Origin of the sequence: Roseovarius nanhaiticus (assembly GCF_900156535.1) — a bacterium.
Taxonomy (GTDB): domain Bacteria; phylum Pseudomonadota; class Alphaproteobacteria; order Rhodobacterales; family Rhodobacteraceae; genus Roseovarius; species Roseovarius nanhaiticus.
The window spans coordinates 1573988-1798791 of record NZ_FTNV01000001.1; the positions used below are offsets into that span (position 1 = coordinate 1573988).

The 224804-nt window shown below is 64.3% G+C and carries 221 protein-coding genes, 2 tRNA genes, 1 pseudogene and 2 riboswitches (1 of these 226 cut by a window edge); of the genes and pseudogenes, 124 read left to right on the plus strand and 100 right to left on the minus strand.

What is annotated here, in order from left to right; all coding sequences use genetic code 11:
* Nucleotides 1-65 precede the first annotated feature (65 nt).
* Both rpmB and BW975_RS07615 read left to right on the plus strand, forming a co-directional pair.
* Complete coding sequence (gene rpmB, locus BW975_RS07605) at nt 66-356, plus strand: 50S ribosomal protein L28 (RefSeq protein WP_076532386.1); 291 nt, start codon at nt 66-68, stop codon at nt 354-356.
* Between the two features lie 520 nt (nt 357-876).
* On the plus strand, nt 877-1374 hold the full coding sequence (locus BW975_RS07615) for a copper chaperone PCu(A)C (protein WP_076532389.1): 498 nt from the start codon (nt 877-879) through the stop codon (nt 1372-1374).
* Nucleotides 1375-1493: 119 nt separating this feature from the next.
* Here the strand turns inward: BW975_RS07615 and BW975_RS07620 are convergent, their stop codons facing one another.
* Entirely contained in the window at nt 1494-1700 is a 207-nt protein-coding gene (locus tag BW975_RS07620; RefSeq protein ID WP_076532391.1) for a cold-shock protein, read from the minus strand.
* Nucleotides 1701-1926: 226 nt separating this feature from the next.
* Between BW975_RS07620 and BW975_RS07625 the strand changes: the two genes are divergently transcribed.
* Entirely contained in the window at nt 1927-2244 is a 318-nt protein-coding gene (locus BW975_RS07625; protein ID WP_076532393.1) for an arsenate reductase family protein, read from the plus strand.
* Here the strand turns inward: BW975_RS07625 and BW975_RS07630 are convergent.
* From BW975_RS07630 to thrS, 5 genes are all read right to left on the minus strand, one after another.
* A complete protein-coding gene (locus BW975_RS07630) occupies nt 2241-2807 on the minus strand; it encodes a DoxX family protein (protein ID WP_076532395.1) in 567 nt (188 codons plus the stop codon). The two genes, BW975_RS07625 and BW975_RS07630, sit on opposite strands and share 4 nt — an antisense overlap.
* Nucleotides 2804-3565, minus strand: a complete 762-nt coding sequence (locus BW975_RS07635) for an HvfC/BufC N-terminal domain-containing protein (protein WP_076532397.1) — start codon at nt 3563-3565, stop codon at nt 2804-2806. Before BW975_RS07635 ends, BW975_RS07630 begins: the two co-directional genes overlap by 4 nt.
* Entirely contained in the window at nt 3562-4437 is an 876-nt protein-coding gene (gene bufB / locus BW975_RS07640; protein WP_076532398.1) for an MNIO family bufferin maturase, read from the minus strand. The genes BW975_RS07635 and bufB overlap by 4 nt, the downstream gene beginning before the upstream one ends.
* 86 nt (nt 4438-4523) lie before the next feature.
* Entirely contained in the window at nt 4524-4826 is a 303-nt protein-coding gene (locus tag BW975_RS07645) for a BufA1 family periplasmic bufferin-type metallophore (protein WP_076532400.1), read from the minus strand.
* A gap of 214 nt (nt 4827-5040) precedes the next feature.
* Complete coding sequence (gene thrS / locus BW975_RS07650; RefSeq protein ID WP_076532402.1) at nt 5041-6987, minus strand: threonine--tRNA ligase; 1947 nt, start codon at nt 6985-6987, stop codon at nt 5041-5043.
* A 173-nt stretch (nt 6988-7160) separates the two neighbouring features.
* Between thrS and BW975_RS07655 the strand changes: the two genes are divergently transcribed.
* From BW975_RS07655 to BW975_RS07670, 4 genes are all read left to right on the plus strand, one after another.
* The gene (locus tag BW975_RS07655; RefSeq protein WP_076532403.1) at nt 7161-7382 is read left to right on the plus strand and encodes a hypothetical protein; all 222 of its coding nucleotides are present in this window, start codon (nt 7161-7163) and stop codon (nt 7380-7382) included.
* The gene (locus BW975_RS07660) at nt 7369-8145 is read left to right on the plus strand and encodes an alpha/beta fold hydrolase (protein ID WP_076532405.1); all 777 of its coding nucleotides are present in this window, start codon (nt 7369-7371) and stop codon (nt 8143-8145) included. The genes BW975_RS07655 and BW975_RS07660 overlap by 14 nt, the downstream gene beginning before the upstream one ends.
* A 17-nt stretch (nt 8146-8162) precedes the next feature.
* A complete protein-coding gene (locus BW975_RS07665) occupies nt 8163-8777 on the plus strand; it encodes a hypothetical protein (protein WP_076532407.1) in 615 nt (204 codons plus the stop codon).
* 92 nt (nt 8778-8869) lie between these two features.
* On the plus strand, nt 8870-9580 hold the full coding sequence (locus BW975_RS07670; RefSeq protein ID WP_076532410.1) for an alpha/beta fold hydrolase: 711 nt from the start codon (nt 8870-8872) through the stop codon (nt 9578-9580).
* 74 nt (nt 9581-9654) lie between these two features.
* On the opposite strand, the gene phaZ is transcribed toward BW975_RS07670, so the two are convergent.
* A complete protein-coding gene (gene phaZ, locus BW975_RS07675) occupies nt 9655-10923 on the minus strand; it encodes a polyhydroxyalkanoate depolymerase (protein ID WP_076532412.1) in 1269 nt (422 codons plus the stop codon).
* Between the two features lie 205 nt (nt 10924-11128).
* Here phaZ and BW975_RS07680 point away from each other — a divergent pair, with 205 nt between their 5' ends.
* The 4 genes from BW975_RS07680 (at nt 11129) to BW975_RS07695 (ending at nt 15220) form a co-directional block, all read left to right on the plus strand.
* The gene (locus BW975_RS07680) at nt 11129-12877 is read left to right on the plus strand and encodes a PHA/PHB synthase family protein (protein WP_076533522.1); all 1749 of its coding nucleotides are present in this window, start codon (nt 11129-11131) and stop codon (nt 12875-12877) included.
* 140 nt (nt 12878-13017) lie between these two features.
* Complete coding sequence (locus tag BW975_RS07685; RefSeq protein ID WP_076532414.1) at nt 13018-13461, plus strand: phasin, PhaP; 444 nt, start codon at nt 13018-13020, stop codon at nt 13459-13461.
* A 226-nt stretch (nt 13462-13687) separates the two neighbouring features.
* The gene (gene phaR, locus BW975_RS07690) at nt 13688-14248 is read left to right on the plus strand and encodes a polyhydroxyalkanoate synthesis repressor PhaR (protein WP_076533524.1); all 561 of its coding nucleotides are present in this window, start codon (nt 13688-13690) and stop codon (nt 14246-14248) included.
* A gap of 6 nt (nt 14249-14254) precedes the next feature.
* A complete protein-coding gene (locus tag BW975_RS07695) occupies nt 14255-15220 on the plus strand; it encodes a LysR family transcriptional regulator (protein ID WP_076532416.1) in 966 nt (321 codons plus the stop codon).
* 62 nt (nt 15221-15282) lie between these two features.
* On the opposite strand, the gene BW975_RS07700 is transcribed toward BW975_RS07695, so the two are convergent.
* The 12 genes from BW975_RS07700 to BW975_RS07755 all read right to left on the minus strand — a co-directional run bounded on the left by BW975_RS07700 (nt 15283) and on the right by BW975_RS07755 (nt 28533).
* The gene (locus BW975_RS07700) at nt 15283-16503 is read right to left on the minus strand and encodes a DegT/DnrJ/EryC1/StrS family aminotransferase (protein WP_076533526.1); all 1221 of its coding nucleotides are present in this window, start codon (nt 16501-16503) and stop codon (nt 15283-15285) included.
* Nucleotides 16504-16574: 71 nt separating this feature from the next.
* Nucleotides 16575-17231 carry a hypothetical protein gene (locus BW975_RS07705; protein WP_139194208.1) on the minus strand — a complete coding sequence of 219 codons (657 nt, stop codon included), beginning with the start codon at nt 17229-17231 and terminating at the stop codon, nt 16575-16577.
* Between the two features lie 80 nt (nt 17232-17311).
* Nucleotides 17312-18616: an NAD(P)/FAD-dependent oxidoreductase gene (locus BW975_RS07710; RefSeq protein WP_076532423.1), complete on the minus strand. Its 1305-nt coding sequence runs from the start codon at nt 18614-18616 to the stop codon at nt 17312-17314.
* The gene (locus tag BW975_RS07715; protein WP_076532425.1) at nt 18617-19771 is read right to left on the minus strand and encodes a hypothetical protein; all 1155 of its coding nucleotides are present in this window, start codon (nt 19769-19771) and stop codon (nt 18617-18619) included. It lies immediately after the preceding gene.
* Nucleotides 19764-21122, minus strand: coding sequence for a glutamine synthetase family protein (locus tag BW975_RS07720; protein ID WP_076532428.1), 1359 nt, complete (start codon nt 21120-21122; stop codon nt 19764-19766). Before BW975_RS07720 ends, BW975_RS07715 begins: the two co-directional genes overlap by 8 nt.
* 1 nt (nt 21123) lies before the next feature.
* Nucleotides 21124-21843 (minus strand): type 1 glutamine amidotransferase, encoded by a 720-nt coding sequence (locus BW975_RS07725; protein WP_335743494.1) that lies wholly within the window; start codon nt 21841-21843, stop codon nt 21124-21126.
* A gap of 94 nt (nt 21844-21937) precedes the next feature.
* Complete coding sequence (locus BW975_RS07730) at nt 21938-23254, minus strand: glutamine synthetase family protein (RefSeq protein ID WP_076532430.1); 1317 nt, start codon at nt 23252-23254, stop codon at nt 21938-21940.
* A 168-nt stretch (nt 23255-23422) separates the two neighbouring features.
* Complete coding sequence (locus BW975_RS07735; protein ID WP_076532432.1) at nt 23423-24181, minus strand: phosphate/phosphite/phosphonate ABC transporter substrate-binding protein; 759 nt, start codon at nt 24179-24181, stop codon at nt 23423-23425.
* A gap of 23 nt (nt 24182-24204) precedes the next feature.
* Nucleotides 24205-24645, minus strand: coding sequence for a tellurite resistance TerB family protein (locus BW975_RS07740; protein ID WP_076532434.1), 441 nt, complete (start codon nt 24643-24645; stop codon nt 24205-24207).
* 102 nt (nt 24646-24747) lie between these two features.
* Nucleotides 24748-26286 carry an OpgD/OpgG family glucan biosynthesis protein gene (locus BW975_RS07745; RefSeq protein ID WP_076532436.1) on the minus strand — a complete coding sequence of 513 codons (1539 nt, stop codon included), beginning with the start codon at nt 26284-26286 and terminating at the stop codon, nt 24748-24750.
* Nucleotides 26283-27863: a glucans biosynthesis glucosyltransferase MdoH gene (gene mdoH, locus BW975_RS07750; protein ID WP_076532438.1), complete on the minus strand. Its 1581-nt coding sequence runs from the start codon at nt 27861-27863 to the stop codon at nt 26283-26285. Before mdoH ends, BW975_RS07745 begins: the two co-directional genes overlap by 4 nt.
* Nucleotides 27864-27960: 97 nt before the next feature.
* On the minus strand, nt 27961-28533 hold the full coding sequence (locus BW975_RS07755) for a cytochrome b (RefSeq protein WP_076532440.1): 573 nt from the start codon (nt 28531-28533) through the stop codon (nt 27961-27963).
* Nucleotides 28534-28816: 283 nt separating this feature from the next.
* Here BW975_RS07755 and BW975_RS07760 point away from each other — a divergent pair, with 283 nt between their 5' ends.
* The 3 genes from BW975_RS07760 to BW975_RS07770 are packed head-to-tail and all read left to right on the plus strand — an operon-like array spanning nt 28817 to nt 32090.
* The gene (locus BW975_RS07760) at nt 28817-29482 is read left to right on the plus strand and encodes a CDP-alcohol phosphatidyltransferase family protein (protein WP_170846533.1); all 666 of its coding nucleotides are present in this window, start codon (nt 28817-28819) and stop codon (nt 29480-29482) included.
* The gene (locus BW975_RS07765) at nt 29479-31158 is read left to right on the plus strand and encodes a sulfatase-like hydrolase/transferase (RefSeq protein WP_076533533.1); all 1680 of its coding nucleotides are present in this window, start codon (nt 29479-29481) and stop codon (nt 31156-31158) included. Before BW975_RS07760 ends, BW975_RS07765 begins: the two co-directional genes overlap by 4 nt.
* Entirely contained in the window at nt 31155-32090 is a 936-nt protein-coding gene (locus tag BW975_RS07770) for a lysylphosphatidylglycerol synthase transmembrane domain-containing protein (RefSeq protein WP_244512474.1), read from the plus strand. Before BW975_RS07765 ends, BW975_RS07770 begins: the two co-directional genes overlap by 4 nt.
* 4 nt (nt 32091-32094) lie before the next feature.
* On the opposite strand, the gene BW975_RS07775 is transcribed toward BW975_RS07770, so the two are convergent.
* From BW975_RS07775 to ribA, 5 genes are all read right to left on the minus strand, one after another.
* Nucleotides 32095-32904 carry a RibD family protein gene (locus BW975_RS07775; protein ID WP_076532444.1) on the minus strand — a complete coding sequence of 270 codons (810 nt, stop codon included), beginning with the start codon at nt 32902-32904 and terminating at the stop codon, nt 32095-32097.
* 128 nt (nt 32905-33032) lie between these two features.
* Nucleotides 33033-33689 (minus strand): class I SAM-dependent methyltransferase, encoded by a 657-nt coding sequence (locus BW975_RS07780; RefSeq protein ID WP_092746198.1) that lies wholly within the window; start codon nt 33687-33689, stop codon nt 33033-33035.
* Between the two features lies 1 nt (nt 33690).
* Nucleotides 33691-34086, minus strand: a complete 396-nt coding sequence (locus BW975_RS07785) for a 6-pyruvoyl trahydropterin synthase family protein (RefSeq protein WP_076532446.1) — start codon at nt 34084-34086, stop codon at nt 33691-33693.
* Nucleotides 34087-34095: 9 nt separating this feature from the next.
* Complete coding sequence (locus tag BW975_RS07790; RefSeq protein WP_076532448.1) at nt 34096-35049, minus strand: zinc-dependent alcohol dehydrogenase; 954 nt, start codon at nt 35047-35049, stop codon at nt 34096-34098.
* A complete protein-coding gene (ribA, locus tag BW975_RS07795; protein ID WP_076533535.1) occupies nt 35046-36137 on the minus strand; it encodes a GTP cyclohydrolase II in 1092 nt (363 codons plus the stop codon). The genes BW975_RS07790 and ribA overlap by 4 nt, the downstream gene beginning before the upstream one ends.
* A 293-nt stretch (nt 36138-36430) precedes the next feature.
* Between ribA and BW975_RS07800 the strand changes: the two genes are divergently transcribed.
* Nucleotides 36431-37165: an FkbM family methyltransferase gene (locus BW975_RS07800; protein ID WP_076532450.1), complete on the plus strand. Its 735-nt coding sequence runs from the start codon at nt 36431-36433 to the stop codon at nt 37163-37165.
* Between the two features lie 12 nt (nt 37166-37177).
* On the opposite strand, the gene BW975_RS07805 is transcribed toward BW975_RS07800, so the two are convergent.
* The 3 genes from BW975_RS07805 to BW975_RS07815 are packed head-to-tail and all read right to left on the minus strand — an operon-like array spanning nt 37178 to nt 39591.
* A complete protein-coding gene (locus BW975_RS07805; protein ID WP_076532452.1) occupies nt 37178-37960 on the minus strand; it encodes an inositol monophosphatase family protein in 783 nt (260 codons plus the stop codon).
* Complete coding sequence (locus BW975_RS07810; RefSeq protein WP_244512471.1) at nt 37957-39102, minus strand: glycosyltransferase family 4 protein; 1146 nt, start codon at nt 39100-39102, stop codon at nt 37957-37959. Before BW975_RS07810 ends, BW975_RS07805 begins: the two co-directional genes overlap by 4 nt.
* A gap of 51 nt (nt 39103-39153) precedes the next feature.
* Complete coding sequence (locus BW975_RS07815; RefSeq protein ID WP_076532457.1) at nt 39154-39591, minus strand: tellurite resistance TerB family protein; 438 nt, start codon at nt 39589-39591, stop codon at nt 39154-39156.
* Between the two features lie 195 nt (nt 39592-39786).
* On the opposite strand from BW975_RS07815, the gene BW975_RS07820 reads away from it, so the two are divergent.
* Nucleotides 39787-40338: a hypothetical protein gene (locus BW975_RS07820; protein WP_076532459.1), complete on the plus strand. Its 552-nt coding sequence runs from the start codon at nt 39787-39789 to the stop codon at nt 40336-40338.
* A gap of 94 nt (nt 40339-40432) precedes the next feature.
* Nucleotides 40433-42121: a chloride channel protein gene (locus BW975_RS07825; RefSeq protein ID WP_076532461.1), complete on the plus strand. Its 1689-nt coding sequence runs from the start codon at nt 40433-40435 to the stop codon at nt 42119-42121.
* Between the two features lie 94 nt (nt 42122-42215).
* Here BW975_RS07825 and BW975_RS07830 read toward each other — a convergent pair whose 3' ends face one another.
* The 5 genes from BW975_RS07830 to cobS all read right to left on the minus strand — a co-directional run bounded on the left by BW975_RS07830 (nt 42216) and on the right by cobS (nt 47833).
* Entirely contained in the window at nt 42216-42557 is a 342-nt protein-coding gene (locus tag BW975_RS07830) for a DUF427 domain-containing protein (RefSeq protein ID WP_076532463.1), read from the minus strand.
* An 80-nt stretch (nt 42558-42637) separates the two neighbouring features.
* The gene (locus tag BW975_RS07835) at nt 42638-44452 is read right to left on the minus strand and encodes an aminopeptidase P family protein (RefSeq protein ID WP_076532465.1); all 1815 of its coding nucleotides are present in this window, start codon (nt 44450-44452) and stop codon (nt 42638-42640) included.
* Nucleotides 44452-46326: a cobaltochelatase subunit CobT gene (gene cobT, locus BW975_RS07840; RefSeq protein WP_076532467.1), complete on the minus strand. Its 1875-nt coding sequence runs from the start codon at nt 46324-46326 to the stop codon at nt 44452-44454. Before cobT ends, BW975_RS07835 begins: the two co-directional genes overlap by 1 nt.
* Nucleotides 46323-46622 (minus strand): hypothetical protein, encoded by a 300-nt coding sequence (locus BW975_RS17910; RefSeq protein WP_139194207.1) that lies wholly within the window; start codon nt 46620-46622, stop codon nt 46323-46325. The genes cobT and BW975_RS17910 overlap by 4 nt, the downstream gene beginning before the upstream one ends.
* Before the next feature lie 224 nt (nt 46623-46846).
* Complete coding sequence (cobS, locus tag BW975_RS07845) at nt 46847-47833, minus strand: cobaltochelatase subunit CobS (RefSeq protein WP_076532469.1); 987 nt, start codon at nt 47831-47833, stop codon at nt 46847-46849.
* A 210-nt stretch (nt 47834-48043) separates the two neighbouring features.
* Between cobS and BW975_RS07850 the strand changes: the two genes are divergently transcribed.
* From BW975_RS07850 to BW975_RS07870, 5 genes are all read left to right on the plus strand, one after another.
* Entirely contained in the window at nt 48044-48541 is a 498-nt protein-coding gene (locus BW975_RS07850) for a sigma-70 family RNA polymerase sigma factor (protein WP_170846574.1), read from the plus strand.
* Nucleotides 48538-49254 (plus strand): anti-sigma factor, encoded by a 717-nt coding sequence (locus BW975_RS07855; protein ID WP_076532471.1) that lies wholly within the window; start codon nt 48538-48540, stop codon nt 49252-49254. Before BW975_RS07850 ends, BW975_RS07855 begins: the two co-directional genes overlap by 4 nt.
* Nucleotides 49255-49363: 109 nt before the next feature.
* A complete protein-coding gene (locus tag BW975_RS07860; protein ID WP_076532473.1) occupies nt 49364-49918 on the plus strand; it encodes a fasciclin domain-containing protein in 555 nt (184 codons plus the stop codon).
* A gap of 132 nt (nt 49919-50050) precedes the next feature.
* Complete coding sequence (gene msrB, locus BW975_RS07865; protein ID WP_076532475.1) at nt 50051-50527, plus strand: peptide-methionine (R)-S-oxide reductase MsrB; 477 nt, start codon at nt 50051-50053, stop codon at nt 50525-50527.
* Between the two features lie 117 nt (nt 50528-50644).
* Entirely contained in the window at nt 50645-51067 is a 423-nt protein-coding gene (locus BW975_RS07870; protein WP_076533539.1) for an OsmC family protein, read from the plus strand.
* A 71-nt stretch (nt 51068-51138) separates the two neighbouring features.
* On the opposite strand, the gene BW975_RS07875 is transcribed toward BW975_RS07870, so the two are convergent.
* Both BW975_RS07875 and BW975_RS07880 read right to left on the minus strand, forming a co-directional pair.
* On the minus strand, nt 51139-51942 hold the full coding sequence (locus BW975_RS07875) for a hypothetical protein (RefSeq protein ID WP_076532477.1): 804 nt from the start codon (nt 51940-51942) through the stop codon (nt 51139-51141).
* Nucleotides 51943-52086: 144 nt separating this feature from the next.
* The gene (locus tag BW975_RS07880; protein ID WP_076532479.1) at nt 52087-53187 is read right to left on the minus strand and encodes a Hint domain-containing protein; all 1101 of its coding nucleotides are present in this window, start codon (nt 53185-53187) and stop codon (nt 52087-52089) included.
* Nucleotides 53188-53381: 194 nt separating this feature from the next.
* Between BW975_RS07880 and BW975_RS18350 the strand changes: the two genes are divergently transcribed.
* The gene (locus BW975_RS18350) at nt 53382-54842 is read left to right on the plus strand and encodes a calcium-binding protein (protein ID WP_139194206.1); all 1461 of its coding nucleotides are present in this window, start codon (nt 53382-53384) and stop codon (nt 54840-54842) included.
* Nucleotides 54843-55016: 174 nt separating this feature from the next.
* On the opposite strand, the gene BW975_RS07890 is transcribed toward BW975_RS18350, so the two are convergent.
* Nucleotides 55017-55382 carry a DUF411 domain-containing protein gene (locus BW975_RS07890; protein WP_076532483.1) on the minus strand — a complete coding sequence of 122 codons (366 nt, stop codon included), beginning with the start codon at nt 55380-55382 and terminating at the stop codon, nt 55017-55019.
* 480 nt (nt 55383-55862) lie between these two features.
* Nucleotides 55863-56489, minus strand: coding sequence for a J domain-containing protein (locus BW975_RS07895; RefSeq protein WP_076532485.1), 627 nt, complete (start codon nt 56487-56489; stop codon nt 55863-55865).
* Nucleotides 56490-56565: 76 nt separating this feature from the next.
* On the opposite strand from BW975_RS07895, the gene BW975_RS07900 reads away from it, so the two are divergent.
* Complete coding sequence (locus tag BW975_RS07900; protein ID WP_076533541.1) at nt 56566-56823, plus strand: BolA family protein; 258 nt, start codon at nt 56566-56568, stop codon at nt 56821-56823.
* A 23-nt stretch (nt 56824-56846) separates the two neighbouring features.
* Here BW975_RS07900 and BW975_RS07905 read toward each other — a convergent pair whose 3' ends face one another.
* The 4 genes from BW975_RS07905 to BW975_RS07920 all read right to left on the minus strand — a co-directional run bounded on the left by BW975_RS07905 (nt 56847) and on the right by BW975_RS07920 (nt 60680).
* Nucleotides 56847-57266 (minus strand): DUF4177 domain-containing protein, encoded by a 420-nt coding sequence (locus BW975_RS07905; protein ID WP_076532487.1) that lies wholly within the window; start codon nt 57264-57266, stop codon nt 56847-56849.
* Nucleotides 57267-57332: 66 nt separating this feature from the next.
* Nucleotides 57333-57833: a thioesterase family protein gene (locus BW975_RS07910; RefSeq protein WP_418314304.1), complete on the minus strand. Its 501-nt coding sequence runs from the start codon at nt 57831-57833 to the stop codon at nt 57333-57335.
* Nucleotides 57834-59345: an Asp-tRNA(Asn)/Glu-tRNA(Gln) amidotransferase subunit GatB gene (gene gatB / locus BW975_RS07915; protein WP_076532489.1), complete on the minus strand. Its 1512-nt coding sequence runs from the start codon at nt 59343-59345 to the stop codon at nt 57834-57836. It lies immediately after the preceding gene.
* Nucleotides 59346-59414: 69 nt separating this feature from the next.
* On the minus strand, nt 59415-60680 hold the full coding sequence (locus BW975_RS07920) for a hypothetical protein (protein ID WP_076533544.1): 1266 nt from the start codon (nt 60678-60680) through the stop codon (nt 59415-59417).
* Between the two features lie 155 nt (nt 60681-60835).
* On the opposite strand from BW975_RS07920, the gene BW975_RS07925 reads away from it, so the two are divergent.
* Entirely contained in the window at nt 60836-61519 is a 684-nt protein-coding gene (locus BW975_RS07925; RefSeq protein WP_076532491.1) for a transglycosylase SLT domain-containing protein, read from the plus strand.
* Nucleotides 61520-61522: 3 nt separating this feature from the next.
* On the opposite strand, the gene pepN is transcribed toward BW975_RS07925, so the two are convergent.
* Nucleotides 61523-64075 carry an aminopeptidase N gene (pepN, locus tag BW975_RS07930; RefSeq protein ID WP_076532493.1) on the minus strand — a complete coding sequence of 851 codons (2553 nt, stop codon included), beginning with the start codon at nt 64073-64075 and terminating at the stop codon, nt 61523-61525.
* 119 nt (nt 64076-64194) lie between these two features.
* Here pepN and BW975_RS07935 point away from each other — a divergent pair, with 119 nt between their 5' ends.
* From BW975_RS07935 to BW975_RS07955, 5 genes are all read left to right on the plus strand, one after another.
* Nucleotides 64195-64401, plus strand: a complete 207-nt coding sequence (locus tag BW975_RS07935) for a hypothetical protein (protein ID WP_139329166.1) — start codon at nt 64195-64197, stop codon at nt 64399-64401.
* Nucleotides 64402-64479: 78 nt separating this feature from the next.
* Nucleotides 64480-64659 carry a DUF2256 domain-containing protein gene (locus BW975_RS07940; protein ID WP_076532496.1) on the plus strand — a complete coding sequence of 60 codons (180 nt, stop codon included), beginning with the start codon at nt 64480-64482 and terminating at the stop codon, nt 64657-64659.
* Nucleotides 64660-64786: 127 nt separating this feature from the next.
* The gene (locus BW975_RS07945) at nt 64787-65617 is read left to right on the plus strand and encodes a gamma-glutamyl-gamma-aminobutyrate hydrolase family protein (RefSeq protein WP_083687012.1); all 831 of its coding nucleotides are present in this window, start codon (nt 64787-64789) and stop codon (nt 65615-65617) included.
* 172 nt (nt 65618-65789) lie between these two features.
* Nucleotides 65790-66152, plus strand: coding sequence for a YbaN family protein (locus BW975_RS07950; RefSeq protein ID WP_076532497.1), 363 nt, complete (start codon nt 65790-65792; stop codon nt 66150-66152).
* Nucleotides 66153-66229: 77 nt separating this feature from the next.
* Nucleotides 66230-67057, plus strand: coding sequence for a phytanoyl-CoA dioxygenase family protein (locus BW975_RS07955; protein WP_076532499.1), 828 nt, complete (start codon nt 66230-66232; stop codon nt 67055-67057).
* A gap of 4 nt (nt 67058-67061) precedes the next feature.
* Here BW975_RS07955 and BW975_RS07960 read toward each other — a convergent pair whose 3' ends face one another.
* A complete protein-coding gene (locus BW975_RS07960; protein WP_170846532.1) occupies nt 67062-67808 on the minus strand; it encodes a pyrroline-5-carboxylate reductase family protein in 747 nt (248 codons plus the stop codon).
* Between the two features lie 119 nt (nt 67809-67927).
* Here BW975_RS07960 and BW975_RS07965 point away from each other — a divergent pair, with 119 nt between their 5' ends.
* Nucleotides 67928-69661, plus strand: coding sequence for a cobalamin-dependent protein (locus tag BW975_RS07965; protein ID WP_076532502.1), 1734 nt, complete (start codon nt 67928-67930; stop codon nt 69659-69661).
* On the opposite strand, the gene BW975_RS07970 is transcribed toward BW975_RS07965, so the two are convergent.
* The 3 genes from BW975_RS07970 to BW975_RS07980 all read right to left on the minus strand — a co-directional run bounded on the left by BW975_RS07970 (nt 69658) and on the right by BW975_RS07980 (nt 74582).
* The gene (locus BW975_RS07970) at nt 69658-70401 is read right to left on the minus strand and encodes an SDR family NAD(P)-dependent oxidoreductase (RefSeq protein WP_076532504.1); all 744 of its coding nucleotides are present in this window, start codon (nt 70399-70401) and stop codon (nt 69658-69660) included. The two genes, BW975_RS07965 and BW975_RS07970, sit on opposite strands and share 4 nt — an antisense overlap.
* A 213-nt stretch (nt 70402-70614) precedes the next feature.
* Entirely contained in the window at nt 70615-72987 is a 2373-nt protein-coding gene (locus BW975_RS07975) for a YbcC family protein (protein ID WP_076532505.1), read from the minus strand.
* Entirely contained in the window at nt 72984-74582 is a 1599-nt protein-coding gene (locus BW975_RS07980) for a proton-conducting transporter transmembrane domain-containing protein (RefSeq protein ID WP_076532507.1), read from the minus strand. Before BW975_RS07980 ends, BW975_RS07975 begins: the two co-directional genes overlap by 4 nt.
* 104 nt (nt 74583-74686) lie before the next feature.
* Between BW975_RS07980 and BW975_RS07985 the strand changes: the two genes are divergently transcribed.
* Nucleotides 74687-75568: a LysR family transcriptional regulator gene (locus tag BW975_RS07985; protein ID WP_083687014.1), complete on the plus strand. Its 882-nt coding sequence runs from the start codon at nt 74687-74689 to the stop codon at nt 75566-75568.
* A 6-nt stretch (nt 75569-75574) separates the two neighbouring features.
* Here the strand turns inward: BW975_RS07985 and BW975_RS07990 are convergent, their stop codons facing one another.
* From BW975_RS07990 to BW975_RS08015, 6 genes are all read right to left on the minus strand, one after another.
* Complete coding sequence (locus tag BW975_RS07990; protein WP_076532510.1) at nt 75575-76987, minus strand: mechanosensitive ion channel family protein; 1413 nt, start codon at nt 76985-76987, stop codon at nt 75575-75577.
* 74 nt (nt 76988-77061) lie between these two features.
* The gene (locus BW975_RS07995) at nt 77062-77922 is read right to left on the minus strand and encodes an energy transducer TonB (protein ID WP_076532511.1); all 861 of its coding nucleotides are present in this window, start codon (nt 77920-77922) and stop codon (nt 77062-77064) included.
* Nucleotides 77919-78314 (minus strand): ExbD/TolR family protein, encoded by a 396-nt coding sequence (locus BW975_RS08000; protein ID WP_076532513.1) that lies wholly within the window; start codon nt 78312-78314, stop codon nt 77919-77921. The genes BW975_RS07995 and BW975_RS08000 overlap by 4 nt, the downstream gene beginning before the upstream one ends.
* Complete coding sequence (locus tag BW975_RS08005; protein ID WP_076532515.1) at nt 78311-78703, minus strand: biopolymer transporter ExbD; 393 nt, start codon at nt 78701-78703, stop codon at nt 78311-78313. The genes BW975_RS08000 and BW975_RS08005 overlap by 4 nt, the downstream gene beginning before the upstream one ends.
* Entirely contained in the window at nt 78696-79337 is a 642-nt protein-coding gene (locus BW975_RS08010) for a MotA/TolQ/ExbB proton channel family protein (protein ID WP_076532517.1), read from the minus strand. Before BW975_RS08010 ends, BW975_RS08005 begins: the two co-directional genes overlap by 8 nt.
* Entirely contained in the window at nt 79334-79777 is a 444-nt protein-coding gene (locus BW975_RS08015) for a hypothetical protein (protein ID WP_076532518.1), read from the minus strand. Before BW975_RS08015 ends, BW975_RS08010 begins: the two co-directional genes overlap by 4 nt.
* A gap of 292 nt (nt 79778-80069) precedes the next feature.
* Between BW975_RS08015 and phnD the strand changes: the two genes are divergently transcribed.
* From phnD to phnE (BW975_RS08035), 4 genes are all read left to right on the plus strand, one after another.
* Nucleotides 80070-81017: a phosphate/phosphite/phosphonate ABC transporter substrate-binding protein gene (phnD, locus tag BW975_RS08020; protein ID WP_076532520.1), complete on the plus strand. Its 948-nt coding sequence runs from the start codon at nt 80070-80072 to the stop codon at nt 81015-81017.
* 72 nt (nt 81018-81089) lie between these two features.
* Complete coding sequence (gene phnC / locus BW975_RS08025) at nt 81090-81911, plus strand: phosphonate ABC transporter ATP-binding protein (RefSeq protein WP_076532521.1); 822 nt, start codon at nt 81090-81092, stop codon at nt 81909-81911.
* Nucleotides 81908-82714: a phosphonate ABC transporter, permease protein PhnE gene (gene phnE, locus BW975_RS08030; protein ID WP_076532523.1), complete on the plus strand. Its 807-nt coding sequence runs from the start codon at nt 81908-81910 to the stop codon at nt 82712-82714. The genes phnC and phnE (BW975_RS08030) overlap by 4 nt, the downstream gene beginning before the upstream one ends.
* Nucleotides 82711-83523 carry a phosphonate ABC transporter, permease protein PhnE gene (phnE, locus tag BW975_RS08035; RefSeq protein ID WP_076532524.1) on the plus strand — a complete coding sequence of 271 codons (813 nt, stop codon included), beginning with the start codon at nt 82711-82713 and terminating at the stop codon, nt 83521-83523. Before phnE (BW975_RS08030) ends, phnE (BW975_RS08035) begins: the two co-directional genes overlap by 4 nt.
* A 71-nt stretch (nt 83524-83594) precedes the next feature.
* Here phnE (BW975_RS08035) and BW975_RS08040 read toward each other — a convergent pair whose 3' ends face one another.
* Nucleotides 83595-85313 (minus strand): mechanosensitive ion channel family protein, encoded by a 1719-nt coding sequence (locus BW975_RS08040; RefSeq protein ID WP_076532526.1) that lies wholly within the window; start codon nt 85311-85313, stop codon nt 83595-83597.
* Nucleotides 85314-85355: 42 nt separating this feature from the next.
* A complete protein-coding gene (locus BW975_RS18155; protein WP_212634875.1) occupies nt 85356-85715 on the minus strand; it encodes a Rossmann-fold NAD(P)-binding domain-containing protein in 360 nt (119 codons plus the stop codon).
* A gap of 168 nt (nt 85716-85883) precedes the next feature.
* Between BW975_RS18155 and BW975_RS18450 the strand changes: the two are divergent.
* From BW975_RS18450 to BW975_RS08080, 8 genes and pseudogenes are all read left to right on the plus strand, one after another.
* Nucleotides 85884-86168 (plus strand): annotated as a pseudogene (locus BW975_RS18450) (double zinc ribbon domain-containing protein); the annotation flags it as partial.
* Between the two features lie 24 nt (nt 86169-86192).
* Complete coding sequence (locus BW975_RS08050; protein WP_244512469.1) at nt 86193-89474, plus strand: ATP-binding protein; 3282 nt, start codon at nt 86193-86195, stop codon at nt 89472-89474.
* Between the two features lie 72 nt (nt 89475-89546).
* Entirely contained in the window at nt 89547-90527 is a 981-nt protein-coding gene (locus tag BW975_RS08055; protein ID WP_076532529.1) for a hypothetical protein, read from the plus strand.
* A 70-nt stretch (nt 90528-90597) separates the two neighbouring features.
* Nucleotides 90598-91863 carry a hypothetical protein gene (locus BW975_RS08060; protein WP_139194203.1) on the plus strand — a complete coding sequence of 422 codons (1266 nt, stop codon included), beginning with the start codon at nt 90598-90600 and terminating at the stop codon, nt 91861-91863.
* A 6-nt stretch (nt 91864-91869) separates the two neighbouring features.
* Nucleotides 91870-92307, plus strand: a complete 438-nt coding sequence (locus BW975_RS08065) for a hypothetical protein (RefSeq protein WP_076532532.1) — start codon at nt 91870-91872, stop codon at nt 92305-92307.
* Between the two features lie 9 nt (nt 92308-92316).
* Entirely contained in the window at nt 92317-94233 is a 1917-nt protein-coding gene (locus BW975_RS08070) for a GMC family oxidoreductase (RefSeq protein ID WP_076532533.1), read from the plus strand.
* A gap of 69 nt (nt 94234-94302) precedes the next feature.
* Nucleotides 94303-95013: a Crp/Fnr family transcriptional regulator gene (locus BW975_RS08075; protein ID WP_076532535.1), complete on the plus strand. Its 711-nt coding sequence runs from the start codon at nt 94303-94305 to the stop codon at nt 95011-95013.
* A gap of 642 nt (nt 95014-95655) precedes the next feature.
* Nucleotides 95656-96267, plus strand: coding sequence for a LysE family translocator (locus tag BW975_RS08080; protein WP_076532537.1), 612 nt, complete (start codon nt 95656-95658; stop codon nt 96265-96267).
* 8 nt (nt 96268-96275) lie between these two features.
* Here BW975_RS08080 and BW975_RS08085 read toward each other — a convergent pair whose 3' ends face one another.
* Both BW975_RS08085 and BW975_RS08095 read right to left on the minus strand, forming a co-directional pair.
* Complete coding sequence (locus tag BW975_RS08085) at nt 96276-96986, minus strand: Crp/Fnr family transcriptional regulator (protein WP_076532538.1); 711 nt, start codon at nt 96984-96986, stop codon at nt 96276-96278.
* Nucleotides 96987-97620: 634 nt separating this feature from the next.
* The gene (locus BW975_RS08095) at nt 97621-98568 is read right to left on the minus strand and encodes a GlxA family transcriptional regulator (protein WP_076532542.1); all 948 of its coding nucleotides are present in this window, start codon (nt 98566-98568) and stop codon (nt 97621-97623) included.
* Nucleotides 98569-98704: 136 nt separating this feature from the next.
* On the opposite strand from BW975_RS08095, the gene BW975_RS08100 reads away from it, so the two are divergent.
* From BW975_RS08100 to BW975_RS08115, 4 genes are read left to right on the plus strand one after another with little or no spacing between them, the layout of a single operon-like run.
* Nucleotides 98705-99415 carry a GntR family transcriptional regulator gene (locus tag BW975_RS08100; RefSeq protein ID WP_335743495.1) on the plus strand — a complete coding sequence of 237 codons (711 nt, stop codon included), beginning with the start codon at nt 98705-98707 and terminating at the stop codon, nt 99413-99415.
* Nucleotides 99416-99422: 7 nt separating this feature from the next.
* Nucleotides 99423-100346, plus strand: coding sequence for a dihydrodipicolinate synthase family protein (locus BW975_RS08105; RefSeq protein ID WP_076532546.1), 924 nt, complete (start codon nt 99423-99425; stop codon nt 100344-100346).
* A complete protein-coding gene (locus tag BW975_RS08110; RefSeq protein WP_076532548.1) occupies nt 100343-101839 on the plus strand; it encodes an aldehyde dehydrogenase in 1497 nt (498 codons plus the stop codon). Before BW975_RS08105 ends, BW975_RS08110 begins: the two co-directional genes overlap by 4 nt.
* Nucleotides 101836-103176 (plus strand): NAD(P)/FAD-dependent oxidoreductase, encoded by a 1341-nt coding sequence (locus BW975_RS08115; protein ID WP_076532550.1) that lies wholly within the window; start codon nt 101836-101838, stop codon nt 103174-103176. The genes BW975_RS08110 and BW975_RS08115 overlap by 4 nt, the downstream gene beginning before the upstream one ends.
* 74 nt (nt 103177-103250) lie before the next feature.
* Here the strand turns inward: BW975_RS08115 and BW975_RS08120 are convergent, their stop codons facing one another.
* Nucleotides 103251-104807: a trimethylamine methyltransferase family protein gene (locus tag BW975_RS08120; protein ID WP_076532552.1), complete on the minus strand. Its 1557-nt coding sequence runs from the start codon at nt 104805-104807 to the stop codon at nt 103251-103253.
* Nucleotides 104808-105076: 269 nt separating this feature from the next.
* Nucleotides 105077-105373 carry a hypothetical protein gene (locus tag BW975_RS17920; protein ID WP_139194202.1) on the minus strand — a complete coding sequence of 99 codons (297 nt, stop codon included), beginning with the start codon at nt 105371-105373 and terminating at the stop codon, nt 105077-105079.
* Between the two features lie 647 nt (nt 105374-106020).
* On the opposite strand from BW975_RS17920, the gene BW975_RS08125 reads away from it, so the two are divergent.
* On the plus strand, nt 106021-106938 hold the full coding sequence (locus tag BW975_RS08125) for a hypothetical protein (protein WP_076532556.1): 918 nt from the start codon (nt 106021-106023) through the stop codon (nt 106936-106938).
* Between the two features lie 506 nt (nt 106939-107444).
* On the opposite strand, the gene BW975_RS08130 is transcribed toward BW975_RS08125, so the two are convergent.
* A tRNA-Ser gene (locus tag BW975_RS08130) sits at nt 107445-107534 on the minus strand.
* 308 nt (nt 107535-107842) lie between these two features.
* On the opposite strand from BW975_RS08130, the gene BW975_RS08135 reads away from it, so the two are divergent.
* From BW975_RS08135 to BW975_RS08170, 8 genes are all read left to right on the plus strand, one after another.
* The gene (locus BW975_RS08135; protein WP_076532558.1) at nt 107843-108745 is read left to right on the plus strand and encodes an SPOR domain-containing protein; all 903 of its coding nucleotides are present in this window, start codon (nt 107843-107845) and stop codon (nt 108743-108745) included.
* 69 nt (nt 108746-108814) lie between these two features.
* Nucleotides 108815-110008: a D-alanyl-D-alanine carboxypeptidase family protein gene (locus tag BW975_RS08140; RefSeq protein ID WP_076532560.1), complete on the plus strand. Its 1194-nt coding sequence runs from the start codon at nt 108815-108817 to the stop codon at nt 110006-110008.
* Nucleotides 110005-110631 carry a dTMP kinase gene (gene tmk / locus BW975_RS08145; RefSeq protein ID WP_076532562.1) on the plus strand — a complete coding sequence of 209 codons (627 nt, stop codon included), beginning with the start codon at nt 110005-110007 and terminating at the stop codon, nt 110629-110631. The genes BW975_RS08140 and tmk overlap by 4 nt, the downstream gene beginning before the upstream one ends.
* Nucleotides 110628-111752, plus strand: a complete 1125-nt coding sequence (locus tag BW975_RS08150) for a DNA polymerase III subunit delta' (protein ID WP_076532564.1) — start codon at nt 110628-110630, stop codon at nt 111750-111752. The genes tmk and BW975_RS08150 overlap by 4 nt, the downstream gene beginning before the upstream one ends.
* 7 nt (nt 111753-111759) lie before the next feature.
* Nucleotides 111760-112563: a TatD family hydrolase gene (locus BW975_RS08155; protein WP_076532566.1), complete on the plus strand. Its 804-nt coding sequence runs from the start codon at nt 111760-111762 to the stop codon at nt 112561-112563.
* Nucleotides 112563-113387 (plus strand): MBL fold metallo-hydrolase, encoded by an 825-nt coding sequence (locus BW975_RS08160; protein WP_076532568.1) that lies wholly within the window; start codon nt 112563-112565, stop codon nt 113385-113387. The genes BW975_RS08155 and BW975_RS08160 overlap by 1 nt, the downstream gene beginning before the upstream one ends.
* A 4-nt stretch (nt 113388-113391) precedes the next feature.
* The gene (locus BW975_RS08165) at nt 113392-114321 is read left to right on the plus strand and encodes an AEC family transporter (protein ID WP_076532570.1); all 930 of its coding nucleotides are present in this window, start codon (nt 113392-113394) and stop codon (nt 114319-114321) included.
* Nucleotides 114322-114343: 22 nt separating this feature from the next.
* Nucleotides 114344-114769 (plus strand): PACE efflux transporter, encoded by a 426-nt coding sequence (locus BW975_RS08170; RefSeq protein WP_076532572.1) that lies wholly within the window; start codon nt 114344-114346, stop codon nt 114767-114769.
* Nucleotides 114770-114777: 8 nt separating this feature from the next.
* Here BW975_RS08170 and BW975_RS08175 read toward each other — a convergent pair whose 3' ends face one another.
* Genes BW975_RS08175 through BW975_RS08190 form a run of 4 tightly spaced genes read right to left on the minus strand, consistent with a single transcriptional unit; the run spans nt 114778 to nt 118533 of the window.
* Nucleotides 114778-116004: a mandelate racemase/muconate lactonizing enzyme family protein gene (locus BW975_RS08175; protein WP_076532574.1), complete on the minus strand. Its 1227-nt coding sequence runs from the start codon at nt 116002-116004 to the stop codon at nt 114778-114780.
* A gap of 11 nt (nt 116005-116015) precedes the next feature.
* The gene (locus BW975_RS08180; protein ID WP_076532576.1) at nt 116016-117005 is read right to left on the minus strand and encodes a threonine ammonia-lyase; all 990 of its coding nucleotides are present in this window, start codon (nt 117003-117005) and stop codon (nt 116016-116018) included.
* Nucleotides 117002-117850 carry an alpha/beta fold hydrolase gene (locus tag BW975_RS08185; protein ID WP_076532578.1) on the minus strand — a complete coding sequence of 283 codons (849 nt, stop codon included), beginning with the start codon at nt 117848-117850 and terminating at the stop codon, nt 117002-117004. Before BW975_RS08185 ends, BW975_RS08180 begins: the two co-directional genes overlap by 4 nt.
* Complete coding sequence (locus tag BW975_RS08190) at nt 117850-118533, minus strand: haloacid dehalogenase type II (protein ID WP_076533546.1); 684 nt, start codon at nt 118531-118533, stop codon at nt 117850-117852. Before BW975_RS08190 ends, BW975_RS08185 begins: the two co-directional genes overlap by 1 nt.
* A 288-nt stretch (nt 118534-118821) precedes the next feature.
* On the opposite strand from BW975_RS08190, the gene BW975_RS08195 reads away from it, so the two are divergent.
* Together BW975_RS08195 and BW975_RS08200 are read left to right on the plus strand one after the other, a co-directional pair.
* The gene (locus BW975_RS08195; RefSeq protein WP_076532580.1) at nt 118822-119250 is read left to right on the plus strand and encodes an FKBP-type peptidyl-prolyl cis-trans isomerase; all 429 of its coding nucleotides are present in this window, start codon (nt 118822-118824) and stop codon (nt 119248-119250) included.
* A gap of 223 nt (nt 119251-119473) precedes the next feature.
* Nucleotides 119474-119800 (plus strand): hypothetical protein, encoded by a 327-nt coding sequence (locus BW975_RS08200; protein WP_212634874.1) that lies wholly within the window; start codon nt 119474-119476, stop codon nt 119798-119800.
* Nucleotides 119801-119935: 135 nt separating this feature from the next.
* Here the strand turns inward: BW975_RS08200 and BW975_RS08205 are convergent, their stop codons facing one another.
* Entirely contained in the window at nt 119936-120919 is a 984-nt protein-coding gene (locus tag BW975_RS08205) for an NADPH:quinone reductase (protein WP_076532582.1), read from the minus strand.
* Nucleotides 120920-121020: 101 nt separating this feature from the next.
* Between BW975_RS08205 and BW975_RS08210 the strand changes: the two genes are divergently transcribed.
* Nucleotides 121021-121338, plus strand: a complete 318-nt coding sequence (locus tag BW975_RS08210; RefSeq protein ID WP_076532584.1) for a hypothetical protein — start codon at nt 121021-121023, stop codon at nt 121336-121338.
* 6 nt (nt 121339-121344) lie between these two features.
* On the opposite strand, the gene irr is transcribed toward BW975_RS08210, so the two are convergent.
* Complete coding sequence (gene irr, locus BW975_RS08215) at nt 121345-121776, minus strand: Fur family transcriptional regulator Irr (protein ID WP_076532586.1); 432 nt, start codon at nt 121774-121776, stop codon at nt 121345-121347.
* A gap of 309 nt (nt 121777-122085) precedes the next feature.
* On the opposite strand from irr, the gene fabA reads away from it, so the two are divergent.
* The 4 genes from fabA to BW975_RS08235 all read left to right on the plus strand — a co-directional run bounded on the left by fabA (nt 122086) and on the right by BW975_RS08235 (nt 125551).
* Nucleotides 122086-122595, plus strand: coding sequence for a bifunctional 3-hydroxydecanoyl-ACP dehydratase/trans-2-decenoyl-ACP isomerase (fabA, locus tag BW975_RS08220; protein WP_076532588.1), 510 nt, complete (start codon nt 122086-122088; stop codon nt 122593-122595).
* Between the two features lie 96 nt (nt 122596-122691).
* The gene (locus BW975_RS08225; protein WP_076532590.1) at nt 122692-123921 is read left to right on the plus strand and encodes a beta-ketoacyl synthase N-terminal-like domain-containing protein; all 1230 of its coding nucleotides are present in this window, start codon (nt 122692-122694) and stop codon (nt 123919-123921) included.
* Between the two features lie 6 nt (nt 123922-123927).
* Nucleotides 123928-124758 carry an enoyl-ACP reductase FabI gene (locus BW975_RS08230; protein ID WP_418314305.1) on the plus strand — a complete coding sequence of 277 codons (831 nt, stop codon included), beginning with the start codon at nt 123928-123930 and terminating at the stop codon, nt 124756-124758.
* Between the two features lie 121 nt (nt 124759-124879).
* Nucleotides 124880-125551 carry an FAD-binding oxidoreductase gene (locus BW975_RS08235; RefSeq protein ID WP_076532592.1) on the plus strand — a complete coding sequence of 224 codons (672 nt, stop codon included), beginning with the start codon at nt 124880-124882 and terminating at the stop codon, nt 125549-125551.
* 4 nt (nt 125552-125555) lie between these two features.
* Here the strand turns inward: BW975_RS08235 and BW975_RS08240 are convergent, their stop codons facing one another.
* Entirely contained in the window at nt 125556-126428 is an 873-nt protein-coding gene (locus tag BW975_RS08240) for a glycosyltransferase family 2 protein (protein ID WP_076532593.1), read from the minus strand.
* A gap of 110 nt (nt 126429-126538) precedes the next feature.
* On the opposite strand from BW975_RS08240, the gene miaB reads away from it, so the two are divergent.
* From miaB to trmB, 9 genes are all read left to right on the plus strand, one after another.
* Nucleotides 126539-127861 carry a tRNA (N6-isopentenyl adenosine(37)-C2)-methylthiotransferase MiaB gene (gene miaB / locus BW975_RS08245; protein ID WP_076532595.1) on the plus strand — a complete coding sequence of 441 codons (1323 nt, stop codon included), beginning with the start codon at nt 126539-126541 and terminating at the stop codon, nt 127859-127861.
* 277 nt (nt 127862-128138) lie between these two features.
* Complete coding sequence (locus BW975_RS08250; protein ID WP_076533550.1) at nt 128139-128693, plus strand: OmpA family protein; 555 nt, start codon at nt 128139-128141, stop codon at nt 128691-128693.
* A gap of 12 nt (nt 128694-128705) precedes the next feature.
* Nucleotides 128706-129005 carry a hypothetical protein gene (locus BW975_RS08255; RefSeq protein ID WP_076532597.1) on the plus strand — a complete coding sequence of 100 codons (300 nt, stop codon included), beginning with the start codon at nt 128706-128708 and terminating at the stop codon, nt 129003-129005.
* 194 nt (nt 129006-129199) lie between these two features.
* Nucleotides 129200-130225, plus strand: coding sequence for a PhoH family protein (locus tag BW975_RS08260; protein WP_076532598.1), 1026 nt, complete (start codon nt 129200-129202; stop codon nt 130223-130225).
* 69 nt (nt 130226-130294) lie between these two features.
* Nucleotides 130295-130783: an rRNA maturation RNase YbeY gene (gene ybeY, locus BW975_RS08265; protein ID WP_076532600.1), complete on the plus strand. Its 489-nt coding sequence runs from the start codon at nt 130295-130297 to the stop codon at nt 130781-130783.
* 52 nt (nt 130784-130835) lie between these two features.
* Nucleotides 130836-131732 (plus strand): hemolysin family protein, encoded by an 897-nt coding sequence (locus BW975_RS08270; RefSeq protein ID WP_076532602.1) that lies wholly within the window; start codon nt 130836-130838, stop codon nt 131730-131732.
* The gene (gene lnt / locus BW975_RS08275; protein ID WP_076533552.1) at nt 131725-133269 is read left to right on the plus strand and encodes an apolipoprotein N-acyltransferase; all 1545 of its coding nucleotides are present in this window, start codon (nt 131725-131727) and stop codon (nt 133267-133269) included. Before BW975_RS08270 ends, lnt begins: the two co-directional genes overlap by 8 nt.
* 39 nt (nt 133270-133308) lie before the next feature.
* A riboswitch (SAM-SAH riboswitch) is annotated at nt 133309-133356 on the plus strand.
* Nucleotides 133357-133361: 5 nt separating this feature from the next.
* Nucleotides 133362-134558: a methionine adenosyltransferase gene (metK, locus tag BW975_RS08280; protein ID WP_076532604.1), complete on the plus strand. Its 1197-nt coding sequence runs from the start codon at nt 133362-133364 to the stop codon at nt 134556-134558.
* Between the two features lie 225 nt (nt 134559-134783).
* Nucleotides 134784-135497 carry a tRNA (guanine(46)-N(7))-methyltransferase TrmB gene (trmB, locus tag BW975_RS08285; protein ID WP_076533553.1) on the plus strand — a complete coding sequence of 238 codons (714 nt, stop codon included), beginning with the start codon at nt 134784-134786 and terminating at the stop codon, nt 135495-135497.
* A 3-nt stretch (nt 135498-135500) separates the two neighbouring features.
* On the opposite strand, the gene argE is transcribed toward trmB, so the two are convergent.
* The gene (argE, locus tag BW975_RS08290) at nt 135501-136667 is read right to left on the minus strand and encodes an acetylornithine deacetylase (RefSeq protein ID WP_076532606.1); all 1167 of its coding nucleotides are present in this window, start codon (nt 136665-136667) and stop codon (nt 135501-135503) included.
* Between the two features lie 324 nt (nt 136668-136991).
* On the opposite strand from argE, the gene BW975_RS08295 reads away from it, so the two are divergent.
* From BW975_RS08295 to BW975_RS08310, 4 genes are all read left to right on the plus strand, one after another.
* Entirely contained in the window at nt 136992-140201 is a 3210-nt protein-coding gene (locus BW975_RS08295; protein WP_076532607.1) for an Ig-like domain-containing protein, read from the plus strand.
* 62 nt (nt 140202-140263) lie between these two features.
* On the plus strand, nt 140264-141646 hold the full coding sequence (locus tag BW975_RS08300) for a TolC family protein (RefSeq protein WP_244512464.1): 1383 nt from the start codon (nt 140264-140266) through the stop codon (nt 141644-141646).
* On the plus strand, nt 141643-143862 hold the full coding sequence (locus BW975_RS08305; protein WP_076532609.1) for an ATP-binding cassette domain-containing protein: 2220 nt from the start codon (nt 141643-141645) through the stop codon (nt 143860-143862). Before BW975_RS08300 ends, BW975_RS08305 begins: the two co-directional genes overlap by 4 nt.
* The gene (locus BW975_RS08310; RefSeq protein WP_076532611.1) at nt 143863-145050 is read left to right on the plus strand and encodes an HlyD family type I secretion periplasmic adaptor subunit; all 1188 of its coding nucleotides are present in this window, start codon (nt 143863-143865) and stop codon (nt 145048-145050) included.
* 57 nt (nt 145051-145107) lie between these two features.
* Here BW975_RS08310 and dtd read toward each other — a convergent pair whose 3' ends face one another.
* The 10 genes from dtd to BW975_RS08360 all read right to left on the minus strand — a co-directional run bounded on the left by dtd (nt 145108) and on the right by BW975_RS08360 (nt 154813).
* Nucleotides 145108-145545, minus strand: coding sequence for a D-aminoacyl-tRNA deacylase (gene dtd, locus BW975_RS08315; RefSeq protein ID WP_076532613.1), 438 nt, complete (start codon nt 145543-145545; stop codon nt 145108-145110).
* A 50-nt stretch (nt 145546-145595) separates the two neighbouring features.
* Entirely contained in the window at nt 145596-146501 is a 906-nt protein-coding gene (locus BW975_RS08320; RefSeq protein WP_076532615.1) for a DMT family transporter, read from the minus strand.
* A gap of 66 nt (nt 146502-146567) precedes the next feature.
* Entirely contained in the window at nt 146568-147695 is a 1128-nt protein-coding gene (locus tag BW975_RS08325; protein WP_076532617.1) for a TFIIB-type zinc finger domain-containing protein, read from the minus strand.
* Nucleotides 147696-147777: 82 nt separating this feature from the next.
* Nucleotides 147778-148899, minus strand: coding sequence for an SPFH domain-containing protein (locus BW975_RS08330; RefSeq protein WP_076532618.1), 1122 nt, complete (start codon nt 148897-148899; stop codon nt 147778-147780).
* Nucleotides 148878-150146 (minus strand): Hint domain-containing protein, encoded by a 1269-nt coding sequence (locus BW975_RS08335; protein WP_076532620.1) that lies wholly within the window; start codon nt 150144-150146, stop codon nt 148878-148880. The genes BW975_RS08330 and BW975_RS08335 overlap by 22 nt, the downstream gene beginning before the upstream one ends.
* Before the next feature lie 84 nt (nt 150147-150230).
* Nucleotides 150231-151199, minus strand: coding sequence for a DUF2927 domain-containing protein (locus BW975_RS08340; RefSeq protein WP_076532622.1), 969 nt, complete (start codon nt 151197-151199; stop codon nt 150231-150233).
* A 4-nt stretch (nt 151200-151203) separates the two neighbouring features.
* Complete coding sequence (locus BW975_RS08345; protein ID WP_076532624.1) at nt 151204-152400, minus strand: toxic anion resistance protein; 1197 nt, start codon at nt 152398-152400, stop codon at nt 151204-151206.
* Complete coding sequence (locus tag BW975_RS08350; protein WP_076532626.1) at nt 152400-153296, minus strand: 5-bromo-4-chloroindolyl phosphate hydrolysis family protein; 897 nt, start codon at nt 153294-153296, stop codon at nt 152400-152402. The genes BW975_RS08345 and BW975_RS08350 overlap by 1 nt, the downstream gene beginning before the upstream one ends.
* 4 nt (nt 153297-153300) lie before the next feature.
* Nucleotides 153301-153516 (minus strand): hypothetical protein, encoded by a 216-nt coding sequence (locus BW975_RS08355; RefSeq protein ID WP_076532628.1) that lies wholly within the window; start codon nt 153514-153516, stop codon nt 153301-153303.
* A 139-nt stretch (nt 153517-153655) separates the two neighbouring features.
* Nucleotides 153656-154813, minus strand: a complete 1158-nt coding sequence (locus BW975_RS08360) for a pseudouridine synthase (protein WP_418314307.1) — start codon at nt 154811-154813, stop codon at nt 153656-153658.
* A 43-nt stretch (nt 154814-154856) separates the two neighbouring features.
* Here BW975_RS08360 and BW975_RS08365 point away from each other — a divergent pair, with 43 nt between their 5' ends.
* From BW975_RS08365 to BW975_RS08390, 6 genes are all read left to right on the plus strand, one after another.
* A complete protein-coding gene (locus tag BW975_RS08365) occupies nt 154857-155318 on the plus strand; it encodes a nucleoside deaminase (RefSeq protein WP_076532631.1) in 462 nt (153 codons plus the stop codon).
* A 161-nt stretch (nt 155319-155479) separates the two neighbouring features.
* The gene (locus BW975_RS08370) at nt 155480-156292 is read left to right on the plus strand and encodes a TIGR00282 family metallophosphoesterase (RefSeq protein WP_076532632.1); all 813 of its coding nucleotides are present in this window, start codon (nt 155480-155482) and stop codon (nt 156290-156292) included.
* Nucleotides 156289-157224: a DMT family transporter gene (locus BW975_RS08375; protein WP_076532634.1), complete on the plus strand. Its 936-nt coding sequence runs from the start codon at nt 156289-156291 to the stop codon at nt 157222-157224. Before BW975_RS08370 ends, BW975_RS08375 begins: the two co-directional genes overlap by 4 nt.
* Nucleotides 157225-157282: 58 nt before the next feature.
* Nucleotides 157283-159022 carry an SLC13 family permease gene (locus tag BW975_RS08380; protein ID WP_170846572.1) on the plus strand — a complete coding sequence of 580 codons (1740 nt, stop codon included), beginning with the start codon at nt 157283-157285 and terminating at the stop codon, nt 159020-159022.
* 99 nt (nt 159023-159121) lie between these two features.
* Nucleotides 159122-159862 (plus strand): YebC/PmpR family DNA-binding transcriptional regulator, encoded by a 741-nt coding sequence (locus BW975_RS08385; protein WP_076532636.1) that lies wholly within the window; start codon nt 159122-159124, stop codon nt 159860-159862.
* A gap of 160 nt (nt 159863-160022) precedes the next feature.
* Nucleotides 160023-160607: an HNH endonuclease gene (locus BW975_RS08390; protein ID WP_076532638.1), complete on the plus strand. Its 585-nt coding sequence runs from the start codon at nt 160023-160025 to the stop codon at nt 160605-160607.
* A gap of 98 nt (nt 160608-160705) precedes the next feature.
* On the opposite strand, the gene BW975_RS08395 is transcribed toward BW975_RS08390, so the two are convergent.
* Nucleotides 160706-161068: a hypothetical protein gene (locus tag BW975_RS08395; RefSeq protein WP_076532641.1), complete on the minus strand. Its 363-nt coding sequence runs from the start codon at nt 161066-161068 to the stop codon at nt 160706-160708.
* Nucleotides 161069-161239: 171 nt separating this feature from the next.
* On the opposite strand from BW975_RS08395, the gene lepA reads away from it, so the two are divergent.
* Nucleotides 161240-163039 (plus strand): translation elongation factor 4, encoded by a 1800-nt coding sequence (lepA, locus tag BW975_RS08400; RefSeq protein WP_076532644.1) that lies wholly within the window; start codon nt 161240-161242, stop codon nt 163037-163039.
* A 6-nt stretch (nt 163040-163045) separates the two neighbouring features.
* Here the strand turns inward: lepA and BW975_RS08405 are convergent, their stop codons facing one another.
* Both BW975_RS08405 and BW975_RS17925 read right to left on the minus strand, forming a co-directional pair.
* Nucleotides 163046-163480, minus strand: coding sequence for a hypothetical protein (locus BW975_RS08405; protein WP_139194201.1), 435 nt, complete (start codon nt 163478-163480; stop codon nt 163046-163048).
* Nucleotides 163481-163587: 107 nt separating this feature from the next.
* The gene (locus BW975_RS17925) at nt 163588-163719 is read right to left on the minus strand and encodes an entericidin A/B family lipoprotein (protein ID WP_139194200.1); all 132 of its coding nucleotides are present in this window, start codon (nt 163717-163719) and stop codon (nt 163588-163590) included.
* 148 nt (nt 163720-163867) lie between these two features.
* Between BW975_RS17925 and BW975_RS08415 the strand changes: the two genes are divergently transcribed.
* A complete protein-coding gene (locus tag BW975_RS08415; RefSeq protein WP_076532647.1) occupies nt 163868-164068 on the plus strand; it encodes a hypothetical protein in 201 nt (66 codons plus the stop codon).
* Nucleotides 164069-164166: 98 nt separating this feature from the next.
* Nucleotides 164167-164445: a hypothetical protein gene (locus BW975_RS08420; RefSeq protein WP_076532649.1), complete on the plus strand. Its 279-nt coding sequence runs from the start codon at nt 164167-164169 to the stop codon at nt 164443-164445.
* Nucleotides 164446-164620: 175 nt separating this feature from the next.
* Here the strand turns inward: BW975_RS08420 and BW975_RS08425 are convergent, their stop codons facing one another.
* From BW975_RS08425 to BW975_RS08435, 3 genes are all read right to left on the minus strand, one after another.
* A complete protein-coding gene (locus BW975_RS08425) occupies nt 164621-165136 on the minus strand; it encodes a bactofilin family protein (protein WP_076532650.1) in 516 nt (171 codons plus the stop codon).
* Nucleotides 165126-166445: a M23 family metallopeptidase gene (locus BW975_RS08430; RefSeq protein ID WP_170846531.1), complete on the minus strand. Its 1320-nt coding sequence runs from the start codon at nt 166443-166445 to the stop codon at nt 165126-165128. The genes BW975_RS08425 and BW975_RS08430 overlap by 11 nt, the downstream gene beginning before the upstream one ends.
* A 345-nt stretch (nt 166446-166790) precedes the next feature.
* Nucleotides 166791-167252 carry a peroxiredoxin gene (locus tag BW975_RS08435; protein WP_076532652.1) on the minus strand — a complete coding sequence of 154 codons (462 nt, stop codon included), beginning with the start codon at nt 167250-167252 and terminating at the stop codon, nt 166791-166793.
* A gap of 137 nt (nt 167253-167389) precedes the next feature.
* On the opposite strand from BW975_RS08435, the gene BW975_RS08440 reads away from it, so the two are divergent.
* From BW975_RS08440 to BW975_RS08465, 6 genes are all read left to right on the plus strand, one after another.
* The gene (locus BW975_RS08440) at nt 167390-170887 is read left to right on the plus strand and encodes a hypothetical protein (RefSeq protein WP_076532654.1); all 3498 of its coding nucleotides are present in this window, start codon (nt 167390-167392) and stop codon (nt 170885-170887) included.
* 31 nt (nt 170888-170918) lie between these two features.
* A complete protein-coding gene (gene queA / locus BW975_RS08445; protein ID WP_076532656.1) occupies nt 170919-171971 on the plus strand; it encodes a tRNA preQ1(34) S-adenosylmethionine ribosyltransferase-isomerase QueA in 1053 nt (350 codons plus the stop codon).
* Nucleotides 171972-172099: 128 nt separating this feature from the next.
* A complete protein-coding gene (locus BW975_RS08450; RefSeq protein WP_076532657.1) occupies nt 172100-173389 on the plus strand; it encodes an MFS transporter in 1290 nt (429 codons plus the stop codon).
* 121 nt (nt 173390-173510) lie between these two features.
* Nucleotides 173511-174095 carry a DUF924 family protein gene (locus tag BW975_RS08455; RefSeq protein WP_076532659.1) on the plus strand — a complete coding sequence of 195 codons (585 nt, stop codon included), beginning with the start codon at nt 173511-173513 and terminating at the stop codon, nt 174093-174095.
* A gap of 160 nt (nt 174096-174255) precedes the next feature.
* Nucleotides 174256-175653: a dihydrolipoyl dehydrogenase gene (gene lpdA / locus BW975_RS08460; RefSeq protein WP_076532660.1), complete on the plus strand. Its 1398-nt coding sequence runs from the start codon at nt 174256-174258 to the stop codon at nt 175651-175653.
* Nucleotides 175654-175658: 5 nt separating this feature from the next.
* Nucleotides 175659-176219 carry a methyltransferase domain-containing protein gene (locus tag BW975_RS08465; RefSeq protein ID WP_076532662.1) on the plus strand — a complete coding sequence of 187 codons (561 nt, stop codon included), beginning with the start codon at nt 175659-175661 and terminating at the stop codon, nt 176217-176219.
* On the opposite strand, the gene BW975_RS08470 is transcribed toward BW975_RS08465, so the two are convergent.
* Nucleotides 176216-176566: a DUF488 domain-containing protein gene (locus tag BW975_RS08470; protein WP_076532663.1), complete on the minus strand. Its 351-nt coding sequence runs from the start codon at nt 176564-176566 to the stop codon at nt 176216-176218. The two genes, BW975_RS08465 and BW975_RS08470, sit on opposite strands and share 4 nt — an antisense overlap.
* Before the next feature lie 133 nt (nt 176567-176699).
* Here BW975_RS08470 and uvrA point away from each other — a divergent pair, with 133 nt between their 5' ends.
* Nucleotides 176700-179582, plus strand: a complete 2883-nt coding sequence (gene uvrA / locus BW975_RS08475) for an excinuclease ABC subunit UvrA (RefSeq protein ID WP_076532665.1) — start codon at nt 176700-176702, stop codon at nt 179580-179582.
* Between the two features lie 70 nt (nt 179583-179652).
* A complete protein-coding gene (locus BW975_RS08480) occupies nt 179653-180030 on the plus strand; it encodes a hypothetical protein (protein ID WP_076532666.1) in 378 nt (125 codons plus the stop codon).
* A gap of 15 nt (nt 180031-180045) precedes the next feature.
* On the opposite strand, the gene BW975_RS08485 is transcribed toward BW975_RS08480, so the two are convergent.
* From BW975_RS08485 to BW975_RS08505, 5 genes are all read right to left on the minus strand, one after another.
* A complete protein-coding gene (locus BW975_RS08485) occupies nt 180046-181335 on the minus strand; it encodes a sensor domain-containing phosphodiesterase (RefSeq protein ID WP_076532668.1) in 1290 nt (429 codons plus the stop codon).
* Nucleotides 181336-181463: 128 nt separating this feature from the next.
* Nucleotides 181464-182552, minus strand: coding sequence for an AI-2E family transporter (locus BW975_RS08490; protein WP_076532669.1), 1089 nt, complete (start codon nt 182550-182552; stop codon nt 181464-181466).
* Nucleotides 182553-182743: 191 nt separating this feature from the next.
* Complete coding sequence (gene mmsB, locus BW975_RS08495; protein ID WP_076533562.1) at nt 182744-183616, minus strand: 3-hydroxyisobutyrate dehydrogenase; 873 nt, start codon at nt 183614-183616, stop codon at nt 182744-182746.
* 90 nt (nt 183617-183706) lie between these two features.
* Nucleotides 183707-184840 carry a carboxylate-amine ligase gene (locus BW975_RS08500; protein WP_076533563.1) on the minus strand — a complete coding sequence of 378 codons (1134 nt, stop codon included), beginning with the start codon at nt 184838-184840 and terminating at the stop codon, nt 183707-183709.
* Between the two features lie 129 nt (nt 184841-184969).
* A complete protein-coding gene (locus BW975_RS08505; RefSeq protein WP_076532671.1) occupies nt 184970-186472 on the minus strand; it encodes a CoA-acylating methylmalonate-semialdehyde dehydrogenase in 1503 nt (500 codons plus the stop codon).
* Nucleotides 186473-186589: 117 nt separating this feature from the next.
* On the opposite strand from BW975_RS08505, the gene BW975_RS08510 reads away from it, so the two are divergent.
* The 3 genes from BW975_RS08510 to coaD all read left to right on the plus strand — a co-directional run bounded on the left by BW975_RS08510 (nt 186590) and on the right by coaD (nt 188615).
* A complete protein-coding gene (locus tag BW975_RS08510) occupies nt 186590-187495 on the plus strand; it encodes a LysR family transcriptional regulator (protein ID WP_076532673.1) in 906 nt (301 codons plus the stop codon).
* A gap of 71 nt (nt 187496-187566) precedes the next feature.
* Nucleotides 187567-187998 carry a CBS domain-containing protein gene (locus BW975_RS08515; protein WP_076532675.1) on the plus strand — a complete coding sequence of 144 codons (432 nt, stop codon included), beginning with the start codon at nt 187567-187569 and terminating at the stop codon, nt 187996-187998.
* A gap of 122 nt (nt 187999-188120) precedes the next feature.
* A complete protein-coding gene (coaD, locus tag BW975_RS08520) occupies nt 188121-188615 on the plus strand; it encodes a pantetheine-phosphate adenylyltransferase (protein ID WP_076532677.1) in 495 nt (164 codons plus the stop codon).
* A gap of 27 nt (nt 188616-188642) precedes the next feature.
* On the opposite strand, the gene BW975_RS18050 is transcribed toward coaD, so the two are convergent.
* Together BW975_RS18050 and gap are read right to left on the minus strand one after the other, a co-directional pair.
* Complete coding sequence (locus tag BW975_RS18050) at nt 188643-188786, minus strand: hypothetical protein (protein ID WP_170846530.1); 144 nt, start codon at nt 188784-188786, stop codon at nt 188643-188645.
* 93 nt (nt 188787-188879) lie between these two features.
* The gene (gene gap, locus BW975_RS08525) at nt 188880-189881 is read right to left on the minus strand and encodes a type I glyceraldehyde-3-phosphate dehydrogenase (protein WP_076532678.1); all 1002 of its coding nucleotides are present in this window, start codon (nt 189879-189881) and stop codon (nt 188880-188882) included.
* A 170-nt stretch (nt 189882-190051) separates the two neighbouring features.
* On the opposite strand from gap, the gene BW975_RS08530 reads away from it, so the two are divergent.
* Nucleotides 190052-191023, plus strand: a complete 972-nt coding sequence (locus BW975_RS08530) for a DUF808 domain-containing protein (protein ID WP_076532680.1) — start codon at nt 190052-190054, stop codon at nt 191021-191023.
* Nucleotides 191024-191349: 326 nt separating this feature from the next.
* On the opposite strand, the gene tkt is transcribed toward BW975_RS08530, so the two are convergent.
* On the minus strand, nt 191350-193365 hold the full coding sequence (gene tkt, locus BW975_RS08540; protein WP_076532681.1) for a transketolase: 2016 nt from the start codon (nt 193363-193365) through the stop codon (nt 191350-191352).
* Nucleotides 193366-193598: 233 nt separating this feature from the next.
* Here tkt and BW975_RS08545 point away from each other — a divergent pair, with 233 nt between their 5' ends.
* From BW975_RS08545 to BW975_RS08560, 4 genes are all read left to right on the plus strand, one after another.
* Nucleotides 193599-194135: a hypothetical protein gene (locus BW975_RS08545; RefSeq protein WP_076532683.1), complete on the plus strand. Its 537-nt coding sequence runs from the start codon at nt 193599-193601 to the stop codon at nt 194133-194135.
* A complete protein-coding gene (locus tag BW975_RS08550) occupies nt 194135-194530 on the plus strand; it encodes a cell division protein ZapA (protein WP_076533565.1) in 396 nt (131 codons plus the stop codon). Before BW975_RS08545 ends, BW975_RS08550 begins: the two co-directional genes overlap by 1 nt.
* A gap of 122 nt (nt 194531-194652) precedes the next feature.
* Nucleotides 194653-197037 carry an ATP-dependent helicase gene (locus tag BW975_RS08555; RefSeq protein WP_076532685.1) on the plus strand — a complete coding sequence of 795 codons (2385 nt, stop codon included), beginning with the start codon at nt 194653-194655 and terminating at the stop codon, nt 197035-197037.
* 103 nt (nt 197038-197140) lie between these two features.
* Nucleotides 197141-197363, plus strand: a riboswitch (cobalamin riboswitch).
* 119 nt (nt 197364-197482) lie between these two features.
* Entirely contained in the window at nt 197483-197758 is a 276-nt protein-coding gene (locus BW975_RS08560; protein WP_076532686.1) for a hypothetical protein, read from the plus strand.
* On the opposite strand, the gene BW975_RS08565 is transcribed toward BW975_RS08560, so the two are convergent.
* Genes BW975_RS08565 through BW975_RS08575 form a run of 3 tightly spaced genes read right to left on the minus strand, consistent with a single transcriptional unit; the run spans nt 197752 to nt 199831 of the window.
* Nucleotides 197752-198558, minus strand: a complete 807-nt coding sequence (locus tag BW975_RS08565) for a metal ABC transporter permease (protein WP_212634873.1) — start codon at nt 198556-198558, stop codon at nt 197752-197754. The two genes, BW975_RS08560 and BW975_RS08565, sit on opposite strands and share 7 nt — an antisense overlap.
* Nucleotides 198555-199349, minus strand: a complete 795-nt coding sequence (locus BW975_RS08570; RefSeq protein WP_076532688.1) for a metal ABC transporter ATP-binding protein — start codon at nt 199347-199349, stop codon at nt 198555-198557. Before BW975_RS08570 ends, BW975_RS08565 begins: the two co-directional genes overlap by 4 nt.
* On the minus strand, nt 199346-199831 hold the full coding sequence (locus BW975_RS08575) for a helix-turn-helix domain-containing protein (RefSeq protein WP_076532689.1): 486 nt from the start codon (nt 199829-199831) through the stop codon (nt 199346-199348). Before BW975_RS08575 ends, BW975_RS08570 begins: the two co-directional genes overlap by 4 nt.
* Nucleotides 199832-199966: 135 nt before the next feature.
* Here BW975_RS08575 and BW975_RS08580 point away from each other — a divergent pair, with 135 nt between their 5' ends.
* From BW975_RS08580 to BW975_RS08590, 3 genes are read left to right on the plus strand one after another with little or no spacing between them, the layout of a single operon-like run.
* Complete coding sequence (locus BW975_RS08580) at nt 199967-201139, plus strand: zinc ABC transporter substrate-binding protein (RefSeq protein ID WP_244512461.1); 1173 nt, start codon at nt 199967-199969, stop codon at nt 201137-201139.
* Nucleotides 201127-201792, plus strand: a complete 666-nt coding sequence (locus tag BW975_RS08585; protein WP_083687021.1) for a DUF1007 family protein — start codon at nt 201127-201129, stop codon at nt 201790-201792. The genes BW975_RS08580 and BW975_RS08585 overlap by 13 nt, the downstream gene beginning before the upstream one ends.
* Nucleotides 201774-202658 carry a nickel/cobalt transporter gene (locus BW975_RS08590; RefSeq protein ID WP_076532691.1) on the plus strand — a complete coding sequence of 295 codons (885 nt, stop codon included), beginning with the start codon at nt 201774-201776 and terminating at the stop codon, nt 202656-202658. The genes BW975_RS08585 and BW975_RS08590 overlap by 19 nt, the downstream gene beginning before the upstream one ends.
* Before the next feature lie 32 nt (nt 202659-202690).
* Here the strand turns inward: BW975_RS08590 and BW975_RS08595 are convergent.
* A tRNA-Ile gene (locus BW975_RS08595) sits at nt 202691-202767 on the minus strand.
* A gap of 128 nt (nt 202768-202895) precedes the next feature.
* Between BW975_RS08595 and purM the strand changes: the two genes are divergently transcribed.
* From purM to rnd, 3 genes are all read left to right on the plus strand, one after another.
* Complete coding sequence (purM, locus tag BW975_RS08600) at nt 202896-203942, plus strand: phosphoribosylformylglycinamidine cyclo-ligase (RefSeq protein WP_076532692.1); 1047 nt, start codon at nt 202896-202898, stop codon at nt 203940-203942.
* Nucleotides 203942-204532, plus strand: coding sequence for a phosphoribosylglycinamide formyltransferase (gene purN / locus BW975_RS08605; RefSeq protein WP_076532694.1), 591 nt, complete (start codon nt 203942-203944; stop codon nt 204530-204532). The genes purM and purN overlap by 1 nt, the downstream gene beginning before the upstream one ends.
* A 78-nt stretch (nt 204533-204610) precedes the next feature.
* On the plus strand, nt 204611-205768 hold the full coding sequence (rnd, locus tag BW975_RS08610) for a ribonuclease D (RefSeq protein WP_076533571.1): 1158 nt from the start codon (nt 204611-204613) through the stop codon (nt 205766-205768).
* 32 nt (nt 205769-205800) lie between these two features.
* Here rnd and BW975_RS08615 read toward each other — a convergent pair whose 3' ends face one another.
* Nucleotides 205801-206322: a hypothetical protein gene (locus BW975_RS08615; protein ID WP_076532695.1), complete on the minus strand. Its 522-nt coding sequence runs from the start codon at nt 206320-206322 to the stop codon at nt 205801-205803.
* 166 nt (nt 206323-206488) lie between these two features.
* Between BW975_RS08615 and BW975_RS08620 the strand changes: the two genes are divergently transcribed.
* Nucleotides 206489-206908 (plus strand): SufE family protein, encoded by a 420-nt coding sequence (locus BW975_RS08620; protein ID WP_076532697.1) that lies wholly within the window; start codon nt 206489-206491, stop codon nt 206906-206908.
* Between the two features lie 88 nt (nt 206909-206996).
* On the opposite strand, the gene purL is transcribed toward BW975_RS08620, so the two are convergent.
* Nucleotides 206997-209162: a phosphoribosylformylglycinamidine synthase subunit PurL gene (gene purL / locus BW975_RS08625; RefSeq protein WP_076532698.1), complete on the minus strand. Its 2166-nt coding sequence runs from the start codon at nt 209160-209162 to the stop codon at nt 206997-206999.
* 167 nt (nt 209163-209329) lie between these two features.
* Between purL and BW975_RS08630 the strand changes: the two genes are divergently transcribed.
* Nucleotides 209330-210385, plus strand: a complete 1056-nt coding sequence (locus BW975_RS08630) for a pyridoxal-phosphate dependent enzyme (RefSeq protein WP_076532700.1) — start codon at nt 209330-209332, stop codon at nt 210383-210385.
* On the plus strand, nt 210382-211512 hold the full coding sequence (locus tag BW975_RS08635; RefSeq protein WP_076532701.1) for a M24 family metallopeptidase: 1131 nt from the start codon (nt 210382-210384) through the stop codon (nt 211510-211512). The genes BW975_RS08630 and BW975_RS08635 overlap by 4 nt, the downstream gene beginning before the upstream one ends.
* Before the next feature lie 15 nt (nt 211513-211527).
* On the opposite strand, the gene mazG is transcribed toward BW975_RS08635, so the two are convergent.
* Nucleotides 211528-212355: a nucleoside triphosphate pyrophosphohydrolase gene (mazG, locus tag BW975_RS08640; RefSeq protein WP_076532703.1), complete on the minus strand. Its 828-nt coding sequence runs from the start codon at nt 212353-212355 to the stop codon at nt 211528-211530.
* Nucleotides 212356-212431: 76 nt separating this feature from the next.
* Between mazG and speB the strand changes: the two genes are divergently transcribed.
* Together speB and BW975_RS08650 are read left to right on the plus strand one after the other, a co-directional pair.
* Nucleotides 212432-213400 (plus strand): agmatinase, encoded by a 969-nt coding sequence (gene speB, locus BW975_RS08645; protein ID WP_076532705.1) that lies wholly within the window; start codon nt 212432-212434, stop codon nt 213398-213400.
* Between the two features lie 47 nt (nt 213401-213447).
* Nucleotides 213448-213846 (plus strand): DUF1499 domain-containing protein, encoded by a 399-nt coding sequence (locus tag BW975_RS08650; protein WP_076532706.1) that lies wholly within the window; start codon nt 213448-213450, stop codon nt 213844-213846.
* Here BW975_RS08650 and BW975_RS08655 read toward each other — a convergent pair.
* Nucleotides 213784-214074 (minus strand): hypothetical protein, encoded by a 291-nt coding sequence (locus BW975_RS08655; RefSeq protein WP_076532708.1) that lies wholly within the window; start codon nt 214072-214074, stop codon nt 213784-213786. The genes BW975_RS08650 and BW975_RS08655 overlap by 63 nt on opposite strands.
* Nucleotides 214075-214136: 62 nt before the next feature.
* On the opposite strand from BW975_RS08655, the gene prfA reads away from it, so the two are divergent.
* The 3 genes from prfA to BW975_RS08670 all read left to right on the plus strand — a co-directional run bounded on the left by prfA (nt 214137) and on the right by BW975_RS08670 (nt 216937).
* Nucleotides 214137-215186 carry a peptide chain release factor 1 gene (prfA, locus tag BW975_RS08660; protein WP_076533572.1) on the plus strand — a complete coding sequence of 350 codons (1050 nt, stop codon included), beginning with the start codon at nt 214137-214139 and terminating at the stop codon, nt 215184-215186.
* A 2-nt stretch (nt 215187-215188) separates the two neighbouring features.
* Complete coding sequence (gene prmC, locus BW975_RS08665) at nt 215189-216013, plus strand: peptide chain release factor N(5)-glutamine methyltransferase (RefSeq protein ID WP_083687068.1); 825 nt, start codon at nt 215189-215191, stop codon at nt 216011-216013.
* A 243-nt stretch (nt 216014-216256) separates the two neighbouring features.
* On the plus strand, nt 216257-216937 hold the full coding sequence (locus BW975_RS08670; protein WP_076532711.1) for a DUF4167 domain-containing protein: 681 nt from the start codon (nt 216257-216259) through the stop codon (nt 216935-216937).
* Between the two features lie 341 nt (nt 216938-217278).
* Here the strand turns inward: BW975_RS08670 and BW975_RS08675 are convergent, their stop codons facing one another.
* Nucleotides 217279-218184 carry a LysR family transcriptional regulator gene (locus tag BW975_RS08675; RefSeq protein ID WP_076532712.1) on the minus strand — a complete coding sequence of 302 codons (906 nt, stop codon included), beginning with the start codon at nt 218182-218184 and terminating at the stop codon, nt 217279-217281.
* A gap of 206 nt (nt 218185-218390) precedes the next feature.
* On the opposite strand from BW975_RS08675, the gene BW975_RS08680 reads away from it, so the two are divergent.
* The 8 genes from BW975_RS08680 to BW975_RS08715 all read left to right on the plus strand — a co-directional run.
* Nucleotides 218391-219206, plus strand: coding sequence for a glutamate racemase (locus tag BW975_RS08680; RefSeq protein WP_076532714.1), 816 nt, complete (start codon nt 218391-218393; stop codon nt 219204-219206).
* Between the two features lie 63 nt (nt 219207-219269).
* Complete coding sequence (gene argC / locus BW975_RS08685; RefSeq protein WP_076532715.1) at nt 219270-220295, plus strand: N-acetyl-gamma-glutamyl-phosphate reductase; 1026 nt, start codon at nt 219270-219272, stop codon at nt 220293-220295.
* Nucleotides 220296-220318: 23 nt separating this feature from the next.
* Nucleotides 220319-220771 (plus strand): cytochrome c maturation protein CcmE, encoded by a 453-nt coding sequence (gene ccmE / locus BW975_RS08690; protein WP_076532717.1) that lies wholly within the window; start codon nt 220319-220321, stop codon nt 220769-220771.
* 79 nt (nt 220772-220850) lie between these two features.
* Nucleotides 220851-221462: a holin-associated N-acetylmuramidase gene (locus BW975_RS08695; protein WP_076532719.1), complete on the plus strand. Its 612-nt coding sequence runs from the start codon at nt 220851-220853 to the stop codon at nt 221460-221462.
* Nucleotides 221453-222019, plus strand: a complete 567-nt coding sequence (locus BW975_RS08700) for a holin family protein (protein ID WP_076532720.1) — start codon at nt 221453-221455, stop codon at nt 222017-222019. Before BW975_RS08695 ends, BW975_RS08700 begins: the two co-directional genes overlap by 10 nt.
* Nucleotides 222020-222108: 89 nt before the next feature.
* A complete protein-coding gene (locus BW975_RS08705) occupies nt 222109-224088 on the plus strand; it encodes a heme lyase CcmF/NrfE family subunit (protein ID WP_076532722.1) in 1980 nt (659 codons plus the stop codon).
* Nucleotides 224085-224534 carry a cytochrome c-type biogenesis protein gene (locus tag BW975_RS08710; protein ID WP_076532723.1) on the plus strand — a complete coding sequence of 150 codons (450 nt, stop codon included), beginning with the start codon at nt 224085-224087 and terminating at the stop codon, nt 224532-224534. Before BW975_RS08705 ends, BW975_RS08710 begins: the two co-directional genes overlap by 4 nt.
* 17 nt (nt 224535-224551) lie before the next feature.
* Nucleotides 224552-224804 carry the 5' portion of an enoyl-CoA hydratase-related protein gene (locus tag BW975_RS08715; protein WP_076533574.1) on the plus strand. The gene runs 527 nt beyond the window's last position, so the window shows 253 of its 780 coding nt (coding positions 1-253); it begins with the start codon at nt 224552-224554; its stop codon lies off the right edge, out of view.

Genomic DNA, 224804 nt, shown 5'->3' on the forward strand with positions numbered 1-224804 from the left:
TGGTCTTTGAAGACCGCTTCAATACGGGCCGACTGGCCTTCACCTAATAAGACGAGGATGACACCATGTCGCGCCGCTGCGAATTGACCGGAAAAGGCCCGATGGTTGGCAATAACTCCAGCCACGCCAACAACAAGACCAAGCGTCGTTACCTGCCGAACCTGAACGACGTGACGCTTCAGTCCGAAGCGCTGAACCGCGGGATCAAGATGCGCATTTCGGCTCATGCCCTGCGCAGCGTCGATCACCGGGGTGGCCTGGACGCTTTCCTGGCCAAGGCGAAGGATGTCGAGCTGTCGCCTTCGGTCTTGAAGGTCAAAAAAGAAATCGCCAAGGCGCTGGCCGCTTCGGCCTGATCCGCCTCGTGTGTGATGTTTTGGATAGGCCCTGCCGATTGCGGCGGGGCCTTTTGCATGGCATCTTGCCTGCACGCGCGCCTTCGGGACTTTACTCGGCTCATTCTCAAACCAGATATTGTTCATGAGAGTGTCGCGTCATCCCATCATCGCAACGATATTGGCGCTTGCGCTGATTGCCACCGCGCCAGCGCTTGCGCGCAGTGCGCCTTGGGTGGCCGGGGTGATGACGATCTGTACCGGGACTGGGCCCATGCGCATCGCCGTCGATGCGACGGGTGCGCCCGTGGGTCCGGCCCATGTCTGCCCCGATTGTGCTTTGGCCGCGCTGGGCGGCATTCTGCCGGATATCACAGAGATATCGGCTTTCGCTGGCACGCCTGTGCAAGCCGCCGCACTGCCACTCGTATGGTATAGGTCAAGCACGGCTTGGCCGCGTGCGCGTGCGCGCGCGCCGCCAAGTTGAGCGTAGCGCACGTCGATCACGTTAAAATTCTTATTCAAATGAGGAGGTGACTCAATGTCCTTCACACTTCGTAGCCTAGCTGCAAGCGCGGCCCTTTTTGCGGCAACGCCCGCGTTCGCCGCCGATATCATGGTCGAGGATGCCTATGCGCGCAGTGCTGCGCCCACGTCCAAGACCGGCGCCGCTTTCATGCAGATCATCAACCACGGCGAGGCCGACCGGCTGATTGGCGCCGCCTCTCCGGCGGCTGACCTCGTGCAGCTACATACTCATGTAGAATCGGGGGATGGCGTCATGAGCATGGTCCACGTCGAGGAGGGGTTCGAGCTGCCCGCCGATGGAACGCTCAGTATGCAGCGAGGCGGAGCGCATGTGATGCTGATGGGTCTGACTGCCACACTGGAGCAGGGGGACGTGATCCCCATCACGCTCAGCTTCGAAAAGGCAGGTGACATGACCGTCGAGGTCACCGTCGATCTTGAGCGTATGCCCAAAGAGGGCATGGACCACGGCAACGTGGATCAGGGCAGCGAGCAGAAGCAAAGCGAGTGAGAACCACATGGTCGCGGCCCCACCTGAACGGGGGCCGCGATCCACGACATATCATAGGGTCAGGCGCACTACGACGCGTGGGCCCGATCTACGCGGCCTCGCGCTGGGATCGAATGTCCCTAAAGCAGCGACAGGTTCGCTGCCATCTCTCGACCGTCGCGCCCCTCCTCAAGGTCGAAGCTGACCTTCTGGTCATCGGCGAGCCCGGTCAATCCCGATCGCTCGACGGCAGATATATGGACAAAGATGTCCTTGCCGCCGCCATCGGGCGCGATGAAACCATAACCTTTTGTGGTGTTGAACCATTTCACGGTGCCTGTCGGCATTCCGCTTCTCCTTCCAGTCCGTCCTGCCGAGCAAAAGCCCAGCTGTTCAGCCGGAGCGACATGACCGCGTCAGTGCGGCCACATGGCGCCGGTCGCACAGATGATCTTTGCACGGGCTGTGCAAAAATCAAGCAAAAGAGGCTGGCAACCGTGCAAAATGGCGCCTAGGCAGAGCAGGGTGGCGAAACGCCGCGCAGGACTCAGACGCAGAAAACAGGTGGCATCGATGCGGATTTTCGGGCTGAAGAATTGTGATACGTGCCGCAAGGCCGCCAAGGCGCTGCCGGAGGCAGAGTTGATTGATATCCGCGAGCATCCGCTGCCGGACGCTCTGCTGGCTAGAGCCCATGATACCTTCGGGGATGCGCTGGTGAACACCCGCTCGACCACGTGGCGGGGCCTGGATGAGGAGGAGCGTGCAGGTCCGCCATTGGACCTCATTCGCGCGCATCCGGCCCTGATGAAGCGGCCGCTGATCGAAGACGGCGATGAGCTCTACCTTGGCTGGACGCCGCAGGTTCAGGCGGCGCTCCTCTCCGCCTAAAGGCTGCTGGCCCCAGTTATGCGGCGCGCGGCCAATCGGTCCAGCGACAGAGGCCCCGCGCCCTTCAGCACCATGACCAGCAGCAAGAAGACCCAGAGCGCACGCTGATCCATGATGATCGCGTCAGGCACCCGGTCGAACCATCGGCCCACGGCGTCCGGCTCGGCCCAGAGGCCGTGCCCGATCAGATCCGTCAGCGACTGCACGATGATGAAACCGATCATTCCAAGTGCGGCGAGCCGTGTGGCAAGGCCGATCACGATCAGCGTGGGCAGGATGAACTCTGCCCATGTTCCCGCCAGCACAACCGCGGTGTGCAGGAAAGTCAGCTGGCTGACGTCGTAGCCCGCCGCCTCCATCGCCTTGGGAAAGATCTGCGCATAGGCGCCGAGCGCGGGTTTGAAGAGGCCCAGAGCGCCGTCCCCCAGCTTGGTCAGGCCCGAAGCCCAGAAGTACCCGAAGAGGACCGCAGCAAAGAGAAAGCGCGCGACAAGGCCCAGCGAATCGCCTGCGCGATCCAGCGCAGCAGTTAGCGCCGTATAGCGCGCGGTCAGGGTGGTCATGGGCGATCTCCGGGAATGATGCGGGTCAGGGCGCCTCCGCCGATAAGGATACCCAGAACTGCAGCCAAATCGAAATCCTGCGCCTCGGATGTTGCGGTCTCATGCGCGGCCCCGACGGTCGCGCCTTCTGCCAGCGCCAACACGAAGGCGGCGCCGCCCGGGCCGCAGACCGACATGATCGGATCGAATTCGGGGCGCGTCAGGATGACATCCTGCGCCGCGGCGCCGGGTTTCGGCGCGCCTGGCTCCATGTTGTAGGCCCAGATGGCGTGGACGGGCCAAGAAGAGCGCAGGATGCGCAGTGCAGGCGCCAGCTCGGCGCGGCAGGTGGGCAGATGCTCGGGCGGGATGGCCTGCAATTTCGCAGGATCGAGTGCCTTGGCGTCCTTGGCGTGGTAACATTCGCGCAAAGCCTGCTCCAGCCGGGCGACGTCGGGGAGGTATCCCAGATGCGCGAGCGGCGCGAAGCTTTCCAGAAATTTGGGCAGATCTGCGCCGTAAAGGGCTATCATGGGCGCGCGTGGTGGGTGCTGGCGCAGAAAGACGCCCATCACGGCGCGGAAATTATTGGGGCCGATCAGCTCGCGCAGCGCCGGAAAGCCCAGCTCGAGCGCGTCGATCAGGCTAGAGGCCACGTTGTTGCGGTAAACGTCGAAGCGGCGTCCCGCCGGACCGCCACGCCCATCCCCAAGGCCATGGGGCGTGGGCCTTTCCGGGTCCAGCAGGGCGGCGCGGAAGGCGGTTTGATCGACGCTCATGCGGGCACCTTTTGCGGCGCGCGGGCCGCATCCAGCGCATCCGCCGCGCGCTGCGCCTCGGCGCGCAAGACAGGCCAGTCCGGCACATCGGCATCCCATTCGATCAGGAGGGGCCGCGGCCCCGTCCGCTCCAGCGTATGCGCCAGCAGTGCCCAGACAGGCTCCGCCACCTCGCGCCCGTGGCTGTCGATCAGGAGCGGGGTATCGCCGCCTGCATCCTCGTCATGGCCCCCAAGATGAAGCTCGCCCACATGCTGCACGGGGAAGGCGTCGATGTAGGCGCGCGCATCCATTCCGAGGTTATGGGCCGAGATGACGACGTTGTTCACATCGAGCAGCAGCCCGCAGCCGGTGCGCGCCGCAATCTCTGCGAGAAATTCAGTCTCGGACATCGTGCTTTCGTCGAAGCTGAGATAGCTGGAGGGGTTTTCCAGCAGCATGGGCCGTCCGATGGCCTCCTGCACCGCGTCGATATGATCGCAGACGCGGGCCAGCGTGGCGCGCGTGTAGGGCAGGGGCAACAGATCGTTCAGATAGGCGCCATCATGCGTGGACCAGGCCAGATGCTCGGAAAAGCTGGCCGGGTTCAGCCAGCCTGTCAGATGCCGCAGCCGGTCCAGATGGTCAGCGTCCAGCGGCGCTTCGCCCCCGATGCTGAGGCCGACGCCGTGGACTGATATGGCGAACCGCTCGGACAGCGCGCGCAACTGCGCAAGAGGCCGCCCGCCGCCGCCCATGTAGTTTTCCGCGTGGATTTCCAACCAGGAAACAGGGCCGGGATCCTCCATCAAGGCACTGAAATGCTGCGCCTTATAACCAATGCCTGCCCCGACTGGCAGCGCGCAGGGGCGGTGTGATGCAGCGTTCACCATGGCGTGATCCCCCTTAAACAATTGGTCGCAATAGCTGGTCGGGCGGGCCGCGATAGGGCGCGCCCGACACTTTCTCGATCATCCCATCAGGCGGGCAGATCGCGGTCCAGTTCTTCCAAGGAGCCTTCGCGCGGGGTGCCGTCGGCCATGTCGGGCAGCTCCATCGTGGTGCAGTTGCCCTCATCGACGAGTTTCCAGGCATTGCCCTGATAGTCGACGGTGGACGAGCCAGCACAGGTGGTTCCTGCGCCGGCCTTGCAATCGTTTTCGCCGGCGAGCGACACGCCGTAGCATTTGACCTGGCCTGCGGCGCTGGCAGTGGTGGCCTGCGCGGCGAGGGCTGCGGTAAACGCGCCTGCGATGGCGGCTGTTTTCATCATATTGGACATCTTCGTCTCCCAGTTGGATCATGGTCATCGCTTATTCCTGCGATGCTGTGACCATAGGAAAACCTTGGCGTATCGCGCTAGTCACGGATACGTCAGACACGAATCTGTCAGAGGCGCGTCAGAACGCCGCACCTGAAATCAAAGGGAAATTTTGGAGCACGATGCGTGGTGCGGCGCAATATTTCGGCGCCGCACCGCTGATTTATGCCGATTGTTACAGCAGATCGGGCGCCTTGGCGTCCTGCCCAAGCGTCTCAAGCACCGCGTCCAGCGCCTCGACACGGCTGTCTTTCTGGCCGAGACGGCGCAGGGACACGGTGCGATCATCGACCTCGCGGTGCCCGCAAGCGAGGATGACAGGCACCTTGCCGACGGAATGCTCGCGGACCTTGTAGTTGATCTTCTCGTTGCGAATATCGGCCTCGGCGCGAACCCCGCGCGCCTGCAAGGCGGCGACGACTTCGTTCACGTAGTCATCCGCCTCAGAGACGATTGAGGCGACCACAACCTGCCGCGGCGCCAGCCAGAAGGGCAGCTTACCCGCGTGTTCCTCGATCAGGATGCCGATAAACCGCTCGAAACTGCCCAACGTAGCGCGGTGCAGCATATAGGGGCGCTGCTTGGAGCCATCGGCGGCGATGTAGGTGGCGCCCAGACGCTCGGGCAGGTTGGGGTCCACCTGAAAGGTGCCGCATTGCCACGTCCGGCCAATCGCGTCGGTCAGGTAGAAGTCCAGTTTGGGGCCGTAAAACGCCCCATCGCCCGGCTCCAGCGTGAAATCGCGGCCCGTCGCCTTGATCGCGCCCTCCAGCGCGCCCTCGACATGGTCCCATGACTCGTCCGTACCGACCCGCTTTTCGGGGCGGGTGGCGAACTTGATCTCGAACTCGGCAAAGCCGAGATCGGCGTAGATATCCGCGAGGAAATTGATGAAGCGCGCGCATTCCGCCTCGATCTGATCCTCGGTGCAGAAGATATGCGCATCATCCTGCGTGAACCCGCGCACGCGCATGATGCCGTGCAGCGCGCCCGACGGCTCGTAGCGCGAGCAGGAACCGAACTCGGCCAAGCGCAGCGGCAGATCGCGGTAGGATTTGAGGCCCTGGTTGAACACCTGCACGTGGCAGGGGCAGTTCATCGGCTTGAGGGCGTTCACGGCCTTCTCTTTGGCGTGATCTTCTTCGACCTCGACGATGAACATATGGTCTTGATACTTGTCCCAGTGGCCCGACGCCTCCCAGAGCTTGCGGTCGACGACCTGGGGCGTGTTGATTTCCTGATAGCCGCCCGCGCGTTGCTTGCGGCGCATGTAATCCTGCAGCTGCGTGTAGATCGTCCAGCCATTCGGGTGCCAGAAGACCTGACCCGGCGCCTCTTCCTGCATGTGGTAAAGGTCCATCTCGCGGCCCAGCTTGCGGTGGTCGCGCTTGGCGGCCTCCTCCAGCATGTTGAGATGCGCCCGCAGCTTCTCCTTGGAGCTGAACGCCACGCCATAGATGCGCTGCAGCATCTCGCGTTTGCTGTCCCCGCGCCAATAGGCGCCCGCGACGCTCATCAGCTTGAACGCATCCGCCGGCAGTTGGCCAGTGTGCTGCAAATGCGGCCCGCGGCAGAGATCCTGCCAGTCGCCGTGCCAATACATGCGCAAGGGCTCGTCGCCGGGGATCGCCTCGATCAGCTCGACCTTGAAGGGCTCGCCAGCGTCCTTGTAGTGTTGGATCGCGCGGGGGCGGTCCCAGACCTCGGTGTGGACGGGATCGCGCGCGTTGATGATGTCGCGCATCTTCTTTTCGATCAGGCCCAGATCCTCGGGGGTAAAGGGCTCTTCGCGGTCGAAATCATAGTACCAGCCGTTCTCGATCACCGGGCCGATCGTCACTTTGACGTCGGGCCAGATCTCCTGCACGGCGCGGGCCATGACATGCGCCAGATCGTGGCGGATCAGCTCGTTTGATTGCGCCTCGTCCTGCATGGTGTGGATGGCGATGCTGGCATCCGTGTCGATCGGCCATTGCAGATCCCAGTGATGGCCATCGACCGTGGCCGAAATCGCCTTCTTCCCGAGGGACTTGGAAATATCGGCAGCGACCTCGCCGGGGGTGATGCCGGGTGCGTATTGGCGGGCGTTGCCATCGGGAAATGTCAGGGAGATTTGGGCCATCTGGGGCGCTCCTCGTCGGTTTGGCGCCTACATGTGCGCCCGGTTGCGGGTGAGGTGCCCTTGTGCCGCTGCCCTTGCAGGGTGTCAAGCGCGCCGGGGCCACGAAATCCGGTTGGCGCCGGGCCGGGTGTGGGGGTAGACTGAATGTACCATTGTCCCCACAGGAGCGTGACATGACTGGCTATAACCCGAATATCGAGATCGGCGTCGAGGATATGGACCTGATCGAGGACGCCCTCCGCCACGCCAAGCGGCGGCTGACCATGCCCGGCGGCGCCGACGCGGACGCGCCCATCGCGGGACACACGGTGCGCGAGATCGATGATTTGCTGGGGCGATTGCATAACCAGAAGGTTTTCTACCGCCCGCGCAAGGCGCCCTATGTCGGCGGATAGCCACTGGGCAGCGGTACGCGGCGAGCTTGAGACGCCCGAGCGGCGGCGCATCGCCTATCACCGAACCCGGGGGCGCGCTCCGGGCACGGTGTTTCTGGGCGGTTTCATGTCCGATATGGAGGGGACCAAGGCCGTGCATCTGGAGGCGCGCGCCCGCGCCGACGGGCGCGCCTTCCTGCGTTTTGATTATTCCGGCCATGGCGCGTCGTCTGGCGCGTTCACCGATGGGTGCATTTCGGAGTGGGCGGCCGATGCCATCGCCGTTATTGAGGCCTGCACCGAAGGACCGCAGATCCTGGTCGGTTCGTCCATGGGCGGCTGGATTGCCCTCTTGGTGGCCCGCCAGATGCCCGAGCGGATTGCGGGCATGGTGACAATCGCCGCGGCGCCAGACTTCACCGAGGATAGCATGTGGGCCGGTCTGACCGACGCGCAGCGCGCCGAGGTGATGGAGGCAGGCCAGACCTTGCTGCCCAGCGACTATGACGCGCCTTACCCGGTGACACGAAAACTGATCGAGGACGGGCGGCAGAACCTCGTACTGCGTGATGCGCTTCATTTACCGTTCCCTGTTCGATTTCTACAAGGAGCTGCCGATGAGTCGGTGAAAACCTCTGTCGCATTATCGCTTTTGGACCATGCGGAGGGGCCGGATATGCGGCTGACACTGGTGGATGGGGCCGATCACCGCTTCTCGGATGCGCAGTGCCTAGAGCTGATTGACGCGTCCATCGCGGATGTTCTCGAGCGGGCAACCGGGTGAGGCGCGCGCCCCGCACCATGCGGGGACTGGAAGAACTGGGCCGTGTGCGCCTCAGCCCGCATTTCTACATGCGCGATTTCCTCCATTCCGAAATCGGGAGCCTTTATGGCATCCCGAACATCCCCGAGCATCCGGACCGCGCGATCGAGATGGGCCGCGCGCTCTGCGAAACGCTGCTCGATCCGCTGACCGAGACATTCGGGCGCATCGCCATCCGGTCGGGCTATCGCAGCCCGACGCTCAACCGCTTCGGCAATGAGAACGGCCTCAACTGTGCGCGGAACGATGCCAATATCGGCTCGCATATCTGGGATCTGGGCGAGGGGGATCAGCGCGGCGCCTGCACCTCTTTGGTGATCCCTTGGTTCGCGGATCGCTATGCGGCGGGGCGCGATTGGCGCGATCTGGCCTGGTGGATGCATGATCACCTGGACTACTCGGAAATGTATTTTTTTCCAAAGCTTTGCGGGATGAACCTCAGCTATCGCGCGCGGCCTCTGCGAACGATTTCCAGCTACATCGCGCCAAAGGGGCTGCTCTTGCGTGCGGGCGCCGAGCCTGGCGAGGCACTCGAGGATCGCCGCGCGCGCTACGCCGATTTCCCGCCCTTTCGCGGCATCGTCTATCCCTGAGCGGCCCCGGCGTATACTCGTCGGTTGACGCCGCCGCCGGCTCTGCCAAGGTGCGCGCCACAGCCCCACGCAAACCCGGAAGGATTGCCCGCATGAACGAGCCCCTCGTTCTTTTGCCAGACATCATGTGCGACGCCCGCGTTTACGGCCCGCAGCTGGCCGCGCTGAGCAAGACGCATGCGATCACGGTTGCGCCGGTGACGATGGGGGACAGGGTCGAGGAGATCGCGTCGAACCTTCTGGACGTGCTGCCGCGCCGCTTTGCGCTTGCCGGGCTGGGTATCGGGGCCAGCGTCGCGATGGAAGTCGCGCGCCGGGCGCCCGACCGGGTGATCCGTATCGCCTTGATGAACGCCAGTGCCTTTGCCGAAACGCCGCAATCGGCGGCTGATCTCGAGCCGGTCATCACCAAGGCCCGCGCGGGCAATTTGCGTGGGTTCGCGGACGGCGTCATGCCGCCCGAGGCGCTTGCGCCCGGTCCGATGCGCGGCGAGGTGATGGCGCTGATCTACGACATGGCGGATCATCTGGGCAAGGACACGGTCATTCGGCAGGCTCGCGCGATGCAGCGGCGACGCGACTATCAGGCTGTCCTGCGCAAGATCAAGATGCCGGTGCTCGTGCTCTGCGGGGACAGCGACGCAACCTCGCCGGTCAAGCGCCAGAGCTTTCTGTCGGACCTCATTCCCTATGCCGCGCTTTGCGTGATCGAAGGGGCGGGTCGGGCCCCTACATTGGAGCAGCCGGACGCTGTGACGGATGCGCTGCTGGCCTGGATGAAGCAACCTTTGGTGCTTAGGTGAGAAAACGGGCGCAAGGCTGTGCGCCCGCGCCCGTTACTCTTGAACCATCACCTTAAGGAAGCGCGCTAACGCCCTCAAGCAGCTGCGTTTTTGTTCGCCACTTTTTTGGCGGCGCCGCTATTCTCATCCATGAATTTCAGCACCACGGGCCGGATATTGTTGCGCCAGCTACTGCCTGCGAAAATGCCGTAATGGCCGGCATCCGGCTCAAGGTGGTTCTTCTTTTTGTCGTCCGGCAGGCCCGTGAGAAGGTCCAGCGCCGCAATGCACTGCCCCGGCGCCGAGATATCGTCATTGCCGCCCTCGACCGTCATGACGGCCACATTATCGATCTTGCCGATATCGACATGCTTGCCCTCGATCGTGAACTCGTTGTTGGCGATCTCAAGACCCTTGAAGATCCGCTCGACCGTCGAGAGGTAGAATTCGGCCGGCATGTCCATGACGGCCAGATATTCGTCATAGAAACGGTTGTGCCTGTCGTGATCGCCGTCCTCGCCGCGGGCAACGCGGGCGATCTGATCGCTGAAGGCCTTGGCGTGGGTTTCACTGTTCATCGAGATGAACGAAGCCAGCTGCAAAAGGCCTGGGTAAACCATGCGGCCCACGCCCGGATATTTGAATCCGACGCGCTGAATCATTGTCTGCTCAAGCTGGCCCATCGTCACGCGGCGGCCAAAGTCGGTGACTTCGGTCGCGGCGGCATCCGGATCGATCGGGCCACCGATCAAAATCAGCGAGCGCGGCTGAGCAGCGGGATCCTCTTGCGCAAGATAGGCCGTCGCGGCCAAGGCAAGAGGCGCGGGCTGACACACGGCAACGACATGCGTGTCGGGTCCAAGCGCCTTCATGAACTCTGCCAGGTAAAGCGTCGAATCTTCGACATCGAACTTGCCCGCGCTGACGGGGATATCGCGCGCATTGTGCCAGTCGGTGATGTAGACTTCGTTATCGACGAGCAAGCTTTTCACGGTCGAGCGCAAAAGCGTCGCGTAATGGCCCGACATGGGCGCGACCAGCAAAATCTTGCGCTTCATCTTGCGGCGTCCGGGCACCGAGAAATGCAGAAGGTTGCAAAAGGGTTTCTCGACCACGGTATCAATGCTGACCAGATGATCCTTGCCATCCTCGCAGGTAAAGGTGCGGATCCCCCAGTCTGGCTTGGTCACCATGCGGTCAAAGGTCCGCTCGGTCACTTCGCCCCAAGCGGCAAGCCATTGAAAAGCGGGGTTTGGCGTCATGCTGAAGATGGGATAGGATGCCATGGAAAGGGCAGTGGCCCCCAGCCATTGATTGGCGTTGCGCATGGTTTCCATCATGTCATACGTGACCATGTAGCGCATTCGGACTCCTTCGGGGCAGGGCCCCTTCATTGTGTGGCGGGCGCAGCGCAGCGGGATCGCTGCGGCGCAATGCTGCAAAGCAGAAACGTAAGGTGAAAAAAACGATATGGCAACGGATCACGGCAAAAACGCGACGCATAATGGCGAAAATGCCAATGATGAGGGGGCGGGCACGGCCCCCGATGGCTCCGAGGCGCAGGCCCGCATGACGGCCAACCTGGCCAAAGTCGAGGATCTGTCGCAGCGTTTGATCGCGGCCTTATCGCGCCGAAATCCGCCCAATGCGGTCCTTAGCGGGCCTGGCCAGGATCTCTTCGCCAAGGCTGCTGCGTCTTATTGGTCCGAGGCCGTCGAAAACCCCGCCAAGCTCTACGAGCATCAGGTGTCTTATTGGAGCAGCTCCGTCCGCAGCTTCATGGAAGCGCAGCGACTGATGCTGACAGGCGAGACGGCCGCGGCCGATGACAAGCCCGCCGACAAGCGTTTCGCCAACCCGCTTTGGTCCACGCACCCCTATTTCCGATACATCCGCGAGCAATACGAGCTGAACGCCAAAGCCGTGCAGGATGCGGTCGCCGAGGCCGACGATCTCAGCCCCGTCGAGCAAAAGCGCCTGTCTTACTTTGCGCGCCAGATCGTCGACATGATGGCGCCGACGAATTTTCTGGGCACAAACCCCGATGCGCTGGAGCGCGCGGTCGAAACCGAAGGCGAGAGCCTGGTCAAAGGGCTGGAAAATCTGGTGGCCGACCTCGAGGCCAACGATGGCGAGATGGTCGTGCGCCTCGCCGATGAAAGCGCGTTCGAGCTGGGCGGCAACATCGCCACCACACCGGGCAAGGTCGTCTTTCGCAACGACATGATGGAGCTGATCCAATACGCGCCCGCCACGGATGAGGTGCACGAGATCCCGCTGGTGATCTTTCCGCCCTGGATCAACAAATTCTATATTCTCGACCTCAAGACGCAGAACAGCCTCATCAAGTGGATCACCGAGCAGGGCTATACGCTGTTCGTGGTCAGCTGGGTCAATCCCGATGCCAGCCACGCCGATATCGGATTGGAGCAGTATATTGAGGACGGCTATCTGACCGCCGTCCGCGAGGCCAAGGCGATCACGGGTGCGAAAAAAGTCAATGTCGTCGGCTATTGCATCGCGGGCACGACCCTCGCACTGACTCTGGCATTGATGAAGAAGCGCGGCGACAAGTCGGTCAAATCAGCGACGTTTTTCACGGCGCTCACCGATTTCGACAACCAGGGCGAATTCACGCCCTTCCTGCAGGACGATTTCGTCAACGGGATCGAGGCCGAGATCGACGCGCAGGGCATCTTGCGCTCGTTCATCCTTGGCCGAACGATGAGCTTCCTGCGCTCGAATGATCTGATCTACACGCCCGCGATCCGTAGCTACATGCTGGGCGAGGCACCACCCGCCTTCGATCTGCTCTATTGGAATGGCGATGGCGCCAACCTGCCGGGCCGCATGACGCGCCAGTACCTGCGCGGCCTCTGCCAGCGCAACGAATTCGCCGGTGAGGGCTTTGAGCTTTTCGGCGAGACGCTGCGCCTTGCGGATCTGGATGTACCCTTCATGGCCGTCACCTGCGAGACGGATCACATCGCGCCGTGGAAGGATTGCTTCCGCGGGATGGCCAAGACGGCGTCCAAGGACCGTACCTTCATCGTATCGCAATCGGGCCATATCGCCGGCATCGTCAATCCGCCCTCCAAAAAGAAGTACGGCCATTACACCAACGGGGATTGGAGCGGCGGAGCCGATGACTGGATGGCCGCGGCCGATTTCAACGAAGGCAGCTGGTGGCCGCGCTGGGAGGAGTGGCTGCGTTCGCGTTCGGGACCAAAGGTTGCAGCCCGCACGCCCGGCGATTCGGACCATCCGCCCCTTGCCGATGCGCCCGGAGAGTATGTGCGCCGCCGCGCGTCGCGCTGAAAGTGACGCAAGGTCAGGGCCTTAGAAAATTTATGCTGCAGCGCAGAAAAAACTATTGAAATGCCGCGATGCAGCATCCATATTCCTGTCAGACGCAACAACGGGCACACCAACGTGCCCTTAGGATATGGAGCTACAAAATGGCTAAGGCACAAGACATGAACACGATTATGAAAGACATGATGGGCGCATTCCCCGTTGACACCAAGTCGATGGAAGACGCGTTCAAGAACCAGGCCGCCCTCAGCGAGAAGCTGTCCGGCGTTGCCCTGAATGCAGCCGAGAAGTCGGCCGAGATTTCCAGCGCATGGACCCAGTCGACACTGGCCAAAATGCAGGAAATGAGCAAGGCGAAGGCCGAGCCCGCCGACTACGCAAAAGCAATGAGCGATTTCGCTTCCGCCAATGCCGAAGTCGCAGCCGAGAACATGGCCGCATTCGCCGAAGTCGCCAAGAAGGTCCAGATGGAGACCGTCGAGCTGATGATGAACGCAGGCCGCGACATGCAGGAAGATGCGTCGAAAGCCGTCAAGAAGGCGACCGACGACATGACGTCCGCTGCCAAGAAAGCCGGCGCGAAGTAATCGCCCAGCGATCATAGCGACACGTCACGCGCCTCCTACCTCCTCCCAGATCAGGACGCGCGTGACGACAGGGCGGGCCGCAATGCGGCTCGCCCTTTCTTTTTGGGCGGATGTTGCGGCGCGGCGCGCACCCCGCGCTGCCGCCGGGAAAATCAACTGTTCAGCTTTGGCGCGAAAGGCTTTAGGCTTTGCTGCACCGCTGCATTTTTCCCGGGAGGCTCGCATCGTGTCCGACAATGGCAAACCCCTTTTGATCAAGCGCTACGCAAGCCGGCGCCTCTACAACACCGAAACGTCCGATTACGTCACGCTTGAGGATATCAGCCAATTCATTCGCGACGGGCGCGACGTGCAGATCATCGACCTCAAATCGGGCGATGATCTGACGCGGCAATACCTCCTGCAGATCATCGCCGACCACGAGAGCCGCGGCGAGAATGTCCTGCCGATCAACGTGCTCAACGACCTCGTGCGCAGCTACACGACACAGGCCACCAGCGTCGTGCCAGAATTCCTCGCCGCCAGCTTCGAGATGTTGCGTGACGGGCAATCGCAGCTACTGACCAACATGACCAAGGGCAACCCGATGGCCGCGATGCCCGGAATGGAGGCCATGCGCGCCCAGCAGGAAGCCTTCATGAAGGCGATGACCGGCGGCATGGGCGGGCTCTCGGGCATGTCGCAGCCGCGTACGGATGAGTCCGCGCCGCGAAAAGAGGGCGATCTCGACGACATCAAGGCCCAGCTGGCCGAGCTTCAGCGCCAACTTTCCAAGATGGGCAAGTAACCCGCCATGCCATCCAGCCCCGGCCGCATCACGCTCTGGGGGATCGAGGTCTTCATGGCCGCGGCGGATGAGCGGTCGATTTCCGCGGCCGCGCGCCGCCTCGGCGCCAGCGCTTCGACCGTCAGCCAGCAGCTCAGCAATCTCGAAACCGCCGTCGGCGCGCCCCTTCTCGAGCGCAGCGCGCGTCCCCTGCGCCTGACCCGCGCCGGCGAGATCATGCATCGCCGTGCGCAAACCATTCTGGCCGAGGCCGCGCAGGCTCGTGCCGAGCTGGCGATGGCCGATCTCGCGCAGCTCACCTCCGTGCGCCTTGGCATGATCGAGGATTTCGAGGCCGACGTCACGCCCCGCCTGCTGACGCATATGGCCGGGCAGCTGCAGGATTGCCAATTCCTGCTGGAAACGGGGGCGAGCCATTCGCTGCATGACCAGCTCGATGCGCAGCATCTCGATATCGTGGTCGCCGCTCAACTGGGCGACAGCGCCGAGTGGGCCGAGACGCATCCGCTGATGCGCGAAGGCTTTGTCGTGGCCGCGCCGCGCGGGTTGCTGACAGGCGCTGGCGATACGCTGGATCAGCTGCGGACCAGCCCGCTTATCCACTACACCACCCGGCACTACATGGGGCGCCTCATTGCGGCGCATCTGGCGCGTCACGCCGCGCCCATCCCCCGCCGGTTCGAGCTGGACAGCTATCACGCCATCCTCGCGCTTGTCGCCCAAGGTAGCGGCTGGACCATCCTGCCGCCCCTTGCACTGATGCGTGCGCGCCGCTTTGCGGGTGAGATCGACGTGCGGCCATTACCGCTGGCGCCGCTGACGCGCACCATTGCACTCACCGCGCGCCAGGGCGTTCTGGGCAACATGCCTGCCGAGGTGGCCGCGACGCTTGCCCCGATCCTGCAAGAGGCGGTCGTTGCACCGGCGCTCGACCGCTACCCGTTCATGAGGGACGCGCTCGCCTTGCTCTAGCGCGCGCGTCCCCCGTTCATCTTGGCAAAAATACTCAAATCCCGCCGCAGCCCATAGGCGGCTCAGGTGCCATAGGCGCGCGCGGTTCCCATCACATCATCGACCGCGCCCAGAATGGCGCCCGCGATGGCATCGTGCTGCGCGCGTGTCAGGCGGGCGGGCAGGCGCGTGTCGCAGGCGCGGGACAACATCGCCCGGGTCTGCGGCAAATCGGGCACGGGGCCATCGATGAACTGCCAATTCCAGAAGGCGCGCGCGTTGTCCTTGCTGTGGCCAAAGATCTGCACCTTGACACCGCGCGCCGCCGCCGCCTCGGCAAAGGCGCTGGCTTCGGCATCGTCCATGCCCACCAGGTTGAACTGGATCGAGTCGGGCGCGCGCTCTTCGGGGGCCAGCGGGGCAGGGACGCTCAGCCACGGGCATTGGTCCAGAAGGGACGCCACGTAATCATGGCCCGCGCGGCCATCGCGCACCCGGCGCGGGATCTCGTCCAGTTGGGGACGGATGATCGCGGCGCTCAGGTTGTTCAAACGCAGATTGTAGAGCGGCAGCTTGTTCTGCCAGCGGGCAAACGCCTCGCTCAGCGCATTGTCGCCATGCGCGATATGCTTGGACCAGTTATGCTCATATGCGCCCGACATGATGACGGCGCGCGCCACCAGATCGGCGTCGTCGGTGATCAGAATGCCGCCTTCGCCCGCGTTCAGCAGCTTGTAGGACTGGAACGAGAAACAGCCGATGCGCCCGATCGTGCCGATATTGCGCCCGTGCCATGTGGTGCCCAGCGAATGCGCCGCATCCTCGACCACCGGGATATCCCGCGCGTCGCAGAGCGCCATGATCGCGTCCATGTCGGATGTATGGCCGCGCATGTGGCTGATGATGACCGCGCTGATGTCATCCGCCAGCCGCGCCTCGAAATCGGCCATGTCGATGCGGTAGTTCTCGCCCACTTCGCACAGGACCGGCACGCAATCGGCATGGATCACCGAGGACGGTACGGCGGCGAAGGTAAAGGCCGGGATCAGCACGCGCGCGTCGCGCGGCAGGTCCAGCGCCTTGAGGGACAGGAAGAGCGCGGCCGAGCAGCTGGACACCGCCAGCGCATAGCGCGAGCCCATCGCGGCGGCGAATTCCGCCTCCAAAAGGGCCACGGGCGCGTCCTGCGGCGCGGTGTAGCGAAAGAGGTCGCCCGATTGCAGCATGGCGTCGACAGCGGCGCGCGCCGCCTCGGGGATCGGCTCGGCGTCGTAGGTGTTGGGCGGCAGGGCGGTCGAGGACATGATTTTACCTTTTCCGAAAGTCATTTTCGGGATTCATAAAGCCTCAAGCCCCATCCCGAAAGCATTAATCTTCAAAAGCTGCGCCAAATGCCCAGCTGTATTCCAAAATCCTCACCATTCTTCAGCCCCGAGGTCAGCCCCACCTCGATATGATGTCCGGGCTGTGTCTCCCACACTACCGATCCGGTCAGGCGCAGCGTGTCGGGCTCGGTCAGGGCGCCGCCCTGTTGCAGCTGCGCGATGAGCATGGTGCCGTCCCATGGCCTCAGGCCCAGCGTCGCATCGATGGACAGGTCCGTGCTCCCCTCCAGGATCGCCGCGCGGGTGTCGATGCTCCACCAGCCGCCAAGCCCCGCAAGCGTGATACCGCGCCCCACAGAAATGCCCGGTCGGAAGGCAGGGCTATCGTCACTCGTGCCCGCGCCCAGCTCGACGGTGATGTGCAACGGTCCGCGCGACAGGGGCATGACGACGAAGGCCAGTGCCTTTGCCTTGCCGCCGTCGTCGCTGCCCAGATCAAGGCCGACCGTCAGATCGGGGTTCATTCCGTACTCGGCGTAAAGCGTGCTGTATCCCTTGGAATTCGCATCGTCCTGGATCTTGACGGACCATGACAAAAATCCCTCGCCCGGTGTGCGTAGCCATGGTCCCGCCCACGCGGGGCTGGGCAGGGCAAGCCACCAACCAGCGGCAAGGATTGCAGGGACAAGACGGGCGGCGCTGCTCATGGGTCACTATTGGTTAAACTTGGTAAATGATGCGTTAAGACGCGCAGGGCCAAGGCTCCGACTTTCTGGTGGCGCGCCCGCTATATCCCCAGCCGATCCCGCAGCGAATACCAAGTCATCGCCAGCACCAAAAGCGGCGACCGGAGCGCCGCGCCGCCCGGAAACGGCGTCGCAGGCACGCGCGCCATGGTATCGAACCCCTCGGCCTGCCCGCGCACCGCATCGGCCATCAGCTTGCCCGCGTGGGTGGCGCTGCCCACCCCGTGGCCGGAATAACCCGACGCGCTCAGCATGTTGGGGGCAAGCCGCACCAGATAGGGCATCCGCTTGATCGTTATGGCCAGTGTGCCGCCCCAGGCGAAGTCGATCTGCACGTCGCGAAGATGGGGAAAGATCTCGGTCATCGGCTTGCGCACCAGCGCCTCGATATCGGCCGGAAAGCGGTAGCCATAGCTTTCGCCACCCCCAAAGAGCAGGCGCTGATCGTGGCTGAGGCGAAAGTAATTCACCACGAATTTCGTATCCGCCACGGCAACGTCTCGCGCCAGTACCTTTGCGGCGTCATCCCCCAGGGGCCTCGTTGCGGCGATAAAGTTGTTGATGGGCATGACTCGCCGCGCGACCTGGCCGTTCAGCCCGCCCAGATATCCGTTGCATGCCAGAATGACGTGATCCGCGCTGATCCTGCCGCCCTTGGTGTGCAGGGTCGCGCGTGCGCCCTCATCGATCTGCATCACCTCGCTGCGCTCGTATATCCGCACGCCGGCCTTTTGTGCCGCGCGCGCCAGGCCCAGCGCATAGCGCAGCGGATGCAGGTGTGCCGCGCCCATATCCAGCGTGCCGCCGTGATAGGCGGGCGAGGGGCATAGCGCGTGCATCGCGTCCCGGTCCAGCTTTTCGATCTGATCATAGCCATAGCGCCGGGCCAAATGGTCGGCATAGGCATGCTCTTGCGCCATTTCCTTGGCTGACATGGTGGCGTGGGCAACGCCGGGTTTCAGGTGGCACTCGATACCATGCTTTTGAACCAGTGACTTGGTCAGGTCTTTGGCATCCTCGGCCAGCGTCCAGAGTTTGGCGGCGTCCGCGTCCCCCATCAGGCGCTCGAGCCCCTCCTGGTCCATGCGCTGACCGCTGCCCAGCTGCCCGCCATTGCGCCCTGATGCGCCGAAACCGACGCGCTGCGCCTCGATCAGGGCCACGTCCATGCCGGCCTCGGCCAAGTGGAGCGCCGCGGATAGCCCGGTATAGCCGGCGCCGACAACGACGACATCCGCGCGCGCCTCGCCTGTCAGCGGTGCGAACTCCGGCAGGGCATCGGCGGTTGCGGCATACCAGCTGGCCGGATAGGCGCCGGGTGCGTCATTGGCGTGCAATAGGTTCATTCAAGGGGCCTCCTTCTCAATGAGGTAATAGGGCAGGTAAAGCTGGACCTGCTCGACGCCGGAAAGCGTCGTGCGGCCCGCGCTTGCGTCCATCTCGATCCGGTAGCAGCTGGGGCAGGGCGCGCCTGTGGCACGGGCGACCAGGGCGTCTATATCCGCTGCCAACTCTGGCGGCTCCTCCCCGAATTCGGGCAGGGCGTCCAAGGCGCCGGGCGCTGTCAGGCGGTCCGCCATTTCGCGCGTGGCCCGCAGGGTGACGCGCGGCTGGGCCGCGCCCCATCCGGGCAATCGGACCGGCTCTGCGCCCACTGTCAGCGGCGTGCCGTCGGGCGTGACAACGCGCCAGCCGAGGGCGTTCGAGAGATAATCGAACTGCATCCGGCCGAAACGGTAAGACGCATCACCTTGCGGAAAAGTGTCAAGAAATGCGGCGCGAAACCGTGCCTCAAAGGCCGCCTCGTCGATCCGGGGCGGCGCGCCATCATCGCCAACCGGCATCAGCATGGCGCCGGGGCGCATATAAATGCGGTGGTCCAGGTAAGGCGCGCCGCGCGCGGGCCATTCGGGGCGCGGAGCCAGCACGACGTCGGCGCGGGCGGCCAGCGCATCATGCGCCGCCCAGGCCGCATCTGCGGTATCGAAAAACACATGCTTTGACGTCGCCGGCCGCGAGGCCGCAATCAGCCCGGCCAGATCGCGGCGGTGATGTGCGCCATACTGCCCCTCGCCGCTGCAATGCAGGCTGAAGCAGGTATATTGCGCCACTTCGGCTCCATCGACCAGCAGCGTCGCCATCGGCACGCGGGGGGATGTGCCCGGCGGGCTGAGAAAGAGGATCGACATCAGTGTCAGCCGCGTCTGTGCGCCGGGATCATCGGTGTAATACGCCTTGCCTTGCGCAGCCTTTAGCGCCGAGCGGTCGGTGACGATGCGCAGCCCCTCGCCAGTCGCCATCTCATGCAGCAGCAACGCGACCTGCGCATTTGCATCCAGATCGACCCCGCCCAGCAGCATGATCCGATCCAGATCCGCCTCGCCTGATGATATTTCGGTGACAGGCGGCGCCTCGCGCTCTTTGGGCTCGGCGATCATCGCGATCAGGGCGGCGCAGAACAGCGCGCCGCCCAGAAGGGCGATCTTGCCGGTCTTAGACATTCAGCAGCAGGTGCTCGCGCTCCCAAGGCGAGATGACCTGCAGGAATTCTTCGTATTCCGCTCGCTTCACAATGGCATAAACCCGTCCGAATTCCGGCCCCAGCACCTCGTGCAGCTTCGGCGCCTCCTCGAAGAGGTCCAGCGCGTCGCCCAGAACCTGCGGCACGTCACTGTCGCTTTGGTAGCTGTCGGTCTTGCATTCATCCTCGGGCATCTGCGCCTCCTCGAGGCCCAGCAGGCCGCAGGCAAGGCTGGCGGCGATGCCCAGATAAGGATTGCAATCCATCCCCGCGAGGCGGTTCTCGACGCGCCGCGCCTCGGGGCTGGCCAGTGGCACGCGAATGCCTGTCGTGCGGTTGTCGCGGCCCCAGTCAAGGTTGATGGGCGCGGCGTGATCCTTGACGTAGCGGCGGTAGGAATTGACATAGGGCGCCAGCACGGCGATGGCGCTGGGCAAATGCCGCTGCATGCCGCCGATAAAGTGATAGAAGGCATCGGTTTCGTTGCCGTCCGCGTCGGTAAAGACGTTCTTGCCGGTTTTTATATCCAGCACCGAATGGTGGATATGCATGGCCGAGCCCGGCTCGTCCGCGATCGGCTTGGCCATGAAGGTGGCAAAGCAGTTGTGCCGCATCGCGGCCTCGCGGATCAGGCGTTTGAAGTAAAATACCTCGTCCGCCAACTTGATCGGATCGCCATGGGCGAGGTTGATCTCCAGTTGGCCCGCGCCGCCCTCCTGCGTGATGCCGTCGATCTCAAAGCCCTGCGCTTCGGCAAAATCGTAGATATCGTCGATCACGGGGCCAAATTCATCAACGGCGGTCATCGAGTAGGCTTGCCGTGCGGCGGCGGGGCGCCCCGAGCGGCCCATCATCGGCTCGATCGCCTGACCGGGATCGGTGTTGCGTGCGACGAGGAAGAATTCCATCTCGGGCGCGACCACGGGCGTCAGCCCGCGCGCCTCATAGGCCGCGACGACACGCTTCAGCACATTGCGCGGCGAGAAGGGGATGGGATTCATCTCGCGGTCATAGGCGTCATGGATGACTTGCAGGGTCCAGTCGCCGGTCCAGGGTGCGGCACTGGCGGTGCTCATGTCAGGCACGAGGATCATGTCCTGCTCGATAAAACCCGCCTCGCCCGCAGCCTCGCCCCAATCGCCGGTGATCGTCTGGTAAAAGATCGAGTCGGGCAGGTGAAAATGTTTTTGCTTGGCGAATTTGGAGGCGGGCAGGGCCTTGCCGCGCGCGATGCCCGGCAGGTCCGAGATAATGCATTCGACCTCATCCAGGCGCTTGCCCTCCAGGTATTCGCGCGCCGCTTGCGGTAGGTCGTCGATCCAGTCGGCCATGTCAGGCACCTCTTTTGAGAAAGGCCGCCATCCGGCCTGCGATGGTTTGTTCCTGCGTGGGCTGGTCCAGCTGCGCGATGGCCTCATCCAAAAGCGGATCGGGCACCAGACCGCGCCCGCGGCTTTCGGCGAGGCGGCCCACGAATTCGGCAGTATGTTCGGGATGGGGCTGCACGGTCATGATGCGGTTGTCATAGACCAGGGCAGCATTGTCGCAAAATTCGTTGCGCCCGATCACGGTGGCGCCATCGGGGATGCGCGTCACCTGGTCCTGATGCCATGCATTAAGTGCCAGTGTCTGGCCGTCGATCATATATTCCTGTCGGCCCACGGCCCAACCTTTGGAGTATTTTTCCACCGTGCCGCCCAGGGCCTGCGCGATGATCTGATGGCCAAAACAGATGCCCACCATCGGTCGCCCGTCGGCATAGACATCGCGGATGAACTGCTCCAGCGGGGGAATCCAGGGATGCGGCTCGTAGGCGCCATGTTTGGAGCCTGTGATGAGCCAGCCGTCGCAGTCGGTGATGCTGGCGGGGAATTCCTCATCGACGACGGCATAGCTGCGAAATTGCAGACCATGACCCTCGAAAAGGGCTTCGAACATGCCGTCATAGTCGCCCATGTCGGCCTTGATATCTTCGGGAGCATGACCGCACAGAAGGATGCCTATCGTCGGCGCGCCTTCCTTTGGGGTCAGCGAGGGGTGGGGGACGGTCAAGGGAAGCCTCGTAATTTGATCAAATTTAGGGTAGCGCAGCGATTTGCACGGGGCAAGGGGGATTTGGCGGGCGCGGGAGTGGTCCCGGCCCGCGTCACACCTTGTCCAGGTAGGTCTTCCAGTGATCCGCCTCGTCGATCTCGCCCATCACGGCGATCTCCTGCCGCTTGGTCTGGACGTAATTGCGGATAAGCTTCGGCTCGAAAATGCGGGGCAAAAGGGCGTCCGCCTCGAACAGATCGACCGCCGCCGCCCAATCGGTGGCCAGCTGGGGCAGATCCTGACCGTAGGCATTGCCCTTGAGCGGGGCGCCCGGATCCATGGCGTCCTCGATCCCGACCAGCGCAGCGCCCAGAATGGCCGCAAAGCTGAGATAGGGGTTGATGTCGCCGCCCGCGACCCGGTGCTCGATCCGGCGCGCCTTGGGGCTGCCGCCCGGCACGCGGATGGCGGCCGTGCGGTTCTCATAGGCCCAGCAGATCGCGGTGGGCGCATGGGCGCCGGGGGTCATCCTTGCATAGCTGTTGGCATGGGGCGCAAAGATCAGTGTCGAGCCTTGCATCGCTGCAAGGCATCCCCCGATGGCGTGGCGCAGCGTCTCGGTGCCCTTGGGGCCGCCATCGTCGAAGACGTTGCGGCCGTCCGCGTCCAGAACCGAGAAGTGCATATGCATTCCGTTCCCGCTATCCAGCGCGAAGGGCTTGGCCATGAAGGTCGCGGCGCAATCATAGCGGTGTGCCAGACCGCGAATGAGCGTTTTGAAGAGCCAGGTGTCGTCTGCGGCGCGCAACGCATCCTGATGATTGAGCGTGATTTCGAATTGGCCCACCCCCGCCTCGGAGGTGGTGGTCTGCGCCTCGATACCCATCGCATCGCACGCCGCGTAGAGGGCCGACAGGAACGGATCGAACGCGTCCATTTGGCTGAGCGACAGGATCTCGGACGCGTCGATGCGGCGCCGATTGCGCGGATCGCGCACATGTTTGAGCGCCTTGCCGCCATCGTCGACCAGCGTGAATTCCAGCTCGGTCGCTGCCACCACGCGCCAGCCGCGCGCGGCGTAGCGGTCCAGAACGCGCGCAAGGGCGTGCCGCGCGTCGCCGTAAAAGGGCGTGCCATCCTCCAGATACATTTGCATCGGCACTAGCGGCTGTGCGCTGTCGAGCCATGGCAGCGGCACCGGCCCGCGCGAGGTGGGCCGCATGATGCCATCCGCATCGCCCGTCTCGAACAAAAGCGGGCTGCCCTCGATATCGGCACCCTTGATGTCCACGTTCAGCACCGAGAGCGGCATGCGCACGCCGTCCTCCTGCAGTTTCGCAAAATAGCTGGCAGGCATCCGTTTGCCGCGCATCTGCCCGTTCAGATCGCAGGCGGCCACGCGGAACGTGGCGAAATTATCGATGGTCATTCGGGTGTTCCTTCGTTGAATGACCGATTGATTAGCCGGATGCCGCCAAAGCGCAACCTCAATTTGCGGCGCATTATTGGCGTGCGGCGCGCGTGGTGCGGCGTGGGATTTGAGTATTTTTTGCCAAGATGAAGCAGGGGCGTGGCATGGCGCAACGCCACATTCGCTTTAGACGCGCGTCCTCGGATCGCGCGGTGGCGCGGGATTCGGCACGGCCAGATAGGCGGCCTCCGGCACGTCTGTGAGGCCGTAAAGGCCAAGGGTCTCGCGGTCCGCCTCGCCAATGGCGTCGATCCCGGCGGCGAGGGCCGCGCGGATCTGCGCCGCGTTTTGGCCGGGGGCGGTGATGAAGGGGGGCGCGGGTGTCGGCGCGGTGCGGGTGATCTCTTGCAGATTGGCGGCGTAGGGCTCGTGCTGCTGGATCAGACGCCAGCTGACGGCGTCGAGGCAGGCGATATCGGCGCTTCGCTCTGCCACGGCGCGGGCCGAGCGGATATGTGCGCCGGTATATAGATCGTTTGAAAACGTGAAGCCGAGGTCTGCCACATGGTTCTGCGGCGCGGCCCAGCCCGATTGCGAGAGAGGCTCGCTGAAGGCGAAAACAGCGTCGGCGAAATCGGACAGGTCGCGGCGCGGTTCATCGGTGCGGGTGACGAAGACGCTGTTATAGTGGCCGGGTGGACATCCGGGCAAGTCGTTCTGTGGCGACGCGACCAACTGCACATGGCCTTTCAGTCTTGCGCGATAGGGGTAGCCACAGGTTTGTGAGAGCACGAGATCAGGCGCCTGCCACTGATCCCAGAGGTTTCCGCCTCGGGTGAGGAAGCTGGGAGTTTTGAAGTCGAGATGCGCGCGGATGTGACACCAAAGACGATCGAGCGTCGCCGCAGTCTCGCGGCGATCATACATTGGCAGGCTTGCGATCATTGCATGGACCCGTTTGGGCCGCGTCAGGACGCGGCCTCCACCCTTTTGCGGGCCGAGTTGCTGTCGATATCGCTGACGCCCAAAAGGCTGGCGGTCACGCGGAGCAGGGCGTTTTCCTGATCGGCGCGGTCGCCATCGGCCAGCACCACCTGCCAGAGCGCCTCGATTACGGCGGTGCGGTCCTCATAGGGGACGGCATCCTTGATGGCACGGGTAAAGCGCACGGTATCGGGGGCGCTGGATTCGGCCTCTTCAGCCTCCTTGCGCAGAGCTTGCGCCGCGTCCTGACCGAGGCCGTAGCGCGTTTGCAGGATCCGGTCGATATGCGCGATCTCGGACGGGGCGTAGTGGCCATCCGTGCGCGCCGCGCGCACCAAAAGCGCGGCGAGCGCGAGGCGTGCGTCGGTTTCGGTCAGCGGCTGGTCCTGGGCCGCGGTGAGACGTTTGAAAAAATCAGCTATCATATAACGGCATATAAGGCGCGATGCTGCGTCGGCCAATGTCAAAATTGATTGCCGCGGCGGACTGCGGCGCAAATCGCCCACAGCGAGGCGGGGCGGGGTGCGTCAAACTTCGCCATCTTCGGTCGGCGTCCAGCGGTGAAGCCAGACCGGTCCCGGATGGGCACCGGGTGCGCCTTGCAGCGTCACGCGAAGATCCACCGCCTCGGCCCCGTCGCCGGGGGTCAGCAGGAAGGTCACGCGTGCGCCGCGCCCCTCCGGCAGGTCGAATACGCCCGCTCCGGTGATCTGCGCCGGACCTGCCGCAGAGATCAAAGGCGTCACATCCTCGGCGGCCAGACCATCCGGCATATCCAGGTCGATCACGTAGCGGCGCGTGCCGGGGCGATCATGCTCCTGCCCGCTACGGCTTTGCGCGATACGGACTGCGCCCTCGGCGCCCGGCGCGCTTCGTGTCCAGTCGAGCGTATAGTCGAAACGATGCTCGCTGCCGGCGGCAATGGGCGCGTCGGGCCGCCAGAACGCGACGATATTATCCATGAATTCCGTATCCGTCGGGATCTCGACCAGCATGACGGCGCCCGGACCCCAGTCACCCGTGGGCTGGACCCGCGCCGAAGGCCGGTCGTGATAACGTGCCTCGGTATCCTCATAGTCGTCAAAGCGTCGGGGCGTCTGGTAGAGGCCGAAGGCCACCGGGCCGTCATCGGCAAAGGCCGAGGTCTGGATTCGGGCGGGATTGCTGATGGGGCGCCACAGATGCTCGCCCGCGCCGTTGCGGATGTAGAGCATATCGCTGTCATGCACGCGCGGGCGGAAATCGTCCGACACGGCGGCGCGGATCGGCCCCTTGAGATACATCGAGGTAAGTGGCGCGACGCCGACATCCGTGATCTCGCGCCGTGGCAGGAGGGTGAGCGCGGCGCGCATCGCGGTGTCGACGCCCGGCGTCATCTCCAGCTCCAAATGACCGGCAAGCGAGGGGCTGTCGATCACTGCCTCCATGCGGATACGCCCATCCACGGGGCGGTGCAGCCGAAGATGGGTGAATCTGGGAAATTCCTCGGGACCCGGCCCGCCGGTGCCAAGTGCGACAGCGCGCGCCGACAGTCCATAGACCATCGCCTGCCCGATGGCGCGGAAGTAGCTGGCGCCCTGGACCACCATCACCTCATCCATCACCTGGGGGTCGTTCAGGGGGTGGCGCAGGCGCACCCCGGAGAAGCCGGCCCCGGGGGATTTCGCCGGGATATCGCTGAAATAGCGCGGCTCGAACGTGAACAGGCCGGGCGAGAAGGCAATTTCGCCAAAGCCCTCGGCGCGGGGCATCTCGATCGTGACGGGATCGGGAAAGAAGAGGCCGGGGGGCAACAGATCCACCTCGTATCCGTCGCCGAGTGGCAGGTTGGCTGCCTCGCCTGCGATGGGTCTTATGCCGCGATAGGCGTCATAATTGAGGCCCGCGAAGGGCGGCGACAGCGACACCGGATTAGGCTGGTAGGGCTTGGCCGCGAGGGCCCGCGCGGCCTCAAGCAATGAGGCTGGCGCCTCTTCGGCCTGCGCCGATCGTGCCTGCGGCCAAAGGCCGAGCGCCGCCGCGCCAAGCGCCATGGCCGAGCCGCCAAGGAGCGCGCGGCGCCTCATACGGGCTGCGCGTCCAGTGCGCGCAAGATAAGCGGCGCGGCCAGCAAAGGCAGGATCAGCGGCGCAAGCCAGAGCGTCGCACCGCCGTCGGTTTGCAGCGCCAGCGCCAAGAGGGCCGCGCCCGCTGCCGCCTCGGGCATGCCACGGGGCAGACGCAGACGCGCGGCTGTGTTCGATTTCCACCCGCAATCGCGGCCGAGCAAGATCGAGCCGACCGACGCAGTCTGGCGAAGCATCATGATCGGCGCGATCACGGTCGACAGAATCAATTCGCCCAGCGACGCGCGCAAAATCACCAGTCTGCGCCGCAATGTGCCTGCGGATCGCAGCCAGCCCGCAAGCGCGCAGATCTTGGGCGCAAGCAGAACGGCGGCCACCAGCGCGAAAGGAATTGCGCCTGCGACCGGCACCGCGCCCGAGGCAATCAGCACCACCAGAACCAGCCAGATCGGCGCGGCAAGGTAGCTGAGCGCGCCAGAGGCAAGGTGCAGTCGGCTGATCGGGTGCAGGCCCGGCGTGGCAAGCATGCCGATATGTTGCATGTTGCCCTGACACCAGCGGCGATCACGCTTGTGAAACTCGTCCAGCGTCTGTGGCCCGTCCTCGGCGCTGCCGGCCATGTCCGGATCCAATTCCACCGCCCAACCGGCGCGCCGGATCCACGCCGCCTCGATGAAGTCATGGCTCAGCACCGGCCCGCCGAAGGGAGCCTTGCCCGGAAGGACAGGCAGATGCGCCGCCTCGCGAAATGCGGCAACCCGCAAGATGGCGTTGTGACCCCAGTAATTGCTGGAGCGCCCGGCCCAAGCCGCCATGCCGCGCCCGAAATTATGCGACATCAGCCGCACGGCAGTGCGCTGATGCTTTCCGAACCGGCTTTGCCCCGGAATAAGGGCCATGCCAGCTTGCAGGAGGCCCGTGCGCGGGCGCATTTCCATCTGGCGGATCATGCGGCGAATGCGGCTCGCGGACATGCGGCTGTCCGCATCCATGACCAGCATGTAGTCGAATGCGTCGCCGTAGTGATGCAGCCAATCGGCGATATTGCCCGGCTTGCGCCCGGTATTCTCGGCGCGGCGGCGGTACTGGATGCGGCCATCGCCGTGCAAGTCCGCCAGCGCGGTCGCCTCGCGCTCGGCCAGCTCGCCGGCGGGCGTGTCCGACAGGACAAAAATGCGTGTCCGGCAGTCAAGGCCCGCATGCCCGAGGCTGGCACTCAGGTCAGCAATGTACCACGCGACCGGTGAAGGATCTTCCTTGCAAAGAGTAATAAGAATGGCAGTCTGCCCTTCCGGCACCCATCCGGCGGGCGGCGGCACCGGACGAGCGCGCGATTGCGCCAATCCGATCAGGGCAGTCGCAGCGCCACCCGAAATCCACGCACCGCTCAGTGCGGCGAGAGGCAGCGCGATATAACTCATCACGGTCCAGTCACGGATAGACAGCGCAAAGCTGGCTGTCAGCAGCGCAGTCAGGAGAAGGGTGATGCCAATATATGCAGGCCGCGCCTCGGGCCAGCGAAGCCTCGGAAGACCCGCCGTTGCGGCAACCCGTGATATCGAATCCGAAAAAGACATGGCGCTCAGCGTGATCCTTGCAGTGGATGCAGGCGCATTTCGCCCTGCGGTTCTTCAAGCGCCTGACATATCCCGCTTTTTGGCAGCGACAAGCGGATTAGCCGCCTGCGCTGTCCTTCGGTGACCACATGCGCGAAAAGATGCCATCGCGGCGTATAAGCCCGTGGTGCGCTGCAGCGAAAATATGCAGTGCCACGACGGCCGTCAGCGCCAAAGCTCCGTAATAATGGACAGTTTTGGCAATTTCAGCGATCTCGTCCGACCTTGTAACCGGCGATCCTATGCCGAGAGCGTCAAGCGTCTCAATTGGGAAGCCGCCCGCCTTGACGCGAATATAGCCCGCAACAGGCATGATCAGCATCAGCGCATACAGAGCTATATGGCTCAGCCCAGCTGCTTTGGCCTGCCATGCGGGCATCTGATCCGGGAGGGGCGGCGGCGGCACGGCAAATCGATAGGCGATGCGCACCGCGATCAAAACCAGCAAGAGAACGCCCACATTCTTGTGATAGATGAATAGCGCGTTTTGGAGGCTCCGTGCCAAGCCCTCCTGCACCATCAGGAACCCGACGGGAATCGTTGACAGGATCAGTAGCGCCATGGACCAGTGGATCACACGAGCCGTGCGGCTATAGGCCGAGTGATGCTGAATCGTCGTCTGCGGGCTCATGCGCGAGGTTGCTTTCGTTGCCTGAGTGTCGATGATGGCTGACGTAGCGTCGCCGGCCCCGGAATCAAGCCACGCGATGCCTCCTGCGGCCCCAATCCGCGCGCCCGCCTCAGGCTGGTGTCTGGCGCCACTTGACGGCGACCCCATCGTGCTAAATTCATCTCTCATGACGATTTCGCACCCAGACGTGCCGCGCCGCCGGCACCGCCTCCAGCCGCCTTTCAGGCTTGCCTTGGGTGTGGGGCCGGCCTTTGGGCTGCCTCCAGCCCTTTGGCGTTTCATAATGGCGGCGCTGATCGGCTGCGCCGGGGCCGCGATCTTGGCCTCGGTTTTGCTGGATGCAGGCGCTCTACCCATTGCTGTTGCGGTCACTGTCTACGCCGCAGCTGCCATTTTGGCCGGCGCGGGGATGGCGCGGAACTATCCGCATGAGGCGCTTGGCCTCGGCAACCTTGTCACGCTCGGGCGGATGGCACTTGCCGCGTCGCTGATACCGCCGCTTTTGATGGGGGATGATTTGCAATGGCATGTCTTCGCTCTCGCCTCAATTGCGCTGGCGCTTGACGGGGTGGATGGTTGGCTGGCACGGCGCCAGGGCCTGACCTCTGAATTTGGCGCGCGTTTCGACATGGAGGTCGACGCCTCGTTGGGCGTGCTCTTGGCGCTCAATGCCTTTGCGGCGGGTACTGCCGGGATTGCCGTGCTGCTCCTGGCGATGCCGCGTTATGTGTTTGCACTCGCGGGCATCGCCATGCCTTGGCTGGCGCGGCCTCTGCCCGAGCGCTTTGGGCGCAAGGTCGTCTGCGTCATCCAGATCGGCGTTTTGATCGGCATTCAGCCACCCATTGTCCCGCATGGCATGGCTGCTGCGGCCATAACAATCGCGGCGCTGGCGCTGGCGTGGTCTTTCGGACGCGATTGTGTCTGGCTTTGGCGACGCACCGCTTGACTGATTGGGCACGTCCATCGGTCCTGCGCCTGATCCTGGCTGCCGTGATCTTGCATCTGGCGCTGATCCAGCCCAATCATCCGGCGGCGATGACATGGCAGGCACTGTGGCTTTTCCCTCTGGAACTGCCGGTGATCATGCTTGCCTTGATCGCCCTGAGCGGAAAATGGGCCATGCTGCTGCGGGTCTTGCTGACAGCTTGCCTGACGTTGGTTACCGTCCTTAAGACCGCCGATTTCGGCATGTTCACGGCCCTTGCGCGCGGGTTCAATCCGGTGGCCGATCTTGTGCTGATCGACGCGGGAATGCGCCTTTTGGCAGGCTCCATCGGAATGATACCAGCGCTTCTTGCCGCTCTGGCGGCGGTGCTGGCAGTTTGCGCAATCGGCTGGCTTATCTGGTGGGCGACGGGTGTTCTTGCCAAGGTGACGCTGCCGCGCCGTCGCGCGGCGGGTGCGGGCGCTGCGCTATTCGCCGTTCTGGCCATCGCCGAGATTGGGATGGCATTGGGTCGCTGGAGCCTGCCGGTCGCGCCGCCGGGCGCCGCGTTCACCGCGCGGGTGGGATATGAGCGCGTGCAACTCGTGCGCCAGACCATAACCGATTTGCGGGCCTTCCGCATCGCCGCGCGGCAAGATCCATTTGCCGAGCGCACGGGCCTGCTGGACCGCCTGACCGACGAAAGCGCGAACGCCGCCAACCGCGATGTGCTGGTCGTCTTCGTCGAGAGCTATGGGCGCACCAGTCTTGAGACGCCCTTCTACGCGGGCACCCATCGCGCCACCTTGCTTGCGGCCGAGGCACGGCTGCGCGATGCAGGTTATGCCATGGCATCGGGCCTGCTGGTGGCACCCACGCGGGGCGGTCAAAGCTGGCTGTCGCACGCGACCTTCGCCAATGGCCTTTGGATCAATGATCAGACGCGCTACGGCGCGATGCTGGCCTCGGGGCGCGAGACGCTTTTTCACATCGCGGCGCGCTCGGGCTTTCGCACGGCGGCGGTGATGCCGCAGATCACGCTCGATTGGCCGGAATCCGAGGCAATGGGCTTTGATACCGTATTGGCGGCGGCCGACCTTGGGTATCGGGGCGCACCCTTCAATTGGGTGACGATGCCCGATCAGTTCACCTTCACGGCGCTCGACCGCCTCGTGCGCGCGCGCGAGGAGGGTCCCGTCTTTGCGCAGCTGGCGCTGGGATCGTCGCACGCGCCCTGGACGCCAGTGCCGGATCTGGTGCCTTGGGACGAGGTCGGCGACGGGCGCATCTTCAACGATATGGCGGCGGCGGGCGATCCGCCCGAAATGGTGTGGCGCGACCGGGACAGGGTGCGCGAACAGTATCGCAAGGCCATCAACTATGCGCTGCGCACGGTTTTCGACTACGCGGCGCTCCATGCGGACGCCCCGCCTTTGATGATCATCCTCGGCGATCATCAAGCGGCGGATTTCGTCGCGCTCGAGGACCGTCCGGACGTGCCGATCCACATCATCGGCCCGCCAGATCTGGTCGCGCAGCTGAAGGGGTGGGGCTGGCAAGAGGGGCTGATCCCGGATCCGGACGTGGCACCGATGGCCATGGACCGCATGCGCGATCTGCTGATCGAGACCTTTACGACGCCCGCCGCGCTACCGCCCGAGGTGCTGCCCGTCTCGCCGCGGGAGGCCGTGGAGTGAGGCCGCGCTGGCTCTCACCCGGCCTGATGCGCGCGGGGCAATTCGCGCTGGCGGCGCTGATGCTGGCGCTTCTTTGGCGCGCCCTTGACGGGGCGGAGGCGGCGCGCAGCCTCGCGGGCGCGGATCCGCTCTGGCTGTGCGCGGCGCTGGCGGCGCTGACGCTGCAAACGGCGCTTTCGGCCCTGCGCTGGCGGCTGACGGCGGCGCAACTGGGCATCCGGCTGGGCCTGGGGGCCGCGCTGCGCGAATATTATCTGGGCCAGGCGCTGAATCTGTCGCTGCCCGGCGGTGTCGTCGGCGATGCGGGCCGCGCGGTGCGCGCACGTCAGCAGGCCGGGCTGCTGGCCTCGGGCCAGGCGGTGGTGTTCGAGCGTCTGGCCGGGCAGGCGGGGCTCTTCGTCATCACGGCGGGGGCCTTTGCGGTGACGCTGGCCGCGCCCGGCGGCCTGGAATGGCCCGCGCGGCTTATCCCGCCCGTTGCGATCTTCATACTGATTGGGCTGTGCCTGCCCCTCGTCCTTTATGTGCTGACGCAGGTTCCGGGCCGGATCGGCGCGGGGGCCAGATCGGTCTGGCACGGGATGCAGCGCGCGGTGCTGGCGCGCGGCGTTATCCTGCCGCAAACGCTCCTCAGCCTGGGGACCGCGCTCAGCAATCTGGCGGCCTTCGCGTTTTGCGCGCTGGCGGTGGGGCATGGCCTGCCGCTGGCCGCCGTGCTGGCCTTCGTGCCACTGATCCTTCTTACCATGCTGATCCCGCTGACGATCAGCGGTTGGGGCCTGCGCGAGGGGGCGGCGGCGGCGCTCTTTCCGCTGGCGGGCGGCGCGGCAAGCGGGGGGCTGGCGGCCAGCGTCGCCTTCGGACTGATGATGATCGTCGCGGCCCTGCCGGGGCTGATTTTCGTGGTCGGGCGCCGCCGCGCGGCGGCGTGACGTCTCAGGCTGCGCCGTGCACGGGCGCGCGCGCCTCCAGTGCCCGTGCGGTCAGCGCGCAATCGAACACCACGTCCGAGCCCAAGGAATAGACGCAGCAATCGGGCCGGATCGCATGCGCGAGCGTCTCGCTGGGGCTGGGCAGGGTCAGGCCCTGCGGGCCGCCCCCGATGAGCAACGGCGCGATGGCGACATGCAGATGCGCCAGCAGCCCCGCCTCCAGAAAGCGGGCGATGGTTATGCCGCCGCCCTCGATCATCAATGTGCGCAGCCCTGCCGCGTTCAGCGCCTCGATGATGCGCGCCGGGGGCAGGCTGCCGTCCGTTGCGTCAATGCGGATCACCTCCACACCCTTGGGGCGCGCCATCCCAACCGCTTGCACAACGATGCGCCGCGCGCCGTTGTCCTGCAGGACCGGCGCGTCGTTCGGCAGCCGCCCGCGCGGGTCGATCACGATGCGTGCGGGATCGGCGCCGTCGCACATGCGCACGGTCAGGCGGGGCGTATCGTGCAGCGCGGTGCGCACCCCGATCACGACACCGTCGACCAGCGCCCGCATCCGGTGCAGATGCGCCAGCCCGTCCGGCCCCGACACGTCGCGTGCGTCACCCGTCACAGTCGCAATGCGCCCATCCAGCGACTGCCCGATCTGCGCCACGCTCAGCGGGCCGAGGTCGCGCCGTGCGAGCGGACCATAGAGCGCGAGCGCGCTGCGCTCGTCCGCGCTCCAATCGCCGCAGCAGGTGCAGGATCGGCCCGCCTTGACGGCCAGCAACCGCTCCCACACCTTTGCCGTGACGTTGATCCCCTGCATCAGATGTCCCCTTGCGCCGTGTCACGTGGCAGGGCCAGCATATCACCATGGCCGATCATGCATGCCGCATCACGCGCAGCGGCGACGCGCGCCGCGCCCCATTCGGCGGCGCCCTCTGCGCCCGCCTCCTAGGCGGCGGCGGCGATTCCGCGCACCAGTTCCGCCTGCAGCGGTGCCTGCTCTGGGCCCAGTTGCCAGTCGCTGCGCGCGCGGATCACATCGAACCCGGCCTCGGCGAATACCGCCGCAGCCGTCGGCGCCGCATCGGGGCCAAGCGCCGGGCCGATGCCCTTGTCGCCCCTCTGGTGGCGGTTGAACGCCTCGGTGACGGGCGCATCGCGGGCCTCCTCGGGCTGCCATTCCATGCGGCCATCGTAGGAAAGCGCGGCATAGAACGGAACGCCCAACCGGGCCGCAAAGGCGCGCAGCCACGCTTCCGGCATCAGATCAAGGAGGGCCGAGGCCGTGACAAGCGTCACGCCCTCCAGCGGCAAGCTGTCCAGATCGGCCAGATTACAGGCATGGGTCTCGGCCCGCGCGCCGCCATCGCGTGCGGCCTTCGCGGCGCGGTCAAGCAGATCGGGATCATTGTCCACCAGCCGCCATAGCGTGCTGCGCGGCAGGTGCGGCGCCAGCGCGCGCACGGTCGAGCCTGTGCCGCAGCCCAGATCGAGGATGACGGGCGCCGGGCCAGCCGCCACCGCCGCCTGCCGCAAGAGGCCCGCGTCGCGCGCCGCGTGGTCGGCAGGCTCGCGCAGGGCAAGCCAGTCGGCGGAAAACCCCATTCTAGATCTCGCCCTCGTACCAGGCGCGGGCGACATGGCTTTCGTGCAGCAGGATGCGCAGCTTCTTGACGCGGCCTTCATCCTTTAGCCCGCCCTTGCGAACGGTGCCCGCCATGGCGTCGAAGATATGCTTGCACAGGAACTCTGTCGTGGTGAACTTGCCCTTGAATTCAGGCACCTCGTCGAGGTTCTTGTAGCGCAGCGGGCCCAGCACGTCGGTCAGCGCCTCGGTGGCGAGGCCGATATCCACGACCAGCCCGTGATCGTCGATCTCCTCGGTGTAGAAGGCGGCATCGACGGTGAATGTGGCGCCATGCATGCCCTGGGCGGGGCCGAACACGGGCGAGGGCAGGGAATGGCCGATCATGATGTGATCTCGGACTTCGACGGCGAACATGATGTCTCCTTAACTTCGGGAATAGGTGATGCGGTGGCAAAGCGTGGCGGGATCGCCGAGGATATCGCCATAGGCGCCCGGCAGATCGTCAAACGCCGTCTCGCCCGAGATCAGCGCATCAAGCGCGGGATCGCACAAGAGGTCCAGCGCCTTGGCCATGCGGCGCCCGTAGCTCCAGCGCGGGGCGCGGGCGGGGGGCAGATGGCCTACCTGGCTGCTGATCAGGCGCAGGCGGCGGCTGTGAAACGCGCCGCCGAGCGGCACGGACGTGTCGCCCGCGCCGTGCCAACTGGCCTCGACCACGGCGGCATCCTGCCCGGCGCAGCCAAGCGCGGTGGCAAGCCCTGTGCCGCTGGCGGTGGCGTGGATGACCAGATCGCACCCATCGGGCGCATCATCCGGCGCGGCAAAGTCGCACCCCATTCTACCGGCCAGCGCGGCGCGGCCTGGATTGATGTCCACCAGCGTCACGTCGGTGCCGGGGATGCGGGCCGCGAGGTAACCCGCCAGCGCGCCGATCACGCCCGCGCCGATCACGGCGATCCGGTCGCCTGGCGCAGCAGCGCCATCCCACAGGATGTTCAGCGCGGTCTCCATATTCGCGCCGAGGATCGCGCGCGCGGGGGGCAGGCCATCGGGCAGGGGCGTCAGCATTTCCGCAGGCATGCGGAACTGCGTCTGGTGCGGATGAAGCGCAAAGACGTCCCGCCCCGAATGCGCCCCCTCGCGGGCGCGCCCCACGGCGCAATAGCCGTATTTGACCGGAAAGGTAAAATCGCCCTCCTGCGCGGGTGCGCGCATCCGCGCGGCCTCCGATGCGGGCACGCGTCCTTCAAAAACCAGGCGCTCGGTCCCGCGGCTGATGCCGGAATAAAGCGTATCGACCAGAACGCCCGTGCCAATATCGGCATCGCGCAGCTCGGCCCGCGACGGGGCGGCGCACCAAAGCGCGCGCGCATTCATGTCAGCAGATGGCCGGATTTGGCCGCCTTGGTGGCAAGGTAATTTGCGTTTACCGCGTTACCGCCGACCTTGAGCGGTACACGCTCGGTCACGTCGATCCCTTGAGAGGCCAGAATGGCGATCTTGGCGGGGTTGTTGGTCATCAGGCGCACGCGCGAGATGCCCAGCCAATGCAGGATGTTGCCGCCCACGCGAAAGTCCCGTTCGTCATCGTCGAAACCCAGCCAGTGATTGGCCTCGACCGTATCAAGACCGGCCTCCTGCAGCGCATAAGCCCGCATCTTGTTGGCCAGGCCGATGCCGCGACCCTCCTGATTGAGATAGAGAATCACGCCGCCGCTGCCAGAGGCCATCGTCGCCATGGCCGTGCGCAACTGGGGGCCGCAATCGCATTTGAGGCTGCTTAGAACGTCCCCGGTAAAACAGGCAGAGTGCAGGCGCACGGTGACGGGCTGGGTAAAGTCGGGCGTTCCGATCTCGATCGCATAATGCTCGACCCCGCCGTCATCCGGGCGAAAGACGTGGACGCGTCCCGCCTGGCTGGCATCCATCGGCAGGTTTGCCGCGCTGACCAAGGTCTGTGGCGCGCCATCCTCCAGCGCATCCATGATGGCGGGCGTCTCCATCATGCTCAGCCCAAGGCGCAATGCATCGCCCGCCGCGTCCTGCCGGGGCAGGAGGACCGCCGCGGGCAACACATGGGCCGACTTGGCCAGCGCAAGGGCCACTGCATGAAGCGGGCCGCCCGCGTTGAGGCGCATGGGCGCCGAGCGCAGCTTGCCAGCCGGCAGTCCCTCACCGGCAAGCGAGGCAAGCCATTCCAGATCGGCCCCCGCCGGAATATCGAGTGTGACGACGCCGCCTGACTCTTCCGCTGGCAGGTTATCGGGCAGGTCCATCCCCAGCGCCTCGGCGCGGTTTCGTGTCAGCACCAGCTCTACCGCGCCCGGCGCGGCCATGGCGCGCAGCGCTTCGAGGCGTTCGTCATTGACCGTTTCGGCGAAAGCGACGAGGGCACCGTCCGACGCCGCCTCGCCGGATGTGAGCGCCACGGGCAAGCCCAATTTGAGATCACCGCGAACACGCATCAGGCGCTCGACCGCGCGCGGCGTAAGGCCTTGGGCGGGCGCGTTGCCTTTCTGGGTGGTCCCAAGGGCAGGCACGGCTTGGGCGGAGGCAGTCCGGGATAAACGCAATGTCGCTGTCCATCTGGTTTGAATCGTTGAATGAAAGATAGCCCGCCTGAGAAGGAGGCAAGACCCGCGCGGAAATTTGCCGTTCCAGATGCGCCTTGCCTGCACCACCGCCGCAGGGCGCATCTGCGCTGGACAAGCACGGCGGCGCGCTATTTCTATGGCGTCAAACGACAAGGGATGCGTGCATGGGCGGATGGTTGGGATTTTTGCGGTCGTTGGTGATCTATCATAACCCGGCATCATTGCGCGCATGGCGCCGTTTCTACCGCGATCTTCTGGCGCCGGGCGATCTGGTCTTTGACGTGGGCGCGCATATGGGCACGCGGGCGCGGGCCATGCGGCGGGCCGGGGCCCGCGTCGTCGCGCTGGAGCCGCAGGCGCCCTTCGCGGGCTTTTTGCGCCGCACCCTGCCACGTGACATCACCCTGATCGAGGCGGCGGCGGGGCGCAGCGATACCGAGGCCGAGATGGCCGTCTCCTCGCGCCATCCCACAGTATCATCGCTGCGCACCGAATTCGTCGAGGGCGCGGGCGCCGCGCCCGGCTTCGGCCATGTGAAATGGGATCGGCGGCAGCGGGTGCGCATGGTCACACTCGATGGGCTGATCGCGCAGCACGGGCGCCCGCGCTATGTGAAAATCGACGTGGAGGGATTTGAGGTCGAGGTGCTGGGGGGGCTGAGTGCGCCTGTCCAGATCGTCTCGGCGGAGTATCTGCCCGCGTTTCCGGAAATGACCCATGCGGTGATCGACCGGCTGGCCGAGTTGGGCGATTACCGTTTCAATCCGGTTGCGGGCGAGACGGGCGGGTTTCTCTGGCCCGACTGGCGCAGTGCTGACGCGGCGCGCGACTGGCTAGACGGACTGGCGCCAAGTGCCGGCTCAGGCGATCTTTTCGCGCGGCTGGAGGTGCTGGAATAGCCCGCGCTTGGTTTATGCGTTGCGAATGATGCCTGCGAAAGCGCCAAATAGCTGCGGTGCGGCGGTGATGACCGATCCGCTCTCTTCTGGCCGCTCCGCGGCGCTCCATCCCTCAACCTGCGCGCCCGACTGGCGCAGGATCACAAGGCCCGCCGCGATATCCCAAGGCTGCAAGCGCCGCTCCCAAAAGCCGTCGAGCCGCCCCGCCGCCACATAGGCCAGATCCAGCGCCGCCGCCCCCATCCGCCGCACGCCCGCGCACTGGGGCATGAGTCGCGCGATATCGGCGGCGTGATCGTCGATATGCGCCATGGTGCCAAATGGAATACCGGTGCCGAAGAGAGCAGGCGCAAGCGCCGCCGTCTCGGCGGGCCTGATCGGGACGCCGTTGAGGCGCGCGGTATCGTCCAGCCGGGCGGAAAAGGTTTCCTGCCGGACCGGATCGTGAACCACACCGACGCTGAGCGTGCCCGCCTCCTCCAGCGCGATGGAGACAGCGAAATGCCCGATGCCGCGCAGGAAATTCGTGGTGCCGTCGAGCGGATCGACGATCCAGCGCCGCGCGCCGGACGCCGCCTCGGCGCCGGTTTCCTCGCCCAGCCATGCATCCTCGGGCCGCGCCGCGCGCAAGCGGGCGCGCAGATGCCGCTCTGCCTCCATATCCGCCTTGGACACGAAATCGCCGGCGCGTTTGTGCGTGATTCTCAAATCTGCGCGCGCGCGCCAATGTGTCATCAGGATGTCGCCCGCCTCATGCGCGAGGGTGATGGCCAGGTCGAGGTCTTCGGCGCTCATCGGTGCTCCTCCAGCGCGCGGGTCAGGATGCGTCCCACGGCGCGCGCGGCATCGTCCCAGCCGGGCAGCGCCGCGCCCACGCGGGCGGCCTCGGCGGCCATGTCGGCATAGGCCCGCACGTCGCTCAGCATGCTGCGCAGTGCGCCTGCGAAGGCATGCGCATCCTCGGGCGGCACCAGCCGTCCGGCGCCCGGGGGCACGGTGCCCGGCACGGCACCTGCGGTTGTCGCGGCGATGGGCAGCCCGTGAATGAGCGCCTCGTCAAAAACGATCCCGTAACCCTCGTATCGCGTGGCGAGGGCAAAAATATGCGCGCTGGCATAGAGCGCGTCGAGCTCGCTCCGCGGCACCCGCCCGGCCAGCGTGATCCGCGCGCCAAGGCCCGCCGCCTCGATCTGGCGCGCAAGGGCGGCGTCATGGCCCGGCTCCCACGGGGCGCCGACGATGACCGCGCGCCAAGGCAGATCCGCGATCTGCGCCAGCGCAGCGATCAGCACGTCATGGCCCTTGCGCGGATGCAGGATGCCAACCGACAGGATCAGGGGCGGGCCGTCCTTGGCCTTGGCGCGCGCAGGCACCCTGACCGCATCGGGGCGCCCGGGCCGGATGACTGTGACGCGCGCCGCTGGCACGGCGTAATTTGCCACCAACACCTCCTTGATATGGGGGCTGGGCACCAGGATATGCGCCGCGCGCTCAAGATTGGCGCGCTCCAGCGCGCGCAGGCGCTGGGCCTCGGGCGCGGGCAGGCCGCTTTCATGGGCGAGCGGGTGATGCACCAGCGCCACCAGCGGCGCGCGCAGAGCGTCCAGTGCGCCCGTGTCCATCGCCCCGAGGGCCAGCCCGTCGATCATCAGCGCGCTGTCTTGTGGCACGGCGGCCAGTTGCGCCGCCGCCTCGGCCATCTCGGCGCCACTTGGAAAGGGAAAGCCGCCGGGCAGGGCGATGTGTTCGGTCCGGTGGCCGATTGCGCGCAGCGCCTCCAGCAGGCGGCGGTCGTAATGATAGCCGCCCGTGGGCGATGTCAGATCGCCGGGAATGGCGAAGGCGGCTTTGCAGGCGCTCGCCGAATAAGCTGGGCTGTTCTGAGGCCGATCGGCGGGCATGGTGGTGTCCTTGGCAGGCTCGGTATGTCCGGACATGTCTTAGCGCCAGACGCAGCGGCGGCAACGGCCAGTTCTGCGTGAGGAACCTTAAAGCGGCGACGCGCGCAGCTTGGCCGCGTCGCAATCGGCGCGGGTCAGGCCCAGTGCCTCGCGGACCTGCAGCACCACGGCCATTTCGGCCTCGTTCGGCACGCCATCGGCCAGCATGACCTGCCACAGCGCCTCATGCGCCTCGATCCGCGCCTCGAAGCTGACGGTCTCGCGAATGAGCAGTGCGAATTTGCGTGTGCTGGGCGCCGCGGCCTCGATCTTTTCGCAGGTGGCGCGCATCTTGGCGGCATCGACCGGGCCAAGGCCGTTCATCCGCGCCAGAAGCGTGTCGATGCGGCTGATCTCTGCAAGCTGATAGTCGCTGTCGGATTTGGCCACGCGCACCATGAGCGCCCCCAAAGCCAGTTTGGCATCCGGCTCGGGCAGCGGATCGGAGGGATGTCCCTTGAAGAGGTCCAGGATACGCGACAGCATGAGGCGAGGTTTACCCGCTCTGCGCGTCGGAGCAAGCGATTTCCGTGGCAGCCGCGCGCGTGGGCCAAGAAGCGCCCGGCGCGGCGCCCGCCGGAAAAACGCCACAGAGCGGTCCATTCGCCGTCCGAATCGAGCACTAATTTCAAGACAGTCACGACCCAGCACCAAGACCAGCGCGCGCGAAGGATATCTCAGATGCAAATGCCGATCCGCCAGGACTGGAGCCAAGGCTGCGCTGACGCGCATCTGCGCGCAATGCGCCGTGCTCCGCGCAGCGATCTGGCGCGCCTCGCCTGCAGCTATGACTGGAGCGCGCATCCCGAGCCGGTGCTGGGCTGGGTCATGGCGCAAAGGCGGATCGAGCTGGCGGTGGCGCTGACGGTGTTTCTGCGCGGCGCGCCCGAGCGGTTCAACTACATGCCGAAACGCGATGTACCGCCTCAGCATGAGGCCGAGGCGCGCCTTTTGGACAACATCTGCTTGCGGATCAATTCGGGTTACTACCTGCCCGCTACGCCGATGGCGGCGCCGGATCTGCCGCGTCTCGAAAACTGGCTTGCCGCGCAAAAGGCCGACCGCGCCGAGGGCAGCGGGGGCCGCTGGATCCTTGACGAGGCAATCGTGGAGCGGGTGCTGATTCAGGCCGCCGCGCCCGCCGAGGCGATGGATACCCGCCTGGATACAGCAGCCCTGCGCCGGGGTCGCCTTTTCGCCCTGCTGGCGCCCCTCCTGCGGCGCCGGGCCTAAAGGGGCGTTTCGAAGCGCGCCGAAACGGTCTAGACAAAGGGTGAAGCGCCTGCGGAAGGGCGCCCCCGACCAAAATGAGCCCGAGAGTGCCCCGATGAGCACGCCTGAGACCAGTTTCCTGACACGCACCCTGTCGGATGCGCGCGCGAGCGCCAGACGTGCCTGGCATATTCTGCTGACGCGGGGGCCGAGCCAATTTCAATTCTGGCTGATCGCCCTGCTGATCGGGATTGCCGCCGGCTTTGGCGCGCTTTTCTTTCGCAAGGGAATCTCATGGCTGCAGGCGACGCTTTACGGCTCTGAGGATCCGCGCGCGATGGGCAGTTTTGCCGGCGGGATCGAGTGGTACTGGATCCTGATCATCCCTATCGTCGGTGGCCTGGCCGTCGGCCTGATCCTGTCGCGCTTTACCGATGACGGGCGCGTGCGCTCGGTTTCGGACGTGATCGCCGGGGCCGCGCTCAACGACGGGCGGGTCGAGCGGCGCGCGGGCCTTGCCTCGGCGGCGGCCTCGCTCATCACACTGGGCGCGGGCGGATCTTCGGGGCGCGAGGGCCCGGTGGTGCATCTGGCCGGCATCATCTCAAGCTGGGCGTCGGACCGCATCAACGCGAGCGGTTTGAACGGGCGCGACCTTTTGGGCTGCGCGGTCGCGGCTGCCGTCTCGGCCTCGTTCAACGCGCCCATCGCGGGCGCGCTTTTCGCGCTTGAGGTGGTGCTGCGCCATTTCGCCATTCACGCCTTCGCACCCATCGTCATTGCAAGCGTCGCGGGCACCGTGATCAACCGGCTGGAATTTGGCGGATTGACGGAATTCGTGCTGCCGACCTCTTCGGCGCTGGAATTCTACGTCGAATTGCCGGCCTTTCTGATCCTGGGCCTCGTGTGCGGCGTGGTCGCGGCGACGCTGATGCGCAGCATTTTCCTGGCCGAGGACGTGGGCGCGGCGGTCTGCCGACGCCTCCACATCCCCGGATGGCTTCGGCCCGCCATTGCGGGGGCGCTTCTGGGCGGAATTGCCATCTGGTTCCCGCATATTATCGGTGTCGGATACGAGACGACGAATGCGGCACTGATGGGCGAGCTGCTGCTGCATGAAGCGATTGTCTTTGCGATACTCAAGGTGCTGGCGGTTGCGATCACGCTGGGGGGGCGCATGGGGGGCGGGATCTTTTCACCTTCGCTGATGCTGGGCGCGCTGACGGGATTGGCCTTCGGCCTGATTGCGACGCCGATTTTCCCCGAGGTTTCGGGTGCGCTCTCGCTCTATGCGCTGGCGGGGATGGGGGCGGTCGCTGCGGCGGTGCTGGGCGCGCCGATTTCGACGACGCTGATCGTTTTTGAGCTGACCGGCGATTGGCAGACGGGCCTTGCGGTGATGGTGGCCGTCTCGACCTCAACCGCGCTGGGCACGAAACTGGTTACGCGCTCGTTCTTTCTGACTCAGCTCAAGAGGCGCGGCATCCATCTGGCGGAAGGGCCGCAAGCCTATCTGCTTTCCATGACCGCCGTCGCCGGGCTGATGCGACCAGCGGAAGATGACAGCGCCCCGTCCGAGGAAGCGGCGCGCGCGATGATCGAGCAGGGTATCCATGTCGATTTCGGCTCGACCCTCGAGACGGCGATGCCACTCTTCGAGTTGCATGAGGTGAATTACGTGCCGGTCACTGCGCAAAGCTCGGACGATGCACCGCCCCTCTACAAGGGCGTTCTTTACCATGTCGACGCGCTGAAGGCCTTCAATCTGGCGCTGGCGTCACTGTCGCGCGAAGAGCATGGGTGAGGGGCCTTGGGCAGGGGGCGTTGCCCCCCGGCATTGAATTTCCTGCCGGAAACTCGATGCCTCCCCCCAGGATATTTATCGCAAGAAGAATGGGTCAGACGCGCTCTATCGTCACCAGATCGCTGCCGTGGAAGGCGAGATAATCTTTGATCTCGCTTACGTCGTCCTTGGGGCTTTCATAGCTCCATGCGGCATTTTCGATCGTGCGACTTTTCGTGACGATGGAATAGTAGCTGGCGGTGCCCTTGTGCGGGCAGGTCGTGCTGCGGTCACTGGCATCGAGAAATGCGGTCGCGATATCCGAGCGCGGGAAGTAGATCACGGGCGGATAGCCGTTTTCGCTGAGTTCCAGTGCATTGCCGGATTCGCCGATAACGGCGCCGCCCGCACGGACGGACCATGTGCCGGCTGCAGGCTCGATCGTGATCTTGGTCATGGGCGGTATCCTCTTTCAGTGGGTTTGCGCCCAACATGACGCCTATTGTTGCGCTTTGCCAGTGCGGCAGTCAGATGCGGCTACAGCGGCGCCGTGGCGGCGGTCAGCCAGTCGGCAGCGTCGCCGGCGAGATGCGGCGCAATCTTGTCGCGGCAGGCAGCGTGATAGGCGTCGAGCCAGTCGATCTCGGGGCGGCTGAGCATATCGCGCGCGATCAGGCGCCGGTCGATGGGCACGAAGCTGAGCGTTTCGAAGGCCAGTTTGCGCGCTGCGCTGTCGGCCGGATCGCTGCCGGGCAGGGGGGTGGCGGGCTGGACGACCAGCAGGTTTTCGATGCGGATGCCGAAATGCCCCTCGCGGTAATAGCCCGGCTCGTTCGACAGGATCATGCCGGGTTCGAGCGGCGTCTCGCTGGCGCGGCTGATGCGCTGCGGGCCTTCGTGGACGCAGAGGTAAACGCCGACACCGTGGCCCGTGCCATGGGCATAGTCCTGATCGGCCAGCCAGAGGGGCATGCGCGCGATGGCGTCGATATCGCGGCCGGCCAGGCCGCGCGGGAAACGCAGGCGGCTGATGGCGATCATGCCCTGCAAGACACGGGTGAAGGCCGCGCGCTCGTCCGCGCCGGGTGTGCCGATGGGCAGGGTCCGGGTGATGTCTGTCGTGCCGTCCAAATATTGCCCGCCGCCGTCGAGGACCAGCAGATCGCCGTCCCGAAGCGTGCGGTTCGACGCCTCGGAGACGCGATAATGCGCCAGCGCGCCGTTGGGTCCGCTGCCCGCAATGGTATCGAAGCTGATATCCAGCAACTTGCGTGTGGCGCGGCGGGCCTCCTCGAGGCGCTTGACCACGTCGATCTCGGTGACGCTGCCAGGCGCTTGGGCCTCCAGCCAAGCAAGGGTCTGGCAGACCGCGGCGCCGTCGCGCAGATGGGCTGTGCGGGTGGCGGCAATCTCGGCATCGGTTTTGCAGGCTTTGGGCAGGATGCAAGGATCAGAGGCGCGCTCGGCTTTGATACCGGCCTCGTTCAGCGCATGCACAACGGCCACGGGGGCCGATGCGGCGTCGAGGCGGACCGGGGACAGCAGGATGGTCAGCGCGGCGCTGAAACTGGCCTCGTCATGAGCGCTGACACCATCAGAGGTGCAGTTTTCAGGCAGGGCATCCAGCTTGTCATGCGCCACGTAAAGCTCGACACGTGCGTCGTCATGCAGGATGGCAAAAGCGTGGGGGACAGGGTTGCGCGGAATATCGGCACCGCGAATATTCAGCAGCCACGCGATACTGTCGGGCAGGGTCAGGATGGCGGCGCGGTGTCCGGCCTTGCGCAGATCCTCGACCAAAGCGGCACGTTTCTCGGCGCTGGTCTTGCCGGCCAGGTCATCGGGATAGTCGGTGATCGCGCCATTCGGCGGCGCGGGGCGGTCTGGCCAAATATGGTCGATCAGATTTTCTGAAGGCACGCAATCAATACCCGAGCCTTCGAGGGCGCGCGCGACATCGTCCATTTCCTTGACCGTATGCAGCCATGGATCAAAGCCGACTTTACCGCCATCGGGCAGTGCGTTTCTGAGCCAGTCAGCCAGCTTGACCTCCGGCCAGTCGACAGGCTGGAATGCCGACTGGTCGGTTTGGCTGCGCACTTGGGTGCGATAGCGGCCATCGACGAAAACGCCGGCCTGATCCGCCGTGATCGCCGCAAACCCGGCCGAGCCGGTGAAGCCGGTCAGCCACGCGAGGCGTTCATCGCCCGGTGCCACGTATTCACCCTGAAAGCGGTCCGCACGAGGGACAAGCCAGCCATCGAGCTGGGCGCTCTGCATGGCGCCGCGTAGCGCGGCAAGGCGGGGCGGCCCCTGTTCGGGGCTGGATTTCTCGGTGAAGGATTGGAACATCAGGAAGCTCTTTTCATGCCCATCACGCGGGCGCGGGCGCGCGGGTCGGAGTCAAACAGTGCAGCCAATTGCTCGGTCATGGCGCCGGCCAACTGGTCGACATCGGTGATCGTGACTGCGCGGTCGTAGTAGCGCGTGACATCATGGCCGATGCCGATGGCAAGCAGCTCCACGGCACGGCGTTTCTCGACCATTGCGATCACGTCGCGCAGGTGTTTTTCGAGGTAATTCGCGGGGTTGACGGACAAAGTTGAATCGTCGACCGGCGCGCCATCGGAAATCACCATCAGGATCTTGCGCGCCTCGCGGCGGGCCATCATCCGGCGATGCGCCCATTCCAGCGCCTCGCCGTCGATATTCTCCTTGAGCAGCCCTTCCTTCATCATCAGGCCCAGATTCTGCCGGGTCCGGCGCATGGGGCTGTCGGCGGATTTGTAGATGATGTGGCGCAGATCGTTCAGGCGGCCCGGCAATTGCGGTCGGCCTTCGCCCAGCCACGCCTCGCGGCTCTGCCCGCCCTTCCAGGCGCGGGTGGTAAAGCCGAGGATCTCGACCTTGACGTTGCACCGCTCGAGCGTTCGGGCAAGGACGTCGGCGCAAATCGCCGCGATGCTGATCGGGCGGCCGCGCATCGAGCCGGAGTTATCAAGGAGCAGCGTCACCACCGTGTCGCGGAACTCGGTATCCTTTTCCACCTTGAAGCTGAGCGGCGTCGTCGGGCTGGCCACGATACGCGCCAGGCGGCCGGCATCCAGGATGCCTTCTTCGCGGTCGAACTCCCAGCTTCGGCTTTGCTGCGCCTGAAGGCGCCTTTGCAGCTTGTTGGCAAGGCGGCTGACGGCGCCCTTCAGCGGCTCCAGCTGTTGGTCCAGATAGGCGCGCAGACGCTCCAGTTCGACCGGCTCGGCCAGATCCTCGGCGTGGATCTCCTCGTCAAAAGCCGTTGAGTAGACGTGGTAATTCGGGTCTGCGTCCGAGATGGGCTGCGGCGCGGGCGGCTCCATCGGGGCGTCGCCATCGGGCATGTCGGCCTCGTCGCCCGCTTCGTCATTGGCGTTTTCGTCCATGCTGACCTGCGCCTGGGAGGCATCCTGCTGCTCGTCCTGGCTCTGCTCGGCCTCGGCGTCGGCCTCTTCGGTATCGCTGTCATCCTCGCCGCCGCTATCGGACTCGTCCTCGTCCTGATCCTGCTGGGCCTCGTCCTCCTGGTCTTCGTCCTCTGCATCGGGGTCGTCGCCCAGCTGGTCGCCATAGCCCAGATCCTCGATCACGCGGCGCGCGAATTTGGCGAACTCGGCCTGATCGGCCAGTGTGTCCTGCAGGTTTTCCAGCGTCTCGCCCGCTTGGCCCTCGATGAAGTCGCGGCGCAGCTCCATGATGTTGCGCGCCCCCTCGGGCAGATCGCGGCCCGTGGCGAGGTGGCGAATGAGGTATTCGGCGGCCTTGTGAAGCGGCGCATCGGCGGGATCGGTGATCTGGTCATAGCCCGAGCGCGCGGCCTCTGCGGCGATCTTGCTGTCAATATTGCTGGCCGTGCCCGGCATGGTGCGCGCGCCCACCGCCTCGCAGCGGGCCGTCTCCATCGCCTCATAGATGTCGCGGGCCATGGCACCCGGCGGCACGTATTTCGCATGGGTCTTGGCGCTGTGATACTTGTGGCGCAGCGCCAGCGCATCGGCGGTGCCGCGCGCATGCAGCACTTCCTCGCGGGACATCCGGCGGCTGATCTGGGGCAGGCGCATGGAATCGCCCGAGACGCCCGAGGGATCGACCGAATAGCTGACATTCAGCTCGCGGTCGCCGGACATGACCTTGGTCGCCTCGGCGAGGGCCTTCTTGAACGGATCGGCTGGGTTGTCGGATGGTTTTTTCATGAGGGTTTGCTTTCAAGGTCTGACTTGAGCTTCCGCATTTCCTTCTTTCTCACCCAGTGGGTTCTACCAAAAATGTCAGCCAGCCCGATTTGCAGTTTTTCGTTTTCTTCAAACCACGACACGTCCTGAGGAAACGCAAACTTCGTTTCCTGCCCAACGCAAACGCTCGCCGGGAGGGTAATCGGGGGATACACGTGCGATGCAGTTGTTTCACCCCAATGTTTTATTAACCCGTTTTCAAATCTCCGGGTTATCAAACTATGCCACTTCGGCGTTCTAGCTACGATGAGCTTCACGGTAGTATCCGTGGGTCCGTGGTTTACTGCTGACAGCAGTACGAAAGGATGCCGATTAGCTTCGTCATTTGCGAGAGTGACGAAACGTCCCAAGCTTAATTGCAATCGTGCTTTCGGGTAGATGAACTTTGACCAAATGTTCCAGACAAAACTTGCCAACGCTAATAGGAAGGAAAGGCAGCTAATTGCTATAGCAATTTGTGCTGTAGTCCACTCCGTCCACATCACCCCAGGCTCACGCTTGCAGCACTTTCCGGCAGTTCCTCGTCAAAGCACCGCTGGTAGAATTCGGCGACGGTCTGCCGCTCCAGCTCGTCGCACTTGTTCAGGAACGTCAGGCGGAAAGAATAGCCCACATCGCGGAAGATGGAGTTGTTCTGCGCCCAGGCGATGACAGTGCGGGGCGACATGACCGTCGACAGCTCGCCATTCATGAAGGCGGTGCGCGAGAGGTCTGCGACCGTCACCATCTGGCTGACCATCTTGCGGCCGGCGGCGGTGTTGTAGGTGGGATTCTTGGACAGGACGATCGCCACCTCGGCGTCGTGGCTGAGATAGTTAAGGGTCGCCACCAAGCTCCAGCGGTCCATCTGGCCCTGGTTGATTTGCTGGGTGCCATGGTAAAGCCCGGTGGTGTCGCCGAGGCCGACGGTGTTGGCCGTGGCAAACAGGCGGAAATAGGGGTTGGGCGTGATCACCTGGTTCTGGTCGAGCAGCGTCAGCTTGCCGTCGGCCTCGAGCACGCGCTGAATCACGAACATCACGTCGGCGCGGCCCGCGTCATATTCGTCGAACACGATGGCGGTCGGATTGCGCAGCGCCCAAGGCAGAATTCCTTCATGGAATTCAGTGACCTGCACGCCGTCCTTCAGCTTGATCGCGTCCTTGCCGATCAGATCGATCCGGCTGATATGGCTGTCGAGGTTAACGCGAACGCAAGGCCAGTTGAGGCGGCTCGCCACTTGCTCGATATGCGTGGATTTACCCGTGCCGTGATAGCCTTGGATCATGACCCGGCGGTTGTGGGCAAAGCCTGCGAGGATCGCCAGCGTCGTGTCGCGGTCGAACTTGTAGGTGCTGTCATTGTCGGGCACGCGATCTGTCCGCTCGGCAAAGCCCTTGATTTTCATGTCCGATTCAATGCCGAACACATCGCGCACGGAAATCTCTTCGGTCGGTTTCGCTTGCGCGTCGATCATGCCGTCAGCCATTCGGGTCCGTCCTTAATTCGCATCGTGAGGTTGCCTTGAGTGGTGCAACATATCGTGCAGGAGGGCAAGGGAAAGGGGCGAAAATGCTGGCTGTCCGGCGCCCTTGCCTATACCGATGCGGAGCGGGGGCACATCGCCGCCCGCCTCCAAGGAAAAGGCCCCCGACCCGTGACACGTGACGAGATCGAAGCGCTGATCGCCCGCGCCGCCATGGGCGAGCGCGCGGCTTTCGAGGGTCTTTACACGCATACCTCGGCCAAGTTGATGGCGATCTGCCTGCGTGTCCTCGGGGACCGGGCCGAGGCCGAGGAGGCGCTGCAGGAATCGTTCGTCAAGATCTGGCGCCACGCGGATCGCTACCGCGCCAACGGGCTGAGCCCGATGACTTGGCTCATCACCATCGCGCGCAACACCGCCATCGACCGCGCGCGCAAGCGGCGCGAGGCGCAGCCTGGCCTGGATCAGGCCGAAACGCTGGCCGATGCCACGCCCGGCCCCGAGGCGCAGGCCATCGCGTCAAGCGAGCGCACGGCGCTGACGGCGTGCCTGTCCGAGCTGGACGAGGCCAATGCGCAGGCGGTGCAGCGCGCCTATCTGGACGGTGAAACCTACGCCGAGCTGGCAACACGCTTTGGCGTGCCACTCAATACGATGCGCACGCGGCTGCGCCGCAGCCTGATGAAACTCAAGGAGTGTCTGACGCGATGACCGCCGCCGATCCCAAGGGCGAGCTGCCGCCGGGCGAGGATGACCGCATCCTCGCCGGAGAATATGCGCTGGGCCTCCTGAAGGCAGATGCGGCGGCGGATTTCGAGGCGCGCCTCGCGCGCGAGCCCGCGTTGCGCAGGCTCTACGCAGAATGGGCCGAGGATCTGGCGGGATTGACCGATGAGTTGGAAGAGGTCGCGCCGCCGGGCGGCATGCAGGCCAGCATCGAGGCGCAGCTTTTCGGAGCCAACCCGCGGCGTCCCTTCGCGGGTCTGCGCGGTCTTGGCTGGCTGGTGGGCGGCGCCGTCGCCGCGGCGCTGGCGCTCTATGTGACGCTCAATGCCGGGCTGCTGGGGCAGGGGCCGACCCTGCCGGGCGCGCCGGATTATACCGCGCAGGTCGCCGCCGAGGATGGCAGCCTGCGCATCTTGGCCAGCTACGACATCGAGGAGGCGGGATTGCGCGTCGAAGAGCGCAGCGGCACCGCACCCGAGGGCCGTGTGCTGGAGTTGTGGCTGATCGCCGGGCAGGACGCGCCTGTGTCGCTTGGCGTTTTGCCCGAGGGCGAAGGCGGCCTGATGCCCATCGATCCGGCCATCGCTCCGCGCCTTCCGGGCGGTGTTCTGGCCATCTCGGAGGAGCCGCGAGGCGGCTCGCCCACCGGCGCGCCGACGGGCCGCGTTCTGGCCACGGGGGCCATCACGCCGCTTTAATTCGGCACGATCCGTCGCGCCTTGGAAAAACTTTGAAACTAATCCTCCGGCGGCTGCGTGGATGTGAGGGTCAGCAGGCAAAACGCCTGCAACACCCTAGGAGGAACACATGACTTTCAAGACAATGCTGGCAAGTGCCGCAACCGCAGCGATCCTGGCCACCGGCGCCCATGCCGATAATCCCATGGTTGGCGGTGCCGAGATGTATGCCGACAAGAACATCATCGAAAACGCCGTCAACTCGGCCGACCACACCACGCTGGTCGCCGCCGTCAAGGCCGCCGGCCTGGTCGAGACCCTGTCGGGCGAGGGTCCGTTTACCGTTTTCGCACCCACCAATGCTGCCTTCGACAAGCTGGCGGATGGCACGGTCGAGACACTGCTCAAGCCCGAGAACAAGGATCAACTGACGCAGATCCTGACCTGCCACGTGGTTGGCGCCGATGCGATGGCGGGCGCGATCAAAGGCATGATCGACGACGATGGCGGCGCGCATATCGTCCCCACACTGGGCGGTTGCAAGCTGAACGCCACCTATGACGGCGACATGATCATGCTCGAGGACGAGCAGGGCCAGACGATCAACGTCACAATCGCCGATGTCGATCAGTCGAACGGCGTGATCCACGTCGTCGACACCGTGATCCTGCCCGCTGCCAAGTAAGCGGCGCGCACACGGGCGCTACACGATCAGGTGAGATGACGGGCCCGGCACTTGCTTGCCGGGCCCGTTGCTTTCAAATGACACACAAGACGCGCGGGCCTCGCCGGCGCTGTACACAGGAGGAGCTTTGACATGGAACGACGCCACTTCATCACCGCGGCCCTTGCCGCCGGATCGGCCGCAGCCTTTGCCCGGTTCGGCACCGCTGCCACTGACGAAACTTTCGAGGTTACCCGGACCGAGGCTGAGTGGCGCGCGATGCTGAGCGATCTTGAGTATAAGGTCATGCGCGAGGAAGGGACCGAGCGGGCGTTTACCTCACCGCTGGACAAGAATTACGCCGATGGCACCTATCAGTGCCGGGGCTGTGATCTGCCGCTTTACTCGTCCGAGGTCAAATATGACAGCGGCACCGGCTGGCCCAGCTTCTGGCAGGCGCTGGACGGCGGTATCGGAACCAAACCCGACCGCTCTCTTTTTGGCGTGCGTACCGAATGCCATTGCAGCCGTTGTGGCAGCCACTTGGGGCATATCTTCGACGATGGCCCGGCGCCGACCGGCAAGCGGCATTGCATCAATGGCGTCAGTCTGACCTTCGTAGCCGCCTGATCCGGCGATCCGGTGCAACCATAAGGCCGCCCCTGCGTTGTCCTCGTGACAGGCCGCAAGGGCGGCTTTTTTGCGCCCCGTGCCTATCGGTTGAACATTTTTGATAAGGAGACAGACATGCAACGCAAGGGTTCTGCACATTGGAGTGGCGATCTGAAATCTGGCAAGGGTCAGGTCAGCACTGAAAGCGGCGCGCTCAAGGATTTGCCGTATGGCTTCAACACCCGCTTTGAGGACGAGCCGGGAACAAATCCCGAGGAATTGGTCGGCGCGGCACATGCGAGCTGCTACGCAATGGCGATGTCACTTGGCTTGGGCGAGAAAAACCTGAAAGCCGACGACATCAATGCGACTGCCGCAGTGACGCTGGTTGAAAAGGACGGCGGTTTCGCCGTCACAAAGGTGCATTTGGACGTGACCGCCAAGATCCCCGGCATCAGCGAGGAGGATTTTCAGGAGGTCGCCGAGGCGACGAAGAAGAATTGCCCCATCTCGAAGCTCCTGACAGCCGAGATCACGTTGGACGCAAAACTGGCCTGATCGGCCGATTTCGTCGGTGAGATGAGAAAAGCCCTCGGATAATTTTCGGGGGCTTTTTTTACGCGCGGGCTTTAGGGCGCATCCCGGAAAAAGACCGTCAGCCGCAGGTCCGACACGTGATCGAGGCAAGTCTGGTTTGCGCTGAATGATCCGCTATTCGTGCCAGCCAGATAGAGGCCGAACTGGCGCAGGCCCAAAGAATTGCGATCCACCATATCCTGCAACGCGGCAACCGCGCGCGTGTCCAGCGAGAATGTCGCGGCGCCGGGCGTGCTCGCCTCTAATGTCAGGGGCGGATTGGCCAAGCGCCACCACGTGTTGATCCGCACCACCCGGTCATCGACGCGCAATGTGCCGACACGCGTAACGCCCGGCGGGCTGGTAAGACCGATCGGGCCATCGGGAATAAACTCGCGCCGCGGCAGCCAGAAGATGCTATCGAGCATGCCGACCCCGTTCAGGCTGGTCCGGCATCCGATGCTGCCGCCGTCGAAGTCTGGCGCGCGGGCCAGGCTGGCGGTCAGCAGCGCGCCGGTGATCTGCGGTGCGTCTGCGCCGCCCGGGCGCGGTGCGCCAAGGCCCGACAGATCGAACGCGACATAGCCATTATTGCGCCGCAGGACATCCACCCGGCAGCGATTATTCGCGCCAGTCACCCTGTGGCCGACGACGATGACGCCCGGATCCAGCCCGTCATACGTCCCGTCGCCCAGCCCGGTCGTATCGACGCCACAGAGGAAATCGGTGCCGGGATCTTGCCGGAATTGCTGGATGATCTGGTGGCTGGCCACCGGCACGGCACTGGTTGAACTGATGTCGGGAAAATCACATCCCATCAGCAGCAAAAAGAGCGGCAATGATCGCAAGAATTTCACGGATCTGGCCCTTTCGCGACGAGTGTCGGGCTTCGCGGTAAACCGAAGTCCGAAAGGAGGGATAGCGGTGCAGTGCTGAAGTTGGTGACGTTACGTCAACTAAACGCGCCTGTAAAGTCTGCACGCCGCGCGCCTGTTGGCGCCTCAAGCGACTGCCAGCAACGCCTCTCGGTCAAACACGTCACGCAATTCATGGCGCTTCAGAATGGGCCGCGCCGTTGGTCCGATCGGATCGGCGCCGTGGCGCAGGCCATTTTGCACGAGACCGGGCACCGCCCGCTCCAACCCGGCGACAGCCTCGGGTCCGAGTGCGCCAATGGCATTGGGGCCTGGATAAAAGCTTTCTGTGTGCATGCCTTCGGCGATCAATACCTGATGTTGCTCGCACAAAAGGTGGTAGTATTTTACGCGCTTGACGCCTCGCGCAATGCGCGCGCCCGCGCCCGAGATCTCGGCCAAATGCCGCGCCCGGACGAAACTGTCGCCGACCGTCACGCAATGCTGCGGGGACACCAGAACGTCTCGGGTCAGCCCATAATGACCTTGGCGCAGACGTACCGGGCGCAAATTTCCCTGTGCTTTCATGCCTTCTGCGCTCAGCATTGTGCTGCCCGCCCACTCCACGCGCTGCGGCCCGTTATCGACCGTACAGATCATGTCACCGGGCCGGATATCCTCGATTGCCACATATCCACCGGGCGTCAGCAGACGCGTGCGCCGGGTGAAGCAAATGGCGAAATTTCCCGCCTCGCGGTTGGCCGTCAGGCCGGCATATTGCGTCTGGCCGTCGGTCAGCCGACCGATGTTGATCGAACGGATTGGCTGAGCTTCAAGCGCGGCCTGATCCGCGTTGGCGCTGAATTCAGGCGCCAAGTAGACGTTGCCATTGGTATCCTGAATGATGACAGCCGAGATTTGTGCCGTCGTGCCATCCTCATAGGTGATGACCGAGTCATAGACTGCCGACGCGTCAAAGATCTGATCGGGGCCGCCGTTGATGCGGAATGTATCGCCGCCGCCGCCGGCCGCGTTGTTGTTCGTGTCGTATATCGTTGAATTGCCGCCACCAAATCCGGTTGATCCGGGCGAGAATTCGACAATGCGGCTGGAGAGGGGATTGGCAGTACTGCCCGAAGATGCGCCCTGAAGGCCGGCCGCGTTTTCCACCGTATTATTGCCCTCGAACGGGTCCAGCCGGAAGTTTCCGGTGCTTCCCAGGAAAAAGACGTTGAATGTGGTGGGCATGGGGCGGCCTCTGTTGGTCGTCTGTAGAGTTTAACTCAATTCAGCACTGCTCTGAAATTGAGCGGCCTGCATAATGAAGTCATTCCGGATCTTAAACCTTTGATTTGAAACGCTGCGATTGCCTTGCAGGTTCCCGCCGACTAACCTGCCGGTTGATCTGCCGCCCTCGTCGCGGCGCTGCTGGGGGGCAGGACATGGGACCACTGATTGTTGTAGCGCTATTGTCGGGGCTGATTTTCGGGACCGACCTTCTGGAAGACGATGACCCACCATTGGCCGAGGCCGATCCAGACGATACCGGCGAGAACGGCGGCGAAGAGCCGGAGCTTGACGATACCGGCGCCACGTTCGAGCGCACCGATGACGGTGTCACGCTCAGCATCGGCGAGGATGAGACCGGATCGCTGGCCGTTATCTATTACACCGATACCGAGGATAACGTTGCCAATTTCGTCGAGGTGGACGAGGCGCGGTTTTACCTGGTGCCCGAAGGCACTGATTGGTCCGACGCCAGTTGGGAGACCCGCGGGAACGTGCCGGGCAGCGCAGAGTTCGGCGGTCCGGCCAGCGAATACGAGCTTGATGAGTTCGAGGAGGCTTTCGATCTGCAGTTGCTTGGCGTTGTCGACCTGCTGGGAACCCCCGAAAATACGGAAGACCCCGGTAGCCGCGTTGGCGAAATAACCGCAAATCAACCTGTTGCAGGCTTTTTCCTCGAGGCGACGACCGATGGCGACGAGCTGGTCAGCTTCCTGCCCGAGGATTTCGTCGTGACCCGGAACGGCGTGCCACAGACGCCCGTGGATACGGATACCATTGGCACGGACGACATAGAATGGCTCTCTGCCGAGGTCGATGGCATCACTCTGAACGGTGCGGGCGGCGACGATATTCTGGAAACCGCGCGCGATGATGTAACGCTGCTGGGCGGCGCCGGCAACGACACTCTGGAGTCGAGCGGCGCGAATACCATCATCGACGGCGGCGCCGGTGATGACGTTGTCACGGCGCGTGGGGCCACCGTGACCGGCGGTGAAGGTGACGACCGCATCACGATAACCAGCGGCGCGGCCACGGGCGGCGCGGGCGATGATCGTCTTGTCTCCTTCGGCATGGGCACATCACTGCTGCAGGGCGGGGCAGGCGCCGACAGCCTCAGCGTGTCTGGCGCTGGATCCGAAGCGTTTGGTGGGTCCGGCAATGATTTCATCGGAACCAGCAACGGTGCAGCAGGATTCGGCGGCGCGGGGGATGACCGGATGCAGGTGGATTCGGGGACACGCGCCGACGGCGGCGCCGGAAACGATGTATTCACGGTTTGGAACCAATTCCGCGATCCCGATGGGCCTGCGACCGTCACCACCGGCGACGGCGCCGACACGATCAACGCGCTGGTGCGCAACGCCGCGCGCGGCGAGGCAGATGATATCTACCTGCGCGTCACTGATTTCGACCCCGCCGAAGACCTGTTGGAAGTCGGAAGTTTCCAGACCGGGAACCGGGTCGACGACGTCGAAATCAACGAGGCCGCCGATGGCAGCCATACCGACATACGCGTGAGTTATACCGCGTTGTCGGGCCTGCCGCCGGGAATTGCGGTGATCCGGCTGGAAGGCACGACCGGAGTCAGTGCTGCGAATATCGCCATCGTCTGAGTTTGGTCAAAGCGAGGCGCGGGACCGCCCATCGCAAAGCCCCCGGCATGCCTGCCGGAGCGTCGGCAGCGCAAGGCGTGTGCAAAGGCGGAGGCAGGGCGTCAATTCTGGGGCGGGGTATGAAGGCAGTGCCGTCGGCCTGCCGGATCGCCCCGGCAGGCAATGGTCAGACGGTCACGCTCCGGCGCAAAAGAGATATTCGCCACCGCCAGCGCTGTTGCCGGAGGCGATGACCTCGAATGGGCTGTTTGGATCGTCGCCGATGCAGGGGGAGAAGGCTGGCAGGCCGGGCGCAGCAATGCCCGTAATCTCAGATCCCCCGGCCATCAGCTTGCGATTCGCGTCGACGCGTGCGTGCTTCTTGGCGACATCGTCATCCATCACCGTAGAATGGCACGATATCAGCTCATGCGGCACGCTACGTGTCCGTTTGAAGGCCGCAGGGTCGATGTTCTCGATGATCTCTATGTCAAAACCATCCTGAAGCGCCAGATCGGACCACGCGTTGCAACAGCCGCAATCGGGGGTGGTTACGGTCATCTCAGGGCCGTCATAAGAGCTGGCTGACCGCGTGACGCTTGGCGTTCCGGCATGGATGACGCCAGAGGGCCGAGGCGGGCAAGCGTGCTGTCATCTCCACCAGAAATAGGGATGCCTTCAGTAGATCGCTCGGTCCTTGATGAGGTGTGATAGGATCGCATTTCACCCCCGGCGGGGCGGCCCGGTTGATGCGCTGCAACTGCGTCCGGCGGCCCTGCGGGGCGGTGCGTAAAAGAAAGCACCGCCAGATGCGGCGCGACACATGCGGCGCTGACGCCACCCCATGCGCGTCGTTCGCGCCACGGCAACAGGACACACCGCTGACTGGCGGCCGAGTCCGTCAGCACTGGCCGGGCATGCGCCATGCTCTGGGCATGGCCCAGTCAGGCGGCGCAGGTCACGTCGCGGATCCGAGCACACTGCATGTGCACCGCCTTGTTCCGAATGCCTGACCTCAAGCCTTTCAAACGGGTCAGCGCGTTACTTGAAGTTGCGGCTATTCTTCAGCTGGTCCCAGGCCCACATCACCTGTTGCAATTGCTCTTCCTGGCTGCGGTCGCCGCCATTCATGTCGGGGTGCAGAACTTTGATGAGGGCGCGGTAGGCTTTGCGCAGATCGGCCTTGGTGTCGCTGTCCTTGGCGTCGAGGATCTCGACGGCCTGACGCTCGGTCGGGGGCAGGCGTTTGCCACCACCGGCCTTGTCCTTGCCGGGGTTGCGCGTGGCATTCACACCCAGCACCTGATGCGGATCCTCGATGCCCAGACGGGCCCAGGCGCGCGCCTCGGGGTCGGTGAACGCCTTGGTGGTGCGCTCCCACACCTTGTCCTTGGACATCTGGGCATTCATCTCGGCCTCAGTGGTGCCATCGAAGAAATTCCACTTGAGGTTATACTCGCGCACATGCTCCTGGCAGAACCAATAGAACTCGTCCAGCACGTCTGGCGCTTTGGGGGCGCGATAAAGGCCGGGCTGCTCGCAACCCTCATGCTCACACTGGCGCTTGGACGTCTCGGAGGCGCCGGACATGCCGCGCCTGCCGCGCGGATTCTTCTTCTTGGCCGAGGATACGGACATGTCGAAGCCGAATGGATCGGATTTGCTCATTTGGCACCCCTTTGCGAGTCGAAGCCGATACTCTAGTCTAAATGCAGCCAAGTTGAAGGGGGCGATGGGCAGAAAGATGGACAGAGCAGCAGAAATCCGCGCGACATTGGAGCGCAGCTTTGATGCACAATTCCTTGAAGTCGTTGATGAAAGCGCGCAGCATAACGGACATGCGGGCGCGCCCGATGGCGGTCAATCGCATTTTCGGGTGCGGATCCGCGCCCCCGAGTTGTCGGCGATGTCCCGCATCAACCGGCACCGCGCCATTCACGGCGCAATCGGGTCCGACCTGATGGGCAAAATTCACGCGCTGGCCATCGAGGTGGATGCCTGACAGCCGCCGCTGCGCCCCGGCGCTCAGTCGGTCTTGGGGGTGTCCGGTGTGCTTGGCGCGTCAGGCGTATCGGGCACATCGGGCTTTGGCGCCGGATCGGCGCGGGAGGGCGCGACAGGGGCCAGCGACGGCTCGCGGCGCTCGGGACGGGCGGCCTCGGCCACGTCCTGCGCATTTTGGATGATATCCTCGGCAGCGGTGTCGCCTTCGGCCTTGGAGCGGCGGAACACCATCAGCGTGCGGTAGACCGTTTGTGATCCGGTCAGGCCCTGCCTCTCGTCCGAGGGGAGGATATCGGTGCGAAGGTATTCCCACCCGTCGGCGGCCTGCGCATTCAAAGTGCCCTCGACCGTCGCGGCAAAACGGCCCTCGCCAGACTTGACGCCCGGCGCCTTGGTCCCCTTGGTCGGGGCGGGGATCACCTTGTACTCAAAGCTTGTCATGGGCCTCGTCTTTCTTGCCTAAACTTTGACGCAACTCTAGCGGGGCCACGCACGGGATGAAAGCGGCTACGCCTTGGCCGGGATGCCAATCGGCAGGCCGACGCCTTCGGGGCGGGGCAGCGCATCATGCGCGGCTTGCAGTGCGGCGACCTGCTTTTTGACATCGGGCGGCATGGGCGCCACGCGCGGCCCGCTCATATCGACATGGAGTGTCAGCCCCTCGGCCGTGGCGGCCAGCCAGCCATCCTCATGGCGCAGCTCCTGCCACGAATGAAAGCGCTTTTCGTCATGCGCCAGCAGTTGCAGGCTGCATTGCACCCGGTCGCCCTCATGCAGCTCGCGCAGGTAGCGCACGCGAAAATCCGCGACGAAGGTGGTCATGCCGCGCGTGCGTGCATACTCGGCGCCAAAGCCCATCAGGTGATAGACATCATCAACGCCCTCGTCGAAGAGGACGTTGTAATAGGCCATGTTGAGATGGCCGTTGAAGTCGATCCATTCGGGGCGCACCGTCATCCAGTCCGACAGGGCCGGCGCGGGTAAGGATTTATCTGGCAGATTCGCCACTCACAGCCCCAGCTTGGCCGAGACGATCTCGTTCACGGCCTTGGGGTTGGCCTTACCGCCCGTGGCCTTCATCGTCTGGCCCACGAACCAGCCCGCCAGCTTGGGGTTCTGCTTGGCCTTTTCCACCTGCGCGGGATTGTCGGCAATGATCTGGTCGACCGCGGCCTCGATGGCGCCGGTATCGGTGACCTGTTTCATGCCGCGCTCTTCGACGATGATCGCCGGATCGCCGCCCTCGGTATAGACGATCTCGAAAAGATCCTTGGCGATCTTGCCCGAAATGGCGTCTGACGCGATCAGGTCCACGATGCCGCCCAGCTGCGCGGGGCTGACGGGGCTTTCGGTGATATCCGCGCCTTCTTTCTTGAGGCGGCCGAAGAGCTCGTTGATGACCCAGTTGGCCACCAGCTTGCCATCGCGGCCTGCGGCGGCTTCCTCGAAATAGGCGGCGTTGGCGACCTCGGCGGTCAGCACGCTCGCGTCATATTCCGACAGGCCGAAATCGAGCACGAAGCGCGCCTTCTTAGCGTCCGGCAACTCGGGCAGGGACGCCTCGATGCTGTCGACCCAAGCCTGCTCGATCTCGAGCGGCAGAAGGTCCGGGTCGGGGAAGTAGCGGTAATCATGCGCCTCTTCCTTCGAGCGCATGGAGCGCGTCTCGTTCTTGTCGGGATCATAAAGGCGCGTTTCCTGCACCACCCCGCCGCCCGCCTCGACAATGGCGATCTGGCGGCGCGCCTCGACCTCGATCGCGGCCTGGATAAAGCGCGTCGAGTTCATGTTCTTGATCTCGCAGCGGGTGCCGAGATGGCTGAAATCCTGCGTTTCCTGATATTTCTCGTACTGGCCCGGGCGGCAGATCGAAACGTTCACATCCGCACGCAGGTTGCCGTTCTGCATGTTGCCGTCGCAGGTGCCAAGATAGCGCAGGATCTGGCGCATCTTCAGCACATAGGCGGCCGCCTCTTCGGGGCCGCGAATGTCGGGGCGCGACACGATCTCCATCAGGCAGACGCCCGTGCGGTTGAGGTCCACGAAGCTCATGTTCGGGTCCATGTCATGGATCGACTTGCCCGCGTCCTGCTCCATGTGAATGCGCTCGATCCGCACGAGGCGCGCGATGCCGGGCTCCATGTCCACGAGGATCTCGCCCTCGCCGACGATGGGATGGTAAAGCTGGCTGATCTGGTAGCCCTGCGGCAGATCCGGGTAGAAATAATTTTTCCGGTCGAACGCCGATTTCAGATTGATTTGCGCCTTGAGGCCCAGCCCCGTGCGCACCGCCTGCTCGACGCAGAATTCGTTGATGACGGGCAGCATGCCGGGCATTGCCGCATCCACGAAAGAGACGTTGGAATTCGGCTCGGCGCCGAATTTGGTGGACGCGCCGGAAAAGAGCTTGGCGTTCGAGGCGACCTGCGCATGCACTTCCATGCCGATCACCAGCTCCCAGTCGTGCTGGGCGCCGGAAATGACGCGGGGTTTCGGGGTCTCGTAGGTCAGGTCCAGCATGGCGCGCATCCTTTGGCTCAGATGCCAAGGCTTCTAGGATAGCGCGCGCCGCTGGGCAAGGGGCGGCGCCTAAAGCGAGGGCAGCATGTACATCCCGGCGGGCGAGAAGGCGATGGATTGCCCGCCCGCGATGTCGTCTGCAAAAAGCGCGGCGATGGCACGCAGGGCGGTGCGGCGCCCCTCGCTGATCAGGGCGCGCCGTGGCGGCAGGGGCCCCGCGCCGGGGCGGTGCAGCGCCTGTGTCCAGATCAGCGGATGCAACTCGTGCAGGTGATCGCGCAGGATCCAGGTCAGGCACGCGGCCAGCGGCGCTTGCGCGGCGGGGGCGCCGCCCGGCGCGGCCTCGCGCATGGTGATGGCGCAGAACGCGGCCATGAGGTTTGCGGTGTGCTGATCAGGGCGCAGACGCAGGATGTCGCGCAGACCGTCGATGAAAAAGGCGGGGTCCAGCAGCATCAGCGCATTTCGGTCCAGCGCCAGCGCGTCGAGATAGGTCCATGTATAGGCGCCCGCGCCCCACTCGGCCTGCGTGCGCGCGGCCATGCGGCGCGCCTCGACCTCGATCTGGCGGTAATCACCCGGTGCGGCGGCCAAGAGGGCGGCGCCAAACGCACGCATGTGGCGCGGGCTGGCGGGATCGAGGTCAATCAGGCGCTGATACTGCGCCGCGACGCGCTGCGCGGTCGTTCTAGCCCCCTCTATGCGCAAGAGGGCACATTCGGCAGAGGCCAACATCGGCGCGGCCTCGGCGGCGCCGCAATGGGGCGCCAAGAGCGCGCTTGCCCGCGCGGCGTGATGCGCGCGCCGTTCCGCGGCGCCCTTGAGGGTGGGCGCGCCGGGAACGGCGCTCCACGCCCAGGCCATATCCGCATGCATCAGCGCCACGATAGCCTGTACCGGATAGTCGCCTGTCATTTCCTCGGCGAGCGCGTCCAGCGCCTCGACGCCGCTGAGGTCCGGCACAGTGCCGTCGTGCAGCGCGTCCTCTGCCATCGACACCACGTCACTGCGTGCGCCGAAAGCCAAAAGCATCGCCGCCGACTCGCCCCCCGGCGTGCCGGTGCGGGCGGTGTCCGCCTGGCGGATGAGGGTCGACAGCTCCTCCCACATTTCCTGACGGGCGAGTTTCAGCCCGGTATCCTGGTAGGCCGAGCGTGCCGTTTCCTCCTCGGTCACGGAAACGGATGGCAGAATGATATGGCGGCTCAGCCGGTCCAACTCGGCCTCGGCGCGGAACCGGCGCGCACCCCTGCCGCAGTGCCCGCTGCCCAAGCGGGGCAGGGCCGTGCGCAGGCGCGACAAAAGCTGGATCATAGGACTGGAGTCGGAATGCATCACGTTGGGCAGGCTTTCTTTGAAGGAGCGTTCACGGGTCAGAATCGCGTCCCATTCGGGCCAAAAAATGTCGCCTCTTAGGTGAATGGATGTTGGGCGGTTTCCCGCCGCAGCGGGATCATTGCCTGCCCTCGCATTTTCGGCGATCATAACGCATGCGACGCTTCTGCCTCAGCCTTGCCCTTGTGGCCGCAACCGCGCTTGGCGCAGCCGCCCCGGTGGCCGAGGCGTCGTCGACGCGGCCCCAGTCACGCACAATGGAAATCCCGAACGCGCGCTGGGATCACCGCCCGGGCGGTGAGGCCTGGACGCGCAGCGCCCTGACCGCGCTGGCGCAGCATGGCGCCCCCTTGGTGCGCAGCGAGCCGCGCGATGTCGCCCAGTGGTGCCCCGGTTACAAGGCGGGTGGCGAGACGCAACGGCGGGCGTTCTGGGTCGGCTTCCTGTCGGCGCTTGCCAAGCACGAAAGCACGTATCGCGCAAAGGCCGTGGGCGGCGGCGGGCAATGGTATGGCCTGTTGCAGATCCTGCCGGGCACGGCGCGCGGCTATGGCTGCCGCGCGACGTCGGGCGGGGAGTTGATCGATGGGGGCGACAACCTCAGCTGCGCGATCCGCATCATGGCCCGCACCGTGCCGCGCGACAACGCCATCGCGGTGCATGACGGGCGTTGGCGCGGCGTGGCCGCCGATTGGGGGCCGATGCGCAGCGATGCCAAACGTCTCGACATGGCCAGCTGGCTGCGCGGGCAGGAATACTGCACGCTCAAACGCTCGCCCCGCCCGGTGCTGCGCCCCGCCGCGTTCAAGACCCGGCGCAGCGGCAAGGCCACGCGCTAAGGCTCAGCTGGCCAGGATGCGCCCGACCATCTCGGCGGTGTCCCGGCTAAGGCCCTCTTGTCCGGCGATGCGCCTCAGCTGCGCCTCGATCAGCTTTTGGCGATCTGCATCATAGCGCCGCCACGTCTCGAAGGCCGAGCACATGCGCGCCGTCGTTTGTGGATTGAGCGGATCGAGCTTGATCAGCCAATCGGCCAGCAATGCGTAGCCCTTGCCCGAGGCATGGTGGAAACCGGCCGGCGATCCGGCCAGCGCCCCCAGCGTGGCGCGGAAGCGGTTGGGGTTTTTCATCGTGAAATCAGGATGCTGCGTCAGGCGTTCGGCCACCTCCGCCGCATCCTCGGGCGCGGCATAGCCGACTTGCAGGCTGAACCATTTATCGATCACCAGCCGGTCGTCCTGCCATTGATCATAGAATCTGCCCAGCGCCAGATCGCCCTTGCCGGCCTGCAGAAGGCATGCAAGCGCCGCAAGCTGCTGGGTCATGTTCCCCGCCGCGTCGTATTGCGCCTGCGCCGCTGCACCGCCATCGCGGCGTGTGATCATCGCCAGAGCCGCATTGGCCAGCGCCCGTGCGCCAGATTGCGCGGCGTCGGGCGCGTAGGGCGCCGTCACTTGATGCGCGTCATAGAGGCCGCGTGCGGTATCCTCCATGGCCTCGGCGCGCGCGTCCTTGAGCGCTTCCAGCGCGTCCCAGATCGCCTGCGGGTCGGGCGTGCCGCCCGCATCATGGATGGCTTGCGCCAGATCGTCCTGACTGGGCAGGCCCAAGGCCAGCGCGCGGAACGCGGGGTCGAGGCTCTCGTCGCGCGCCATGGTCGCACTGGCTTCCAGATAGGCCGCATCGGGTGCGGCGTCCGACCGGATCATCGCCAATAGTCCCTCGCGCGCCAGCGCACGGCCCGCCTCCCATTTGTTGAACGGATCGGTGTCATGCGCCAGAAGAAAGGCGCGCTCGGCATTTGTCGTCTCGCGCTGCAGGATCACGGGCGCGGAAAAGTCCCGCAGGATCGACGGAACGGGCTGCGCGGCAAGCCCGGTGAACTCAAAGCTCTGCTCGGCCTCGGTCATCTCGAGAACGCGGGTCTCGGCCACCTCCTTGCCGTCCTGACCCAACAGGCCGACCTTGATCGGGATGACGCGGGGTGGCTTCTCGCTCTGGCCGGGTGTGGGCGGCGTTTCCTGTCGAAAGTGGAGTGTATAGATGCCGTCCTTGTAGCTGTCTGTCACCGAAAGGCGCGGTGTGCCCGCATCCTCGTACCAGCGTTTGAATTGGGCCAGATCGCGGCCCGTCACATCCTCGAACACGCGCAGCCAATCCTCGATCGTGCAGGCCTGCCCGTCATGCCGGTCGAAATAGAGCGCCAATGCCTTCGACCACGCCTCGTCGCCGACTAGCGTTTTCAGCATGCCGATCAGCTCTGCGCCCTTCTCATAGACGGTCGCGGTGTAGAAATTGTTGATCTCGACAAAGGAGGAGGGGCGCACCGGATGCGCCAAAGGGCCGTTATCCTCGCGGAACTGGCGCGCGCGCAGGGTGATGACATCCTCGATCCGCTTGACCGGCGCGCTGCGCAGATCGGACGTGAACTGCGCGTCTCGAAAGACCGTCAGCCCTTCCTTGAGGCACAGCTGAAACCAGTCGCGGCAGGTGATGCGGTTGCCGGTCCAGTTGTGGAAATACTCATGCGCGATGATCGCCTCGATGCGCTCGAAATTGGCGTCGGTGCTGGTCTCGGGGCTGGCGAGCACGCAGGAGGAGTTGAAGATGTTCAGCCCCTTGTTCTCCATCGCGCCCATGTTGAAATCATCGACGGCGACGATATTGAACAGGTCGAGATCGTATTCGCGCCGGTATTTTTCCTCGTCCCAGCGCATCGACGCCTTCAGCGCCTCCATCCCGAAGGCGCATTTGCCCTCGTCGCCGGGACGCACCCAGATGTTCAGATCGACGTCGCGGCCCGACATCGTGGTGAACGTCCCGGGATGCGCCACCAGCCGTCCGGCCACCAGCGCAAAGAGATAGGCAGGTTTCGGCCACGGATCATGCCATTCTGCAAAGCCGTCGCCCATCTTGCCCGGATTGCCGTTGGACAGCATCACCGGCTCGCCGCCCTCGATGCGCACGTCGAAGACAGCCATCACGTCGGGGCGATCGGGGTAGTAGGTGATCTTGCGAAAGCCCTCGGCCTCGCACTGCGTGCAATACATGCCGCTCGACATATAGAGCCCTTCCAGCGCGGTATTGGCCGATGGATTGATCTCGACCTCGGCCTCCCAGGTGAAGGGGCCATCGGGCACATCGCAGGTGAGGCCGGTCTCGGTCACATGCGGGGTGACTTCCGTGCCGTCGATCTTGGCGCGGATCAGCGTCATCTTCTCGCCGTCCAGTTTGAACTCGCGGCTCTTGGCGTCGGGATTGGGCGCAAAGCCGATCCGGCTCAGCACCCGCGTGCGCGTCGGATCGAGGCGAAAGGTCAGATGCACCCCCGTCACCAGCCAATTTGGTGGCGTGTAATCGGCAAGATGAATGGTTTGGGGGGCGGTGGCCTGCATGATCTGTCCTTATTGTGTCGGAACCGGTGGCTCGGCTAAGAGTTAGTGGGATAACAAATGGCCTTCAATGGCCGAATGGGGCCTGCGCGCCGCCCAATGAATCAACGAGAGGATCCATGATGTCAGCACCCGACACCAACACGGAAAAGACCAAACCCGCACACAAGACGCCGATCGCCGGAATGATCGCGGTCGTAGTTTTTGCGTTGGCCCTCCTTATCGGACTGGTCACGTGGCTTAGCTACGCGGGCAACGATCCCGAAGATGAGGCAAGCGTCGAGGATGGGATCAGCACCGAAGTCACCGACGATGCAACCACCGAATAGGCCGCATTTCCCCGATGCTGTGGCACTGAAAGGCCCGCCGGACGCTGTCCGAGCGGGCCATGTTTTCTGAGAGGCCGGATGAAGCACCGCAAGAAAGGCGATCTGCCGACCAAGACTTGCGCGACCTGCGGTCTGCCCTTCACATGGCGCAAGAAGTGGGAGCGTGTCTGGGACGATGTGCGCTATTGCAGCGACAAGTGCCGCCGTGGTCGCGGGGGGCAAGGCGGCGCGCAAGGCCGCGGCGCATCGCCGAAATGACCTGAGACGCTACGTCAGATTTTTGACCTCTGGATGCGCCGGGGCGCATGGCTAATCTTCATCGCCCTTGAAGTTTTATCCATCCGCCCCGAAACTAAGTCCAACGCATAGAAAAACAGGAAGCTTCATGACCCGTCCCGTCATCGGCATCATCGGCAATCAGCATGTGATCGACGATCGCTATCCGCTTCATGGGGTCGGGCGGATGAACCTTGAGGCGGTCAGCACCGTCGCGGGTGGTTTGCCCTACATGATCCCCGCCGATCCCGCGCTGGTCAGCGTGGAGGAATTGATGCGGGTCTGCCACGGCTTTGTTTTGACCGGCGGCCGCGCGAATGTGCATCCGGATCATTACGGCGAGCCTGCGACCGAGGCGCATGGTGCCTTCGACCCCGCACGCGACGCGATCACCCTGCCGCTCGTGCGCGCTTGCGTCGAGGCGGGGCTGCCGATTTTCGGCCTCTGCCGCGGCTTTCAGGAGATGAACGTGGCCATGGGCGGCACGCTTTACCCGGAGATCCGCGATCTGCCTGGGCGCGACAATCACCGCATGCCACCCGATGGCACGCTGGAAGAGCAATTCGCGCTGCGCCATGTGGTCAGCTTTGCCGATGGCGGCGTTTTCCACCGGCTGATGGGCGCACGCGAGGTGATGACCAACACGCTTCATGGGCAGGGGATCAAGACCCCGGGCGCGCGCGTCGTCATTGAGGGCCACGCGCCCGACGGCACCGCCGAGGCCATCCATCTGCAGGGCGCAGAGGGTTTTGCGCTGGGCGTGCAGTGGCATCCCGAGTGGAACGCGGCTGATGATCCGGTCTCGCGCCCCTTGTTCGCGGCTTTCGGCGCGGCGGCGCGTCACTGGGCGCTTGAGCGTCGCCCGCTGGCGGCGGTCGACGCGCATGAGGCTGCCCACTCCGAGGCGCGCGAACGCAGGGCAGCTTTGAAATCGGCCTGAGCGTGGCATCATCCGGTGCGTCACGCGGGCGGACGGCCCGAAATCATATGTGAGGCATGAGTATTTTTACCAAGATGAAACCGGGGATCGAGCGCTATGTGATGGCGGGTCTTGTGGTCCTGAGGCGTTCGTGACTGAGCCGCCGAAAGAGGGGCCGCAAGCCGGCGCCGTGATGCGCAGCCTCTGGGTCTCTGCGGGGTGCGTCGCATTGGCGCTTGGGGCCTTTGGGGTGGTTTTGCCGCTGCTGCCGACGACGCCGCTGGTTCTTTTGGCGGCGTTTTGCTTTGCGCGCGGATCGCCGCGGTTGCGTGCCCGGCTGACGCGGAGCCGGGTGTTCGGCCCAATCATCGCAGACTGGGAGGCGCACGGCGCTATTGCCCCGCGCTATAAGGCGATGGCGTGCGGCGCCATGGCTTTGGTTTTGCTGGGGTCACTTTTTGCGGGGCTGGATTGGAAATTGATAGCGGTGCAGATCCTGTGCATGGGAGGCGCTGCCGCCTACGTCCTGTCGCGCCCGTCCTGGCCTGGGCGGTAGGCGCGGCGGCGCGCTTGACAGGCTGACCGATGCCGCCAACACTGTCCCCACTGCAGAGAGCCGGGGGGACAGGGAGCATGGCGATATCATCGGGCGCGGCCCTGAGCGACGCGCAGGTCGCCGAGTATCACGAACGCGGCTGGGTCATTCCCGATTGGGAACTGCCTGCCGAACTTATCGCCGAGATGCGCGCGGAATATGCGGCTTTGCTTAAGCGCAATCCCGACATTGCCTCCGATATCATCCTCGCGCCGCACCAGGAGGAGGGCGGCTCAATGGGGGTGAAGGGCAGCCGGAAATGGCTGGACTTCGCCACGCACCCGAGGCTGATGGAGGCGGCGCGGCAGCTGATCGGCGACGATATCATTCTCTGGGGCACGACGCTCTTCGGCAAGCCGCCGAAAAACGGCAAGGAGACGCCGTGGCATCAGGATGGCGGCTATTATCCGATCAAGCCGCTCGAAACGCTGACCATGTGGATCCCGCTCGATGACGTGACGCCCGAGAATGGCCCGATGACCTTTATCCCCGGCTCGCACAAGGCGCATGAGCTCTACAGCCATTCGTGGCAGGAGGGGGATAACAAGACGATCAACCTCGTCTGCGATGCCGAGCATTTCGACGAGGCCGAGGCCGAGCCGCTGATCCTGAAGGCGGGGCAGGTGAGCTTTCACGATGTCTACATGATCCACGGGTCCAAGGCGAACCATACGGAGCACCGCCGCGCCGCCTTCATCGTGCGGCTGATGCCGGCGACATCCTTCTATGACCATGCCTGGGGCGCCGAGATCGGCAAGAAGCACCCTTCGCAAGGCTACGGCACGCGGCCTTTGCATCTGGTCAGCGGTCAGGACCGGGCGGGCAACAATTTCGAGATCGGGCACGGTGCCGCGGCGCGCGCATAGCGTCCTAGCCGCGCAAGCGGGCGAGGATGGCGTCGCAGGCGCCTTCCCATGCTTCGGGCACGGCCTTGTCCTCAAGTTGGTCTATTCCCTGGCGGGTGATGCCGCCGGGGGTGCACAGGCTGTCGAGGATCTCGTCCATCGGCGCATCTTCTTCGGCGATCATGCGGCCCGCGGCGGTGAAGCTACGTGCGACCAGCTGGCGCGCATCGTCGGCGTCGATGCCGTGAGCGGCAGTCCAATTTGCGCCGGTGCGGATCAGCGCCTGCGCCCAGCCATACATCGCCGCCGAGACCGTAGCCGCCTCGAACTCGTCCTCGCTGCGCAGCGCGATGGTGGTGCCGATCGCATCCAGCAGCGCGCGCGCTTCGGGCAGATCAGGATAGGCGAGGGTTGGACTGGCGCCCAGCTTGGACGCGGTGATGGGCATGATGCGCATCACCTGCGCGGGGCCGGCCTCGAGCGCGGCGATGGGAACGCCGGCGCAGGCGCTGAGCAAAACCTGCCCGCTGCGCCAGGGCAGGCCGCGCACCGCACCGGGCGCATCGTCCGGCCGCACGGCCAGCAGGACAAGATCGCATTCTGCCACGATCTGCGCGTTATCCTGCGCCAGCGCAAAATCGCGCGTTTGCGCCAGATGACGTCCCTGTCCGCGCGGCGACAGCATGATGGACCGCGGAGCATGCCCCGCCCGCAGCAGACCGTGCAGCATGGCAACCGCCAGATGGCCGACGCCGATTACACCGAGTTTCATGTCGCTTCGCCCCAGCAAGGTTTTACAAGCGGTCATACTGCGCATCACGTCTGCGATGGCAAGGCCCGGGCGCCAGGCATGTGCAGCGGAGCTTGCGCCCGGTCCCAAAGGAAACCTCCATGCCAGTAGACGATCCGTCTCTAGCGGGCTGTGTCCTGACCGATCCTGCGCTGGCTTCGGGCAGCGATCTGTTGGCGGAAGTGCGGGCCATGGCGCGGGATTGGCGCCTTGGGCGCTCCGCTTTCATGGCGGCTGAGGGCGTCACGTCGGAGGCGGACTACAAACGCCGCGCGATGGCGGAGGGCCGCATGATGCAGCACGCCCATATCGGCTTTCGCAGCATTGATCGTACGGTCGAGGCGATGGGCGCATTACATGGGCGTGCCGGGGACCGGGGTGTGCGCATCGACCGCTTTGGCGTGACGCTGGATTGGACGATGGGCTATCCGCAGGCCCACCGCTCGGACCGCGCCCGCGGCACTGGGATCGTGCTGCGTGGTCCCGAGGATTTTGCCCGCATCACGGGGGCCAGCCCCGCCGCCGCACATTTCGGGGATTTCATGCTGGGCTTGCCCGGCGCGCTGGACAACACATGCGCGGCGATTGCGGCGGGCGCGACGGCGATCGGCAATCTGGGGCAGTATTTCACCTTTCGCCTGCCGTACTGGGATGACGACGTGGCCACCACCGAAGCGACGCTGCGGGCGCTGGGCTTGATCGCGGCCCAGGAGGCCGAGATCTTGGTGCATTCCAACCTTGATGACGGGTTTGCAGGGCTTTTTCTGGACATGACCTCGGCCTTCGGAATGGCTCTGATCGAAAAGTATATCGTTCAGGATCTGGTGGGCGCGCCTTTGTCCTTCTGTTTCGGTCATCACTTTTCGGCGCCGTTGACGCGGGCCGCTTTTCAGGCGGCGCTGGCGCGCGAGACCGATACGCCGGGCACGATGATCTTTGGAAACACGGTCGCCTACCAAGGTGGAAATGCGCAGAATTATGCCAGCCTTGCCAACTACTTGCTAGTCGATCTTTGCGCATTGCGTGAACATCATTCGGGCCATGCGATCAACCCTGTGCCGGTGACCGAGAATATCCGCATTCCCGACGTGGACGAGATCCTGGATGCGCAAGTCTTTGCCGCGCGGCTGGCCGATCACGCGGCGGGCCATGCGCAGGTGCGGGATCACGCGCTGATCGGCGCCATGGCCGACCGGTTGATTGCGGGCGGGCGGGTTTTTGCGGAAAACGCGCTCAAGGGCTTGGCGGAGCGGGGCGTTGATACTGCCGACCCCGCCGCGCTGATGCTGGCGATCCGGCGGTTGGGCGCCCGGCGAATGGAGGCAATGTTCGGCGCGGGGCCGCTCGATGGTGCCAGCCGCGCACCGCTGGTGGCGGCCGACTGGGCCGAGGAGCTGGACGAAAAGGCCGAGGCCTGGGTGCGGCGGCAGGACAGCGCGGCACTGGCGCAGCGACGCGTGGCACTGGGCACCACGGACGTGCACGAGCATGGCGCGTATCTTGTGCGGCGCGCGCTGATCGGGCTGGGCGCCGAGGTGATCGAAGCGGGGGTGGCTGTGGATGCCGAGGTGATGGTCGCCTGCGCGGTCAAGGCGGGGGCGGATGCGATCGCTGTCAGCACCTATAACGGGATCGGACTGGACTATGCACGGCGTCTGACCGCGGAATTGCGCGCGCGCGGCGCGGATATTCCGGTGCTGATGGGCGGCAAGCTGAACGAGATACCCTTGGACAGCAACTCAAGCCTGCCCGTCGACGTCACGACGCAGATCCGCGATGCGGGCGCGTATCCCTGTGCGGATCTTGACGATATGCTGGCCGCGCTGAAACCTTAGACGTGCTGGCCGCCATTCACGTCGATCGAAGCGCCGTTCACATAAGAGGATTGTCCCGAGCAGAGGAACAGCACAACGCGCGCCACCTCTTCGGACTGGCCGAGGCGGCGCAGCGGGATCGTGCGGGTGATCTCCTCGGTGCCGGGGGACAGGATCTCCGTCTCGATCTCGCCTGGGGTGACCATGTTGGTGCGGATGCCGCGCGGCCCGAACTCCGCCGCCGCCTCGCGCGTCAGCGCCGCCAGCGCCGCCTTGGAGCAGGCATAGGCCGCGCCCGCAAAGGGATGCACCCGGCTGCCCACGATCGAGCCCACATTGACCACGCAGCCCTTGGCCATCTCCAGCTCGGGCATGAGATCGCGCATCAGTGCGGCGGGACCGAAAAGATTGACGTTCATCACGTGGTGCCATGTCGCGTCATCCGTGCCGGCGATGCCCATGCGTGCGCCATTGTCGCCCTTGGGCGAAATCCCGGCATTGTTGACGATCGCGCCAAGGCCCTCGGGGCCCAGAGTATCGCGCACGCGCGCCACCAGATCCGCGCGCGCCTCTGCATCCGACAGATCGCCCTGGAAATGGTCGGTCGCGCCCGCATGCCAAGGGCATCGGTCATCAAACGCGGTGCGCGATACGCTGAGAACGCGCCATCCCGCTGCCTGGAAAGACTTGACGGTGGCGTGGCCGATTCCGCGGCTGGCGCCGGTCAGCAGCAGGGTTTTCGGGCTGGTGTTCGGGCTCATTGGGATCCTCCGGATCGGCATGGCGCAACTGGCGCCCGCCTGTCGGAGTAGTAGGGGGTGCGCGGCCCGTGTCAACGCCCAGAGGCACGGCGCTGGCGATCACACACGCCCCGCGGCTGCGATTCCCCCCCGCGATATTGAACCGGGGCAGATGCAGGCGCCGCGCGCCGCGCAATCCTACCGCCCGGCGCCTGTCTTATCGCGCGCGGCGCGTCAGATCGCCTCCCATGTCAGCCCTTTGGCATAGCGCGCTGCGGGGCGCCCGGATCCGTCCAGCGCGATCAGATGCAGCCAGCGATTGTCACAAAGCGCGCGCACGCCCGCGTGGCGCTGCAGGATATCGATGATCGCCTCTTGCGGCGCCTCGATGCAGACGGTCAGGCGCAAGGGATCATGCGCCAGCGCGGTTCCGTCATGCACCGATTGCCACGGAAGGCCCGCGCGCAGCGCGCCGCCGTTCCCCTCGACCACGCCGAGCCCGCCGGTCACGTTATGCAGCAGCTTGTTGCCTGCGCCAAAGACATGCGGCGCAGTGACAGAGCCGTAATATTGCAGGCTGATCCAGCTGGCCACCACGACAGGCGCGGTCAGGATCAGCTCGAGCACGCCAAAGCCGTCGTCCGCCTGCCAGTCGTAATCGTGGAGGAACGCGCGGCCGGCCAGATCCTTGCCCCGCGTGCGGGCGCGCGGCGCGGCGATAAAGGCACTGCATCCGGCCAGCGCCCATTCGGGGCGCGTCTCGGACCAGTCGCGCGACCGCGCGGCGACCGCACCGCCGGATTCGGCGCGCGGCAGGCGCAGGGCCCGTTCGGTCCGCGCCAGCGTGCCGGCGGTCTTCAGCGCGTCCTCGGCGCGGCGCAGGGCACTTGCGGGCAGGGGCGTGCCATCGGCGAATATGGTCACGTCATCCGTGGTGGTGTCGTGCAGCGCGCCGGCAAAGACGGTGTCCTCGGGCACGTCGATGCCCCGCTCGCTCAGGCCCGCGCGCACGGCGTCTTGATTGAGCAGCCCGGCCAGCAATCGCGCGTTCACCTCGCCCGAATAGCCGCCGCAGGCACCGCATTGCAGTGCGCTGACATGGGGGTTGTTCACCACGCTCGCGCCGTGCCCGGCGATCAGGACGAGCGGTGCGAAATTGCGGGTGAGGGACATGGCGCGCAGGATCTTCTCGGCGGCGTCGATCTGGTTCTTGGGGGCCAGCTCGGTCGTCAGACGGGGTGTCTGCGCATCCGGGCCCTGAGCATGGGGCCGCCCCAGCGCGTCGCGCATCAGTTTGCCGACATAGACTGGCCCCGTCGCCTCGACGAAGGCGAAGGACGACACGGCGGCCAGCTTGAAGCGGCCCCAGGCCCGCGCGGCCCGCGCGGAGAGGCGTGCGGCAAGGTCGGCCTCGGCCTCTTTGGGTCCGGTCGCGCTGCTGGTCAGACCATGGGTCAGCAGGACGGGCAGACGGGCCTCCTCGACATCCGACGCGAATGCGCGATGCGAGGTCGTCAGCCCGAAAAAGCCCGCGAAGCCGAGCGTCTGGATGGACGGGTCGACGCCCTCCAGCGCGCGGCGAAACACCTCCGAGCGCACGTCGATGCAAAATGCGGCCTGCAGGCTGGGGCGCGTGTCGTGTGGCTGCTCACTTTCCTTGGCAAGGCGCTGGGCCAAGGCGCGCTGCTCTGCGCGCTCGGCAGCCTCTTGCAGCACGCCTAGGGTGATCTCGGCTTCGCCCGGCGCTACCGGAGCCGCGTGCGCCGCACGGATCTCGGCCCAGTCCTCTGCTATGTCGTCTGCGTAACGGATCAGCAGGGCCTGCTCCCACAGGATGCGGATGGTCAGCATGTCAGTGGTGATGGGCGTGGTCTCGCCCGCCAGTTCCGCCTGCCAGAGCCGCTGGCGCGCCAGTTGCGACCAGCCGCCGAGGCCCAGCAGAAGCTGGTGGAAATAGGTCTGCGCCGCATCCGCGCCAAGGCCCAGCACGTCGCAGGCATAGGACAGCGCACCGCGGGCGCCCTCGGGGGCGCGGGCGATGTCCCCGGCAAACCCCGTCAGGCCCGCGATTTCTGGCGTCAGGTCGCGGCTGGCGAAGATCTGCCAGCTGGCATAGGCGCCGCGCCCGGCCGTGACCTGCCACAGCGCCTGGCCCTGGTCGAAATACCCGGCCGCCCAGGCGCCGATGCGCTCTTCGATGAGGGCAGGCCAGTCGGTGCCGGACGCTTTGGCGGCCAGCTCGGCAACGGTGGGCAGGGCGCGCGGGGCGGGGGCGGGCGTCTGCGCCGCTTCTTTCAGCGCGGCAATCGTGGTGGGCGCGCCCTTGGGCGCGATGGCGAGCGCGGCAGTCAGGTCCGCGTCGGTGATGGTGCCGTCCGCGATCTTGGCCGCGTACCACTCGGGCGCCATGGTGGAGCGGGTGCCGGCGACGCGGGCCAAAAGGGCCGAAACCTCGCCCAGTGGCATCTCGGACTGGCCCAGATAGGGATTGACCGCGACTGAGGAAGAGAGCGGCCAGAGCGGCGGGATCGCGCGGGCGGCGCCCTCGGAGACGGCGATCAGCTCCAGATGCGGGCCGGAGTAACCGGCATAGGTATCGGCCTTCATGTCTTTTCTCCTTTGCCGGTGGTGGCGGCCCTTGGGCCATGCCAGGCCCAGCCGCGCAGCAGCCGGTCCTCGACCGCGTTGATGTAAAGCCCGTTCGACAGGTGGATGCGCAGGCCCTGCGCCGCCGGGTGGTGCGACCAGAGCGGCAGCGTCGCCTGCGCCAGCGCCACGAGGCCGAAGCTGAGCAGCGCCAGAAGGATCAGCGCCCATTCCAGATCACCCGGCGGCGGCGTCAGGGGCAGCGTGCCCGAGGTCGCCCAATCGGCCAGCCGCTGCAGCACGACATAGCTGATCGCGGCGACACCCGACAAAAGCGCGGTGCGCTGCGTCAGCGCGCGGGGGGCTGCATCGGCAAGGCCCTGCGCCAGAAGATAGGCGACGCCGAAGATCAGGATCGCCCCCAGCGCCACCGCCTGCGGTGATTTCGCGCCGAAGCCAAGAATGAGGCCGGTGGCGATATAGACGCCCGCATAGATCGCGATGGCGAGTGCAAAGGCGCGGGCGACGTTCATCAGGCTCGGCACCGCCACCGGGCCGGGCCGCCGGATCGACGCGACCAGCGTGACGGCCCCGCCCGAGGACAGAAACGCATGCGCCTTGTAGAGCGAATGGGCCACGATATGCAGGAGCGCCAGCGGGAAAAGTGCGAGGCCGCATTGCAGGATCATGAAGCCCATCTGCGCCACGGTGGACCACGCCAGCGACGCCTTGACCGTCGGCTGTGTCAGCATCACCAGCCCGCCGAAAAGCGCGGTAAAGCCCCCGATCAGCACCAGTCCGGCCAATGTCAGCGGCGAGAGCAGCATCACATCGGCGAAGCGGATCAGAAGGAAGCCGCCCGCATTGACGACGCCCGCATGGAGAAGGGCCGAGACGGGGGTGGGCGCCTCCATCACTTCGGTCAGCCAGCCATGGGTGGGAAATTGCGCGGATTTCAGGATCGCTGCCAGTGCGAGGAAGGCGGCGGCCAGCACGGCGGGCGTGCCGCCCTGGCCGAGGCGGGCAGCCTCCAGAATGGCCGAGATCTGCGGCGTGCCATAGGCGGCGATCAGCAGGATCGCGGCGGCCAGAAGGGCCGCGTCGCCGCAGCGCGCGGTGATGAATTTCTTGCGCGCGGCGCGCTGGGCGGCCACCCGCTCGGGGTAGAAAAGCAGCAGCTTGTGCAGGCAGAGGCTGGTCGCGATCCAGGCGCCGACGAACTGGACCAGATTGCCCGATTGCACCAGCAAGAGGACGGCGGCCAGCGTGCCCAGGAGCCAGATGGTGAAATGCGTCTGCCGCGTCTCGCCATCGAGATAGGTGCGCGAATAGCGCACCACGATCCAGCCGATGAACCCGACCAGCAGCAGCATCGCCCCGCTGACGGCATCGAGCCGCGCCGAAAGGCCCGCGCCCGCAATCCCGATCAGCAGGCTGTCACCGCTGCCCACCGCGATGAGGCCAATCAGCGCGGCCAGCGCGGCCCCGGCGGCGGCGATCGACGCGTACTCCGCCAGATGTGCGGCGCGCTGAGGAGCCAGATCGCGGCGTCGATGCAGATAGATCGAGGCAGCGATCAGGATGGCTGGGGCCAGAAGGGGCAGCGTATGTATCATGGTCAGGCGCTCCGGGTGATGTCAGGTCCGGGCGGTGATAGCGGCAGGGCGCTTGGGATAAAAATTCATTGATCGCATCAATTCGTTCTCTTAATGCGAATGATATGGCTGATATCAACTACAATCATCTGCGCTACTTCTGGCAGGTCGCCCATGACGGGAACCTCACGCGCACGGCACAGCGCCTGAATCTGTCGCAATCGGCGGTTTCCGTGCAGATCCGCAAGCTGGAGGATCGTCTGGGCCATGCCCTGTTCGAGCGGCGGGGTCGGCAGCTACATCTGACCGAGGCGGGGCGCATCACGCTGGATCATGCCGATACGATTTTCGGCGCGGGGCAGGATCTGGTGGCGACGCTGGCGCGCACGGGCACGCCCCGTCAGGTGCTGCGCGTCGGCGCGCTGGCCACCCTGTCGCGCAATTTCCAGATCGAGTTTCTGCGGCCCTTGCTGGGCCAGCCCGATATCGAGCTGGTGCTGCGTTCGGGCACCCTGGCCGAGCTGCTTCAGGGGTTGGAGACCCTCAGCCTCGACGTTGTGCTGACCAGCCGCGTGCCCGCGCCCGACGCGATGAGCCGCTTTGTCGCGCATACCCTGTCGGAACAGCCGGTCAGCGTTGTCGGCACGCCTGCGCGGGTCGGGGGTGCGGGCGATCTGCGCGCGCTCCTGGCGGCGCATCCGGTCATCGTGCCCACCAGTGAAAGCCCGCTGCGCGCAGGGTTCGACATGCTCTGCGCGCGGCTGGAGGTGGAGCCGGTGCTGGCCGCCGAGGTGGATGACATGGCGATGATGCGCCTTCTGGCGCGCGAGGATATCGGCCTTGCGGTGCTGCCGCCCATCGTGGTCAAGAACGAGCTGGCCTCGGGCCTTTTGCGCGAGGCGGCGCATGACATTGGTCTGTCGGAGAATTTTCACGCGGTGACGGTGCGCCGCCAGTTTCCCAATCCTCTGCTTGCACCCTTGCTGGCGCGCCGGCAGGAGGGCTGAGGCACGCTATCTGGGCGGCGCCTCGGCCAGAAGGTTCGCGCCCTCCTCGGGCGCGGGGGCGGCGTCGGCCTGCCGCTGCAGATCCTGCGCCTCGGAGGCCAGATCGCCCTCCCCGGCGGTCGCGTCGGCGGCATCCTCTTCGGGCAGCAGCGGCGCGGGATGGGCCGAGATGCGCATGTCGCCGGCCGCATCCGCGCCCTCGTGGCGTACGGTGACACCGTCGGGAAAGATGATCTCACGCGAGGAATCGGGCATGGAAATGCCCGCGTTCTGCAGCCCCAGCTTGACCTGCCGCATCAGGGCCGAGCGGACCTTGAAAACCGAATAGGCGTGCCCGTCGAACCAGTATTGCACCTTGATATCGACGGTCGAGGCGCCCAGCTCGTCCACCAGCGCGCTGGGCTCGGGATCGTTCAGCACAGCGGGATGGGCGCGCAGGGCGGCCACGATGATCTCCTGCGCCTCGAGCACGGAATCGTCGTATCCGATGCCCACGGTGAATTCCGAGCGGCGGTTGGGATTGGTCGAGAAATTCTCGATGATGCTCTTGTAGACGAGCGCGTTGGGGATCTGCACGTGATTGCCCTCAAGCGTCAGCAGAACGGTCGTGCGCATGTTCAGGTTCTGCACGATGCCCTGATAGTCGGCCACGCGGATCCAGTCGCCCGCGCGGAACGGGTTGCGCATGCTGAGCAGGATACTGGCCAGCGAGTTCTCGGCGATCTCGCGAAAGGCGAGGCCGACGATGATACCGACCAGGCCCGTTCCGCCCAGAACCGTGACCGCCAGCCGCGTCAGCCCCGCGATCTGCAGGATCAGGTAGAGGGCGATCAGGATCACCGGGATCGACACCACCCGCGCCACGAAATTCAGCAAGAGGGGCGAGGTGATGCGGCTGCGCAAGGACCGCCGTGCCAGCGCCGCGACCCCGCGCGACAACAGCCAAGCCAGTGCCAGAATGAGGATCGACGCAAATGTCAGCGGCGCAAACCATTGCGCGCGCTCGGCCAGCCGCTCGATCTCGCGCCAGGTGGGGGTCAAATCCCAGCTGATTTCCGGAGTGATCTCTATCCGGTCGACCACGGCGACGACGCCCTCGGTGCGCAAGGCAAGCTGACGCGCCCATTCCTTGCGCTCGTCATTTTCGGCGGTGCCGTCGATGAAAACGATCCCCTCGCTGACCTCCACGTCCAACGCATCGAACCAGCCGCTGGCCGTCAGGATGCGCGTCAGGCGGTCCGCGATTTCGCTGTCGCGCACATCGGGCGCGACCGATACCTCGCGCTGCGGATCGCTCGCTGCCGAATCGAGGGCGGTGGGCGCGGTTTGCGCCATGGCGGGCGCGGGCAACAGGGCGGCTGTGAGCGCGGCAAGGCAGAGCGCGCGCAGCGTCGCGGCGGTGGTGCGTAGGTGGCTCATGAGCGGCTCTGCCTCGATGGTGCTGTTACGCTCAGCCTAGCGGCGCGCGGGCGCGGCTTCCAGTGGGATCGGCGCTAGCGGAACGCGACCTCGATGGCAAACCTGCGCTGCGCGCCGGCGGGTGGGGCCGGAAAGGGCGCCGCGCGCTGGATCAGGCGCAGTGCCTCGCGGTCCAGCTCGGCATGGCCCGAGGAGCGCGCGATGCCGACGGAGGCAAGCGCGCCCGATGCGCCGATGGCGAAGCTGACGCGCGCGGCGCCCGATTGCCGCATCCGCGGTTTGCGCACCTGCGAGATGCGCGCCATGACGGCGCCGGGATAATTGCTGGCGGCGGCAGTGCCGCTTTGTGCCTCGGCGCGGCCCGTGCCTTGCTGCTTGGCGCTTGCATCGTCGCGGCCCTGCGCCGATCCGGCGCGCGCATTTTGATCCGCATTGCCGCGCGGGGCGGGCTGGGTGGTGGTGCGCGGCTCGGGTTTTGCCTCCTGCGCCTTGGCCGCGTGGCGCGCCTCGAAGGCATCGCTACGCTGCGCCGGGCGGCGCGAGCGCTGGGGCGCAATCGGAGTGTCCTCGGCTGTCTGCGCCGCCTCGGGCGCCGGGGGCGCAAGCGCTGCGGTCGCGGTCACTGGCGCCGCTGCGCCGGGCGGCGAGGCAGGGCGTGCGGCCTGCGGACGGGGCGCCGGCAGCGACTGAGCGGGCGGCGCAACTCCGGCCGGCGTTTCAGCCTCTACCGCTGGCAATACCTCCTGCGCCGTTTGGGCGCTCAGCGTTCCGGCAGCCATGTCGGCAAAGCTTGTCCCGATGCGCGCCGCGCTCGCGCCCGCGCCGCCCGCCTTCTGGATCGGCTCTTCGACCTCCCAGCCGAGGCTGAGCGCGCCATGGGCCGCTAGGGCGAGGACCGCCGCGCCGAGTTTGGCCTTGGTGGAGGTGGCGATCATTCGAGGCCCCGCTCGGTCACGATCATCACGCGTGCGGCGCCCGCCGCGCTGAGCGCGCGCGCGACATCCACCATGATATCGGCGGGCAGATCGCGGTCCGGCACGATGCGGATCGTAGTGTCCGGGCCGCGCCGGTCCGGGGGCAGGGCGCTGATATATGCCTCGGCGCTGGCGATGTCCTGGTCCCGGTGGCTGAGGCGCCCGTCCGCGTGGATGACCAGCGCGTCGGGCGGCGCGCGACCTTCGAGATCGGCCGTGCGCACCAGGTCGAGCGCGGGGTCGAGCGGACGCGCCAGTGTGCCCGAGATCATGAAGAAGATCAGCATCAGGAAGACGATGTTGATCAGCGCGATGGTCGGCTCGGACCGGGATCTGATGCGCCGCGCCCTCATTGCGGCGCGCGTCCCAGGATCGTCGGCGCGATGCCGGGGGCGCCGCGCAGGGCTGCCAGAAGGTCGGTCAGGCGCTGCGCCGTTACGTCATCGCGCAAAGACACCAGCAGCGCGCGGGGCGCGTCCGGCTTGGCCTCGGGGGCGAGCGTTGCAGCCAGCGCCTCCAGCGCAACGGGCGCGCCGTTCAGGCGCAGGTCAGCCGCGCTCAGTTGCAGGAACAGCGGCGCGTCGGCGCTTGGAGCCGGGGCGCCCGCAATAGCGGCGCTTAGCTCTATCTCGGCAAAACGGGTGAAGGTCGAGGACAGCATGAAGAAAAGCAGCAAGAGGAAGATGACGTCGATCAGCGACGTCAGCGAAAGGCGCCGCCGCCGTTGTGCGCGGCTAGCCATGAGCGCGGAGCGCCGCGCCCGCCGAGGCGCCGCGCGGGGCGAGGATGGTGTGGATTGCGCGTTCGGCTGTGACGCGCTCGGCGTCCATGCGTCCTTCGAACCAACTGAGAACGAGGGCCGTGGGCATTGCCACGACCAACCCAGCCGCGGTGGTCAGAAGCGCCACCCAGATGCCGCCCGCCAGCACCGAGGGGTCCACCTGGCTTCCGGCCTCCTGCAGGGCCTGAAACGCGGCGATCATGCCAAGAACCGTGCCGAACAGCCCCAGAAGTGGCGCCAGCTGCGCCACGGAATCGAGAAAGCGAAGGCCCCGCTCCAGCCGGGCAAAGCGCGTCTCGGCCTCGGCTTCGAGCCGCTTGGACGCGCCCGGCTCGGCCCGGAAGGCCATGGCGATTACCGGGGCGAGATAGCTGGTCGATGTGGCCAGCGCCCGCTCGGCCCCATCCTTGTCGCCCCCGTCCCACGCCGCCACGGCCTGCGACAGCGCCTTGTGCCGCCCCACGCCCGAGCGTGAGAATTGCCACATCTTGTAGAGGATGACCGCCAGAGTGGCGACCGAGACCGCGGCGAGGATCATCACGACCGGCCCGCCAAGCGCGGCCAGATCGCGCAAACCGGCGAGCGCGCCGGTCATCCGGTCACCTCGATATCGGTCTTGCTGGACAGCTCCAGATCATTGGTGCAGGCGCCGGGGGCCAAACTGGCCGAGGCGCAGACGGACGTGCCATTGAACAGGACTTGGCCGATAGCGTCACACGCCATGCCGGGGATTACGAACTGGCGCACGCGTGGCCGCGCCGCGGGCAGCGCGCCAAAGCCGAGCAGCGTCAGCTGATCAACCTGGCCCGCCGCATCGAAAAGGACCGCCTCGAACGTGACGTCATCAATGTCTGCGGGATGACCGTTGAAGGCCAAAAACGACAGCTTGCAGCCCTCGGCCAACGATTCGGCGGCGTTCAGTTCGATCATCAGATGCGCGCCCATATCGGTTTCCTGTGCCCCGGCGGGAAGGGAGCCGAGCGCCAGTGCGGCCCAAAGAGACGCGGCGCGCAGGAAAGAAGGATACCGTATCATCGCAATTCTCCGTCTTGGGTCCGCGCGTGCAGGGCCATGGGCTACAGCGCGTGCGCAGCAGCGCGCGCCTGTCTGGCACTCACCGTAAACACCACAACCCGGCGCGCAATTCAATCGCCCTGCGCGGAGCGGCGCTGGCGGGCAGCGGTCGAGGCGCGCGCCCCACGTACCGCCAGCGATCGGCCAGCGGGCGAAATGCCCATTTGTCATAAAAGCTTTGCAGTGTGTCACAATCTCATTACCGTCGCGCACTAGAGTTGCATTCGACTTTGACCGTCCAGGGGGGACCACCATGAAGAAAATCACCACGCTCACCGCCATTGCCGTCGTTTTGGCTATGCCGGCCTTCGCTGAATTCAAGCTGGACGAGCGGTTCACCGACGCGGATGGCGATCTGATCGCCGACATCCCGACCGATGCCGCCGATCAGCTGGATCCAAGCACGCTGATCTTCGCGTATACGCCCGTCGAGGATCCGGCGGTCTATGCCGAGGTCTGGCAGGGGTTCCTCGATCATATGGCCGAGCTGACGGGCAAAAAGGTGCAGTTCTTCCCGGTGCAGTCCAACGCGGCCCAGATCGAGGCGATGCGCGCCGGGCGCCTGCACGTCGCGGGCTTCAACACCGGATCGAATCCGCTGGCCGTGGCCTGCGGCGGCTTCCGCCCGTTTGCCATGATGGCCAGCGAGGATGGCTCCTTCGGCTACGAGATGGAGATCATCAGCCACCCCGAGTCGGGCGTCAGCAGCGTCGAGGACATCAAGGGCGGCAAGATGGCCTTTACCGCCGAGACGTCGAATTCCGGCTTCAAGGCGCCCTCGGCGATCCTGGCCGCGGAATTCGGCATGACCGCGGGCGAGGATTACGAGCCGGTTTTCTCGGGCGGGCATGACAGCTCGATCCTGGGCGTCGCCAACAAGGATTACCCCGCCGCCGCCATCGCCAATTCGGTCAAGGCCCGCATGCTGGAGCGCGATGTGGTGTCCGAGGATCAGCTGACGGTGCTTTACACCTCGCAGACCTTCCCGACGACGGGCTACGGCACCGCCTACAATCTGGCGCCTGAGCTGCAGGAGAAGATCAAGGAAGCCTTCTTTACCTACGATTGGGAAGGCTCGGCGCTGGCCGAGGAATTCTCCAAATCGGGTGAGAGCCAGTTCATCCCCATCACCTTCCAGAAGGATTGGGAAGTCATTCGGACCATCGACGATGCCAATGGCGTCGTCTACGAGTGCAACTGAGCTGCCCTGCAATGAAAAGATCACGCGCGGCGCCCTGCCGCGCGTGATCCGTTTTGAAAAGAGACGTTCCCAATGCTGAAACTCGACGGTCTGTCCAAGACCTACAAGACCGGTGACACCGCCCTGAGCGATGTGACGCTGGACGTGCCCAAGGGCCAGATCATCGGCCTGATCGGCCCCTCGGGCGCGGGCAAGTCCACGCTGATCCGCTGCATCAACCGGCTGGTCGAGCCGACATCGGGCAAGGTCATCCTGGGCGATGTGGATCTGGCCAGCCTCGGCAAGGGCGATCTGCGGCGCCAGCGGCGGCGGATCGGCATGATCTTTCAGGAATATGCGCTGGTCGAGCGTCTGACCGTGATGGAAAATGTGCTGTCGGGGCGCCTCGGCTATGTGCCCTTCTGGCGCAGCTACATGCGCAAGTTTCCCGGCGCGGATATCCAGCGCGCCTATGCCCTTTTGGACCGGGTCGGCCTGCTGCAACACGCGGACAAACGCGCCGATGCGCTCTCGGGCGGACAGCGTCAGCGCGTCGGCATCGCGCGCGCTTTGGCGCAGGAGCCTGAACTCTTGCTGGTGGACGAGCCGACGGCCAGCCTTGACCCCAAGACAAGCCGCCAGATCATGCGCCTTCTGACCGAGATCTGCACCGAGAGCGGCCTGCCGGCGATCGTCAACATCCACGACGTGCCGCTGGCGCAGCAATTCATGCAGCGCATCGTCGGCCTGCGCGCCGGGCGCGTCGTATTCGACGGGCCGCCCGATCAACTGACCGAGGACGCGTTGACGCAGATCTACGGCGAGGAAGACTGGAACGCGATGCGCAAGGGCGACGAAGAGCAGGCCGATGCCGAGGCCGATGCCCGCGACCGTCTGGCAGGCCTCGCCAAATGAGCGCGCCGGCCTACCCGACGCGCTGGCGCCGCCCGCCGCAGATCATCAAGAACCGCGGCTGGCGCCTTGTGCTGCAACTGGGGATCGTCATTTACCTCATTCTTGCCATCGGCACGATCGAGGTGAACTGGGCCCGCGTCTACGAGGGGCTGGAGCGCGGCGAGCGGTTCATCATGGGCTTTTTGCAGCCCGATATCACCAGCCGCTGGCGCGACATCAGCCAGGGTCTGATCGAGAGCCTGACGATGACGTTGACCTCCACTGTCGTCGGCGTCGCCATTTCGGTGCCCATCGGCATCGGCGCCGCGCGCAACCTCGCGCCGCGCTGGATCTATTATATTTGCCGGTCGATCATCGCGGTCAGCCGAGCGCTGCAAGAGATCATCATCGCGATTTTCCTGGTCGCCATGTTCGGCTTTGGCCCCTTCGCGGGCTTCCTGACCCTCTCGTTCGCCACAATCGGCTTCATCGCCAAGCTCTTGGCGGATGACATCGAAGAGATCAACGAGGGCCAGGCCGAAGCGGTGCGCGCGACAGGTGCCTCGTGGTGGCAGGTGGTCAACTATGCCGTCCAGCCGCAGGTCATGCCGCGGCTCATTGGCCTCTCGCTTTACCGGCTCGACATCAATTTCCGCGAGAGCGCGGTCATCGGCATCGTCGGCGCGGGCGGCATCGGCGCCACGCTGAACACCGCCATCGACCGCTATGAATATGACAGTGCCGGCGCGATCCTTCTGATCATCATCGTCATCGTGATGATTGCCGAATACGGCTCCAGCTATCTGCGAAAGTTCCTGCAATGAGCGAGATCACCCATCACAGCCAGATCTGGTCGCATCGCACCACGCGTGGACGTCTGGCGCTCTGGGCCGGTTGGCTGGCGCTGGTCGCGCTCTTTGTCTGGTGCTGGCAGATCATGACCGCGGATACGATCTGGTTCTTCGTCCTCGATGCCCCGGCGCAGGCGGTCGATATCGGCAGCCGCATGATGCCGCCTCGCTGGAGCTATCTGTCCGAGCTGTGGGCGCCTCTTTGGGACACGATCAATATCGCCACCCTCGGCACGCTCGGCGGCGTCATCATGGCGGTGCCCGTGGCCTTCATGGCCGCGCGCAACACGTCGCCATCGCCCACCTTCCTGCGCCCCGTCGCGCTTTTCATCATCGTCGCCTCGCGCTCGATCAATTCGCTGATCTGGGCGCTTTTGTTGGTGGCCATCATCGGGCCGGGCCTTCTGGCCGGGATCGTGGCCATCGCCCTGCGCTCCATCGGCTTCATCGGCAAGCTGCTTTATGAGGCGATCGAGGAAACCGACGCAGGCCAGATCGAGGCCATCGAGGCGACGGGCGCCAGCGGTCTGCAAGTGCTCAGCTACGGGATCGTCCCGCAGATCGTGCCGACCTTCTGGGGCATCACCGTCTTTCGCTGGGACATCAACATCCGCGAAAGCACGATCCTTGGCCTTGTCGGGGCAGGGGGCATCGGGCTGAAGCTGCAAGCGTCGCTCAACACGCTGGCCTGGAGCCAGGTCACGGTGATCCTGCTCTTGATCCTTGCCACGGTCGTGCTCAGCGAGTGGGTCTCGGCCCGGATGCGCCACGCGATCATCTGACGGGCCGGGCGCGCCAGGATGGTCTGAGGCGCCTGGGCGTACCGTCCGGAGGGCAACCGAAGCGGGCGCTGTTATTCGTTATCCTTGCTGGCGTTTTTATCCTCTAACGCTGCGTCCCGCCCGTCGCCCCGCTTGCGCGGCGGGCGGTCCAGCTCCACCCGGTCTTGCGGCCACCACTCGGGATGCTCCTCGCGGATATGCTTGAGCAGTTTTTCCCGCAGGCGCATGGAGGTGGACCAGCCGGTCGAAGGATCGGGGCACATCGCGTAGAATGACATTTCCTGCCCTGCCTCGAAATGGCCGGTGATCGCAGTAAAGAGCTTGTCATGCTCGATCACGTCGTCATCAGCCTTGGCGATATCGAAGAAGACCTCGCGCAAAATTTCCATATCGGCGCGGTGATCGAGAAAGATCGTGATCGTCTTGAGGATGCGCGCATCCTTGACCGACCAGTTTTCGAACGGCTGCGAGACGAAGTATTTCACCGGCACGATGATGCGCCGCTCGTCCCAGGTGCGCAGGCGCAGAAAGGTGTAGAAGATGCTCTCGACATAGGCCCAGTTACCCTCAAAAAGGATGCTGTCGCCGATGCGGATGGGCTTGGCCAGCGCGATCTGAAGCGATGCCATGATATTGCCCAGCACCGCCTGACCCGCGATGCCCAGCAATACGGTAAGGACGCCCGCCGAAGCCAGGAGCGACATGCCGAGCGATCCGAAGAGGTTAAGCCGCGCCAGCACGACGATCACGGCAATACTGACCATCAAGAGAACGATGACCCGCCGGATCGCGTAGATCGAGGTATAAAGCTCGCGCTCGTCTAGGCTGCGGGTGTCATCGATATCGCCGACAACGCCCAAGGTGATCCTGTCGAGGATGGCGTCCACGATCTTGAGCGCGGTGATGCCGATCCCCGCCACCATCACGATCAGCAGAACAGGCCGCAAGAGTGTGGTCGCCGGACCCGAGAACGACACCCCTATCTCGAGCATGATCTGCGCCGCCGCTGCCACCGCGACCATGGCAAGCGGAAAGCGCGATCGCTCGATCGCCTGACGGATCAGCTGGCGGCTGACGCGTGCTGCAAAAAAGCCGACAAGGCGCCAGACCAGCCAGCCCAGACCAAAGAGCGCGGCCAGCATGACGGGGATGAGCAACCATTCCCAAGCGCGCAAACCTCCGAGCTGAACCGTCAGCTTGTCCGGGATGTAGCGCTCGAAATGGCGAGGGCCGAAGGCGTCGAATAGCGCCGGGATGTTTTGCACCGTCTGCGGCGTAAAGAGCCATACGGCGTCGCGGTCCGGCGCCTTGTAGCGGCCCAGCCGGATCTCGTAGGCCTGGCCGTCCAACTCGACCATCTTGAGCCCGATATCGCGTCGCGGCTTGCCCGCCAAAGCGTTGTTCGACGTGCCGGTTTCCAGCATCGCATCGGGCCGCGCCGAAAGCCCGGCCCAGTCGATCCAGAGCTGCCGTTCGATCACGAGGGCCAGTTGCCGGGCCAGGCGCGGGCCGTCCTCGGCCTGCCGTTCGGGCGGCAGATCGCTGAGATTGAGGTAGTGCGCCGCATCCTCGAATTGCCCGTCCTTGGTCAGGGCGATGAATTTGCGGACCGTCTCGCGCGGGGTGCGCCGCTGGATATCTTGAGTGTTCTCGGGTTCGCGCAGCGCGCCGCTCTCGACCTCATACCACGCGCCACCGCTGTCCTGCGCTTGGCCCATCTGGGCGGCCGCAAGAAACGTGATCGTCATGACCGCAAGATAGAGGCCCAGCCTGAAAAAAATTCGCCGCATAGCCGCCAAATTGAAGCGATACCGCCTGCCTGGCAACCCGAATTACGCGCCCGCCTGTTCTGGCAGCCGTTGTTGTGGTGTTGCGTTCAGCATCTCGGCCGTACCTGCACTGACCATTGCAGGCACGGCAGCGAAGTCGCCAAACCCGGCTTCTCGCGCGGTATCACTCGGAGTGACGATGCCATCAAAGACAGAAATCGGCATGGCTCCCGGCTCAATCATGCAGGATGCGATATCAACGCCCGAAAACTCCATCCGGTAACATTCGACGATCGCTTCCAGCGCCCATTTCGATGCCGAACAAGTGCCGCAGAACGGGGTTGGGATCCAGTCGATCAGGCTGGAGGTGTAGAGCACGGTTCCCCGGCCATGCGCGCGAAGATGCGGAAGGTCCGCCCGCATGGCCCGTTGAACGCCTATGGCATTCACGTCGAAAACCGCGCCACGTCTTCGTGAGACATCAATTACTGTATGACGGAGGAGCCGATCCCGGCGTTGTTGATGAAGATGTCGAGACTGCCGGGTTGCGAATGCGCCTCGGCCATACCGCGCTCGCTGCTGGCCGTGTCAATGGCGTCCATCTCGACGATCCTTGCGCCTGCGGCCTCCATTTCTTCTCTACGGATCGGTTGCAGGACTTGGGAAACGCAGTCTTGGGTTGATCATCAATGCTCTCGGGGGCAAGGTTTACCCAGGGGAAACCAAGCTGGGAATTTATGTTTGTCGGTATGTGGGGTCTGCAAGAACGCGTGTGATGACAGTGCCAAGTTCTGTGAACAGTGTGGCAACAGGCTGTCCATAGTCGCGACTTGCAGCGCATGCGGCGTTCAGCTGGCGCCCAATCATCGCTTTTGCCCAGAATGCGGCTCCCGGACCTGTTTGCCAGGGTCAAAGGCTGAAAAACCCTCTGACGGGCGTGACCATTCGAACGGCGACAGTACCGGTTCCGTTGCAGAGACGGCGGCACAAGCGAATGGCGGAAGGCAGGCCCATGAGCTGATCTTCGGCGCCGCCGAACGCCGCCAGTTGACCGTTCTCTTTTGCGACCTCGTCGGCTCGACCCAGCTTGCCGAAGAACTCGACCCCGAAGACCTGCGCAACATCCTTGCCACTTATCGTTCGATCTGCAGCGAGATCGTTGCGCGTCATGACGGAACGGTGATGCAATATCTGGGCGACGGCATCAACGTGATGTTCGGCTTCCCTGTCGCTTACGAGCACTCCACCGGGAATGCGGTTCGCGCCGCAATCGCCATGCTGGAGGCCATCAACGGCGGCAGCCCGGAGCTGTCAGGGCTGAACGTAAAGTTGAACCTGCGCATCGGTATCAATACAGGCCAGGTTGTGGTGGGAAGTGACGGCGCGGGCGCATTGGGTGAGCAACTCTCTGTCATTGGCGATGTGCCCAATCTGGCCGCCCGCCTGCAGGGCGTCGCCCAACCCGGCCAAATCGTCGTCAGCAAGTCCACCTACACCCTCACCAAGCAGCTTTTCGATTTCACCGAGCTTGGGGCCCACGCGCTCAAGGGATTTTCCAAGCCGGTCACCTGCTATTCCGTGAATGGGGACATGTTCGACAGCACGACCGTTTCCACCACGCAGCGCGAGAAGGCCAGAGCCCTGATCGGGCGTAACGCGGAGCTTGGGCTGATCCGCCAGCATTGGTCATCGGCCGAGAACGGTGATGGCCAAGTGCTCATGCTCAGCGGAGAGGCGGGGATCGGAAAGTCGTGCATCCTTCACAGTTTCAATCGGCAGCTTGCCGATGAGGATGTGACCATCGTCCAGTTTTTCGGCTCGGCGTTTCATCTCCATTCGACAATGCACCCCATCTTGGAGGAGTTGCAGGGGCGACTTGGGCTGCACAAGAACGCATCGGCCGCCGACAAGCTGTCAAAGCTCAAGGACACCTTGACGCTGGCGCAGCAGGTTCACTTGCCCGCCCTGTGTTACCTGATTGGTATCGACACACCCGCAACAGCCGAGCTTCTTGCCCTTGCGCCGGAAGAGCTCAAGAAGGCGACCTTTGCCGCAGCGCTCGAGTTCTACGCGTCCATGGCAGAGGAAAGGCCGCTGCTGATGGAGTTCGAGGATGTGCACTGGTGCGACCCGACGACGCTGGAAATCATTTCGCTGTTCATTGAGCAACTCAAGAACAAGCGCTGGATGTTGCTGCTGTCCTTCAGGCCCGATTACAAACCACCATTTCGAAACCTCTCCCACGTCACATCGCTTTCGCTCAATCGGTTCGCCAAGTCCGACATCATATCGCTGATCAATGCCATGACAGGCGGCAAGCCACTGCCGAAGCGGTTGGTGGACCAGATTGTCGAGCGGGCGGACGGCATTCCCCTTTATGCCGAGGAACTCACCCAGATGGTTTTGGAATCCGGGTGGGTCCGCGATTTCGATGGCCACTACCAGATGAGTGGCTCGAACGTCGAGCACGCCATTCCTGCCTCCCTTCAGGATTCACTGACGGCGCGTCTCGACAGGTCTCCCTCCGCAAAGGAGGTCGCCCAGATCGCCGCCACCATCGGCCGGCGCTTCTCTCACGAATTGCTGGGCCTCGTATCGGGCTACCGCGATCAGCAGCTGCGCGGCGCATTGGAGCAACTGCTGGACGCGGAGCTGATCTATCGCCATGGGACCGCCACGCAGATCGGCTATGAATTCAAGCACGCGCTGGTTCAGGACGCCGCCTATCAATCTCTGCTCAAAACCGCCCGCCGCGAGTGTCATCGACGCATTGCCCTTGCGCTGGAAGAGCATATGCCCAAGCTCTGCCATAATGAGCCGGAGAGCTTGGGGTATCATTATGCAGCCGGCGACGAGCACCAGAAGGCCCTGACCTATTTCGTGACAGCAGCCGAGCGCGCGATGGCATCCTCGGCAAGCCTCGAAGCAATCAACCACCTGGAAAATGCGCTGGCGGCTCTTGCCAAGACCTCGCAAAGCGATGCCCGAGATGCGCAGGAATTCGAACTGCTTGTCATGCTTGCGGTCCCGCAGGCCGCGGCGCTGGGCTACGCCCATGAGAACGTCAATCGGTCCTATGAACGCGCTCATGAACTGGCCCGCAAGAACACGGGCAATTTCACCATCTTTCCGGTGATCTATGGGCTGATGCGGTATCATCTGCTCGGCGCGCGCTACGCCGACGCTTTAGAGCATGGTGAAAACCTGTGGGAAATGGCCAAGGAGGCGGACGATCGCCTGATGATGGCCGCCAGCCATCGCGCCATGGGATCGGCCCGTTTCTACTGCGGCAATCCGCAGGCCGCATTGGAAGAGCTTCACTGTGTCATAGACTCAGGCATGGATAATGATGAACGTGCCGAAGGCCTCAAATTTGATGTGGTGGACATCAAGGTTGCGGCGCTTGGTTATGCCAGCTGGGCCCAATGGCAATTGGGCAACGCCGATGAGGCTGTGAGGCTGTCGGGCGAGGCGATGACCGTCGCCAAAGATATCCAGCACCCATTTTCCATTGCATTCTCCATCTGCTTCGCATCGTGGACCTATGCGTTCTGTGGCGACCTGCGGCGGGTGCTCGAGCTGGCCGAAGAAGCCTTTGCCCTGTCGAAACGCTATGGGTTTCAGTTCTGGATCGGCTGGACGGAAGTGATGTCAGCCTGGTCCAAAGCCCGCCTTACCGGAACGTATGACAGCGGAATAAAGCAGGTGAGTGCCGGTATCGCTGACTGGAAGGACACGCGCTCGCGTCTGGGGCTGAGCTACTTCCTCTACCTTCAGGCTGACTTGCTGTCATCCCACGGCGATCATGAAGAAGCACTCGCCATTCTGGAGGACGCCACCCGATTTTGCGACGAGACGCGCGAGCGGTTCTGGGTACCTGAATTGTTGCGCCTACGGGGCGAAATTCTGTTCGCCCAATGCCAAGCAAACGCAAAAGAAAGCGAAAGACTGTTCAATTCGGCTGCTTCAATTGCATCCAACAGTGGGATGATCGCGCTTGAGTTTCGGGCGCTTACAAGCCTCGCGCGGTTGCAGAATGCCGGTCATGGCACGCCCGGCGGGATGTCGGAGCTGAAGAAACTTCTGTCGAAATTGCAGGAGGGTGGGGTAACCTCTGACCAGGAAGAAGCCCGGCGGCTTTTTGAAAAGATCGAATTTGAGGCCGGAGAATTGAAAAGCTGACCGACCAGACACGAAATTTATTTCCCTAGGTATCGCTGATTTGAAGCCCGATAATGACTTTAGGAGAAACGTATGTCCGGAAACGATAATATAAGCAAAACAATGCCATCCGTCGGCAACGCCCCATTCTGGTACGGCTCGTTTTCAGCGGTCTGGGTCTATTTCAAGGTCCCTGTGGCGACCCTCAACAAGATACTGGCAACACAATCCTCCGCCCTGAAGGCGTTTCCATTCGATGATCTGGCCGCTAATGGCCAAGAGTACGGGCTCATGAATATCAACTTCATGACCTATTCCTCTGACTCCGGGGTCAACGATCCACAGTCTTATGCGGACATCCTCCAGCCAATCACTTTTGGCGACCAGCCGCCTGCAAGCATGGGCATCGAGCCGACCCATGAATGCGAGATCAACATCGGTTCCTATGCGACGGCAAAGGCGGCTCAGACGCCGTTCGGCTTGACCAGTTCGCAGTTCATAGAAGGGCGCGATCACACCAAGACGCTTGGCAATTATCGCTTGTGGGTCCCCTGTGACGACCGGATCGCAGTTTACTGGGGCATGCATAATTTCGGCGAGAACAAGGTGATGACCCATCCTTTCACCTACAACAATCCCGCACCGAATAACCCGGACCGGACAATCTGGGACTTCACGATACCGGCGCCCATGGATGAATCCGCAACGAGCACGCTGTTGCGCCTGCAGATGGATGACCTTGTGGGCGGACCGGGGGTGATTGCATCGAACCAGTCGGAAATCATTGATTTCAGCCTGTATCCGCACCCTGCGACAAAACCTGCCTCCCAACGGCTTGTCGGATCGCGGCGCAATGTTTTCGGCCAATTCAAATGCATGACTGCCGAGAGCGCTGCTGCGGCTGGTACGCCGATGTCCGATTGCACCATAAAGCTCGGCAATTCGGCGCATCCAGTGGTTGCCGACCTGAACGCCATGCTCGGAGGCTCGGGCCAGTTCTCGCCGGCAGGCGTGATGACCTACCATTCCGCGCCCGTCGTCGCGGAAAGCTCACTCTATTATGCGGACGTCTGATAAACCACGCACAGCTCCCGGGCCCGAGGGCGGCAGCACGGGCCGGCGCGCGCTTGTTGCGGCCGCCGTTGTGGCCGCAGTCGGGGTGGCGGGGATCTATGCGTATGCGTCTTCCTCCAACCGCGACCAGACCTTGAGCCTGAGCGGCGTTTACCCCGTCGATGTACGCGGAGCCTCGAACGGCGGCGACCGTGCGCTTGGCGAGCGCTCGGAGTATGACGTTTTTTCATGGTTGAACTTCATCGCACTCAATTCGCCTGTGGATGGCGGAGTCCTTGGCGCGAGCGGGGATAACCGAACCTTGTGGTCAACCTGGATGGAGGATTTTCAGGTCCTCGTCTCGGACGGCCAGACACCTGCGCCCTGGGGCACGCCGCTGACCCCTCCCCAAGCCTGCACGACCCTGAATGCCGGCGACGGGATCACCCGCACATTCGCACATACTTCCAAGATGGACGGTGTTGTCGGGCTTTTTGATCAGGCACAGGCCGGCCCGCTGATAGATCAGAATGGCAGCTATGTGCGCTACGAGATCGCGATAAACGAGCCGATGTACAACTATATCCGCGACAACCGGCTCTACACTCAAGAGGGTCTGGACGCCTTCGGACAGATCGACTTCCCGTCCAGTTCGCTCGATACCGGCGAGATCGGGGCCATCATGATCAAGGCGGCCTGGAAGGTGCTGGGGGCAGGGGATGATCCGTCCCGCTTCCATGTTTCGCGGGCCTATGTGTTGAACCAGCAGGCAAACACCTGCGCAGTTGAGGCGCTTGGCCTGGTCGGCTTCCATATCTCGGCCAAGACGGAGTCGGCGCCCCAGTGGATATGGTCGACCTTCGAGCATGTCGACAATGCCCCCGATGCAGGCGCCGCCACAGCCAGCGCGCATTACAGTTTTTTCGATCCCGATTGCACGGCATTGCGTCCCCGATCAGATTGCGCAGCGAATGCCTTGCCTCCGACGCCCTGGAACCCGGCACTGCCAAACCAGATCCCAGTCCAGGTAGAACGTGGCACGCCCATCGACGCGGCAACAGCGGCAATCAACAAGAAATTCCAAGGCTTGCTGCAAGAGGTGAACGCGTCATCGGTATGGGCGAACTACATGCTGGTTGGCACCCAGTACCCTCAATCGCCCAATGACCCGACGGATCCGCAAGGGCGGCCGTTCCCGCAATTTCTGGCCAATAGCACGATCGAGACGTTCCTTCAGGGCAGCGTTCCGCCTGTCAGTTCAAGCTGCATCGCATGTCACAACCGGGCAACCGCAACAGCCGGCGCGAAGCCCGCTGATTTCACCTATATTCTGTCGCGCGTGACCGCCAAGGAGTGAACAGAAATGACCGCCACGCCGCCATCAGATTTCTTTGAGCTGTCCGCGATCCTGACGGGCTTCAGGGTGCGCACGCTGCGTCTGGCGCAACAGGATGCAGATTTCTACGGCGTGTTCGAAAAGGTCTATGGGTCCGCGCAGCTGGGCGATCTGATTGCCTTCTATACAGCCCGGCGGCAAGCAGGAAGCGCAGCGCAGCAGATCGGCGAGGCGATACTGGCGGATGGCAGCCCGGTTGCCGAAACTGCGCGCGCGCTCATGGTCTTTTGGTACTTGGGCCAGATCGCACCGCATGACGGTAGCGAGGATCTGCACATCCCCTCTGCCAATCACTACGCTCAGGCGCTGGCATGGCGCGCGGTTCAGGCCCATCCGACTGGCGTCAGCACTCTGCGGTTCGGGTACTGGGCCACTCCGCCCGCCCCCTTCGACGATTACCTTTAGGATCCGGTCATGGCAGATTCCACCCACTACGATGTCGTGATTGTCGGCGCAGGAATAGCCGGCGCGATCATGGCCAAGGAACTGGCGGCGAAGGGAACGCGCGTTCTGATCCTGGAATCCGGACCGCGCGACAGGGATGACCGAAAATCGTTTCACGACACCTATTTGACCGCGATGGCAAAATTGCCGAATACGCCATATCCGCCCTACTGGCACGGCACTGATCCCGCGCACGAACCGGACAAGGAGGCCGTGCCGCGCCCGATGACCGCGATGACCTTTGCATGGCCGGGGCTGACGGAGTTCAAGAAATGGAACGGGTCCCAAGCCAAGTTCGATGCGTTCAACAAGCAAAGCTACCTGACCTACACCAATACCACCGAGCTTCCATTTCTTTCGACCTACGAGCGGTTGGCAGGCGGCACCACCTGGCACTGGCTGGGCACTGCGCTGCGCTTTACCGAGAGCGATTTTCGCATGCGGTCCAGATACGGACAATTGGTGGACTGGCCAATCACCCTGCCGGACCTTTACGACGACTATGCCAGCGCCGAAGAGACGATTGGCGTTTCCGCGGATGTGGGCGATCAAAGGGCGCTGGAACCCTACCTTGGCGCGCAGTTTCCCAAGGGATACGAGTATCCCATGAAGCGCATTCCCATGAGCGTGTCCGACAAACTGCTGGGCGACACGATCCAGGGATTGCAGTTCGACGGGCAGGACCTCGAAATGACCTGCACGCCGCAGGGCCGCAATTCAGAATACCGTGATGGCCGGCCAGCGTGTCAGGGAAATTCCAGCTGCATCCCGATCTGCCCGATCCAGGCGAAATACGACGCGACCTTCACCTTGCGGGAAGCAGAGAGCACCAATCTGGTGACCACGCTCACCAGCGCCGTGGTGACCGATCTGGAGGTCGGCCCGAACGGTCTGATCACCGGCGTGAACTTTCTTCACTATTCCGGCGACACCGGACATTATCGCGCACAGCGGAAAACGGTGTCGGGCAAGATCGTCATTCTGGCCGCCCATGCGATAGAGAGCGTCAAGATACTGCTCATGTCCAATGGCGGGCAGGGGATCGCCAACGGCTCTGGTCAGCTTGGCTGCAATCTGATGGATCACCTATGCTATCTGGGCTACGGGCTGACCAACACGCAGGGGTTTCCCTATCGCGGTCCGCGCAGCGGCTCGGGCATCGAGAGCCTGCGCGATGGCCCTTTCCGCAAGCATCGCTCTGCCTGGCGCGTGGATGTGGGAAATGTCGGCTGGGAATGGGCCGATGACGATCCCACGACATCCACGCATGATTTCATTTCCGGGCAGAACAAATCGCGCCTCAATCCGAATGGAGAAAAGCTGTTCGGCAGGGCGCTTGCCGAGCGTCTGAACACGGCCAACACCCGCATGTTGAGGCTGTGCTATCTGGTCGAACAGGAGCCGCAGCACTCCAACAGGGTCACGCTGTCGAAACGCCTTGTTGACGGGCTGGGGCTGCCGCGACCTGAAATCAACTACTCCGTGACCGGAAGCGAATATACGTTGCGAGGCATCGTGGCGGCCCAGCAGACCACCGATCTGATTTTCGACAAGATCGGGGCAAACCGCTACTTCCCCAATCACCCACAGAATTATTCGAAATTCATAGATGAAAGCGGATTTCCGGGCATCGAATTCACGTTGGATGGAAAAGACTACAAGACGAACCTCTACGGTGCAGGCCATATCGCTGGCACGTATCGCATGGGTGACAACGCGCGGGTTTCCGTGGTGGATGCGAACTCACGGTGCTGGGAGCACAAAAACCTCTACCTATTGGGGAGCGGCACATTCCCGACGATCGCCACCGGAAATCCGACCCTGACGATCGCGGCCCTCACTTTGCGTGCATCGCGCTCGGTATTGAACGACCTTCGGCATCTTTGAGTCGGGTTAGGTGTTGGTCCTGCCGGTGACCTGTTGTAGGAGTGGAAAAGTCGCAAGGGGCAAAACAACTTGGAGCAATTCCTGACTGATGAGGCCTTGAACGCCGCAGGTCTGGCCGGTGTGGTTCTGTATCTGAGTTCGTACGCGCTGCTTCAGGCCGGTATCTTGCACGGCAGTGGCTATACTTATGCGATCCTGAATCTTTGTGCCGCCAGCTTGGTTTTAATCAGCTTGATGGCCGCGTTTAATCTGTCTTCTGCGATCATTCAGGTATCCTGGATCGTGATCAGTCTTATGGGCATCGCACGTCTTGCATGGATGAACGGCCGGGTGCGGTTTTCCACCGAGGAACAGGCCCTTTTGCGGCAGGTTTTTCCCGATATGCCACCATCCGTTGCCCGCCGTTTTCTGAACCGGGGGACATGGGTCAATGCCGAGGAGCGGGCCGCGCTGACCGAAGAGGGAACGCCCGTCACCAACCTTTACTATCTGGCAGAGGGTCAGGCTCAGGTGACATCGGGCGGACAGATGATCGGTGAAATCACCTCGGGCTTGGTTGGAGAGATGAACGTCCTCTCAGGCGCAGAAGCGTCAGCGACAGTGAAGATTGCGTCCCCATCGCGACTTTTCGTGATTTCAGGCGACTCGCTGCGACGATTGACGGCGCGCGATCCTGATTTCCGGATCCTGCTGGAGAATGGCATGAGCCGTGAGACCGGGCGCAAGCTCATGAGGACGAATGCCCGCTTGTCGGCGCAGGCCGCATCGCAACTACCTTGATCGAGCTTGCCGCGACACAGGTCTTTTTCGACGCGCATTTCGCTTGCTCTGGAGCGTTGAAACGAAGGGTCGCCAAGGCCGCTCTGGCGCGCCGGCGCATGCCGCGCATCACCGGCTGCTGGCGCCTCTAATCCAGTTGATTGTACAGACCGGAAACTCCAGACGGCAGCCGGGTTTTCCGCCGGATCGGCCTGCCGAAGGCCCGGCGCCGCTGACCTGCCGCGCCGATCCCGGCGCCGTTTGCCCATAACACGCAGCATTCCAATCGCATTGGCCAGCGCCATCACCGACGTGCCGGTGATGGCGGGCCATAGCGGAGCATCTGCCACAGCAGAGTAGTAAGCCAGATAATGCACCGATCCGGTCAGCAGCATGGCGCGCAGCACAAGTTGATTGGTGAAGATGCAGGCGCCGGCTTGGAGTGCCGCACCGGCCAGTACCAGCCACCCCACCGGATCGGTGAACTGCAGAAATATTTCGGCCATGGCATTTCCTTTCCTGCGCTGTCGACTCCTGCATGACACTCCGCACCGGTTGTTGGATGTGACCTGGTTCACAGCGCCATGCGGGGATGTGATCCGGTTCACATCGGGACGCACGCATCTGTGCGATCTACTGCCAATCACAAGATTGGAGTGTCCCATGTCCCTCGAAATCTGGATCGCCCTCGCCGCCGCAAATTTCATTGCGTCCCTCGTTCCCGGCCAGAACGCCGCGCTTATCGGGTCTTCGACCGCCCGCTCCGGCCTGCCCGGAGGCAGCTTCGCGATGGTCGGCATACTGGCTGCGGAATTGATCTGGTCTGTCGCGGCACTTGTTATTGCGCTAGGCGCGCGCGAGCTGAGCCCGACGCTCTGGACGGAGCTTCAGATAGGCAGTGGCATCGTTCTTTTGGCGCTTGGCCTGCACACATTGCGGGCAGCGCCGGTTGATGCCATCGACGTTGGGCGTGCGCCGCGCCGCGCCCGTGTCGCGGCGCATGGCCTCTGGATCGGGCTGGCAAACCCGATGGCGCTGGTCTTTTTCCTGTCGCTCTTCCCGGCCTTTGTCCCGGTCAATGCCACCGCGCCGGATTTAGGCATGCTGGTGTTCTATGCCTCCGCCGTGGTGGCGTCATCCGCCGCCGGGCTGGTGCCATACGTCATCGCGTCGAATGCGTTGGCCAAGGGCGGGCTCGCTGTTCCGTTGCAAATCTCCTGCAGCGGAATGCTCGTGCTGCTGGGCGGTCTCGTGTTGCTTCGCCTGACGCTCTAGAGGCGATATCAGGCGCCCAGACGTGCCTCGGCGTTTGCCCGCGCGGCCAGCGCCGTCAGGCTTGGCACCGTGATCAAGCCGCCATCGACGGACACGAGACCGTCATGTGCAAGCGCGGTCATCCGCTTGTTCACAGCCTCACGGGTCACACCCAGCATCGCGGCCAGTTCCGATTGGGAGAATTTGCGGTTCAGCCGCGCGCTGCCTGCCTCCACCGTTCCGTGGGACAGCGCCAATTCATGCAATTTGAGCGCCAGTCGACCGCCAAGACCGCTGAACGCAAATCCGCCGATCGCCACGATGTTGCGCCGCAAAAGCTCGCACAGAAGCTGGATCAGATGGCGACCAAGGGCAGGGTCGGTTGCCAGAACCTCCTCCATCGCCTTGCAGGGCAAGATCAAACATTCCGAACTCTCGATCGCGGTTGCATTGGCCGAGCGTGGCAGCCCGTCGAGAAGCGCGATCTCGCCGAAAGGGTCGCCGGGCTCCAGCAATGCCAGCGTCAATTCGCGCCCTTCGGCATCGGCAATCCAGATTCTGACAAGGCCGGAAAGCAAGATCCGTAACCCGTCGGCGGCGTCTCCGGTTTGAAACAGCGTCTCACCTGCGGAGCTTTTCCAGACATAGCTGGCGTCGGCCAGCGCCTCGACACTTTGCCGCTCCGCTCCGGCAAACAGATAGCAACTCTTCACCGCATCCGCCAATTTTGCTTTCTGCATCCGTCCCTCCTGGATAAGGCATTTCGCGAAGTGCCCGCATAGCTGCTTTTGGGAAAGTGAGCGTTTGATGTGAATACTGCATGCCTTTCGCCGGTGCTGCCAGACCAACTACAATTCGCCTTGGCTAGGGCATGTGGGGTGTGGCTTGACGTTCGATCTCAAGTTCCGGCTTCATGTCCTGCGCGCCCGGCTCCAGAACGCGCAGAGTTTCAAAATCAAATTCGCAGGCTCTCACTCTGAGTGAGGGGCCAGCGGAAGACTGATCCACAATCGCCTCACCCAGACCGGCATTGCGCAGTGAGGGCCGCCCGGATCGGGCCGCTAAGCCTCTGCCAGTAGCGCCGATCATATGGCCGTAAAAGGGCAGGGGTCCCCGCTCCAATTCCCGCGCATTCTTGTTCGTTGAGGACCCCGAGACGACTCCTTGAAAGGAAAGTGATTGCAAGACTGGCAATCTACGCGCGGTGCCGCGTCTGCGCGGCCACACGAAAATGGACAACACGGCGCGCTGCCTCGTCATTAAATCCGAAGACGCGCTTGCCATTGCGCGGGCGATGGACCTCTGGGCAGCAGGGCAGGTCGGAAGCGGTCGGTCCTTGCCGAGAACATCAATCTCCAATTTGGATTTCCTTCATCATCCCATTCTGCCCCGTTGAGCGCTTGGCGTCGTCCCGAAAAATTTTCTGTAGAGCCGCGTGAAGTGACCGACGCTCTGAAAACCGCTCGCAACCGCGATCTGTGAAATCGACATCTCGGTTTGCAGCAGCAAGTTGCGGGAGCGATCCAACCGAAGCTCCATGTAGTATCTGCTTGGGCTGGTATTGAAATACCGACCGAAGAGTCGCTCCAACTGCCGCGCTGAAATCCCCAGTTCCTGCGCGATCACGTTCGGCGAGACGGGCTCTTCTAGCGCGCCGCGCATGATTTCGATGGCACGCGACACGTGGGGGTTTCGCATGCCGAGGCGGGACTGCAGCGAAATCTTTTGATCGACCGAGGATTCGCGGGCCCCGGCATAGACCATCATGTCGGACACCGCGACAGACAGATCATAGCCGTGATCCTGCTCGATCAGGTGCAGCATCAAGTCCGCCGTCGCCGTCCCGCCGGATGCGGTGACATGCTTCTCGTCCGCGACAAACACGCTTCGGACAAGGGTCACGTCCGGAAATCGCTCCACGAAGGCATCGTGGTATTCCCAATGGATCGCGGCCTTCATTCCGTCCAGAAAGCCGGCCTCGGCCAGAACCCAGGCCCCGGAACACAGCGCGCCGACTTTCGTGCCTGTCGTGCGCGCCTTGCGCAGCGATGTCAGGAGCCCGGCGGTGATGTGGTCTGTCATGCCGAGCCCCGGAATGACGAATAGCCTGTCAGAACGGGGCACGTCGCCGAAGGCATGCTGGACCAGCGTGACCGACCCGTTAGAGGCCCTCGCCGAGACACCGTCTTCGGAGGCATAGGACCAGGTGTAGAGCGGCGCATCCCCGATCATGTTCGCGATGCGCAACGGCTCGATCGCGCAGGCCAAGGTCAGGTGGGTGTGATTCTCGACCAAGAGAAAGACGAAGTGCTGTGGGCTCATACTAGCATTCTTCGGAATGGGGGCGGTGGCGGGGGTCGTATTTGATACGAAAGATGTCGATCAACTATATACACACTTTATAAAGTCGGTATAGACATGATCGACGCCATTCCCGAACGAGATGAAGGAGAGCCGCGTGACAGCGGATGCCAAGATGACCAAAGCGATGCTTTACGACCATCTGAGGATGGAGATCCTGTCCACTCGGATGGCACCGGGCGCCGATGTGGACGAGGCCGCATTGTCGGCCCGCTTCTCGATATCGCGTACCCCGCTGCGCGAGGTGCTGCGGCAGCTCGCGGGTGAGGGATATGTCGTGCTGCGCGAAAATCGCTCGGTCCGCGTGACGGACATGTCCTTCGCGACCATGCGGGATTTCTTTGTGGCGGCTCCGATGATCTATGGGGCCGTGTTGCGCTTGGCTGCGCGAAATGCACGGCCGGGCCAGCTGGATGCGTTGCACGAGGCGCAGGCGCGCTTCAAAAGCGCGCTCAGCAAAGGCACTGCCGTGGACCGTGCGCTTGCCAATAACCGCTTTCACGAAGTCACTGGCGAGATGGCAGGCAACATCTATCTGCTGCCGTCCTTTCAGCGCCTGCTGATCGATCACGCGCGGATCGGCACCACCTTTTACCGACCGCAATCCAACGAAATGGCCGACAACCTCAACAAGGCAAGCCACCAGCACGACGAAATCATCGCCGCGATCGCGGCGGGTGATGAGCTGCGTGCCGGTCAACTGGCCGATGAGCACTGGAACCTATCGCGCGGGCAGATCGAGCTTTTCGTGATGCCCGGCAGCCTCGATCTGCCCCTCGGCGCCCTGCCCAAGGCGACAACCGGATGAGAAACACATGACCCCGATTTTCAGATTTGACGGAATCTATACGCCCGTCGTCACACCCTTCGCCGATGATCACTCGGTCCGCTGGGATGCCTTGGCCGACATCATCGACTGGCTGATCGAACAGGGCGTTCACGGCCTGATCACCGGTGGCTCCACCGGCGAGAATTATGCCCAGACCGTTGCCGAGCGGATCGAGGTCGCGCGCTTTACCGTTCAGCACGTCAAGGGCCGGCTGCCCGTGATCGTGGGCACGGGCGCGATGCTCACCGGCGATTCCATTGCGCTGGCCAAGGCTGCGCGCGAGATGGGCGCCGATGCGATTTTGCTGGCCTCGCCCGCCTATTCCGTGCCGACGGATCGCGAAAATGCGCTGAACGCACTGGCCATCGACAAGGCGGCAGATCTGCCGATCATGCTTTACAACTATCCGGGCAGGACCGGGACCATGATGGGCGAGGAGTTTCTGGACCGCGTGGGTCGGTCGCGCAATTTCTGCGGGATCAAGGAAAGCTCGGGCGACATCAACCGCGTCCACCTTCTGGCGCGCGATTATCCGCATATCCAGCTGGGCTGCGGCATGGATGATCAGGCGTTGGAATTCTTCGCCTGGGGCGCGCCCTTCTGGGTCTGCGGCGGATCGAATTTCCTGCCCGCCGAGCATGTGGCGCTCTACGAGGCATGCGTGTTGCAGGGCGATTTCGCCAAGGGCCGACGGATCATGTCGGCGATGATGCCCCTGATGCGGGTGCTGGAACAGGGCGGCAAGTTCATTCAGACGATCAAGCATGGCGTGACGATGAACGGGATCGACTGCGAGATCGTCCGCCCGCCGCTGAAGGGGCTGAACAAGGACGACAAACGGGCGCTGGAACAGGTGACCCGTGTGCTGAAGAAAACCATAGCCGATATCCGCGCGGAGGGCACGACATGAGCTTGGCGACCAAAGACGAATACAAGGCCATCGCGGCCGATATGGACTTTCCGGTCGGCGCGTTCATCGACGGCGGCTATCGCCCGGCCATCTCGGGCAAGACATTCGCGACTGTGAACCCGGCGACCGGTGTCGAGCTGGCGCAGGTCGCCTCCTGCGGCGCGGAGGACGTGGATTTCGCGGTGGCCAAGGCGCGCGAGGCATTTGACGACGGTCGCTGGTCCCGCTTGCATCCCTCGGAGCGCAAGGATGTGCTGGTCCGGCTGGCCAAGCTGATGACGCGCAATGCTCGCGAACTGGCGGTGATGGAAAGCCTCGATTCCGGCAAGACGATCTTTGATTGCGAAACCGTGGACGTGCCCGAAACCATCCATTGCATCAAATGGCACGCCGAGCTGATCGACAAGATCTACGATCAGGTCTCGCCCGCCTCGGACGATCATATCGCCATGATCGTGCGCGAGCCGATCGGCGTGGTCGGGCTGGTTCTGCCGTGGAACTTCCCGCTGCTCATGATGGCGTGGAAGATCGCCCCGGCATTGGCTGCCGGCTGCTCGGTCGTGCTCAAGCCCGCAGAGGAGACGTCGCTCACCGCATTACGACTGTCCGAATTGGCCGCCGAGGCCGGGCTGCCGCGCGGCGTGCTGAATGTGCTTCCGGGCGGCGGCGCCGAGGTTGGCGAGCCGATTGGCCGGCACATGGATATCGACATGGTCTCGTTCACCGGCTCGACGGCCACCGGCAAGCGGTTTCTTGGATATTCGGGCGAGTCGAACGTCAAGGAAGTGGTGCTGGAAATGGGCGGCAAGAACCCCGCCATTGTCATGGACGACGCCCAGAACCTCGATCGGGTGGCCGCGCATATCGTGCAGGGGGCCTTCTGGAACATGGGCGAGAATTGCTCGGCCACGTCACGCCTGATCGTCCACAAGGACGTCAAGGCCGAGCTGCTAAAGCGCATCGCCCATCACGCGAAGGCCTGGAATGTCGGTGATCCCCTCGACCCGGCAACACGGATCGGCGCGCTGGTCTCGCGCGCGCATTACGACAAGGTCTGCGGCTATCTGGAGCAAGCCGAGAGCTTTGTCATCGGCGGCGCGGCCAAGGACGGCTTTGTCGAGGCGACGGTGATTGACGTGTCCTCGAACGGTGACGCCCTCGCGCGCGAAGAGATCTTCGGCCCTGTCCTGTCGGTCCTTACCGCCGGCAGCTTTGACGAGGCAATCGAGATGGCCAATGACACTGACTATGGGTTGGCCGCCTCGCTCTTCACCGCCAATGCCAAGCGGGCGATCCGGGGCGCGCGGATGCTGCGCGCCGGCACCGTGACGGTCAACAGCTTTGGCGAGGGGGACATCACCACGCCCTTCGGCGGCTACAAGCAATCGGGCTTCGGCGGGCGGGACAATTCGGTTCACGCCCATGATCAATACACCCAGCTCAAGACGATCTGGATCGACCTGTCCGATGATGCGGATGAGGCGGTGGATTGACCAGCTACCGCGCCACGCGGCGGCCGGTCCACCAAGGCCCGGCGGCCTGGAATGTGATCCTCGGGCCGCAGCCCGGCCCGCAGACGCTCGAGGCCGACAGAACGGCGGATTTCATCGTGATCGGCGCAGGGTTTGCCGGGCTGTCGGCGGCACGGCGGCTGACCCAGCTTCAGCCGGGCGCGCGGATAGCGGTGCTGGAGGCAGGCCGCGTGGCCGAAGGCGCGGCGGGCCGCAATTCCGGCTTCATGATCGACCTGCCGCATGACCTTCAGTCCGAGGATTACGCGGGGGCGGGCGATGACCGCCGGATGATCGAAGTCAACCGCCACGCCATCCGTTTTGCCGCAGATGCGGTCGAGGCCTATGGCATCGACAAGAATTACTTTGACCGTGCGGGCAAGGTGAACGGCGCTGTCAGCGCCGCTGCCGAGGCGCATAACCGCAGCTATGCGCGCCACCTGGAAACCTTGGGTGAAAGCTGCGAGATGCTGGATGCGCAGGCCATGCGCGAGATGACAGGCTCGGGCCATTACCGCTCGGGACTCTATTCGCCGGGCACCGTCATGCTGCAGCCAGCGGGGTATATCCGCGGGCTCGCCAAGGGGCTGCGCGCGGGTGGCGTGGACATCTACGAGGGGGCCGCTTGCACGCGCATCGACCGGGTTGGCGCGGACTGGCAGGTGCAGACGGACCACGGGCGCATCACGGCCCCGCGTGTGATCCTGACGGTCAATGGCCATCTGGAAAGCTTCGGGATCGAAAAGGGCCGCCTCCTGCAGCTCTTCCTTTTCGCCGTCATGACGCCCGTGCTGGACGCGGATGCCTTGGGCCGTCTGGGCGGGCAGCCGCGATGGGGCATCACCCCGTCCGACCCCATGGGCACGACCGTGCGCAGGATCGACAGCGGCCAGGGCGGCAACCGGATCGTGGTACGCACCTGCGCTGCGCTGCGCCCCGGCATGCGGGCGGCACCCAAGGACGTCACCCGCGCCGCGCGCGTGATGCAGGCCAAGTTCGACCAGCGGTTTCCACAGCTTGCCGGACTGAGGATGGAGCACGCCTGGGCCGGGCATCTCTGCCTGTCCTTGAACGGTGTTTCGGTCACGCGGCAACTGGACGAGGGCGTGTTTTCCGGCTGTGTCCAGAACGGGCTGGGGACTGCGCGAGGCACCCTTGCGGGCATCGCGGCCGCCGAGATGGCCGTGGGGGATGCCAGCTGTGCGACGCAATATTTCGCAGGCGAATCCCGCCCAAAGCGCTTGCCACCACAGCCGTTTCAGCAGATCGGCGCCAATGCCTTGCTACGGATAAAGGAGTGGCGCGCGCGGGAGGAGTGACCGGGCCGCGCCTCCGTTCGTCTGCGCCGGTGCAAGGGCCATTTATGCAGTAGAGCCCGATCTCCGGGACCGCCTCAATACTCCTGGTTCAGGGCATCGGCCGCCGGGATCTCGCGCTCGCGTCGCGCGATGTAGTCCAGCAACGCTTCATTCTTCGCTTCGTCCAGCTTTGGCTCCTTATACTCCGACAGCAACATGCGTGCATGCTCCAGTGCGCGCTCGGTGATCTCCTTCGAGCCGTCGGCAACCCATTGTTCGACCGAGTTGTTGTCGAACATCTCCGGCATGAAATAGGCCCGTTGGAAATTCTCCAGCGTATGCGGATGGCCAAGGTAGTGCCCGCCCGGCCCGATATCCGAAACAGCAGCCAGTGCCTCGTCGAAATCGTCCCACTGCGGCCCTTGGGCCATGCGATAGGCCATGGCACATTGCTCGGCATCGACGATGAACTTCGCGACCGAGCAGTGCATCCCGGCCTCGTTCCAGCCCGCCGAATGCCAGATGTAATTCGCACCCGAATGCATGACGGCTGACAGCGTCGTGGCGCTCTCATAGCCGGCTTGAGCGTCGAATGTCTTGGCCCCGCCCAGGGTGTTCGAGGTGCGCCACGGCACACCATAGAACCGCGCCATTTGCCCGATCATGAAGTTCATCAAACTAATTTCCGGCGTGCCCGCCATCGGGGCGCCGGACTTCATGCTGACGGTCGACAGGTAGTGACCATAGATCGCCGGGGTACCTTTGCGGATGAACTGCGTGTAGGCCAGCGCCGACAGCGCCTCGGCGTTCAGCTGTGCGACTGTCGCGGGGACGGACGCGGGCGTGTTCGCCCCGCCCAGCACGAAGGGCGAGCACAGCACCGGCTGATTGCGTTTGCAGAAGGCGCGCATCGCCCCCAGCATCGTCTCGTCCCAGACCAGCGGTGAGTTGCCGTTGCAGTTACCGGTGGTGACGGGGTGATCCTCGAGGAAGTCCTCCCCGAAGAGAACCGCGCACATCTCCATCACATCCTCGGCGTTCTTGGGCGAGGTGGTCATGCCCATGAACATCTTGTCCGAATGCTTCATCGACGAATAAGTGATGCGCAGGTGACGCTGGCTGATCGGATGGTCGTAGGGCTCGACAATATGATGCGCGGTGGAATGCAGCGCCGGGCTCATGTGGCTGAGCTTGTGAAACATGGCGAGGTCACCCAAAGTCGGATTGCGCCGCACATCATCCAGATCGCGCAAATAGGGCGCGCCGGTCATTGGCACGAAGACCGCATGCCGGCCGCCCAGCCGCACGTTATTGGCGGGGTTTCGCGCGCGGTAGGTGAAGTCCGACGGGATCGAGGCGATCAACGCCCGCACCAGACCCCGGTCGAGGTAAACCCGATCTCCGACGACCTTCGCACCAGCGCGTTTCCAGTCCGCAATGGCGATGTCATCCCTGAAGATGACGCCGACATTCTCGAGAATATCCATCGAGGCCGCGTCAATCTTTTCGACATGTGCGCCGTCCATCAGTTCGCAGAATGGGAGCCGGTTCGAGAGTCCCGGCAGCATTGTGATATCGCGGGTGCTGCGCAGGGTGCGCCGGGCCGAGCGGCCCCCTGCGCGGGATCGGGTCTTGGCGGGCTGGACATTCATGGCAGAGCCTCCTCGTTTCACAGATACTGGCCGGGCCTCTGCAAGAAGTCAGGGATGATTGCGAAATGTGGGTGCGAGAAACGACATGAATAGCGCCGTCTCGCACGGTAGATCGACTGCACTGTGCAAAAGCTGAGTTCGGACATTGAAGACGATCGCAGAGAATGGCGGCATGCCGTCCCAAAACTGCGTTCAGCGTCTCTTGGGGGCAGGGGACTTGCGCCAATCGCTCTGCCACAGATGGACTTTGGCCCGCGCGTGCTGATTTGTCAGGCCACTGCAAGCCCTTGAACGTCACGCGGATCACCTGTTCGGCGCTGGTCCCGACGTGTGGTTTTAGCCGGGCGATGTCTGCAAGAGATGAATTGATCGAGGATTGCGCCACGGCCATCATCCTGATCTTCGTGCCTGAGCTGCGATAGGAAACCACGCAGAATACTCAGGTCTGCTTTAATGGCACGATCCAGCGCGCTCTGCGCGTTTCGTTCGGCTAGTGGAAGGCCGTCGATATCGATGACGATCGGACTGTCGAGATCGACAAAATACGGCGCAAGAACTACCCGCACGACACCACCATTTGCGACATTTCCGGAACCGCGATCCTGATCCAGCCCCGGCAGGAGATCATGCGTTGCCCGATGACCAACACGGACCGGTCAGAGGTTCTGCTCCAGCATATTCTGACCGCAGAAACATTCGCCCACGTCTTTGATGAGGCCTGTTCCATCGCAACAAGAACGCAGCGCATCCGCCTTAAGGCTCGTGGGTGCGTTCCTCCTCCAAGTGGTCTTGAGATCGACGCTCGGCGCGCTGCAACCCTGCTACGCTGTGGCCTTTGTGCTCTACACACTGATTGACAGATGCGAGCCCAACTTTCCCAGATGTCGTCCCGCAGCATTTTGCACGAGCTGATAATCCAGCCTAGTGCGCACGGCCCGTTCAAGGCATTACAGTCGTCGTCCGTGAACTGGATGAGGTGCTCGGTCTGCACGGCATTGCAGGCGGATTGCCGACAGACACCCGGATTGGACGCAATCGGACCAAAAACCCTATCAATCCTGATTTGGAGACCGGAACTCACGCTCGGATCGCGCGTCAGATGGCGGTATTACCGAATAGCGGACGTGCCAGGCTTGATTGCAGCGCAAAACAGCGAAAAGATGTCAAATCAGACACTCCACTTGGAATATGTTGGCTGAGAGAGATAACCCCGATGAGACCTGCACAATCAGAAGAAGACTTTCGGACGCGCATCGGCCGCCGCATCAAAGCAGCCATTGCCGCTCTCCTCTTGTGCATTCCGACCGTTGCGCTTGGTGACGAGCCTGATGCTCGGGACTCCATCCGCTATGTTGCTGAATTTGCGCGATCGAAACCTTTTACTCTGGCATCTCTCTTTATTCCCAATTGGGAAGTTGCCTTAAAAATCAATGGTAGCGAGTTCCGCTTGGATATTGGCGCTGGCGAGGACCTCAAAGACCTCTGCATCATTGAGGAGACGGTTCCTACGACGGGTAGGTTTATCGCAGAAGATCTGATGTGTGACGGAACGCTAGATGAACTAAAGGTCGTTCAGTTGGGAAAGTCCGTTCCCCGCTCCTTGAACATCACGGCAAATCAGCAAAGTCGATTTGAGGCAGATGCGGCGTTTCTTGCCCGCTCAATTGCGGTTCTGTCTCTGGCATCACCTGCTGGGGCTGAGATTGAAAGCTTTGAGTTTCCTGATCCTTTTTCCATCGCGACCCGTCCGGACAAAGACCTTGCGGCCGTGCTTACCGCAGACATTCCCCTGTTAAAGAAACAAGGAACGGTGGAGGAAGGAAAGTATCATTTTTTTTGGGTTGAAATTGATGAGGGATACAGATTTCAGCGCATTGCTTCGACAAAAGAAAAAAACGGGCGGCCTCTCAGTTGCCTGGACATGATCATCACGCCTGAGCTGAATGCTCTTGGCTATCATCGCATTCAGTTTGAAGCACCAAATTGCCAACTTGATGGGGCGGGTTTTTATCGCGTGACGTTGAATAACAAATTCGAGCCATTCGAATTGAGCGTTGACGAACGCGCCAATTGGATAAACGGATTTTCGCGGGTCTTGCATTATTGGAATGTCCGCGAAAATTCCAGGTAAGCCACGGCGCCAACGCGGCTGATCACGTTCTGATCGGTCATTCAGCTGCGCGTTTGGGCGCTTACGCCGGCGATCTGGGCAATGAAGAAAGAGGCGCTTCCTTTGCAGTCTGGCAGACACTTAGCACGCATTCATACACTGCGCGGCATCCAGTGAATTAGGCTCTAGCCCGTCACTTGCTGCGCTTGGCTTGAAAATTCGCGACAGGAAGGCCGCCCGGCCTTCGCAAAAATCGCTATCTGCGTATTGCTGCCTTTGGTGCGAGGCGCCGCGAGTGACCGTTCACCACCCGAGAAGCTCGGTAATCGATCCGTGAAGACCCTGGACTAAGCCGGTAGCAAAACGCTGGAAGCGCGCGACGGCTTGTTCATGTGCGTGCGGTAGCCATGTCTGGCGAAAGGAGCGACACATCGCAGTGAGTGGCCATCACGCGCAACCCGCATGATGGGTTGGTCGAGATATGGCGAGCTCACAGTGAATTATCGCAGAGCGTTTTCACAGATAGGTGGCGGAGGAGGTGGGATTCGAACCCACGGAGGACTTACACCCTCGTCGGTTTTCAAGACCGGTGCATTCGACCACTCTGCCACTCCTCCGACGACACCCGTTTAGGCGGCGCCGCGCGATTCTGAAAGTGTCTCTTTGCGTCAAATACGGCTTCGGCCGCGAGAGGTGTCTGGCGCGACGACACTGCGCCGAATTTGGGGAATTCCGCCGAATGCGTTCGCGGGGGGCACTGTGTGCTTTTCTTGACTGGTGCGGTTAGCTAGAGTGCGCGCACGCGGCAACGACCGTGGATGCTGGCGCGGTGCGTCCGCCTCGATCCGGGAATGGCAAGGTCTGACCATCCGGGCACGAGGAGGCAGCGGAACGCGGGGCACGAAAGACAGGCAAGGGGCGAGGCATGGGAATTCTTAGGGCAGGCAATGCGCCGGGATGGCGCAAGGCGGCATGTGGCGGCGCGATGGCTCTGGCCCTCGCGGGATGCGAGGATATGGGCGGCATGTTTGCGGGCAAGTCCGAGCCTGCATCGGTCTCGGGCGATGCCTCATCGGTGCGCTTGGTCGAGCGTGATGTCGAGGCGCCGAACGTATTTCAGGTCACCGACAAGGGCCTTTGGGACGGGCGCCCGTCGCTGGGCGGCGTTTGGGTGGCGCATCCGGACGTCAAAGAGCCCGAGCGTGTCATCATTCGCAATACCGCAAATTCGAAATTCGTGATCGGCGCGCTCTTCCGGCGCGAGCGGGCCAATCCGGGTCCGGCGTTCCAAGTGTCGTCCGACGCCGCCGCCGCGTTGGGAATGCTGGCCGGCGCGCCCGCACAGCTCAACGTGACCGCGCTTCGCCGCGAGGAAGCGCCGGTGGCGGACGTCTCGGAGGAGGCTGCGCTCGATGACGGGACTCAGACGCTTGCGCCCGGCACGGTCGAAACCAGCTCGCTAGACCCGGTGGCCGGTGCCGCCGCCGCGATTGACGAAGCTGATGAGGTGCGCCCGCAAGCCGCCGCAGCGCCCGGCGCCTCCGAGGCCGCGCCGCAGCCCGCGCGCGTGGCCAGCGCGCCCGCCAGTTCGGATCTCAGCCGGCCTTTCATTCAGATCGGCATCTTCTCGGTCGAGCAGAATGCCGAGAATACGGCAACCGCGATGCGCCAGGCTGGCATGGTGCCCACCGTCCGCAAGGAGGGCAGCCAAGGCAAGACCTTCTGGCGAGTCATCGTCGGCCCGGCCCAGACCGAGGCCGAGCGCGCGGCGCTTCTGACCAAGATCAAGGGCGTCGGCTTTGACGATGCCTATGCGGTCAGCAACTAGGACATGACGAAAGGGTCGGCGTCCTCGGGCGCCGCCCCCTCAGATACCAGACGACGGAGCAAGACACAGATGCACCACGCCCGGACCTCGAGCCCGCTCACATCACTGCGTAACGCGCTGGCCGCGGGGTTGGCACTTGCCTGCCTTTCGGCGCCCGTATCGGCCTTCGATACCGCGGCCGAGGCGGCCTATGTAGTCGATGTCGGCACCGGCACCGTTCTGCTCGACAAGAACGCAGATCAGCCCCTGCCGCCTGCGTCGATGTCCAAGCTGATGACGCTCTACGTCGCGTTCGAGGCGATCCGCGACGGGCGCCTGTCGCTCTCCGAAGAGCTGCCCGTCTCGCGCCACGCGATGAGCTATGGCGGCTCGACCATGTTTCTGGACACGACCGACCGGGTCAAGGTCGAGGATCTGCTGCGCGGCATCATCGTGCTCTCGGGCAACGACGCTTGCGCCGTCATCGCCGAGGCGCTCAGCCCCGACGGCACCGAGGCGGGCTTTGCCCGGTTCATGACGCAGCGCGCGCAGCAGATGGGCATGACCAATTCGCGCTTTGCCAATTCCAACGGCTGGCCCGCGCCGAACCACGTGATGAGCATGCGCGACCTCGCGCTGCTGTCGCGCCATATCATTCAGGATTTTCCCGAATTCTATCCGATGTTCGCGGAGACCGAATTCGAGTTCGACGGACGTGCGCCTCAGAACACGCAGAACCGCAATCCCATCCTCAATCTCGGCATTGGCGCCGACGGGTTGAAAACCGGACACACGCAGGCGGCGGGCTATGGCCTGACCGGCTCGGCCAAGCAGGGCGACCGGCGCGTGATCTTTGTCGTCTCGGGGCTGGAGACCGCGCAGGCGCGGGCCGAGGAATCCGAGGCCATTGTCAACTGGGCCTTCCGCCAATTCGCCGAAAACACGCTGGTCGAGGCAGGCACGGATGTCGCCCGCGCAGATGTCTGGATGGGCGAGACGGACAGCGTGGGTCTTGTTACCGAAAACGATCTGACGATGCTGCTCCCCGTTCTGGGCGATGACAAGGTCGCGGCCGAGGTGATTTATGACGGCCCGCTTGAGGCGCCCATCACTGCGGGCACCAAGGTGGGCGAGCTGATCGTGCGCCCCGAGGGCATGCCCGAGACGCGCGTACCGCTGCTGGCCGGATCGGATGTGGCGCGGGGCGGTTTCGCCATCCGGCTCAAGACAGTGTCCAGCCTTTTGATCAAGCGGTTGCAGCAGGGGCCCGAGGGCACGCTGTGACGCATGGCCTCTTCGTCAGTTTCGAGGGGATAGACGGGTCGGGCAAATCCACGCAAGCGCGGATGCTGCACGATCATCTGGCTTCCGAAGGCCATGAGGCGATCCTGACGCGCGAGCCGGGTGGCAGCCCCGGCGCCGAAGAAATCCGCGCTTTGGTGCTGAACGGCGCGCCGGATCGGTGGTCGCCCGAGACCGAATTATTGCTTTTCACTGCCGCGCGGCGCGACCATCTGGAGCGGACGGTGCGCCCGGCGCTCGAGGCGGGGCGCACCGTGATCTGCGACCGCTTCGCCGACTCGACGCGCATGTATCAGGGCCTGCGCGGGCCGGGCTTGCGCGCCAGCGTAGATGCGCTGCACGATCTGATGATCGCGCAGGAGCCGGATCTGACCATCCTTATCGACATCGATGCCGAAACCGGCCTTGCCCGCGCGATCGAGCGGGGCGGCGAGGGCCGGTTCGAGGCGTTCGGCGGCGAGATGCAGCAGCGCATGCGCGACGGCTTTCTCGCGCTGGCCAAGGAATTTGCGGGCCGTTTTGCGGTCATCGATGGCGCGCGCGCGCCGGATGCCGTGGCCGCCGATGTGCGCGCCGCCGTCATGGCCCGGCTGGGGGCCGCATGAGCGACGACGCCCCGCAGCCTGACCGCATCGAAGGCGCGCCCCACCCGCGCGAGACAGCGCAGCTGATTGGGCAGGGCGCCGCCGAGGCGGCGTTTCTGGCCGCTTACAACGACGACCGCCTGCATCACGCGTGGCTTCTGACCGGCGCGCGCGGCGTGGGCAAGGCGACATTTGCCTGGCGCGCGGCGCGGTTCCTTTTGGCCCATGATGAAGGGGAGGACGGCATGTTCGGCGCGCCGCCCGCGCCCGATACCCTTGATATATCGCCCGATCATCCGGTCTCGCGGCGCATCCTGGCCCGGTCCGAGCCGCAGCTGTTCCACATCACGCGCCAGATCAACGAAGATACCAAACGCCTACGTGACGTGATCCGCGCCGAGGATGTGCGCAGCCTGCACAACTTCCTCATGCTTTCCAGCGCCGATGGCGGCCGCCGCGCCGTTATCATCGACGCGGCGGATGAGATGAATGTGACCGCCGCCAACTCCCTTCTCAAGATGCTGGAGGAGCCGCCCGCGCGCACGACATTCTTTCTGATCAGCCATCAGCCCTCCGGCCTCTTGCCCACGATCCGATCGCGCTGCCGCGAGCTGCGCCTGCCACCGCTCACTGCAGATGACATGGCCGCGGCGCTGGCGCAGGCCGGGGCCGAGACGGGCGCACAGACCGCCGCGCTGGCCGCGCTCTCGGGCGGGTCGGTGGGCGAGGCGGTGCGCCTGATCAACCTCGGCGGGCTGGAGCTTTATGCGCAGCTGGTCACGCTCTTGTCGGATCTGCCGAATGTCGATCGCCCTCGCGCGCTGGCACTGGCCAATGCCGCCGCACAGCGCGGCGCCGAGGACAAGCTGACCCTGCTCATCTGGATGATCGAGCTGATCCTGGGCCGCATGGCTCAGACCGGCGCAACCGGCGCGGCGCCCAGCCCCGAGGCCGCCCCCGGCGAGGCCGAGATGCTGACCCGCGCCGCGCCCGATCTGGCCGCCGCCCGCGCCTGGGCCGATTGCGCGCAGGATGTGGGGACGCGGATGCGCCATGGCCGGGCGGTCAACCTTGACCCTGCCTCACTCGTCCTAGATACCGTGTTCAGAATACAAAAGACGGCGGCGGGTCAGCCCGCCTGAGGGGCGCATGACTGAAATTACAATCACCGACAGCCACTGCCACCTCGACTTTCCAGACTTCGCCGAGGAGCTGCCCGACGTCGTGGACCGCGCCGTTGCCGCTGGCGTCACGCGCATGGTGACGATCTGCACCAGGCTGCGGCAGGAGCCGCAGGTGCGCGCCATCGCCGAAGCGCATGCGCCGGTATTCTACGCCGCCGGCACCCACCCGATGAGCGCGGCGGACGAGCCGCTGGTGAGCGTTGACGAATTGGTGGCGCTGGCGCAGCACCCGAAATTTGTCGGCATCGGCGAGACGGGGCTGGATTATCACTACACCGCCGAGAGTGCCGAGGTGCAGCAGACCAGCCTGCGCATCCATATCGAGGCCGCGCGCCGCACAGGCCTGCCTTTGATCATCCACGCGCGGGATGCGGATGCGGACATGGCCCGCATCCTGGCCGAAGAGCACGCGCAAGGCGCCTATGCCTGCGTCATGCATTGCTTTAGCTCCGGCGCGGAACTCGCTGAAAAGGCTCTGGATCTCGGGTTCTACCTTAGCATGTCCGGCATCACGGCCTTTCCCAAGTCGGGCGATCTGCGTGACATCTTTGCTGCCGCTCCGCGGGACCGTATCTTGGTCGAGACGGACGCGCCCTATCTTGCCCCTCCGCCCCATCGCGGCAGGCGGAACGAGCCGGCCTATACCGCGCATACGGCCCGAAAGGGCGCCGAGACGATGGGCATGGACTGGGCCAAATTCGCCGCCCAGACACAAGCCAATTTCGACCGGCTTTTTACCAAGGTCGCGGCCTATGAGGGGCGTGGCTGATGACGACACGCAGGTTCATCATCCTTGGCTGCGGCTCGTCCGGTGGCGTGCCGCGTCTGGCGGATATGCCCGGTGGCAACTGGGGTGATTGCGACCCCGCCGAGCCGCGCAACCGCCGCACGCGCTGCTCGATCCTGATCGAGCAGGAGGGCGCGGATGGCGGCCTCACCCGCGTTTTGATCGATGCCTCGCCCGACATGCGCGAGCAGCTTTTGCGCCACGGTATCGGCACGCTGGACGCGGTTGTCTTTACCCATAGCCACGCCGATCACTGCCACGGCCTCGATGATCTGCGTATCATTGTCTTCAACTCGCCCGGCCGCCTGCCGGTCTGGGCCGAGCCCGCGACGCAAGCCGCCCTGATGGAGCGGTTCGGCTACGCCTTCGTTCAGCCCCAAGGGTCGAGCTATCCGCCCATTCTGGACATGAACACGATCGATGGCGACATCACCGTGACGGGCGCCGGCGGTGCGATCACGCTCAGCCCCTTCGAGGTCGAGCATGGCGCCATGATGGCGCTGGGATTCCGCGTGGGCGATGTTGCCTATCTGCCCGATGTGGCCGATATGAACGCCGCGTGCTGGGACAAGGTGCAGGGCCTCGACACCTGGATCCTCGACGCGCTGCGCCGCAAGCCGCATCCGACGCATCTGCATCTGGAGCGGACGCTGGAATGGCTGGCCCGCGCCGCGCCGCGCCGGGGCGTCATCACCAACATGCACACGGATATGGATTACCGCACGCTTCTGGCCGAGCTGCCGGAGGGTATCGACGTGGCCTATGATGGCATGACACTGACATTCGACGTGCCGAAGGCGGGGTAGGGACTTGAGCGCACTTCTGGACGTCGTCCTGCCCGTTTTCGTTGTGATCGGGGCAGGGTATCTGGTGGTCTGGCGCGGCTGGTTCGCGCAGTCGGGCGTCGAGGGCCTGATCCGCTTTACGCAGAATTTCGCCATTCCCTGCCTGCTCTTCACCGCGATATCGCAGCTGGATCTGGGCGAGAATTTCAATTTCCCGCTGCTTTTCAGCTTCTATTCGGGCGCGCTGGCCGGGTTCTTCCTTGGTATGTTCGGCGCGCGGCTGGTCTTTGGCCGCCGCTGGGAGGACGCGATCGCAATCGGCTTCTGCTGTCTTTTTTCCAACTCGGTCCTTCTGGGCCTGCCTATCACCGAGCGCGCCTATGGCGCGGATGCGCTGGAGGCGAACTTTGCCATCATCGCGCTGCACTCGCCCTTTTGCTACGGCGTGGGCATCACGGCGATGGAGATTGCGCGCTCGGGCGGGGGCGGCTCTGCCCAAGTGGCACGCAAGGTGTTGAAGGCCATGTTCTCGAACGCGCTGATCATCGGGATCGGGCTGGGCGTGATCGTCAATCTCAGTGGCCTCACGGTGCCCGCGCCGCTGCAGAGCGGGCTTGACCTGATCGCGCGCGCGGCCCTGCCAGCGGCACTCTTCGGGCTGGGCGGTGTGCTGGTGCAGTACAAGCCCGAGGGAGACCTGCGGGTGATCGCCATGGTCTGCGTGATCGCGTTGATCGCGCATCCCACGATCACCTTCACCCTTGGCACCGTGCTGAGCCTGCCCGAGAACGCCATTCGAAGCGCCGTCGTCACCGGTGCAATGGCGCCGGGGATCAACGCCTATATCTTTGCCAACATGTATTGCGCCGCGCGGCGGGTTGCGGCCTCGGCCGTGCTGATCGGTACCGCGCTCTCGATCCTGACGACATGGGTCTGGCTGGGGCTTTTGCCGTGATAACCCGCCGAAAGCATTTCTGATGCGAACCACGCGCGACAGGATTCGCCACGCGGTCATGTTCGAGGCGGTCGGCCTTGCCATCGTCATCGGCTTCGGCGGCTGGCTCTTTGGCCTCGCGACGCGGGATATGAGCGTGATCGCGGTGGTCAGCACCACGCTCGCCACGCTCTGGACCTATGTCTATAACCTGCTGTTCGACCGAGTGATGCAAGCGCGCGTCGGCCATACGCGCAAGGGGCTGTGGCTGCGCGTCGGGCATTCGGTGCTGTTCGAGATCGGGCTTTTGACCATACTCGTGCCCTTCATCGCGCTTTACCTCCAGATCGGTCTGATCGAGGCGTTGCTGATGGATGTGGCGATATCGCTGTTCTATCTCGTCTTCGCTTTTGGCTATAACTGGCTCTACGACATCGTCTTTCCGGTGCCCGAAGCGCCGCGCCCCTGAAGGCGGACCTAGTCGCGCACCCCGCCCCCCTTGAACGCGTTGGGGCCGTGGTAATTCACTGGCTCCTCGGTCATTTCCAGATGCAGGCCCTCGCCGCGCCAAGGATGCGCGCGGGCCAGATCCTCGTCCACTTCGATGCCAAGGCCGGGCGCCTCAGGCACATCAATGTAGCCGTCCGTGATGGTGATGCTGCTCTGGATCAGCGCGCGGTGAAAGCCGGTGTCGATCGTCTCGGCCATCAGAAGGTTCGGGATGCTGGCCGCCAGTTGCACATTCGCGGCCCACTCGATGGGCCCGGCGTATAGATGCGGGGCCACCTGCGCATTATAGACCTCGGCCATGGCCGCGATCTTCTTGCATTCCCAAATGCCCCCCGCGCGGCCCAAGGCGGGTTGCAGGATCGCGGCGCCGCCATCGCGCAGAACGGGCGCGAACTCGGCCTTGGTGGTCAGCCGCTCGCCCACGGCGATGGGCAGGCCGGTGGCGGCGCCCACCTTGGCCAATGCGCCCACATTATCGGGTGGGCACGGCTCCTCGTACCAAAGCGGATCATAGGGCGCGATGGCACGGCCGAGGCGAATGGCGCCCGCGGTGGTGAACTGCCCATGCGTGCCGAAAAGCAGATCCGCCCGGTCGCCCACCGCCTCGCGGATCGCCGCGCAGAAGGCCACCGATTGCGCGATGTCGCGCCGCGAGGGCATATGCCCGCCGCGCAGCGTGTAGGGGCCTGCGGGATCAAATTTCACGGCTGTATAGCCCTCATCCACCAGCTGCGCCGCGCTTTCGGCGGCCATGTCGGCAGAGGACCAGAACGCGTCCTCGTCGTGATGGGGCAGGGGATAGAGATAGCTGTAGGCGCGGATGCGGTCATTGACGCGGCCCCCCAGAAGGGCATGCACCGGGCGATCATACGCCTTGCCGAGGATGTCCCAGCAGGCGATCTCCAGTCCCGAAAACGCGCCCATCACGGTCAGGTCGGGTCGCTGCGTGAAGCCCGAGGAATAGACGCGGCGGAACATCAGCTCGATATTCTCGGGGTTCTCACCGGCCATGTGCCGCTCGAACACATCCTCGATCACGGCGCGCATCGCCTCGGGGCCGACGCTTGCGGCATAACATTCGCCCCAGCCGATGATGCCGGTATCGGTGGTCACCTTGACGAGGATCCAGTAGCGCCCGCCCCAACCGGGGGCGGGGGGCGAGGTGACGATGATGTCGAGATGATTGAGACGCATTGCGTGCGCTCCTAAGTATCGAGGCTGCCGTAACGGGACAGCGCGCGTTGAAAGATATCGGCATCCACGTTCCCGCCGGAGATGGTGACGATCACATCGTCGCCTTCGATCTGATCGGCGCGGAAAAGCGCGGCGGCCAGCGCCACAGCGCCCCCCGGCTCGGCCACCAGTTTCAGCCGCCCCCAAGCGAGGGCCATGGCGCGAAGCGCCTCTTCGTCGGACACGGCGAGGCCCGGACCGCAGAGGCGCTGCAGGATGGGAAAGGTAATTTCGCCCGGCTGGGGCGTGATGATCGCATCGCACAGCCCGCCGGAGGTGCGCGCGTTGCGCTCAATCCGGCCCGACGCCAAAGAGCGGGCGGTATCGTCGAAATCCTCAGGCTCACAGGGCCGCGCGCGCAGGCCGGGTGCGTCCGCCTCCAGCGCCAGCGCGATGCCCGAGGTGAAGCCGCCGCCGCCGCAGCAGACCAGCACATCGGCACGCCGGATGCCCATCTCCGCCGCATCCTCGGCAATCTCGAGGCCCGCGGTGCCCTGGCCTGCGATCACTTGCGGCTCGTCATAGGGGCGGATCAGGGTCAAGCCGCGCGCGGCCTCCAGAGCCTCGCCGATTTCCTCGCGGCTTTCGCCGCCGGCGCGGTCATATAACACCACCTCGGCCCCGAGGGCGCGGGTATTGGCAATTTTCAGCGCTGGCGCATCGCTGGGCATGATGATGACGCTGGGCACGCCATGCTGCGCCGCCGCCAGTGCCACGCCTTGCGCGTGATTGCCGGAGGAAAAGGCCAGCACGCCGCGCGCGCGAGTGGCATCGTCCAGCGCCGAGACCGCCGCATATCCCCCGCGATACTTGAAACTGCCAGTATGCTGAAGGCACTCGGGCTTGACCCAGACGCGCCGCCCGGCGATCCGGTCGAGGAAGGGCGAAGACAGCAGCGGCGTGCGCCGGGCGTGGCCCTTTATGCGCGCGGCAGCGGCGCGGATCATGTCGATATCGCTCATGCGAAGTCCTTCAGATGGCTGAGAATTCCCTCCAGCGCCGCGCGCTCGTCGAGGAAGGGCACATGGCCCCGGTCCGGCACTGTGACGGCCCGCATATCTGGCGCGCGGGCCTGCATCCGCGCCAGTATCTCGGCATTCAGCAGGTCGGAATTCGCGCCCTGCAGCACCGTGACGGGCAGCTGGGCCAAGGCATCCCACAGCGCCCAGAGATCGGGCGCGGGGCCGGCGCCCGCCTGACCCAGCAGCGCGTCGCGCAAACGCGGATCATAGCGCAGATCGAGACCATCAGAGGCCTGGTTCCAGATCAGCTCGGCATGGATACGCCAACGATCGCGCGTCACGCCCGCAAAGCGCGGCGCCATGAGGGCCACAAGAGCATCCGCAGCCGCATCGTAATTCGCAAAGGTCGGACGTTGGCCGACATACTCGAAAATCCGCTCCAGCCCGCCGGGCGCAATTTCCGGACCAATATCGTTGAGAATGGCGCCGTTCAGCCTTTGGGGATGCGTCGCCGCAAGCAGCATTGCGATCAGACCGCCCCGCGAAGTCCCGAGGATCGTTGCACGCTCCAGCCCCAGATGATCCATGAGGGCGATGGCGTCTTCGGCCTCCTGCGCGACGGAATAGGTGGTGATATCATGCGCCCAATCCGACTGACCACGTCCGCGATAATCCATGCGGATCACGCGGTATTCGGGCAGGAACGGCAGGACAAAGCGGAAATCCTCGGAATTCCGCGTAAGGCCCGCAAGGCATAGGATCGCGGGGCCATCATGTGCGCCCGGCGCGTCCAGACTGTCGATATAATGCAGGTTGAGCCCATCGGGGGCGGTGAAGCGGGCCATCAGATGCCCGCCAGGGCGGGAATGCCGCTGAGGTCGCGCAGAACATGGGCTGGCTTGCCGGGCAGGCACTCCACCGGCTCGTCCGCGCGGTTTGCCCAGGCCACGGTAAAGCCATAGGCCGAAGCGGCCGCCGCGTCCCAGCCGTTGGACGACACGAAGAGCACCTTCTCGGGCGCGCAGGCAAAACGGCGCCCGACCATGTCGTAGACCACCTTGGCCGGCTTGTAGATGCCGCACATCTCGACCGACAGGATATCGTCCAGATCGCCGCGGATCCCGGCCGAGACGGTCGCCGCCTCCAGCATCTCGGGCGTTCCGTTCGACAGGATGGCGGTGTTCAGCCCGGCCTCCTTCAGCTTGCGCAGCATGGGCGCCACTTCGGGATAGGCGCCCAGCTCGCGGTAGAGCTCCATCAGGCGCGCGCGCAGGGCCGCGTCCTCGATCCCCTCGGCGGCCAGCGCCCAGTCGAGCGCGTCGCCCGTCACCGTCCAGAAATCCGCGTGGTCCTCCATGATGGTGCGCAGCCAGGTGTATTGCAGCTGTTTGAGCCGCCAGTTCTGCGCAATATCCGGCCAGCATTCAGCCAGTTGTGCCTGTCCCGGTTCTTCGGCGGCGGTGCGGGCGGCGGCGGCCACGTCCAGCAAGGTGCCATAGGCGTCGAAAATGCAGGTCGTTATGGCCATGCCGTCCCCTCGGATTTGCGCTGGCGCCAGATTGGCACAGGCAGCGCCGGCGGAAAAGGGCGTTTCGGGCGACGGGGCGACGCGCATCGATACTGTCACGCAGACGGCGCCTCTAGGCGAAAACCTTTAAGCAAAACCAGTAACTTGGCCCGATCTCGCCCGGCATCCGTTTGCAATCCGCACCCGGCATCGCTACATCCCCTCTCAATTCGCACAAGCACCCGCGCGATGCGTGGCCTTGCAAATTCATTCACCTCCCCCCAAACTGACCAGAACTGGAGTCTATCCATGACCGAAGTAAAATCGGGCGATACCGTTCACATTCATTACACCGGCACGCTGACCGACGGCACTGTCTTTGACAGCAGCGAGGGCCGCGATCCGCTGAAATTCGAAGTCGGCTCGGGCCAGATCATTCCCGGCCTCGACACCGCGATGCCCGGCATGACCGTCGGCGACAAGAAGACCGTCGAAGTGCCTGCCGATCAGGCGTATGGTCAAGTTGACCCCAACGCTCGCCAGCAGGTGCCGCGCGAAGGCATCCCGGCGGACATCCCGCTGGATCCTGGCACGCAGCTGCAGGTGCAGACCGAGAATGGTCAGGTCCTGCCGGTGACCGTTCTTGAGGTTACCGAAGAGGCGGTCACACTTGATGCCAATCACGCGCTGGCAGGCAAAGACCTGAAATTTGATATCGAGCTGGTCGCCATCGCGTAAGGCGAAAAGCACAATTGTCGTGAAAGGCCCCGGAGCGTTGCTTCGGGGCTTTTTTCGCGCTGCGTGGAAAAATGTACCGATGCGTACGGGATACGTCCTTGTCCCCCAATGACGCTTCGGACTTTTAAGAAAGCCGTAGAAGCCACAGATCTTAAACAGGTTTTTACGACTCAGCTCTACCTTCGGCCGGGCGCATCACGCACTGGTAAGAAGGAACGAGAGTTTGACCAAATCATCCAAGATTGCACTGATACTGACCGCTTTCGCGGGGTTGTCCGCCTGCGCCGCACCCGAGGTCGTGTCCGAGCGCAAGGCAGGCGATACGGCCCTGACCTGCGCGCAACTGGGCGCACAGCTGCGCGAGGCCGAGAAATTCAAGGAGAAGGCGCGCGCGGAAAAGGGCGTGACCGGCACCAATGTGGCCGCGGGCCTGTTTTTCTGGCCCGCACTTTTGGTGACTTACAGCAATTCCGAAGAGGCGATCGAGGCGGCGGAGGACCGTCAGGAGCATCTCTACAAGATCGCCGACGGCAAGAACTGCAAGGTCTGATCCGTAGGAGGGCGCCCTTCCGACCTGGCCCGAAAAACGGGGGCACTGGCGTTTGCCAGTGCCCCAAGAGTAGCGTGTCCGGTGTTGGGCTGACGTCACCATGCCCCGGACGGACCCGACGTCGTGCGAGGCTGGCTAGATCTCCAGCAGCACCGCACCCGTGCGGCCCGGTGTCATCACTGCCTCATGCGCTTTGGCGCATTCCGCCAGTGGAAGGACTGCGTCGATCGCGGGGGCGAGCGCCCCTGCCGTCAGCGCGGCGTGCAGGCGCGCGATGATTGCGTCCCTTTCACGCTGTTTCAGCAGGTAGATCAGCGTGATGTCCACCTTGAGCGCCTTGAACAGGAATGCGCCGAAGGGCAGGGTCGGTGTCATGTCCTTGCCCGAGCCGTAGGCTGCAATCGTGCCCATGGGCTTCATCACCTCGCCAAGGAGTGGGGCATTCACGCCAAATTCGACCTCGACGGCGCGGTCGATACCGCCCGGCGCCGCACCGTCGATCTGGGCGGCCAAATCCGGATCCGAGTAGTCGAAAACCGCATCCGCCCCGGCTGCGTGTACATGTTTCATGCCATCCTTGCTGCAGGTGGCGATGACGCGCGCGCCGCCCCACTTGGCCAGTTGCACGGCATTGTGGCCGACTGCGCCCGCGCCGCCGCTGACCAACACTGTCTGCCCGCTGACATCTCCGCCGCCAAAGACGGTTTGCGCTGCCGTCAGGCCCGGAATGCCCAGCACCGCGCCCAGCTTCGGGTCCAGCCCGTCAGGCATGGCCACCGCTTGCGCCTCGGGCAGGCAAACATACTCGGCGGCGGTGCCATAGGGGCGTTGCCACGCGGCGTTCCAGAGCCAGACGGGTTGGCCGATGCGGGCCGCATCAATGCCATCCCCCACAGCGTCGATCACACCCGCGCCATCGGAATGGGGGATCACGCGATCATAAGGAGGCGCCGTAACACCCGGCCGGGTGCCGCCGCGCGCCTTGGCATCAGACGGGTTCACACCGGAATAGGCGATTTTGACGCGCACCTCGCCCGGGCCGGGCCGGGGCGTGTCCATTTCGCCCAGTTCGATGACATCGGCGGCGGGGCCAAAACGGCTGTACCAGGCGGCGCGCATAGAATTTTCTCCATTTCATTCGGCGGGTTTATCGGAGCCTTAACGACTGCAAGCTACCCCGGAAAGCATCGACAGAAAACCAACCTCAAGGAGATTTGTGAATGTTCCAAGTGAAACGATATGCGCGCCTTGCCGCAGCCTTGGTGGTGCCGTTCTTCCTTATGGCTTGCGCTGCGGCGGGGCCCGAGCCGGTCGTCGCCTCTTTCAACGAGGCCAGCGTCGGGATTCAGCTGGATGCCAACCAGATGGGCTTTGCGACCGAAGAGGCCCGCCGCGACGCAGTTGCCAAAGCGGATGCAAAGGCTGCAGAAATCTGCAGCCGCGGTCCGAACCGCAAAGCCGAATACGCCAGCAGCCGCACGTTCAGTACCGGCCAGTATACCTCGGCGACCGAGCGACTGTATCTGTGCTTGAAATAAGCAGCCTCAGTCGCGGCGGCGCAGGCGGATCACCACATCGATCGAGGCGATCTCGGCGCCCTCGGGGGCGTCGGGCAGCCGTGTGATTTCCAACTGGTCGGCCGGCGCATCACTCAGGCGGTTCTCATCCTCCCAGTAGAAATGGGGATGATCATGCGTGTTGGTGTCGAAATAGGATTTGGTGCCATCGACCAGCACTTCTTGCATCAGTCCTACGTCACAGAATGCGCGCAGCGTGTTATAGACGGTGGCCAGTGACACGCTCTCGCCGCGCTTTTGGACATCGGCGAAGAGGCTCTCGGCGGTCACGTGGCGGTGCTGGCCGTCGCCGATCAGAAGGCTGGCAAGCGTGACGCGTTGGCGCGTCGGACGCAAACCCGCGCTCGCCAGCCATTGGCTGCCGCGCTCTTCGGTCGGTAGGGGGCTTTGGCGTGTCATGTGCTACCTGCGACTTACTCTCATTGCGATCTTATACCCGGCATGGGAACCGGACTTCAAACAAAATCCAAGATGGGGCGTGGCGCCGCATCCTCTTCGGGCCACCCATCCGGCGCCAGGCTTCCGGCGACGCATCCGGCGCGGCAGGCCGGGGCCGCCGGGACGTCGCCAAACGCGCCAGTGGCCCGGCATGGACCGCCATGGCGCCAGCGGGCTTGCACCTGCGCGGGGACGGGTGCTAGAGGATATGGCGCAAATACCGACGGGGACCACCCGTGCGGCAGACACCAAGACCAAGGAGCCGCCCGAATGGCCGACTATCCGACGCAATTCGCCAAGGAAGACCTGCTGAAATGCGCGCGGGGCGAGCTTTTCGGCCCTGGCAACGCGCAACTGCCGCTGCCCCCCATGTTGATGATGGACCGCATCACGGATGTTTCCGCCGATAGTGGCGCGCATGGCAAGGGACATATCACCGCCGAATTCGACATAACGCCGGACCTTTGGTTCTTTGAATGCCACTTTCCCGGCAACCCCATCATGCCGGGCTGCCTCGGTCTTGATGGTCTTTGGCAGCTGACCGGCTTCAACCTCGGCTGGCGCGGCTGGCAGGGTCGGGGCTATGCGCTGGGCGTGGGCGAGGTCAAGCTGACCGGCATGGTGCGCCCCGACCGCAAAATGCTGACCTACAAGATCGACTTCACCAAAGCCGTCCAGACGCGGCGCCTGACCATGGGCGTCGCCGACGGGATCGTCGAGGCCGATGGCGAAGTGATCTATCAGGTCAAGGACATGAAGGTCGCCCTGAGCGAAAGCTGATGGTCGCAGGTGCGCCGCGCAATCATCGGCCCGAACGGGTTGCATACCGCGCGCCCGCTGGCCTAAAGATAAAAAGCAACATCTAAGGAGTGCGCCATGCGCCGCGTCGTCGTTACGGGACTCGGAATCGTCTCGTCCATTGGCAACAGTGCGGATGAGGTGCTGGCATCGCTCAAGGCAGGGCGATCCGGCATTACCGCGAACGAGGAAATGGCCGAGCACGGGTTTCGCAGCCGGGTGGCCGGGGCCATTGATTTGAACGTCGCCGACCATGTCGACAAGCGCACGCTGCGCTTTATGGGGCCGGGCGCGGCCTATGCCCATATCGCCATGGAGCAGGCCATCAAGGATGCGGGCCTTGAGGAAAAGGATGTCATCAATCCGATGACCGGTCTCATTGCGGGATCGGGCGGGCCGTCGACATCGGCCATGCTCAGCGCGCATCAGACCGTGCTGAAAACCGGCGGGACCAAGCGGATAGGGCCTTTTGCGGTGCCCAAATGCATGTCCTCGACGGTCAGCGCAAACCTTGCGACCGCGCATCAGATCAAGGGCATGAACTTCTCGATTACCTCGGCCTGCTCGACCTCGCTGCATTGCATCGGCATGGCGGCGCAGCAGATCGCGCTGGGCCAGCAGGACGTGATGTTCGGCGGTGGCGGCGAAGAGCTGGACTGGACGCTCAGCTGCCTCTTCGATGCGATGGGCGCCATGTCCTCGAAGTACAACGACACGCCCGAGAAAGCCTCGCGCGCATTTGACGCGGGCCGCGACGGGTTCGTCATCTCGGGCGGCGGTGCGATGCTGGTGCTGGAGGCGCTCGAGCATGCGCAGGCACGCGGTGCCAAGATCTATGCCGAGGTTACCGGCTTTGCCGCCACCTCCGACGGGGCCGACATGGTTGCACCCTCGGGCGAGGGCGGCGAGCGGGCGATGCGCGGCGCGCTGCGCACGCTGAGCGAAGACCGCAAGGTCAGCTATATCAACGCGCACGGCACGTCGACGCCCGTGGGCGATGTGGGCGAGGTCGAGGCCGTGCGCCGCGTCTTCGGGCAAGGCTCCACGCCCCCCATCAGCTCGACCAAGTCGATGACGGGCCACAGCCAGGGTGCCACCGGTGCGCAGGAGGCGATCTACTGCCTGCTGGCCCTGCAAGACGATTTCATCATCCCATCGATCAATGTCGAAACGCTGGATCCGGCGCTGGATGCGTCCGAGGTGGCGACGACGCGGATCGACAATGCGGGCCTCGATACGGTGATGACCAATTCCTTCGGTTTCGGCGGCACCAACGGCTCGATGCTGCTCAGCAAATTTCACGGATAAACGCGCATGACACAGACAATCGACGGGGCACCCGAACTGCCCACCGCCCCCCTGCCGATGCAGGGCAAGCGCGGCCTGATCATGGGTGTGGCCAACGATCGCTCGATCGCGTGGGGCGTGGCACGCGCGATGCATGCCGCCGGCGCCGAGCTGGCCTTCAGCCACCAGGGCGATGCATTCGGCAAGCGGCTACAGCCGCTTGCGGCGTCGGTCGGGTCGGATCTGATGATGGATGTGGACGTGACCGATGACGCGTCTCTGGATCAGGCATTCGCCAAGCTGGCGGAGGTATGGCCAACCATCGATTTTCTGGTCCACGCCATCGCGTTTTCCGATAAGTCCGAGCTGACGGGCCGATTCCTCAATACCAGCCGAGCCAATTTCAAACATTCGCTGGATATCTCCTGCTACAGCTTCATTGACGTGGCGCGCCGTGCGCACCCGATGATGGTCGAAAATGGCGGCACTTTGTTGACCATGACGTATCAGGGCAGCAACCGCGTCGTGCCCAGCTATAACGTCATGGGCGTTGCCAAGGCGGCGCTGGAATCTGCGACACGCTATCTGGCCAACGATCTGGGCCCCGACGGCATCCGCGTCAACGCGATCAGCCCCGGCCCGATGAAGACCATGGCTGGGGCGGCCATTGGCGGCGCCCGCCGGACCTACAAGCACACGGACCTGAACGCACCGCTGCGTGCGAACGCAACGCTGGATGCGATAGGCGGAACGGCTGTCTACCTTGCCTCGGATGCGGGCGCCTGTACCACGGGCGAGATCATTCATGTCGACGGCGGGTATCACGTACTGGGCATGCCGCAGGCCGAGAACCTCTGATCGGGGGATGTCCCGCTGATTTGCCCCGCGGGATTTTTGAGTATTTTTGCCAAGATGAAACAGGGCGCCAGCGGGAACGCGCGGCGCCCTGATGGCGTTGACTGCTCAAAGGAGATTTTCCATGAGCCATCAGCTGACATTGCGCGAAATCCACAAAGCGACCCATGACACCTATCATTTGATTTTCGACCGCCCCGAAGATTTTACCTTCGAGCCGGGGCAGGCCATCGAGATGAAATTGCTGAAAGATGGGTGGCGCGACGAAGGCCGTCCCTTCACGCCCGTCAGCCTGCCGGGCGAGGGTACGCTGGAATTCGTGATTAAGAGCTACCCGTCGCATGACGGTGTGACCGAGCAGATCGCGGGGCTGAGCGCCGGGGACAAGGTCGAGATAAACGGGCCTTTCGGCGATATGCGCGACCGGGGACCGGGCGTTTTCATAGCGGGTGGCGCCGGAATTACGCCGATGATCGCCCTGCTTCGCAAGCGGTTACGCGACGAGGGTAATCTGAGCGGCTCGACTCTGGTTTTCTCGAACAAGACCGAGGCAGACATCATCTGGCGCGACAAGCTGTCGGCGATGCCGGGTCTGACCGTTGCCTACACAGTGACCGAAGAGAAGGGCGAGACGGTGCCGCAGCGCCACCTGAACCGCGATTATCTGCGTCAGTTCATTGAGCCGGGGATGCTGTGCTACCTCTGCGGGCCGCCCCCGATGATGGATGCTGTCCAAGCCGAGCTTGACGCGCTGGGGGTGGATCCCGGCGATCTGGTGGCCGACGACTGGACCTAGACCGTCAGAACCACTGACCCGGCTCCATCAGGCCCAGATCCAGCAATTGCCGCGAGTGCCATTCAAATTGCGTGCTGTTATGCCATTTGAAGGTGTGGATATCGAAGGTGGAGCCGGGGTTTCGCTTGAGCGCCTTGGCCGTGCGGAATGACGCGATAGACGCGGTCAGGTTGTTGTGCCACGGGCAGGCGTAGGTATTATATTCCTCGTCCGAAAACACGTGCCCTTCTCGCAGCATTAGGCCCTTGGCTGTGCGGAAAATCGCTATTCTGTCGATGGTCCGACGCGGGGCGGGAATATGCTCTTCGTAGCGCCAGCGCAGGCCACCGAAGAAGTTGAGCTGCCTTTCCTTGGGGTATTCGTGATTGTCAGGATCGTTGCGGGCCAGCGCGTAATAGCCCGACCGATCCAGCCAGGCATCCTCCAGCGAAACCGCCTCGGGCGCGGAGCCCAAGTCGCCCGCGTAGATATCCACGACGTAGGTCAACATGGCACTGCGCCGTTCTTCCGCGTGAAAGCTGAGCATTTCGCCAATCTTGCGCGTCTCGCAGAATGGAAAGAACAGGTATTCCGCGTTAAAGCAGTAATACATCCACGTACCCACAGGCGCCGCCGCGATCACGGCATTGATGGCGGGGATATGGTGACCGTCCTCGGATGAGGAATGATCGACGCGGATCGTGCGCGCGTCCAGATCAGCGGGAAGGCGAAAGGCAGACGGGGCGAAGAGGACGAGCGCCTTGAAGCCGAGGCTGTCGTGATGGCGCAGGCAGGTATCCAGCTCGACCTCGTCCTCGGCGAATATCAGCGCGATAGGCCCTTTGGCCAGATGTGCGGCGCCGCGCATGCAGAAGTCTTTGATGGATGTGTATCGCATGCTGCTCATCTTTTTTGGAAGCCACGTTCTGCCAAAATGCCGCGCATTGCAAGCGGGCACCTCTGTGATATAGCCCAGCCCATCCTGAACGCGATACCCGGAGGTGGGGCATGGCCGAGCCAAAGAAGCTTTTCATCAAGACCTATGGTTGCCAGATGAATGTCTATGACAGCGAGCGCATGGCCGAGGCGATGGGCGGCGCGGGCTATACCGAGGTGGCGAGCGCCGATGAGGCGGACATGATCCTGCTCAACACCTGCCATATCCGGGAGAAGGCCGCCGAAAAGGTCTATTCCGAACTGGGGCGGTTTCGCGATCTGAAAGAGGCCAAGCCGGACCTCAAGATCGGCGTTGCGGGCTGCGTCGCACAGGCCGAGGGCGCCGAGATCATGCGGCGCCAGCCGCTGGTCGATCTGGTGGTCGGCCCGCAAAGTTATCACCGCCTGCCCGAGATGGAGGCCAAGTTGCGCCAAGGCGGCACCGCGCTGGACACGGATTTCCCCGAAGAGGACAAGTTCGAGAAGCTGGCCCGCCGCCCCAAGGCCCGCCGCGCCCCCGCCGCGTTCCTGACCGTGCAGGAGGGATGTGACAAGTTCTGCGCCTTCTGTGTGGTGCCCTATACCCGCGGCGCCGAAAGCTCGCGCCCCGCGCAGCGCGTCATCGACGAGGCCAAGGATCTGGTCGAACGCGGCGTGCGAGAGATCACCTTGCTGGGCCAGAATGTGAATGCTTATCACGGGGCAGGGCCCAAGGGCGAGGATTGGACATTGGCCCAGCTGATCTGGGCGCTGAACGATGTGGACGGGCTGGAGCGGATCCGCTTTACCACGAGCCATCCCAACGACATGGGTGATGATTTGATCGAGGCGCATGGCACTTGCGCCAAGCTGATGCCCTATCTGCATTTGCCGGTCCAATCGGGCAGCGACCGCATTCTAAAGCGTATGAACCGAAGCCACACCGCCGAGAGTTATATCCGTCTGATCGAGCGCATCCGCGCCGCACGGCCCGACCTTCTGCTGTCCGGCGATTTCATCGTCGGCTTTCCCGAAGAAACCGAGGCCGATTTTCAGGCGACGCTCGATCTGATCGAGGAGGTCCGCTACGGGCAGGCCTATTCGTTCAAATACTCCACCCGCCCCGGCACCCCCGCGGCCGAGCGCGCGCAGGTCGATGGTGCGCAAGCGACCGAGCGACTCCAGCGCCTCCAAGCCCTCTTGGGCCGGCAGCAGCGCGAAATCCAAGAGAGCATGGTGGGCCGTGAGGTGGACGTGCTCTTCGAACGCGCCGGGCGCCAGCCGGGGCAGATGGTGGGCAAGTCGCAATATCTGCACGCCGTTCATGCGGCCGCTCCCGATGCGCGGCCTGGCGACATGGCCCGCGTGCGCGTGACCGGATCCGCGACCAATTCCCTGGCCGGAACCCTGATCTGAGAACTCGCCTGAAAGGCGCCCAACGGGCGCGAATCGCTTACGCAAGGTGACGCTGGGTCAGGCGCTTCATGTGGTGCACCCGCGCGGCTTTGCCACGATACTTGGGTCGTCGGTGCCCTTGCGGCATGTATTTATACTTCACAAGGTCCGATAAGCTGCTAAGGTCCATGCATAATCAAATGTTTGGGCGATGTTTATTTCGGCAGCGCCCGGATGGGGGAACAGTAAAAGGATTTTGGGTGTGACGGGAAGACTTGCAATGTCGCTCCGCAAGGCGATGGGGGCATGTGCCGCCGTCGCGCTTGGTGGGGCTGTCGCGCTGACGGGCGCAGTGACGGGCGGGGCTGCCTCCGCACAGCAGACCACGGTCGTTGGCGAGAGCTATGTGCCAACAATTTGGGTTGATCCCGACGGGTGCGAGCATTGGGTCATGGATGATGGCTGGGAGGGCTACATGTCGCCCCACACGAACCGCCAGGGTATCCCGGTCTGCCGCCGGGGTAATGTCTGCGGCGTTATGAATTCGGATCAGCTTTTTCATACGGACAGCGCGAAAATCAGCAGCCATGGCCGCAACTACCTGGCGAATTTCTTTCGCCAAACAGGTGCGGTGTCGTACATCATCACGGGCCACACCGACAGCCGCGCCTCGGATGAGTACAACATGAACCTGTCGCTGCGCCGCGCGAATGCCGTCGCACGGATCGCCCAGCAGACTGGCGTGCGTATCGCCGATGTCCGCGGCTATGGCGAGCGGATGCCCAAGGTCTCGAACAGCACCGCCGCCGGGATGCAGCAGAACCGCCGCGTCGAAATCATCTGCATCCGCTGAGGGGAATGACCAATGAAAAGCGCTAAAATCGCCCTCCTCCTGTGTGCCGCCGTGGGCCTTGCGGCCTGTGATGCACCCAAGAAGGACAAGACTGTAGATCGCGGCCTGGATCGCAAGCATCTGAGCCAGCTCAAGGCCGGTGTCTGGATCGATCCCAATGGCTGCGACCACTGGATCATCGACGACGGGGCCGAAGGCTACCTGTCGCAGCGTCTGGACAAATACGGCAAGCCGGTCTGCTCGGGGACTGCGCCGCCCAACACGGCTACGGGCGCCTATAAGGCCGGCTCGACCGTCACGGATCCGGTCTGATCTTTGGGCTGATACGAACGGGCCTGGTGTTTGGGCAAGATTGCCGCGCGCTCCTTCGGGGCGCGCGGTTTTTCATGTGCGGGGCGGCGCGTGCGAAATCACGCCGCAGCTGCACGATCGCGCCTTGCACGCCGACGTCCAACTTGGCACGGTTGCAAGGATACTTCATCGCACCACCCAAAGCGGAGACCTGATTGGCCAGCACCAACGCGCCCGGCGCCCCCGAAGCGGGCGATCTGCACCACCAGATCGTCGAATTTCCCGACAATTTTCTGCTGATCGACCTCTGCGGTGAGCATGATCGCAACATCGCCCAGATCGAGCGTCAGCTTGAGGTGCAGATTCTGCGCCGCGGCAATCAATTGGACGTTCACGGCGACGCGGCGCAGGTCGCGGGCGCCGTTCAGGTGCTTCAGGCGCTCTACGAGCGGCTGGAGACCGGCAAAGAGCTTGAGCAGGGCGATATCGACCGCGAGATGCGCATGGGCGGCGGCATGGGCGCGTCCTCGGCCGAGGAGCGCGCGGCGCCCGAGAACGGTGACCAGCTGGAAATGTTCCATGGCGGGCGGGTCGAGATCAAGACCCGCAAGAAGCTGGTCGAGCCGCGCACCGAGGCGCAAAAGGCCTATGTCCGCTCGCTCTTCGACAAGGAAATGGCCTTTGGCATCGGCCCCGCGGGCACGGGCAAGACCTATCTGGCGGTCGCTGTCGGCGTGTCGATGTTCATCGAGGGCCATGTCGACAAGATCATCCTGGCGCGGCCTGCCGTCGAGGCGGGCGAGAAGCTGGGCTATCTGCCCGGCGACATGAAGGAGAAGGTCGATCCCTACATGCAGCCGCTCTACGACGCGCTGAACGACTTTCTGCCGGGCAAGCAGCTGGCCAAGCTGATCGAGGACAAGAAGATCGAGATCGCGCCGCTGGCCTTCATGCGGGGCCGCACGCTGGCCCGCGCCTTCGTGGTGCTGGACGAGGCGCAGAACGCCACGTCAATGCAGATGAAGATGTTCCTGACCCGGCTGGGCGAAGGCTCTCGCATGGTGATCACCGGGGACCGCACCCAGATCGACCTGCCGCGCGGCGTGGCTTCGGGGCTTCATGACGCCGAGCGCCTGCTGAGCGATATCCCCAAGATCAGCTTCAACTATTTCACCGCCAAGGACGTCGTGCGCCATCCGCTCGTCGCGGCCATCATCGAGGCGTATGAAGCCGATGGGTGATCGCGGCGCCTTGATGCGGAAAACGGGCGTTTTCCGGGCCGGACTGCACGCGCAATCTTTGGTCACGCCATGGTGATGGACGTCATGATCGAGGACCGGCGCTGGCGCGCGCTGGAACTGGAAGCGCTGGCCGAAGCGTCCGCACGCGCCACGCTACGTCACCTCGATCTCGATCCCAAAGCGTTCGAGATCAGCCTTTTGGCCTGCAACGATGCCCGGATCGCCGCGCTGAACGAGGATTTCCGCGGCAAACCGCAGCCCACCAATGTGCTGAGCTGGCCCAGCGAAGAGCGCGGCGCGGGCAAGGCGGGGCAGGCGCCCGCTCTGCCCTCCGAGGGGGGCGATCCCGAGCTGGGCGATATCGCCATCGCCTACGAGACCTGCGCGCGCGAGGCCGAGGCTGGCGGGAAAACGCTGGCCGATCACGCCTCGCATCTGATCGTGCATGCGGTGCTGCACCTCTTGGGGTATGATCACATTCGTGACGAAGATGCCACGTTGATGGAGGCCTGCGAGGTTGCCATCCTTGGCAAACTGGGCATAGCTGACCCATATTGAGACATGGTAGTAGGCGCGACTGCGCCTCGGTAAGAATTTGGATTTAGGACGCATGGGCGATAGTACGGACGCATCCTCTAGCGCAGCGCAAGGCGCGCAGCCGGCACGGCCAACAGAGGACGACGAGAATAACGGATTTTTCAGGCGCATTTTCGGCGCCTTCTCGACCAACGAAGAGGACGCACCCGAAGAGGACGGCGGAATGCCTCAGAGCCCGCGCGACCCGCGCGGTCTGATCAATCTGCGCGACAAGGTGGTCGAGGACGTGGCCATTCCCAAGGCGGATATCGTCTCGATTCCGGCGACCATCACCCAAGGCGAGCTGGTCCACGTCTTTCGGGACAGCGGCATGACGCGCCTGCCGGTCTATGAGGGCACGCTCGACTCGCCCATCGGATTTGTCCATCTCAAGGATTTCGCGCTGCGCCATGGCTTCAACGGGGATGCCGAAGACGCGTTCGTTCTGGCCGATATGCTGCGCCCGCTGCTATACGTGCCGCCCTCCATGCGCATCGGCGTTCTGCTGCAGAAAATGCAGACGGACCGGCGCCACATGGCCCTCGTCATCGACGAGTATGGCGGCGTTGACGGTCTTGTGACCATCGAGGATCTGATCGAGCAGGTCCTGGGCGAGATCGAGGACGAGCACGATATCGGCGAGGATGATTACTGGACCGAGGAAAAGCCCGGCTGCTACGTCGCTCTGGCCAAGACGCCGCTGGAAGAGTTCGAGGGCGAAATCGGCCAATCGCTGACAGACCACGACGATGTCGACGAAGAAGAGATCGACACGCTGGGCGGGCTGGTCTTCATGCTGCTGGGCCGGGTGCCCGTGCGCGGCGAAGTGGTCGAACATCCGGGCGGTATCGTCTTTGAGGTGATCGACGCCGACCCGCGCCGCATCAAGCGGATGCGCGTGCGCGTGCCTTATGCGGGCGCGCATGCCTGACACGGCACGGCGCCGAGGATGGGCAAATCGGTGGAGCAGGGCGGCGCCGTTGGCTCTGGCTTGTGCGCTGGGTGCCGTCGCCGCGCTAGGGCAGGCGCCCTGGTCGCTTTGGCCGCTCAGTATCGCCGCTTTTGCCGGGCTATATGGCCTCTACATCCGCGCCGCCACATGGCGCCGCGCCGCATGGCTTGGACTGGCGGGCGGCGCCGGCTATTTCGCGCTGGCGCTTAGCTGGATCGTCGAGCCTTTCCTGATCGACATCGCACGCCACGGCTGGATGGCACCTTTCGCGCTGCTCTTATCGGCCGTCGGCTTCGCGCTTTTCTGGGCGCTGGCGCAGGGGGTGGCACGGGCGTTGATGCCTGGCGGCGTGGGATGGATGCGGGGTGCGGCCTTGGTCTGGATCGCTTCCCTGACCCTCTGCGAGGCGCTGCGCGGCTGGCTTCTTACCGGCTTTCCCTGGGCGCAACCGGGCCATGCGCTGATTGATACGGCTATGCTGGGTTGGTCTGCGGTGGGCGGGGCGCTGCCGCTGACGGCGCTTGTGCTGGGCGCCGCTGTGGCGCTCTGGCACGTGGCGCGTGGCCGCCGCCTGATGGGGGCTGCGGCGCTGGCGGGCTTTGCCGCGCTCTATGCGGTGGCTCCGATGCTGGACCGGGCGCCTGCGCCGGCGGCGGACGCGCCCATCATCCGCATCGTGCAGCCGAACGTGCCGCAGGAGCAGAAATGGGATCCGGCCTATATGGGCTTTCACTATGACCGCCAGATGGATCTGACGGCGGCGCCGGGCACTCCCGATCTGATCGTCTGGCCGGAAACCGCGCTGCCGGTGCTGCTGAACCGCGCCGAAGAGACGCTGCGCGATATCGCGGCTGCGGCGCGGGGCGTGCCCATGGTGCTGGGCGTACAGCGGGCCGATGGCGCGCGCTACTACAATTCGATGATCCTGACGGATGGCGCGGGCCGGCAGACCGCACTTTATGACAAGCACCACCTCGTCCCGTTCGGCGAATACATGCCCCTTGGCGATCTGGCGGCGCGCTTTGGCCTTCGCGGCCTCGCCCAGCAATATGGCAACGGCTATTCGGCGGGTCCGGGGCCGCAGATGATGGATCTGGGTGCGCTGGGGCGCGCGGTGCCGCTGATCTGCTACGAGGGCGTCTTTGCCCGCGATGTGGCGGGCGCGCCGGGACGGGCCGACATGCTGCTGCTGCTCACCAATGACGCGTGGTTCGGCGAGGTGTCAGGCCCCTATCAGCATCTGGCGCAAGCGCGGTTGCGCAGCGCCGAGCAGGGGCTGCCGATGATCCGCGCGGCCAATACCGGCGTCTCGGCCATGATCGACGCGGCGGGGCAGATCACCGCGCAGATCTCGCTGGGCGAGGCGGGCTATATCGACGCCGCGCTGCCGCCGCCCGCGCCGCCCACGCCCTATGCCCGCACCGGCGACTGGCCCGCGCTATTGCTGCTTGCGCTGATGGCCATCGTGCCTGCGGCGCTGCAACGCAGGAAGAATAGGACCTTGCCCACTGCTTAGCGATTGACCTTGGCCCTCGGGGCGGTCTACGCACAGCGATACCCGTCGCAACGGCTTCCTGGCGCGGCGGGATTACATAATGGAGCGATTTCATGACACGACAGAACTATACACTGACCTCCGAGTCCGTCTCGGAAGGGCATCCCGACAAGGTGTGCGACCGGATCTCCGACGCGGTATTGGACGCGTTCCTGACGGTAGAGCCCGAGGCGCGCGTGGCCGCCGAGACCTTTGCCACCACCAATCGTGTCGTGATCGGTGGCGAGGTGCGTCTGCGCGACGAGGATCAACTGATCAAGCTGCGCGACAGCATGGCCGGGATCGTGCGCGACTGCGTCAAGGATATCGGCTACGAGCAGGACAAGTTTCACTGGAAGACTCTGGAGGTCACGAACCTGCTGCACGCGCAGTCCGTAGACATCGCGCAAGGCGTCGATGCGTCGAGCAACAAGGACGAGGGCGCGGGCGATCAGGGCATCATGTTCGGCTACGCCACACGCGAGACCGAAGAGCTGATGCCGGCGCCCATCCATTTCAGCCATGCGATCCTGCGCCGGCTGGCTGAGGTGCGCAAGGATGGCAGCGAGCCACTGCTGCAGCCCGACGCCAAGAGCCAGCTCTCGGTCGTCTATGAGGGCGGCAAGCCGTCGCATATCAGCTCGGTCGTGCTGAGCACGCAGCACAACCGCCATGACGCGCAGGGCAAGGAACTGACGCCGCGCGACGTGCGCGACATTGTCGAGCCCTACATTCGCGACGTGCTGCCCGATGGCTGGCTGCGGGACGAGACGGAATGGCACGTGAACCCGACCGGCGTTTTCGTCATTGGTGGGCCGGATGGGGATGCAGGCCTGACGGGCCGCAAGATCATCGTCGACACTTATGGCGGTGCCGCGCCGCACGGTGGCGGCGCGTTCTCGGGCAAGGATCCGACCAAGGTCGACCGCTCGGCCGCCTATGCCGCGCGCTACCTGGCCAAGAATGTCGTGGCCGCGGGCATGGCCGAGAAATGCACAATCCAGCTGAGCTACGCGATCGGCGTGTCGAAGCCCTTGTCGATCTATGCCGAAACGCACGGCACCGGCGAGGTCGCGCCCGAAGCCATCGAAAAGGCGATCCGCGAGTGCATGGATCTCAGCCCGCGCGGCATCCGCGAGCACCTGTCGCTGAACCAGGCGATTTACCAGCGCACGGCGGCCTACGGTCATTTCGGCCGCGCGCCCGAGGCCGATGGTGGCTTCAGCTGGGAGCGCACGGATCTGGTGGACCGGCTGAAAGCCTGCGTCTGAGCGCAGCCAGACGGACTGCGCTGACGCGTAGGCTGAATATTTTGGAGCGGCGGCCCCTGGCGGGGCCGCCGCTGCGCGTTTGGGGGCTGCGTGCTGCGCCTGCGCCGGCGAGGGCGCTGCTGGCGATTTCGGGAGCCTCCGGCGGGGATATTTTCGGCAAGAAGAACGGGAGGGAGGGCGAGGCGATCTTGCGCCCCTTGGCGCGGCGCGCTAGTGCCTCTGGCCATGATCAAGGACAAGCATCCCTCGGGCGCGCCCTGGCGCAATTTCTATGGCCGGTTCAAGGGCAAGGCCCTGCGCAAAACGCAGGAGGCCGTGCTGGATGAGGATCTGGAGGGGCTGTCGCCGGGCGCCGTCGGTTGGGACGAGAATCCCGAGCGGCGCGCGCTGGATCTGGAGGCGCTCTTTGGCGGGCGTGATCTGTGGCTGGAAATCGGCTTTGGCGGTGGTGAGCACTTGGTGCATATCGCGGCGGAGGCGCCGGATGTCGGGCTGATCGGATGCGAGCCTTACCTGAATGGCGTCGCGATGCTGCTGACCAAGCTGCGCAAGACGCCGCGCCCGAATGTCCGTGTGCATCCGGGCGATGCGCGCGATCTTTTTGATGTGCTGCCGGAGGGCTCGGTCGGGCGGGCCTACCTGCTTTATCCCGATCCCTGGCCCAAGGCGCGGCACCATCGCCGCCGCTTCGTCACCGAGGAGCATCTGGCGCCTTTGGCGCGCGCGATGCGTCCTGGCGCTGAACTGCGGGTGGCGACGGATATCGAGGATTACGTGCGCCAGACGCTCGAAGAGGTGCCGCGCTGCGGGTTCGAGTGGCTCGCCGAGGGGCCGCAGGACTGGCGGCAGCCCTGGGAGGGCTGGATTTCGACACGCTATGAGCAAAAGGCGCTGCGCGAGGGGCGCGTGCCTCATTACCTGCGCTTTCGGCGCGTTTGAGGGTTAATAATCCCGCATCTTGGTGCTGAGCCGGTCCAGCATCGTCAGGCATTGTGTCATCTGGTCCATCGTCACGAATTCATTCGCCTTGTGCGCCTGCTCGATCGAGCCGGGACCGCACAGGATGGCGGACATGCCCATCGTCTGGAAAATGCCGGCCTCGGTGCCGAAGGGGACGACGTCGGCACCGTTCGCGCCGGTCAGCTCCATCATGATGTCGCGTGCCTCGCTGACCTCCGCGGGGATCAGACCTTCGACCTCGCCGATCGTCTCGGTGGTGATCTCGGCCTCGGGGTACACGGCGCGCATCGCGGGCAGGAGGATGTCACTGCAATAATAGTGCAGATCGTCCTTCACGAGCATGAAATCCGAATGCTGCACGGGCCGCATTTCCCAATCGATCTGCGCGGTCGAAGGGATGACGTTATGCGCGACGCCGCCCACCAGCGCGCCGGTGTTGATCGTGGTCCATGGCGGGTCGAAGCGGCTATGGGCGGGTGCGCGGGCGCGCAGCGTGTCCTTGAGTGCCAGAAGGCGCGCCACGAAAAGGGCCGCATATTCCACCGCGTTGACGCCGCGATCGGGCCCCGAGCCATGTCCGGCGAGGCCGGAAAAGCGCGTCGTGTATTCGCAGCAGCCCTTGTGGCCTTCGATCACCCGCATCATCGTCGGCTCGCCGATCAGCGCGACGGCGGGTTTCAGGCCGCGCTCGGTCAGGACACGCGCCAGATCACGCGCGCCAACGCAGCCGGTCTCCTCGTCATAGGTGAAGGAAAAATGCAGCGGGCGGTTGCCGATGCGCTGCGCGAAAGTGGGCGCCATGGCGACGGCGGCGGCGATGAAGCCCTTCATGTCGCAGGCGCCGCGCCCGTAGAGCCGGCCATCCTGCTCGTGCATGGTGAAGGGGTCGGTAGCCCAGATCTGATCGGCTACGGGGACGACGTCGCTATGGCCGGACAGAACGATGCCGCCATCCCCCTCGGGGCCAAGCGTGGCGAAGAGGTTGGCTTTGCTTCCCGACGCATCCTGCATGATTTCGACCCGCGCGCCCGAAGCCTCGAGGCGAGTGGCAAGATAGCCAATCATCTCGAGGTTGCTATCGTGCGACACGGTGGGAAAGGCGATGAGCGAGCGCAGCAGAAACAGCGTATCTTCGATGGGCAGGGACAAGGCGGCGCGTCCTATGCAGAGGGGTGTTTCAGGTCGGGCAGACCACTGGGGTTCTGCTATATATTGATCTGTGCCACGCGGCGCTCCTTGTGCCAAGTGTGGCGTTTAGGACGCAAAACCCGGCCTGCCTGTTGCGAAAAGGCACTGAAAACGGGCTAGGGCGCCGTGAGGATGAAAAATTTACCACCTCTTGGAAAAACTCTGGCGACTATGGCCATATTTGGGTAATTATGCATCAAAACAAGGTTATTAGCTCGGAGCATACCGGGCGTAATTTATAAGCGGCGCAAAAAGCGTCGCACTTGAGGAAGAGTGGTGTTTTCAATGAGCGCGATTAATTTCGTCGCCCGCGGCTCTGCGGGCGCGTCCAACCATGGTACCGTTTCCGCCGACGGCGACAATTCGAGCATCGACGCCTCGGGTGGCGGCGAGATTTCCCTCAATCTTCGACAGAACGACATTCGCGGCTATGATCGCCTCGGCCGCGATCTGGAGATCACGCTGGCCGATGGCCGCGTCATCGTGCTGAGCAATTACTTCGATGGCGCCGAGACGCGCCTGTTCATCAGTGCCGATGGCTATCTCAATGAGGTGACGCTGACCGAGGACATGGATGGCGCGCTCTTCGCCCAGTACGGCCCAGCCGCCGAATGGGGCAAATGGAGCCCATCGGACGAGCTGATCTTTCTGGACGGCACAGAAGTGGCCAGCGCGGGCACGGGTGAGGAAGAAGCCTCGACCATGCTGGGCGCGGGCCTTCTGGGCCTTGGCGGCGCCTCTCTTTGGGGCGCGGGCGCTGCGGGCGCGGCGGTGGTCGCGGGCAGCACGCTTTTGGGTGATGACACGGGCGGCGGGATCGGTGGGGGCGGCGGTGGGCGCATTCCCCCGACCGTGGACCAGGACACCGACATTTCGCTGGGCGGCGACGGCGTCAACGGCACGAACAGCCCCATCGACATCAGCGGCACCGCCGAGCCTGGCGCGAAAGTCGAGGTTACCATCGGTGACAAGACCCAAGAGGCCATCTCGGGCGACAATGGCAAGTGGGACGTGACCTTCGAGGGCGATGATTTCCCCAAGGATGGCGAGCATGATGTCATCGTCAAGGTGACCGAACCCGACGGGACCGAGACCGTTCTGGACGGCCCGACCATCCTGATCGACACCATGCCTCCCGCGGCGGATATCACCGAAGGCACGGTTGCCACGGGCGATATCTTCAACGCGGATGATTTTGCCAATGGCGTGCAGATTTCCGGGACGGGCGAGGCGGGTGCGTCGCTGGTCGTGACCGTTGACGGCGTTGATCGCGAGACGACGGTGGCCCAGGACGGCAGCTGGAGCGTCACCTACGAGCCCGGCACGCTTGAGGGCGGCGAGCGCGTTGCAGATGTGACCATCGTGGCTTCGGATGCGGCGGGCAATACCTCGACCGTCACCGATGGCGTGCGGATCGACACGATTCCGAATGACGTGGCGATCGATCTGGACACCATCGAGGGCGACGGCACCGTCAACCTCGAGGAAAGCCGCAACGGCATCGACCTGACGGGCACAGCCACGGCGGGCGCAGAGGTCGTCGTGACCTTCAATGGTCAGACTCAGACCGTCACCGCCACCGATCAGGGCACCTGGACAGCCATCTTCGACGGAACGGGCCTGGCGCCGGGTCAGTATGACATGGATGTCACCGCAACCAGCACGGATGCGGCGGGCAACGTCAACAGCGCCACCGGCCAGATCCATATCGACACGCTGGTGCAGGATTCCGCGGTCACCAGCAAGTCGGGCGGCACCGATGGCGTGATCAACGCCGATGAGGCGCTGCAGGGTCTGACCGTGACCGGCACGGGCGAGCCGGGCATGCGCGTTGACGTGACGCTCGCGGGGCGGACGGTGCAAGGACAAGTGGCGAATGACGGCAGCTGGACGGCAACCTTCGCCGCCTCGCAGATCCCCACCGGCACGCGGATTGAGACGATGACAGCCGTGGCGACAGACGCCGCAGGCAATGAACAGATCATCACAGCGCCGGTCGAGATCGACACCGAGGCTGGGCTGCTGACGCTCAATTCCGACGCGATCGGCGGCAATGGCGTGATCAATTTCGACGAGGCGCGCGCCGGGGTGCTGGTCACCGGTCAGGCGCCCGAGGGCATGCTGGTCACGGTCGTTTTGGACGGTGTGCGCCACCAGGTCGCCGCGGGTCCGGGCAATGTCTGGCAGACCACATACCAGCAGCACGAGATAATGCAGGGCGAGCATACGCCCGTTGTCTGGGCCTCGATCACCGATGCGGCGGGCAATACCGCCCGCGTCGATGCGACGGTCCATGTCGACACGCAAGTGGACAACCTGAACCTGACACCGCCCAGCCTTGTCGTGGGCACCGACGGGGTGTCTGTCATCAACGGCGCTGTGGCGCGCTCGGGCTTCGATGTGACCGGCACGGTCGAGCCTGGCTCGGTCGTCACGGTCACCATCGACGGCGTAACGCGGCCTGCAGTGGTGAACGATGCCACCGGCACCTGGAGCACGCGTTTCGAGGGTGCCAGCATCCGGGGCGGGCAGTACGACGCGGATATCACGGTGAATGTCCAAGACGACGCGGGCAACGTCTCGCGCATCGACGACACGGTCAAGGTCGATACTTTCGTGGACGAGCTGACGCGCAACAACGACCAGTTCGGCGATGACACGGTCATCAACGCCGCCGAGGCGCGCGCGGGCGTGACCCTGACGGGCGAGGTCGAACCCGGCTCGACCGTGCAGGTCGATGTGCTGGGCCGCAGCTATAATGCGGTCGTCGCGGCCAACGGCGCCTGGACGCTCGACATCCCGGCGGCGCATATTCCGCAGGCGGATCAGACCTTTGACATGACCGTCACGGCCACCGATTCGGCGCGCAACGTCACCACCATCGACGATACGTTAACCATCGACACGCTTGTGCCGGACCACACTGATATCGTTGGCTATTTCCGCGAGGGTGGCGGCTATCGCTCGGTCACCATCAAGACGTCGGACGACAATATCGACATCTTCCGCGTGGGCCGCGACGGCAGCGTCAGCGAAGCGTCGGTCTATGAAAGCGCCGACGCCTTCCTTGGCGAGACGGACTATCATTTCCTGAATGCCTCGGGCAGGGCGGGTACGATCCCCGACGGCTCGCAGTTGATCATCGCGAACACCGATAATGCAGGCAACAGCGTGGGCACCTACGTCGTGCTGGACGAGACGGCGACGGATATCGTGAATATCTCGAATCCAAACCTGAAGGGCCTGCAGATCGAAGCGATCGACCTCAGTTTCGGCGATCAGAGCAAGCTGACGCTGACCGAGGATATCGTGACGGGCCTGTCGGACAATAGCGACACCCTGGTCGTGCATGGCGGTGGGGATGACCGCGTCACCATGCTGGGCGCCACACGGGGCGGCACGGCGATGGTCGATGGCAACACACATACGATCTACACGCTGGGCGACAGCGCGCAGGTGCTGATCGACGACGACATCACCAACGTGGTGATCTGAGGCGAGGACACGATACGCACATGCGGCGCGCGGGATCTCTCGCCGCGCTGCATGAGAGAAAGGTGGCGGACAAACGCGCACCGAAGGGCAAGGCGGACGGACGCATGGGGATCAAGGGCAGGCACAGGCAGCACGCGGCGCGGCGCGCCGGCGGCATGCGCCGTGCAGCCTTGCTCGGCGCCTGCACCCTGGCGCTGGGCGGTTGCCTCGCCCAAGGCGGCGGGAACGACGTCTCGCGCCTCGCCTCCGGCCCCGCTGGTACGTCCGAGCTGTCCCCGGCGCAGCGCGAGGCGGCGGCATCGCCGGTCATCACCGCGCTGCAATCCCGGCGCAGCCTGCTGCCCCCCGGCAGCGCCTATAGCGCCGTTTCAGACGCCGTTCTGGCCGCCAACAGCCGCACCGCCGAGGCCGAATTGCGCGCCGCGCGCCTGCGCGCCAGCGCCGCCTCCAAGAATTGGCTGCCGCAGATCGGGCCCAGCATCTCGCTCACCAGTCTCAGCGATGTGGTCGCGAATATCGTGCTGGAGCAGGTCCTGTTAGATCATGGCCGCCTCAAGGCCGAGCGCGCCTTTGCCAAAGCCGATGTCGAGGTGGCGGCCGTCGATCTGGCGGACGACACCAACGCGCGCGTCTTTACCGCGCTGACGCTCTACCTGGATGCGGCGCAAGCGCGCGAGCGCGCGGCGCTCGACACCCGCACCCTGAGCGACATGGGTCATTTCAACTGGATCATGCAGGAGCGTGTGGCGGGCGGGGTTTCGGACCGCTCGGATCTGAGCGTTCTCGATCAGAAACTGGGCGAGATCCGCCTCAGTCTGACCTCCGCGCAGGAGGCCGAGCGCACGGCATTGGCCGAGCTGAACGCCATGGCCGCGACCCCGCTGGACGGCGTCACCGGCCTGACCAATCTGCCGCCCATACCCAAAGGCCCACGCGCCCTGTCGGTCCTGCGCGCGATCGCCGAGGAGGATCGCAGCGTCGCCGAGGCGCGAACCGAGCGCGCGGGCCTTCTGCCGGGGCTGACCGCCAACGGCACCGTGGGCAGCGACAATGACGGCGGCATCAATCTGGGCGGGGGCCTTCTGGGCCTTGGCACCGGCGACAGCCTGCGCGCCATCGAAATGCAAAAGGACGCCGCCGCGCGCCAGACCGCTCAGGCCGAGGAAGACGCCGCGCGCACCCTGCGCCGGTTGGAACAGCAGATCATCGCGCTTGAACGTCAGGCGGATGAGGCCGCAGCGCTGGCCGCGCAGGCGCGCACCAATCTGGACCTTTTTCAAGAACAATATGACGGCGGCCAACGCCAGGTCATGGATGTCGTCGGCGTCTACGAGACCTTCGCCGCGCGCCAGCAATCCGCGCTGGACCGCAAGTATGAGCTGGCCCGCGCGCGCCTCCAATCGGCGCGCCTTCTGGGCCTTCTGGCAGACGGGAGCCGGATTTGACCAAGGCCCCCGTTTCCCTGACCATCACCAGCGGAACCGCGCGCAATTCAGGCAACGCCCCTCCAGCCCTTGTCGCCAACGCCCCGCGCGAGGCCAAGCCCGTCGATGACCGTGCCGCCGTCCGCGCCAAGCTGGCCGCAACCTACGCCGCATTCCTGGGCGTGCAGATCGACGCGCGCGATGTGCTCGAGGCGATGCAGCGGCGCGCCGATGGCACAAGCGGCGCGGTCCAGCCGCGGGCGCTGGCCGATGGCATGGCCGCCTGTGACATGCTGACCGAGGTGGCAACGGTCCCCAACATGACCGGCGATCACTGGCCGGCCCTTGCGCAGATGACCAGCGGCCAGTTCCTTTTGGTACTGTCTCAGCACGGGGGAACGCTGATCATCTACGACACCACGTGCCCCGACAACCGCGCCGAGGTGCCCGTGGCCGAGTTCGAGCCTTATTTCACCGGCATCGTCGTGCGCGCCGACGCGCCCGTCGAGGCGCTGTCGCGCGCTCATGTGGCGCCGGAAAAGGCGCCTCATTGGTTTTGGGGCCAGTTCCGCGCGTTTCGCCGCCATTTTGCCGAGATCGCGCTGGGATCCTTTGTCGCCAATATCCTTGCCGTCGCGGTCGCGCTTTTCAGCTTGCAGGTCTATGACCGCGTGATCCCGCATCAATCCGAGGCGACGCTGTGGATGCTGGCCTTCGGCGCGATCCTCGCCCTCTTGATGGAATCGTTCCTGAAAATCGCGCGCGCGCGCCTGATGGACGGGGCCGGACGCCAAATCGAGGTGGGCGTTCAGAGCCTCCTGATGGACCGCATCCTTGGCATGCGATCGGACCGGGCCAGCCGTGCGCCCTCGCAACTCTTCAGCTCAATGCGCGAATTCAGCTCGGTGCGCGAATTCTTCACCGCCTCGACCGTGGGCACCATCGCGGACATCCCGTTCCTCTTCGTGTTCCTGCTGCTGGTCGCGTCCATCGCGGGCAATGTCGTCTGGGTGCTGGTCATCGGCGGCATCGTCATGGTCGTGCCGGGTTTTTTCCTGCAGAAAAAGATGATCCGCCTCACGCAGGAAACCCAAGGCGCGGGTGCCAAATCCTCGCGCCTGCTCCATGAGGCGGTGTTTGAGCTGGACACGCTCAAGACGCAGCGCGCCGAGGATCGCTTTCGCCGCACATGGACCGAGCTGACGACGCTGAGCGCGCTCAAATCCTCGGATCAGCGCAAGCTGGCCTCTGTCCTCACCTTCTGGAGCCAGGGCGTCCAGCAGGCCACCTATATCGCGGCGATCATCACCTGCACCTACCTCGTCTTTGCCGGGCAGTTCACCGTCGGGTCGATCATCGCGGTCAGCATCCTGACCTCGCGCACGCTGGCCCCGCTGACGCAGATCGCGGGCACGATGGCGCGCTGGGGCAACGTCAAATCCGCACTCGACGGGCTGGATGCCATCGCCGATGCGCCGCAGGACCGCAGCAATGATCGCAGCTATCTGCGCCGCGAAGAGATCAACGGGGCCTTCGAGCTGCGCGAGGTGCAATTCGCCTATGACGAGGAGGGCGCGCCGACGCTGGATATCCCCGGCATTCAGCTTAACCCCGGTCAGGCGGTCGCGGTCCTTGGCACCAATGGCTCGGGCAAGTCGACCCTGCTCAAGCTTCTCTCGGGCCTCTATCCGCCGTCGAAGGGGCGCATCCTTCTGGACGGCACCGACATGAGCCAGATCGAGCCGCGCGATATCCGCCGCGGCATCGGCTATCTGGGGCAGGACGTGCGCCTCTTCACCGGCACGCTTCGCGAGAACCTGAACCTCAACCTGCTGGAGCGCGACGACGCCCGCCTGATGCAGGCGCTGGATTTCGCGGGCCTCGGCCCGTTCGTGCGCGGCCATCCCAAGGGGCTGGACGTCGAGATCCTCGACGGCGGCGGCGGCCTCAGCCAGGGGCAGCGGCAGTCCATCGGCTGGGCGCGCCTGTGGCTGCAGAACCCGCGCGTGTGCCTTCTGGACGAGCCGACTGCGGCGCTGGACCAGACGCTGGAGCGCACGCTGGTCAGCCGGCTGGAGACATGGCTGCAGGGGCGCACCGCGGTCATCGCCACGCACCGCATGCCGATCCTGAAACTGACCACGCGCACGCTGATCCTGCAGAACGGGCGCATGGCGGTGGACGGCCCGCGCGATCAGGTTCTGGCCCATCTTGCCGCCGCGCAGGAGGGCACGTAAATGGCCACCTCATCGACCAACCTGAACGCCCAACTGACCCAGCGGCTTGCCGGCCCGTCGCTGACCATCTGGCTGTGCGCCGCATCGGTCTGGATCTTTATCCTCTGGGCCGCCTTTGCATGGCTCGATGAAATCGTCCGCGCGCAGGGCGCCTTCATCTCGTCCAGCCGGCCGCAGATCATCCAGAACCTCGAGGGCGGCATCCTGTCCGAGCTGCTGGTGCAGGAAGGCGACATTGTGCAGCGCGGCGATGTTCTGGCACGGCTGCATGGCACGCAGTTCAAATCCTCGGTGGCGGATCTGCTGGACCAGATCACAGCACTGGAAATTCGGCGCTTGCGCCTCGAGGCCGAGCTGGAGGGAGCCTTCGACTTTACCGTTCCGCCCGAGATGGCCGAGCGCACGCCCGAGATCGTGGCGTCCGAGCGTGCGCTTCTGGCCGCGCGACAAGCCGATTTCGTCAAGCGCAGCGAGGGCGCCAAGAGCATCCTCAAACAGGCCACCGAAGAGCTGGGCGTGATGGAGAATATGCTGAAACGCAAGATCGTGGCATTGATCGAGGTCACGCGCGCGCGCAAGGATCATGCGGATGCGCAAAATCGCTATGACGAGATCATCACGCAAACCGAGCTGGAGCGCGCACAGGAATATTCCGAAACGCTGAAAGAGCTTGCGACGCTGAAACAGAATCTCAAATCCAGCCAGGATCAGCTGAACCGCACCACGCTGGTCAGCCCGATGCGCGGCGTGATCAACAACCTGAGCGTCACCACCATCGGCGGTGTCGTGCGTCCGGGCGAGGAGATCATGTCGATCACCCCGCTTGACGAGGAGCTTTTCGTCGAGGCGCGCGTGCCGCCTGAAGATATCGGGGGCCTGCGCCAGGGGCAGGAGGCGACGATCAAGCTGACGGCCTATGATTATACGATCTACGGCACGCTCAAGGGCGCCGTGGATTTCATTTCCGCGGACACGTTCAAGGACGAACGCGCACGCGAGGCGGACGGCAATCCGCATTACAAGGTGACGGTGCGCGTCGACATGACGGACCTCACGCCGCGGCAGGCCAGCATCGAGATCCGCCCCGGCATGCAGGCCGAGATCGAGCTGCACACCGGCGAGAAAACGGTGCTGCAATACCTTCTCAAACCGCTCTACAAATCGCGTGAGGCGTTCCGCGAGCCGTAATGCGATTTTTACGAAAAATCGCCCGAAGAGTTTTCCGCGAAAACTCTTGGCCCGGTGTCAGACCTCCAGCCAGATCGTTACCGGCCCGTCATTGACGAGGCTGACCTGCATCGACGCGCCGAACTGGCCCGTCTCGCAAGGGATCCCCTCTGAGCGCAGGGCCTCGGTGAAAAGCTGGTAGAGCCGATCGCCCTCGGCGGGCGGCGCGGCGGCGCTGAACCCCGGCCGATTGCCGCTGCGCGTGTCGGCGGCCAGTGTGAACTGACTGACCACCAGCGCGCTGCCACCCTTGTCCCGCAGCGAGAGATTCATCTTGCCCGCATCATCCTGAAAGATGCGCAGCTTGGCGATCTTGGCAGCCATTTGCGCGGCCTGTGCATCGTCGTCGCCCTGCATGGCGCAGATCAGGATCAAGAGGCCCGGCCCGGTCTGGCCGATGACTGTGCCCTCTACCTCGACGGAGGCGCGGGTCACGCGTTGAATGAGGGCGCGCATGGGCAGGCTCCTTGGCTTTTGCGCGATGCTGCGACGGGTGCTTTGCGCCGTCAAGCCCGCCGAAGCGACCGCAGCACGCGCCCATCCGTCACGAGGATCCCGGCGGCGATGATGGCGAGACCGAGATAGGCGGACGGGGCGAGGGCCTCATCCAGAAACGCGGCGCCAAGGCCGATGGCGAAGGGCGGGATCATCAGCGTCACCAGCATCAGGTTGGCGGCGCCTGCACGGCGCAGGATCGCGAAATAGAGCAGATAGGCGCAGGAGGTCGAGAGGACCGCCAGCGCGATCAGCGCGGCCCAGGTGCCGGGGGCAAGATCCATGCGCGGCACGCCGTCCACCATCAGGGCAATTGGGATCATCAGGATCGTGCTGCCCGCCAGCATCCCCAGCGCATTCATCTGCGCGGGCTGTGCCGACAGATGCTTGCGCGCCCAGACCCCGGCGAAGGCATAGCTGAGCGCGGCGGCGATGATGGCAAGCTGCGCGAGGCTGCGCAGATCCAGATCGCGCGCGGCATCCGGGCCGATTACCACCGCGACGCCCAAAAGGCCGAGCGCCGCACCGCTGAACTTGCGCGCCGTCAGCCGCTCATCAACGAGGAAGATGCCCGCCACGACCGCGCCGAATACCGCCGCCGTGCCGTTGAGGATCGAGGCCAGCCCGCCCTCGATACTGGCCTGACCCCAGAAGATCAGCGAGAACGGGAGCGCGTTGTTGAGCGCGCCCATGACCAGATAGGCGCCCCAGATCCGCGCGCTGCGGGGCAGAGCGATGCCCCGCAGCCGCAGCACCAGAAAGAGAAGGGGCAGCGCAAGGGCCACGCGGTAGAGTGTGATGGTGAGGGGCGGCACCTGGGTCAGGGCGATCTCGGCGAAGAAGAACGAGCCGCCCCAGATGGCCGAAAGGGCCAGCATCATGAGCGCGGAGGCGGGGGATATGGTGGGCGATGTCATGGCGCTGTCATGCCCCCTGCCGCGCCATGGCGCGACCCGGTTCTTGCGCAATGGCGACGCGCCCGCCTATTGCGTTGCGGCGACATAGCCGATGGCGGCCGCGACTAGCAGGCCGATCAGCACGGCGAAGGCGATCTTCCACGCGGACCAGGGCCGCTCGCCCTGGACGCGGCCGGTGCGGCCGTTGACGACGAAACGGTAGCTTTGGCCACGATACTTGTAGGCGGCCATCCAGACGGGCAGCAGAATATGCTTGAACGACGCGTCGCTGACCTCGGTCTCGATCCGGTGGATGCGCTGGCGGTCGCCGCCGATGTCGAATTTGACGTCGCGCGCGATGATGGCATCCATGGCCTCGCGCGCCTCGCCATATCCTGTGTCGAGCGCGACGGTATACCCCTCGGCGGCGAAGCCTGCGAGGTATTCGGGATTGTATGGCTCGAGCGCGCCCAGATCCCAGGGGGGCAGCGCGTCCGTATAGCGCTTGGGCAGGGCATGCGAGGCCAGCACCAGCACATCGTCGAAAGCGCGCGCCACGCGGCCCGATACGCTGCGCCAGCGCACTTTGGGCACGCGGATCGTCTGACGCTTGCCGTCGCGCATGACCGTGCGCGTCTCGTAATAGACCGTGCCGCGCTCGCCGCTATAGGCCGAGCGGGTGGCGGCGTCGAAGGTCCAGTAGGGCACGTAAATGCCATTCAGCCGGCGCCCTTTGCGGGCGTACTCCTTGAGGCCGTTCGGAGCGAACCAGAGCTGGCCCAGCCACTCGGCCATCGCCCCACGCGCGGTTTCCTCGTCGATGGCGAAGGGCAGCACGCCGCGCGGCTTGATGCGCCGCTGCGATCCGGTGCAGGTGACCATGGGGGTCGCGCAGAACGGGCACTCGCCCGCATGCGCGGCGCCCGCAAGCTCTACCTCGGCCCCGCAATTGGGACAGGAGAGAAGCTGTCTTTCCTCCGTCTCGGTGTCCGCGTCGTCGGTGCCGCCGAGGCTGCGCAGGGCGGCGGCCAGATCTTGTTCGCGGAGCGCCGTGTCCCATGGGCCGGGGCCGGCGATCTCCTGCCGGTTGCCGCAATGATCGCAGATCAGCGCGCCGCCATCCGGCGCAAAGCGCAGATCGGCGCCGCAGGCATCGCAAGGAAAGCGGTGCTGGGGCGCTGCGGGCGTCGGGGCGTCGGGGGCGGGCGTATACATGCGGGGCCGATCGGGGAGTGAGTATTTTTGCCAAGATGAACCGGGGAGCGACTGCGCCTGCAGGCAACCCCGGAGGGGTGGCTCAGGCAGGCGGCGGGGGCGGGGGCATAATGGTGAAGAGTTGCGCCAGTTCCGGCACATCCTCGGCGGGCATCCAGCCATCCTGGCCCGCGGTCCAGACCATGGTGCCGCGTGCCAACTCTCCCTTGGTGGCCATGCGGCCCATCGCGGCACGCGAATAGGGGCCATGCGTTTCACCATTCTCCGCGATGTGCCAGACGCGCTCGGGCGCTGGTGCGGGCGGCGGCGAGGCGGGGGCCGCGCCTTCCGCAGGCTGCGCACCCCAAGGCCCGCCGGGGGCCATCTGGCCTGCCATCGCCATGCCCATCCCCATGCCGAGCCCGGCGCCCATGCCGCCGCCGCCCGATGGGTTCGACGCGGCCTCGCTCATCGCCTCGGCAGCGGAATACTGGGTGTATTTGCCCAGATCGCCCGCAATCCCCATCGAGGTCCGCTTGTCCAACGCCTTCTCGACGGCGGGCGGCAGCGAGATGTTCTCGATGTAAAGCTCAGGGATGGTCAGGCCGTAGGCGGCCACCGTCTGGCTGATCGCACCGGCCACCAGCTTGCCCAGATCGGCGGTGTTTGCGGCCATGTCGAGCACCGGGATGCCCGAGGCGGCAATGGCGCGGCTGAATTCCTGCACGATGATATTGCGGATCTGGAAGCTGATTTCATCGCGGGTGAATTCGCCATCCGTGCCGACGATCTCGCGCAGGAAAAGGGCCGGATCGCCGACCCGTACGGTATAGGTGCCGAAGGCGCGAATGCGGGTGGGGCCGAATTCGGGATCGCGCAGCATGATCGGGTTTTTCGTGCCCCATTTCAGATCGTTGAAACGCGCTGTGCTGACGAAATAAATCTCGGATTTGAAAGGGCTGCGAAAGCCGTGATCCCAATGCTGGAGCGTCGTCATCACCGGCATGTTGTTGGTCTCGAGCATGTAAAGGCCGGGCGTGAAGACATCCGCCAATTGTCCCTCATGGACGAAGATCGCCGCCTGTCCTTCGCGCACGGTCAGTTTGGCGCCATATTTGATCTCGTGCCCTTCGCGCTCGAACCGCCAGACCATTGTGTCGCGCGTGTCATCCGTCCAGTGAATGACGTCGATGAACTCGCCTTTCAGAAAGTCGAAGATGCCCATTGCACGTAGTCCTCTTGCCGCTTGATGCCGGGCGCGAGCGTCGCATGTTTGGGGGGCGGTGCCAAGACTTTGCCGATGGCGCGCGCGGCCAGCATGCGGCGCGCGGCGGCGGCGCCGAAAATGGGGCGCGCAGGCTTGTCCGGCAAAGGGCCGGGCAGTGTGGCAAGCGCATGGCGCAGGCCGGGCAGGGCCGCGGCCATGGCGTGATCGCCGGCCAGATAGCTCTCGGTGGCGGCGCCCTCGGCCAGGATGATCTCGTGCCGGGCCAGAACCAGATGCAGGTACCGCACCTGCCGCGTGCCACGGCGCCTGCGAATACCGGGATATCCCGTCAGCGCCTTGGCGGGCACCAGCACCTCGCGTCCGGCTGCGTCGGTGACAAGGATCCGGTGATTGGGCGACAGGATCAGCATCCGCTCCGGCAGGCCATGTCCCAGCGTGCCGGGTTTCACTTCAATCGGCTTGTCGCGGTCCGCATCCGCGCCGTCTGAAGGGCGCGGGTCAAAGATGGCAGTGCGCGCCAGAACCATTCGCAGTGGTCGTGCGCCATGATCGCGGGTCAGTACGAGGTCGCCCGCGCGCAAATGCTCGACCAGCCGCGGGCCATCCGGCGTGGCAATGCGAGTGCCGGCGGCAAAGCAGGGCACGAAGGTCTTGCTGTAGGTGTATCTGCCCGCGCCGGAATCGTACTGATAGGATGACCCAGCTGCCTGATCGTCCTGCACAGACTGGCCATCCACCGTGCCGATATTTGTCGTGCCGGGAAAGCTTGGCTGACTGGCGACCCGGGGTGGCCCGGCATCCATGTTGAAGACGATGTACTCCCCCGAGCTGGGATCGACGAGGGCCAGCGAGTCGGGCTGACCAGTGTTGCCTTCAGTCATGATGTTGGTCGAATTGCCACCAGCCCCCGATTCAACACCGCCCTGGGATGCCTCTTGCGCCCAAGCTGGCGGCGGGCCCGTGATTTCATTGATGACGTAGAGCGTCTGACCGGGCTGCAGGACCGTGCCGGATGGAAACGTGTGAAAGTGCCCCTCGCGCGCGCTGTCGGGTGCATTGGCGCCTCTGCCCTGGGACCAGATTTGCCAGCCGGATATATCGATGGGATCGCCCGAGTCATTGGTGAACGAGACGAATTCATCCTCTTGTGTGGCAGTGCCATCGCCATCCGTGTCGAATTCGGCCCCTTCGGAATTGTCCGTGTAGACCTGATCAAAGCGGACACCTTGCAGTTTTGCGACCATGCGGCCCTCCCCAGATGGCGCGCGGCGCGCTGCCTGGGCATGACCCTAGGGGCAAAGGGTAAACACTCCGTTCGTGCGGACGGCTCAGGTCGAACCGGCGCGCGGCCGCTGGGCGATCAGCTGGGTGAGGATGGGGCGCGCGATATCGAAACTCATTCCCGGCGTCAGGCGCGGTGAGTAGAGCAGGCGCAAAAGCTCTTCATCCTGCGTGGTCAGCAGCGCGAATTCGTCGTCGTCGTTAAAGATCGAGGGCCGCGCGCGCGGGCTGTCATTGGCAAGGCCCAATCCTTGCGCCAGCTCCTCGTGTACGCAAGAGCGGCGCATCAGATCAGGGTGCTCGGACCGGATGAGGGCAATCGCGCGGCGATATGTGTGATCGTCGTTATTGCCCGAAAATGCGATGACGAGGCAGTGAATCGGGCGGGGCAGGGTACGGATCAGATCAAGCGACGCGGGATTGATATTTGGGACCAGCTCTCGGATGCGGTCTATGGCCTGATCCCGATCATCCTCGCCCATGAACAGGACGTTGAAATTGGCCGAAGCGCCTGCGCCGGCGCTGATCGGATGGCCCGTCACGCGGGCGAGGCGGGCCGCGTAGTCCCGCACCATGGCACGGTCGGGCGCGTGCTGCGCCTCGGGTACAGACGCGCCGAACTCGACGCCGATGCGTACCGGCGACGCCCATTTGCGCAAGCCGCCCGCGCGCCCGTCGCCGGGCGTCAGGCCGCGGTTGCGCGCGTATTCGTCGTGAAAGGCGATCGCCTCGAAATTGCGCATCAGGTCGGTGTCGGTATAGGGCGTGTCCGGCCCGCCGCCATCGGTGCGCAGCAGGCCCTGCGCCAGCAGGCTTGTCTCGACGCGGGCGTAATGCGCGGCAAGGATGCGGCTACGCTCGGACGGGCCGGGATCGGCGGCAGGCTCCGGCGGCTTCAACCCCGCGGGGCGCGCCTGCGGCGTGGTGCTGGGCGGGGCGGGCATGTCCGTGCATGCGGCCAGAGCCGCAAGCGCCGCAGCGCCGCCCCATATCCGTGCCGTCGCGCCCCGCCGCATCGCCTCAGCCCTTGGCCGCAGTGCCGACGGTATCGCCAAGGCCCGTCTTCTTGGCCTTGGCCGAAGACAGCGTGTCGCGCAGCTCGGTCTCCATCTTTTTCAGATCCTCTTCGGCGGCGGCGCGGCGCGCCTTGCCCTCATCGGCGATCTGCAGGCTCTCCTGGATGGTGCCGATCAGATCCTCGTTGGCCTTCTTGACCGCTTCGATGTCAAAGACGCCGCGCTCCATTTCCTCGCGGATCACCTTGTTGCTCTGACGCAAGTTGGCGGCGTTGGCGGTCAGAAGCTCGTTGGTCAGATCATTGGCGCCGCGCACGGCCTCGGCGGCCTCGCGGCTCCGCTGGATGGTGACGGCCTGCGCCAGCTGCGTCTCCCACAGCGGCACTGTGTTGACGAGGGTCGAGTTGATCTTGGTGACCAGCGATTTGTCGTTTTCCTGAACCAGCCGGATCGACGGCAGCGACTGCATCGTCACCTGCCGGGTCAGCTTCAAATCATGCACCCGGCGTTCCAGATCGTCGCGGGCCGAGCGCAGATCGCGCAGCTCCTGCGCCTTCATCACCTGATCGTCCTCGGGCGCCTTTTCGACTTCGGCCTCCTTGGCGGGGATGTCCTTTTCGTCCAAGACGCGGATTTTTTCGTCGCCCGCTGCGATATAAAGCGCCAGCTCGTCGTAGAAGGTCAGCGTGCGGTCATAGAGCATGTCGAGTGACTTGATGTCTTTCAGCAGCACATGTTCGTGCCGCAGAAGATCATCCGTCACCTTGTCGATCTGCGCCTGCACCGTCTCGAACCGGGCTGTGAACTTGGCAAAAGGCGCGGCGCGGCCCAACAGCTTTTCCCACCAGGTCCGCTCGCGGCGCACATCCAGCTCGGAAACCGAGAAACCACGGATGGTGGTGACGATCCCGCGCAGGCTGTCGCCCGCAGGCCCCACATCCTTGTTGCGCACGCCTTGCAGCATGGATTGCGAGATTTCCTGCAATTCCGCCTGCGCTGCGGAGCCGAAGGAGACGATGGACTGCGTATCGTCCATGTCGATCTCATCCATACGTTTCTTGATCTCGGCGCTGGCGGGCTTGTCCGCATCCTTATAGGGCACGATGGCGTTCGCGTCGCTCGGCATCGGCAGGATGTGGCGGCTGACTTCTTCGACTTCGGCAAGGCTGGCTTCGGCCTTTTGGCGGACATTCTCGGGCATCAAGGATCCTCTCGGGTCGGGGATGGGGGCAGGTGGACGCCTTCGCGCTCCAGCCGGTCACGCAGCACGCCGATCTCGATATCGAGCGCGCCTTGATCGTTTTCTAGCAGCTTCTGTGTCTTGGCGGAAAAATTCTGATCCAGATCGTCCAGAAGGGCAAGGTAGTCGGCGCGCGCCTCGCTGTCCTGACTGCGGGCGTAGAGGTCCGCAAAGCGGATCGTCGCGTCGCGCGCGCCCATCAGGTAAACGCCGGTATAGCGGCGCGCGGCGCTCAGATCGCGTGGATCGTCCTCCAGCGTCCGCAGCATGGTGCGCACAGTGGCCTGAAATTCGGCCACGCGCTCTTCCAGGCGGCGGTCGCGGGCGCGCAGGATGGCGTCCCGCATCTGGGCCAGCAGCGTTTCGGCCTCGCGCACCGTGCGCGCCACGCGGTCCTGCTGAAACGTGTCGATGCCTTCCATGCCCTTGTCGCGCATCGGATCAATGCCGAAGGCAGCGATATGCAGCCCCGTGGTCACGGCGCCGTAAAGCACGGCGGCGATAACCCCGCCGGTAGGATAGGCGGCCAGCGCGATACCTATGCCGGCAAGGGCCGAGGAAAAAAGCTTGCGGGGAATGCCGGGGCGCCGCGCGACCTTGCGCTCGGCATAGGCCGCCTCGGCGCGCAGGCCGCCGCGCAAGAGCCAGGCCGAAAGGGCCAGAACAGCGGCCGATGCGGCCCCGATGGCCAAAACCAGCGCACCGCTGCTAAGCGAGGTGAAGAGAACGACCGCCGCCGGAACGAACATGAGGTTCGCGCGTGCGCCCGCCGGATCGACACGGGCGCGGGGCGCTTTCGCGCGCGCGCCGCCTGCGTCGTTACCTGGACTGAATTTGCCGCCGAACTTCCGCGCCATGGACTCACAGCCCTCCCAGAAGGCCGCTGGTCACACCCAGCATCAGCAGCATCAGCGCCGCATAGCTCACTTTTTCCATACCGTCCTCTTTCGTCTCGCGGGTCAGATCGTGCACCGTATCCCGCCCCACGCGCGCCGCACGGATGACGGCGGTAAACGCCGCCGCTGCAAGGGCCAGTATCGCCAGACCCAGGCAGATCAGAAAGAGAAGCCGTGCCATATCGCGCCGCCCAGGATCGTTGCCAAATCAAAGGTAGGGGATGCGCTGGACGGATACCAGAGGCAAGGCGGCCTTCTGTGAAAGGGGCTTGCACCGCTTGGGGCGCGGGATCGAACCGCGGCGCCGATCACCGGCTGTCTCAGTCGCTGTTGCGGCGCCGCTGCGTGCCGGGTTTGCTTGGCCTGCGCGCTGCGGGCTTCGGGCTGGCGCCGGGCTTGCCGCTGGACTTGCCGTCCGGTTTACCCGGTGGCTTGCCCTGAGGCTTCCCGGGTGACCTGTTGCTCGCGCCTTCGCTGGGGGCGCCGCGCGGCTTGCCTGCGCCAAAGCCCTTTTTCGCAGCGGGGCTGCCCGCCGATTTCGTGCCGCCACCCTCGGCGGGCGCTCCGGACCTTGCATTCGATCGCGGTCCCCTGGCGCCGCCGGGCTTGGCCCCGGCGCGGGGGCCCCGCGTGACGTCGGGCTTGGCCGGGCCCGGCTTGCCCGCCAGCGATGCCAGCTTGCGGCGAGGGCGCGGTTTGGACGGTGCCGCGTCCAGATCGGCGTCGGGATCCATGCCCAGTTGATCGCGCAGCACGCGGGGGCGAATTTCCTCGACGGCGCCCGAGGCCAGCTGACCGAGCTGGAAGGGGCCATAGCTGACGCGGATCAGGCGGTTGACGGTCAGTCCCACGGCCTCCATCGCGCGCCGCACCTCGCGGTTGCGCCCCTCGCGGATGGCTACGGTGGCCCAGGCATTCGCGCCCTGCTGGCGGTCCAGCGAGACGACCATCGGCTGAAACCGCTCGCCGTCCAGCACGAGACCGGCGCGCAAGGGCGCGAACGTGTCTTCGGTCGGGCGGCCATTGACGCGCACGCGGTACTTGCGCAGCCAGCCCGTCGAAGGCAGTTCCAGCTTGCGCTTGATCGCGCCGTCATTGGTCAGCAGAAGGAGGCCCTCGGACGTGATGTCGAGGCGCCCGACGGTCATCACGCGCGGCAGATCCTCGGGCAATTCGTCAAAGATCGTCCTGCGGCCCTGCTCATCGCTGTTGGTGGTCACAAGACCGACGGGCTTGTGATAGAGCCAGACGCGCGCCGGCTCCGGCGCCGCCAGCGGCTTGCCGCTCACGGTGATGCGGTCGCGCCCGGTGACATTCAGCGCAGGGCTGTCGATCACCTTGCCGTTGACGGTGACCTGGCCGGTCTCGATCAGGCGCTCGGCCTCGCGGCGGCTGGCAACGCCCGCGCGCGCGATGACCTTGGCGATCCGGTCGCCGGGAATGGGGCTATCTGTGCTCATGGCGCGGGGATAGCGCAATCACGCCCCTTGCGAAAGCGCCTATCGCGAGGCAGGAAAGGCCATGAGTTTCGCCAGCCATATGGATACAGCGCTCGGGGAGGCCCGCGCCGCCGCCGCGCGCGGCGAGGTGCCCGTGGGCGCGGTGCTGATCGATGCGGCGGGCCGCGTCGTGGCAAAGGCCGGTAACCGCACGCGCGAGCTGTGCGATCCCACCGCCCATGCCGAGATCCTGGCCCTGCGCGCCGCTTGCGTCGCCGCGGGCAGCGAGCGGCTGGCGGGGCACACGCTCTACGTCACGCTCGAGCCGTGCGCGATGTGCGCCGCGGCCATTGCTGCCGCCCGGCTGAGAGCCGTCTGCTTTGGCGCGTCCGATCCCAAATCTGGCGGCGTGCTGCACGGTGCGCGCGTCTTCAGCCACAGCCAAGCCCACCACAAGCCCGAGATCTATGATGGCATCTCGGCCAAGGCGTGCGAGGCGCTGCTGACCGAATTTTTCGCCGCACGCCGGGGCGCGGCCCCGTGAACGCGCTTCGCGCGAGAGTGTTTGAAGAACAATGAAAGCCGGGCGCCGCCGTGTTGGCTTCATCTTGGCAAAAATACTCAAATCCGGATGTGGCCAGACTGCGCACCGATCCGGATGATGTGCCCTTGCGCGCCAAAGCGGCCACGCCTAACACTGGCGCCATGAAAATTCTCTTTCTCGGCGATGTGATGGGGCGCGGCGGACGCCGGGCGATTGCGGATATGCTGCCGCGACTGCGCAGCGACTGGGGCCTCGATTTCGTCATCGTCAATGGCGAGAATGCGACGGGCGGCATGGGCCTGAGCGGCGAGCACGCGCAAGGCATTCTGGAGGCGGGCGCCGATTGCGTCACCTTGGGCGATCACGCTTTCGATCAGAAGGACATGTTGCGCGCCATTGAGGGCGAGCCGCGCATTATTCGCCCGCTCAACTTCGCCAAAAGCGCGCCGGGCCGCGGCGCGCGCGTATTTTCCGACGCGCGCGGGCGCAAGGTGCTGGTGGCGCAGGTCCTGGGCCAGGTCTTCATGAAGCGGGCCTTCGACGATCCGTTCTCGGCGCTGGATGCGACGTTGCGGGCGCATGTGCTGGGCGGCGCCGTGCAGGCGGCGATCATCGACATCCATTGCGAGGCGACAAGCGAGAAGATGGGCGTCGGCCATTTCTGCGACGGGCGCGCGTCGCTGGTTGTCGGAACGCATACCCATGTGCCCACCGCCGATGCGCAAATCCTGCCGGGTGGCACCGCATTTCTGTGCGATGCCGGGATGTGCGGCGATTACAACAGCGTGATCGGTATGGAAAAGGACGAGCCCTTGCGCCGCTTTGTCACGGGCATGCCGAAGGGCCGCTTCAGCCCCGCGATGGAGGACGTCACCCTGTCGGGTGTCTATGTCGAAACGGACGATCGCACGGGGCGCGCCACACGGATCGAGATGGTGCGCCAAGGTGGCCGTCTGGCCCAAGCCGGCCCATGAGCCGCGCCGATCTGGGGCCCTATGCGGTCCTCTTCGTCATGGGCGCAGGCTGGGGCCTGAGCGTGCCCTTGTCGAAGATCGCCGTCAGCACCGGGCACCTGCCGCTCGGTCTCATCTTCTGGCAGGAAGTCGTCATAATCGCGCTTCTTGGCACGATCTGTGCGCTGCGCGGCAAGCGGCTCGAGCTGGGGCGGCAATACTGGCGCCTCTATGCCGTGATCGCCATGTGCGGTGCGGTGCTGCCCGACATCTTCTTCTATCTCGCGGCTGCCAGGCTGCCCGCCGGGATCATGGCGATCGTCATCGCCAGTGTGCCGCTTTTCTCGCTTCCCATCGCGCTGGCGCTGCGGAACGAGACCTTCGCCTGGCGCCGCCTTCTGGGCCTCAGTTTCGGCATTGTCGGCATCTTGCTCTTGGTCGGCCCCGAGGCCAGCCTGCCCGAGCGGGCCATGGTCGCGTTCATCCCGCTCGCGCTCATGGCGCCGCTCCTTTATGCGACCGAGGGCAATCTGGTGGCGAAATGGGGCACGCAGGGGCTCGATTCGATGCAGGTGATCCTTGGCGCGGCTCTGCTTGGCATGGCCGTGACCGGCCCGCTTGCGGTGGTGAGCGGGCAGTGGATCAACCCGCTGGACGGGATCGGCGTGGCCGAATGGGCGCTTGTCGCCTCGGCGGCGCTGCATGGTCTGGTTTATGCAGTCTATGTCTGGCTGGTCGGGCGGGCCGGATCGGTTTTTGCGGCGCAGACCAGTTATCTGGTCACAGGGTTCGGTGTGCTTTGGTCCATGCTGATCCTGAGCGAGCGTTACGCCATCTGGGTCTGGCTGGCGCTGGCGATCATGATCCTGGGGATCGCATTGGTGCAGCCGCGCGCGCGCGCCATGCCGCTTGCGCCGGTGCGGCCCATGGGCGATGCTGGCCCGAACGCATGAGAGGCAGCCTGGCCACGTGATCGCATATCTCGACCTGTCGCAAACCACGCAGGCCATCATGACGCTGGGCGTCGTGGCGGTCATGTTCGTCTTTTTCATCCGTGAGATCTATCCGACCGAGGTGGTCGCCATCGCGGGCGCGGCCGCGATGCTGGCTCTGGGCCTTTTGCCCTATGACGCCGGACTTGAGGTATTGTCGAACCCCGCGCCCTGGACCATCGCGGTCATGTTCGTGGTGATGGGGGCGCTGGTGCGCACCGGCGCGCTCGAGGCGTTCACATCGCTGGCCGACCGGCAGGCGCGCACCAATCCCAAGCTAGCCGTCGCGATGATGTTGGGGCTGGTCATCATCGGCTCGGCGGTGATGAACAACACGCCCGTCGTGGTCGTGATGATCCCCGTGTTTGTCCAGCTGGCGCGCACGATGAAAATCCCGGCCTCGCGCCTGCTGATCCCGCTGAGCTACGCGGCCATCCTCGGCGGCACGCTGACGCTGATCGGCACATCGACGAACCTTCTGGTCGATGGCGTGGCGCGTGCGCGAGGGATGGACGCGTTCGGCATTTTCGAGATCACGCCGCTGGCCATCGTGCTGGTCGCCTGGGGCATGATCTATCTGCGCTTCATCGGGCCCATGCTGCTGCCGCATCGCGACAGCATGGCGGACATGCTGTCGGATCGCAGCCGCATGAAGTTCTTCACCGAGGCGGTGATTCCCCCCGACAGCAACCTGATCGGGCGTGATGTCACCGGCGTGCAGCTGTTCAAGCGCGAGGGGGTGCGCCTGATCGACGTGGTGCGCGGCGATCAGTCATTGCGCCGGGATCTGGGCGGGGTGCAGCTGGAAGTTGGCGATCGCGTGGTGCTGCGCACGCAGATGACCGAGCTGTTGAGCCTGCAGAACAACAAGAGCCTCAAGCGTGTCGATCAGGTCAGCGCCGTCGAGACGACGACGGTCGAGGTGCTGATCACGCCGGGCTGCAAGATGGTAGGGCGCAGCCTTGGCTCGCTGCGCCTGCGGCGCCGCTATGGCGTCTATCCGTTGGCGGTGCACCGCAGGAACCAGAATATCGGCCGGCAGCTGGATACGCTGATCGTCAAGGTGGGCGATACCCTGCTGCTGGAAGGCGCGCCCGAGGATATCAAGCGGCTGTCATCCGAAATGGACATGGTCGATGTCTCGCAACCCTCCGAGCGGGCCTATCGCCGCGGCCACGCGCCTGTGGCCGTGATCGCCCTCATTGCCATTGTCGGGCTGGCGGGCCTTGGCGTGGCGCCTATCCTCGCGCTCGCGGTGGTGGCGGTGGCCGCGGTGCTGATCGCGCGCTGTATCGATGCGGATGAGGCGTTCTCCTTTGTGGACGGTCGCCTTCTGGCGCTGATCTTTGCCATGTTGGCCATCGGTGCCGCGCTGGAGGAGAGCGGCGCCGTCGCTCTGATCGTGAGCGGGATCGCACCGGGTTTGATGCTGCTGCCGGGCGTACTGGTGATCTATTCGGTCTATCTGATGACATCTGTGCTGACCGAGATGGTCAGCAACAATGCGGTCGCCGTCGTGGTCACGCCCATCGCCATCGGGCTGGGGGACGCAATGGGGATCGATCCGCGTCCCTTGGTCGTGGCGGTCATGGTGGCGGCCAGCGCCAGTTTCGCCACGCCCATCGGCTATCAGACCAATACGCTGGTCTACGGGCCGGGCGGCTATCGCTTTACCGATTTTCTGCGCATCGGGGTGCCTTTGAACCTCAGTATCGGGCTGCTGGCCTCGGCGCTGATTCCGCTGATCTGGCCGCTCTGACAGGCACGGCGCGGCCCTGTCCGGCGCGGCTTGCGCCGGGGGCGGGCTGTGTTTTATAGAAGGCGCCGAACCCACGTCATTCGCTTTCAGAGGTAATTCATGGCCGGCCATTCCAAATGGGCAAATATTCAGCACCGCAAGGGACGGCAGGACGCCGCGCGCTCCAAGCTGTTTTCCAAGCTGAGCAAGGAAATCACCGTCGCCGCCAAGATGGGCGATCCAGACCCGGAAAAGAACCCGCGCCTGCGCATGGCCGTCAAGGAGGCCAAGGGCCAGTCAGTGCCCAAGGATGTGATCGACCGCGCGATCAAGAAATCTCAGGCCGGGGACAGCGAGGATTACGAAGAGATCCGCTATGAGGGCTACGGCCCCAACGGCGTGGCCGTGATCGTCGAGGCGATGACCGATAACCGTAACAGGACAGCCAGCGTCGTGCGCAGCACATTCACCAAGAATGGCGGCAACCTGGGCGAGACGGGCAGCGTCGGCTTCATGTTCGAGCGCAAGGGCGAGATCGTCTATTCCGCGGATGTCGGCGATGCCGACGCGGTCATGATGGCCGCAATCGAGGCGGGCGCCGAGGATGTCGAGAGCAGCGAAGACGGTCACACGATCTGGTGCGCCGATACGGACCTCAATGACGTCTCGACCGCGCTTGAGGCCGAACTGGGCGAGAGCGAGGCGACCCGCCTTGCCTGGCGCCCCACGACGACGACCGAGATGGACCTCGAGGCGATGCAGAAGCTGATGAAGCTGATCGACGCTCTGGAGGACGACGACGACGTGCAGCGCGTCACCACCAATTTCGAGGCTTCCGACGAGGTCATGGCGCAGCTCTGAGCCCGTCCGCAGCGGCGCGCGAGGCGCGCTTGCGTCACGCCTCTGTCATGTTTCCGAGGCAGGCTACCCCTAGATGTGCCACGCACGGCAGGCTTGCCATGTGTCGGGCGCGATATATAGTCATGTCCAGAGCGGTGTGCAGGCAGGGGCAGTCACGGGGATGCAAGGCGATTTCAGATCAGATTTCGTGCGGGAACCAGCCGCGCTGCGCCACCATCCGGCGCTGGTGCTCAACGCCGATTACCGTCCGCTGAGTTACTATCCTTTGTCGCTCTGGTCCTGGCAGGACGCGGTCAAGGCTGTCTGGCTAGACCGGGTGGATATCGTGGCCGAGTATGATCACGTGGTTCACTCGCCCAGCACGCGGATCCGCATACCCTCGGTCATTGTCCTCAAGGATTTCGTCAAACCGCAAAAGCGCGTGGCCTTCACGCGCTTCAATCTTTTTCTGAGGGACGAATTTCGCTGCCAGTATTGCGGCGCTCGGGGGGATTTGACCTTCGATCACGTCGTGCCGCGCGCCAGCGGTGGGCGTACCAGTTGGCAGAACGTGGTGGCCGCCTGCGCGCGCTGCAATCTTTCCAAGGGATCGAAAAGCCTGAAACGCTCGGGCATGACACTGCGCAAGCCACCGCGCGCGCCGGGCGCCGAGGAGCTGCGCAATCTGGGTCGCAAATTCCCGCCGGGCCACTTGCATGACAGTTGGCTGGATTTTCTCTATTGGGATGCCGAACTGGAAGCGTAAGCGCCCGCCGCCCCGTTGGGATATGGGTATTTTTGCCAAGAAAAAGCACTGCAGCGCCCAATGCGGCGCGGCGTTAACCTTGATGCGGGATTAACGTGCTAGCTGCAGACCTGCGCGGCGCGTTTGCCGTAGTTGGAATAGGCGTCCCAGAACCGCTCGTCCGAGGCATTGTCGGACTGGCGCGTGTCCTGCGCCGCTTGCGGGTCGTCATAGAAACGCACGGCGCGAATCTGGTCCCCGCGGCTCAGCGTCTGATCGGCGACCGCCTGAATGCAGCCGCAAAGCTGCGACGAGCGCGCCTTGCGGTCCGAGGCGAGGCAGGCCGAATTGATCGGGCCTGTGGCGGTCGGCGCATAGATCGGGGCGGGGGCGCGGCTGTTCCGGCCGCGATCATCGAAGCGGTTGACGCCGCCGCAAGCCGCAAGTGCCAGCATGGTTCCGACGATCAGGACGTTTCTCATCACTTTGCCTCGTATCTGCTGCCTCATGCGGGCTCTGTTGCATCCAGCCCGCTTGTCGCTTCAATGCCCGATCCGGCAACGATTTTCAATTCACAAGATCGTCTTTGGTGCGACATGGGCGCACGCGGATCCGTCTTGACCAAAGGGGCAAAGCCGGACATATCCCATTGCATGACAGACCTTGCACATATCCGCAATTTTTCCATCGTGGCGCATATCGACCACGGTAAATCCACGCTGGCCGATCGCCTGATTCAGCAGACCAACACGGTTGCCGAACGGGACATGAAAGAGCAGATGCTGGACAGCATGGATATCGAGCGCGAGCGCGGTATCACCATCAAGGCGCAAACCGTCCGGATCAACTACACCGCGCAGAATGGCGAGGAGTATATCCTCAACCTGATCGACACGCCCGGTCACGTGGATTTCGCCTATGAGGTCAGCCGCTCGATGCGCGCGGTCGAAGGATCGCTGCTGGTGGTGGACAGCACGCAGGGCGTCGAGGCGCAAACGCTGGCCAATGTCTATCACGCCATCGACGCCAATCACGAGATCGTGCCGGTGCTGAACAAGATCGACCTGCCTGCCACCGATTGTGAGCGGGTGGCCGAGCAGATCGAGGATGTGATCGGTATCGACGCGTCGGGCGCGATCCGGGTCAGCGCCAAGACGGGGCAGGGCATCATCGAGACGCTGGAGGCGATCATCACGCATCTGCCGCCCCCCAAGGGCGATGCGTCGGCGCCGCTCAAGGCGATGCTGGTCGATAGCTGGTACGACCCCTATCTTGGCGTCGTCGTTCTGGTGCGGATCATGGACGGCGTTTTGAAAAAGGGCGACCGTGTACGCATGATGCAGAACGGCAGCGTGCACCAGGTCGAGCGGATCGGCGTTTTCCGCCCCGCGATGACCGTGGTCGACAAGCTGGAGCCGGGCGAGATCGGCTTTATCACCGCGTCGATCAAGCAGGTGCGCGACACCAAGGTGGGCGACACCATCACCCATGACAAGGCGCCCTGCGCCACCCCGCTGCCGGGGTTCAAACCTTCGGTCCCGGTGGTGTTTTGTGGCCTCTTCCCGGTGGATTCGTCCGAGTTCGAGGATCTGCGCAATGCGATCGAGAAGCTGGCGCTGAATGATGCGAGCTTCACCTATGAAATGGAGACCTCGGCGGCGCTTGGCTTTGGCTTTCGCTGCGGGTTTCTGGGGCTTTTGCATCTCGAGGTCATTCGCGACCGGATTGACCGCGAATACGGGATTGATCTGATCACGACCGCGCCGTCGGTCATCTACAATGTCTTCATGAAGGACGGTACGGATTTTCCGCTTCACAACCCGGCGGATATGCCCGATCTCAGCACGGTCGACCATGTCGAGGAGCCGCGCATCAAGGCGACTATCTTGGTGCCCGATGAATTCTTGGGTGACGTGCTGAAGCTCTGCCAGGACCGGCGCGGCATCCAGCAGGATCTGACCTATGCGGGCGCGCGGGCGATGGTGGTCTATGATCTGCCGCTGAACGAGGTGGTCTTCGACTTCTACGACCGGTTGAAATCGGTGACCAAGGGTTATGCCAGCTTCGACTATCAGATCATTGGCTATCGCACGGATAACTTGGTGAAAATGTCGATCCTCGTGAATGACGAGCCAGTTGATGCGCTGAGCATGATGGTGCACCGCGACCGTGCCGAGATGCGTGGCCGCGCGATGGTCGAGAAGCTCAAGGATCTGATCCCGCGCCACATGTTCAAGATCCCGATTCAGGCTGCCATCGGCGGCAAGGTGATCGCGCGTGAGACGCTGAGCGCGATGCGCAAGGACGTGACGGCCAAATGCTATGGCGGCGACGCGACCCGGAAAAAGAAGCTGCTGGAAAAGCAGAAGGCCGGCAAGAAGAAGATGCGCCAATTCGGCAAGGTGGACATCCCTCAAGAGGCGTTCATCTCGGCCCTCAAGATGGATAGCTGAGCGCGATCAGGCGACCAGCATTTCGGACGCAGAGCGGTCCCGCACCGTCGAGTGCGTCCACGCCTCGGGGGTGCGGCACATGCCCGCCAAAACGGGGGCGTAATGACAATGATCTATTCTCTCGCGGATGGTCTTCGCGCCCACCAGCTGCTGCGCAGTAAGGCCCGGTAGAAGGCTGCACATCAGCGGCACGGGTCGGGAACGGTGCCACAGACGAGCAGGGCGGTAGCGCGTCACGCCGGACCACGCGGCGCAAGCGATGACCGCCATGAGACGATCTGGCAAGACGGCCATCGCATCCACCGTGATCCGATCATCGCCCACCTCGGCGGCTATGGCGCGGCACATCACGTGGCGCCAATGTGCCAAAGGCAAGCTGGCCCCGCCCAGTGGCGCGGTGACGAAGTAACGGTGCGTCGAATCGTGTGTGACAGTGCTCATGCCCCGGTTTTGCACGCAAACCATTAATCGCACGTTGATCCGTCCCTCGCGCATAACAAAAAGGCCGCCGAGTGAGGGACGGCCTTTTGCAATGCTGTGGCTTGGAATTAATTGGCTTCGGCTTCGGCTTCGGCTTCGATCGCTTCGCCGGTATTTTCGACATCCTGGCCGAACCCGGCGACTGTGTTGCAACCGGCAAGTGCGGCGATTGTGGCGAGAGCGAAAAGAACCTTGGGCATCGGAAGTCTCCTGTGGGTTGGATATTGCTGAAGTAACGTGCCGCACCCAGCAAGGTTCCGGTTTGAAAACATGATATGAATCAAAGCGCGTGTAAGCGCCTGCATGCATGGTCATCGCGAAACGGGGCCGTGCGAAAGGAGATCCGCCATGTTCATGCTCGCAAGTTTTCTCAACATCATCATTGGAACGTCCATGGCCGGGATTGGTGTCATCATCGCATTGGTGGCGGGCTATGACGGCACGGCCGGCGTTGTCACAGGGGCCGCCGCGGGCTTTGTGCTTAGCCTGCCTGTGACATGGTTGGTTTTGCGCCAACTCATGAAACTGGGCGCCGTCCAAAAAAATTGACAGTTTTCGGGGCTCGTATACCATGATTTGGGTATTGGCCGTGCTGACGAACAAGGTTACGGCCCGCTGGAAAAACGAGGGACAAGATGCGTAACCTGATGACACTCACACTCGGCGTGGCGGCAGGTGCCGCGCTTTTTGCAGGCACCCCGGCGCAGGCCGAGGCCAAGATTTACGCCGTTCCCACGCACGAAAATTACTGCCCGGCGGGCCTACAGCCCATTACAATTTCGGGCGTTGTTTGCTGCGGCGTGCCGAACCAGCATCAGAGCTACGGTCAGATGATGAAGCATCCTGCGCCGCGCAAAGTTCATCACAAGCCGGTTAATTACAGCGCCCGCCCTGATTGCCGCGAGGGCATCAAGGGCTGCTCTTAAGAGCTTCTTTGCGGTCTACTGAGCTCAAGGGCGTGCCAAAAGCGCGCCCTTTTTGTATTGATGCGCCGGGCACAAGATCTTGCCGCAACGCTTAAAATGTGAACCGCCCCCAAGCGGGCAGCTTAGTGGCGGTTCAAATGCTTAGCGCGACAGCGCCATGGTGCCCTGCGAGGGCTTAGCTTTGCTTCGGCTCGGCGGGCTTTGCCGCAGGCTCGGCGGTCTTGGCTTTGGGGTTGAGCGGATCGTCCTGACGCTGCACGGAGCCCTCGAAATGGGCACCGGATTCGATGGCGATCGTCTTGTGAATGATGTCGCCTTCGACACGGGCGGTCGAGGTCAGACGGACCTTCAGGCCGCGCACGCGGCCCACGATACGGCCATTGATCACGACGTCGTCGGCGATAACCTCACCCTTGATCGTCGCTGTCTCGCCGATGGTCAGCAGGTGAGCGCGGATATCGCCCTCGACCGTGCCTTCGACCTGGATGTCGCCGGTTGTCTTCATGTTTCCGGTGACATGCAGATCCGAGGACAGCACCGATGCGGGCGGCTTGGCCTTGGGCGCCGTAGACTTGTAGTCGCCTTGGGGCGCTGCGGGCTTCGGAGCGTCCTGCGGCTTGTCATGGCCTGCCGGCTTGGGCGCGTCTGCCTTTTGCGGGCTCGGGTCGTTGATTTTGCTTTTAGAAAACATCTCTCGCAGCCTTGATATAAGTCATTGGGTTGACGGGGTTTCCGTTGACGCGGACCTCATAGTGTAGATGGGTGCCGGTCGACCGTCCAGAGTTTCCCATATCACCGATACGGTCCCCACGCGAGACCCTTTGGCCTTTGGTCACGCGGATTTTGGACTGGTGCGCATAGCGCGTCTCGATGCCGAATGCATGTTGGATCTTGACCAGCCGACCATAGCCCGAAAGCCAACCTGCATGGGTCACAACGCCATCGGCGGTGGCATAGATTGGCGTGCCGGTAGGCCCGGCCATGTCGGTCCCGGCATGCAAACGCCCCCAACGCTTGCCAAACCCCGAGGTGTAGCGGAAGGCCCCTTGGAGAGGCAGCGCAAAGGGCGCCTTCTCGGCAGCGATTCGGTAGAGGTTCAACCGATCCATCTGGTTCAGGATGCTGTTGGCGCGCGCGGCATCGGGTGACGGCGCTTCACCGCGGGTGGAAAAGCTCAGGGGCATCAGCGGGCCGCCCTGACCGGAATAACCCTTGCGCACGGTGCTGAGCATGTCATCGGTATCCATCCCGGCGGCGCGGAACATCTTGTCCAGCGGTTCGACCGAGATGGTCATCGCATCCTCGAGTTGGCGGAAAATCTGCTCGTTCTGGTCCTGCATCAGGCGGATCTGCTGCTGCATCTCGTCGGCCTGCAGCAGCGCGTCCTGTGCGTCGGCTGTGATCTTGTCGCGCTCCGCGGCGGTGTCGGCCAGCGCGGCTGTCAGAAAGTCGACCGGGCTGGAGCCGGTCTCGCTATCCTGGGCGAGCGGGCTGGCGGCGCCGGAATTGTCCAGTTGCGCGGTCAGCGTTTCGGCCTTGGCGCGCGCGGCGTCGCGATCCTGCATGGTGCGGCGCAGCGTGGACTGGATGACGCCGATTCCGGTTTCCATCTCGCGGCGGCGCGTCTCGGAGGCCAGAAGCTCGGACTGCATGACCGAGATCTGCTCGAGCGCGGAGTTGAAACGCTCCTGTGCCTCGCGTGCCTCGGCGGCGCGCTTGTCACGCTCCGCGCTCAGATCATTTAGTCGGCGTTCGTAGGTGCGCTGGTCGCGCTTGGCCTGCTCGCGGAAATTGCCGGATCCGATGCTGTCCATCAGAAGAATCGCGGTGGCGATGATGGCCCAGCCCACAATCAGCGTGACCCCGGTAAAGGCGATCAGCTGTGTCGCGGGCCGCAGCCGGATAAAGCGTGTGTCGTTGTCAGAGCGCAGGAAAACCCGGCGTTCTGGAAAATGGCGCTCAAGAAAAGCGTGCGTTGCGATTGCGATGCGTGTACGCAAATGTCCCGTCCCCGTTTGTCCTGTTCCGTCCCGTCGCTGGCCCGCATCGTTGTGGCCTGCGCGGCGCCTTGGACAGGTGCTTAGAGTCCGCTGCCGGATTGGGCAACTGTTTTACCGGCCAATAGGGCCAAATGGCGGCGTAACGCCCATAAACGGCAGATTATTGCCGATCTGCAACGGCTTGGGCGAAGATCTGCAAGTGGCCCCCTGCGCCCGGATGCCGCAGGGCAGGACGCGCTGAGACAGGTCGGGTTTATACGCTGTACTGCAATTCATTGCGGCAGATAACGGCAAACTGGCCATGCGGGGCGCGCCGATGTCTTGGCGCCCCGCATGGTCCGGCGCTTAGATACTGCGCGCGGCCTCCAGCACGTCTTCGGCATGGCCTGCCACCTTCACCTTGGGCCAGATACGCGCAATGGTTCCGTCCTTGGCGATCAGAAAGGTGCTGCGCTCGATCCCCATAAAGGTCTTGCCGTACATCTTCTTTTCCTGCCAGACGCCGTAGTCTTCGCAGGTACTGCCATGCTCGTCCGACGCGAGAGGGACGGTCAGCCCATGCTTGTCCGCGAATTTCGCATGTTTCGCGACGCTGTCTTTCGAGATGCCGATGACCTTGACGCCGGAGGCGTCGAACTCGGGCAGGAGGCTGGTAAAGGCCGTCGCTTCGGTCGTGCAGCCAGGCGTGTCGTCGCGTGGGTAAAAGAACAAAACGACGGGCGCGCCTTGCAGTGCGCTCAGCGTAATTTCGCCGCCGTCGCCCAAAGGCAGTGTAAAATCAGGCGCTTTATCAGAGATATCGGGCATCGGTGATCCTTGGGGTTGCTTGTGTTCGTGATATATTAGCGTTGCGAAGGCCGAATGCAAAAGCGCGCAGGACGGGGACGCTGACTGGCCGGAGACGCGCCGAAGTCACCGCCCCGAACCCCGCCTCGAAGGATGAGATGAGCAGTCACGACACCGATCAGTCTGCCTCTGCAGAGGGCCGCGCCCCCGAGCATGCTGGGCGCCGCCACCGACGGCGTCGTCGCCGGCGCAAGGCCGGGATTTGGTCGCTGTTGAGCGTCATTTTTCTGGCCGGTGCCGGGACGCTTTATGCGCTGTCGTTTCTCGGCACGCCGATCACTCTCCCCGATTGGCTTCGGGGCCGGATCGTCGAGCGGATCAATACGGACGCCGGCGATCTGCAGGTCGATCTGGATGAGATGGTCGTCGTGATCGAAGAGGGCTGGGTACCGCGCCTTGCCCTCAGAGGCGTGACATTGCGCGGCGCCGACCGGCGCGTAATCGCCCGCTTGGCCGAGCTGGGCGGGACATTGGCGATGCGCCCGCTTTTGTCGGGCGAACTCCGGCCCTCGCAAATCCGCCTGTCGGGGCTGCAGGTCAATCTGCGCCGCAACGACAGTGGCGAGGTTGGGGTGCAGCTGGGCGGTATCGCGGCCGCGCCGCGGGCCGCGCAGACGGCAGGCGGCGCGGGCGGCGCTCCGGCCGCGATGCGCGATCCCGGCGCGCTGATCGCCGAGATCGACGGCGCGCTCGCGCGGCCAGCCATGGCCGCCTTGCGCGGCATCTATGCCGATAACATGACGCTGCGCTACGAGGATGCGCGCACCGGGCGCGCCTGGACCATCGACGGTGGTCAGGTCGAGGCGACGCGCCAGAGCGGCATGCTGCGCGTGCGTGCCAATTTCGCCCTTCTGGGCGCACGCGCCTATCCCAGCACGCTGGAGTTCAGCATCGCCAGCCGGATCGGCAGCCGTGCGGCGCAATTGGCGCTCAACTTCTCGGACCTTCCTGCGGGCGATCTGGCGATGCAATCGCCGGCGCTGACATGGCTCGATGCGCTCGATGCGCCCATATCGGGCGCGTTGCGTGCGCGGCTGGACGGGGCGGGCGATCTGGGCCCGCTCAACGCTAGCCTGCAGATCGGCAAGGGCGCGCTGCGGCCCACGGCGGGCACGACGCCGATCGCCTTCGACAAGGCGGGCAGCTATTTCACCTATGATCCAAAGGCGCAGACCATCGCCTTCGAGGCCGTCACGGTCGAGAGCAAATGGGTCACCGCACGGGCCGAGGGGACCGCGCATATGATCGGCGGGCAAAATGGCTGGCCGGATGAGCTGCAGGCACAGCTGCGCGTCACCGACATCGTCGCCGATCCCGCCGATCTCTACGACACGCCCATCGCGCTGGACAGTGCCGCGCTGGATATGCGGCTACGGCTTGCGCCCTTTCATCTGACCATCGGGCAACTGAGCCTATCGGATCAGGGCCGCCATTTGGTGTTGAATGGCGATCTGCGGGGGCAGGAGGATGGCTGGAACCTTGCGCTCGACGGGCGCATGGACGGGATCGACAAGGACCGGCTGATGGCGCTCTGGCCAGAGGCGGCGGTGCCCAACACCCGGTCCTGGGTGGACGAGAACGTCGCGCGCGCCGCGCTCAGCAATGTGCAATTGGCCGTGCGGTCCTTGCCCAAGCACCGCGCGGATGTCTTTCTCGGCTTTGATTTCGACCAAATGCAGGCGCGCTTCATGAAGCAGATGCCGCCCATCGAGAACATGAAAGGCAAAGCGCGGCTGCTGGACGGGCGTTTCGTCATCACCGCCGACGAGGGCACGATAGATCCGGGCGCGGGCGGGCGCATCGATATTGCGGGCACCAGCTTTGCCGTGCCCAACGTCAATAGAGAGGCGCCGCCCGCCGACGTGCGCCTGCGCACGCAAAGCACGATCACCGCCGCGCTTACGCTGCTGGACAACGAGCCATTTCGTTTTCTGTCGAAGCAGGGCCGGCCTGCCACGCTGGCCGATGGGCGCGCGGCGATCGCGGCCGATCTTGGCTTTCCCCTGATCAAGGACGTCCAGACCGAGGATGTCGCCTATGACGTCACCGGCATTCTGGAGGATGTATCCAGCGAGGTGCTGGTCCCCAACCGCACGCTTTCAGCCGAGCGTCTGGACCTGCGCGTCGGCCCAGACGGATTGCGCGTCGCGGGGCAGGGCCGACTGGGCGCGGTGCCGTTCGACGGTGCCTATACCGCCGATCTGGGGCCGGAGAGTGCGGGCAGCACGGTGGACGGCACCATCACGCTCAGCCAGGCATTTTCCGACGAGTTCGGAATCGGCCTTCCGCCGGGCAGCCTGACGGGCGGCGCCGAGGCCCGCGTGCGTGTCGATCTGCCGCCCGGCGCGGCGGGCGGAACCAGCGAGACGGGCGCCCCCTCAGGAAGCTTTACGCTCAACTCGAACCTTGCGGGGCTGGGCCTGTCGCTGAGCCAATTGAACTGGAGCCTGCCGCGCGCAGCGCAGGGCACATTGGAGGTGCGCGGGCAGCTGGGCGATCCCTTGCAGATCGAGGCGCTGACGCTGGACGCGCCGGGGCTGAGCGCCACCGGGCGCGTCGCGCTTGGCGCGGGCGGGCTACTGGACCGCGCAACCTTCAGCCGGGTCAGGGTCGGCGGCTGGCTCGATGCGCCGGTCACTCTGGTCGGGCGCGGGCGCGGCGCCGCACCTGGCGTCGAGGTCTCGGGGGGCGTGATCGATCTGCGCCGGGCCGATCTGGCGGGGGGCGGGGCCGGGCAGGGCGGGCCGATCGCGCTTTCGCTGGCGCGGTTGACCGTTTCGGACGGCATCGCGCTGGATGACTTTCGGGCACGGCTGAGTACGGCGGGCGGCCTCGACGGCACTTTCTCGGGGCGGGTCAACGGAGGCGCCGCCATCAATGGTCAGATCGTGCCGCAAAACGGGCGCAGCGCGTTTCGCATCGTCACCGCCGATGCGGGCGGCGTCCTTGGCTCGGCGGGCCTGCTGAAACAGGCGCGCGGCGGCGAGATGGAGCTGATCATGACACCCGCGGGCGCGCCCGGCACCTATGAGGGCCGGCTGAGCGGCGGGGACATCTGGCTGACCGAGGCACCCGCGCTGGCCGAACTTCTGAGCGCGCTCAGCGTCGTCGGCTTGCTAGAGCAAATGTCAGGGAGTGGCATCCATTTTTCGGATGTCGACGCGCGCTTCCGGCTGGGGCCCGAGAGGTTGACGGTCTATTCCAGCAGCGCTGTCGGTGCGTCGATGGGCATCTCGATGGACGGCTATTACTACCCCGGCTCAAAGCGGATGGACATGCAGGGCGTCGTGTCGCCGCTTTATATCGTGAACGCCATCGGCGGCATGTTCACGCGGCAGGGCGAGGGGCTGGTGGGTGTCAATTACACGCTGACCGGGGCGGCGACCGACCCCACCGTTTCGGTCAATCCGCTCTCGCTGTTGACACCCGGCATGTTCCGCGAGATTTTCCGCCGCCAGCCGCCCGAACGGCGCGCGCCAGAGGCTTCGCGTCCTGCGCAATCGGACGGGGGGGAGGAAGGCGGGACTGCCGCCGCGCCGCCCTCGGCGCCGCGCGAGATCAATCCCGGCAGACGCGGCGGGATCAACAGCCGCTGAGCGCGGCGCCAGACACCACCGGGGCCGCAAGATGCAGCTGAGCGATTTCGATTACCACCTGCCCGAAGACCTGATCGCCGTGCGCCCCGTGCGCCCGCGCAGCGCCGCGCGCCTTCTGGTGGCGTCGGGCGATGATCTGAGCGATGCCCATGTCGGCGATTTGCCGGAGTGGCTGCGGCCGGGCGATCGGCTGATCCTGAACGACACGCGCGTCATTCCGGCGCGGCTCTCCGGTCTGCGACGCCGCAGCGGAGCACAGGGCGACACGGAGGCGCGTATCGAAGTGACTCTTCTGGAGCCGCGCAGCGATGGCGCCTGGAGCGCGCTGATAAAACCGCTGAAGAAGCTGCGCGAGGGCGAGGTTGTCACCTTCTCGGAGCAGTTCAGCGCGACGCTGATCGCCAAGGAGGACGGGCAGGGCGCGCTGGAATTCAACCTGACCGGCGATGATTTCGACGCAGCGCTGGCAGAGGCGGGCGCGATGCCGCTGCCGCCCTATATTGCCGCACGCCGCGCCGCCGATGCTGCTGACAAGGACGACTACCAGACGGTTTGGGCGCGCCACGCGGGCGCCGTCGCGGCGCCCACCGCATCGCTGCATTTCGATGCACCGCTGCTGGACGCGCTTGGCGCGCGGGGTGTCGCGTTTACCCATGTCACGCTGCATGTCGGCGCGGGCACCTTCCTGCCCGTCAAGGTCGAGGATGTGACCACGCACAAGATGCATGCCGAATGGGGTGAGGTGACGGGCAAGGCCGCTGCCGAGATCGCGGCGACCCGCGCGGCGGGCGGGCGCATCATTCCCGTAGGCACCACCGCCCTGCGCCTGATCGAAAGCGCCGCCCGCGCCACCGGCGCCATTCAACCCTGGCAGGGCGAGACAGATATCTTCATCTATCCCGGTTTCGAATTTCGCGTGACGGATGCGCTGATGACCAATTTCCATCTGCCAAAATCGACGCTGATGATGCTGGTCTCGGCGCTGATGGGCCAGGACGCGGTGCGGCGGATCTACGCCCATGCCGTCGACAACCGCTACAGGTTTTTCTCGTATGGCGACGCATCCCTGTTGATCCCGCGCTGAAACGCTGCCAAGGGCGGAGGCGAGTGATCCGCACGTCCCGGCCAGCGCCGCGGGCAAAACGCGGCGTGGCGGCCCCCCGCGGGCCGGGCACCTGAAGCCGGGGGCGGGATCCCCCAAGGAGAGACGCGATGTTCAAGGTTCTGTCGGGCGCGTGGGCGCTTCTCTTCGGTATGATGCTCTTGCAGGTCGGAAACGGCATGCAGGGTACGCTTTTGGGTATTCGCGGCGAGATCGAAGGCTTTTCGACCTTCGCGATGTCCCTCGTGATGTCGGGCTATTTCGTGGGCTTTCTCTTTGGCTCGCGCATGGCGCCTGACATGATCCGCCGCGTGGGCCATGTCCGCGTCTATGCGGCGCTCGGCTCGCTGATCTCGTCGGTGATGCTGCTTTATCCGTCCTGGACGGATCCTTGGGCGTGGGGCCTGGCGCGCGTGCTGATCGGATTTTGCTTCTCCGGGGTCTATGTCACCGCCGAATCCTGGCTGAACAATTCGGCCAGCAACGAGAACCGGGGCAAGGCGCTGTCGCTGTACATGATCGTGCAGATGATCGGCATCGTTTCGGCGCAGGGCCTGATGATCGTGGCCGATCCGGGCGGCTTCATCCTCTTCATCATCCCGTCGGTCCTGATCTCGATCAGCTTCGCGCCGGTCCTGTTGTCGGTCAGCCCGACACCGGCCTTCGAGGCGACCAAGCCGATGACCCTTCTGCAGATCTACAAGACGTCGCCTCTGGGCTGCGTGGGCATGTTTCTGCTGGGGGGCGTCTTCTCGGCGCAGTTTGGCATGGGTGCGGTCTATGGCGGCAAGGCGGGACTGAGCGTGGGCGAGATTTCAGCCTTTGTGTCGGCCTTCTATATCGGGGCGATGCTGGTGCAATATCCCCTCGGCTGGCTGTCGGACAAGATGGACCGCCGCCTCTTGATCCTGATTTCCAGCGCGATCGTGGCCGTTGGCGCGGTGGCCGGCATGGTCTTCGGCGCGGTCTTCTGGATGCTGCTGGTCGCGGCGTTTCTGGTGGGTGGCATGTCCAACCCGCTCTATTCGCTGCTGATCGCCTACACGAATGACTTTTTGCAGCATGAGGACATGCCTGCCGCCGCAAGCGGCCTGGTCTTCATCAACGGCCTTGGCGCCATCGCCGGTCCCGTGACCACAGGCTGGATGATGTCCGTTATGGGACCGCCCGGCTTCTTCCTTTATATCGCGGTGCTTGGTGCCGCGATGGCCGTCTATGCCGCCTACCGAATGACCCAGCGCAGCAGCCCGGCCGTCATTGACCCAGTCGATGGCTATACGCCCGTCATGCCCTCTTCTTCGCCCATGGCCGTCACGTTCGCGCAGGAATACGCCATCGACGTGGCCGAAGAGGCCGAGGAAGAGGCCGAGCAGGAGGCGCGCGCAGCCTCCGTGGCGTGAGCCAAAACTGCGCGCGCGTGATGGGAATGTCGCAATTGAAGCAATGTTTTACTACCCTATTGCCCGCCTGTGACGCTACGGTAACAGTTGTAGGCATGTTGCACATGAGGAGTTTGGCCCCGTGACGACACCTGATGACGTATTGACCTTCTGGCTGGACGAAGTCGGACCCAAGGGGTGGTATGCTCCGACCGACGAGTTGGATGCGACAATCACCGAGCGATTTGCAGACGCCTGGCAGAGCGCGCGCAACGGAACCTATGGTCTCTGGCTGACCTATCCGACCGGTGCGCTTGCCTATATCATTTTGATGGATCAACTGCCGCGCAACATGCACCGGGGGCAGGGCGCCGCCTTTGCCACGGACCGGCACGGGGTGGCGGCGGCCAAGGCCGCGATCGGGCGCAAATGGGACATGACCATCGACGAGCCCGCGCGCCAGTTCTTTTACTTGCCGCTGATGCATTCCGAAAATCTGTGCGACCAAGAGCGCTGCATCCGCCTGATTTGCGAGCGGATGCCCGAAACCGGTGCCGACAACCTGCTGCATGCGCGCGCTCATCGCGAAGTGATCCGCCAGTTCGGGCGCTTTCCCTATCGCAACGACGCGCTGGGCCGCAAGACGACGCCCGCCGAGGCGGTCTTTCTGAAAGAAGGCGGTTACGGGCATACGCTGCGCCAGCTGCAACAAAAAGACGCCGCCTGAACCGGCAGGCATCAACGCAACTTCGGGCAGTGCCCTTCGGGGCCGCGCCGCCATCTGGCTGGCGCGGCCTTTTTGTCTGTGCGCGATGCGTTGTGCATATCGGCAGGGTGGTTTAGCATTGAACTAAATCGCACCCCTTCCCACGAGTTCGGAGACGCACATGGCCCCCAAATCCTTTGACCTGATCGTGATCGGCGCCGGCCCCGGCGGCTATGTCGCCGCCATCCGGGGCGCGCAGTTGGGGATGTCCGTCGCCATTATCGAGCGTGAGAACATGGGCGGCATCTGCCTCAACTGGGGTTGTATTCCGACCAAGGCGATGCTGCGCAGCTCGGAGGTGTTTCATCTGATGCACCGGGCCAAGGAGTTCGGGCTGAGCGTCGAGAAGGTGGATTACGATCTGGATGCCGTTGTCAAACGCTCGCGCGGGGTGGCCAAGCAACTGTCGGACGGCATTGGCCATCTGATGAAGAAGAACAAGATCACCGTGTTTCGCGGTGAGGCGACGCTGCCCGCCAAGGGCAAAGTGTCCATCAAGATGGACAAGGGCGATGATGAAGAGCTGACGGCCAAGAACATCGTGCTGGCCACCGGCGCGCGGGCGCGCGAATTGCCCGGGCTCGAGGCGGATGGCGATCTGGTCTGGACCTATCGCCACGCGCTTCAGCCCGTGCGCATGCCGAAAAAACTGCTGGTCATCGGCTCTGGCGCGATCGGCATCGAATTCGCCAGCTTCTACAACACGCTGGGCGCCGAGACGACCGTGGTCGAGGTGATGGATCGCATCCTGCCGGTCGAAGATGCCGAGATCTCGAAATTCGCCAAAAAGCAGTTTGAAAAGCAGGGGATGAAGATCCTGCAAAAGACCGCTGTCAAGCAGCTGGACCGCGGCAAAGGCAAGGTGACCGCCCATATCGAAGCGAACGGCAAGGTAGAGAAGCATGAATTCGACACCGTGATCTCGGCCGTCGGCATCGTCGGCAATACCGAGGGACTGGGCCTGGAAGAGCTGGGCGTCAAGATCGACCGCACCCATGTGCTGACCGATGAATATTGCCGCACCGGTGTCGAGGGGCTTTATGCCATTGGCGATATCGCGGGCGCGCCCTGGCTGGCGCACAAGGCCAGCCACGAGGGCACGATGGTGGCCGAGCTGATCGCCGGCAAGCATCCGCATCCGGTGAAAGCCGCCAGCATCGCGGGCTGCACCTATTCCAATCCGCAGATCGCCAGCGTCGGCTATACCGAAGCGAAGGCCAAGGAGTTGGGCCATGACATCAAGGTCGGGCGCTTTCCCTTCATCGGCAACGGCAAGGCCATCGCGCTCGGCGAGGCCGAGGGCATGGTCAAGACCATTTTTGACGCCAAGACCGGAGAGCTGTTGGGCGCGCACATGATCGGCGCCGAAGTGACCGAGCTGATCCAGGGCTATGTCGTGGGCCGCACTTTGGAGACGACCGAAGAAGATCTGATGAACACGGTCTTCCCGCACCCAACGCTGAGCGAGATGATGCACGAAAGCGTGCTCGACGCTTACGACCGCGTCATCCACATGTAAGGCGGGTGCCGTCGCTCAACCGGATCGTGATGCAGCGAACCTCGCGCGAGTGGCTCGAGGCGCTGCCTCTGGCCGCGATGGATGCGGCCGAGATCTCGGGCAAGAACGGGCGGCGCTACGACTTTCAGAGTTACACGCGTTTTCGCTATCCCGAACATGATATCTGCAACGGCCCTTTCCTGTCGGACGACGGACTGGTGCAGAAGTTCGATATCGTGCTGGCCAATCAGGTGTGGGAGCATCTGGACCGCCCCTATGCCGCTACACGCAACGTGCTGCGCATGCTGAGAATGGGCGGCTATTTCTGGCTCGCTGTGCCATTCTTCGTGCGCTACCACGGCGCGCCCTATGATTGCAGCCGCTGGACGGCGCGCGGCCTCAAGAATTTGCTGATAGAGGCGGGTTTCGACGAGGCCCATATCAAGGCCGAGCAATGGGGCAATCGGCGTGCGGCGGCCCGCAACCTCGAGGATAAGTGGCCACCTGATTATGATCCGGCGACGGATGATTTGGCGAACGATCCTGACTATCCGATCTGCTCCTGGGCGCTGGCGCAGAAGGTTTAACCTGCCTTTTTCCGCAGCCAGTCACGCAGCGCTTCGGCGTTGTTGTGGGTTTCGTCCTTTGCACCGAAAATCAGCGTCACACGGCCGTCGCGTGCCCGCTTGGCCAAATCGGCGGCGGCATCGCAACCGTCCAATTCATCGAAGTAACGTTGCTGGAACTCGTCCCACTTGCTTGGGTCGTGATCGAACCACTTGCGCAAATCGTCGCTGGGAGCGACCTCCTTGATCCAGTCGTCCAGGGCCAAATCCTCTTTGGAGATCCCGCGCGGCCAGATCCGATCGACCAGCACGCGGTATCCGTCATTATCTGCCATCTCGTCATAGGCGCGGCGTGTCCGAATATCCATTTCATCCTCCTTTACGGATCAACGCGGACCAGTGACAAACGTTTCATTCTTCACGTTCCGCTTATGTTCGCAAATACGGGTTGGATCGCTGGACGCCCTACACTATCTGTGTAGCCTCAAACCCGGGGGCACCATGGCCGAGCTGAAGAACATCGAAGTGCGCGGCGCGCGCGAGCATAATCTCAAGAATATCGACGTCGACATCCCGCGCGACCAACTGGTTGTGATTACGGGTCTTTCCGGCTCGGGCAAATCCAGCCTCGCCTTCGACACGATCTATGCCGAGGGGCAGCGGCGCTATGTCGAATCGCTCAGCGCCTACGCGCGCCAATTCCTCGACATGATGCAAAAGCCCGATGTCGATCATATCAGCGGGCTATCCCCCGCGATCAGCATCGAGCAGAAGACGACGTCGAAGAACCCCCGCTCGACCGTTGGCACCGTGACCGAGATCTACGACTACCTGCGCCTGCTGTTTGCTCGCGCGGGCACGCCATACTCGCCCGCAACCGGCAAGCCGATTGAGGCGCAGCAGGTGCAGGACATGGTGGACCGTATCATGGGCATGGAGGAGGGCACGCGCGCCTATCTGCTCGCCCCCATCGTGCGCGACCGCAAGGGCGAGTATCGCAAGGAATTCATCGAGCTGCTCAAGAACGGTTTTCAGCGCGTCAAGGTGAATGGCGAGTTCTACGAGCTCGACGAGCCGCCGACGCTGGACAAGAAATTCCGCCACGATATCGACGTGGTGGTGGACCGGTTGGTGGTGAAAGAGGGGCTCGAGACGCGCCTCGCCGACAGTCTGCGCACGGCGCTGGACCTGGCCGATGGTATCGCCGTTCTGGAAACGGCGCCCAGCGACGGCGAGCCGGAACGCATGACGTTCTCCGAAAAATTCGCGTGCCCGGTCAGTGGCTTCACCATCCCCGAGATCGAGCCGCGCCTCTTTTCGTTCAACGCCCCTTTCGGCGCTTGCCCGGTGTGCGATGGTCTGGGAGTTGAGCTGTTCTTTGACGAGCGCCTCGTCGTGCCCGACCAGAATCTGAAAATCTATGACGGCGCGCTGGCGCCGTGGCGCAAGGGCAAGAGCCCCTATTTCCGGCAGACGATCGAGGCGATCGCCAAGCATTACGAATTCGACATGAAGACCAAATGGAAGGATCTGCCGGCCCATGTGCAGCAGGTCTTTCTGCATGGTTCCGGCGATGATGAGATCGCGTTCCGCTATGACGAGGGCGGGCGCGTCTACAATGTCAGCCGCGTGTTCGAGGGCGTGATCCCCAATATGGAGCGCCGCTATCGCGAAACGGACTCGGCATGGGTCCGTGAGGAATTCGAGCGCTTTCAGAACAACCGGCCCTGCGGCGCTTGCGATGGGTACCGCCTGCGCGAAGAGGCGCTGGCCGTGAAAATCGGCCCGGCGAACGGCACGCCCGAGCAGCGCCTGCATGTGGGCCAGGTCGTGCAAATGTCGATCCGCGAGGCACTGGAATGGGTCACCGAAGCGCCCGCGACGCTGAGCAACCAAAAGCAGGAGATCGCCCGCGCGATCTTCAAGGAAATCCGCGAGCGTCTGGGTTTTCTCAATAACGTCGGTCTGGAATACCTGACCCTCAGCCGCAATGCCGGCACGCTGTCGGGCGGCGAGTCGCAGCGTATCCGCTTGGCCAGCCAGATCGGCAGCGGGCTGACGGGCGTGCTCTATGTGCTGGACGAGCCCAGCATCGGCTTGCACCAGCGCGACAACGACCGGCTGTTGCAGACACTGAAAAACCTGCGCGATCAGGGCAATACGGTCATCGTGGTCGAGCATGACGAAGAGGCGATCCGCGAAGCGGATTACGTCTTTGATATTGGTCCCGGTGCGGGCGTCCATGGCGGCCAGGTGGTCAGCCACGGCATCCCGTCGGCGGTTGCCGCCGATCCCAACTCGATCACCGGTCAATACCTGTCGGGCACGCGTGAGATTGCCGTGCCAGCCAAGCGGCGCAAGGGCAACGGCAAGAAACTGAAAGTCGTCAAGGCGACGGGCAACAACCTCAAGGATGTGACCGCGGAATTTCCGCTGGGCAAGTTCGTCTGCGTTTCGGGCGTGTCGGGCGGGGGCAAATCGACGCTGACCATCGAGACGCTTTTCAAGACCGCGTCGATGCAGCTGAACGGCGCGCGCCAGACACCCGCGCCCTGCGAGACGATCAAGGGGCTGGAGCATCTGGACAAGGTCATCGACATCGACCAGCGCCCCATCGGGCGCACGCCGCGCTCGAACCCGGCGACCTACACCGGGGCTTTCACTCCTATTCGCGATTGGTTCGCCAATCTGCCCGAGTCCAAGGCGCGCGGCTACAAGCCCGGCCGCTTCAGCTTCAACGTTAAGGGCGGGCGCTGCGAGGCGTGTCAGGGTGATGGCGTCATCAAGATCGAGATGCACTTTCTGCCGGACGTTTACGTGGAGTGCGAGACCTGCAAGGGCGCGCGCTATAACCGGGAAACTTTGGAAATTCGATTTAAAGGCAAGAGCATAGCGGACGTTCTTGATATGACGGTTGAAGACGCGCAGGAGTTTTTCACCGCCGTGCCGTCAATCCGCGAGAAGATGGATGCGCTGATGCGCGTGGGACTCGGCTACATCAAGGTCGGCCAGCAGGCGACGACCCTATCGGGCGGCGAAGCGCAGCGCGTGAAGCTGTCCAAGGAACTGGCCAAGCGCTCGACGGGCCGCACGCTCTATATTCTGGACGAGCCGACGACGGGCCTGCATTTCGAGGATGTGAAAAAGCTCCTCGAGGTTTTGCATGAGCTGGTCGATAGCGGCAACACGGTGGTGGTGATCGAGCATAATCTGGATGTCATCAAGACGGCCGATTGGATTGTCGATATTGGCCCCGAAGGCGGTGATGGTGGCGGCGAGGTGGTGGCCGTCGGCACGCCCGAGAAGGTCGCCGCCGAGCCGCGCAGCCATACCGGACGCTACCTCGGTCCGATGCTGGTGCCGCGCAAGGTGGCGGCAGAATAGAGCGGGGCTGCGCCCAATATCGCCCACGATTGCGTGAAGGCTGCTGGTTGACACTCGAACGGAGTATGGCGTGCATCGATTTTTTTGGCCTTTCGTCATCTGCATGGGATCGCCCGTTTTTGCGGACGCCAGTCAGCCCATCAGCGAAAGGTTTGTGGACTGTGCCCAGCTTTATGACACGCTGAACCGCGCCAAACCGGTGAGACGCAAAGCGGAAAATGGGGCGATGCTGGACTATGCAGCGTCGCAGTTGATGCTGGCTGCTCGGTCCGAGGCACGGGCCGAGGGGCGGTGGCATATCGACGCTTACCTGAATGAGATGGCCGTCTCCAAAGCTGAGAAATGGGATGCAAAAGGGCTTGGCTATTTCATGACCGAGGACGCCCGCGATTGGTTTGCCTATTGTCGTAGCCTGGCCCGAGACCGCGGTATTGCCCTCAAGCCCTGACGGGGCTTACGCGCGCTACATGGCATTTTGCTTCGTCAAATCCCGCCGCAAAAACCATGCCTTGGCGGCGTCCAAATCGGCTGGCCGTCCTAGGAAATAGCCCTGTGCCAAAGGGACGCCAAGTGCGTGCAACGTGTCGAGTTCGGCCTCGGTCTCGATCCCTTCGGCGACGATCGCAGCGTCGATTTCGACGGCGAAACGCACGAGCGCCGCAGCCAGCGAACGGCGCACGATATCGCCGTCGATGCTGCTGGTCAGGGACATATCCAGTTTTATGATATCGGGATGCAGCCGCACGATATGTTGCAGGCCCGAATAGCCGGCTCCGGCATCGTCAATGGCAAGGCGCACGCCACGAAAACGCAGCTTGTCCAGCTCGCGCAGGAGATGGTCGTAATCCTCGACCATGGCATGTTCGGTCATCTCGAGAACGATCCGCTCGGCGGGCAGGCCGGCGAAGGCGCTGACGAGCCGCCCGGAGGCGACTGTGGCGGGCGAGGCGTTGACGGACAGATAGACATGCGCGGGCAGGCTGGGCAGCGCGGAAAGAGCCGCCTTGATGGCGCTCAACTCCAATTCGATATGCAGGCCGACCTTCTGTGCGTCGTCGAACCACTGGTTTGGCGGGCGGTAAGGCTCCGCCCGGAACCGGCACAGCGCCTCAAAGCCTTTGGGCGTGCGCGCGGCGGCGTCCATGATGGGCTGATAGACGATGTCGAAGGCCTTTTCCTGCAGGATCGCGGTAATCGCATCATATGCGCTGTCATGGGCAACACGGCTTGCGATCTTGTCATTCACGTGCTCGGCCGAGAGCCCCGCAAAGGCACGCATGACATCAAGGTCGCGCTCGGTCAGGTCCGGCTTTGCCGTGCGACTGAGACAGCAAAACATGCCATACGGGCTACCATCGCGGCGGCGGATGGGAACGCTCACATGGCTTTTGATGGGAATGGCCGTTGTCAGGGGCAGATCCAGGCAAAGCGGCTCGTCGGCGGTGTCGGGGATCAGTTCGGGCAGGCGGCCCGCCAGGATATGGCGGCAATAGACCTGATCCAGCGGCATGGAGCCACCGACATGAGCCATCTCTTCGAAGCCCGGCGCGCTGACGGCCCGAAAGATCAGATCGTCGCCGACAAACTCTGACAGGTATGCGACTTCCATCCCCAGATGCGTGCGTACGAAATCAAGTGCCGCGTCGATCGTCTCGTCCCCGCTGCGAGATTTGATTTGCAGGGCCGAGGACAACAACGCGGCGGGATCTGTGGCAGGATCAATGGATGGGTCGGGCGCGATAGGGGCTGTCATAAAGGCATCACCTGATGAGAAGAGCGAATTGCCTACCTTTGACGCTCAAAGATGATCGTATCGTTGATGCTCAGCCGTTTTTTACCGCAAATTGTCTTAAACGGGCCCGCCATATTCGCCAGACCGGCTCATGCGGCAGTGCGCGCCTTGGAATTGGGCCGGTCCGACGCGTCCCCAAGGAAATGACCCAGCGCGTGCAGCCCCTCGATTTCGTCGCAGACGATCTTTGTCACGATCAGGATGGGCACGGCCACGACCATGCCGACCACCGACCAGATGTAGGCAAAGAACGCCACGACCAGAAAGAGGATCGGTGTGTTCAGTTGCATCCGCCGCGAGATCGCCAGCGGCGTCACGATCTGCCCTTCAATCGAAGTCAGCGCCATGTACGTTGCAAAGACGCCCACGGCCTCCCACCCGGTATCGAGCGACACGAATGCGACCAGCGCCGCGACACAGGCGCCCGCCACGGCCCCGAGGAAAGGCACGAAGTTGAGCGCGAACCCCATGACGCCAAGCGCGATGGCATTCGGAACGCCCCAGGCAAACATCGCGGCCCCGATGGAGAGGCCAAGCCCCGCGTTGATGATCGCGATTCCGCCCAAATAGCGGCCCAGCCGATCCTCGATAGTCTTGACGATCTCTACCGCGTGGCGCTTGTCCTTGAGCTTGGGCAGGCTCTCGACCATACGCTTGGTAAAGAAATCGCCCGACCCGATAAGAAAGAATGTCAGAAAAATCGCAAAGATCACTTGGCTCAGCACTCGTGGCGCCATGGTGAGAATGGTGACTGAGGTTGAGGTTTCAGAGACGACCTCGACTTCCATCGCGGTTTTTTCGCCGCCTCCGCCGACCGCGTCATCAATCGCCTTGGCGGCGTCATTGACCTTGGCCAATGCGCCGGTGCTCTCGCCCAGTTTGTACTGCATCTCGCGCATCAGGCGCGGCATATCATCGATGAGGTTGGCAACCGGCTCGGCAAACCACGCAATGGCGATGCCGACGCCGACGAAAAGGATTGAGGTGAAAAGCGCCGCGATCACCATGCTGGGCAATCCCATTCGCTCGAGCGCGCGGCGAGGGCGACTAAAGACGAAATAGGACAGAAGGGCGGCAGTGACGGGGATAAGAAAATTCGCCGCCTCGACCAGAGCTGCGCCCAGAAGGACGAGAAATATCCCGATGAGCGGCACGTATATGCGTTTTTCCGCGCTCATGTCGGTTCCGCCCCCAGCAATTGTTTCTTGTCCGATCACAGTAATCACGCTGGCGGCCAAACTCTGGTCAGCGGCTGGCCTGCGATCATTTGTCATATCGGTTGAATTGGCAACGCCGCCTCGCGGCACTAAGTTCCGCGCGATCCTGCCGAACTATGACATGGCGGCCCGCGCAAATTACATTTGGTCAATCAGCTGCGCTTGCGCGCGCTCAGCCGGGGCAGCATGGCGCTGAAATCCCGGCCACGCCCATCTTCGTTCTCGACGAACTCGGCATAGATGGCGCGTGCGGCGGTGCCCATGGGCGTGTCGGCGTCCACCGCCTCGGCGGCTTGCTGCGCGAGGGTGAGGTCCTTCAGCATCAACTCGGCCGCGAAACCGGGCTTGTAGTCGTTATCTGCCGGGCTTTGCGGACCAATGCCCGGCGCCGGACAGTAGGCGTTCATGGACCAGCTATAGCCCGACGAGGTGCTGACCACGTCGAACATCGCCTGCCGGTCGAGGCCCAGCTTGTCGGCAAGCGCAAAGGCCTCGCAGGTGGCGATCATCGTGGCGCCGAGGATCATGTTGTTGCAAATCTTGGCGGCTTGGCCCGCACCCGAGGCACCGCAATGGACAGCCTTCTGGCCCATGATGTCAAAGAGGGGCTTGGCCTTGGCGAAACCCGCTTCATCGCCGCCGACCATGAAGGTCAAGGTGCCGCCTGCCGCACCGCCGACGCCACCCGAAACAGGTGCATCCAGCGCCGAGAGGCCAGCGGCCAGCGCGTCGTCGGCCACCGCGCGGGCGCTGGTCACGTCCACGGTTGAGCAGTCGAGAAACACAGCGCCTTTCTGCATGGCGGGAATAATCTGTGCCGCGACTTCGCGCAGGATCGCGCCGCTGGGCAGCATGGTGATGACAACGTCTGCGCCAGTGGCGGCAGCCTCGGAGCTGTCCACGGCGGCGACGCCCTCAGCCGTCACGCCCGCGGGATCAAAACCTGCAACGTCATGGCCCGCAGCGGCCAGATTGGCCGCCATCGGCCCGCCCATATTGCCCAGACCAATGAATCCGATTTTCATGACATGCCCTCTCATATGCTTGATTTCGGGGCAATGTATCGCCATCGGGCGGGCAGGGGCAATGCCGCGCAAGTGCTCTCTTTGCGCGGGTCAGAGCCCGTCGTGAAATTCCTCGACCAGATGCGCCACGACGGCGCGCAGCGCCGCCTCGCGATCCTTGCCCGCGGTCGCGGCGGCGTCAAAGATACGGCGCTGCCGGTCGGCGCTGGTCCCTTGCGCTGCGATATGGCGCGCGCGCTCGACCTCGCTGGCCGAGCCGAAATGCGCGGCATCCTCGCCGATCAACTCGATCATCTCGTCCATCAACACCGACAGCGGCACGATCTGTCCGAGGCCGAAATCGATCAGCCCCTCGCGCACGCCATATCGCTGCGCGCGCCAGCGGTTTTCCGAGATCAGAAACGTCTCGTAGATGCGCCAGCGCTGGTTCTTGACCGAAAGTCGCCAGAGCATCCGGGCCAGCCCTTGGGTCAGTGCGGCAAGCGTCAGCGCGTCCTCGATCCGGGGCTGCACATCGCAGATGCGCGATTCGATGGTGGGGTATTTCGACGAGGGGCGCAGATCCCACCAGATCTTGGATGCGTCCTCGATCACTCCCAAATCCGTGAGCGCATGGGTGGCGCGTTCGTATTCGCCAAAACTGCTCATCCGGGGCGGCAGGCCGGTGCGGGGCAGATTGTCGAACACCGTCAGCCGGTAGCTGTCGAGGCCGGTGTCATGTCCTTGCCAGAAGGGTGACGAGCAACTGAGCGCCAGCAGATGGGGCAGGAAGTAGCTGAGCTGGTTCATGACATCGACGCGTCGGTCGGGCGCACCCACCGCCACATGGACGTGCATCCCGCAGATCAGCATGCGCCGCACAACACCCGCCAGATCCGTCGAGAGGTTGTTATATCGGTCCTTGTCCGTGTGCTTTTGCTCGCGCCAGCGCGAGAAAGGATGGCAGGAGGCTGCGATCGGCGCGAGGCCGAATTTGGCCGCCTCGCGCGCAATGCAGGCCCGCAGACGCCGCAGATCATCACGCGCCTCGCCAATGGTGGCGCAGACCTTGGTCCCGATTTCGATCTGGCAATTGAGGAACTCGGGGCTGACCTGATCCTGAAGCTCGGTTCGGCATGCCTCCATCAGCGCTTCGGGCGCCTCGGCAAGGGCCATGCTCTCGGCATCCACCAGCAGGTATTCTTCTTCGATGCCTATGGTGAAGTCAGGCTCGTCCAGGGCCATGCGCGCCTCCTGTTGCGGAGGACCAGCAAAGCGCAGGTTTTGCCTGCTGCCAAGAAAATTCGAATTTTCTTGGGCAAAAGCCTGTGCAGGCTTTTGGCGCCCGGCGATAAGACCGGGCGCCAAGTGATATCAGTCGGCCAGTTTGAAGTGGAATTCGCCGCCTTCCTTGATGCCCGAAGGCCAGCGCGACGTGACGGTTTTGGTCTTGGTGTAGAACTTGAACGCGTCGGGGCCGTACTGGTTGAGATCGCCGAAGGCCGATTTCTTCCAGCCGCCAAAGGTGTAATGCGCCAGCGGCACGGGGATGGGGAAGTTGATGCCGACCATGCCTACATTGACGCGGTTCGCGAAATCGCGCGCCGCATCGCCGTCGCGGGTAAAGATGGCGGTGCCGTTGCCCATCTCGTGATCGGACGCCAGCTTCAGCGCTTCTTCGTAGCTGCCAGCGCGCACGCAGGTGAGGACGGGGCCAAAGATCTCCTGCTGATAGATATCCATCTCGGGCGTCACCTTGTCAAAAAGGTGCGGCCCAAGGAAGAAGCCATCCTCATAGCCTTGCAGGCTGAAGCCGCGGCCATCCACGACCAGTTCGGCGCCCTGATCGATGCCGGACTGGACCATGCCCTCGATCCGCTTTTTCGCCTCGGCGGTCACGACGGGGCCGTAATCCATTTCAGTATCCGAGGTGTAGGGGCCGACCTTCAGCTTCTCGATGCGCGGCACCAGCTTCTCGATCAGCTTGTCAGCGGTTTCCTCGCCCACGGGAACGGCAACCGAGATCGCCATGCAGCGCTCGCCTGCCGCGCCGTAACCGGCGCCGATCAGCGCATCGGCGGCCTGGTCGAGATCGGCGTCGGGCATGATGATCATGTGGTTCTTGGCGCCGCCGAAGCATTGCGCGCGCTTGCCGTTCGAGCAGGCCCGGCCATAGATATACTGCGCGATGGGGGTCGAGCCGACGAAACCGACGGCCTTGATGTCGTCATTGTCGAGGATCGCGTCGACCGATTCCTTGTCGCCGTTGACAACCTGGCAGATGCCGTCGGGCAGGCCCGCTTCGGTCCAGAGCTCGGCCAGCATCAGCGGGCAGGAGGGGTCGCGCTCGCTCGGCTTGATGATGACGGCGTTGCCGGCGGCAATGGCGGGGCCCATTTTCCACATCGGAATCATGGCGGGGAAGTTGAAGGGCGTGATGCCCGCAACAACACCCAAAGCCTGACGCATCGAGTAGATGTCGATGCCGGTCGAGGCGTTGCCGGAATACTCACCCTTCAGGAAATGCGGCGCGCCGATGCAGAATTCGATCACTTCCATACCGCGCTGCACATCGCCGCGCGCGTCGGGGATGGTCTTGCCATGCTCGCGGCTGATCGCCTCGGCCAGCTTGTCCATGTCGCGGTTGATGAGACGCACGTATTCCATCATGACGCGGGCGCGTTTTTGCGGGTTGACCGCTTCCCATTCTTTTTGCGCCTTGGCGGCGTCTGTCACGGCCTGGTTCAGCTCGTCCACGGATGCCAGCGGCGTGCGCGCCTGCACTTCGCCCGTGGCCGGGTTGTAGACATCGGCGAACCGGCCCGACGTGCCTTTGACATGCTTGCCGTTGATGTAATGCGTGAGTTCGGTGGTCATGGAAGCCTCCCTTTTCATGTTGGCCGCAGCATAGCCTTGCAAATTTGAGCCGAACAGAGGCAATGTCTCAAAGGTGATTTGCGTTTATGCAAAGCCGCTGACACGGGGGGCCAAGGCATGCAGCCACAATGGGACGATCTCAAGATATTCCTGGCTGTTGCGCGGCACGAGAGCCTGTCATCAGCGGGCAGGGTCCTGAAAATCGACCCGGCCACCGTGGGCCGCCGCATCGCGCGACTGGAAGAGGCGCTGCGCGCGCCGCTTTTCGCCAAGTCGCCGCAGGGGTATGCGCTGACCAACGAGGGCCAGCGCCTCATGGAGCATGCGGCCCGCGCCGAGCAGGAGATGACCGCCGCTTTTGAGGATCTGTCCGGCCATGGCGCGCAGCTGAGCGGGCAGATCCGGCTTGGCTCGCCCGATGGGTCGGCCAATTTCCTGCTGCCGCAGGTCTGCGCGCAGATTGTCGAGAAGAACCCGGATCTGGAGGTGCAGATCGTCGCGCTGCCGCGCGTCTTCAACCTGTCGCGGCGCGAAGCGGATATGGCCATCGCGGTCAGCGCGCCCACCGCCGGGCGCCTCAGTGTGCAGCGCGTGACCGATTATCGCCTTAGCCTGGTCGCATCGCGCAACTATCTGCGTCAGGCCGCACCCATCAACACACTTGAGGACCTGCGCCATCACCGCATCGTCGGCTACATCTCGGACATGATCTTTGACAAGGAGCTGGATTACATGGGCGAGCTGGGCCTGCCGCCCGCGCAACTGGCCAGCAATTCGGTGTCGGTGCAGTTCAACTGGATCCGGCAGGGGGCGGGTATCGGAATGATGCACGACTTCTCGATCCCTTTCGGGCGCGGCATGCAGCGCGTCCTGCCCGATCAGATCGGCCTGAAACGCAGTTTCTACCTGATCCGGCATGTGGATGACCGCCGCCTTGAGCGGCTCAACCGCTTTGCTGAAGCGCTGGCCACGGGCATGCGGCGTGAGGTGGCACGTCTGGAAGAGCGCGCAGAGCTCGCTTGACAGGGGGCGCCGCGCCTTTACGCTGAGTTAACCGGTGCATGAGCCGGACCAAGCGCAGAGGGGGCATCGACATGCTGGTTTCACAAATTCTCAAGTCCAAGGGCGATGGCGTATTTACCGCGCCGCCCAGCATGACTGTGGCCGAGGCGACCGAGATCCTGTCGGCCAAGCGTATTGGCGTCCTGATCATCACGGGACCGGATGATAGTGTGGTCGGCATCCTTTCCGAGCGCGACATCGTGCGCGCGCTGGGAGAGCGCGGCTCCGAGTGCATGTCGGAGAAGGTCGAGGCGTTGATGACCGCCGATCCCTTCACGGCCATCCCGTCGGACAAGGGCGAGCAGATTCTGGCCAAGATGACCGAGGGCAGGTTCCGTCACATGCCGGTTGTCCAAGAGGGCAAGCTGATCGGCATCGTGACGCTGGGCGACGTGGTCAAGGCGCGCCTCGACGAATTGGCGATGGAGAACGCGTCGATGCAGGGAATGATCATGGGCCATTAGCGCCGGTCGCGGGTTTGGGCGGACATCCGCCGCGTCGGTTGGCGCCGCGTTGTCACGCCGGGTCTTGCAATCCGGTGACCTGTCATGCCTTTTGGCGCAACTGAAACAAAAGATGATAGCTTATGCGCATTGGCCTTTATCCCGGCACGTTCGATCCCATCACGCTGGGTCATGTCGATATCATCCGCCGGGCCAGCACGCTGGTCGATCGGCTGGTCATCGGCGTCGCGATCAATCGCGACAAGGGGCCACTTTTTGATCTGGAAGAGCGGGTGTCGATGATCGAGGCCGAGGCCGCGCGCCTGAAGGTGCCGGGCGGGGGCGAAATCATCGTGCATCCGTTCGAGAATTTGCTGATTGATTGCGCGCGCGACGTGGGCGCCCCAGTCATCGTGCGCGGCCTGCGTGCCGTGGCGGATTTTGAATACGAGTTTCAGATGGTCGGCATGAACCGCGCGCTCGACGACAGTATCGAGACAGTGTTCCTGATGGCCGATACCGGTCATCAGGCCATCGCGTCGAAACTGGTCAAGGAGATCGCACGACTCGGCGGAGACGTGTCGAAATTCGTAACCCCTGATGTGAATGCTGCACTGGTGAAACGGTTCGCACCCTAAGCGGCGCGACCCTTGCAGCAAGGCGTATCACCGCCAGAACGCCATCCACTCGATCAGGTCGCCCAGCTTGGCCCCGAGAAAGATCAGGCCGTCCCAGCCTTGGATGTAGTAATCCAAAAACAGCGCCAGCACGATCAGCAGAAAAAGCCATAGCGCGATACGGTCGGTCATCTGATCGCTTTCCCAAATTGCGTGCGGCAGACAGCCCTGCGGCCCCGCGCCTTATGCCAGACGGGGGCCGCGGCCTGCAACATGCCTTGGCGCTTAGCCTAAACGCCCCATCAGTGCGGCAACATCGGCCATGCGGCAGCTAAAGCCCCATTCGTTGTCATACCATGCAAGCACGCGCACCAGGGTTCCGCCGACCACTTTGGTCTGGTCAGGGGCAAAGATGCTGCTTTCCTCGGTATGATTGAAATCGATGCTGACCTTGGGCGCGGGATCGTAGGCCAAAATGCCCTTCATTTCGCCCGCCGCAGCCTCGGCCACGACGGCGTTGACGTCCTCTGCCGTGACGGTTTTCGATGCGACGAATGTCAGATCCACCGCCGAGACATTGGGCGTCGGCACCCGGATGGCGGACCCATCAAGGCGGCCCTTCATGGCGGGCAGCACCTCGGACAGGGCCTTGGCGGCGCCGGTGGAGGTGGGGATCATGCTCATCGCGGCGGCGCGGGCGCGGTAAAGATCCTTGTGCCGGCGGTCCAGCGTCGGCTGATCGCCCGTGTAGGAGTGGATCGTAGTCATGATCCCGCTCTCGATGCCGATGCCCTCGTGCAGCACCTTGGCCAGCGGGGCGAGGCAGTTGGTGGTGCAGGAGCCGTTCGAGATCATCCGCTCGCCGGGCTGCAACTCGCCATCATTGACGCCCATTACCACGGTGCGGTCCACGTTCTTGCCTGGGGCCGACAGCAGAACTTTGCCTGCGCCGCGCTCCAGATGCTTTTTCGCCTTGTCGCCATCGTTGAAATTGCCGGTGCATTCCAAGACGACATCGCAGCCGCTCCAATCCAATTCGTCCATGTCGTAGGTCGAGAACATCTGGATGTCGCCGCGCCCAAGGTTCAGCGTACCATCGCCGGTGGTCACGGTGCCGGGAAAGCGTCCATGCACACTGTCAAAGCGGATCAGGTGCGCCGCCGTTTCAAGAGGGCCGGTGGCGTTGAGCTTGACCACCTTGATATCTTCGCGGCCCGTCTCGCTGATATGGGCGAGGGTGGCGCGCCCGATGCGGCCGAATCCGTTGATGCCGACGGTGATGGTCATGGGCTTGGCTCCTTGGCAGATCATAGGGGATGGGCGCGATATACGGCGCTCCGCCGGGTGCCGAAAGGTCAAAATGCGCGCAATGCCTGCTGTTAGCGCTATAATCATATGGGCTTGCGCCCAAGGCACGGATAGCTACCGTGCCCGCGCGGCGGATGAAGAGGAACAAGATGAGCGGACTTCTGGCACTACTTGATGACGTGGCAGCGATTGCCAAGGTTGCGGCGGCTTCGGTCGACGATGTCGTGGGGCAGGCGGCCAAGGCGGGTGCCAAGGCTGCGGGCGCGGCGATCGATGACGCGGCGGTGACCCCGAAATATGTGACCGGCTTCGACGCGGCGCGTGAATTGCCGATCATTTGGCGCATCGCCCGCGGCTCGCTTCTGAACAAGCTGATCTTCCTGCTGCCGGCTGGTCTTGCGCTGAGTGCCTTCGCGCCATGGGCGATCACGCCGCTTCTGATGCTGGGCGGCTGTTACCTGTGCTTCGAGGGTGCCGAGAAGGTGGCCCATGCGCTGGGCTGGGCCCATCACGAGAAAAGTCACGTCAAAAAAACAGCGCCCGGTGATTCTGCACATCTGGAAGAGCAGAAGGTGAAAGGCGCGATCAAGACCGATTTCATCCTTTCGGCAGAGATCATGACCATCGCGCTCTCGGCCATCCCCGAGAGTACATTCTGGATGGAGGCGGCGACGCTGGCCACGGTGGCGGTGATGATCACCGTCGCGATCTACGGCGCCGTCGCGCTGATCGTGAAAGCCGACGATGTGGGCCTCTGGATGGCGGCGGCCTCGCGCCTTGCGGCGCTGCGCTCGCTGGGCAAGGGGATTGTGGCGATGATGCCCAAGGTGCTGGCGCTCTTGATGATTGTCGGAACGGCGGCGATGCTGTGGGTCGGCGGCAATATCGTGCTGCACGGGCTGGAGGTGCTGGGCTGGCATTGGCCCTATGACACCGTGCATCACATCGCCAAGGTGGCCACCCAAGGGATGGAGCAGGGGCGCGCCGCGGCCAATTGGGCGCTGGTCGCCACGATGGACGGGCTGTTCGGTCTGGCGCTTGGCTTTGTGCTGATCCCGATCGGGACCAAGGTCATCACGCCGGTCTGGCAAAAACTGCGCAAGGTCAATCCGGTCGCCTGATCTTGACCGGGCAGCCCCCCTTGGGCAAGTCCGCGCACAAGATCATGCCTGCGCGATGTCTGGAACACGAGGCTTGGCTTTAGACCGCCTTCGCCTCTGAAACAGCCGTTCAAGGTGGCATCATCCGGCGTGCCCTGCGAGATATCGAACGGCTGGTGGGCCCGCCTGCCTTCGAGGCAGAGCGGCGGCGGCGCGCCTTCTCATGGCCCGGAAATGACGGCCAATTCGATATTTTCTGCAAACGGGCGTGAGCGGGCTATCCGCTAGGCCCAAAGTGCTTGAACAGCTTGGGGAAGACTATTCGGTGAATAGTCTTCCCGCGCGCCTTACAGCAGCGATTTCACCTTCTCGGCGACTGCCTCGGCGGTGATGCCGAACTTCTCATAGAGCACGTCGGCAGGGGCGGACGCGCCGAAGCTGTCCATGCCGACAAAGCCCGACTTCGCCGCGCGGCCACGCTCGCCGCTCAGCCACTTGTCCCAACCCTGACTGACCGCCGCCTCGACAGCAACGCGCACGGGGCCAGCGGGCAGAACGCGCTTGCGCACCGCCTCGTCCTGCGCCTCGAAGAGCTCCATGCAGGGCATGGAGACCACGCGCGTGCCGATCCCCTCGGCCTGCAGTATTTCGCGCGCCTTCATCGCGATCTCGACTTCCGAGCCGGTCGCCATGATGATCGCCTGACGCTTGCCCTCGGCGTCGGCCAGGACATAGGCGCCCTGCGCGGTGAGGTTCTTTATCTTGTGCTCAAGACGCAGTGTCGGCACGTTTTGGCGCGTCAGCGACAGGACCGATGGCGTCTCTTTCGACGTCAGCGCCAGCTCCCACGCCTCGGCGGTCTCGACGGTATCGCAAGGGCGGAAAACCCATGTGTTGGGCGTCGCGCGGCTGATCGCCAGATGCTCGACCGGCTGATGGGTCGGGCCGTCCTCACCCAGGCCGATGCTGTCATGGGTCATGACAAACACGGTCGGGATCCGCATCAGGGCGGCAAGGCGCATCGCGGGTCGGGCGTAATCGGTAAAGCACATGAACGTGCCCCCATAGGGGCGGATGCCGCCATGCAGCGCCATGCCGTTCATCGCGGCGGCCATGCCATGCTCGCGGATGCCCCAATAGACGTAGCGGCCCTTGCGGTTATCCGTGTCGAAGACGCCCAGATCGCCTGTCTTGGTATTGTTCGAGCCGGTGAGGTCCGCCGAGCCGCCGACAGTCTCGGGCATGATCGGGTTGACCACTTCCAGCACCATTTCGCTGGATTTGCGGGTGGCCACCTTGGGCGCCTCTTCGCTGATCTGCTTTTTCAGCGCCTTGATACGGGCGCTCAGCGTTTTGGGTGCCTCGAAATTGAGCGCACGGGTAAATTCCTTCTGGCGACGCTCGGATGCGGCAGAGAAACGCTCGGCCCAGGCCTGACGCTCGGGCGCGCCGCGCGCGCCGATGGCCTCCCACGCCTTTTTCACATCGCCCGGCACCTCGAACGGCCCGGTGGTCCAGCCATAGGCGGCCTTGGCCGCGGCCATCTGCGCCTCGTCCGTCAGCGCGCCATGGCCTTTCGACGTGTCCTGCGCCGCATGCCCCAGCGCGATATGCGTCTTGCACGCGATCATGCTGGGCTTTTTCGATGTCTTGGCCTTGGTGATGGCCGCGTCAATCTCGGCGGGGTCGTGCCCGTCCACCTCGATAACCTGCCAGTTCGCGGCGCGGAATCGTTTGACCTGATCGGTGCGGTCCGACAGCGACACCTTGCCATCGATGGTGATGTCGTTGTTGTCCCAAAAGACGATCAGTTTGCCGAGGCTGTGGCGCCCGGCCAGCGTGATCGCCTCCTGGCTGATGCCCTCCATCAGGCAACCGTCACCGGCGATGACATAAGTGTGGTGATCGACCAGCTTGCGGCCATGGCGTGCGCGCAGGATCTCTTCGGCCATGGCGAAGCCGACCGAATTGGCAATGCCCTGGCCCAGCGGGCCTGTCGTTGTCTCGATCCCCTTGGCATGGCCGTATTCGGGATGGCCCGCCGTGATCGCGCCCCATTGGCGGAAATTCTTGACCTGCTCCAGCGTCATGTCCTCGTAGCCGGTGAGGTGCAGCAGCGCATAAAGCAGCATCGAGCCGTGGCCCGCGCTGAGAATGAACCGGTCACGATCCGGCCAATCGGGGTTGGACGCGTCGAATTTCAGGTGTTTTTCGAAAAGGACAGTGGCGACATCGGCCATGCCCATCGGCATTCCCGAATGGCCTGAATTGGCGGCGTGGACGGCGTCCAGCGTCAGCGCGCGGATGGCGGTCGCTTTGGACCAGTGATCGGGATTGGCTTGGGCAAGGGCATTTAGGTCCACGGGCGCGGTATCCTTGTGAGAAAGGGGCGATATGGCGCCTCAATACCAGCGTGGCCCCGAAGTTCAAGCTTGCCATGCGCCCGCTGCGCCATGCCCCGCCGCACCGGCGCAAGGGGGGAAGCCTTTTTGCCAACCATTCGCTAGACTTGCCTCAAGAGCGCCCTTTTGCGATTCGGCACTGATATGCCTGGCAGGGGAGCGAGGGGCATAAAGACAGGAAGGATTTTCACGCGATGAGCGATATCGACGCGATGCAAAGCCGGATCATGGCCGCGCTGGACCGGATCGGGCAGGGGCTGGACGGGATGGGCGGCAATGGTGCCGAGCCGCAGGATGAAGACAAGCTGGCTAAGCTGACGCAACAGGTCGAGGACGAAAAACTGGCGAATGCCCAGCTGGAAGAGCGGGTCAAACAGCTAAGCGCCCGCGCCCGCGAGGCCGAGGCAAAGCTGGCCGATCTGGAGGCCGCCGGGCGTGCCAGCAAGGCCGAGGAAGACACCCGCACCAAGATGCTGCGCAAGGTCGAAGGCGACTTGCAATCGCTGCGCCATGCCAACCAGCAGCTGCGCGACAACAACGCCAAGCTGCGCGAAGCCAATGCGAAGGGCGTGGCCGAACCGCATCTGATCAACAAGGCGATGATGGCCGAACTGGACGGCCTGCGCGCCAGCCGCGCTGCGGACCGCACCGAAATGGACGCCATTCTGGGCGAGCTGGCCCGGATCGGTGACGCCGCCGGCGCGGATGGACAAGGCAAGGAGGACGCATGATGCCCGAAGTCGATATTGAAATCGGTGGCCGCACGTTCCAGGTGTCCTGCCAGGAGGGCGAGGAGCATTTCCTGCATTCCGCCGCCAAGATGCTGGACGACGAGGCCTCGGTTCTCGCAGCCCAGATCGGGCGCATTCCCGAGGCGCGGATGCTGCTCATGGCGGGTCTCATGCTGGCCGATAAAACGGCGGGTCTGCAGGACAAGCTATCAGAGGTGACCGACCTTTTGGCCGAGCGCGACGCCGAACTGGCGGGCCTGCGCGATGCGCCCGCGCCCGCGCCCGAGCGCGTCGAGGTGCCGGTGGTTCCTGCATCCGTTACCGATACGCTGGCCGAGATTGCAGCGCGCGCCGAGGCTTTGGCCGAAACCGTCGATGGTCGCAAAGCGGGCTGACGGCCGTGTCGACCAGGAATGACGGGGCAGGGCGGCCAGGTGCCGCCCTGATGCGTTTCAATTGCAGAACATAGGCCGAACATCACTTTAACTTGGGCGCGATGCGCGCTAGATTGGATCGCATGAACAGCTTTGACGAATCCGATGCCTTCGAGGGCGCGTCCCTATCCTCGCGCGCGATGGCTGCCCGCCCGCAGCCCTATCTGGACGGGCTGAACCCCGAACAACGCCTCGCGGTCGAGACGATGGACGGCCCGGTCCTGATGTTGGCTGGGGCAGGCACGGGCAAGACCAAGGCGCTGACGACGCGCATCGTGCATCTTCTGAACACCGGGCGCGCGCGCCCGAACGAGGTGTTGGCCGTCACCTTCACCAACAAGGCCGCGCGCGAGATGAAGACCCGCGTCGGCACGCTGTTGGGCCAACAGGTTGAGGGTATGCCGTGGCTGGGCACATTTCACGCGATCTGCGTCAAGCTGCTCCGCCGCCATGCGGAACTCATCGGCATTCCGGGGACGGACCTGACGCTGAATTCCAATTTCACCATTCTCGACACCGACGATCAGCTGCGCCTGCTCAAGCAACTGGTGCAAGCCGCCGGCATCGACGACAAGCGCTGGCCCGCCCGCCAGCTGGCCGGCGTTATCGACCATTGGAAAAACCGCGCCTGGACGCCCGACAAGGTGCCCGCCGCCGAGGCGGGCGCCTATAACGGCAAGGCGGGCGCGCTCTACAAACAGTACCAGCGCCGCCTGATCGAGTTGAACGCGGTCGATTTCGGCGATCTGCTCCTGCATGTCGTCACGATCTTTCAGACGCATGACGACATTCTTCAGCAGTATCAGCGCTGGTTCAAATACATCCTTGTGGACGAATATCAGGACACGAACGTCGCGCAGTATCTGTGGCTGCGCCTTCTGGCGGGCGGGCACAAGAATATCTGCTGCGTCGGCGACGATGACCAGTCGATCTATGGCTGGCGCGGCGCCGAGGTGGGCAATATCCTGCGGTTCGAAAAGGATTTTCCCGGCGCCCATGTCGTCCGGCTCGAGCAGAATTATCGCTCGACGCCCCATATCCTCGCCGCCGCATCGGGCGTGATCGCCGGCAATGAGGGGCGCCTCGGCAAGGAGCTTTGGACCGAGGCTCAGGAGGGCGAGAAGGTCCGCCTCATCGGCCATTGGGATGGCGAGGAAGAGGCCCGCTGGATCGGCGAGGAGATCGAGGCGATGCAGCGCGGCACGCGCGGTCAGCGGCCCCATGGCCTCGACGATATGGCCATCCTCGTGCGCGCTTCGCACCAGATGCGCGCCTTCGAGGACCGGTTCCTGACCATCGGTCTGCCCTACCGCGTCATCGGCGGCCCGCGCTTTTACGAGCGGATGGAGATCCGCGATGCGATGGCCTATTTCCGCTGCGTGACCTCGCCCTCGGACGATCTGGCATTCGAGCGGATCGTGAACACGCCCAAGCGCGGCCTTGGCGACAAGGCGCAGCAGAAGATGCAGGTGACTGCGCGCCAGAACGGCGTGCCGTTGATCGAAGGCGCCCGCCTTCTGCTCGAGGACAAGGGCCTGACCGGCAAAGGCGCGCGCGAGTTGCAGGTGCTGCTCGACGGCCTCGCCCGCTGGGGCCGGATGGCGGGCGACAAATCCATCAGCCATATCGAACTGGCCGAGATCATCCTGGATGAGAGCGGCTACACCGAGATGTGGCAAAACGACAAGACGCCCGAGGCGCCGGGCCGACTGGAAAACCTCAAGGAACTCGTCAAGGCGCTGGAAAACTTCGAGAACCTCACGGGCTTTCTCGAACATGTCAGCCTGATCATGGATAACGAGAGCGAAGAGAGCGGCGAGAAGGTCAGCATCATGACCCTCCACGCGGCCAAGGGCCTCGAATTTCCCGCCGTGTTCCTTCCCGGTTGGGAGGATGGCCTCTTCCCGTCGCAGCGCTCGATGGACGAGTCCGGCCTCAAGGGTGTCGAGGAAGAGCGCCGCCTGGCCTATGTCGGCATCACCCGGGCCGAGGAAATCTGCACGATTTCCTTCGCGGGCAACCGCCGCGTCTTCGGCCAGTGGCAATCCTCGCTCCCCTCGCGCTTCATCGACGAGTTGCCCGAGGATCACGTGGATGTGCTGACCCCGCCTGGCCTCTATGGCGGCGGCTACGGCGCGGCGGGCATGGCAGGCTCGATGGGCGGCGTACAAAACAGCATCGACGCGCGCGTGCAGGAGGCGAATGTCTACAACTCGCCCGGCTGGAAGCGGATGCAGGCCCGCGCTGGCAACCGCCCGACATCCCAGCCGCGCGAATCGACATCGCCGGTGATCGACATGGCCGCCGCCTCGTCGCATACGGTGGGTGAGAGGGTCTTTCATCAGAAGTTCGGCTATGGCGAGATCGTCGGCCTCGAGGGCGACAAGCTGGAAATCGCCTTCGACAAGGCCGGCACAAAAAAGGTCGTCGCCCGCTTCGTCACCAGCCCCGATGACGTGCCCTTCTAGCACCACACCCCGTTTCTTCTTGCCAAAAATATCCCCGCCGGAGGCTCAAATTTCTTTTGGCGGCAAGCCCGCCCATAAGGCGTTGCCCGACGCCATTAAATCCGTCACAGTAAACCTCCAGGGTGCCGCGCAATCCGCGCGGAGAATTGGGAAGCCGGTGAAAATCCGGGACTGCCCCCGCAACGGTAAGGGTGGGTGAGACGGTACGAAGCCACTGGGCAAGTCGCCCGGGAAGGATACCCGATCACGAAGCGCAGCGGCCACGGCCGCATCCCGGCGCTTCAGCCCCCCAGAGTCCGGAAACCAGCCTTGGGATGATGACGCCAAACCGCGTGGGGCGGTCGGGGCGCTGTTTCCGGGGTGTGCATCAATGCCCTCGCTTGCAGCCTCTCCGCCAGTCCTGCGCCCCAGATGGTCCGGGGTTGGGCCAAGGAGACGACACGAAATGACAGTGACACAGATCCTCAAGGGGCTGGACCGCATGGATGCGGTCGGCGCCGATGCCGATGCGGCGGCGCGCATGGGTTTCCTAGAATGGGCCTTTGCCCTGCCGGGTGCAGCCACGCCAGAAGCGGCGCGCGCGGCGCTCGACACTGCGTTGGACATATCCCCGCGCGAGGCGCAAAGCCCCGCCGCGCGCGCCTTCGTCGCCTTTCTCAGCGAGGCGACCTTGCACGTCCCACCGCCCGCGCGGCGCGGGCGGGCTGCCAGGCTTCACTGACTGCGCAAGCGCGCCCTGACGCCCGCGTACACGCTCGAAGCGGCAAAGAGGATTGCGCTCGCGCAGACGATTGTCGGCCCCGTGGGGGTATCGAGCGCATATGACGCGCGCAGCCCCGCCCATGCGGCCCCAACGGCAAGGGCGGCCGCGATCATGGCCATCGCTTCGGGCGTGCGCGCGAAGGGGCGCGCGGAGGCCGCGGGGATAATCAGGAGTGCGGTGATCAAAAGCGCGCCGATCACCTTGATCGCGACCGCGACCACGACGGCGAGGGCGATGGTCAGGATTAGCTCCTCCCGCTTCGGGTCGATCCCGTCCGCGCGCGCAAGGTCGGGATCGAGCGTCGCGGTCAAGAGCGCGGTCCAGCGCCAGGCAACCAGCGCCAGGACCAGCGCAGCGCCGCCCCAGATGATGCCCAGATCCCCGCGCGAGACCGACAGGATGTCGCCAAAGAGGAACGCCATCACATCGACCCGTACGCCTTGCAGGAACGACACGCCCACAAGGCCGAAGGCGAGGGCGGAATGCGCCAGAACTCCCAGAACCGTGTCCGCGCCGCGTCCGCGCCCGACCAGTGCCGTCACCAGCGTTGCCATGCACAGCGCGACCACGAGAGCGCCCGCGAAAATGGGCAGGTTCAGCGCCAGTGACAGGGCGATGCCGAGGATCGCCGCATGCGCCGTTGCGTCGCCGAAATAGGCCATGCGGCGCCAGACGACGAAGCAGCCCAGTGGCGCCGCCGCCAGCGCCGTGCCGATCCCTGCCAACGCCGCGCGGGTCATGAAATCGTCCAGCATCATGCGTCTGCCTTGTTGTCTGCGGTGTTTCGGGCCTGGCTCTGGGGTGTTTGCGCTTGTCCGTGCCCGCAGTCCTCGCCATGCACATGGTCGTGGTGATGCTGGTAGAGGGCCAGCGCGCCTTGCGTACCCTCGCCAAAGAGCGCGCGATACACCGGGGCGTCGGCCACCACCTGCGGCGTGCCCTCGCAGCAGATATGCCCGTTGAGGCAGATCACGCGGTCCGATGCGCTCATCACGACATGCAGATCGTGGCTGACCATCAGGACGGCACAGCCCGTTTCGCGGCGCATGTCTTCGATCCTGCGATAAAAGGCGGCGGCGCCCGGCTGATCAAGGCCAGCGGCGCCTTCGTCCAGCATCAAGAGGTCCGGCTTGCTGAGTAGCGCCCGCGCCAGCAGCACGCGCTGAAACTGGCCACCCGACAGGTCCGCCATGGCCTGGTCGCCAATATCCGGCACACCCGCCCGCTCCAGCGCGGCACGCGCCTCGGATTTTGGAACGCGCCGCGGCAGGGACAAAAAGCGCGCAACCGTGATCGGCAGCCCGGCATCCAGCACCAGACGCTGCGGCACATAGCCAAGGCGCAGGCCGGCGCGCCGGGTGATGTGCCCCGCGGCGGGCCGGACACCGCCCAGAAGTGCGCGCAGAAAGGTCGATTTGCCCGACCCGTTTGGGCCGACGATGGTCACGATCTCGCCCGGCGCGATCGAGAAATCGACCCGGTCGAGCACGGGCGCGCCGCCGTAGCGCACGCTCAGCCCCTTTGTCTGGATCAGCGGTGCCGCGCTCATGCCCCGGCTCCTTCGGCATGGCACCCGGGGCAGAGACCGACCGCCTCGCGCACCGTGCCCTCGATGACGAAGCCTGCATCGGCTGCGGCACGGCCCAGTTGGCCGGCCTGCGGGTCTGCCTCGGCCTCGACCACGCGCTTGCACACGCGGCAGATCAGGAAGGCGGGCGCGTGGGTCTGGCCGGCATGCATGCAGGCGACAAAGGCATTCAGCCGCTCGATACGGTGGGCCAGGCCCTGCGTGACCAGAAAGTCGAGCGCACGGTAGGCGACAGGGGGCTGCGCGCCCAGCCCCTCGCTGCGCAGGATTTCGAGGATGTCGTAGGCGCCCATGGCGCGGTGCTCGCTCAGCAGGATTTGTAGAACCCTGCGCCGGATGGTGGTGAACTGCACGCCGCGCTCGGCGCAATGCCGCTCGGCCATGGCCATCCCGTCCGCGATGCATCCTGCGTGGTCGTGGCTGATGAAAGGGTCGATGGCCATGGGCTGTCCTCAGGGCTGGGTGCGCGAAGATCCGCACGCGGGGGCCACACTCTGATGCGAAGGTGCTTGATATGTTATACTATAGCGTTTATCGCTGCGTGGAGTGTTACATAGTTACATAAGGCGACCATGTCCATGCAAAGATTTCAACAGTCCCATGACAGTGCGTGCATGCCGGCCGCCCTGCGGCTTCGGTCTCGCGCTCCGTGGCTCTGCGCCGCTCTGCTGACGGGCGCGTTGGGGCCCGCCGCCGCCGCGGCTGACGTGCCGCGCGTCGTCACTGATATCGCGCCGCTCCACTCGCTGGCCGCGCGCGTCATGGCGGGCCTCGGCGCGCCCGAGCAAGTGGTGCGCGGTGGCGCCTCGCCCCACGGCTACGCGATGCGCCCCTCCGAGGCCGCGGCTTTGGCGAGCGCCGATGCGGTCTTCTGGATCGGACCGGAATTGACGCCTTGGCTGGAGGATACGATCGGGACAGTCGCGCCTGACGCGGACGTGACGGCCCTTCTGCACGCGCCGGGGGCTACGGTCATGGCGTTCCGCGAAGGTCCGGTCTTTGACAATCACGGCGATGAAGGCGAAAGTCACGCGGCGCATGACGACCACGATCACGGCCACGAAGATCATCAGGGCCACGCGCATGAGGGCCACTCGGAACACGGGGAGGACCACACAGAAGAGGCGCATGAGGATGACCATGACCACGCGCATGACCATGCCGATGAGGGCGATGCCGATGAGGGCGATGCCGACGAGGGGCAAGCGGGCCACGACCATGCGGGGCACGACCATTCCGGCGAGGATCCGCATGCTTGGCTCTCGCCTGAGAATGCCAAGGCGTGGCTGGACGTGATGGCCGAGAAGCTGGCAGAACTGGACCCCGAAAACGCGGAGGCCTATGCCGCGAATGCTGCCGAAGGCCGGGCCGAAATCGACGCTGCCGCAGAGGATGCGGCGCGCATTCTGGCCCCGGCGAAGGGCGCGCGATTCGTCGTCTTCCACGACGCCTACCATTATTTCGAACATCATTTCGGCATCCACGCCGTAGGATCGATTGCCGCGGGCGATGCGTCGGACCCCGGTCCGGCGCGGCTGGAGGCTGTGCGCGCCATGATCCGCGATCTCGGCGTCACTTGTGTGCTGTCCGAGCCTGCGCTCAGCCCCGCGGTCGTCCGGACCGTGATCGAGGGCAGCCCGGCCAGCGCCGGCGTGATCGACCCGTTGGGCGGCGACATCCCGTCCGGCGCCGATTTCTACCCCGCGCTTCTGCGCGACGTGGCGACGAGGCTGGCCGAATGCGCAGGCTGAGCGCAGCGGTTCTGGGCGCGGCGCTGACGCTATGCAGCACGCAAAGCTCCGCGCATCCGCACGTCTTCATTGACGGCGCGCTATCGTTGATCTTTGACGATGAGGGCCGGCTGGCGGCGCTGCGCGTCGGCTGGTCCTATGATGAATTCTATTCGCTGGTGATGATTGAAGATAACGGCCTTGATGCTGACGGTGATGGCGCGCCCGAGCCGGAGAAGCTTGACGAGTTCGCGGGCAAGGACGTGGATTGGGCGGCGGGTTTCCCCGGCGATGTCACCGTCTTGCAGGGTGGTGCGGCGCTGGAGCTGGAGAGCCCGCTGCGCCACCGCGCTTATTTCGAGAACGGGCGCTATGTCACGACCCATATCCGACCCTTGAAAGAGCCGATTCTGCCGGGCGAGGGCATCGAGGCGCGTCTCTACGATCCCACCTTCTTTGTGGCCTATGACATGCCCGTGCTGCCCACGGTCGAGGGCCGCGAGGAGTGCATCGTCACGCGCAATGCCGCTGATACCGACAAGGCCTATGAGGAGTATGGCGAGAAACTCGCCTCCGTCGATATGGGCGAGGATCCCTTCGCCGAGGTCGATCTGGGCGATATCGGCATCCTTTTTGCGGACACATTCGAGGTGACATGCGCCGCGCCCTCCTGATCCTCGCACTGATCGCCGCTGCGTTTGCCGCGCTCATCGCCAGCGGCGCGGATGCCGCCGTTGCGCGCTGGGCGGCGGGCTGGCAGCGCGACTTTCAGAACGGCCTTGCGGGGGCGCTCCGCGCGCTGCGCAGCGGCGATCCCGGCGCGTTCGCATGGCTCATGGGCCTCGCTTTTGCCTATGGCGTCGTCCATGCGGCGGGGCCGGGGCATGGCAAGATGCTGATCGGTGGCTACGGGCTTGCCGCGCGGGTGCCAGCCTTGCGCCTGTCATGGATCGCGCTGGCCGCATCGCTGGGGCAGGCGGGCACGGCGATCGCGCTGGTCTATGGCGGGATGCTGATCCTCGGCTATAGCCGGACGCAGCTGACCGGCCTGGCCGAAGGCGCGATGGCGGCCGTGTCCGCCATCGCGATCGGGCTGATCGGGCTGTGGCTGGTCCTGCGGGGCGCGCGCAAGCTGATGGCACGCCGTTCGCGCGCGGATCATGTCCATGACGAGGACTGCGGCTGCGGCCATCGCCATGGCCCCACTGCCGAGGAGGTCGCCGCCGCCCATGGCTGGCGCGGTACGCTTGCCCTGATAGGGGCGATCGCCATCCGGCCCTGCACTGGCGCGCTCCTGCTGCTGGTGCTGACCTGGCAGATGGGCATCCCGGCGGCGGGCGTCGCGGGCACCATTGCGATGGCGCTGGGAACCGGGGCCGTGACGGTGGCGGTCGCCGTTATCGCAGCCGTGGCGCGTGAGGGCGCCCTGGGATCCGGCGCCGGCGCAGGGGGCACGATTGCGCGTGTAGTGCCGATGATGGAGATTCTGGCAGGCAGCGCGGTTGCGCTCATCGCTTTGCAGATGCTGAACTGGATCTAGGCTGTGCCCGAAGCGGGCGAAAAAGGCGGCGATGGTAGGCCCGGCAGGACTTGAACCCGCAACCAAAGCGTTATGAGCGCTCTGCTCTAACCAGTTGAGCTACAGGCCCGCCTGAGGCGTTTCCTACGCAGCGCGGCGGCGCGCGTCAAGACGCGAGCGTGCGGGAGCGGCGAGGCTTTGAGATTGCACCGGACGCCGCTTTGGGCTAGGCCCGCGATCAAATCCGAGGAGAGCATGATGACTGATCCCAAGACTGGTGTGAGCTATGCCGATGCGGGCGTCGATATCGATGCCGGGAACGCGCTTGTCGAGCGGATCAAGCCCGCCGCCAAGCGTACGGCGCGGCCGGGTGTCATGTCGGGCCTCGGCGGCTTCGGCGCGCTTTTCGATCTCAAAGCGGCAGGTTACCATGATCCGGTTCTGGTCGCGGCAACGGACGGGGTCGGCACCAAGCTGCGCATCGCCATCGACACTGGCAACATGGACGGCGTCGGCATCGACCTGGTCGCCATGTGCGTCAATGACCTGGTCTGTCAAGGCGCTGAGCCCCTGTTTTTCCTAGACTATTTCGCGACCGGCAAGCTCGAGACCGAGAAGGCCGCGCGCATCATCGAAGGCATTGCCGAGGGCTGCGCGCTGTCGGGGACGGCGCTGATCGGGGGCGAGACCGCCGAGATGCCGGGCATGTATCCGGCGGGCGATTTCGACCTTGCGGGCTTCGCCGTCGGCGCGATGGAGCGGGGGACCGCTCTGCCCGAGGGCGTATCCGAGGGCGACATCCTGCTGGGCCTAGCATCGAACGGCGTTCACTCCAACGGCTACAGCCTCGTGCGCAAGCTGGTCGAGATGTCGGGCCTCGGCTGGGACGCGGAATGCCCTTGGTGCGAGGGCACATTGGGCGCTGCGCTGCTGACGCCGACGCGCCTTTACGTCAAACCCGCACTGGCTGCGATCCGCGCGGGCGGTGTGCACGCGCTGGCCCATATCACCGGCGGCGGCCTCACCGAGAACCTGCCGCGGGTCCTGCCCGAGGATCTGGGCGCTGATATCGACCTCGGTGCATGGGATCTGCCCGGCGTCTTTGGCTGGCTGCGCGAGACGGGCAGCATGGACGAGGCCGAACTGCTCAAGACCTTCAACTGCGGCATCGGCATGATCGTCGCGGTGAATGCGGGGCAGGCGGATTCGCTGGCCGCGCTGCTGGCCGAGCAGGGCGAGACCGTCCACCGGATCGGGCAGGTCACCAAGGGCGCGGGCATCCGTTATAGCGGCACCCTCGCGTAATGAAGCGCGTCGCCATCCTTCTGTCCGGCGGCGGCTCGAACATGGTAGCGCTGGCCGATAGCATGACGGGCGATCACCCGGCGCGCCCCGCGCTGGTCCTGTCGAACCGCGCGGATGCGGGCGGATTGCAGAAGGCCGCCGCGCGCGGCATTGCGACCGAAGTGGTCGATCACCGCCCCCATGGCGAGGACCGCGCGGCCTTTGAGGAGGCCCTGCACGCGGCCATCATGGCGCATGAGCCGGACATCATCTGCCTCGCCGGCTTCATGCGCGTCCTTACCGAAGGCTTCGTCAGCCGGTGGCAGGGCCGCATGATCAATATCCATCCCTCGCTCTTGCCCAAATATCGCGGCCTTCACACCCATCAGCGCGCGCTCGACGCGGGCGAGGCCGAAGCGGGCTGCACCGTGCACGAGGTGACGGCGGCGCTGGATGATGGCCCAATCCTGGGCCAGGCCCGCGTTGCGGTTCTGCCTGGCGACAGCGCCGAGACGCTCGCCGCCCGTGTGCTGGAGGCCGAGCATCGCCTCTATCCCGCCGTGCTGCGCCGCTTCGCCGCCGGGGATCGCAGCCCGCTTTACCTGCCTTGACGCGCGGCGCCCGTTTCAATTCGTGGCGATCCGGCCTATAGGATCGCAAAAGCCAATATCGAAAGAAGCCTCGCCTTGATCCAGACCATCACCAAGACCGAAGAACTGGCCGATTTCTGCGCCCGCGCCGCCCAGCACGCTTACGTCACCGTCGACACTGAATTCCTGCGCGAGCGGACTTATTATTCGAACCTTTGCCTCGTGCAGCTCGCCTTTCCGGGCGAGGATGACGAGAACGCCGTTCTGGTCGATCCGCTGGCCGATGGCCTTTCGCTCGAGCCGCTTTACGCGCTGTTCCGCGATGAGAGCACGGTCAAGGTGTTCCACGCCGCGCGCCAAGATCTTGAGATTTTCTATGTCGATGCGGGCCTCATCCCCACGCCGCTCTTTGACACGCAAGTGGCCGCGATGGTCTGCGGCTTTGGCGAGCAGGCGGGATACGAGACGCTGGTCAAGCGGATTGCCAAGGCGCAGATCGACAAATCGTCGCGCTTTACCGACTGGTCGCGCCGCCCGCTGAGCGATGCGCAAAAGAAATACGCGCTGGCCGATGTTACCCATCTGCGCAAGGTCTATGAATTCCTCGCGCGCGAGTTGGAAAAAACCGGCCGAGACAAATGGGTGGCCGAAGAAATGGCCGTCCTGACCGCGCCCGAAACATACATCACCCGCCCCGAGGACGCTTGGCAGCGCATCAAGACGCGCAACAGCGGCGGCAAATATCTGGCCATCGTGCGCGAACTGGCGCGTTTCCGCGAGGCCTATGCCCAAGAGCGCAACGTGCCGCGAAGCCGTGTTTACAAGGATGACGCGCTGGTCGAACTGGCCGCGACCAAGCCGGGCAACATCCAGGATCTGGGCCGCTCGCGTCTGCTCTTGCGTGAGGCGCGCAAGGGCGAGATCGCGGACGGTATTCTCAAGGCCGTGGCCGATGGCCTGGCCACGCCTGCGGCCGATCAGCCCCAGCCCGATCTCAGCCGCGAAAAGTTGCAGGTCAATCCGGCCATCGCCGATCTTCTGCGCGTGTTGCTCAAGGGGGTTGCGGACCGCGAAGGCGTCGCGTCCAAGCTGATCGCGACGGCAGCGGATCTGGATGCCATTGCGGCAGGCCGGCGCGATGCGCCCGCGCTGAGCGGGTGGCGCCGCGACGTCTTTGGCGCCGAGGCGCTGCGCCTTTGTTCAGGGGACATTGCGCTGCGCGTCAACGGCAGCACGATCGAGACCGTCTCGCTGTGACAAGCGCGGGTCTCGCGGCAATTTAAATAAAATCAGCGGCGCGAGGCGGCACTGTTTGTCCGGGCCAGAACGCGGATCTCGCTTGCTTCGGCCAATGCCTGTGACGAGATGAACTGGCCAGCCTCGACGCGGCGCGTCTGCTCGGGTCCCTGCGGGGTATCGGCGCGCTGCACGGCCCTCAGCGTATAGGTCAGCACGCCGTTCACCGGCTCGCCCCCGTTTTCCGGCTGCAGGCGCACGTCGAACGCGCCTTGGCGCAGTGACAGGCCGGTAGCCTTGATGATGGCCCCGCCCGAAGATCGCTCGATCTCGACTTTCTCGACCGCATAAATCGGCGTGCCTTCATAAGTCTCTTCGTCCGATTTGCGCTGAAAGATGCTGTTGCGCCGCTCCTCGGGGATGAGCGGATTAACGGACGCTTCGGCTGCTGTCGGAGCGGGCGCTGTGCGGCTGCCACCGAACCAGTTTGCCGGGTTAGCGCGCGAGTCGCGAAAGCCCGAGCAGCCCGCCAATGCCAGGCTGGAAATCGTCGCAATGGTTACCAGGCTGCGCATCTGAGGTCGTCCTTGTCACGAGGTCTTGATCTGTGCAGACCCTATCAGCCAAGCGCGCCCAAGCGCAAGCGCGCGCCACCCCGACAGAACCCCTTCCAGGCGAGCCGGGCTGGACCTTTGCCGCGCTTGCACCTACCTCTGCATCCAGAAGTGAAAGGAGCGGATCATGGCACAGCCGGCATTCGAAGAGATCGTCGAGGACTTCGAGTTTCTGGAGGACTGGGAGGATCGCTATCGCCATGTCATCGAGGCGGGCAAGGCGATGGACCCGCTTGATGACGCCTTGAAAGTGCCCGCCACCCGCGTCGAGGGCTGCGCAAGCCAGGTCTGGCTGCACCCGCAGGTCGATGGGGGCAGGTTTCACTTCGACGGCGACAGCGACGCGCTGATCGTGCGCGGCCTCATCGCGGTTCTGCGCGCGCTTTACAACGATCTGCCCGTATCGGAGGTGCCGCGCGTCGATGCGGGCGGCGAATTGGCCCGGCTGGGCCTGACGGATCACCTTTCGGCCCAGCGATCCAACGGCTTGCGCGCGATGATCGAGCGGATCAGGTCCGTGTCGTCAGAAGCCGCGCAAGCGGGATGAGGCCGCGGATGAGTATTTAAGACCAAGATGAACTGGGGACCGCCCCCGCTTTTCATCTTGGCAAAACTACTCATTCCACAGGTGCGGATCAGGCGAAGGTCTCGGCGAAAGTGCCCCGGAATATGCGCGACAGCTCGTCTAGCGTCGCTTTGGAGCCGCCCATGCGCACAGTATCTCCGGTAAATTTACCCACGCTGGTCACAGTGACGCCCGCTTGGCCAGCAGAGGTCATCAGTGCCTCGGCCTGATCGAAATTGCAGGCGATGAGATAGCGCGCCTGATCTTCGCCAAAGAGCGTTGCAGTGTCGTCGCTGTCCAAATGGACGCCTACGCCTGCCGCCTCGGCCATTTCGAAGGCGGCAAGGGCCAAGCCACCGTCGCTGAGATCGGTGCAGGCCGTGATCAACTCGTGATTGTCGCGGATGAAATCGCCGTTCCGGCGCTCGGCATCCAGATCAACATCGGGCGCATCGCCTTCGACGCGGTTGAAGACTTCGGCAAGCAGCGCCGATTGGCCCAGATGCCCGTGCGTCTCGCCCACGACCAAAGCAACATGGCCCTCGCGAGCGCGCCCGGTGATGGCCAGATCCTCATGCGCGATGAGGCCCACGGCACCGATGGTGGGCGTCGGCAGAATCGCGGTGCCGTCCGTCTCGTTGTAGAGGGACACGTTGCCTGACACGATCGGCATGTCGAGCGCGGCCACGGCGGCGCCGATGCCCTTGATGGCGCCGACAAGCTGGCCCATTATCTGCGGCTTTTCGGGGTTGCCGAAGTTGAGGTTATCCGTGCTGGCCAAGGGTTTGGCGCCCAGAGCTGTCAGGTTTCGGTAGGCTTCGGCCACCGCTTGCTTGCCGCCCATTTCGGGGTTGGCCTGCACGTAGCGAGGCGTGACATCGGATGTGAATGCGAGAAGCTTGTCGGTGCCATGCACGCGGATCAGACCACCGCCCAGCCCGGGGCCGCGCACGGTGTCGGCCATGACCATTGTGTCATATTGCTCGTAGACCCACTCGCGGCTGCAATAATTGGGTGATCCGATAAGCGCGCGCAGCCCGTCGATGGGGTCGATCTGCGGGATGGAAGCATTGTCCAAAGGGTCGGCAGGGACGGGCGCGTCCCATGGGCGGTCGTATTCCGGTGCGGTACCGGAAAGCGCCGCAAGCGGAAGGTCAGCCTTCACCGTGTTATTGTGCATGATGAGAAAGCGATCCTCGGCAATCGTCTCGCCAACGATGGCGAAATCGAGGTCCCATTTCTCAAAAACGGCGCGCGCCTCGGCTTCCAATGACGGCTCAAGCACCATGAGCATGCGCTCCTGGCTCTCGCTCAGCATCATCTCGTAGGCGCTCATGCTCGGCTCGCGCTGCGGCACGGCCTCGAGGTTCAGCCGCACGCCGAGGCCGCCCTTGTCGCCCATTTCCACGGCCGAACAGGTCAGGCCCGCGGCGCCCATATCTTGGATCGAGATGACCGCACCCGTCGCCATCAATTCGAGCGTCGCTTCCATCAGGCGCTTTTCGGTAAAGGGATCGCCCACCTGCACGGTGGGCCGCTTTTCCTCGATCGTGTCGTCGAATTCGGCGCTGGCCATCGTGGCGCCGCCGACGCCGTCGCGGCCCGTCTTGGCGCCGAGATACACCACGGGGCGCCCGACGCCCGAAGCGGCGGAGTAAAATATCTTGTCCGTTTCGGCCAAACCGGCGGCAAACGCGTTGACCAGGCAGTTGCCGTTATAGGCCGGATCGAAGCGCAGCTCACCGCCCACAGTGGGCACGCCGAACGCGTTGCCATAGCCGCCGATTCCCTCGACCACGCCATGCACCAGCTGGCGCGTCTTGGGGTGGTCGGGGCTGCCGAAGCTAAGCGAATTCATCGCCGCGATGGGGCGCGCGCCCATGGTAAAGACGTCGCGCAGGATGCCGCCCACGCCTGTCGCGGCGCCCTGGTAGGGCTCGATATAGGAGGGGTGGTTGTGGCTCTCCATCTTGAAGACCACGCATTGCCCGTCGCCGATATCGACGATGCCCGCATTCTCGCCCGGCCCGCAAATCACTTGCGGTCCCTCGGTGGGCAGGGTGCGCAGCCATTTCTTGGAGGATTTATAGCTGCAATGCTCGTTCCACATGGCCGAGAAGATGCCCAATTCCGTAAAGGTCGGCTCGCGCCCGATGATCTGGAGAATCCGGTCGTACTCGTCCGGCTTCAGCCCATGCGCAGCGATCAGATCGGGGGTGATGTCCGGCTCGGTCATGAGATGATGTTCCTTCGGGCTGTCGGTTCTGTGGCGTTTGGCGTCTCTTTATTCGATTGCGCCAAGGGGGGGAAGGGGGGCGGCAGCGCGCGGGCGAGAGGAGTTGCGGCTCTTGACGACTGGACTGTCGCTGCATCCTATGCCGGAGAGGGAAAAGGAGACGCAGCATGCAGATCAAGGACAATCCGTGGCGCGGCAAGGGTCTGCCAGAGGATGCATTGCCGGATATTCCATGGCCCAGCACCGATGCAGAGGCGCCGCGTGCCCTCCTGGCGCGCTGCCCGGCGGCGGGCGCGACGCCCCTCGAGGAAACAACCGGATTCGGCCCCGCCGTCTGGATCAAGGACGAGCGCGGACGCATGAACCTTGGCAGCTTCAAGGCGCTTGGCGCGGCTTATGTGATCGCGCATGAGGCGCAGGAAGCGATGCGGACGTCCGGCAGCGAAGATATGATGCGCAGCCTTGAGGGGCGCACCTATGTGACGGCCAGTGCTGGCAACCATGGTCTCTCGGTCGCGGCGGGCGCCGCGATTTTCGGCGCGCGTGCCGTCATTTATCTGGCCGCGCCGGTGCCCGAGAGTTTCGCGGATCGCCTGCGCGCGCGGGGCGCCGAGGTGGTACGCGCCGGGGATCACTACGAGGCCAGCATGGAGGCCGCGCAGAACGCGACGGAGGAAAATGGCTGGACGCTTCTCTCGGACAGCTCCTGGCCCGGCTATACCGAGTTGCCGCATCGCCTGATGGAGGGCTACCTTGCCATGGCCGCGGAGGCTGCCGAGCAGATGACCGTGCAGGCGGGCGCGCCGCCGACGCATATCCTGCTTCAGGCGGGTGTTGGCGGTCTGGCCGGGGCCTGCGCCGCGCATTTCCGCGAGGTCTGGGGCGACGGCCCGCGGATCATCGTGGTCGAGCCCGAGGCGGCGCCCGCGCTGTTCGACAGCATAGAGGCGGGGGAGTTCACCGCAACGGAGGGGCCGGTGTCATCCATGGGCCGGCTCGACTGCAAAGAGGCGTCGCTGATCGCGCTCAAGGGGTTGGCGCGCGACGCGGATGCCTTCGCCCTGATTTCCGACGAAGAGGCAGCGGCGGTGCTGCCCGAACTGGCAGCGCTGGGCTTTGATACATCCGAATCGGGCGGCGCGGGCCTGGCCGCGATGACGCATCTCGGCCTGTCCGGCGATGCGCGCGTACTGTGCATCCTCAGCGAAGGCCCGGCCGAGTGAGGCGCGGATTTGCGCGCGCCGAATATGAGGCGCGGCTCAGCTTGGCGCAAGCGCGAATGGATGCGGCGGGGCTGGGCGCGCTTTTGCTGACGACCGAGCCGGAGATCCGCTATTTCAGCGGCTTTCTCACCCGGTTCTGGGAGAGCCCGAGCCGGCCATGGTTCCTGATCGTGCCCCTGTCGGGCAAACCCATCGCCGTCATTCCCTCGATCGGCGCCGCGCTGATGGCGCAGACCTGGATCGAGGATATCCGCGTCTGGCCTGCGCCCGATCCGGCGGATGACGGCGTCAGCCTGTTGGCGGCAACATTGCGCGAGGTGGGCGGCCCGGTGGGCGTGCCTTCGGGGGCCGAAAGCGTGCTGCGGATGCCATTGGCCAGCTATGAGGCCGTGAAATCGGCCTCGGGGCTGCTTTTCACCCATGATCACGGCATCACGGCCGGTCTGCGGGCGGTCAAATCCGAGGCTGAGATCGCCAAGATCGCCCACGCATGCGCCATCGCAAATCGCGCTTTTGACCGCGTGACCGAAATTGCCCGCGAGGGCCGCGCGCTCAGCGCCGTCTTTCGCGACTTCCAGCGCCTGCTGCTGGAGGAAGGGGCCGATCTGGTGGCCTATATCGCGGGGGGCGCGGGGCCGGATGGCTACGGCGACGTCATCTCGCCTGCCAGCGATGCGCCTTTGGTGCGCGGCGACGTGTTGATGTTGGACACGGGCGCTGTCTGGGACGGGTATTTCTGTGATTTCGACCGCAATTTCGCGGTGGGCGCGGCCTCGGGCAATGCGGGGCTCGCCCATGCGCAGTTGGCCGAAGCCGTGCAGGCGGGGCTGGAGGCGGCGCGGCCAGGCGCGTTGGCCTGCGACGTCTATGCCGCGATGGCGGCCATAACGGGCGCGGGCGAGGGGGCGGGGCGGCTGGGCCATGGCCTTGGCATGCAGCTGACCGAAGGGTTGTCGCTGATCCCGCAGGACCGGACGCAATTGGCGGCTGGCATGGTCATCACGCTGGAGCCGGGCGTGACGACCGGGCCGGGCACAATCATGGTCGCCGAAGAGGATATCGTGATCCGGGAGGGCGGCGCGCAAAGGCTCACGCGGTTTGCGGGGGCCGCGCTGCCGGTGGTTTGAGGCGCAGAAAATTGGTTAATTTTCTCGGCCCCGCTCCTCGGCCTTGGCCCGGTTCCAAAGCGCGTCCATCTCGGCCAGATCGCTCTGATCGGGCGCCTTGCCTGCCTCGGCCAAGAGCGCCTCGATCCGCTCGAACCGGCGTGTGAACTTGGCGTTGGCCCGCCGCAGTGCCGCTTCGGGGTCGATCTTCATGTGTCGCGCGAGGTTCGCCATCACGAACATGAGGTCGCCGAATTCCTCCTCGGTATGATCCGTGTCGCCGCCGGCATGCGCCTCGGCCAATTCGGCGACCTCCTCGGTGATCTTGGCCAGAACGCCGCCCATATCGGGCCAGTCAAAACCGACCCGCGCCGCGCGTTTCTGAAGCTTCACCGCGCGCAGTAGGGCCGGAAGCCCGAGCGCCACACCGCCGAGCGTGCCGCTCTCGCGCGCCGCCGCGCGCTCAGCGGCCTTGATCGTCTCCCAGTCGCGGGTCTGCTGCTCGGCGCTCTTGTCGCGGCTCTCATCGCCAAAGACATGCGGATGACGCGCGACCATCTTGTCCGCGATGCCGTTCGCGATGTCGTCAAAGCGAAAGAGGCCGCGATCCTCGGCAATCTGGGCGTGAAAGACGACCTGAAGCAGAAGATCGCCCAGCTCGCCCGTCAGATCGGACCAATCGGCGCGTTCGATTGCGTCCGCGACCTCATAGGCCTCCTCGATTGTGTAGGGGGCGATGGAGGCGAAATCCTGCTCGATATCCCAGGGGCAGCCGGTTTCGGGATCGCGCAGCGCGCGCATGATGGCCAGCAGGCGGGGCAGGCCGCCCTTGGGGTCGTGGATCAGCGGATCGGGCACTGGCATCTCCTTCGGCGGGCTTGCATATGGCGGCGTTTGTCATACAGGGTGCCGCATCGGCGCAAGAGCGAAAGGGGCCATCATGGGACTGGAAGACGCAAGCAGCACGGTGGACGAGGCCTTCACCCGCAAGGACAATCGCGGCCTCAGCTTCGAGAATACCTTTGGCGGCGCCACGTCCTTCTTGCGGCGGCGATACACAAAGGACCTGAGCGGCGTTGACGTGGCCGTGACCGGCGTGCCTTTCGACCAGGCGGTGACGAACCGCACCGGCACGCGTCTTGGCCCACGCGCGATCCGCGAGGCAAGCGCGCTACAGACCGCCGATGCGCCTTATGGCTGGGGCTACGATCCGATGAGCGCGCTCGATATCGTGGATTACGGGGATCTGGCCTTCGATTATGCCATGGTGCCGGAGTTCCCGGGCCTTCTGACGCAGCATATCAAGGGCATTCTGGATGCGGGCGCGGCCAGCGTCGTTCTGGGCGGCGATCACTATATCAGCTTTCCCATTCTCAAGGCTTATGCCGAAAAATTCGGGCCCATGGCCCTGCTGCATTTCGATGCGCACACCGACACATGGCAGGATGATAATTTCGAGCGCATCGATCACGGCACCATGTTCTACAAGGCGATCAAGCTGGGGCTGATCGATCCCGCGCGGTCGGTGCAGGTGGGTATTCGCACCACGGTGCCCGATGCAATGGGCATGAACATCATCGACGCGCGCGAGGTGCATGAGGGCGGCACGACGGCGGCGGTCGAGAAGATCAAGGGCATCCTGGGCGATGCGCCGGTTTATCTCAGCTTCGATATCGACGCGCTGGATCCGGCATTCGCGCCCGGCACCGGCACGCCCGTCTGGGGCGGTCTGACAAGTGCGCAGGCGTCGATCATACTCCGGGATCTGGCGGGCATCGATCTGAAGGGCGGGGATATTGTCGAGGTCTCGCCACCTTTTGACACCACCGGAGCCACGGCCATAGCGGGCGCGCATGTGGCGACGAATATCATCTGCCTTTTGGGCTGGAACGCACATGGCGGCGCGTGAGGCGGACCGGGTATGAGTATTTATCGGAACAATGAAAGGCCGCGCGCATGAAGTGGATTATCCTGATCATCCTGCTGGCTGTGGTGGCGCTGCTTGCGTGGATCCGGCTTGCGCCGGACGATACGGCCCGTTGGCACAAGCTGCCTGAGACCGTAGGGGACAAGGATCTGGAGGGCGGCGTGATGCGCCGCGTTCAGGGCGATCTAGCGGCGCTGGACGCGATCATCCGGGCCGAGCCGCGCACGCAGGTCCTGGCGGGATCGGTAGAGGAGGGGATGGTTACCTACATCACCCGCTCGCGCGTCTTCGGCTTTCCCGATTACACGACGGTCGCGCAGCGCGGCGGCGATCTGGTGATCCACGCGCGGCTGCGCTACGGCAAGTCAGATATGGGCGTCAACAAGGCCCGCGTGGAGCGTTGGCTGGCCGCGATGCGGCAGGGATGAGCTGAGACAGCCATCGGTGATCTTGCGCCACATCGGCACGTTCAGCGACATCTGGCATTGCGCCATGAACATCTTGCCGTCGACCTGCAGGCAGGTCATCTCGCCCAGCTCGACGCGCGATCCGGATTTGTCGGTGCAGTAGCACTCGACGGTTTTGGTCTGGGCCACGCCCTCGGCCAGTGCCGGGGCGCTGATCAGGCAAAGGACGATGGCAAGATGAATACGCATGGCGCGACAATACCATGGCTGCGCGTCTTGACCAAAGCATTTGCATGGAGGACATGGGGGCCATGGTTCCATTCGACAGATTAGAGCAGATCGTGCAGCGCTTCGAGTTTCTCGAGGCCAAGATGTCGACCGGCGGCGGCGATATTGCCGCGCTGGGCCGCGAATACGCCGAGCTGCGCCCCGTGGTCGAGGAAATCCGCCATTGGAAAAGCTTGCGCACCGATATCGAAGGCGCCCGCGCGATGCTGGACGATCCCGAGATGCGCGAGCTGGCCCGCGATGAGCTCGAGGAGCTGGAGGCGCGGCTGCCCGAGGTGGAGGCGGCGCTGCAGCTGAGCCTTCTGCCCAAGGACGAGGCCGATGCGCGCCCCGCGATGATCGAGATCCGCCCCGGAACGGGGGGCGAGGAGGCGGCGCTCTTTGCCGGAGACCTCTTGCGTATGTATCAGCGCTACGCCGAAGCAAGGGGCTGGTCCATCGACATCATCGAGATGAGCCAGACCGAGCTGGGCGGGATCAAGGAGGTCGTCGCGCATATCAAGGGCACTCACGTCTTTGCCCGGCTCAAGTTCGAAAGCGGCGTGCACCGGGTGCAGCGCGTGCCCGAGACCGAGAGCGGCGGGCGTATCCATACCAGTGCCGCAACGGTGGCCGTGCTGCCCGAGGCCGAGGATGTGGACATCAAGATCGACGCGAATGACTTGCGGATCGACACGATGCGAAGTTCGGGCGCGGGCGGGCAGCATGTGAACACCACCGATTCGGCGGTGCGCATCACCCATATTCCGTCGGGCATCGTTGTCACCAGCAGCGAGAAGTCACAGCACCGCAACCGCGAGATCGCGATGCAGGTGCTGAAAACGCGGCTTTACGACGCCGAGCGGCAGCGTGTCGATTCGGCGCGCAGCGCGGACCGGGCCGCGCAGGTGGGCACAGGCGATCGCAGCGAGCGCATCCGCACTTATAACTTCCCGCAAGGCCGCATGACGGATCACCGGATCAATCTGACGCTCTACAAGCTGGATCAGGTGATGCAGGGCGATCTTGACGAGGTGATCGATGCGCTGACCGCCGATGCGCAGGCGCGCCTGTTGGCGGAGATGGGCAGTTGAACCTGCGGGCTGCGCTGGGCCTCGGAACCTCGGCGCTCACCGAGGGCGGGCTGGAGGGCGCAGGCCGCGATGCGCGTCGTCTGCTGGCGCATGCGGCAGGGATCGCGCCGGACCGGGTGATGCTGCACCTCGAGGATGAGCTTTCCGAGGAGGATGAGCGACGGTTTTGGGCGCATGTGCAGGCACGGCTGGACCGGCGGCCCGTCGCGCAAATCATCGGCGCGCGCCTCTTTTTCAAGCGCAATTTCATCGTGACAGAGGACGTGCTGGACCCTCGGCCAGAGACCGAAACATTGATCGTGGAGGCGCTTGGCGATGGCTTTGACCAGGTTCTGGATCTGGGCACCGGGTCGGGCTGTATCCTGCTGACTTTGCTGGCCGAACGGCCCGGCGCCACGGGAATCGGCGCCGATATCAGCGCGGCTGCGCTGGAGGTGGCGCGCCGCAATGCCGATGCGTTGGATGTCGCGCCGCGTGCGGCTCTGGTGCAATCGGACTGGTTCGATGCGGTCGGCGGCGTGTTTGATCTGATCGTCAGCAACCCACCCTACATTGCAGAGGCCGAGATGTCTGCGCTGGCGCCCGAGCTGGCCTTCGAGCCGCGCCAGGCGTTGACGGATGGGGCGAACGGGCTGTCGGCGTATCGCACGATCGCGGCGGGCGCGCCGGCGCACTTGGGCCCCGGCGGGCGCCTCATGGTCGAGATCGGCTGGCGGCAGGGGGATGCTGTTGCGGCGATGTTTCGGTCCGCAGGACTCGTCGATGTGCAGATTCGCACCGACCTTGACGGGCGGGACCGGGTCGTGATGGGCCGCATGTCAGCGTGATCCGCATGCAACGATCCGCCTTACCAGGCCATTTTCAGCGAAATATCGCAGGTTTTAGCCGCATAGCCCTTGTGCGACGGCTCTTGCCGTGATTACTGAACATGTCGACGCGGTGGATATCCTGCTGATGGGTGGTCCCGCGCGACGCCAAGCCAACATAGCCGAAACCGGTTCATTTGATTGGGCGCATCGGGCGCCACGCGGGTTTCACACGGTTCCAAAACAAGGCTGGACAGCAGACCTATGAGATCATCGAAGTCACGTTCGCGCAACAAGTCGAACAGAAACCGTCCCAATTCGGTCGGCAACGTGGTTAACCGCGTGTTCGACAGCTCCGGCCCCGAGGGCAAGGTGCGCGGCACGCCGCAGCAGATCATCGAGAAATACAATCAGTTGGCGCGTGACGCCCAGCTCTCGAATGATCGGGTCGCGACCGAGAATTTTCAGCAGCATGCCGAGCATTACCTGCGTCTTCTGGGCGAGGCCCAGAAAGAAATCGACGCCAAGCGTGAGCAGGATGCCAAGCGCGAACAGCAAGAGCGCGAAAATCGCGAGCGCCAGGCAGAACGCGACCGCGAACGCGCCCAGCAGAACGAGCGCAACGAAGCCGTTGGCAGCGCACAGCCGGATGCAGGCTCCGACAGCAGGGACGACAACAGCAACCTCGTTGAGACCCCGGAGAACAAATCCGCACCCAAGCGCGCACCGCGCAAGCCGCGCGCGAAGTCGGGCGATGCTGAGGGCCGAAAAGAGGAGCAGGGCGGCGAGCAACACGCCGACCAGTCCGGCGGCGACGATGGCGCCGCGCGGCCGAAGCCGCGCCGTGCCCGCAAGCCAAAAGCCGAGAATGACGGCGGGCAGGCGCCAGCCGCTGAGGCGGGCGGCGGTGACACATCCAATCCCAGCGATACGGCCGCAGAGTAATCGCTGCGCAAACGTTTAAAACGAATCAAACCGGGTGCCGCCCTGACGCGGCGCCCGGTTTTTTCTTGCGAGGTGCGCATCTGATGGAGCCGGAATGATGCTCTGCCGCCTGCCACAGCTCTGCATACAGGATTGCTTCATAGCAGTATTCAGAAGCGTTTTTGGCCAAAAAAAAGGCCGAGCTTAAAGCTCGGCCATAGTCCAACAGGGAGGTATGACGAGCGCGCCGTAGTGGCGCTCCCGTCAAAAGAGCAGTTAGTGCCTGTTTCAGGCCCGATCAAGAAAAATAGCCAAATTTCACGTCATGGCCGGTATGCATTGCATGCATATCACGCCGATTATCAGCTAATCTTTTGTTCTTTCACAGTTTTCCGATAGGCAAAGATTTCCTGCTGCACGAAGTCGCGAAAGGCCGCGATGCGCTGCGAATGGCGCAACTCCTCGGGGTAGGCGAGGAACACGGGCACCTCCACCGACTCAACTTCGGGTAGAACGCGCACAAGGGCGGGAAAATCATAGGTGAGGTAATCGGGCAGAACGCCGATTCCCAAATTGTTCAGGACCGCTTGCAGCACGCCGAAATAGTTGTTGACCGTCAGCATCGACGCGATGTCGTTGGTGACCAACTCCTTGACAAGATAGGTCGCGGCGCTGACCTGGGCCGAATTGATGTTCTGGCAGATCAGCCGGTGATCGCTCAGCTCCTCGACGCTGGCGGGCGCGGCAGTGCGGGCCAGGTATTCTGGCGAGGCGTAAAGCCCCATGTGAACACCCATCAGGCGCTTGCGGATGAGATCGGCTTGGCTGGGCTCTTTCATCCGGATCGCCACGTCAGCCTCGCGCATCGGCAGGTCCAGAACGCGCTCTTCCAGCATAAGGTCGATCTTGAGATCGGGGTATTTCTCGTAAAGCTTGGCCAGGCGCGGCGCCAGCCAGAGCGTGCCAAAGCCGATGGTGGTGGTCACGCGCAGCTCGCCGAACACCTCGTCCTCGCTGTCGCGGATGCGGGCCGTGGCGGCATCCAAACGCTTGATCATGGCGCGGGTCGCGTCGAAGAGAAGCTCGCCTTGCTCGGTCAGGATCAGACCGCGCGCGTGGCGGTGAAAGAGCGTCGCATTCAAGGTCTCCTCCAGCGAGCGGACCTGGCGCGAGACGGCCGATTGCGACAGGTGCAGCTGATCGCCCGCATGCGTCAGGCTGCCTGCATCGGCGACGGCGTGAAAAATTCTCAGCTTGTCCCAGTCCATTGCGGCTCATCCAATCGGCTTCCTTGCGGCATCAGCCTTAGCGCATTCGGCAGCTTCGTGCATAGGATCATCGTCGCCAAAGGGCGGATTCCGTTGCCAATTGCGGCAAATCGGTATGGCGTGGGTGCGGACAGGCGATTACGGTCGCGGTCAAGCTGCGGCCGGGTCAGGCCGAACTTACACGGATTTGAATGGAGAAACGGCGCATGGCGGTAGGGGTTTTCGATAGCGGGCTGGGCGGTTTGACCGTGATGAGCGCCATTGCGGCGCGTCTGCCCGATCAGCCGTTGATCTATCTGGGCGACAACGCCCATGCGCCTTATGGCGTGCGAGGCGCCGAGGATATTCAGGCGTTGACCGCCGCAGGGGTCAGGCGGCTGTGGGACGAGGGCTGCAATCTGGTCGTGCTGGCCTGCAACACGGCGTCGGCCGTTGCGCTGCGCCGGATGCAAGAGGCGGGCGTGCCCGAGGGCAAGCGTGTGCTGGGCGTTTTTGTGCCACTGATCGAAGCGCTGACCGAGCGGCAATGGGGCGACAACTCTCCTCCGCGCGAGGTGAGCGCGCGGCATGTGGCCCTTTTTGCGACACCCGCCACAGTGAGCAGCCGCGCTTTCCAGCGCGAGCTGGCGTTTCGCGCCATCGGCGTCGATGTCGAGGCGCAGGCCTGTGGCGGTGTCGTCGACGCCATCGAGGAGGGCGACATGATTCTTGCCGAGGCTTTGGTGCGCAGCCATGTGGACGCCTTGAAGCGCAAGATGCCAAACCCCCAGGCCGCTGTGCTGGGCTGCACCCATTACCCGCTGGTGCAGGATGTATTCCAGGCGGCGCTTGGCCCCGAGGTGACGGTGCTGTCGCAACCCAGCCTCGTGGCCGACAGCCTGGCGGATTACCTTGCCCGGCGCCCGGCCATGCGCGGCCAGGTCGGCGAGGGCCTGCGCTATTTGACCACGGGGGTGCCCGCCCGCGTGTCGGATCGGGCAACGCAGTTTCTGCGCCGGCCTGTCCGCTTTGAGGCGGCGTGAGGGGCGATTGCCCCGTTTATCGCGATCGGATAGAGCGGACACAAATGATCAAGGGTGCTCAAGATGTATGATATCGCCATTCTCGGCGCCTCCGGCTACACCGGGGCCGAGCTGATCCGTCTGATTGCGGTGCATCCCGAAATGCGCATCGCTGCGCTTGGCGCAAATTCCAAGGCCGGGCAGAGCATGAGCGACGTGTTCCCGCATCTGCGCCATCTCGACCTGCCCGAGCTTGTGACAATCGACGAGATCGACTTTTCGGCAATCGACCTGTGCTTTTGCGCGCTGCCACATGCCACCAGCCAAGAGGTGATCGCGGCCCTGCCCAAGACGCTCAAGATCGTCGATCTGAGCGCAGATTTTCGCCTGCGTGATTCCGAAGCCTACGCCAAGTGGTACGGTGGCGCCCATGCTGCGCTCGACTGCCAGGCCGAGGCGGTCTATGGCCTGACCGAGTTCTACCGCGATGAGATCCGGCGTGCGCGACTGGTGGCCGGGACGGGATGCAACGCGGCCACGGGTCAATACGCCCTGCGACCCTTGATCGCAGGCGGGCTGATCGACCTCGACGATATCATTATCGACCTCAAGACAGGGGTCAGCGGCGCGGGGCGGAGTCTGAAGGAAAACCTGCTGCATGCGGAGCTGAGCGAGGGCACGCATGCGTATGGTGTGGGCGGCACGCACCGGCATCTGGCCGAGTTTGACCAGGAGTTCTCGGCCATCGCAGGCCGGCCCGTCAAGGTGCAGTTCACGCCGCATTTATTGCCGGCAAACAGGGGGATACTCGCCACTGTTTATGTAAAAGGAGAGCCGGGCGCGATCCATGGCGCGCTGCGGGATGCCTATGCATCCGAGCCGTTCCTGCAAGTGCTGCCTTTTGGCCAAGTGCCTAGCACGCGCCATATCCGGGGCAGCAACTATTGCCATATCGGCGTGACGGGCGATCGTATCGAGGGGCGCTCAATCGTGATCGCCGCGCTAGACAACCTGACCAAGGGGTCAAGCGGGCAAGCCTTGCAGAACGCGAACCTGATGTTAAATTTGGAAGAGACGATGGCGCTGACCGCACCGCCCGTCTTTCCGTAGGAAATGGTTGAGGATTAGGCCGCATGGCGATGAAGTCGCTCAAGAAAAAGCGCAGGATTCAGGTGGTTGCGGTTGCGGCGGTCGCTTTGGTCCTGTCGACGGGCCTTATCGGCTACGCGATGCGCGACGGCATCAATTTCTTTCGCTCGCCTTCGCAGGTCATGGCCGAGCCGCCGGGTCCGTCCGAGGTGTTCCGCATCGGTGGACTGGTCGAGGCCGGAAGCATCCGGCGCGGCGCCGGCGAAGAGGTCACGTTCAGCGTAACTGATGGCGGTGCGACCGTGCCCGTCGCCTTCGTCGGCGTTCTGCCCGACCTTTTCGGCGAGGACCAAGGCATGGTCGGCCTCGGCAGCTATGACGGTCAAACCTTCCGCGCGACTGAGATTCTGGCCAAGCATGACGAAAGCTATATGCCCAAAGAGGTCGTCAACGCGCTGAAAGAGCAGGGTGTCTACCAAGAGCCGGTCGGACAGTAAGTCCTGCGTTAACCATCCATCCGCCACGTTTCGCCATCCGGCAGGGAATTGTCCCCTCCGGTGATGCAAAGGTGGCAATATGGACCAGATACGCGAAATCGCGCGGGAAATCGTCGCCCGCGAGGGCGGCTATGTAAACGACCCGGACGATCCCGGCGGCGCGACAAAGCATGGGGTGACGGTGCACACGATGCGCCGTCTGGGTCTGGACCTGACCGGCGACGGCCGGATCGACGCGGCGGACGTCCGACGGGTCGATCCGGCGCAGGCCGAGGACATCTTCATCCAGCACTATTTCATCGCGCCCGGCATCAAGCGTCTGCCTGATCCGCTGCGTGCGAGCGTCTTCGACATGTATGTCAACGCGGGCAGCAATGCGGTGCGTATTTTGCAGCGGCTGTTGCGCCAGATGGGGCAGGAAATAAAGGTTGATGGCGTGATCGGCCCGCGAACCGCCGAGGCCGCGCAAATCGCGGCGCAGACCGCCCCAAACCATATTGCCGACGCCTACGCCATAGCGCGCCGCAATTACTACCTGCGCATCGCGGACCGGCGACCCGCGAGCCGAAAATTCGCCCGCACCCGCGCAGGCGGCAAGGGCGGCTGGATCCTGCGCGCCGAGGAATTCATGTCGCCGCGCTATCATCTGAGCCAAGCTGAATTCAGCGCACGGGTGGCGGCATGGGACTGATCAACAGCCTGATGACGCTGCTTTTTGGCAATGGTCGCAACGTGGTGGCGCGCACGGCCGAGGTTTTTCGCGAGAATGCCGAAGCGGGCGCGGAGCGGCAAAGCCGCGAACGCGGCGCCGCCATCGGCCAGATGCAGGCGGAATTTGGTGCGGGGCAATCGGGCGTCTTCGACCGCTTCATGGACGGAGTAAACCGCCTGCCGCGCCCGGCGCTGGCGCTGGGAACGTTGGGCCTGTTCGTATCGGCCATGGTCGATCCGGTCTGGTTCGCGGCACGCATGCAGGGCATCGCACTCGTGCCCGAGCCGCTCTGGTGGCTTCTGGGCGTGATCGTGTCCTTCTATTTCGGTGCGCGGCACCAGTTCAAAGGCCAGGTGTTTCGCCGCTCGATCGTCGAAAGCGCCGCCGAGGCGCCGCGTATTGCCGCCAGCATCCGCGCGCTGGAAGCGGGTGACACGGGCCAAATGACCCCCGATGCGGACCAAGACACTCCGGCGCCCGAAACCGAAGGCGGCCCCAACCCGGCCCTGCGCGCCTGGCGCGAGCAGGAGCGGTAAGGCGCCGCGCGGCCTGCCGCGACAATCTGAACCGTCCCGCAGGCGTTTTCCGGTTGGTGGAGTGCGCGCGGGACGGTTATACATGGGCCATGATTACAGAACTCGGCCATTTCGCCCTCATCCTCGCTTTCGTCATCGCCTGCGTGCAGGCTACCGTCCCGCTTGTCGGGGCGCATAAACGCTGGAGCGGGTGGATGGCCGTGGGCGATACCGCCGCGGGCCTGCAATTTCTGATGGTGGCGCTGAGTTTTGCGGCGCTGACCTATGCGTTCGTCGTCTCGGATTTCTCGCTGCGGCTAGTCACGCTGAACAGCCATTCGGCGAAACCGATGCTCTACAAGATTACCGGCGTCTGGGGCAATCACGAGGGCTCCATGCTGCTCTGGGTGCTGATCGTGGCGCTTTTTGGCGCGTGCGCGGCATGGTTCGGCGGCAATCTGCCGCCCGGTCTGCGCGCGCGGGTGCTGGCGGTTCAGGCCATGGTCGGGATCGCGTTTCTGGCGTTTATCCTCTTCACGTCCAATCCATTCCTGCGCCTCGCGGTACCGCCGCTCGACGGGCAGGACTTGAACCCGCTCCTGCAGGATCCCGGCCTCGCCTTTCATCCGCCGTTTCTCTACATCGGCTATGTCGGCCTTTCGATGACCTTCAGCTTTGCCGTCGCCGCGCTGATCGAGGGGCGCGTTGATGCCGCTTGGGGCCGCTGGGTGCGCCCCTACACGCTGGCCGCTTGGGTATTCTTGACCATCGGCATCGCGATGGGCAGCTGGTGGGCCTATTACGAGCTGGGCTGGGGCGGATTCTGGTTCTGGGATCCGGTCGAAAACGCGAGCTTCATGCCGTGGCTGATCGCCGCCGCGCTGCTGCACTCCGCCATTGTCGTTGAAAAGCGTGAGAGCCTGAAAAGCTGGACGATCCTTTTGGCCATCATCGCCTTCGGCTTTTCGATGATCGGCGCGTTCATCACGCGCTCGGGCGTGCTGACCTCGGTCCATGCGTTCGCCAACGACCCCGAGCGCGGGATGTTCCTATTGGGGATCACTGCGGTCTTCATGATGGGCGGGCTGACGATGTTCGCAGCGCGCGCTGGATCGATGCAGGCGCGGGGCGTCTTTGCCTTGTCGAGCCGCGAGTCGATGCTGGTGGCCAACAATGTCCTTCTGGGCGTGTCGGCTTTCGTCATCTTCGTCGGAACGATTTGGCCGCTCGTGGCCGAGATCTTTTTTGACCGCAAGCTGTCGGTTGGCGCGCCCTTCTTTGACATGGCGTTCACGCCCTTCATGGTGGTGCTTGGCGCGCTTCTGCCCATCGGCTCGATGATGCCGTGGAAGCGCGGGCAGATGGCCCGCGTCTCGCGCCAGTTGGTGCCGGCCTTGGTACTGGCGCTTGCTGTGCTGGGCCTCGCCTGGGCCATTCAGTCGGGGCGCAGCCTGCTTGGTCCGGTGGGCCTGGCGCTCGGGACATGGCTGGTCGTGGGTGCGGCGCTTGATCTGTGGTCGCGCACCGGGGTTCGCGGCGATGCCCGCAGCCGGGCGCGGCGCCTGATGCGCCTACCGCGCGCCGATTGGGGCAAGGCGACGGCCCATGCGGGGCTTGGCGTGACCTTCGCGGGCATTGCCGGACTGCTGGCATGGGAGGCGGAGGATATCCGCGTGGTCCAGACCGGCGACAGCTTTGACTTGGCGGGTTACACCATCACGCTCGAGGATGTGCGCCGCAGCGAGGGGCCTAATTACATCACCACCATCGCCGATATGCGCCTGTCCAAGGACGGCGAGGAGATCGGCCTGCTGCAGCCGGAAAAACGCTTCTACCCGGTGGCTGAAATGCCCACGACCGAGGCGGCCATCGATATCGGTTTCGCCCGCGACATCTATGTCGTCATCGGCGATCCACAGGATAACGGCGGCTGGGCCGTGCGCACCTATTACAAGCCATTGGCCAACTGGATCTGGGGCGGTGCGATCCTCATGGCATTGGGCGGCTTCCTGTCGCTGAGTGACCGGCGCTACCGCGTGGCGGCTGGCGCCAAGAAAATCGCGCGGGCCGAGGGAGTGCCCGCAGAATGAAACGTCTGGCCCTAATTCTGGCGCTGATCGCCAGCCCGCTCTGGGCCGTGCAGCCCGATGAGGTGCTGGACGATCCCGCGCTGGAGGCGCGCGCGCGCGCGCTGTCCGAAGGGCTGCGCTGCCTCGTCTGCCGGAACGAGAATATTGACGCGTCCAACGCGCAGCTGGCGCGCGATCTGCGCCTTTTGGTGCGCGAGCGTCTGGTGGCTGGCGACACCGACGAGGAGGCCATTTCTTTCATCGTCGATCGCTATGGCGAATACGTCCTGCTCAACCCTCCGGCATCTGGCAGCACCTGGGTGCTGTGGCTGGCGGGGCCTGCCATGCTGCTTCTGGGCGGCGGGATCGCGGCGGTCTATATCCGCCGCCGGGGCCGCGCCACGCCCGAAGACGATCAACTGACCGACGCCGAAGAGGCGCGGCTGCGCGATATTCTGAACGGATGAAACCCGAGAAGAGCCCCATGAGCCGATACAGCGCCATCACCTACGAGGAGGAGGGTGGCATCGCCGTCCTGCGTCTCAATCGGCCGGACAAGATGAACTCGCTCAGCGCCCAGATGCGGTCCGAGATCACCGATGCGGTCGGCGCCGCTGGAAAATCCGCGCGCGTTCTTGTCATCACGGGCGAGGGGCGCGCGTTTTGCGCCGGTCAGGATCTGAGCGATGTGGGCAATGCCGCCTCGCTCGATCTGGAGCGCGTGCTGCGCGATGAGT

What these genes read in the sequence shown, in the direction of transcription:
- rpmB (WP_076532386.1), top strand. Translation starts at nt 66, where the DNA reads ATGTCGCGCCGCTGCGAATTGACCGGAAAAGGCCCGATGGTTGGCAAT.
- BW975_RS07615 (WP_076532389.1), top strand. Translation starts at nt 877, where the DNA reads ATGTCCTTCACACTTCGTAGCCTAGCTGCAAGCGCGGCCCTTTTTGCG.
- BW975_RS07620 (WP_076532391.1), bottom strand. Translation starts at nt 1,700, where the DNA reads ATGCCGACAGGCACCGTGAAATGGTTCAACACCACAAAAGGTTATGGT.
- BW975_RS07625 (WP_076532393.1), top strand. Translation starts at nt 1,927, where the DNA reads ATGCGGATTTTCGGGCTGAAGAATTGTGATACGTGCCGCAAGGCCGCC.
- BW975_RS07630 (WP_076532395.1), bottom strand. Translation starts at nt 2,807, where the DNA reads ATGACCACCCTGACCGCGCGCTATACGGCGCTAACTGCTGCGCTGGAT.
- BW975_RS07635 (WP_076532397.1), bottom strand. Translation starts at nt 3,565, where the DNA reads ATGAGCGTCGATCAAACCGCCTTCCGCGCCGCCCTGCTGGACCCGGAA.
- bufB (WP_076532398.1), bottom strand. Translation starts at nt 4,437, where the DNA reads ATGGTGAACGCTGCATCACACCGCCCCTGCGCGCTGCCAGTCGGGGCA.
- BW975_RS07645 (WP_076532400.1), bottom strand. Translation starts at nt 4,826, where the DNA reads ATGTCCAATATGATGAAAACAGCCGCCATCGCAGGCGCGTTTACCGCA.
- thrS (WP_076532402.1), bottom strand. Translation starts at nt 6,987, where the DNA reads ATGGCCCAAATCTCCCTGACATTTCCCGATGGCAACGCCCGCCAATAC.
- BW975_RS07655 (WP_076532403.1), top strand. Translation starts at nt 7,161, where the DNA reads ATGACTGGCTATAACCCGAATATCGAGATCGGCGTCGAGGATATGGAC.
- BW975_RS07660 (WP_076532405.1), top strand. Translation starts at nt 7,369, where the DNA reads ATGTCGGCGGATAGCCACTGGGCAGCGGTACGCGGCGAGCTTGAGACG.
- BW975_RS07665 (WP_076532407.1), top strand. Translation starts at nt 8,163, where the DNA reads ATGCGGGGACTGGAAGAACTGGGCCGTGTGCGCCTCAGCCCGCATTTC.
- BW975_RS07670 (WP_076532410.1), top strand. Translation starts at nt 8,870, where the DNA reads ATGAACGAGCCCCTCGTTCTTTTGCCAGACATCATGTGCGACGCCCGC.
- phaZ (WP_076532412.1), bottom strand. Translation starts at nt 10,923, where the DNA reads ATGCGCTACATGGTCACGTATGACATGATGGAAACCATGCGCAACGCC.
- BW975_RS07680 (WP_076533522.1), top strand. Translation starts at nt 11,129, where the DNA reads ATGACGGCCAACCTGGCCAAAGTCGAGGATCTGTCGCAGCGTTTGATC.
- BW975_RS07685 (WP_076532414.1), top strand. Translation starts at nt 13,018, where the DNA reads ATGGCTAAGGCACAAGACATGAACACGATTATGAAAGACATGATGGGC.
- BW975_RS07695 (WP_076532416.1), top strand. Translation starts at nt 14,255, where the DNA reads ATGCCATCCAGCCCCGGCCGCATCACGCTCTGGGGGATCGAGGTCTTC.
- BW975_RS07700 (WP_076533526.1), bottom strand. Translation starts at nt 16,503, where the DNA reads ATGTCCTCGACCGCCCTGCCGCCCAACACCTACGACGCCGAGCCGATC.
- BW975_RS07705 (WP_139194208.1), bottom strand. Translation starts at nt 17,231, where the DNA reads ATGAGCAGCGCCGCCCGTCTTGTCCCTGCAATCCTTGCCGCTGGTTGG.
- BW975_RS07710 (WP_076532423.1), bottom strand. Translation starts at nt 18,616, where the DNA reads ATGAACCTATTGCACGCCAATGACGCACCCGGCGCCTATCCGGCCAGC.
- BW975_RS07715 (WP_076532425.1), bottom strand. Translation starts at nt 19,771, where the DNA reads ATGTCTAAGACCGGCAAGATCGCCCTTCTGGGCGGCGCGCTGTTCTGC.
- BW975_RS07720 (WP_076532428.1), bottom strand. Translation starts at nt 21,122, where the DNA reads ATGGCCGACTGGATCGACGACCTACCGCAAGCGGCGCGCGAATACCTG.
- BW975_RS07730 (WP_076532430.1), bottom strand. Translation starts at nt 23,254, where the DNA reads ATGACCATCGATAATTTCGCCACGTTCCGCGTGGCCGCCTGCGATCTG.
- BW975_RS07735 (WP_076532432.1), bottom strand. Translation starts at nt 24,181, where the DNA reads ATGATCGCAAGCCTGCCAATGTATGATCGCCGCGAGACTGCGGCGACG.
- BW975_RS07740 (WP_076532434.1), bottom strand. Translation starts at nt 24,645, where the DNA reads ATGATAGCTGATTTTTTCAAACGTCTCACCGCGGCCCAGGACCAGCCG.
- BW975_RS07745 (WP_076532436.1), bottom strand. Translation starts at nt 26,286, where the DNA reads ATGAGGCGCCGCGCGCTCCTTGGCGGCTCGGCCATGGCGCTTGGCGCG.
- mdoH (WP_076532438.1), bottom strand. Translation starts at nt 27,863, where the DNA reads ATGTCTTTTTCGGATTCGATATCACGGGTTGCCGCAACGGCGGGTCTT.
- BW975_RS07755 (WP_076532440.1), bottom strand. Translation starts at nt 28,533, where the DNA reads ATGAGCCCGCAGACGACGATTCAGCATCACTCGGCCTATAGCCGCACG.
- BW975_RS07760 (WP_170846533.1), top strand. Translation starts at nt 28,817, where the DNA reads ATGGCGGCGCTGATCGGCTGCGCCGGGGCCGCGATCTTGGCCTCGGTT.
- BW975_RS07775 (WP_076532444.1), bottom strand. Translation starts at nt 32,904, where the DNA reads ATGCAGGGGATCAACGTCACGGCAAAGGTGTGGGAGCGGTTGCTGGCC.
- BW975_RS07780 (WP_092746198.1), bottom strand. Translation starts at nt 33,689, where the DNA reads ATGGGGTTTTCCGCCGACTGGCTTGCCCTGCGCGAGCCTGCCGACCAC.
- BW975_RS07785 (WP_076532446.1), bottom strand. Translation starts at nt 34,086, where the DNA reads ATGTTCGCCGTCGAAGTCCGAGATCACATCATGATCGGCCATTCCCTG.
- BW975_RS07790 (WP_076532448.1), bottom strand. Translation starts at nt 35,049, where the DNA reads ATGAATGCGCGCGCGCTTTGGTGCGCCGCCCCGTCGCGGGCCGAGCTG.
- ribA (WP_076533535.1), bottom strand. Translation starts at nt 36,137, where the DNA reads ATGCGTGTTCGCGGTGATCTCAAATTGGGCTTGCCCGTGGCGCTCACA.
- BW975_RS07800 (WP_076532450.1), top strand. Translation starts at nt 36,431, where the DNA reads ATGGGCGGATGGTTGGGATTTTTGCGGTCGTTGGTGATCTATCATAAC.
- BW975_RS07805 (WP_076532452.1), bottom strand. Translation starts at nt 37,960, where the DNA reads ATGAGCGCCGAAGACCTCGACCTGGCCATCACCCTCGCGCATGAGGCG.
- BW975_RS07810 (WP_244512471.1), bottom strand. Translation starts at nt 39,102, where the DNA reads ATGTCCGGACATACCGAGCCTGCCAAGGACACCACCATGCCCGCCGAT.
- BW975_RS07815 (WP_076532457.1), bottom strand. Translation starts at nt 39,591, where the DNA reads ATGCTGTCGCGTATCCTGGACCTCTTCAAGGGACATCCCTCCGATCCG.
- BW975_RS07820 (WP_076532459.1), top strand. Translation starts at nt 39,787, where the DNA reads ATGCAAATGCCGATCCGCCAGGACTGGAGCCAAGGCTGCGCTGACGCG.
- BW975_RS07825 (WP_076532461.1), top strand. Translation starts at nt 40,433, where the DNA reads ATGAGCACGCCTGAGACCAGTTTCCTGACACGCACCCTGTCGGATGCG.
- BW975_RS07830 (WP_076532463.1), bottom strand. Translation starts at nt 42,557, where the DNA reads ATGACCAAGATCACGATCGAGCCTGCAGCCGGCACATGGTCCGTCCGT.
- BW975_RS07835 (WP_076532465.1), bottom strand. Translation starts at nt 44,452, where the DNA reads ATGTTCCAATCCTTCACCGAGAAATCCAGCCCCGAACAGGGGCCGCCC.
- cobT (WP_076532467.1), bottom strand. Translation starts at nt 46,326, where the DNA reads ATGAAAAAACCATCCGACAACCCAGCCGATCCGTTCAAGAAGGCCCTC.
- cobS (WP_076532469.1), bottom strand. Translation starts at nt 47,833, where the DNA reads ATGGCTGACGGCATGATCGACGCGCAAGCGAAACCGACCGAAGAGATT.
- BW975_RS07850 (WP_170846574.1), top strand. Translation starts at nt 48,044, where the DNA reads ATGGGCGAGCGCGCGGCTTTCGAGGGTCTTTACACGCATACCTCGGCC.
- BW975_RS07855 (WP_076532471.1), top strand. Translation starts at nt 48,538, where the DNA reads ATGACCGCCGCCGATCCCAAGGGCGAGCTGCCGCCGGGCGAGGATGAC.
- BW975_RS07860 (WP_076532473.1), top strand. Translation starts at nt 49,364, where the DNA reads ATGACTTTCAAGACAATGCTGGCAAGTGCCGCAACCGCAGCGATCCTG.
- msrB (WP_076532475.1), top strand. Translation starts at nt 50,051, where the DNA reads ATGGAACGACGCCACTTCATCACCGCGGCCCTTGCCGCCGGATCGGCC.
- BW975_RS07870 (WP_076533539.1), top strand. Translation starts at nt 50,645, where the DNA reads ATGCAACGCAAGGGTTCTGCACATTGGAGTGGCGATCTGAAATCTGGC.
- BW975_RS07880 (WP_076532479.1), bottom strand. Translation starts at nt 53,187, where the DNA reads ATGCCCACCACATTCAACGTCTTTTTCCTGGGAAGCACCGGAAACTTC.
- BW975_RS18350 (WP_139194206.1), top strand. Translation starts at nt 53,382, where the DNA reads ATGGGACCACTGATTGTTGTAGCGCTATTGTCGGGGCTGATTTTCGGG.
- BW975_RS07890 (WP_076532483.1), bottom strand. Translation starts at nt 55,382, where the DNA reads ATGACCGTAACCACCCCCGATTGCGGCTGTTGCAACGCGTGGTCCGAT.
- BW975_RS07895 (WP_076532485.1), bottom strand. Translation starts at nt 56,489, where the DNA reads ATGAGCAAATCCGATCCATTCGGCTTCGACATGTCCGTATCCTCGGCC.
- BW975_RS07900 (WP_076533541.1), top strand. Translation starts at nt 56,566, where the DNA reads ATGGACAGAGCAGCAGAAATCCGCGCGACATTGGAGCGCAGCTTTGAT.
- BW975_RS07905 (WP_076532487.1), bottom strand. Translation starts at nt 57,266, where the DNA reads ATGACAAGCTTTGAGTACAAGGTGATCCCCGCCCCGACCAAGGGGACC.
- gatB (WP_076532489.1), bottom strand. Translation starts at nt 59,345, where the DNA reads ATGCTGGACCTGACCTACGAGACCCCGAAACCCCGCGTCATTTCCGGC.
- BW975_RS07920 (WP_076533544.1), bottom strand. Translation starts at nt 60,680, where the DNA reads ATGCATTCCGACTCCAGTCCTATGATCCAGCTTTTGTCGCGCCTGCGC.
- BW975_RS07925 (WP_076532491.1), top strand. Translation starts at nt 60,836, where the DNA reads ATGCGACGCTTCTGCCTCAGCCTTGCCCTTGTGGCCGCAACCGCGCTT.
- pepN (WP_076532493.1), bottom strand. Translation starts at nt 64,075, where the DNA reads ATGCAGGCCACCGCCCCCCAAACCATTCATCTTGCCGATTACACGCCA.
- BW975_RS07935 (WP_139329166.1), top strand. Translation starts at nt 64,195, where the DNA reads ATGTCAGCACCCGACACCAACACGGAAAAGACCAAACCCGCACACAAG.
- BW975_RS07940 (WP_076532496.1), top strand. Translation starts at nt 64,480, where the DNA reads ATGAAGCACCGCAAGAAAGGCGATCTGCCGACCAAGACTTGCGCGACC.
- BW975_RS07945 (WP_083687012.1), top strand. Translation starts at nt 64,787, where the DNA reads ATGACCCGTCCCGTCATCGGCATCATCGGCAATCAGCATGTGATCGAC.
- BW975_RS07950 (WP_076532497.1), top strand. Translation starts at nt 65,790, where the DNA reads ATGCGCAGCCTCTGGGTCTCTGCGGGGTGCGTCGCATTGGCGCTTGGG.
- BW975_RS07955 (WP_076532499.1), top strand. Translation starts at nt 66,230, where the DNA reads ATGGCGATATCATCGGGCGCGGCCCTGAGCGACGCGCAGGTCGCCGAG.
- BW975_RS07960 (WP_170846532.1), bottom strand. Translation starts at nt 67,808, where the DNA reads ATGAAACTCGGTGTAATCGGCGTCGGCCATCTGGCGGTTGCCATGCTG.
- BW975_RS07965 (WP_076532502.1), top strand. Translation starts at nt 67,928, where the DNA reads ATGCCAGTAGACGATCCGTCTCTAGCGGGCTGTGTCCTGACCGATCCT.
- BW975_RS07970 (WP_076532504.1), bottom strand. Translation starts at nt 70,401, where the DNA reads ATGAGCCCGAACACCAGCCCGAAAACCCTGCTGCTGACCGGCGCCAGC.
- BW975_RS07975 (WP_076532505.1), bottom strand. Translation starts at nt 72,987, where the DNA reads ATGAAGGCCGATACCTATGCCGGTTACTCCGGCCCGCATCTGGAGCTG.
- BW975_RS07980 (WP_076532507.1), bottom strand. Translation starts at nt 74,582, where the DNA reads ATGATACATACGCTGCCCCTTCTGGCCCCAGCCATCCTGATCGCTGCC.
- BW975_RS07985 (WP_083687014.1), top strand. Translation starts at nt 74,687, where the DNA reads ATGGCTGATATCAACTACAATCATCTGCGCTACTTCTGGCAGGTCGCC.
- BW975_RS07990 (WP_076532510.1), bottom strand. Translation starts at nt 76,987, where the DNA reads ATGAGCCACCTACGCACCACCGCCGCGACGCTGCGCGCGCTCTGCCTT.
- BW975_RS07995 (WP_076532511.1), bottom strand. Translation starts at nt 77,922, where the DNA reads ATGATCGCCACCTCCACCAAGGCCAAACTCGGCGCGGCGGTCCTCGCC.
- BW975_RS08000 (WP_076532513.1), bottom strand. Translation starts at nt 78,314, where the DNA reads ATGAGGGCGCGGCGCATCAGATCCCGGTCCGAGCCGACCATCGCGCTG.
- BW975_RS08005 (WP_076532515.1), bottom strand. Translation starts at nt 78,703, where the DNA reads ATGGCTAGCCGCGCACAACGGCGGCGGCGCCTTTCGCTGACGTCGCTG.
- BW975_RS08010 (WP_076532517.1), bottom strand. Translation starts at nt 79,337, where the DNA reads ATGACCGGCGCGCTCGCCGGTTTGCGCGATCTGGCCGCGCTTGGCGGG.
- BW975_RS08015 (WP_076532518.1), bottom strand. Translation starts at nt 79,777, where the DNA reads ATGATACGGTATCCTTCTTTCCTGCGCGCCGCGTCTCTTTGGGCCGCA.
- phnD (WP_076532520.1), top strand. Translation starts at nt 80,070, where the DNA reads ATGAAGAAAATCACCACGCTCACCGCCATTGCCGTCGTTTTGGCTATG.
- phnC (WP_076532521.1), top strand. Translation starts at nt 81,090, where the DNA reads ATGCTGAAACTCGACGGTCTGTCCAAGACCTACAAGACCGGTGACACC.
- phnE (WP_076532523.1), top strand. Translation starts at nt 81,908, where the DNA reads ATGAGCGCGCCGGCCTACCCGACGCGCTGGCGCCGCCCGCCGCAGATC.
- phnE (WP_076532524.1), top strand. Translation starts at nt 82,711, where the DNA reads ATGAGCGAGATCACCCATCACAGCCAGATCTGGTCGCATCGCACCACG.
- BW975_RS08040 (WP_076532526.1), bottom strand. Translation starts at nt 85,313, where the DNA reads ATGCGGCGAATTTTTTTCAGGCTGGGCCTCTATCTTGCGGTCATGACG.
- BW975_RS18155 (WP_212634875.1), bottom strand. Translation starts at nt 85,715, where the DNA reads ATGCGGGCGGACCTTCCGCATCTTCGCGCGCATGGCCGGGGAACCGTG.
- BW975_RS08055 (WP_076532529.1), top strand. Translation starts at nt 89,547, where the DNA reads ATGTCCGGAAACGATAATATAAGCAAAACAATGCCATCCGTCGGCAAC.
- BW975_RS08065 (WP_076532532.1), top strand. Translation starts at nt 91,870, where the DNA reads ATGACCGCCACGCCGCCATCAGATTTCTTTGAGCTGTCCGCGATCCTG.
- BW975_RS08070 (WP_076532533.1), top strand. Translation starts at nt 92,317, where the DNA reads ATGGCAGATTCCACCCACTACGATGTCGTGATTGTCGGCGCAGGAATA.
- BW975_RS08080 (WP_076532537.1), top strand. Translation starts at nt 95,656, where the DNA reads ATGTCCCTCGAAATCTGGATCGCCCTCGCCGCCGCAAATTTCATTGCG.
- BW975_RS08085 (WP_076532538.1), bottom strand. Translation starts at nt 96,986, where the DNA reads ATGCAGAAAGCAAAATTGGCGGATGCGGTGAAGAGTTGCTATCTGTTT.
- BW975_RS08095 (WP_076532542.1), bottom strand. Translation starts at nt 98,568, where the DNA reads ATGAGCCCACAGCACTTCGTCTTTCTCTTGGTCGAGAATCACACCCAC.
- BW975_RS08105 (WP_076532546.1), top strand. Translation starts at nt 99,423, where the DNA reads ATGACCCCGATTTTCAGATTTGACGGAATCTATACGCCCGTCGTCACA.
- BW975_RS08110 (WP_076532548.1), top strand. Translation starts at nt 100,343, where the DNA reads ATGAGCTTGGCGACCAAAGACGAATACAAGGCCATCGCGGCCGATATG.
- BW975_RS08120 (WP_076532552.1), bottom strand. Translation starts at nt 104,807, where the DNA reads ATGAATGTCCAGCCCGCCAAGACCCGATCCCGCGCAGGGGGCCGCTCG.
- BW975_RS08125 (WP_076532556.1), top strand. Translation starts at nt 106,021, where the DNA reads ATGAGACCTGCACAATCAGAAGAAGACTTTCGGACGCGCATCGGCCGC.
- BW975_RS08135 (WP_076532558.1), top strand. Translation starts at nt 107,843, where the DNA reads ATGGGAATTCTTAGGGCAGGCAATGCGCCGGGATGGCGCAAGGCGGCA.
- BW975_RS08140 (WP_076532560.1), top strand. Translation starts at nt 108,815, where the DNA reads ATGCACCACGCCCGGACCTCGAGCCCGCTCACATCACTGCGTAACGCG.
- BW975_RS08150 (WP_076532564.1), top strand. Translation starts at nt 110,628, where the DNA reads ATGAGCGACGACGCCCCGCAGCCTGACCGCATCGAAGGCGCGCCCCAC.
- BW975_RS08155 (WP_076532566.1), top strand. Translation starts at nt 111,760, where the DNA reads ATGACTGAAATTACAATCACCGACAGCCACTGCCACCTCGACTTTCCA.
- BW975_RS08160 (WP_076532568.1), top strand. Translation starts at nt 112,563, where the DNA reads ATGACGACACGCAGGTTCATCATCCTTGGCTGCGGCTCGTCCGGTGGC.
- BW975_RS08170 (WP_076532572.1), top strand. Translation starts at nt 114,344, where the DNA reads ATGCGAACCACGCGCGACAGGATTCGCCACGCGGTCATGTTCGAGGCG.
- BW975_RS08175 (WP_076532574.1), bottom strand. Translation starts at nt 116,004, where the DNA reads ATGCGTCTCAATCATCTCGACATCATCGTCACCTCGCCCCCCGCCCCC.
- BW975_RS08180 (WP_076532576.1), bottom strand. Translation starts at nt 117,005, where the DNA reads ATGAGCGATATCGACATGATCCGCGCCGCTGCCGCGCGCATAAAGGGC.
- BW975_RS08185 (WP_076532578.1), bottom strand. Translation starts at nt 117,850, where the DNA reads ATGGCCCGCTTCACCGCCCCCGATGGGCTCAACCTGCATTATATCGAC.
- BW975_RS08190 (WP_076533546.1), bottom strand. Translation starts at nt 118,533, where the DNA reads ATGGCCATAACGACCTGCATTTTCGACGCCTATGGCACCTTGCTGGAC.
- BW975_RS08195 (WP_076532580.1), top strand. Translation starts at nt 118,822, where the DNA reads ATGACCGAAGTAAAATCGGGCGATACCGTTCACATTCATTACACCGGC.
- BW975_RS08205 (WP_076532582.1), bottom strand. Translation starts at nt 120,919, where the DNA reads ATGCGCGCCGCCTGGTACAGCCGTTTTGGCCCCGCCGCCGATGTCATC.
- BW975_RS08210 (WP_076532584.1), top strand. Translation starts at nt 121,021, where the DNA reads ATGTTCCAAGTGAAACGATATGCGCGCCTTGCCGCAGCCTTGGTGGTG.
- irr (WP_076532586.1), bottom strand. Translation starts at nt 121,776, where the DNA reads ATGACACGCCAAAGCCCCCTACCGACCGAAGAGCGCGGCAGCCAATGG.
- fabA (WP_076532588.1), top strand. Translation starts at nt 122,086, where the DNA reads ATGGCCGACTATCCGACGCAATTCGCCAAGGAAGACCTGCTGAAATGC.
- BW975_RS08225 (WP_076532590.1), top strand. Translation starts at nt 122,692, where the DNA reads ATGCGCCGCGTCGTCGTTACGGGACTCGGAATCGTCTCGTCCATTGGC.
- BW975_RS08230 (WP_418314305.1), top strand. Translation starts at nt 123,928, where the DNA reads ATGACACAGACAATCGACGGGGCACCCGAACTGCCCACCGCCCCCCTG.
- BW975_RS08235 (WP_076532592.1), top strand. Translation starts at nt 124,880, where the DNA reads ATGAGCCATCAGCTGACATTGCGCGAAATCCACAAAGCGACCCATGAC.
- BW975_RS08240 (WP_076532593.1), bottom strand. Translation starts at nt 126,428, where the DNA reads ATGCGATACACATCCATCAAAGACTTCTGCATGCGCGGCGCCGCACAT.
- miaB (WP_076532595.1), top strand. Translation starts at nt 126,539, where the DNA reads ATGGCCGAGCCAAAGAAGCTTTTCATCAAGACCTATGGTTGCCAGATG.
- BW975_RS08250 (WP_076533550.1), top strand. Translation starts at nt 128,139, where the DNA reads ATGGGGGCATGTGCCGCCGTCGCGCTTGGTGGGGCTGTCGCGCTGACG.
- BW975_RS08255 (WP_076532597.1), top strand. Translation starts at nt 128,706, where the DNA reads ATGAAAAGCGCTAAAATCGCCCTCCTCCTGTGTGCCGCCGTGGGCCTT.
- ybeY (WP_076532600.1), top strand. Translation starts at nt 130,295, where the DNA reads ATGGTGATGGACGTCATGATCGAGGACCGGCGCTGGCGCGCGCTGGAA.
- BW975_RS08270 (WP_076532602.1), top strand. Translation starts at nt 130,836, where the DNA reads ATGGGCGATAGTACGGACGCATCCTCTAGCGCAGCGCAAGGCGCGCAG.
- lnt (WP_076533552.1), top strand. Translation starts at nt 131,725, where the DNA reads ATGCCTGACACGGCACGGCGCCGAGGATGGGCAAATCGGTGGAGCAGG.
- metK (WP_076532604.1), top strand. Translation starts at nt 133,362, where the DNA reads ATGACACGACAGAACTATACACTGACCTCCGAGTCCGTCTCGGAAGGG.
- trmB (WP_076533553.1), top strand. Translation starts at nt 134,784, where the DNA reads ATGATCAAGGACAAGCATCCCTCGGGCGCGCCCTGGCGCAATTTCTAT.
- BW975_RS08295 (WP_076532607.1), top strand. Translation starts at nt 136,992, where the DNA reads ATGAGCGCGATTAATTTCGTCGCCCGCGGCTCTGCGGGCGCGTCCAAC.
- BW975_RS08310 (WP_076532611.1), top strand. Translation starts at nt 143,863, where the DNA reads ATGGCCACCTCATCGACCAACCTGAACGCCCAACTGACCCAGCGGCTT.
- dtd (WP_076532613.1), bottom strand. Translation starts at nt 145,545, where the DNA reads ATGCGCGCCCTCATTCAACGCGTGACCCGCGCCTCCGTCGAGGTAGAG.
- BW975_RS08320 (WP_076532615.1), bottom strand. Translation starts at nt 146,501, where the DNA reads ATGACATCGCCCACCATATCCCCCGCCTCCGCGCTCATGATGCTGGCC.
- BW975_RS08325 (WP_076532617.1), bottom strand. Translation starts at nt 147,695, where the DNA reads ATGTATACGCCCGCCCCCGACGCCCCGACGCCCGCAGCGCCCCAGCAC.
- BW975_RS08330 (WP_076532618.1), bottom strand. Translation starts at nt 148,899, where the DNA reads ATGGGCATCTTCGACTTTCTGAAAGGCGAGTTCATCGACGTCATTCAC.
- BW975_RS08335 (WP_076532620.1), bottom strand. Translation starts at nt 150,146, where the DNA reads ATGGTCGCAAAACTGCAAGGTGTCCGCTTTGATCAGGTCTACACGGAC.
- BW975_RS08340 (WP_076532622.1), bottom strand. Translation starts at nt 151,199, where the DNA reads ATGCGGCGGGGCGCGACGGCACGGATATGGGGCGGCGCTGCGGCGCTT.
- BW975_RS08345 (WP_076532624.1), bottom strand. Translation starts at nt 152,400, where the DNA reads ATGCCCGAGAATGTCCGCCAAAAGGCCGAAGCCAGCCTTGCCGAAGTC.
- BW975_RS08350 (WP_076532626.1), bottom strand. Translation starts at nt 153,296, where the DNA reads ATGGCGCGGAAGTTCGGCGGCAAATTCAGTCCAGGTAACGACGCAGGC.
- BW975_RS08355 (WP_076532628.1), bottom strand. Translation starts at nt 153,516, where the DNA reads ATGGCACGGCTTCTCTTTCTGATCTGCCTGGGTCTGGCGATACTGGCC.
- BW975_RS08365 (WP_076532631.1), top strand. Translation starts at nt 154,857, where the DNA reads ATGAGTTTCGCCAGCCATATGGATACAGCGCTCGGGGAGGCCCGCGCC.
- BW975_RS08370 (WP_076532632.1), top strand. Translation starts at nt 155,480, where the DNA reads ATGAAAATTCTCTTTCTCGGCGATGTGATGGGGCGCGGCGGACGCCGG.
- BW975_RS08375 (WP_076532634.1), top strand. Translation starts at nt 156,289, where the DNA reads ATGAGCCGCGCCGATCTGGGGCCCTATGCGGTCCTCTTCGTCATGGGC.
- BW975_RS08380 (WP_170846572.1), top strand. Translation starts at nt 157,283, where the DNA reads ATGACGCTGGGCGTCGTGGCGGTCATGTTCGTCTTTTTCATCCGTGAG.
- BW975_RS08385 (WP_076532636.1), top strand. Translation starts at nt 159,122, where the DNA reads ATGGCCGGCCATTCCAAATGGGCAAATATTCAGCACCGCAAGGGACGG.
- BW975_RS08390 (WP_076532638.1), top strand. Translation starts at nt 160,023, where the DNA reads ATGCAAGGCGATTTCAGATCAGATTTCGTGCGGGAACCAGCCGCGCTG.
- BW975_RS08395 (WP_076532641.1), bottom strand. Translation starts at nt 161,068, where the DNA reads ATGAGAAACGTCCTGATCGTCGGAACCATGCTGGCACTTGCGGCTTGC.
- lepA (WP_076532644.1), top strand. Translation starts at nt 161,240, where the DNA reads ATGACAGACCTTGCACATATCCGCAATTTTTCCATCGTGGCGCATATC.
- BW975_RS08405 (WP_139194201.1), bottom strand. Translation starts at nt 163,480, where the DNA reads ATGAGCACTGTCACACACGATTCGACGCACCGTTACTTCGTCACCGCG.
- BW975_RS17925 (WP_139194200.1), bottom strand. Translation starts at nt 163,719, where the DNA reads ATGCCCAAGGTTCTTTTCGCTCTCGCCACAATCGCCGCACTTGCCGGT.
- BW975_RS08415 (WP_076532647.1), top strand. Translation starts at nt 163,868, where the DNA reads ATGTTCATGCTCGCAAGTTTTCTCAACATCATCATTGGAACGTCCATG.
- BW975_RS08420 (WP_076532649.1), top strand. Translation starts at nt 164,167, where the DNA reads ATGACACTCACACTCGGCGTGGCGGCAGGTGCCGCGCTTTTTGCAGGC.
- BW975_RS08425 (WP_076532650.1), bottom strand. Translation starts at nt 165,136, where the DNA reads ATGTTTTCTAAAAGCAAAATCAACGACCCGAGCCCGCAAAAGGCAGAC.
- BW975_RS08435 (WP_076532652.1), bottom strand. Translation starts at nt 167,252, where the DNA reads ATGCCCGATATCTCTGATAAAGCGCCTGATTTTACACTGCCTTTGGGC.
- BW975_RS08440 (WP_076532654.1), top strand. Translation starts at nt 167,390, where the DNA reads ATGAGCAGTCACGACACCGATCAGTCTGCCTCTGCAGAGGGCCGCGCC.
- queA (WP_076532656.1), top strand. Translation starts at nt 170,919, where the DNA reads ATGCAGCTGAGCGATTTCGATTACCACCTGCCCGAAGACCTGATCGCC.
- BW975_RS08450 (WP_076532657.1), top strand. Translation starts at nt 172,100, where the DNA reads ATGTTCAAGGTTCTGTCGGGCGCGTGGGCGCTTCTCTTCGGTATGATG.
- lpdA (WP_076532660.1), top strand. Translation starts at nt 174,256, where the DNA reads ATGGCCCCCAAATCCTTTGACCTGATCGTGATCGGCGCCGGCCCCGGC.
- BW975_RS08470 (WP_076532663.1), bottom strand. Translation starts at nt 176,566, where the DNA reads ATGGATATTCGGACACGCCGCGCCTATGACGAGATGGCAGATAATGAC.
- uvrA (WP_076532665.1), top strand. Translation starts at nt 176,700, where the DNA reads ATGGCCGAGCTGAAGAACATCGAAGTGCGCGGCGCGCGCGAGCATAAT.
- BW975_RS08485 (WP_076532668.1), bottom strand. Translation starts at nt 181,335, where the DNA reads ATGACAGCCCCTATCGCGCCCGACCCATCCATTGATCCTGCCACAGAT.
- BW975_RS08490 (WP_076532669.1), bottom strand. Translation starts at nt 182,552, where the DNA reads ATGAGCGCGGAAAAACGCATATACGTGCCGCTCATCGGGATATTTCTC.
- mmsB (WP_076533562.1), bottom strand. Translation starts at nt 183,616, where the DNA reads ATGAAAATCGGATTCATTGGTCTGGGCAATATGGGCGGGCCGATGGCG.
- BW975_RS08500 (WP_076533563.1), bottom strand. Translation starts at nt 184,840, where the DNA reads ATGGCCCTGGACGAGCCTGACTTCACCATAGGCATCGAAGAAGAATAC.
- BW975_RS08505 (WP_076532671.1), bottom strand. Translation starts at nt 186,472, where the DNA reads ATGACCACCGAACTCACGCATTACATCAACGGCAAGCATGTCAAAGGC.
- BW975_RS08510 (WP_076532673.1), top strand. Translation starts at nt 186,590, where the DNA reads ATGCAGCCACAATGGGACGATCTCAAGATATTCCTGGCTGTTGCGCGG.
- BW975_RS08515 (WP_076532675.1), top strand. Translation starts at nt 187,567, where the DNA reads ATGCTGGTTTCACAAATTCTCAAGTCCAAGGGCGATGGCGTATTTACC.
- coaD (WP_076532677.1), top strand. Translation starts at nt 188,121, where the DNA reads ATGCGCATTGGCCTTTATCCCGGCACGTTCGATCCCATCACGCTGGGT.
- BW975_RS18050 (WP_170846530.1), bottom strand. Translation starts at nt 188,786, where the DNA reads ATGACCGACCGTATCGCGCTATGGCTTTTTCTGCTGATCGTGCTGGCG.
- gap (WP_076532678.1), bottom strand. Translation starts at nt 189,881, where the DNA reads ATGACCATCACCGTCGGCATCAACGGATTCGGCCGCATCGGGCGCGCC.
- BW975_RS08530 (WP_076532680.1), top strand. Translation starts at nt 190,052, where the DNA reads ATGAGCGGACTTCTGGCACTACTTGATGACGTGGCAGCGATTGCCAAG.
- BW975_RS08545 (WP_076532683.1), top strand. Translation starts at nt 193,599, where the DNA reads ATGAGCGATATCGACGCGATGCAAAGCCGGATCATGGCCGCGCTGGAC.
- BW975_RS08550 (WP_076533565.1), top strand. Translation starts at nt 194,135, where the DNA reads ATGCCCGAAGTCGATATTGAAATCGGTGGCCGCACGTTCCAGGTGTCC.
- BW975_RS08555 (WP_076532685.1), top strand. Translation starts at nt 194,653, where the DNA reads ATGAACAGCTTTGACGAATCCGATGCCTTCGAGGGCGCGTCCCTATCC.
- BW975_RS08560 (WP_076532686.1), top strand. Translation starts at nt 197,483, where the DNA reads ATGACAGTGACACAGATCCTCAAGGGGCTGGACCGCATGGATGCGGTC.
- BW975_RS08565 (WP_212634873.1), bottom strand. Translation starts at nt 198,558, where the DNA reads ATGATGCTGGACGATTTCATGACCCGCGCGGCGTTGGCAGGGATCGGC.
- BW975_RS08570 (WP_076532688.1), bottom strand. Translation starts at nt 199,349, where the DNA reads ATGAGCGCGGCACCGCTGATCCAGACAAAGGGGCTGAGCGTGCGCTAC.
- BW975_RS08575 (WP_076532689.1), bottom strand. Translation starts at nt 199,831, where the DNA reads ATGGCCATCGACCCTTTCATCAGCCACGACCACGCAGGATGCATCGCG.
- BW975_RS08580 (WP_244512461.1), top strand. Translation starts at nt 199,967, where the DNA reads ATGCAAAGATTTCAACAGTCCCATGACAGTGCGTGCATGCCGGCCGCC.
- BW975_RS08585 (WP_083687021.1), top strand. Translation starts at nt 201,127, where the DNA reads ATGCGCAGGCTGAGCGCAGCGGTTCTGGGCGCGGCGCTGACGCTATGC.
- BW975_RS08590 (WP_076532691.1), top strand. Translation starts at nt 201,774, where the DNA reads ATGCGCCGCGCCCTCCTGATCCTCGCACTGATCGCCGCTGCGTTTGCC.
- purM (WP_076532692.1), top strand. Translation starts at nt 202,896, where the DNA reads ATGACTGATCCCAAGACTGGTGTGAGCTATGCCGATGCGGGCGTCGAT.
- purN (WP_076532694.1), top strand. Translation starts at nt 203,942, where the DNA reads ATGAAGCGCGTCGCCATCCTTCTGTCCGGCGGCGGCTCGAACATGGTA.
- BW975_RS08615 (WP_076532695.1), bottom strand. Translation starts at nt 206,322, where the DNA reads ATGCGCAGCCTGGTAACCATTGCGACGATTTCCAGCCTGGCATTGGCG.
- BW975_RS08620 (WP_076532697.1), top strand. Translation starts at nt 206,489, where the DNA reads ATGGCACAGCCGGCATTCGAAGAGATCGTCGAGGACTTCGAGTTTCTG.
- purL (WP_076532698.1), bottom strand. Translation starts at nt 209,162, where the DNA reads ATGACCGAGCCGGACATCACCCCCGATCTGATCGCTGCGCATGGGCTG.
- BW975_RS08630 (WP_076532700.1), top strand. Translation starts at nt 209,330, where the DNA reads ATGCAGATCAAGGACAATCCGTGGCGCGGCAAGGGTCTGCCAGAGGAT.
- mazG (WP_076532703.1), bottom strand. Translation starts at nt 212,355, where the DNA reads ATGCCAGTGCCCGATCCGCTGATCCACGACCCCAAGGGCGGCCTGCCC.
- speB (WP_076532705.1), top strand. Translation starts at nt 212,432, where the DNA reads ATGGGACTGGAAGACGCAAGCAGCACGGTGGACGAGGCCTTCACCCGC.
- BW975_RS08650 (WP_076532706.1), top strand. Translation starts at nt 213,448, where the DNA reads ATGAAGTGGATTATCCTGATCATCCTGCTGGCTGTGGTGGCGCTGCTT.
- BW975_RS08655 (WP_076532708.1), bottom strand. Translation starts at nt 214,074, where the DNA reads ATGCGTATTCATCTTGCCATCGTCCTTTGCCTGATCAGCGCCCCGGCA.
- prfA (WP_076533572.1), top strand. Translation starts at nt 214,137, where the DNA reads ATGGTTCCATTCGACAGATTAGAGCAGATCGTGCAGCGCTTCGAGTTT.
- BW975_RS08670 (WP_076532711.1), top strand. Translation starts at nt 216,257, where the DNA reads ATGAGATCATCGAAGTCACGTTCGCGCAACAAGTCGAACAGAAACCGT.
- BW975_RS08675 (WP_076532712.1), bottom strand. Translation starts at nt 218,184, where the DNA reads ATGGACTGGGACAAGCTGAGAATTTTTCACGCCGTCGCCGATGCAGGC.
- BW975_RS08680 (WP_076532714.1), top strand. Translation starts at nt 218,391, where the DNA reads ATGGCGGTAGGGGTTTTCGATAGCGGGCTGGGCGGTTTGACCGTGATG.
- argC (WP_076532715.1), top strand. Translation starts at nt 219,270, where the DNA reads ATGTATGATATCGCCATTCTCGGCGCCTCCGGCTACACCGGGGCCGAG.
- ccmE (WP_076532717.1), top strand. Translation starts at nt 220,319, where the DNA reads ATGGCGATGAAGTCGCTCAAGAAAAAGCGCAGGATTCAGGTGGTTGCG.
- BW975_RS08695 (WP_076532719.1), top strand. Translation starts at nt 220,851, where the DNA reads ATGGACCAGATACGCGAAATCGCGCGGGAAATCGTCGCCCGCGAGGGC.
- BW975_RS08700 (WP_076532720.1), top strand. Translation starts at nt 221,453, where the DNA reads ATGGGACTGATCAACAGCCTGATGACGCTGCTTTTTGGCAATGGTCGC.
- BW975_RS08705 (WP_076532722.1), top strand. Translation starts at nt 222,109, where the DNA reads ATGATTACAGAACTCGGCCATTTCGCCCTCATCCTCGCTTTCGTCATC.
- BW975_RS08710 (WP_076532723.1), top strand. Translation starts at nt 224,085, where the DNA reads ATGAAACGTCTGGCCCTAATTCTGGCGCTGATCGCCAGCCCGCTCTGG.